Here is a 230,686-nt window from a genome sequence, read left to right as displayed (position 1 = left end):
CTCTAAATGCGATTTCTCATGATTTAAAAACTCCTCTTACAAAGGCTAAACTATTGATAGAGAATAAATATTCTGATAATTCATTAATTCTTAAATATTTTGATGATATAGAATACCTTTTCTCTCAGATATCTACTTATAACAAAAAGTGTAATAAAAAAGTTGAGTTTATTAAAACAGATATTGTAAATTTTGCAGAATGCTTATGTGAGGATTATGAAGTTTATGGTTGTGTAAATTTCTCTTCATCAATTGATGAAGGAATTGTGTATATTCAAATCAAAGAAATGAAAAGAGCTTTTTCAAATATAATCAATAATGCTATTAAATACGCTGGTTGTGTTGATATTGCTATCTCGCGTAAACAAGAGTTTATAGAGGTGACATTTACTGATACAGGACCAGGTGTTAAAGAAGCTGATCTCAATAAAATATGGCAACCTTTTTTTCGCTCGGATATAGCTAGAAATAGTGATATACCTGGTACAGGGCTAGGCTTATGTATCGTAAAAAAAATATTTGAAGCTAATAATGTCCAAGTATCTATCGAAAACAATAAACCACATGGTTTAAAAGTGACTACTAAATTTAAAGATCAAACTTATTAAATAATTTGATTACATATAAATTTTGGCTAATTCACACACTGAGTTTAGAATATTTTTATATCTAAGTTTATAAAGATTATTTTAGCTAGATTATAAAAGATATTTTGACAACTTGCTTTTGAATTTGTTGAAGTCCCCAATAAACTTTTCACTGTTAAATTGACTTTCTTCTGCTTAGTAAACTTAGCTGTTTAGCTCAAAAAATACAAAAGTAATAAAGTGCTTACAATTTTTTGCAATATTGAACACCTATTAACATTATTTTCAATACAATTATCGTTAACTTTAAAGTAATTATTTAATCTAAAATATAAAAATAGGAGTAAAAATGAAAAAAATAGTTTTATTAGGTTTAGCTCTTTCTAGTAGTCTATCTTTTGGCTCAGAGTATGTTAATTTATTGGCTAGGAATAATATTAACTCGCCTGAATTAGTCAACATTTCACAACAGTTAGATGATATTCACAACTTAGAATTAAATGAAGCAGACTTAACTCAGAAAATGGATAAGTTGCAATCTGATCTTAACAAATCCAAGAAAAATCTAAAACTAGCAGAGTCAAATGGTTCTTACCTTAACTTATACCACTGGTTTGTAAATAGAAAACAATCAGGATACCTAAGTAAGTATGATTATACATCATTTCCTGCAGACTCTTTATATAGAAAGATTAAACCAGAAGAAATAAGCATGTATGCTCGATTAACATCAGTAGTTTACAATATTTCAAATGAAGCCTCTCTTTCTCAAGATGATGAGTCTTATAATGATACACAAGAAAGTATTAATTTTTATGAAAATTTATTGAGAAAAGTAAAAGATAAATTATCTAAAAAAGAAATAAATAAAATTATTGAAGAAGCAGAGGAATATGACAACAATCCACTTTTAAACAAGAAAGTCAATAATGTAAAATCTCTTAAAAAGAATCTAAGAGAAATTATAAAAACTCTCAAAAATGAACAAAAGAAAGAAAAAAGTTTAGACAATCGATTTGTCAAAAACTTAAAAGAGAGTGTTATATTTGGTGAGTTAGAGACAAGCGAATTTGAAGTTGTTAATATTCTTTATCGTAACAATTCTGAACTATCAGGGGTTATCCTTTATAGTGCAAAAGAAAATAAGATGATTATTGTTTATGCAGGTAGCAAAAGTATATCTGATTGGATCGGTAACTTACAAGCTTGGGGCTCTACTGGTAATGCTGATCATAATGTTGGTGAAGGTGGTTTTAGTATACACAAAGGTATTCTATCAATGTTTACTGAAGAGTTAAAACCAGTTAAAAATTCAATAAAAGAATTTATAGATAAGTATTCAAATACCACTCCACCGGAGATAATTGTACTAGGACATAGTTTAGGAGGATCATTATCTACATTAATGACTTATCATATTAAATCGCATATATTACCAGCATATACTAAAAATAATCCTGTGATGAAAAATGCGAAAGTATATAACATTAGTTTTGGTGCTCCTAGATTTGTTGATAGCAAAGGCGCTAAAATTATTGAAGAAAAAGTTGGTAAAGGAAATATTATAAGATTTTGGAATGCTAGAGATCTAGTACCTTCTATCATGTTGGGCTCACTTAACTCAAAACATGTAGGTATAGATATACCTTTAAAAGATAGATTCTCACATGAATGGTATAAGCCAATACTAACCCACCACTCTATGCAACGTTATTGGAATCTCTCTAAAGAAAGTTTTGAGGAAGTCAGAGATGAAAATATCAAAAAAATACACCAACAAGACGATATCAGTATACTTGCTGATTACTTAGAGTATCTAACTGAATCTAAGGATACTACTAAAGATAAAATTAAACAATTGAGAGAAGAATTACGTCATTATAGTAAAGATACACTTAAACAAACCAAATTAGAATTAAGAGCAAAATTAAAGCAAATTATCAATAAGCTTGAAGAAAATAGTATGTCAGATAATGATATGGAGTATCGTAAAGAAATTGATGAGCTAAAATTCTTAATTTTAGAGATTGAAAAAATTCAACCCCTTAAAATTTCTATGGATACTGGTAAGCCTAAAGGTTTGCCCAAATCAATCTTAAAGCTTAAGGCACAATTAGAGAGTGATGATGATTTGTCAACTGATAACGAAGAATGGGAAGTTTTATCAACTGATGAAGAATAGAAGGTGCATAAAATAACCTCAACAAAAACTACTATAACATCTAAGCTATATTATCATCCAAGATCTCATTAATATAAGTCATATTATATGGGTTGAAATTTCAAAAAAGGAAATTTCCTAAAATGTTGTCTAAAAACTCCAAAGAAATAATTTACATTTATTTACATTTATTTACATTTATTTACGTGATATCATTAGACGTAAATATAATTTTTAGAATTAAATAATTATGAAAAGTATTTTAGTAGCCGATGACGAAAAAGAAATAAGAATCAACTTAAGAGACTTATTAGAAAAAGAAGGCTATAAAGTTTATATTGCAGATTCAGCAGAAGCTGCAGAACGTATTCTAAACTCAGAAAAAATTGACTTAATGTTATTAGATATTATGATGCCTAATGAAAGTGGCTTAGATTTTTGTAAAAGGATATGTTTACAGAAAGATATAAATATAATTATTGCTACAGCTTCAAATGATGAGATAGACCAAATTCTAGCATACGAATTTGGTGCTAAAGACTATATATCAAAACCTTTCAATAGAAAGCTTTTATTAGCAAAAATTAAAACTACAATTAATAGTGGTCTAATTCGCTCTAGATATTTATTTTTTGACGGAGTTATTTTTGATACTTTAGAGAAAACAATTCAAAATAAACAGGATATACTTTACCAACTTAGTAATATTGAATATAAAATATTGCTCTTATTGACTGAAAATGTTTTTAGTTTCGTTAACCGCAACAAACTTTTTCAAGCAGTTTATAATCGTCCTTATGATGGTTATAGCCGAAGTGTAGACGTTACAATTAGTAAAATTAGAAAAAAGATAAATGATAAAGATAAAGTTACTATACTTACAAGTTCACAAAATGGTTACTCCTTAAACAAAGAAGTAAAAAAGTTCGCCTCACAAAATGATCTAGCAGATTCCATAAAATCTTATAATCAATAGTTTGAATTGTAATTAATTTAGTAGTTTCTTTGCAGACGCATATTATTTGCATCACTTGGTGAATACATACTTGTACCCATTGTTGATGACATCAAGCTATGATATTGATAATTTCTACCATAGAAATCAAAGTAATTGTCTGTAAATTCTTCTGGAAAAGCTGCTTGAAGCGTATCCTGTTGCGCTTGTGAGTAAGGCATATACCCTTGTTGCTGCTGATTGCTACCCCAAAGCATTGTGCGTGGAATATTATCGATATCAATCACTGAAACTGGATCATCACTTAAATTAAGCTGTTTGGCACCTTGAGATTGCTGATTAGAGAATTCTGGAACACCATTTTGATATGTCTCATAAATAGCAGCATAAACATTGAAACTAATCATAACAGCTATAAATAATATTAATAATCTCATTTTAACTCTTTGATAAAATTACTATTGTTCTTTAATATTGCCAAAGCTTGTTCATAATCACAATCATTTAGTATCATTACTATCGCAATCTTGACAGATTTATTCGCTTTTAAGTAAAAATCCGCTGCTGTCTTATAATCTACTCCTGTAGCTTCACAGATAATATTTTTTGAGCGCTCAATCAGCTTTTGGTTAGTAGGTTTTACATCTACCATTAGATTTTGATAAACCTTACCCATAGCCACCATTGAAAGAGTCGATATCATATTTAGAATAAGCTTTTGAGTAGTTCCAGCTTTTAATCTTGTTGAACCTGTTAAAACTTCAGGTCCTGATACTGCCTCTATGTTGTATTTAGCGTATTGAGATATTTTTGCCTGCTTAGTACAGCTAATAGCAACTGTAGTTGCACCAAGAGAATTAGCGTACTCAAGAGCGCCAATCACATACGGTGTCCTGCCACTTGCAGCAATACCTATTACAATATCTTTAGCTGTAAGATTTATGCTCTGTAAATCTTCTTTGCCAAAATTAGCATCATCTTCAGCTCCTTCTTGGGCTTGGATAAAAGCCTTTTCTCCACCAGCTATCAAGCCTATAACTGTATTATAATCAACACTGAAAGTTGGTGGACACTCAACAGCATCTAATATACCTAATCTACCACTAGTTCCTGCCCCAACATATATAATTCTACCAGCATTTTTTAAGGCATGAGATGTTGCTGAAATCACCTCTGTTATATTATTACGCTGTTCTTTTAGAGCCTCAATCACACCATACTCTTCATCTATCATTAAACTGACTGCTTCAGCTATAGACATTGAATCAAGATTAAAGCTTCTAGGGTTTCTTTTTTCCGTATTAATATTTTCTAAGATATTCATAATTTGATTTCCTTGACTATTCCTAAAGGATAAAGATACTTACTATCTAAATATACAGGAGCAGCTGGCTCATCATCTTTACCTTTAGTTTTACTATTTTTTTTTGCTAACTCTTGTTTTTTTCTTTCAGCTATCGATTTTGATTTAGATTTACTTTGAGAAGAAGTTTTACCTTTATCATTAATTTCAGTTTTATCTTGTGGCTGATCTTGATCACCTAGCTCATCTCTAATTTCCTGTGCTTTAAAATCTAAGGCCTCTGATTGAATATATATCTTATTAATTGTATTTTTGACCGCATCAAAATCAGCTAAAATTTGTGGACTAGATGCTACTAAACTAACCTCTTGAAGTATGTCAAGTTCATAATTAAGCTGCATAACCTTATCAGGTGTAAATACAAATAAATAGCCAAACTTTGGTATAACTAACTGAATACCATTATCTTTTTTATTACCATCTTTTTTTGATTTTGGTAACCCGACAATGACCATATCACTATTTTGATTATCTATGTCAAACTCTTTTTCAAGTCCATTTGAGCCATATTCTAAACTTATAAAACTACCATAGCCTTTTTTATATTCATAGCGATGTAACTTATTCGGCTCAAATGTAAGAATATACATCGAATCATTGGTTTTAGATGCTATTACTGGTTTGCCAAAGCTCTCTCCATCAATATATGTATCTAAGCTCTTACCAACACGATGATCTCCGTTATAGTTAAAATCACTGATACCCATCAGTGTTTTACTTTGGTCATTAGGGTGAAATATAAGCACCATATTTGCCTCAAGATTACTTGCCATATCTGGCACTAGTAACCTAACTGTATCCTCATTTAACTCTGCCTTGAAATAAAGTTTTTCAGCTAACTTAAGAATATAGCTTTTATTAGTAGTAGAATACTCAGAGTAATAAACTTCCAAAGTCTCTCGATTACCTTTTTTTTGTTTAGCTTTTCGCACTAGCATTAGCTGAGGCGGAGCATCATTATTATCAAAATACCATACTACATCGATAATATTATCTTTTGTAAATTGCTCACCTGACGATGAACTACCATGCCCTCCTCCACTTATAACTGCTTGCCATTTACCAATTTGATTACCTAAAGCTTCATTATCAGCTGCTAAACCTTTAACTTCTTCATTAAGTAGGTCATCTAAAGGTATAGTTGTAGTAAATAATTTATCTGTATCATATAACAGTAAATATAATGTCCACTTACCCTTCTCAAGGTTCCAGCCTACCTTAACTTTATAGTCAGTTGCCATCTTATCTGGAATTGGCACACCTATTTTTGCATTTTTTGTAAATATATTTAACTGCCTATTTTGCTTTTGCACAAAGCCAATAAATCCTTTTGGTGCATCTTCAATACTGCCATCACCTTTTAAACGATAGATCCTCTCTTGATAATCAGTCATTGCATCAGGATTTATCATAGGTACATTAATTGGTGTAAAATCACCATCAAAATTTTGATAACTATTTGCAGCTAATGCGTTATAGATAATCCTTTCAGTAAGATCGACATGTGTACCTAGATTAAAAGCTTTATATATCACATCATAACTATCGTATTGTTGTGACTGAAAAAGTTCTGCATTTGTATTGATGGGAAAAAACGATGATATATTATCCTTATTAACTATAATTTGAAATTTACTATCACCTATTTCAAACTCAAATGATTTTGTAAAATTCATATCATCTCTAACTTTAGATATATAGGTTTCACCTAAGATTTTCTCATTATTATTTTTGATAATACTTTTAGTAGTCAGAAGGCCCATCTTAAATGTATATAAAAGACCCGTAAGCATCACCATAATCACAAATGAGAATATCAAAGCCATTAATAATGCAGAACCAGAAACTTTTGAAGTTAGTCTTTTATACATATAAACACCTAAACTTGACCCAATAAGAATATTTTACTAGTTGGTTGGCCTGACACTTTAAAAGAAATCTTAAGAGCTGCGATTGTGGCACTTTTTACTTTTATTAGTTGTTGCTGTGGTGATTGCCACTTTAGATTTGCACTGCCTTGATGAATATCAGAGTTTAAAACGTATTCAATCTTCAAATCACTGACATTATCTATTAACTCATATATTTCCGAGTCATCAGAGTTTTGTTTAACATACTCATATAAAGAATAGATTTCTTGGCCATCTTTATCTTTTTTACCACTATCTGCTACAAAGAAAACTTCTAGAATATACTTACCAACATAGTCACCAATCTTAAACTTATCTTCAACTCGTCTAGTGGTCGAGATAAAATCTAGTGTAACAGCACCAACTTTAACTAGCTCACACTCAAAAGCATTACATAAAACCAGATAATCATTAGCTTTAAGGTCTTTCTCCGCTAGGGTATCTTTTTGAAAATCATTTATTTTAAAAATATTATTTGATGAGTTAGTTTTTAAAGTTGAATCTAAGCTACTTCTTTGAATCATCAGAAAATCTGTATCTGGTTGTACACAATGAATACTTTCATTTATATTCATATTTCTAAGATCTTCCTTATGTAACATCCGCTCTTTGCAGGCTTCAACTGAAAGACTCAATCCCTGTGGCAAACCTTCTAGCTCTTGAATTGGAGCTTTTCCAATGGTTATTATCCCCATTTTCCCAAAGATATCTCCAAAGTTATCCTCTGAGTTATCCACAAGCTGTTGATAAATATCACCATACTTAGTTGTAAATCCAGCATGACCAATAGCATTATAGAAGATTTGCTTAATCAAAAGCTGATTAGTATTTATTTTATGCTTATCACTTAATTTGATATACTGCTTCTTCATATCAATATAAATACCAATAGCCATTGCCATAACTATAGCTGCTATAACCATTGAAACCATTAACTCTGGCAGTGTAAAGCCAGCAATTTTATTATTGCTCTTCGCCATCTTTATGCTTTACCTCACGCTCAATAATCTTAACACGATCTGCAACGCCGAGCTGGTCATCAATAGCAGCAATATTGACTACTTTGTATACTATATCAACATTATTAGCAGCAGCTTTTTTAGCTTTCTTATCTGCTTTTTCAGCCATTTTTCTGATATCAGCAACACTCAATGCTTTAGAACTATTCACAGCCTCTGGCTTTTCTTCTGGCTTAGCATCATTTTCTTTTTCTAATACAACTGTTTTGATAAATTCTATACCATCTTTTGTTTTAGTATCATCAAAAACCCCGGTTAGACGATAAACACTTACTCTCTCATCAAGAATAGTTGCTATTTCATCTTTTTTGTTCTCAAGAATTATATTGACTAAGACGCTATTTAGAAGAAGAAAACCTGAAGATAACACAAACAATAAAATCAAAGCAGCAAGCATTGACTCTACTATGCCAAAGCCTGCCTGTGATTTTATCTTTCGTAAGAGCATCGAAACATTTTAGATTTAGTATTATAAATTATGCTTCCTTGAACCTTCCAAAAGACATTAATTTATCATATCTTTTAGAGTTTCTTTGTTCTACTGTCATTTCAGAAAGTACTTTTAGCTCTGCAGCTATAGCCTTGCTGATATTAGTAGCAGTAGTTTCATAATCGCGATGAGCTCCACCTAGTGGCTCAGCAATTACTTCATCAACAATTTTTAATTCTTTAAGACGCCCTGATGTGATGTTCATCATTTGTGTAACTTCTGAAGCTTTCTCAGCTGTCTTGTGCAAAATTGAAGCACATCCTTCAGGTGAAATAGTTGCAAAATAACTATATTGCAGCATAAGTAATTTATCACCAACACCTATACCTAAAGCTCCACCGGAACAACCCTCACCAATCACAATACATACAACCGGAACTTTCAGAGCACTCATCTCTAATAGGTTTCTTGCAATAGCTTCACTTTGACCACGCTCTTCTGCTTTGATACCAGGGTACGCACCTGGAGTATCAATAAATGTCACAACTGGCATATTAAACTTCTCTGCTAGTTTCATAAGTCTCAGAGCTTTACGATACCCTTCTGGATGCATCATACCAAAGTTGTGTTTTATTTTACTCTTAGTATCACGACCCTTTTCCTGACCAATAACCATAACTGGTTTGTTGTTTAATTTTGCTAAACCACCGATAACAGCTAAGTCATCACCAAAAGTTCTATCACCATGTAATTCTTGAAAACCGGTGAAAATTAATGGTAATAAGTCTTTGAAATATGGTCTATCAGGGTGGCGTGATAGTTGCACTACTTGCCAATCTGTAAGCTTAGAGTAAGTAGACTCCATTAGATCAAGTCTTTTCTTGCTTAGCTTTTTAATCTCAGCTTCTGTCTTTTCATCTTCAAATATATGCGATAAAGATGTGATTTTATCTTCGATTTCTTTTATTTTTGACTCAAAGTCTAAATAATTCATTTATTTTCTCCTTTCAAATACAAATCAACCCGTAAAAATCGCTACATGATATTCTAAAGTATTTTAGCAAAATAAAAAAGTAACAACGACTGATTTTGAAAGTTTGTTATGCTAAACATTTATAATATAATCATTGATATCAAATAAGATTCTACAATTTAGCTACTATGCAAGATACTTCTAACCATACCCCGATGATACAACAATATTTAAAAATTAAATCACAATATCAAGATATATTATTATTTTATCGTATGGGTGATTTTTATGAGCTTTTTTTTGATGATGCTAAAAAAGCTGCTGAACTTTTAGATATCACTCTCACTGCTCGTGGTAAATCAAATGGCGAATCGATTCCAATGGCTGGAGTCCCCTATCACGCTGCTGAAGCTTATATTGCAAAAATTGTCAAAAAAGGTCTATCGATCGCTATCTGTGAACAAATTGGTGATCCAAATACTTCAAAAGGTCCAGTTGAGAGACAAGTCACACGCATTATAACTCCAGCGACTGTTTCTGAAGAAGCTTTTTTAGATAGTAATCAAGATAGTATCCTTGTGAGTATTTTTGTCAAAAATAACAAATATAATCTAGCATACACTAGCTATACTCAAGGCAAAATTTATCTAGTTAAAGCACTAACTAACCTAAATGAACTAAAAAATGCTGTTCTAAAACTATCACCTCAAGAAATTATCACTAACTCTCGTGAACTTGCTCAGCAAAATCCTTTTAAAAAAACGATTAAAGTTCTAGAAGAATGGTACTATAGCAATTTTGAGTCAAAAAAATATATTAACGACTCTTTTGATACAAATATTGCTAATAACATCCTCAATCTTTATAAAACTGATCAGCTAACAACTATTGGCTCAATACTTAGCTATCTTGCAAATATTCTCAAGGATACTCCAAGACATATTACTGATATTAGTTATAAACAAGAGCAAGATATCCTTAATATAGATATAAACAGCCGCACAAATCTTGAGCTTGATAATAACTCAAAAAGCAGCTTACTAGGCATAATTGGCAAATGTAAGACTAGTCTTGGTAGTCGTCTCCTAAAAAGGTATTTTAGCAATCCAACAAGAAACTTAAACATACTAGCTGCTCGCCATAGTATTATAAATAGCTTAAGTGAAAATCAGCACTTTTTGAAAATTCAAGATGTACTTAATTATATCAGTGATATCGAAAGAATAATCTCACGAGTTGCACTTGGAACCGTAAAGCCTAAAGATCTTGTCTCACTGCGCGATTCTCTTGAGCAATTACCAACACTCAAAAAACTCCTTAATGACAAAAATACTCGAGAGATTGAAAATATCAATAAGCATATTCACCAACTTGACGAGCTTGTCACGCTTTTAGATAAAGCAGTTGTTGAGAACCCTCCAGTAACTATTCGTGATGGTGGCGTCATTAAAGCTGGTTTTGATAAAGAGTTAGATGAACTAAAAAGCATAAAAGATAATTCTTATGATTTTCTAGTTAAATTTGAAGAGTTACAAAAACAAAAAACTGGTATAAATACACTTAAAGTTGGTTACAATCGTGTCCATGGCTATTATATCGAATTATCTAAACAATATGCTGATAAAGTCCCAACTGAATACGTTAGGCGCCAAACTTTAAAAGCTAGTGAGCGCTATATCACCGAAGAGCTAAAGAATTTTGAAGATAAAATTCTTTCGTCAAAAGAAAAGGCCCTAGCCCGTGAAAAATTAATCTATGATACACTGTTAAAGAAAGTTCTAGAATACTATAAGCAAATCCAAGAAACTGCAGTAAGTATTGCAAAAATAGATGTCTTAGCAAATTTTGCTGAAAGAGCTATTAAGCTTAAACTTAGCCAGCCTAAGTTTAATAACTTAGCAAAACTAGAACTTAAACAAGTTCGTCACCTAGCAATTGAACAGAATATTGATGAGCCTTTTATTCCTAACGATACATTGCTAAGCAAAGATGCTCACACATTACAAATAATCACAGGTCCAAATATGGGTGGTAAGTCTACATATATGCGCCAAGTTGCTCAACTAATATTCTTAGCTTACATAGGCTCATTTGTACCAGCAAGTTATGCAAATATCTGTGACATTGATACTATCTACACAAGAATTGGTGCATCTGATGATATTTCTAGTGGTAGGTCAACTTTTATGGTTGAAATGACTGAAACAGCGTATATCCTCAATAATGCTAGTGCTAAATCGCTAGTAATAATGGATGAAATAGGTCGTGGCACAAGCACTTTTGATGGGCTGGCTTTAGCTAAGGCATGTGCAGAGAAATTTGCCAAAATAGGTGCATTTACTTTGTTTGCAACACATTATTTTGAGCTCACAGAATTAGCCAAACAATATCCAAATGTATGCAATATCCACTTTGAAGCTAAAGAATATAAGGATAATATCTACTTTATGCACAAAGCTGTTGCGGGAGCAGCTAAAAAATCCTATGGCATCCAAGTAGCCAAACTTGCTGGTATATCTCAAGATGTCTTAGAATCAGCAAAACAGAATCTATATAATCTCGAAAAAAGACAGCAGCTAACAGAGTTAAATCAAATTCAAGGTCACCTTGAATTTGAGCCAACTAACCAAAAAAATCCTTTACAACAAAAACTTGATACGATTGATATCAACACAATAACACCTCTAGAAGCACTAAATATACTCTTTGAACTAAAAAAACACTAAATTTAATTATATAAACCTTTTTCAATTTGCTATAATTTTGAAAAATATAAAACTTTATAAAAGTCTTAGGAAAAATCATGCAAAATAATGAAATTCAACCATCTTTCTTAATTCAAAAAGTATATACAAAAGATATTTCTTTTGAGACTATTAACTCACCTGCTTGTTTTAAAGAACAATGGAACCCTAGTTCTGATTTTAACATTGATATAAATACCACAAAAATAAATGATGAAAATTTCGAACTAGACCTAACTATTACTGTAACTACAAAAAATAATGATACTAATGCTTATATAGCTGAAGTTACTCAGTCTGGTATATTTACAATTATAGGTATGGCAGCAGAACAAATTGATTCGGTACTTAATACATATTGTGCAAATACTCTTTTTCCTTATGCAAAAAGGATAATTGACTCTTCTATAATCAAAGGAGGTTTTTTACCTCTTAACCTTGCACCAATTAATTTTGATGCAATATACCTAAAAAAGAAATCTTCTTCAAAGCGTGAGCATTAATCTATTTGCAGTAGCAACAATCTAATCGTATTGCAAAACTCTAGAATTTATAATAAAATTGATAGACATACTTATAGTAAATAGTTAGCTCTTAATATATTAATGTTCTATCCCATAAATTATTTTATCACAACACTAATCAACGCTAATATATTTGATAATCTACAAAGCTATTGATAAGTTGTAATAGGGGTTAATCTACATGTCAACTGTATTAGAAAATAAGCCTAGGGTTTTAGTGGTTGATCCAATTGCTTCTGCAGATTATCTTATAACAGAGTTACATAAATTTTCTATAGAAACTTTTATATTATTTACTATAGACCTGACAAAAATATCATCTAATTTTTCTTTTAAATCTAAACTGGTAAATGAAAAAAATATTTTCATTGCTAAAAAAGGTATTATTGATATAGCAAAGTTTAAAAGATTAAATATTGATTATGTAATTTGTGGCTATGAAGATTCTGTAGCAATAGCAGATTATCTTATGAAGCAAATAGCTACAAATTACTCAAATGATCCGTGTACCTCACAATATAGGAATAACAAGTACCTTATGCACAAGGTGCTGAAGGCCAATCAGCTAAATTATATTAAACAAGAAATTATTAGTCCAAAAAATATTAAAAATAACCATTTTAGTTACCCTTGTTTTATTAAACCATTAAATGGCAGTGCAAGTGTTGGCGCTGCCATTTTAAACTCCGAAGCTGAATTAAATAATTACATAAAACAAGATTTTTATTCACCTATAGGTAGAGTCTATAAAGAGTTCATTATTTCCGAGTATATTCAAGGCATAGAATATGCTGTTGATACCTTTTCAAAAAATGGTGAACACTGCATATCATTTATACAAAGACATGTTACTAAAATATATCATGGTGTTCCAGTAACGTTATCTTTAGAGTTAGAGAAAGATACAACTATAATAGCTAAAATTGCTGAGTATGCTAAACTAGTTTTGACAAAGCTTGGACTTAGAAATGGTTTTGCTCACACAGAAATTTTTTTTACTGCAGAGCATAAGCCAGTTTTAATTGAACTAAACCCACGAATTTCTGGAGCTTCTGGAGCGCTAAATATTCTAGCCTCGTGTTCTGGTCTTGATACTCAGATTGAAATTTTTGCACAGAAAATTTTCAATAAAGAACTTGCTAAAAAAGAAAAATTTTTTTCAAAAGTTCTATGTCTATATAACTTCTCTAACAAGCCTTTACCAGATCTAAGTTTGTTAAAATTAAAATATCCTTCGATAAATATAGTCGACCAGAAAAAGCCAGTAGGGTATACTAGAGCAAATATGCTTAATTTGTATAAATCAGATGTAGTAGCTTTTATAACACTTAAACATAAAAACCTAGAACAGTTAGAAAAAGATTATAAAAATATATTAGCGCTGGATTTAAATAGTAATTATTTTTTAAATGAAACACTATAAAGTAGAGAGATGAATAGTAATAGTAAGATAAAAATTTTAGGATCTATAATGATTATTGTCGGTACCATGATTGGCGGCGGCATATTAGCTTTACCAATAATTACTGCTAAGCTTGGCTTTGTAATAGGTTCGATCCTCATATTCATAGTTTGGAGCATAATGACCTACACCGCGGTAGTTATATCAGATATTTCATGCTCGATGCCTTATGGCAGCAGCTTTAAAACCATAACAGAGAAGTACCTTGGTAAACCAGGAGGGGTTGTTGCAAGTATTGCTTTTTTGATATTAATGTATTTTATAAGTACCGCGTATATCTCTGCGGCTGCATCTTCATTATCGACATCATTTCCAAGACTTGATGAAAAACTATCATCGTTAATCTTTGTAATTATCTTTGGTAGTATCGTGGTCTTAGGAACTAGATTCGTTGACTATGCTAATAGGTTTTTTATAATCCTGAAGATCTTAGTTTTAGTAATATTGTGTGTAGTTTTTAACAAATATATTGAGGTTCCTAATCTTTTTGTAGCCCCTGTTGATCTTGGAATATCACTAATAATAGCTATACCTGTTTTTACAACATCTTTTACCTCACATATTATCGTACCGGCATTATCTGACTACCTTGGTAAAAACGCTAGAGATATGAAGCGCATTGTTATAATAGGTAGTATTATCCCATTAATCTTATATTTAGTATGGGTAGTAACTATTCTAGGTGTATTACCGTTACATGGTCCAATCAGCTTTATGGATTCGATTTTCAATCATATTCCAGTAGGTAAGGCTAATATCGGCGATATCCTAAAAACGCTAGGTAGTAAAGTAAGTACTCCAACAACAGATGCTGTATTACATATTTTTACTTATGTAGCGATTATGACATCATTCCTAAGCGTGAACTTATCTCTGTTTCATTTTAATTTAGATACTTATAAGTTATATAAGACTAAAAAAGCTATAGCTTATTCAATAGCAGCAGTACTAACCTTTGCTATACCACTAATAATAAACCAAATGGATCCAGACATCTTTATTTATGCGATGACTTGTGTTGGTTTATCAATTGCTGTTCTATTAATGATTATGCCAGCGCTTATGGCATTTAAAATAAATAGCCTTGGTGAGAATTTCAATTACAAGATATCAACCTATAAAAGTCTATGGCTAATTTCACTAGTTTCTGGTGTAATAGTTATATTATGTGTTGTTGCTTAAAACTTAAGTATGACTAATCTAGAGCATATCAATAACTTTCTTGATAATTTACTTTATCTCAAAAACTACTCTAAAGAAACTATCAATAATTACCAAAGAGATTTAATACAACTACATGAATCACTTAATGGTAAAAACATTACTAGCTTAGCTCATAGTGATATATTGATATGGGTAAAGAAGCTACATGCTCAAGGTAACTCTCCTAAGACACTTCAGCGTAAACTTAGTTCGGTGAGAAGTTTTTTTAATTTTCTAGTAAATAGTGAAATGGTATCACAAAATCCAGCTAGTGGTATCAAAGCACCTAAAAGTAGTAAAAGACTACCCAAAGCAGTAAATACAGATGAACTAGCATATCTACTAGATATAAATCCAAGCAATGATATTGAAGCCCGTGATATTGCTTGTTTTGATCTGTTATACAGCTGTGGCATTAGACTTAGTGAACTATCGTCAATTGAGCTTAAAGATATCAGTATCTCTCAGAAAAGTATCCGTGTTACAGGCAAAGGCAACAAACAGCGCATCGCATACTTTGGTCCTAAAACTCTCAATAATCTCGATAGATGGCTTAAAATCAGAGATATTTTTAAACCAAGCTGTGATTATCTATTTATTTCTCGTGATGGTAAACATTTGACAAATAGATCGATACAAAAGCGCCTTGAAATATTTGCTCAAAAATATGCTAGTCGTCATATCCACCCACATATGTTACGTCATTCTTTCGCTAGTCATGTACTTGATTCATCTAAAGATCTATTAGCTGTAAAAGATCTGTTAGGTCATGCTGATATTTCTAGTACACAGATATACACACATTTAAACTTCCAACAATTAGCAAGCGTTTTTGATAAGGCACATCCTCGAGCAAAGAAAAAGTAATGAAGATAAATATTTCTAACTTAGATGTAAAAAGTCACCTTAATAAGCTTACAGAAGACAATCTAGAATATACGCTTTGTCAACAGCATAAATATCTCTATCTCGAAAATGATAATCTAAAACTTCATTATGATAATAAAGAATTATTTATAGATTTTAATGTTAGTGAAATCTTAAATAGAATAAACCCTAAAGCTAAGAAATGTAGTGTTATACAAGCAGTTGAAGGTCGCTCTAAAGCTAAGCTTGCTATCCTTGATACTACAGCTGGGTTAGGCAGAGATACCTTTACATTAGCCGCTAGAGGCCATACTCTAATAACACTAGAAAAAGATCCTTATCTCTATCTACTCCTAAAAGATGCTTTACAAAGAGCTCAACAAATAGATTATCTCAGAGAGATTGTCATTAAAATAACCTTAATCAATATAGAAAGTAATCAGTATATACTTACAACTAATAGGTCTTTTGATTGTATCTATATCGATCCAATGTTTCCACCACGTAAAAAAAGTGCCAAAGTTAAACAAGGCATGCAAATACTCCATCAAGTTGCATTTAATGATGAGATATCTAACTCCAATTTATTAGATAACATTATACAAGGACAAATAACCAAAAAAGCTGTAGTCAAAAGACCTATAAATGCCGAGTTTCTTAGTAACAAAAAGCCAAGCTCTCAGCTTAAAGGCAAGACTAATAGATTTGATATTTATAGTCTATAAAAACGTTAAACACTTCTTTTAGCATTAGTATACGAAGCAACAATAACTATTCCTGCAATAAATAGCAATACTGCTGATAGCCAATAGTATGGAACAAAATCTCTAAAATACTGTGGTGCATTTTGAATAACCATAGCAGAGTTTGCATAATTAACAGCATAACTTATCAATTCTATAGCAAGAAACAATAAACCCAAAGCTAGCCTGAAGGCAAGAAATACACAACCTACTACAATTAACATATAACATAAGTACTCGAAGCCAAATAGCATCGTATAATCTATTATATATGGATTTACATATTTGTACATTAGCCCAACCCATACAGCTAAAATAATTAATGCAACAACTGATACTAATAATTTTTTTTGCTTTGTCGCTTTAATATAAGTTGGATTTCTTAACCATACCATGGCTGCCAAGATAGCAGTTAGTATCTGTGCAGATAGATAAATCAAAGAAGTTGATATTCCATACTTACCATAAATAAACACCTTTAGAATTAAACTAGCTAGTACAAATACCCATGCATAACTATTTTTTTTAAAAACTAAAAACGCAAATACTAACATACATGCATTAGCTATACAGTCATAAATAACGTAGTCTAAAGTAATCATAAGACCTCTTAAATTTTAAAAACCGCTTAATGCTTGTAATATAAACATATATAATTGCAAATATAAAGTTTTAAATATTGTTTTTATAAATTATCTAAACTATCTATATTTTACTAATAATTCATAGACATATTTGCAAATATAGCTTATGTGAAGATGATAATGTTTATAGTTGGCGTGCTACAAATGGTATAGTAGCATTCTCTCAGCCAGCGCCTATTTTGTTCAAAATTATCAAAAAATAGGCGTTTGTTTATCATAAAAACCAAATCCAACAAAAAACTCTATAGAATAACAACTTGCTTCTTCGAAATAGAATAAACTCTATTTAGATAACGACAATCCACAAGCAAAGATATCACAACCAACTGAAGTAGTTAAATTAAAAATTATCTCAACTACTAATAGCGAAAGCCGCTTTGTGTATAATAAGAAATTAGCAATAATACTAGAGCCTAATTTGGCAGCTGGAGATCATCTAATATTCTAAATGGTATACCCTTACCTTACATATTTGAAAATAGCATCTGCAAAGTTAATCGACACAATCCAGGTCAAATAACTATTGCCATTCAAGGTAGAATGAAAGATCATAAAAATATTAAGCGCTGATGATTCTAAATTTTATAGAAGACAAGTATTAGATAGATAAATTTAATCTAAGTACCCTTTTGATTAGAACTAATTTTATATATACTTGATATAATTAGCACTTTGAGAATTTAATAATGTCAAAATTTCATAAAAATGTCTTTAGCGTTATAGTTTGTATATTATGTTTTTTATCTCTTGCTAAAGCAGCTGATACAAAAGTCTATTCTTGGCGCGCTGAGAATGGTAATGTGGTATTTTCAGCGGAAAAACCTAGTGATGATGTCGATTATAAAATTATCGAAGTAGGTCAGCCTACAGTTATTGATACTAAAGCTTCGCAAAATCCTAGTGATGATAAACCTGTTAAAATAAATCAATCCGATGTGGCAAAATTAGCGACATCAGACTTAGCTGAGAAGAACAAAGAAGTCCTTGAGGAAGGTCAAAATGCTGATTTAAATGTCGAGATTACCTCACCTGCTAATGATGCTAACATTTTTACCAAAGAAGACAAAGTTGCCATTTCAACTAATCCTCAAATAGCTAGCAATGATAGCCCAACGTTTATAATAAATGGTTCGGCTATTCCAGCAACCTATGAGGATGGACAATGGAAAATTGCTCGACCTACCCCTGGCGAGAATAAACTTAGTATCTCTGGACGCACTGCTCAAGGTAATGAAATAAAATCAACTAATCAAGTAACTTTTTACATCAAAAATGGCTGGTTACAGCAAGCTAAAAATACTGGCAACTATCGTGGCAATTAATAAACACTATTTATCTAAATCTGCAACAATTCAATTTTTGATACGGTCTTTCTAATCTTGCCGAGTCAATTTTTATAACTCACCCATTCACATTCAATTAACTAATTTCTAACAATTACTAGTTAGTCTTCACTATCCCAATTAACTTCTATAAATTTCTCTGGACTTTTCTCTTTGAGATGATTTAAGTTAGGACAGCTTGTAGTATGTATAACCACCCCTTTTGAAACACTCATATACCCTTGAATTTGATCGGGGTAAACAGGATGACAACATTTAGCCATCTCATATTTCATACCATCAAAGCCTGAAACTAAGACTTTTGGAGTTTTTGCTTTTACCGTTATTGGTTTATTTTTTTTCTTGATTAGCTTTTCTTCTGCTGAATATGTATCAATAATATAGTTAACAACACTATTAGTCTTTAAGCTGCCACCCTCAATCGCTGCAAAAAGACTATCGCTAGTTTTCATATTAAACTTAGCAGCAACTTCAACAAAGTCAACCTCTTTAAGATCATAGCCTCTTAGCTCTTTTAGAAGTCGATCTTTTCCTAAAGCTATATTATCTTCTTTGTTCTGCTCATTAAACCATTTAGTGACTCTTGACCTATTACGCACTGAAGATAAATAACCTAGATTTTCAGAGGCCCAATCTTTACTTGGATTAGGTTCTTTACCTGTTAGAATCTCGACTTTATCACCGGTTTTTAGCTTAGTTGTTAACGGTACTATCTTACCATTTAGTTTAGCACCTTTAGTCCGGTGACCTACCATTGTATGTACAGAATAAGCAAAATCTAAAACTGTCGAACCTTCAGCCAAATCTATTAGCTCATTTGCCGGTGTAAATACATAAAGTCTCTTATTAAGCTCTTTAGTTATTTCACTATCATATTCATTAATCTCTTTCTCCCACTCAAGAAGAGATCTTAACCAAGCAACCCTAGCCTCATAAGAAGCATCGAACTTAACACCTTCTTTATAACGCCAATGTGCAGCAAAACCTAACTCAGATTCTTCGTGCATTGGTTGTGTTCTAATTTGAACCTCAATATTTTGCTCACCAACCCTGACAACTGTATGTATTGATTTGTAGCCATTTGGCTTAGGATGGGCAATATAATCACTAAATTCCTCTGGAATTGGTGAATATAAGTTATTAACTTCAGCAAGTACTTTATAACATTCATCAACATTATTTGTTATAACTCTAACAGCAGTAATATCATACAAATCATCAAGCTCTTGATAGCCTTTATTCTTAAACTTTTTGTAGATACTATAGATATGTTTAACTCTACCTTGAATACCTGCATGTAGATTGTATTTCTTAAGTGTTGATTTTAGCTCTTGAATTACTTGGTACAAGAAATCTTCACGCTGTTTTCGAGTAGCACCTAGACTTTTAGCTATTCGTTTGTATTCATCTTGTTGTAAAAAGAAAAATGCTCTATCTTCAAGCTCCCATTTGATAGCACCTAAACCAAGCCTATTTGCTAAGGGCGCATAGATATCTAATGTTTCTCTAGCAATAACCCGCTGGGTATTACTACTTAAAGATTTTAGATGGCGAATTGTACATAGCTTATCAACAATCTTTACCAGAACGATCCTGACATCTTCGATAATTGTCAGCAGCATTTTTCTAAACGTATCGATTTGCTCCAAGGATATGTTATCTGAACGATACATCCTAATAGCCGACATTTTACGTGTACCTTGTAAAATCTTAAGCACTGTTTGATTAGTTGCTTGCTCTATATCCTCATCGGATATATCCCCGAAATTATAAAGTTCATAAAGAATACCAGCAGAAACAGACTCTTCATCTGCTCTGATTTTGAAAAGAACATATGCCATCTCAATAGCATATAAAAAGGAACTAATACCAGTTGGATGGCGCACCGATTCGGCACTTTTACTTTTTAGAAGCTCTAAGGCTGCAACTATAATCTCAAACTTAACACTAGTATAAAAACTTTTAAGCTCAGATATCAACAGATCATCTTTTATCTGACCATCACTATCTAGAAGTTTAGAGTCAATAACTTGCATAATTACCCACTTTTTGTAAAAAAATACAAAGCCAGTCTATAAGCCGGGTTCTGTAATAGACAGTCATTTATCTAGGCTTACTGTCACCAGTAAGCTCAAGCGACCTACCCTGCCACGATGCGAGCAACATCATAGTGGCACTATTTGGTCTTGCTTTAGATGGGGTTTACAGTGCCATTGAGTGTTACCACCAATGCGGTGCGCTCTTACCGCACCTTTTCACCCTTACCTTATTAGAAAAATAAGGCGGTATATTTTCTGTTGCACTTTCCGTAGGCTCACGCCTCCCAGACGTTATCTGGCATCTTGCTCTGTAAAGCCCGGACTTTCCTCACTCATTACAAGCGCGACTGTCCGACTGACTTTGCATTTATTAGCTTTCTCTAATTTTAGCTAACTCAATATTATTATTAGATTTTACCGAATTATATTCTTCCTGCAAAGCACATATCTTTGCATTATATTGTTTTTTTAGTTTGATAACTTCAAACTCAAGATCCATTCTGTCATTATTTAGTTTTAAACGATAGTTATTGTACTCTTCTTGCAAGCGTATCCTGTCGTATCTAACTGCCTGAATCAATTTAAAAAGCTCAATCATATCACGAGGAAATTGCTTAAGTTTAGCTATACTAAATTCCTCAACACTAGGACTCTTGCTATACTCATCCCCTACCAAGTCATCATTAGCAAAAGACTTTTTATTAATATCAAAATTAGGTTTCTTCATAGAAAATAATCAAAAGATTTGAAAGTTAACGAAATTATATATGAGGTAATCTACCAAAGGCTACTAATAATTGCAATGCAATAATACCTAGACCACTAAATAATATCAAAGATAAATACAGCTTACTTAGGATATCATTTCTACCTTGCTTAGTTCTTATAGCCCAAACCATCATCGCAGGCTGTACTATCAGTAATACTGAGACAAATATACTAGCATAGCCTAAAGCAGCTATAAAACTACTGACAAAATAAATCGCAAAAATAAGTGGGGGGATTAAAGTAATCACCAGAGTTATTAATTTTTTTCTGTTATCCAAACCATAAAGGTCTTTATTAAAAGAAAATAATGCTAAAGCAACACCCAAAAAAGATGTAATAATCGCAAAATTCTCAAAAAGTCTTATAAAAACTAATGAACCATTCTGACCTAAACCTTGATACGCTTCTGCTAGAGTCTTGCCTGCATTACTCAACGCTATAAAACCATTATCCCCATATAGACTTACTGTCCCAAGTGTAGCTACAACCCATACTAAATAAACAAGTAATGGCGCTAATGCTCCGATAGCCACTGTTTTTTTGAAAACTACATCATTCTCAAAGTAATTTCTAATTGCTGGGATAACAATATGAAAACCAAATGATGTAACAAGTATTGGAATAGCAAACCAAACATACTCTACCCCTAGAGCTTTATTTTCTAGTATAGGTGCACGAATTTGGGGAGCAACAAAAGCAATAAATAAAACAAAAGCTAGTACTTTTAGACTTAAGAATAGTTCATTAACACTAAATACTACTTTGATACCTTTATATATAAAAAAACCAAAGATTAAACAAAATAGCAGCTTTGCTAAACTATCATTTTCTAGGTTTAACCAACCAAGTATATATGTTTGAAAAAGTTGCCCACCCATAAAAATATAAGCTGTAAGTAGCGAATATAAAAGCAGTAGATAGAATAATAAGTTTAATATTCTACCAGGCTTACCCAATATATTGTGCGCGATTGAGTCCATATCTGTACCTAAAGGCTGAGAAACATTTGCCTCAACGATTAATAAAGATGTTGCATACATAATTATCCAAACCAGAAATAAGGCTGCCACCGCATAATTAAACCCAACTGCTGCTACTGCAAAAGGAATCCCAAGCATACCTGCGCCAATAGCCGTTCCAGCTATAATAGCTATAGCACCAATTTGCTTAACTTTTGAGACCTGCTTCATTGATTAACCCTTGAGCATTTTTTCAAAAAACATTAAATTATACCAATTTTAATAATTCAATGTAAACAAACATCAATCAACAGACAATATGTAAACTTTTTTATATTTTCTAAACATAAATAAATACAGCTAGCTCCATCAATAATTTTTTAACAAGCCAAAGTTATCTAAACCCTTATTTTTTTATTATGCTAATACTAATGTTATTGGTTCAATAACAAAATCAAATAGTTCTAATACATAAGCACTACTAGCAATAATAGTTGTACATACAAATAATGTGGTTTTCTTATAAGTTTTAATTAATCTTAATATAGCATTTCTGCTTATTTGTATTGGTTGGTAATGTAAACTAAAATCAAAATTAGTAAATGAACTTTGATAGTTATGCCAATTTTTAATAATCTGGGCCATTAATTGCATATGATCGCCTGTAATAGGTATAAAACCAAAGTTTTTACTATATTTACCAAGATTATTATCTTTTACTTTATATCCTAGATTGTCCATAGCTCTAAAAAAACATATTTCTGTATGTTTTAATTTCCCTGAAGGAGCACTTTGCCCTAGTTTAAATTCAGTATCTTTAGCTGATAAAACTCTATTAATATGTTTTTGATCTAAATTAGCTACTATTTTTTTTATGACTTCATCTATAATTTTACCACCTTTTTTAGGATCAAACTGAGGATGATGTTCAAATACCCGACCGGTAGAAAAATGAGAATCTAATATAATAGCCTTGATATTTTTAAATCCTTGCTTTTCTAATTGATAAGCCATTTCTACAGCTATTACTCCACCTAAAGACCAACCAAACATGTATACTGTTTCATCTTTAGATAGATTTAGTTGATTTATATAAAGGCTTGATAATTGTGATAGATTATCAATTTTATCTTCATTATAAATATTATAGTTGTCTATACCAATACAGTTATAATCATTAGCAAGCCTGTCAATAAAATCTTGATACATTTCACAACCACCAAATGCAGGATGAATAAATATCATTTTAGGCTTATTCGATATATTATTAGAATAATATTTAATTAGTTGGAATTTATTGTTAGATACATTATTCAATAATGATTGTATTGTTTTATATCTAAATAAGTCAGCTACTGAGAATTCTGTAGCTAAAGCTTTAGACATTTGATATGTGGTTTGAATAGCTTTAATAGAGCTGCCACCAATATTAAAGAAATTATCAGTGATACCTACTTTATCTATATTTAGACATTGCTGCCATATCTTACATAAGAGCTTTTCACTCGCAGTTGAAGGTGGAGTGTACCCATCTTTATTAATTATTTCAATTTTAGGCAAAGCTCTTCTATCTAATTTACCATTAATAGTTAAAGGGAATGATTCTAATTTCATATAAAAGCTAGGGATCATATATTCAGGTAGCTTTTTAGCTAAATGATCTTTAATTACAGATTCATCTATTGATTTATCAGCTACATAGTAAGCCACTAGTGTTTCATCCTTAACTAAAACACAACTTTGTTTAATATTATCAATTGCTGATATTACATTTTCAATTTCTCCAAGTTCAATCCTAAAGCCTCTTAATTTAACTTGGAAATCATTTCTACCTATATATTCAATTTCTCCATTAGCTAACCATTTACAGATATCACCTGTTTTGTATAAACGGGTATAACCTTTAGCAATATCATCTGGTGTAGCAAAAGGATTATCTATAAATCTTTCTTTAGTTAATTGTGGTAAATTTAAATAGCCTCTAGCTAAACCAGCACCTCCTATATACAACTCTCCTGGTACACCTATCGGTAATGGGAGTAAATTATTATCTAAGATATAAAGCTTTGTATTGAATAGGGGTTTGCCGATATTATTAACTTTTGTATCATTAATTTGTTTACCAGCAGCATATATAGCTGTTTCTGTTGGACCATAATAATTATATAAGTTAACTTTATCTTTCCAAAATAAAGCTGTTTTATGATTACAAGGTTCTCCAGCTACAATTATACCTTTTAGTGATGGATAAACTTTATCCATTGGTAATATTGATAAAACAACTGGTGGTAAAAAAGTATAATGTATACTGTTATCAATTAAATAATTACTGAGTATATTACTATCTAACCTAGTTGATTCATTATAAATATGCAAAATGTTTCCATATAAAATGGTTGAAAATATTTCAGAAACTGAAACATCAAAAATATAAGATGCGTAAAACCCGATATTAATTTTACTTTCATTACTACCATATATATCAAATATATTTGAAACTGTATTTATAACAGAAATATGTTCAATCATAACCCCTTTAGGTTTGCCAGTAGTTCCAGAAGTGTAAATTACATAAGCTAGATTATTAGGTTGTACATTAGTATTTAAATTATCTTTAGCATAGTTTTGAAACTGTTGTGAATCTGTAGCAATAATCTCTACATCTTGAGCTACTTCTTTAAGCTTATTAATTAAATGTGTTTGAGATAGTAAAATAGTTGCATTAGTATCTTCTAAAATATATTTTGTTCTATCACTAGGAAAGTCAGGTGATATAGGCACATATGCAGCTGCTGCTTTGAGTACTGCTAATATTGATATAATCATCTCTAAGCTTCTATCTAAGTATAAAGCTATTAAGGTATCTTGTTGTAGTTGCTGATTAGTTATAGATCTATATTTATCTTTGATATATCTAGCAAGTTGGTTACTTCTTTGGTTTAATTCTTTATAAGTTAGTTGTTTATCTTCAAAGACTAAAGCTATATTATCTGGAGTTTTAGCTACTTGCTCTTCAAAAAGTTGATGGATGGTTTTATCTTGAGGAAAAGCTCGTTGTGTTTGATTCCATTTATAGATTATTTGGTTATGTTCTGCTTCATCAAGGATTTGATATTGATTAATATTCTTAGAATCATAACAACTAACAACTTGCTTTAATATATTTTTATAATGGTTAATAAATCTCTCAATTGTATTCTTTTCAAATAAGCTAGTAGCATAATTCATAATACCAACAATCTCATCACCTGAATCATCTATTAAACAAGTCAAATCAAATTTAGCTACTTTATAAATATCTGAAATATTTTGAAATTCGAAATATTTCTGCATATCTTGAGAATTTTTCACTTTAAAGTTCTGTACAGAAAACATTACTTGAAATATTGGATGTCTACTCGTATCTTTTTCAACATTCAAATGCGAAACAATTTCATCAAATGGAGTGTCTTGATAAAATTGCATTTCAATAAAGTTATTACGGATATCTTTAACTAAATTAGCAGCTGTCTTATTTGTTTCTATATTTTGTCTAAATATGATGTTATTAATAAAGAATCCTACGATATTTTGTAATTGTGGAAAGTCACGACTAGCATTAGGGGTGCCAATGATTAAATCATTTTTTTGAGTATATTTATTAAGAAATATAAAGAATCCTGCTAACAATATATTATAAAGAGTGTTATTTGTTCGTTTACTAAGTTTTTTTAAACTAAAAGATAATTCTTTATCAAGTTTAAAATATATATCCTCTCCTTTTAAATCTAGTTGCTGAGTTCTTTCTTTATCTAATGGTAAATCTAACGATTCAAAAGCTGATAATTTATTTTGCCAGTAAGCTAATTGTTTCTCTAGGATGTCACTAGATAAGTATTTATTTTTCCAAACAGCAAAATCCTTATACTCAATGTCTATAGGCTCTAAACAAAGTTTTTTATTATTAGCATAATGCTCATAATATTCTAATAAATCATTACTAATAATATCTAATGACCAAGCATCTACTGCTATATGATGAATGTTAAGTAATAATAAATATTCTTCTTGATAAGAATAAAATCTTATTCTCACAGGAATATCATTCATTAAATCAAAAGGGGTATTTACATCTTTAGCTAAACTTTGTTGTAATTCACTATTATCACTACAATTCCTATATATTATTTGCGGACCTTGATTAACAATAAATTGCTGTAAACTACCATCATCTTTTTGTTTGTATGCTGTTCTTAGCATACTATGCCTCTGAATAACTGCTCTTAGAGCTGAATCTAATGCCGGTATATTGATCCCTTGGGATAGTTTAATTAATATAGGTATATGATAAGCATTGGTTTTACCCTCAAATAGTTCAATAAACAATAATCTTTGCTGAGCAAAAGACAGATCAAAACTATCTCCTGAGGCTTTAGGAATAATTATATTATTATCATCAATATTTTTTATTCTAACATCTAATTGTTTAATTGTTGGATACTGAAAGATGTCCTTTAAATGAATATTTTTGTTAAAATGTTTTGAAAGTAAGAATGATATTTTAATTGAAGTAATAGAGCTGCCACCAATATTAAAAAAATTATCAGTGATACCTACTTTATCTATATTTAGACATTGCTGCCATATCTTACATAAGAGCTTTTCACTCGCAGTTGAAGGTGGGGTGTACCCATCTTTATTAATTATTTCAATTTTAGGTAAAGCTCTTCTATCTAATTTACCATTAATAGTTAAAGGGAATGATTCTAATTTCATATAAAAACTAGGGATCATATATTCAGGTAGTTTTTTAGCTAGATGATCTTTAATAGCTGTTTCATCTATTTCTATATCTGATACATAGTAAGCTACTAATACCTCATCCTTAACTAAAACACAGCTTTGTTTAATATTATCAATTGCTGATATTACATTTTCAATTTCTCCAAGCTCAATCCTAAAGCCTCTTAATTTAACTTGGAAATCATTTCTACCTATATATTCAATTTCTCCATTAGCTAACCATTTACAGATATCACCTGTTTTGTATAAACGTGTATAACCTTTGGCAATATCATCTGGTGTGGCAAAAGGATTATTGATAAATCTTTCTTTAGTTAATTGTGGTAAATTTAAATAGCCTCTAGCTAAACCAACACCACCTATATATAACTCTCCTGGTACACCTATCGGTGAAGGGAATAAATTATTATCTAGGACATATAGTTTTTCATTAAACAAAGGAGTTCCTATTACAGAAGATTTTGTACTGGAATCAACTTCTTTTATTGAACTCCATATAGTTGTCTCTGCTGGTCCATATACATTGTAAACATACTTAAACTCTTCTAAAAAAACTTTGACCTCATTATTTGCTGCTTTTTCACCCCCAAATAATAAAGTTTTATCATGAAATTTGCCTTTGTGTATTTGACATAAATTACTAATAACTTTTGGTGTTTGTTGTATTATATTACTTTGTACAATTTGCTCATCGGTAATTTTATCAGCTGAGGATAAAATTAGCTTATAACCATTTAACAGTGGTAGGGCATACTCAAGGCCAAATATATCAAAAACAATGTTTGTCAAACTTAATAGGTTTAATCCATTATTAGTTTTTATTTTTTCACTAAATAGTTTAATGAAAGAAACAAAGCTATAATGTTCAATCATTACACCTTTAGGTTTACCAGTAGTTCCAGAGGTGTAAATTACATAAGCTAGATTATTAGGTTGTACATTAGTGTTTAAATTATCTTTAGCGTAGTTTTGAAACTCATGTGAATCTGTAGCAATAATCTCTATATCTTGAGCTACCTCACTAAGCTTATCAATTAAATGTGCTTGAGATAGCAAAATAGTCGAATTAGTATCTTCTAAAATATATTTTGTTCTATCACTAGGAAAGTCAGGTGATATAGGCACATATGCAGCTGCTGCTTTAAGCACTGCTAATATTGATATAATCATCTCTAAGCTTCTATCTAAGTACAAAGCTATTAAGGTATCTGGTTGTAGTTCTTGATTCGTTATAGATTTATACTTATCTTTGATATATCTGGCAAGCTGGTTACTTTTTTGATTTAACTCTTTATAAGTTAGTTGCTTATCTTCAAAGACTACAGCTATATTATCTGGGGTTTTAGCTACTTGCTCTTCAAAAAGTTGATGGATGGTTTTACCTTGAGGAAAAGCCCTTTGTGTTTGATTTACTGCTTGGATATGGTCAATAATATTAGAATACATTTTTAATGCCCAGTAATATTAAATTACGAAATTGTATTACAAAAATAACTTTAAATAAAGTTTATAATAAGGCATTTATAATGAAATTATATTACATTGACTAATATTTTAAAATTAGAAACTATATTAATAGTTTATTTATTTCTACACTTTAATGCTAATATTAATACTGAAGAGCAAGTTATAAGAGCAAGTAGATAACCTATAGCTACAATCCAAGAAATGTTAAATTTTTGCTAAAACATCAAATATAGCTTCTGCTGCCTCAGATCTTTTTTTATCTTTTTCTCTGAGTTCATTATTTTTCTTTTCTAATTCATGCTGTAATTTTTTTTGTTTAGTAATATCAATAGAAACCCCTATAATTCCTATAACTTTACCATTTTCATCTTTCAGAGGGGATTTTTGTGATAGAAATGTTTGTTCTTTTCCCTCAAACAATACTTTTTCTTCAAAAATTAATGTTGTATCACCCTCAATCACTTTCAAATCATTTTTATATAAATCAGAGCTAGTATTTTTCATAACACTTAACTCAACATCCCTTTTACCAATGGCTTCATTCATATCACTTAACCCAAGATACTTAAGGTAGCAAAGATTCATACCTAGCATCTTACCATCAGTATCTTTCCAGTAGATATTAGCTTCAATATTATCAACTATTTGTTGAAATGAAGATTTTTGATTATCCAAAAGGCTTTTGATTTCTTTATTTTTCTTTTCTAGTTCAGCTTTTTTTCTTTCTAATTGAGCTTGTAATTTTTTTTGTTGAGAAATATCAATAGAAACCCCAATAATTCCTATAGTTTTACCATTTTCATCTTTCAGAGGTGATTTTTGTGATAGAAATGTTTGTTCTTTTTCCTTAAACAATACTTTTTCTTCGAAAATTGATGTTTTATCATTTTCAATCACTTTCAAATCATTTTTATGTATATCAAGGCCAGTATTTTTGATAACACTTAACTCAATACTACTTTTACCAATGGCTTCACTCATATCACTTAGCCCAAGAAACTTAAGACAGCTATGATTCATACCTAGCATCTTACCGTCAGTATCTTTCCAGTAGATATTTGCATCTATAGAATTAATTATTTGCTTTAGTTCATATTTTTCATTCCTAAGGGAACTATTTTCACTTCTAAGTTTTTGCATTTCGTGTTTTAATTGTTTATTTTCAAGTTCTAATTGTTCTGACATAATTACTCTCCCAAGTATTTTTCTATTAATTTATCTTATAATATAGCTGTAAAACAAAAAAAAAATGGCTTTATTTATAATTACCTCTTCGTGTCTTCTATAACTTTCTAATTGAAAATATTTAAAAGTATACATTTTAGATAGTTGCTTAAGCAAACATCATAAATAGGTTAGCCAGCACTTTTATTTGATTAAAGTAAATTTTTTGGAGCCTAATCTAATTATAAATTTAATCTTTATTAATCCTTAACCGCAGACAAAGCACTTATCATTTCAGAAGTTAGATTATTAAAATCTTTTGGTGAATTCGGTGTAAAGATTACATTTGACTTAGCTGATTTTGTCATATTCTCTAAAGTATCTAAATACTGATACATCATCACTAAAGATGAGATATATTCAGAAGAAACACCTGCTCCAGTGCCTTCTTTGACATCTTCTATAGATACACGCAAACCTCTTGCTATTGCTTTTCGTTGCTCTGCAATGCCTTCACCAAGTAATTTCATCGACTCTTTTTGCCCTTCAGCCTCTTTAATCTTAATAAGCTTTTCAGCTTCAGCTTTTGCTTTTGTTGCCTCAAGTTGCCTTTGTGCAGCATTAATCTCATTCATCGAGCGTTTTACATTTTCTTCTGGATTAATATCAACAACCAATGATTTAATTATCGTATAACCATAAGTGCTCATTTCTTCTGATAACTCTTTTTTGATATCTAATGCTATAGCATCTTTATTCTCAAAAGATTCATCCAAGCTCATGCGCGGCAATGATGACCTAATCACATCAAAGACATACGATTCCATCTGTGCTCTAGCATTTGTTAGTTTATAAAAAGCATCAACAGCTTTTGATTCCTCAACTAAGAATTGCACTGAAACTTTCATATGCACAAAGACATTATCTCTAGTTTTTGTCTCTGCCACAATATCAAGCTGCTGGACTCTTAAGCTTACTTTCCCAGCTATTCTCTCAATAAAAGGTATCCTAAAGTTAAGGCCAGCCCTTTGAATTCTTACATACTTACCAAATCTTTCGATTACATTTACCGATTGTGTTTCGACAAGACTTACCGAAAAAGCCAGTAACACAATAGCTAACACCAGCAAAAATACTAACCAAACTATAAACATTTTTATATCTCCTATTTTATATAAACTAAGACTGTGGAAAATCTACAATAATTTTATAATCACCTTTACTATCTTCATGCCAAACTAGTAAATCATTTCCTGTAGTTAGCTTACCATCTGAACTTTTCAAAATAAATTTCAAAATGACCAATTGGTGTTTGCTACCAAGGTTTTTACAGTATTGGTAGTTAAGTGTTAATTTACCTAGATCTCTCTTGCTGGAAGCATTAGCTGCAAAGCTATCTAAATAATGTTTTAACACTGCATTTTTAGTTGTATACGGCTTACCACCACTCATATATATAAAATCATTATCATAAAATGAAACTACTTTTTCAACATTCCCAGAATCCCATGCACTCTCCATCAGCTTAGCTTTAGTTTTTATCTTACTAAAAATTTTATCACTACAATCCCCCGTTGCATTTGCTGTCAATGCAATCAGCATAGAAGTAATTACTAGTAGTATTTTTTTCATCCAATTTACTCCTAACCTAAAACGATAATACCGTAACATCTTTGGTCAAAATTTGTGGATTATCTTCAAATGGTCGAAAACATTCAAAATGCAAAACTATTTTATGCGGCACTTTCCTGAATTTTTTGGTAAGCTTGAGCTTAAAGTTATCCATACCGCCCCATTTTGATTTATCTATATCTACACTCTTATGGCTAAAGCTGTCATCAACAACATAATCATAATCTGGTGGGATTAAAAACCATCTATAGCCATCAATAGAGTCTACTGGAAGCTCTATATTAAAAGTGTATTGTTTACTATTTAAAGCAATTGGTTTTGTATAAATTTTATCAATTTCTGCTTGAGTCATAGTTGCTAACCCTAAACAAGGAAAAAATAGCAAAAAACTAAATATTCGTCGCATATCTTCAATACAAACTTATCATCTAAATAAAATTATTATACAATTACAGCTGTTACAAATATAGATATTATTTTTTACAAAATGGCACTAGAAAAATTTGAACTTGAATTAGTATCTTTTAAAGATATCACTGACAAAGTTAGACACTTTGTTTTCAAAAGAACAGATGATAAACCTCTTGAGTTTATCGCAGGGCAATTTATTACTTTCTTACTTACAGATCAAGAAGGCAATATAAAGCGTAGAAGCTATAGCTTAGGTTCATTACCAGCTGAAAATATGTTTTTAGAGATAGGCATGACTTATGTCGAAGGCGGTATCGCAACAGAAACTTTTTTTAATATGAAAGTTGGTGATAGAGCAGCTGCAATGGGGCCTGCTGGTAGATTAATTCTAAAAGATGAAGAAATTAGAAAACTAATTTTAGTTGGTACTGGTACTGGTATTATCCCATACAAAGCAATGTTTCCAGAACTGTTAGAAAAAGCTGATAATACTGAGATATATATTCTTTTAGGTGTACAATATCGCAAAGACGCTCTCTATCAAGATGATTTTATCGAGTTTACTAAAAAGCATCATAATATTCACTTTAAACTATGCCTAAGTAAAGAAACTCAAGTTCTTAAAGATTATGAAATTTCAGGATATGTACAAAATCAATTTGAGAAAATAGGTTTAGATCCAGAAAAAGATGTTGTATATGTTTGTGGTAATCCAAACATGATTGATGAATCGTATGAAATGCTTACACAAGCTGGCTTTAATGCTAAGAACGTGCGTCGTGAGAAGTATATTTCTTCGAATTAAACTTGATACTATAGATAATTTAAGCTAAAATCGTTGAGCTATTCTACTAAAAAGGATGTGGTGCTTAGATGAGAGAGTCTAAGTGGCGATGTCAGATTATAAAAATAAGGAAATTATGAAATGAAACAAGAAATTCATCCAAAATATGCTGAAGTAACTGTAACTTGCAGCTGTGGTAACGCTTTCGTTACAAGATCAACAGTTGGTAAAAAAGAAATGAACATCGATATCTGTTCAGAATGTCATCCATTCTATACTGGTAAGCAAAGAATCGTTGATACTGCCGGACGTGTTGATAAGTTCAAGAAGAGATTTGGCGGCATGAAAAAAATATAAATTATTTTTTCTCGCATAAAACTAAACCAGCCTTATGCTGGTTTTTTTGTATCTTTTTTATTTCAAACTCAGAATTTATAGCCTACTAGGCATAAAAGTAGTACATTCTGTCATCAACTATGTTGCTAATTTATTTATAAAATCTTCAAATCTCTTTTTAGATCTCTAATTTTAGCATTAGCAATGACTATAATTTTTCTCATAACAGCTACAAGGGCTACCATCTTCTTTTTACCCTTTTCAACAAGGTCTCTATAAAATATTCCAAGTTTACCTTTACTTCTAGCAGCAGTTAATGCTGACATAAATAATATAGGTTTTAAATCAGCTCTACCGCCGTAAGTCTTTCTATAGCCAACTTTCTTGCCACTTTCATACGGATATGGAGCTACTCCTGCTAAAGAAGCCACTTGTTTACGGTTTAAGTTTCCTAACTCAGGCATCAAAGCAAGTAAAGATGTGGCTGTAGCATTTCCTAGACCAGTAACCTCTTTAACTAATAGATCTCTAGCTTTTGCTAAGTATTGGCAATCATCGACTAACTCATTTATAAGGCTTTCTATAATCATAATTTCTTGTTTATAGAACTCTATCATTCTTTGGTGAGAATCTTTTGTATATTTTTGGTCTGGTGCTTGATATCTATTTTTTTCAGCTGCTAACTGTTTTTTAATATCTTGTTTTCTAAGAATATATTTTATAAGCTTTTGCATTTTATCATCATTAGGTTGATAAAATTCTAGGTCACGGTGTCTTTCATACCCATACTTAGCTAGTCCAAAAGCATCAATATTATCTGATTTACCTAATTGACCTGTAGAGCGAATAAAATGTTTAACTATTCTAGTATTAGCTCTGTGAACAACTATATTTTTAGTTATTAAATATTCAAGTAAAGCTTTTTCATAGCCTCCGGTAGTTTCAACAACTACAAAAGATTTATCCTTGAGTATAGGATGATCTGATAAAAGTTCATCAAAGCCAGTTAAGTTATTAAGGTATTTAAAAGTCTTTTTCTTACCATGAATTGCTACTACAAAATCATTCTTTGATATATCAATATCGATGAAATTATGATACATTTTAAATATCTCCTTAGTATGTTTACAAATATTTGCGATTGTAAGCGGTCGTTAAAACCAAGCAACTATACAAACGTATTAAGGAGATAACCCAAGTACCTTGATGACAACGATTGTTTAAATCTATCCTGAACCGGTCGCTTGGGTTATAATCAAAACTATTAAAATAGTCTTGATTTAACTCCTTGGTAAACACATTATACTAAGAATTTAACTTACAATCCTGAACTCGTTTCAGGATCTCAATAAAATCAACAATTATAGTGAGATGCTGAAATAAATTCAGCATGACATTTTTATATGTAGTTAGTTGTATTACAAATGTATTAAGGAGTCAAGCTCATTAATTAGTTGTGGCATATAACGAATAATAAGGCAAATCTTCGACAAAAAACTATAAAATTTTGATAACTAGCAACAACCCTTTGTAGACTCATAATATCTATTAATATACTCTTCTAAGGATATTTTATCATTGGCTACTAATTCTTTTTCTGCAACAACAGATTGACTAGCTTGCTCTTTTAATTTAGATGCAACTTCTGATGTAAGCTTATAACTTCTAAATTGTTGCGATACCTGGCAAGATATATCTAGGACAAAATTTTTATAACCATGCTGCTTCACTAATTCAATAATTTTAGCTGAAGGTGTTTGCGAGATATCTAATACTTTACGCTTTTGTATTTCAACAGCATCTAAATACTCTTTAGACATTCTCTTAGCTACTGTCGTGATTTTATCAAATAATTTTAAAGCATAGTCTTTTAAGAGTATCTCACTATTATCATCAAGTTTGTTAAGCTTAAGTTGTGGATTACGCCCTTGTATTGCAACTGCAGTTAGATTTTGTTTTGCTTGTTTGATAATATCTTTATGGTATTTTTTGGCATCTTCTTCTAAACAGGTCATCAACATTGCCTCAACAAAAAGCGCTGTATCTTTACTTATACCAACTGGCTCAAATGGATCTACATCTAGCACCCTTACCTCGATATATTCAACACCACGATTATATAATGCACAAGCAGGTCTTTCACCTCTTTTGGCAATTTGCTTGGGTCTGATTGCACTGTAGTACTCATTTTCTATTTGTAAAATACTATCATTTAGCTGTATTCTTTGCTCCTGAGAATTATAAAGTCCTATGCGCTTATAATCAGCAAAGACTTCATCTGTTGCTTGTATTAGATCTCTTACATATGCCTTAACATTCTCATACGATATTGTTAAATCTTTTTGTGCTGGACTTGTATAACCTAGGTCACTCATTCTAAGACTAGTAGCATATTCTCCAACATAAAACTCCTCATCTAATAGTGATAAATAATCAGGTTTATTCTTAACAGAAGTCTTAGCACATATAGGGCTAGCACCGAAAAGATACGGTAAAAGCCACATAAATTCAAAATAGTTATTAAGCACCTCAAAATAAATATCAGATGTCGATACTTGCTTTTTACTAGCAATATTAGCAATTAAATCCTTATCAAAAGAAAAATTATAATGTACCCCAGAAATTATCTGCATTATTTTACCATAACGCGCAGATAGCCCTTTACGATAGACACGCTTCATTTGCCCCGAATTTGAGCTGCCAAAGTCAGCTTCGTGTATTCCATTTTTACTAGCAGATAATGGCATGCTAGTGTTAAGAATAATTTCATCACTAGACATATTCTCTAAAGTAAATGCTGAAAGTTGATATAACTCACCAATTGCTTTATCTATACTAGCATGTGGTTTGGTTATCAGCTCAAGCAAATTTTCAGAGAAATCAACGGTAATACTGCTATTAGTTAATTTATGGCCTAAACCCTGAGGATGATGAGAAGTTGCCAAGCTGCCACAATTAGTAACTCTTAAAGTTTCTCTCTCAATTCCACGCAGATTATTTATTTTTTTGAAATCGTACATCATTATCCTAAATAAGTTTTTCACTAATGATTATAAACTAGTTAACAAATTATTGGCCTAGTGTTTTTAGAGTTTTCCATCCTCCTAGTAGCAGCATAGTTACTAAGTAGACACACCCCCCTATAAACACTACCAAAGCTATACTCTTGAGTCTAACAAACATTGGTAATGTAATCCAATAACTATCACTTAGATTAAATAATTTTAATACCAAAACCATAGATATACTCGCAACTATAATTTTGATAATCGTCATAAAAGGCAAATAAGTAACTATAAATAATTTAAAGTTAAAATCACAAAGAATCCATAGTTGGATAAATAAATTTAGTAATGCCACAGCTGAGCTAGCTAACGCCAAATATATAAAAGCATATTTATCACTACTAAAAAAATGTACAATAGATATATCTAAGCATATTATCATTATCAAAGATACTAAACTTATATAGAAAACCACGGCTGTCTTATTTTGTGCATAAAGTGCCGAGACAATAGCTCTAACTACCACAAAACAAAATAGTGACGGTAAATATCCAAGCATTGCTAAATAAGTAAAATCGACATCATCTAAACTAAATTTACCGTAATAAAATAATGAAATAACTATGGGCTTTGCTAGTACAAACAAACCAACTATAGCCGGAATTGTTACTAATAGGGTAAACCTTATAATCGCTGCTAAATTCTTAAAAAATTTTTGTTTATCTCTTTTACAATCAATTAAATATGGAATCATAACAGTAGCGATTGCAGTGCCAAAGACTCCATACAAAAACTGATTGACTCTATCGGCATAATATAACCACGCTAGACTTCCTGATAACAGAAATGATGCAAAGAATGTTTCTACAAGTCCATTAATTTGCAATATTGCTGTTCCAAGAAAAGCCGAAGGTAGTTTGCTTAAAAAAATCTTCGCGCGACTATCTTTAAGTAAAAGGATATCACCACTAAGATTGATCTTGCCTACTAACCTTATCAGACTATATCCGCCAATGCTTACTTGGATAATACCCGCCAACAAAACAGCATAAGCAACGCTATATATAGGTATACTAGATTTCGGTGATATAACTATACCTGCAATCATTACTACATTGAGGATTATAGGTAGCAATGATGATACCAAATATCTACTATAGCTATTTAAAATCGCTGATATTACACCCATAATGCCGTTAAAAAGTAGATAAGGCATCATTACTATAAACATATTTTTTATCAGCGCTAGAGCATTCTCATCATCAATTAAACCATAGGCATATATTCCCACCCAAATATTACTAAATATTATGGCTAATAGTGTAACCACAAGCAAAAACAATGCTATAAAATATAATATTGTTACAATAAATTTTTTGTTTCTCTCATTAATGCTACCATTTAGATATGGATTTATAATCTGGGTTAAAGTTCCTGATGAGGTTACTTTACGCATAAACTCAGGAAATCTAAAAGCTACTAGAAATGCTTGTAATGCTATATTACTGCCAAAAAAGCTTGCTAACAATAAATCTCTAACAAAGCCAAGAAGTTTTGATAAAAATAAAAATATAGATACGATTAAACTATTAGAAAAGAATTTTTTCATTTTTTAGTAAAATAGATAAGCCCTATTTAAAATCTGTCACAACCTGCCAACGACTTCTCAAACTTTGTTGCTCTTTAATAGCCAACTCCTTTTCTTGCTGTGATAATTTAATTTTAGCTAATTTTTGTTGCGCTTGTTTAATACCACCATCAGAGATATCTGGCATACAGTACTCATTAAACTGGCTCCAGAATTTAAGTGCTGGGTTTTTATATAGCTCAACAGCTTCTGCTAGATAAGCATATTTAGCTATTTTATTATCTGTTAAGTCTGCCATTACGACAAATGCTGGAGCATATGGCTGCTTTATTGCTTGTCGCGCATACTTATAAGCAAGTTTATTATTACCTTTTGCGATATATGCTTTTGCTAGACCAGTTTCTACAGGGGATATATGATCTAACTCATATGCTTTTTGATACCATTCAATCGCAAAATCAGGACTCTTTGGTAAACCTGCTAAACCACTTAAATATGTATCACCAATTAAGGCTCTACCAATCGCTATACAGTATGGGTAGTTTTCTATAAAGCTTCTTTCATTACGCATTAGGAAAGCACTGCGTGCATCTAAACTACCATTTGCAATAGCTAACTTATACCACTTATAAGCTTTAGCAAAATTTGGACCTGGAACCTTGCCTGCTCTAACATAAAGGCTACCCAGCTGATTTTGCGCAATATCATAGCCTAGATTGGCTGATTTTTCGATATATTTTATACCTTTTTTCTGATCAACGTTAACATTATCTGAACCAAAGAAATATAATTCACCTATTAGATACACTAAATAAGAGTATGACATAGCACCTTCTGGATCTTTTGGAGCGCCATTTTTTTGATAAAAGTTTACTGCCCATAGCGCATATTCTAGAGCTATTTTATTACTTAAATCAAGTTGTACATATGCCTCTGCTAAAAGACCTGTAGCTCGTGCATCAGTTTTCAAATATGGTTTACAAGAATCCAAAACTTTTTCATAGTCTTGATTTACACCATCTTTATAACATTGCTCCATAGTCGCGTATGATGAACTAAAAAACAATATTGATAAAAAAGCAATTATAAATTTAGCTTTCATCTATTTCTCCTGCAATACAAAAACAACCAAGCGTCACATTTTTAAAAGTATAATACACTTTCACATAATATTTACATAGATTTTTAGTAAAAATCGACCTGCCTAATTTGAGCTAGATATTTTATATGTACCTTATTCGTATTTAGTGGCAAAAAACCTTTGCCTTTCTCAGGCCATTCGATAAAACAGATGTTATTTTGGTTAAAATAATCACGCGCACCAATCCATTCTAACTCTTCTGGATCAGCCAACCTATATAAGTCAAAATGATAAATGTCAAATTTCTCAAACTCATAACTCTCAACTATGGTATAAGTAGGGCTTTTAACATTACCACCATAGCCAAGTGCCTTGAGTATGCCTTTGACAAATGTAGTTTTACCCGCACCTAAATCACCATACAAATAAATAATTTGACCAGGCTGTAGCTGTTTAGCATACTCTTTAGCAAGTTCATACATTTGATTTTCATCATTTATTAGTATACTTTTCATAATATCTTATAAACTCTCCTGCTAATACAAAAGATCCAAACACTACAGTGACCGTATCTTTTTTTGATAGGTAAACACTGCTTAAATCTTTGTTATAATCTACACGAATTATCTGCTGTGATTTAAATTCTTGTTTTATCTTTTCAAGAGCAGCTGCTCTTGAATCTAAATATTTAAGGTCTACCACCTCCCATTTATAGACATGCTCTTTAGCTATATTAAGCACTTCGTGTATATCTTTGCTTGCTAAAATACCAAATATTGCCTCGTAGCGAATATTTTTGTGTGCAAACTTACTCTCTAAGAGCCCAAATAGATGTCTGACAGAAGCAGGATTATGTGCAACATCAACAACCACATAACTGTTATTTAGCGAATCATTCTTTATAAGTGCAAACCTTGCTTTTGCTCTTATATCCTCAAGATTTGGGATATATGCTAGCTGCATTCTATGAAAAAGATATTCTGCTATTCCCATAGCGGTATTATAACTATGAGCAAAACACTGTTTTGAGTTATACTCATAGCTATTTTGATAAATTATTGCACCTATTGTTTTTGCATATTCGTAGACACTCTGTGGCATTTGTGAACCTAGAAAAAGAGGAACGCCTGAACGTGATATTCCAGCCTTCTCAAAACCTATCTTATCAAGAGTATCACCTAATATCTCACAATGATCAAAGTCAATATTTGTAATAGCTGTTATATCAGCATCAATTATATTTGCTGCATCCAATCTACCACCAATACCTACTTCTAAAATCAAATAATCAAGCTTTAATCTCTGTGAGTAGATACAAAGGCATAAAAAAGCAATCTGATAATACGAGAGGCGATACTCTGGAGTTAATTCTTCTAATCTCTCTAGTATCTCCAAAAGAACACTATCACATATTGGTTGTTTATTTAATGATATTCTTTCATTAAACTTAAAAACATGTGGTGAAGTGTGACTCAAAACATTGTTATTATTTGTTACAAGAAGCTCTTCTAGCATAGCTACTGTCGTACCCTTACCATTAGTACCGGCAATAGTTATAACCCTAAACTTCTTAGCAAAATTAAATCTATTAAGAATTAGTGATAAATCTAAAAGATCGCAACAAAGAGCATCTGGCTTAGCCATTAATTTAGCTATTTTAGTTTCGACGCTCATTTTTTTGATTAAGAATTAAGCTTGTTGTTCAGAGTTATATTCTAAATTTTGAGAATAGTTTATTTTTGTAAGGTTAGGCATTAGCTTGTCTATTAGTTTAGCAACTTCGCCTCTTAAGTTTCTACGATCAACGATCATATCCACCATACCTTTTTCTACCAAAAACTCACTTCTCTGGAAACCTTCTGGTAGTTTTTCTCTTACAGTTTGTTCGATTACACGCGGACCAGCAAATCCAATCAAAGCTTTTGGTTCCGCAATATGGACATCACCAAGCATAGCGAGTGAAGCTGACACACCACCTGTTGTTGGGTCTGTCAAGACCACTAGGTACGGTAGTTTAGCTTCCGCTAGCTTTTGTAATGCCGCACTAGTCTTTGCCATCTGCATCAGCGAAAACAATGATTCCTGCATTCTAGCACCACCACTTGCTGTAAAACAGATAAATGGTACTTTCTTCTCAACAGCAAGCTTGACACCTCTGACAAACTTCTCACCTACTACTGAACCCATAGAGCCACCTAAAAACATAAAATTAAACGCTGCAGCAACTACAGGAAAACCTTTGACTGTCCCCTCCATTACTACTAAAGCATCTTGCTCTTCAGTTTTCTTCTGTGCTTGAGCTAACCTATCCTTATATGTTTTTGTATCTTTGAACTTAAGCATATCAACAGGAGAGATATTATCAAAATATTCTTTTGTACTCTCTCTATCAAAAAATAGGTTTAGTCTATGCCTAGCAGATATTCTATAATGATAATTACAACTTGGACATACCGACTTATTATTGTGTAACTCTTCTGAATACAAAGTCACACCACAGTTAGGACACTGACTCCAAACCCCAGATGGCATATCTTTTTTCTGCGCTTCTAAACCAAGACTTCTACCAATTACTCTAGTTAACCAACTCATTCTCAAACTCCTCCTAAATAATATTAGATCAGCTATATCTTTAGCCGAAAATCTCGATATCACTAAAGAAATATTTTATCTCTTGTGCTGCTGTATCTTCTGCATCTGAGCCATGAACAGCATTTGCATCGATACTATCAGCAAAATCAGCTCTAATAGTGCCTGCTTTAGCTTCTTTAGGGTTTGTTGCTCCCATTAATTCACGGTTTTTTGCAATAGCATTCTCACCTTCCAAAACTTGTATCATCACAGGGCCTGAGATCATAAACTCAACAAGTGCACTAAAAAAAGGTCTATCTTTATGTACAGCGTAAAAACCTTCTGCTTCTGTCTTTGATAAATGCTTCATTTTAGCTGCAATAATCTTTAAACCAACTTTCTCAAAGCGGTTATAGATTTCACCAATTACATTTTTCTCTACAGCATCTGGCTTAATTATAGATAAAGTTCTTTGTTTAGTCATTTTAAATTATTCTCCAATAGTTAATTAAGTCAAATTATAGCACTTTTATTCATGAAATATCAAAACTAGTGACTAATTATTAGAATTTTCGATGGCCGCTTGAATATAAGATTCAAACAATTTATGCCCGTATCTTGGTGTAGAAGTAAACTCTGGATGTGCTTGGCAAGCTATAAACCATTTATGTTGAGGAATTTCGATAAGCTCCATTAATTTATTATCTTCAGATCTTCCTGAAAAAATTAAACCTGCTTCTTCAAGGCACTCAACATATTTACTATTTACCTCATAGCGGTGACGATGTCTTTCAATCACTTCATCAGCTTGATATATTTCTCTAGCACGCGAGCCTTGCTTTAAAACACACTTATAGCCACCTAGACGCATTGTCCCACCTAGATCTGAATTATATGTTCTTTGATGGACTGTGCCATCTTCTGTTTGCCATTCTGTTATCAATCCAATTACCGGATTTGCTGTTGTTGGTTCTAGCTCACTAGAATGAGCATCTTTGATGCTTAAAATATTTCTAGCATATTCTATAACCGCTAACTGCATTCCTAGACATATTCCCAAGAAAGGAACTTGGTTTTCTCTAGCATATTTTATTGAGGTTATTTTACCTTCAACACCTCTACTACCAAAACCACCTGGCACTAAAATAGCATCAACATCTTTAAAGTATGATTCAACATTACTCTCAGTAACATCTTCAGAATCAACAAACTTTATTTTTACTTTAACACCTTTTTTATATCCAGCATTATACAGCGCTTCATTTAACGATTTATATGCCTCTGTTAAGGAGACATACTTACCAACCATTGCTATAGTGACTTCACCTTTGATATTTCTAATAGTATTTACAACATTTTGCCATTCAGATAGATCAGCCTCTTTTGTATTTAAGTTCAAAAGCTCAACCAACTTAGCATCAAAACCTTGCTGATTATACTTAAGTGGGACTTCATAAATAGTATCAACATCTTCTGCGGTAAATATACAATCTTGATCAACATTGGTAAAAAGTGCAATTTTACGCTTTTCACTATCATCAAACTTCTTCTCACATCGACAAACTAACACATCAGCCTGAATACCAATACCTCTTAACTCTTTAACAGAATGCTGCGTTGGTTTTGTCTTTAGCTCACCAGCAACTTTTATATAAGGTAAAAGAGTCAAATGCACAAATAGCGTTCTATTTCTGCCTAACTCTATTCTTAGTTGTCTAATCGCCTCTAAAAATGGTTGTGACTCGATATCGCCAACAGTACCACCAATCTCAACAATCGCGACATCAACATCATCCGCAATACCATTACAAATACGCCTTTTGATTTCGTCAGTGATATGTGGAATTACTTGAATAGTAGCACCAAGATAATCACCCTTACGCTCTCTTCTTAAAACACTTTGGTAAACCTTCCCTGTTGTGAAGTTATTTGCTTGAGTCATCTTATTGCGGATAAAACGCTCATAATGACCTAAATCAAGATCAGTCTCTGCACCATCTTCAGTTACAAAAACTTCACCATGTTGCAATGGACTCATAGTGCCTGGATCAACATTAATATATGGATCAAGCTTCATCATTGTTACATTAAGGCCACGACTTTCTAAGAGAGTAGCCAAAGATGCCGCGGTTACACCCTTACCAAGTGAAGATACCACTCCACCTGTGACAAAAATAATTTTAGTGTTTGGATTCATTTAGACACATGAAAATATAAAAAATCATGGAACATAATGATAACATTTTTTAAAAATAGTTACTATTTGAATATGCTAAATTTTAATATTAACTTAGAGTATATATATTTTAGAAAGGAATTAAAAAAAAACGTTTATTACTTAATATACTTATTCACAAGCTGTACAAAAGCCATTGGATCTTCTATCTTAGCACCTTCAACAAACATTGCCTGAAGAAGTAATAAGTTAGAAATATCTGCAAAGATCTCAGTATCAGCTTCATCTTTTAGCTTCTGCACTAAATTATGTTCAGCATTAAGCTCTAATATAGGCTTCATACCCATACCAGGCATAAATGCCTGTCCAGCTTCTTCCATCATCTTCTGCATGTGTAGACTCATGCCATAGTCATTAACAACCACGCAGCTTGGAGAATCTGTTAGGCGCTTAGATAGGCGAACATCCTCGACCTTGTCTTTAAGAACCTCTTTTACTTCTTTTAGCACCTTCTCAAAGTCTTTTGACTCTTTCTCAAATTTCTCTTTATTCTCTGGTGTTTCAAATTTATCAAGGTCAATATCACCCTTGATAATTGACTTCATATGCTTACCATCAAACTCAGTTAGAGTAGACATCATCCACTCATCGATTCTATCTGACATTAGGATTACTTCGATGCCCTTCTTCTTAAATGCTTCAAGTTGAGGGTTATTCGCAGCAGCCTTATAGCTATCTGAAGTGATATAGTAAATAGTATCTTGCCCTTCTTTCATGCGTGAAATATAGTCAGCTAAAGACACTGTTTGCTTAGAGTCACCACTTTCTGTAGTAGCAAATCTTAATAACCCAGCAATCTTCTCTTTATTTGAGTAGTCATCTGAAACACCTTCTTTAAGAACCTGACCAAAGTTATCCCAGAATTTTTGGTATTTTTCTTTATCTTTACTAGCTAGCTTCTTAAGTTCGCTTAGTATTTTAGTAGTTATCGCTTTTTTAATCTTATCGATAACTTTATTATGCTGTAGTATCTCGCGTGATACATTTAGTGGTAAGTCAGCAGAATCAATAACACCTTTGACAAATCTTAGGTATGGAGGTAATAGTTCCTTATTCTCCATAATAAATACTCTGCGTACATATAACGATAAACCATAATCCTTATCTCTATTCCAGAAATCAAAAGGTTTATTTTGTGGAATATATAGTAAGCTATTATACTCAAGGTTACCTTCAACTTTGTTATGTATCCACATTAAAGCGTCAGCAAAATCATGAGAAATATACTTATAAAACTCCTGATATTCTTCATCAGTTACTTCATCTTTTGATCTTAGCCAAATAGCTTTAGTATTGTTTACTGTTTCATACTCATCTTTGATAGTTTGTTTACCATCCTTATCATACTCAACCTTCTTCATTTGAATCGGTGTATTGAGACAATCTGAATATTTATTAACTAAGCCTTTAAGCACATGATATTCTAATAAATCTAAATGCTCTTTTTTAATATGAAGAATTATCTCTGTACCACGTTTTTCTTTAGTTATTGTCTCTACTGTAAAGCCATTTTGTGCATCAGAAACCCACTTCGTAGCTTGAGTTTTATCTTGGCCAGCTTTTCTAGTTCTTACAGTAACCTTGTCAGCAACTATAAATGATGAATAAAAACCTACACCAAACTGACCGATAAGCTCATTATCTTTGCTCTTATCACCAGTTAGACTTTCTAAGAATTTCTTAGTTCCTGATTTTGCAATTGTACCCAGGTTTTCGATAACCTCTTCTTCTGTCATACCAATACCATTATCACTAACAGTAATAGTTTTAGCAGATTTATCAAAATCTATTCTTATTGCATAATCAGTATCACCTTCGCTTAACTCAGCATTAGAAATACTCTCATATCTAAGTTTCTCAATAGCATCTGAGCTATTAGATACTAACTCTCTTAGAAAGATCTCACGATTTGAATATAGCGAATGAATTACAAGATGAAGTAATTTATCTACTTCAGTTTCAAAAGTATATTTTTTTTCTGACATTTATATAGCCCTCACTTATTATTAGAATTCTAAACAAATAACTATATGAGAGTGGTAATTACTTTTTTCAAGAGATTTTTACATTTATATTTACATAAAAATATATAAGCTCTAGAAAAATTTATTAGAACAAAAAGAATTAATTTTAAGGAATAGAGATTTAGATAAAAAAGAAAAGATTTATTCTTCGTCAGCAGCTTCTTCAACTTGCGGTCTGTCTACTAATTCGATGTAAGCCATAGGCGCTTTATCACCGAATCTATAGCCACACTTAAGAATTCTAGTATAACCACCTGCTCTTTCTGAGAAACGAGTACCAAACTCTTCAAAAAGCTTAGTCACAGCTGCTTTGTTTCTTAAGAAATCAAAAGCTTGTCTTCTTAAAGCAACTGATTGGGCTTTAAACTCGTTAGAGTTAGTATCTAATTCGCTTCTTAACTTATGCTCTCTCTTAGCTAAAGTTACTAAAGGTTCAACGATTGTTCTTAATTCTTTAGCTTTTGGTAAAGTAGTTTTGATAATCTCATGATTAATTAAAGAAGCTGACATGTTTTTAAACATAGCTTTCCTATGACTACTAGTTCTACCAAACTTTCTACCTTGCTTACGATGTCTCATAGTAATTACTCCCTTATAGTTAATATTATATGATTACTATATTATTTATTATTTTCCTTCAACTAGTTCCCTAAAATTGTCAATTTGGACGCCTAGAGATAAGTTATTATCTATTAAAATTTGTTTGATCTCATGGAGAGACTTCTTACCTAAGTTAGGTATCTTCATAAGCTGTGTTTCTGTATACTGTACTAAATCACCAAGATACTTGATATTCTCTGCACGTAGGCAGTTAGATGATCTCACAGTCAACTCTAAATCATCAATTGGCTTAAGAAGAATAGGACCAATATTAGAATTGGTTAATACATCCCCTATTTTACCATTACTAGGTACTCTAAGAGATACAAATACTGATATTTGCTCACAGAAATACTCTAAAGCTTTTGTAACAGCCGCTAGTGGTTCTATAGTACCATTTGTCTTTACAAATACTGCTAGAGTTTCACTATCACCATTATCAAAAACCTCAAAAGCAACTCTCTTAATAGGATTAAAATCAGCATCTACAGCTATGTCACCAACTCTCTCAAGCTCTGTTGGCATTGCAGATAATATTCCTACATTTCTACCTAAGCTTACAGTAGCAGTTAAGCTAAATGCTCTTGTGCTTGTCAAAGTAGCTATTGGCTGATCTTTATTTATTATTTCTACACCCTGAGTTGTCTTAAAGTCTCCAGCGGTAACAATACCTGACTTATTTACAGATAGTTCTAGATCAAGTCTATCTATACCTTTGTCAAGCTTTATCGCAACCTTTTTCAAATTAGAAACAATTTCAACAACGTCTTCTTTGACATCTTCTAAAGTAGAGTACTCATGTAATACATTAGCGATGTTTACTTTAATTATAGATGCACCTGATAGCGAAGATAATAAAACCCTTCTAATAGAGTTACCAAGGATATGAGCCATACCTTTTTCTACAGGAGAGAGTTGAACTTTATAGCTAAAAGCTTCTAACTCTTCTTTAAGTTGTATATTAGGTACAAATTCCTGCTTTGAATTATTATTACTCACTAAAAAATCTCCTTGAAATAAGGCTATAAACGAGTCACTAAAAAATAATAATTAAATTATTACTTAGAGTAAAGCTCGATGATTAATTGTTCATTTATGTCTGCTGATAACTCAGATCTATCTGGTGAAGATTTCATAGTACCTTCTAATGAATCAGTATTAACATCAATCCAAGAAAGTTCTTTCCTATGTTTAGCAAGCTCTACAGCATTTTGGATTCTTAGTTGTTTTTTAGCTTTTTCTCTAACTGCAACTACATCACCAGTTTTTACTTGAGCAGATGGAACATTACAAGTATGCCCATTCACCATGATACCTTTGTGAACTACTAGCTGTCTAGCTTCTGCACGTGTAGCAGCAAAGCCCATTCTGTAAACAACATTGTCTAGTCTTGACTCTAACAACTCTAACAATGTAGCACCAGTGTTACCTTTTCTTCTACTAGCTTCGATATAGTATTTTTTGAATTGCCCTTCTAAAACACCATACATACGACGTACTTTCTGCTTTTCTCTTAATTGTAAACCATAATCAGATAGACGTGCTCTTCTTGCTCCATGCTGACCAGGTGCAGTATTCATTCTGCATTTCTCGTCATTAGCTTTTACACCACTTTTTAAAAATAAGTCAGTACCTTCTCTTCTAGAAAGCTTACATTTTGGTCCTAGATATCTAGCCATTATTAATTTCCCTTTAAAATATTAAACACGACGTTTCTTAGGAGGACGACAACCATTATGAGGTAATGGAGTCACATCTGTTATGCTTGTTACTTTTAAGTTTTTAGCATTTAAAGCTCTAACAGCAGAATCTCTACCTGAACCTGGCCCTTTTACTAAAACATCTACGTTTTTTACACCGTATTCGAGAGCCATATCAGCAGCTCTCTCAGCAGCTACCTGAGCAGCGAAAGGTGTACTTTTTCTCGAACCTCTAAAGCCACTACCACCAGAAGTTGCCCAAGATAAAGCATTACCTTGTCTATCTGTAATAGTTACTATAGTGTTATTAAAAGATGAGTAAATATGAGCAACCGCATCAGTCACTACTCTTTTTACTTTTTTCTTTGATGATCTAACAGACTTAGCCATATAATCTACCCTTTAATCTTATAGTTATAATTGTATTATTATGCCTTAATTGGCTTTCTTGGACCCTTACGAGTACGTGCATTAGTCTTCGTTCTTTGTCCTCTTACAGGAAGGCTACGACGGTGTCTTCTACCTCTGAAGCATCCCAAGTCCATAAGTCTTTTTATGTCCATAGAGACTTCACGGCGTAAATCACCTTCTACCGTAAATTTAGCAACCTCTGTTCTTAAAGATTCAACTTGCTCTTCAGTCAAGTCTTTGATCTTAACAGTTGGTTCTACATTGCAAGATTGGCAAATTTGTTGCGCTCTTGTTTTACCTATTCCATAAATTGAAGTTAATCCTATTACTGTATGCTTATGAACAGGAATATTAACACCAGCTATACGAGCCATCTACTTCACTCCTAATAATTATTCTTAATTTAGTTGCTATCTCATGCAATTTGTAACTTGCTAGGATAACTTTTTAAAAACAAATAATCAAGCTTTATTTAACTATGCTTGACTGACTAACCTTGTCTTTGCTTATGTCTAGGATCTGTACATATCACACGAATCACTCTGTTACGCTTAATAACTTTACAGTTTCTACACATTTTTTTAACCGAAGCTCTAACTTTCATTATAATTTCTCCAAAAATATTTCTCTATTTTCTCTTACCACTAAGATTTGCTTTTTTTAGTAAAGAATCATATTGTGTTGACATCATATGTGATCTAACTTGAGCCATAAAGTCCATCATCACAACTACCACAATCAACAAAGACGTACCACCAAATGTGAATGATAATCCTTGGGCAAAGAATTTCACTACAAAAATTGGCAATAAACATATAGCTGTGATATAAAGTGAACCAACCAAAGTTAATCTAGTCATAACTGCATCTATATACTTAGCTGTTTGCTCACCAGGTCTCACACCAGATATGTAAGCACCTGATTTCTTTAAATTATCTGCTGTTTCTTTTGGATTAAATACTAATGAAGTATAAAAGAAACAGAAAAAGATAATTGTCGCAGCAAAAACCACTGTATAAACTATACTACCTGGCTGCAACATTTCCGCAACATTTGCTAACCAGCTTAGTGAGTTATAGTTAGATAACCAACCAAACAACACGCCAGGAACCATCAATATTGATGAAGCAAAAATCGCTGGAATTACACCTGCCATATTTAGTTTTAGAGGTAAATGACTAGTCTGAGCAGCAAACATTTTTCTACCTTGCTGTCTCTTAGCATAGTTTACTGTAATTTTTCTTTGAGCACTTTCCATAAATACTACAAATGCAATAACTAATAGTAGCAAAATTAAAAGCACCCATACAGACAAGTAAGATATTACATGCTGATTTGCTTGAGATAATGTGTTTGAAATTTCAAACGGCAGATTAGCAACGATACCTGAAAAGATTAGTAGTGAAATACCATTTCCCACACCTCTTTCAGTAATTTGCTCACCTAACCACATCAAAAACATACTACCTGTTGTAACAGAAACAATAGTCGTCAAATAAAATAACGTCATATTATTTGTAGTTACTAAACCATCTTGATGTAATACAAATGCAACAATACCAAATGATTGTACTATAGCCAAAGCAAGAGTTAAATATCTTGTATATTGAGTGATTTTCTTTTGACCAGATTCACCTTCTTTTTTTAGCTCTATAAATTTAGGATATACAGCCGAAAGCATCTGAAAAATGATAGATGCCGAAATATAAGGCATCACACCCAATGCAAAGATACTCATTTGAGTAAGAGCGCCACCAGAGAACATATTAAACATACTCATCAAACCTCCAGTCGATGAGTGCTGATTTGAGATAATCTCTACCAACTTAGTAGGATCAATATTTGGTATAGGGATATACACACCTAGTCTAAATACCAAGATAGCAACAACTACAAAAATCAGTCTAGATTTTAATTCACCTGTTGTACCAGAAGCACTATTATACTTTGACATATCTTTAATCTTACTCTACTTTACCACCAGCTTTTTCGATAGCTTCTTTAGCACCTTTTGTACAAGCTATACCTTTTAGGCTAATAGCTTTTTGGATCTCTCCACTAGCTATTACTTTTACTGTCTTGATATCTTTTCTAATAAGACCAAAATCTTTTAGAGTATCTAATGTAACTTCATCGGCAACAACATTATTTAATTCATGAAGTCTGATCTCAGCAACATATCTTTTAGATGCAGAAGTAAAACCAAATTTTGGCAGTCTTCTTTGTAAAGGCATTTGTCCGCCCTCAAAACCTACTTTATGATAGCCACCTGAGCGCGCTTTTTGACCTTTGTGACCTTTACCAGAAGTTTTACCTAAACCACTTCCGATTCCACGACCTAGTCTTTTTGGAGCGCTTTTTGAGCCAGCAGCAGGAGCAAGTGTATTTAATTTCATTTTATACTACCCCTCTATCTTAACCATATAATATATTTTGTTAGCCATACCACGATTCTCAGGAGTATCTAGCACTTCTACAGTGTGGTTGATTTTTCTTAGGCCCAAACCTCTAGCTGAAGCTATGTGGTTTTCTTTACGACCAATTAGGCTTTTTACTAAAGTAACTTTAAATGTTTTAGCTTGAGTCATTTCTAATTACCCCTGAATTTCTTCAACAGAAAGACCTCTTTTCTCAGCGATCTCTTCTGGTGATTTAATTTTTGTCAAACCTGCAATAGTTGCTCTGACAACATTAGCTGGATTAGTTGAGCCATATGTTTTTGCTAAAACGTTGTGTACACCAACTGCTTCAAAAACAGAACGCATAGCACCACCAGCAATAATACCAGTACCTGCAGAAGCTGGTTGCATGAATACTTTAGAAGCACCATGGTTAGACATCACAGGATACCACAATGTATCATTGTTTAAGTTTACTGATACCATGTTCTTTTTAGCGTTTTCCATAGCTTTTTGGATAGCAGCAGGCACTTCTCTTGACTTACCTCTACCTACACCAATCCTACCTTTACCATCACCTACAACAGTTAAAGCAGCAAAGCTCATAATTCTACCACCTTTTACTGTTTTTGAGTGTCTTTTAACACTAACTAACTTTTCAATCAGCTCTTCGTTTTTTTTCACTTCATTAGACATAATGAATAATCATCCATATTTTATTTATTAAAACTGAAGACCATGCTCTCTAGCAGCTTCTGCTAAAGCTTTAACACGTCCATGATACTTATATCCAGATCTATCAAAAGCAACCTGTGAAATACCTTTTTCTTTACATCTGTTAGCAATGATCTCACCCACAATTGCAGCAGACTCTACATTACCAGTATATTTACATTTTGCTTTAACATCTTTCTCTACAGTAGATGCAGCAGCTAATACAGTAGAACCATCACCAGAAATCACTTGCGCATAAACGTGTCTTGGTGTCCTATAAACACAAAGTCTAGTATGACCAAGCTCTTTTAGTTTAATTCTAGTACGCTTACTACGGTTTAAACGAGCAGTTTTTTTATCCATAATTATACTATCCCTTACCTAACTACTTCTTCTTAGCTTCTTTCTTCGCTACAGATTCATCTTCGTAACGAACACCTTTACCTTTGTAAGGCTCTGGCTTTCTATATTCTCTTATCTCTGAAGCTACCTTACCTAAAAGCTCTTTATCAGCACCTTTTAGAACGATTTCTGTAGGAGCTGGGGTTTCAGCTGTTATTCCTTGTGGTAGCTTGTATACTATAGGATGCGAGAAGCCTAAAGTAAGATTAAGTTCATTACCTTGTGCTTTAGCACGATAACCAACACCAATAATTTTAAGCTTTCTTTCAAACCCTTTGCTAACACCTTCAACCATGTTACTAAGTATTGCCCTTGCAGTACCAGACTGTGCAATTGCATTCTTAGTATTATTATTTGGTGTTATAGTTGCAATATTATCAGCAACATTAAAAGTCACATCAGTAGAAAAAGTTTTGTTTAAAGTTGCTTTAACACCTTTAACTTCAACCTTGTTACCAGCAGCAATATTGATCGTAACACCGCTTGGGATAGCAACAGGTTTTTTACCTATTCTTGACATATCAAATCTCCTTCCAAACTTAAGCTACGTAGCCAATTATTTCGCCACCAACACCAAGATCTCTAGCCTTTCTATCGCTTACTAAACCTTTAGATGTAGAAACGATAGCAACACCATAACCACCATACACTTTAGGTAACTCTGCGTGCGACTTATAAATTCTCAAACTTGGTCTAGAAACTCTTTTGATCATTTCAATAACAGGAACACCTGCATGATACTTAAGCTCTATTTCAATAGAAGGATGACCCACTGAAGTTGTACCTTTTGAACAACTTTTAATATAACCTTCGTTAACTAAAAAGTTCGCGATTTCCATTTTCATCTTTGAGAATGGTACAGAAACAAATTCTTTTTCAGCAGAAAGTCCGTTTCTGATTCTTGTAAACATATCCGCGATAGGATCTTGCATACTCATAACTTTAAATTCCTTATTACCAACTAGCTTTTTTCAAACCAGGAACATCACCTGCCATTGCATATTCTCTAAGCTTATTACGACATAAGCCGAATTTTCTGTATACAGCATGTGGTCTACCTGTAACCTTACATCTTCTTTGAACCCTAGAAGCTGATGAGTTTACCGGTAACTTTTGCAGTTTAATTTGAGCTTCCCATTTTTGTTCTTCAGTAGAATTTATATCAAGAATAATAGCCTTAAGCTCAGCTCTTTTTTGAGCATATTTAGCTACTAATTTTTCTCTCTTTAATTCTCTCTGAATCATTGATTTTTTTGCCATTTAAAACCCCAATTTAGATTAAGACTTAAAAGGAAAACCAAATGCTTTTAGCAAAGCTCTTCCTTGGTCATCATTTTTAGCTGTAGTAGTTATCGAAATATCTAAACCTCTGATAGAGTCAACTTTATCATAATCAATTTCAGGGAAAGAAATTTGCTCTCTCATACCTAAGCTATAATTACCTCTTCCATCAAAAGATTTAGCACTTAACCCCCTAAAATCTCTAATTCTAGGAATAGCAATTGTTATAAGTCTATCTAAAAATTCATACATGCGATCACCACGTAGTGTAACCTTAGCACCAATAGGCCATCCATCACGAATTTTAAAACCAGCAATTGATTTTTTAGACTTAGTAACAACTGGTTTTTGACCAGCAATAGCTGTCAAATCATTTAATGCAAAAGTCATAATTTTCTTATCTTTTGCAGCATCACCCACACCCATATTAAGAGTAATTTTCTTAATAGCGGGTACTTCCATTATATTATCTAGCTTAAGCTCAGTTTTTAACTTAGCAACAAGCTCTTTTTGATAATAATCTTTTAATCTTGCCATAAAACCTAGTCCTATAAGTCTACAAGCTCGCCATTAGACTTGAAGTAGCGAACCTTTTTCTCATCAACAAACTTATAACCCACTCTATCCGCTTTCTCAGTAGCTGGGTTAAAGATAGCAACGTTAGATGCATTGACTGGAAGTTCTTTTTCAACAACCCCACCTTCAACACCTCTATTTGGGTTAGGCTTAATATGTTTTTTTACAATATTTATGCCTTCAACCAAAACTAAAGAACCGCCTTTAGCGAATGACTTAACAACGCCTCTGCGTCCTTTATCTTTACCAGCGATAACTATTACATCATCACCTTTTTTTAATCTATTCATTATCTACACCTCAATAAATAACTATAATACTTCTGGTGCTAAAGATACGATCTTCATAAACTTCTCTGTACGAAGCTCCCTAGTAACAGGGCCAAAGATACGAGTCCCGATTGGTTGTCCGTTAGCATTTAGAAGCACGGCAGCATTGCCATCAAAACGAACTTTAGAACCATCTTTTCTACGTACACCTTTTGCTGTTCTCACAACGACAGCATTATATACAGATCCTTTTTTAGCCTTACCTCTTGGAGAAGCCTCTTTCACAGTTACTTTAATAACATCTCCTATAGATGCATATCTGCGATGAGAGCCACCCAAAACTTTTATACACTCTACTCTCTTAGCGCCACTATTATCAGCAACTTGGAGTTCTGTTTGCATTTGAATCATACAAATAACCCTTATTTATTATTATATAAGACTGCAGAGTAATTTCGCAGTCCGATAAATATACCAATAAACAAAAATAAAATCAAATTTATTATTTTTCTCTATGGATAATATCGACTAAACACCATTTTTTAGTTTTTGAATATGGTCTAGTTTCTTTGAACTTGATAACATCACCTTCTTTACATTCATTGTTCTCATCATGAACATAATACTTTGTAGTTTTCTTAACGAATTTGCCGTACAAAGGGTGCTTAACATATCTTTCAGCTCTGACAACTACAGTTTTATCCATAGCTACGCTAGAAACTTTACCCTCTAACAATCTAATTTTATCGCTCATCTTTCAAGGCACCTATTTATTCTTTTCTGATATTATTGTATTTATACGAGCAATATCTCTTTTCGCACTTTTAAATAAGTGATTCTTCTTTAATTGCCCTGAACCCTTCTGCATACGAAGAGAAAATAATTGTTGCAATAACTCAATTTTCGCTTCTTGCAGTTGGTCAATACTTTTACCTCTATAATCTTTTAAAGTATCTTTTCTTTTCATTACATCACCTGCTTTTCAACAAAAGTTGTTGATACTGGCATCTTCGCTGCTGCTCTTGCAAAAGCCTCACGAGCCAACTCTTCTTTAACACCAGTAATCTCATATAGTACACGACCCGGTTGAATTTGAGCTACCCAATATTCAACTGAGCCTTTACCTTTACCCATACGAACTTCAAGAGGCTTTTGTGTTATAGGTTTATCTGGGAAGATTCTAATCCAAACTTTACCACCACGCTTGATGTGGCGGTTAATAGCTCTTCTTCCTGCCTCGATTTGTCTAGCAGTGATTCTACCTCTAGATGTCGCTTGAAGACCAAACTCACCAAAGCTTACTTTATTACCTCTGTGAGCTAAGCCCCTATTACGCAACTTCTGCTGTTTACGAAACTTTGTACGCTTAGGCTGTAGCATTATCTAGCTCCTTTTTTATTATTTTTCTTCTCAGCGATTTGACCTGGAAGGATTTCGCCCTTGTAGATCCAGACTTTAACACCAATAACACCATAAGTTGTTAAAGCTTCCGCTGTAGCGTAATCCACATCTGCTCTAAATGTTTGTAGAGGAACTCTACCATCTCTAGCCCATTCAGAACGAGCAATTTCAGCACCACCTAAACGACCACTAACCATGATTTTGATACCTTTAGCACCTGATTTCATAGCAGCCTGCATTGCTTTTTTCATTGCTCTTCTAAACATCACTCTTTTCTCTAACTGTTGAGCGACGCTATCAGCAACCAATTTAGCATCGATTTCAGGCTTACGCACTTCTTCAATATTTATCTGAACCGGAATACCCATTAGCTTGTGAACTTCAGCACGTAACTTCTCGACATCCTCACCCTTCTTACCAATTACAATACCAGGTCTAGCTGTATAAATTGTAATCTTAGCATTTTGAGCAGGTCTCTCAATCTGAATCTTACTAACTGCTGCTGCTGCAAGTTTTTTATGTAAAAACTCTCTAACCTTAATATCTTCATTAAGCTTAGTAGCGTAGCTAGAAGAGTCAGCATACCACGTTGAACGCCAGTCTCTTATATAACCTAAGCGGATACCATTAGGATTTACTTTTTGACCCATTTTTACTACACCTCTTATTTTTTCTCAGCAACTTTCACAGTTATATGTGAAGTTCTTTTTAGAATACGATTACCACGACCCTTTGCTCTAGCTTCAAAACGCTTCATTGTAGGACCCTCATCAACGAAGATAGTTGACACAACTAAAGAGTCAACATCCATACCATCATTATGCTCGGCGTTAGCAACTGCAGAGTTCAAAACACCCTTGATTAAAACAGCAGCTTTTTTATTACTAAAAGTCAAAAGATTAATAGCTTGCTCTACTGGCAGACCTCTGATCTGATCAGCAACTAATCTACATTTCTGAGCTGAGATTCTTACAAATTTTAATTTAGCTTGTACTTCCATGTATCTAACCCCAACTATTTCTTCTTAGCTTTTTTATCAGCTGCATGACCACGGTAGTTACGAGTTACAGCAAACTCACCTAACTTATGACCAACCATTTCTTCAGTCATAAGAACAGGCACGTGCTGCTGACCATTGTGTACAGCTATAGTTAAACCTATCATATCTGGCACAATCATTGATCTTCTTGACCATGTTTTGATTGGCTTTTTAGAATTACTTTCTTGCGCTTCAAAAACCTTCTTTAAAAGATGATGATCTACAAAAGGTCCTTTTTTTAATGAACGAGGCACAACCTTCTCCCTAATTACTTACGTTTTTGAACAATCAACTTATTAGAACGCTTATTTCTACGCGTCTTATAACCTTTAGTTGGGATACCCCATGGCGTAACTGGATGTCTACCACCAGAAGTACGACCCTCACCACCACCATGTGGGTGATCTACCGGGTTCATCGCCACTCCTCTAACAGTAGGTCTTATACCTCTCCAACGCTTAGCACCAGCTTTACCTAAAGATCTTAAGTTATGCTCAGAATTAGATACCACACCTATAACTGCTCTACAGTCTAAAAGCACTCTTCTCATCTCACCCGATCTTAGACGAATAATTGCATACGCATTATCCTTACCAACCAACTGAGCAAAAGCACCAGCACTTCTAATTAACTGTGCACCTTTTTTAGGTTTCATTTCAATGTTGTGAACAACTGTACCTAGAGGTATATTTCTCAAAGGCATACAGTTACCAACAGCAACATCTACTTTTTCGCCAGAAACTACAGACATATCATTCTTTAAGCCTTTTGGTGCAATAATGTATCTTCTTTCACCATCAGCATAAAGAACTAAAGCAATATTTGCACTACGGTTAGGATCGTACTCGATTCTCTCAACCCTAGCTGTTATATCATCTTTATTTCTCTTAAAGTCCACTATACGGTAATGCTGCTTATGACCACCACCCTGATGGCGAACTGTAATTCTACCAGTATTATTTCTACCAGCTTTACCTTTCTTTACCTCTACTAAACCTTTAAATGGCTTACCTGTATGTAATTCTGTATTCTTTACGCTCACTACGTGGCGACGGCCAGGTGAAGTAGGTTTAGCTTTTTTTATTTCAATCATGATTATAAACCTTCTTTAAATTACTCTGCACCAACAAAATTGATATCATGTCCTTCAGCAAGCTTCACATAAGCTTTTTTCCAAGCTTTTGTTCTACCTTCAACACGACCAAATCTACGCGCCTTACCCTTAACATTAAGGATATTTACCGATTCAACCTTAACTTCAAACAGCTGCTCTACAGCATTCTTAACATCTTGCTTGTTTGCAAATCTAGCCACTTCGAACACTATAGTTGAATTTACATCTGAAAGACCATAAGTTTTATCAGAAACATGAGGTCTTATAACAGTTTTTAATAATTTTTCTTGAGAACTCATACTAACTTCTCCTCTATTTCTTTTATAGCTTTTTTAGTAAAAACAACGTTCTCAAAGCATACTAAAGAAACTGGATTAATTTCCACAGAATCACATACTGCCACACTCTTAAGATTTCTAGAAGATAGGTATAAATTCTCACTAAATTCTTCTACACCAACAACAAAAAGCACATCTTTAACTCCTAAAGAGTCAACCACTGATTTGAACTCTTTTGTTTTTGGAGTTTCTAATCTTAACTCTTCAACAATAGTCATTCTACCTGATCTTAATAGTTCAGATAAGATTGACTTAACCGCACCTGAATACATCTTACGATTAACTTTTTGCTTATAACTTTTAGGCTTAGCCGCAAACGTAACACCACCTTTTCTGAAGATAGGTGAACGGATAGTACCCGCTCTTGCCCTACCTGTACCTTTTTGTCTCCAAGGCTTAGCACCTCCACCAGAAACTTCTGATCTAGTTTTTTGAGCCTTTGTACCTTGACGAGCGCCTGCCATGTAGGCAACAACAACCTGGTGAATTAAGGCTTCATTATAGTCTGCTGCAAAAACACCTTCTGCAACACCTACAGACCCAGCCTCTTGACCAGCTAAAGATTTTATATTTAAGTCCACAACAACTCTCCGGTATAATTAATATTTATCTACTAACTTTTGACAGCTGGAGTAACGATAATATCTCCACCAACTGAACCAGGAATACCACCTTTTAAAAGCAATAAACCATTTTCCGCGTCCACTCTCACAACTTCAAGAGACTGAATAGTAACATTCTCGTTACCTAAGTGACCAGCCATCTTCTTGTTTTTAAAGACTCTACCAGGTGTTTGGTTTTGACCTGTAGAACCATGAACTCTGTGAGATAGTGAGTTACCATGAGTAGCATCTTGAGTTGCAAAGTTATGGCGCTTAACACCACCTTGAAAACCCTTACCCTTTGATACACCTCTTACATCTACTTTTTGTCCTGCTTCGAACATAGTAGCATCAAAAGATGAGCCAATTTGATATTCAGCTGCTGCATCAACAGTAAACTCCCATAAACCTCTACCCGGTTCAACACCAGCTTTTGCATAGTGACCAGCCACAGGCTTATTTACATTTGAACGCTTTTTGAAACCAGTAGTTACTTGAACAGCGCTATAACCATCCTTCTCAATAGTCTTAACTTGAGTGACCTTGTTAGGCTCAACTTGGACTACTGTTACAGGAATAGAAACACCATCTTCAGTAAAAATACGAGTCATACCACATTTGCGACCAATTAATCCTAAAGACATTATTATATCCTCTATTATTATTATATTAACTCTGCGATTACGATTGACCACAGAGACCTAATTTACTACTTTTTTTAAAAATTTTTATAAAAAAAGTAACATTATATTAGCTTAAACTGATCTGAACATCAACACCTGATGCTAAATCTAGCTTCATAAGAGCATCTACAGTCTTATCTGTAGGTTCAACAATATCGATTAATCTCTTGTGAGTTCTAATCTCATATTGATCTCTTGCTTTCTTATTTACATGCGGGGAAACAAGAATTGTAAATCTCTCCTTACGCACTGGTAAAGGTATAGGTCCTTTAACTTGAGCCCCTGTCTTCTTAGCAGTATCAACGATTTCTTGAGTAGAAATATCGATTAGCTTATGATCAAAGGCTTTTAATCTAATTCTGATACGTTGATTATTTATAGCCATTTTAATTAATCCTTCTAAAATTATGAGTTACGTGACTTGATGATTTCATCAGCAATATTATTTGGTACTTCAGCATACTTCTTAAACTCCATAGAGAACGAAGCTCTACCTTGGCTTATAGAACGCACGTTAGTAGCGTAACCAAACATTTCTGCTAGAGGAACTAGAGCATTGATAACTCTACCACTTGGATTCTCATCCATACCCTCAATAATTCCTCTTCTTCTGTTTAGGTCACCCATAACGTCACCCAAGTAATCTTCTGGAGTCACAACCTCAACTCTCATGATCGGCTCCAGGATACAAGCATTAGCCTTCTTAGCACCTTCTTTAAGCGCCATAGAACCAGCGATCTTAAACGCCATTTCAGATGAGTCAACATCATGATATGAGCCATCATATAAAGTCGCTTTAACGCCAATCATAGGGTAGCCCGCCAGAACACCATTATTCAACTGCTCTTCGATACCTTTAGCAACTGAACCGATATATTCTTTAGGAACGACACCACCAACAACCTCATCAACAAACTTGAAGACTTTAGCTTCACCATTCTCATCAACTTCATCTAAAGGCTCAAATCTAACAAAAACGTGACCATACTGCCCACGACCACCAGATTGACGCACAAATTTAGACTCTTGCTCGACTTTTGATCTAATTGTTTCTCTATATGCAACCTGTGGATTACCAACATTAGCTTCAACTTTAAACTCACGTCTCATACGATCAACAATGATATCCAAATGAAGCTCACCCATACCAGAAATAATTGTCTGACCACTCTCTTCGTCAGTTTTAACTCTAAACGATGGATCCTCTGCTGCAAGCTTACCTAAAGCTATAGACATTTTCTCTTGATCAGCTTTTGACTTAGGTTCAACAGCAACAGATATTACTGGCTCTGGAAAATCCATTCTTTCTAAAATCACAACATCTTCTTGAGCACAAAGAGTATCACCAGTTGTAACATCCTTTAAACCAATACATGCCGCAATATCGCCAGCACGAACTTCTTTGATCTCATCACGCTTGTTAGCATGCATTTGCACGATACGTCCAACACGCTCTTTCTTACCTTTGACCGGATTATAAACCGCATCACCAGACTTAAGCACACCTGAGTAAACACGAATAAATGTTAGGTTACCAACAAATGGATCGGTAGCAAGTTTAAATGCCAATGCCGCGAAAGGCGCATCATCAGATGATGGCCTAGAAGCTGGCTCGCCATCTTCAGTTTCACACTTAATAGCCGGAACCTGGTTTGGCGCTGGAAGATACCTAACCACACCATCAAGAACTGCTTGAACACCTTTGTTCTTAAACGCTGAACCGCAGAACGCAAGAACGATTTCATTATTAAGAACTCTAGTACGTAAACCTTGATGAATTTCATCTTCAGAAAGCTCACCTTCCTCAAGATACTTTTCCATAAGCTCTTCAGAAGACTCAGCTGCTGCTTCAATCATCTCCATACGCAATTCTTCAGCCCTACCCTGAAGCTCTGTAGGGATATCAACAAGCTCATAAGTAAGACCCATGTCTTCCTCATTCCACATGATTGCTTTCATTCTAATAAGGTCGATCACGCCTTTGAATTCTTCTTCAGCACCGATGTTTAACTGCACCGGGACAACATTTGCTTTTAACCTTGTTTTAATCTGAGCGCATACTCTTTCAAAATCCGCACCGGATCTATCCATTTTGTTAACAAATACAATTCTTGGTACACCATATTTATTAGCTTGACGCCAAACTGTCTCTGATTGCGGCTCAACACCTGATGAACCACAGAATACTACAACTGCACCATCTAGAACACGTAAAGAACGCTCAACTTCAATTGTGAAGTCAACGTGACCCGGAGTGTCAATAATGTTGATACGATGCTCATCAAACTGCTGATCCATACCAGACCAGAATGTTGTTGTAGCAGCAGAAGTAATTGTAATACCCCTTTCCTGCTCTTGCTCCATCCAGTCCATAGTAGCAGCACCATCATGCACCTCACCGATCTTATGCGATAAACCAGTATAAAAAAGAATACGCTCAGTAGTAGTTGTTTTACCTGCGTCAACATGGGCACAGATACCAATATTTCTATATTTTTCTAAAGCTGTCTTACGAGGCATTTTCTATTCTCCTATTACCATCTAAAGTGAGCAAATGCTTTGTTAGCTTCAGCCATCTTATGAGTATCTTCTCTTTTCTTGACAGCAGCGCCTCTACCCTCTACAGCTTCTAGAATTTCTGCAGCAACTCTGTCACCCATAGTGTTTTCTTTTCTTTTACGCGCAGCATCGATAATCCATCTCATACCCAAAGTCTGACGACGCTCAGGCCTAACCTCTACAGGAACCTGATATGTAGCACCACCAACACGACGAGACTTAACCTCTACCATTGGACTAACGCTTTCTAATGCTTTTTCAAAAACTTCCACTTCATTAACTGAAGCATCTTTCGCTTTGATCTTATCGAATGCACCATATACTATCTTCTCTGCTACTGATTTTTTACCACTTAGCATAATATGGTTAACAAATTTAGCAACAACCTGACTCTTATACTTAGGATCAGGTAGAATATCTCTTTTAGGAGCTCTATTTCTTCTAGACATTTTTACACCTTCTTCAAATGTTAAATTTTAAACACAAATTAAGACTTAGGACGCTTTGTACCATACTTGGAACGACCGTGCTTACGATTATTAACACCTGAAGTATCTAAAGCACCCCTAACAATGTGGTAACGCACACCTGGCAAATCTTTAACCCTACCACCCCTGATAAGCACAACACTATGCTCTTGCAGGTTGTGACCTTCACCACCGATATAGCTTGTCACTTCAAATCCACTCGTTAATCTTACACGAGCCACTTTTCTAAGTGCTGAGTTAGGCTTCTTAGGAGTTGTAGTATAAACCCTAGTACAAACACCCCTTCTTTGAGGGCATGCCTTTAACGCAGGAACCTTAGACTTAACAACCGATCTCTTGCGAGGGTTGTTCACCAACTGATTTATAGTTGCCATTAGTTATTATTCTCCGTTTTTTTATCAGTTTTTATATCAAATTAATCCAAATACCCGCTAAGAGCATTTGCCATGCAAAAATAGCATTAGACAGTAATAATAACAAAAAAGCAAAAAAAAGCAAAGAAAAAGTAATTAGTTATCAGAAGCACCAAAAACTGATTTAAAAGCCACATACAGATAGTTACACATAGAATAAATCGTCAATATAACAGCAACATATAGCATTAAGAAACCTAAAAATATAAACCAAGTATTAAAACTTGTATAATCTATAGAAGATCTAAAATCGATAGCTGGTTTAATTAAAAATATAAACAATGCTGCCATTTGTGCGGTGGTCTTTACCTTACCCCAGATACCAACTTTAACAACACTACGCTGCCCTAACTCGGCCATCCATTCGCGCAAAGCTGAGACAAGGATCTCTCTACAGATCATTGCAATAGCAGGAATAGTAGCCCACCAATATGGATACATCTCTATAAATAGACAAAGCGCAGTAGCAACAATAAGCTTATCAGCAACAGGATCTAAAAATGCACCCAGCTTACTAGTCTGTTGCCATTTACGCGCTAAGTAACCATCTAACCAATCAGTTGCAGCCCCTAGTAAAAATAAAGTTGCTGTAATACCATGATGATGCGGAAAATCAAAATAGTAGCATATTACTATAAAAGGGATTAATGCTAAACGGCCAAAAGTCAGAATATTGGGGATATTAAAAAACATAAATTAAACCCCTGTATGTCCAAAACCACCAGCAGCTCGCACTGTCTGCTGTGAAAACTCTTCAACAATCTCAAAATTTGCTTGTACTACAGGAACTATAACTAGTTGTGCAAATCTCATCAATGGCTCTATCTCAATAACCTCTTGCGAGCGATTAAAACAAGAAACCATAAGCTCACCCTGATAATCAGAATCTATAAGCCCTGTGCCATTACCTAATACCAAACCTTTTTTATGACCCAAACCAGATCTTGGTAAAATCATTGCTGCATAATTTGGGTTAGCAATATTAATAGCCACCCCAGTTGCAACAAGCTTACACTCCCCCGGCTTGAGAAAAACACTCTCAGAGATGCATGCTCTTAAGTCAATAGCTGCTGAACCTTCGGTTGCGTAGCTAGGTAGCTCTTTTATAACTTCTTTATCTAAAATTTTTAGCTCTATCTTCATATCCTCCCCCTAAAAAACAAAAACACCTGCTAAGTAACCAAGCATCACAAATATTGGTAAAGTCGGCATATATCCATCTAATCTGTCAAGCACACCACCATGCCCAGGTAAAATGTTACCACTATCTTTGACGCCAGCTATACGCTTCATCATACTCTCAAAAACATCACCAACAACAGATAACACTGCGATCAAAGCAGATACTATCACCATATAAATGTATTGACCAAAACTTAATTTCATATAGATAAGAAAAATCACTGCAATAACAACAGCACAAATTAAACCACCTAACAAACCTTCAATAGTTTTATTTGGGCTAAGACGCGGTAACATTTTACGTTTACCAATAGCTTTACCAGTAAAATATGCGCCACTGTCAGCAGCAGCAATCACCAAGATAAACATAAATATCCAAGCAACACCATTGGTATGCAAAATATATAATGATGCCGCAAAAGGAGATATAGTAAACAGTCCCATCACAAGCATTTCATTAGTTGTTATTGTATCGATTTTCTGACGCTCATAGCTAGCTAGCATATAAATTGCATACAACCAGAATATTGGGAAAAGATATTGTAGATATAAAAAAAATTGTGAAACAACAAAAACTACTATTGTGAATATAATAAGATTTTTGAATATTCCCTGCTGATCAACTTTTGCAAGTTTTAACCATTCATATGCTGATAGCAAAACAACTAGAAATATACCAACACCAAACAGATAGTCAGATGTGAAAATTAAAAAACTAAAAACCACAGCGACCAAAACTATACCAGTCACAATTCTTTCTTTCATATATTCCTCTTAATTAAATTTGCTCACCACTTTTGCCAAATCTTCTTTGACGAGAATAAAAGTACTCAACAGCCTTATTTAACTCTTGCTTGGAAAAATCTGGCCACATAGTATCTGTAAAATACATCTCCGCATAGGCTAACTGCCATAACATAAAATCACTTAGGCGCACCTCTCCACTTGTGCGAATAAGTAAATCAATAGGCACATCACCTCCAATCAAATATTTACTAAAACCCTGCTGATCAACTCCATCAAGACTAAGCCTACCAGCACTCACATCTCTAGCGATAGCTTTAGCAGCCTCAACAATATCCCAACGCCCGGCATAATCAACTGCCAGCCTAAGCTTTAAGCCGGTATTTGCTTTAGTTAATGATTCACTATACTCGATAATATTAATAAGCTTACCAGATAGCCGTGTTCGATCACCTACAACATTAAGGACAATGTTATTATCATGCAACTTAGGTGTTTTATCTTTTAAGGTTTTGTAAAAAAGATCCATAAGATCAGCGACCTCTTGAGCTGGCCTTAACCAGTTATCTCGACCAAAAGCAAAAAGAGTAAGCATTTCAATATTCTTCTCAACGCAGTACTCTATTGATGCATCAACACTAGATATTGAATTTCTATGACCAAATATTCTCGGCTTTAATTTACTCTTTGCCCATCGACCATTACCATCCATAATAATAGCAAGGTGCCTTAGAATATTTTCTTTAGCCGATGTCATAAATAGTATGAAATAAAATTAAATTAGCTAAATGATAAGAAAGAATAATCGAAAATACAAGTTTTATTGGGAAATCTAAGCAATTAGACAACCATTAGATCTTGTTCTTTTTTAGCAGCAAGAGCATCAGCTTGAGCAACCATTTTATCAGTAATCTTCTGAATATCATCCTCAGCTTTTTTAGCTTGATCCTCTGTGATTTCTTTTTCTTTTAGAAGTTCTTTGATATCACTATTAGCATCACGACGAATATTTCTGATAGATACTCTACCTGCCTCTGTTTCAGATTTAACAAGTTTAACTAACTCTTTTCTCCTTTCTTCATTTAAAGCAGGCATAGGAACTCTTAATGAATCACCTAAGTTAGTAGGGTTAAGCCCAAGATCAGATGTCAAGATCGCCTTTTCAATCTTGCTTGACAAACCTTTTTCCCAAGGTGTGATTCCCAAAGTTCTAGCATCAAGCACAGTTATATTAGCCACTTGAGTTATTGGCGTATCAATACCATAATAATCTATTGTAACATGCGCCAATAGATCCGGGTGTGCTCTACCAGTTCTAATTTTTGCTAAATCATCAGCTAAAACTTCTAATGATTTTTTCATTCTATTCTCAGCATCTTTTAGAATATCACTTATCATAAATAATTCCTTTTTCTTTAATTAGTCTAAAGTAACCCAGGTACCATACTTTGACTCAGTAACCGCATCAACTAAAGCATCAGTCTGATTTAAATCAAATACATATATCGGTATCCCAAAATCCCTACACTGCGTGAAAGCACCCAAATCCATAACATTTAGTTCTTTACATACAACTTCTGAGTAGGTAACTCTGTCAAAACGCTTTGCATCAGGGTACTTATTTGGATCCTTATCATAAATACCATCTACAGTTGTAGCTTTCAATAAGGCATCTGCACCAATCTCAACAGCTCTAAGACTAGCTGTAGTATCTGTAGTTACAAATGGATTACCAGTACCACCAGCGAAAATTAAAACCTTTCCAGCATCTAATAATTGATTAAACTCATGCGCGCTTGCAACTCTAAGCAAACCATCAACTCCTTTTGCCGAAAAAGCCTCTGCTGCAACGCCCTCACTGATAAGCATATCACGTAAAGCTAAAGCATTGATCATCGTAGCTATCATTCCCATCGAATCTGCGGTAGCTCTTTTTATTTTGTCACCAAAGTTTGCTCTACCACCTCTAAGGATATTACCACCACCAACAACTATAGCAATTTTGATACCCTGATGAAAAAGAATTTTAATTTGGTCAATGACAGGTTGAGCAGATTCAACATTTATACCAAAACCTTGATCCGCTGATAAAGACTCTCCACTTAACTTAAGAAGGATTCGCTTAAGTTTTGGAGTTTTTTGAGAACATTCTGACGAATCATTAGACATATATTAACCTTTAATTTGATTCATCACCTCAGCTGCGAAGTCTTCTTCTTTCTTCTCGATACCTTCACCAACATCTAGTCTGATAAAGTCAACTACTTTAGCACCTTTATCTTTAACTAGCTTTTCAACTTTGATGCTAGGATCTTTAACAAAATCTTGACCTAGAAGAGCAACTTCATCTAAGAATTTACGAATTCTACCAACGATCATTTTTTCAATAATCTCAGCGGGCTTACCACTCTCTTTAGCTTGAGCTGTAAAGATTTCTTTTTCTTTAGCAACCACATCAGCTGGTACTTGATCACCAGAAACAACCATAGGATTTACAGCAGCCACATGCATAGCAACATCTTTAGCAAGCTCTTCATCGCCACCTTCTAATGCAGCAACCACACCAATCTTACCACCGTGAATATAAGCACCTAAAGTGTCAGCCTCGACAGTCTTAACTCTACGCACTTGGATATTCTCACCGATCTTAGCTATTAAAGATTTTCTAGCTTCTTCAACAGTTTCACCATTTGAAGTCTTAGCAGCTAAAACTTCTTCGATAGTCTTAGCATTAGCAGTATGAGCAGCTTTTACAGCTTCTTGAGCAAATGCTTTGAAAGTCTCATCTCTAGCAACGAAATCAGTCTCCGAATTGATCTCAAGCAAAATAGCTCTACCATCAGCAGCATAAGCTTCAATAACACCCTCAGCAGCAACGCGTGAAGCTTTCTTATCAGCTTTTGCTTGACCAGAAATTCTCATTTCTTCAGCAGCTTTTTCAATATCACCAGCAGCAGCAACTAGAGCTTTCTTACACTCCATCATGCCTGCACCAGTTCTTTCTCTAAGTTCTTTTACTAATTTAGCAGAAATATTTGACATTGTTTTATCCTTGTTTGTTTCTTATGCTTCAGCAGCTTCATCAGCTTTTGCTTCAACTGCTCTGTCTAGACCTTGAGCTTCAATAACAGCATCAGCAAATTTTTTCATATAGAAAGATATTGACTTAACCGCATCATCATTACCTGGGATAATATAATCAATACCTTCTGGATTTGAGTTTGTATCTACGATTGATACAACTTTGATACCTAGTTTTTGAGCTTCTTGAATAGCAATATGCTCTTTGTTGCTATCAATAACAACAATAGCATCAGGTAAACCACCCATCTCTTTAATACCACCAAGAACTTTCTCTAATTTTTCGATAGTTCTGATATTTTGTAGCATCTCTTTTTTAGTTAAAGATTCTAGAGTACCATCTTCTCTCATTTTTTCTAGCTGAGCTAGTCTCTTGATAGATTGTCTAACTGTTTTGTAGTTAGTAAGCATACCACCTAACCATCTATGGCTTACAAATGGCATACCACATCTTTTAGCTTCAGCTTCAATGATATCTTGTGCTTGTCTTTTTGTACCAACAAACAGAATTTTTCCACCATTAGCAACAGTTTTACCAACAAAATTAACTGCATCTTGGAAAAGAGGAACTGTTTTTTCTAAATTGATGATATGTACACCATGGTTAATACCAAAGATGTATTCTTTCATTTGTGGATTCCAGAAAGCTTTTTTGTGTCCAAAGTGAACACCAGCAGATAACATTTCTTTCATTAAAGACATTTTTATTTTCCTTATTTGGGTTATATCTAGTATCTTAGCCATGCCAAATATCCTTAAGGACACCCTTTGACATAATCATTAATCAAGATACATGATTTATTAATTAAACACTCAACTTATACTCAAAACATATAGTACAAGCCGTAAAATTTTACCACAATTAATTTATAAATTACAAAAGGTATTTTATCTTTCTTTTAGGTGCTAAAATATTTCAAAACAATTTAAATATAAAATAGTAAAAAATGATTTCGCTAATAGTAGCTTATGACAAAAAATATGGCATCGGCAAAGAAAACACTCTGGCGTGGAAACTTTCTGATGATCTCAAAAATTTCAAAAAGATAACCGAGAATAACTATATAGTAATGGGAAGAAAGACTTTTGAGTCAATTGGACGACCTCTTCCGAATCGCAAAAACATCATATTGACAAGAGATAAACAGTATAAGCATGATAAGTGCCTTATCATTCATAGTACTCAAGATGTTCTAAATTTTGCTCAGTCTAAACCACATTACGAAATCTTTATAATTGGTGGAGCACAAATATATAAAGAATTTTTGCAGTATGCAGATAGATTGTATATTACAGAAGTTGCTGCTGAAATCGACGACCTTGATGCTTTTTTCCCACAATGGGATAAAGCAAAATTCAAACGTATAGGTCACAAAAAATTTAATAAAGATAATAAAAACGAGTTTGATTTTACTTTCAGCGTATTTGAAAAGATTAAATAAGAAAGCCATTCAGTTTTTACCTTTAGATGATTTCTATGAAATGGTTAATTATATAAGGGTTAAGGATATAAAAATCATTATCATAAAATCAACAAAAAATGCAACGAATGCAGTATCACAAATGACTGGCTTTCTACACATATAATCAATGATCAGGTGTATGGCATAGGTAATTAGTGCGTTTTGGTTATGCATTATGACTTCATAATCACTCATTTACTATATGAACAGCACTCAGAAGCTGTACTAAAATAAATTATTTTGGCTATAGAAAAAATATTAAGATCATAAAATTATACGCATATACTCAAATAACAAACTAAAACCAAAACTTAAAATTTCTATCTTAATTATATGATTATTTTTTGGCATCCCGTAGGGGATTCGAACCCCTGTTGCCGCCGTGAAAGGGCGGTGTCCTAGGCCTCTAGACGAACGGGACTTAAGACTCATATCACTGTCTCCAGCAATATGATGTGTATTATAATGACTTTTATGACTTAGTCAAGAGCTTTTGTAAATATTTTTTACTTTTTATCACTTACACAATTCTTTAAGCGCTTTAGTAAGTCTAGTGACTACTTTATCTTTACTAAGAAGTTTTAGAGTAATACCAATCTCTGGTGATTGACCAGAACCAGTAATAGCTACACGCAATGGCATGCCAACCTTACCCATACCAACTTGACACTGCTCGGCTGTTGTACTAACTACATTATGTAAAACATCAGGATCTTGCCATTGTAGAGCATCCAGAGAGTTAAAGTTCACCAAAAGTTTGCTAAAAATCTCAGCTGTAGCTGCTTTGATATGTTTTTTTACAGCATTTTCATCATAACTGATATCATCATTATAAAAATAACTAGACTTTTCTGCTAGCTCAACTAATGTATCAACTTTTTCTGCCATCACAGCTACAAGCTCTTTTAAATCTGGACCATTAGCAATATCTAAACCAGCTTTGGCAAAGTGATATTCAACTTCTGTTTGAATATCATCAAATTTAGACTCTTTGATATAGTGTTTGTTCAACCACTTAAGTTTTTCAAAATCAAAGCGTGATGGTGATGCACTAATATGCTCTAAATTAAAAGTTGCAATCATTTCTTCGATAGAAAAAATCTCTTGATCGCCATGTGACCAGCCAAGCCTTACCAGATAGTTAAGTATCGCCTGTGGCAAATAGCCATCTTCACGATACTGCATCACATTGACAGCACCATGACGCTTAGAGAGTTTTGCTCCATCTGGACCAAGTATCATTGGCACATGGGCAAATACTGGCACATTGGCATTTAGCGCTTTGTATATATTAATTTGTTTAGGGGTATTATTAACATGATCATCACCACGAATAATATGAGTAATAGCCATATCAATATCATCAACGACAACACAGAAATTATATGTCGGTGAGCCATCTGCTCTTTGGATAATCATATCATCAAGCTCATGATTTGAGATTGCGATTCGACCTTTAACCGCATCATCCCAACTGACCACTCCATCTTTAGGGTTTTTGAAGCGTACTACAAAACTCTCGCCCTCTTGTGGAATATAGTTTACATCACAACACTTACCATCATATCCAGTTTTGAGATTATTTGCCTGTTGATACTCCCTTAGCTCTTCTAGTCTTTCTTTTGAGCAGCTACAGTAGTATGCATTACCATCTGCAATAAGTTCTTGGACCACTTCTTTATATCTATCAAAGCGCTTTGTTTGATAGTAAATTTCGCCATCATTTTTTAGTCCCAACCAACTCATACCATCTAAAATAGCATCTACCGCTTCTTGAGTAGATCTCTCTAGATCAGTATCTTCTATCCTCAGAATAAATTTACCATTGTTGTTTTTGGCATATAACCAGCTGAATAAAGCTGTACGCACACCACCAACGTGCAAAAATCCTGTTGGGCTTGGAGCAAATCTTGTTATAACCATAATCTAAATACCTCAGAAATAAAATTGCTTAAAGATTAAACTAGAAAACAAATTGTTTCAAGGATTAAAACTAGTGATAAATAATAGGTTAACTTTAGATTAGCATCTTGATTAATTAGCAAAAAACTAATTTCTATAATCTGCTGCCCTTGGTCATTTTATAAGGATCAACCACCTTATCAAACTCCTCTGCTGACAAAAATTTTAGATCTTGGTTTGCTTGAGCTAGAGAAATATTTTTTTGCTCAGCATAATGAGCCATTTTTGCTGCCTTATCATAACCTATAACTGGGCTAAGAGCTGTTACTAACATTAATGAGTTTTTGAGGTAATAATCAATTTTTTGTTTGTTTGGTTGCATCCCAACTAATAAATACTTAGTAAAGTTTTGACAACTATCTGAGATTATTCTAATTGATTGTATAATATTAAAAATCATTAACGGTTTATAAACATTCATTTCCAAATAACCCGCACTACCAGCGATACCAACCGCAACATCATATCCTATCACTTGTGCAGCAACCATTGTTATAGCTTCACATTGAGTTGGATTAACTTTACCAGGCATAATTGATGAGCCAGGTTCATTCTCAGGAATTAATAACTCATGAAAGCCAGCTCTCGGTCCACAACTAAGTAAGCGAATATCATTAGCAATCTTAAACAATGAATTAGCTAAAGTTTTGAGCTGACTCATAACAGCAACCAAAGCATCATGTGAGCCTTGCACCTCAAATTTATTGGTAGCTGAAACAAAAGGCAAGCCTGTAATTTTAGCAATGTTACTAGCGGCAATCTCTGCAAAACCATCTGGAGCATTTAAACCTGTACCAACAGCTGTACCCCCAAGAGCAAGCTGATATAGATACTTTAAAGATTCTTTGATTCTTTGAATGTTATTTTCTAGTAATGCTGCATAACCAGAGAACTCTTGACCCAAAGTTAGTGGTACGGCATCTTGCATATGTGTCCTACCGATTTTGACAATATTGTCCCACTGCTTTGCTTTGTTAGCTAATTCTTGCTGCATATACTCAATAGCTGGTAAGAGTCTATTATTTATCTCAAGCGCAGTAGCAATATACATCGCGCTTGGAAAAGTATCATTTGATGATTGAGACATATTGACATCATCATTTGGGTGGATAGGATTTTTACTGCCCTTTTTGCCACCTAGAAGCTCAATAGCTCTATTTGAAATCACTTCATTAACATTCATATTTGCCTGAGTTCCACTGCCTGTCATCCATACATGCAATGGGAAATGCTCATCAAGCTTAGCAGTGATTATCTCATCGGCAACTTCAACGATAACTTCTTTTTTAGCTTGCGCTAAGATACCTAATTGATGATTTGTCATAGCTGCTGCTTTTTTGATAATTGCAAGAGCTCTAATAACTTCTATTGGCATTAAATCACTACCTATAGAAAAATGCTCTATAGAACGCTGTGTTTGTGCGCCCCAATAATTGTCATTCTCAACTTCTATTTGACCGGTACTATCTGTTTCTATTCTACGCAAAGCTCATCTCCTAAAAACTTAACTCAATAGCTTAATTATATAGATACTAAAGCTAATTAACTAAGATAACATTCAAAAGGTACAGAAATAAAATATCTTGTCACAGCAAAATCTATGGATTGTAGCAATGAATTGATTTAACCGCATTTCAAATAAAAACCATATTAAACTTTTTATAGCCAAATCATTATATTTTAGTTATAACGTTTTGTATTTGAGACAATGACCTATTCACTAGATTTTCGTAAGAAAGTATTATCGATAAAAGAGTCGGAAGGATTAATATACCAAGCTACAGCAGATAGATTTAAAATTGGTAAAAACTCAGTATATTTATGGAGTAAACAAATTAAACCTAAAGCTACCAAATCTAGACCTGAAATTAAATTAACCCAAACAGAGTTACTTGAAGATATAGGAGCTTACCGTGATGATTATCAATATGAAAGAGCAGAGCACTTTGGAGTAAGCCAAAGCTGTATATGCTATGCTTTACAAAGGTTAGAAATAACATATAAAAAAAAAAAGACTTATAGCCACCCTAAAGCAGATCCTATTAAACAAAAGAGCAGCATAACTTGTATCTAAAGGATACTGATTTTAGAAAAATTACGCCTAAATGTTGAGTTTGCGACAGAGCTTTATATAATATCTCTGTAACTTATAGAAAATAAATTGCAGCCAAGATGTTCAATGTAAAAACAAAAAATTTTAAAATATATGCTATTGAAGATTATAATAACTCTTATAAAGAATTTGAATTTACCAATAAAAATTTTGTTTATGAGATTTCTTCAAATACAGGACTAGGACTTTGGGATAAAAAGCGTGCATATCTTTTTGATAGTAAAGATATCAAAAAAATATTAAATTCATATCTACGTAGCTTTAAAAGCAACAAAGATGAAATTGATGACTTTATAGTTTATGACTATAATAAACTACAAGATACAGATTTTATAGATAAATTTGGATACCAAGTCAGTCATTTTGTTGAATTTAGATGTAATTTTGATAATCAATATTTTAATTTTTTAAATAAAGCAAGCCCTAAACCTGGCTATCCTATAGTATTTAAAGATGATTCCTATAATTTTGTGCGCCTTAAATTTAATGAAAATATGTCAAGTGTCGTTAAAGAATTAAATTCTATGGTGAAAGATACAATTAATAAGTCTGGAATAACCTTTATGCAGCATACTTTTTCAAACTATTGTAAGAATAATAAGATTTTCACCAAGCCATTATCTACTAAACCTAATACTTTCATACAAGAAATATTAAAATATAAAATAGTAGATGAAAAGATATTAATATTAACTGAATATGAATTGCAAGAATTATTTGTATATTCTAAATATTTAGATTGTCAGGATCCATATAAACAGTATTGTACTGATAAAAATATATCTAAAAATAAAAGCTTAAATAATTTAGAAGACAGCTGGTCCGGTTTTGAATATCAATCAAAGAAAGAGTTTTTACCAAAATTGGAATCTGCAAAAAGTATAAGAGACAAAATAAATTTAAGTGAAAATGTATATTGTCCTTTTACTTTTATAGTAGAAGGTAATAAGCCTTTTAGTCACGTTACTTTATGTAAAATCGATAATAAAATTTTTGTAAAGGAAATCACAATCTATGATAGCTTGTTAAGTCTTATAAACAATGACAGTTATAAACAAAACTTAAAGAGTGCATTAGATACTTTTGCTGAAAATTATAAGAATTCACTCAATTCTAAGATAGAACTATCAAAAAAAATAGAGAACCTCGGTCTTCAAGCACCTCTTCAGACTGATTGTGGTCGCTATGTAACTATTTGGTTATTAGCAATTGTAAATGGTATAGATTTTAAAAAACTTGATAATTATCCAACATTATTTGAACCATTAATTAACTTAGCTAAAACTCGTTTTTTTGAAGGAGAAAAGTATACTCAAAAATTAATTAGCCCAGATAATTTGACTAAAAAAATGGTCCATGCCTGTGAGATACTGGAATGAGGCTAAGCCTTACTTCGCTATTGAGTTTGATGAGAGAATGCAGAAGTTTATGTAAGTGAATTTATACAGTTAGATGGAAAGACTCTTAATTTAATTTGGTATGTAAAAGTTTAGAACTGATGTGATATAGCTATTGCGCCAGGGTGAAACTATGGTTTATGGTGTCGGTGCTTATGGTGAAAAATCAGCTCAAAGGGTACTAGAAATCTTTTATCAAGAAATCGATAAAAATATGGCATTTTGGAGGCGCCCTGATATTAATGGTATAGATAAATAGATATTGATAAAAAGAAATACTTAAGCAGCTAAATAAGATAATATCCCCGTACAGACAAGATGTTGAATAAAATATAAAACTAAGATTGAAACTATCATCGGAACAATTAATAACTTCTTATTCTGATCAAATAACGCAAAAATAACAGCAAAAATGATAGTAACAAAAGCTGATATTTTTATTGCTCCATATATAGATATCCAAACAAAACCATGTGACTGCAAAGCATTATAAATATATTCAGGTGACATCAAATATACTGCCGCATAGCCTATAAAAACACCAGCGACAAGCCAAAATATCACCATAAATAAAACCTTCAAGAAGTAATCAATTAATACATACGCTTTTTTCATACTAACATCCTATTTTTGCTAAAACTTATAACCTAGTTAGGCCACAATAAAATTGTTTTAAGATTAAACTAGAAAATTAATTGTTTCAATATAAAAAATAGTTAGGCAAATTCTTATAAAAGAATCTTTTTAGAGATATAAATGGATTGCGTTTGTTATTTTAGATAGAAATTAGAGCTGAGTTTTTTCTTAACACAAACTCTATCTTACTAAAGCCTCTCTCTTTTCTAAAGTCTTAGCATAAAGCTCTTGATATTTAGCAAGCTTTTCTTGCTCTGCAGCAACTACAGCTTCTGGAGCATTTGCGACAAATTGCTCATTAGATAGCTTCTTCTGTACTCTATCAACTTCGCCTTTTAGCTTGTCTAGTTCTTTATCAAGCCTTGCTTTCTCAGCTTCAATATCAACCAAACCTGCTAATGGGATATTTAGCTCAAGGCCTTCAACAATTTGTGATAAAGATGTTGGTGGATTATCATTAAACTCAATATCCTTGACTTTAGCTAAAGCTTTTATAAAACTCTCAGATTGATCTAAGTATTCTTTATCTTTAGCTGCGACATCTTTGACAATTAGAGAAATCTCTAAAGATGGCTTGATATCGACTTCACTACGCATATTACGCAAAGTAGTTACTACAGTTTGTAACCATGTGATAGCCTTTTCAGCACTTTCAGCTACTAAAACTTGAGAAACCACAGGATAACTTACATCTATAATTGTTTGTTGAGCATTATCAAGATGAGCTTTTAGCTGTTGATAAATACTTTCTGTAATAAATGGTATCAGTGGATGTGCTAAAGCGAGGATATTTTCTAAAACTTTAGTAAGTGTGTATTTAACTCCATTTTTTTGCTTGTCTGATAGTGACTCATCTTTTAAAGTAATTTTGGCAAACTCAACATACCAATCACAGTATTTATTCCAAACAAGGTCATAAATAGTATTTGCCACTAAATCAAAACGGTAGTTAGCAAGATGTTTATGCACATCAGCAACAGCCGTATTTAAAACGCTCCAAATCCATTTATCTGCAACACCTAGCTCATAATTATCACAAACTTTATAATTACCAAGGTTCATCATCACAAATCTTGAAGCGTTCCAAAGTTTATTACAGAAATTACGATAGCCCTCCACCCTAGCAGTATCAAAACTAATATCACGAGATGTAGAAGCTAATGCTGCATAAGTAAATCTCACCGCATCTGCACCATAAGCGCTTATACCTTCTGGAAATTCTTTTTTAGTTGCTTTTTCAACCTTGGCTTTCATCTGTGGCTGCATTAAACCAGCTGTTCTTTTTTGCAGTAACTCATCTAATGAAATACCATCTATCAAATCAACTGGATCTAGAACATTACCTTTTGATTTTGACATTTTTTGACCTTCACTATCACGAATAAGTCCAGTAATATAAATATCTCTAAATGGCACATCATTCATAAAATACATGCCAAACATCATCATTCTAGCAACCCAGAAGAAGATAATATCAAAACCAGTTACCAGCACGCTTGTTGGGTAGTATTTCTCAAGCTCGGGAGTCTTTTCAGGCCAACCTAAAGTACTAAACGGCCATAATGCCGATGAGAACCATGTATCAAAGACATCTTCATCTTGCTTGATAGTAATATCAGCAGCTAAATTATATTTAGCTCTAATATCTTCTTCTGACTCGCCGACATAGACATTACCTGCTTCATCATACCAAGCTGGGATTCTATGCCCCCACCATAGCTGACGTGATACACACCAATCTTGAATATCTCTCATCCAAGCAAAGTAGGTATTTTTCCAGTTATCTGGCACAAATCTTACATCACCCTTCTCAACCGCTTCTATAGCCGGCTTGGCAAGTATATCAGCTTTGACAAACCATTGCTTAGTTAGATATGGCTCTAAAACTTCGCCTGTTCTATCACCTGTTGGTACTTTTAGAGCATGTGGCTCAATCTTATCTAAAAGGCCTAAAGCTTCCATATCTGCAACTATTTGTTTACGTGCTTCAAATCTATCTAAGCCTTGGTATTTTGTTGGCACATTGGTGTTTAGACTAGCATCATCAGTTAAGATATTTAACATTGGTAGATTATGTCTTTTGCCCATTTCATAGTCATTAAAATCATGTGCTGGGGTAATCTTGACACAACCTGTTCCAAAATCTTTCTCGACATAACCATCAGCAATAATTGGAATCTGTCTATCTGTAAGCGGTAGATTTATCATTTTACCAACTAAGTGTGTGTATCTTTCATCTTCAGGATGAACTGCAACCGCCATATCCCCAAGCATTGTCTCAGGACGAGTCGTTGCAATTATAATCTTCTCATCACTATCAGCTACTGGATATACAAAATGCCATAATGAGCCTTGTTTATCTAGTTGAACAACTTCTAAGTCAGATACAGCTGTTTTTAGTTTAGGGTCCCAGTTTACTAATCGCTCACCACGATATGCTAAACCATCCTCATACAGTTTGATGAAACATTTTTTAACCGCATCAGAAAGGCCAACATCCATTGTAAATCTTTCACGCTGCCAGTCTGGCGAAGCACCTATTCTACGCATTTGTGATGTAATCGTTCCGCCTGAAAGCTCTTTCCACTCCCAAACCTTGCTGACAAAGTTCTTACGCCCTAAATCATGTTTTGAAATACATTGAGCATTAAGCTGTCTTTCAACAACCATCTGCGTAGCAATACCAGCGTGATCTGTACCAGGTTGCCATAATGTATCTTTACCAGTCATACGATTATAACGGATAAGGATATCCATAAGTGTCATCTGAAAACCGTGCCCCATGTGTAGAGTTCCAGTAACATTTGGTGGTGGTAACATTATTGTATAAGTTTCTTTTGAATCAGTATTACCACAAGCAAACTTACCTGCAGCTTCCCAGTTTTGATAATTTGCTTGCTCTATCTCTTTTGGATTGTAATTTTTATTCATTTCTTGAGTCATTTATAACGCCGTAAATATCTAAGTTTCTAGAAAAAAATTAATGCCAATAATTTTAGCAAGGTTAATAGTAAAAATACACGTTATAAATTTATTTAAACGTCAAAATTAAAATATGTATCTTTAAAAGGCTCATCTTTGAGTGTAAAGTGCCACCATTCTGTATCCAGAGGTTTAAAACCAGCATTAATCATCAGCGTCTGTAACAAAAGTCTGTTTGCTCTTGCTTGAGCTGAAACACCCTGATAGTCAGGATGAGATTTTGGACTAAAACAATCAAAACCTGTACCAAAATCTAAACTATTGTCAGGGTCACGCTGATTGTAGGAGAACTCACATGATATTTGCTTTGATCTATGCTTAGGAATTTTACTATCTAAAGGCACTATAGTTAAATCTACAGTACTCCCTCTACTATGCCCAGATTTTGCCGCAATATAACCTTCTTTAAAGAGATTTTCTTTTTTAACTTTTTGATAAAAAGTAGTTCTCATTTTCGTATCATTAATATCTTTTGCCCACTCTACAAATTCATCCACCGCTTTTTGAGGCCTATAGCAATCATAAACCTTTAAAGATAAACTCATTGGCAATAATTGATCTTGAACCTGTTTTAGAGCATTAGCTGCTTGTTTCGTTAAGTAGCATTTACCTTCTACATAGCCAGCTATTCTTTTACCCACAAAATTAAAATTAGTGGCATACCTTATATCTAACTGTATAGATGGAATAATATCTTTAACATTTACAAAATCTTTCGGAATGTTTTGAGCAAAGGCTTCCATAATAAAGGCAAGCATTAGAAATGCAACTATAGTAATTTTCTTCATCACCATCTCCCAAACATAGTTTTAATTTGTACCTTTTTAAGAATAAGTAGCTTGGAAATAATAGCATTGTGAATAAAATCAATAAACTATTTATACGGTAGACTCCTTTAAATACTCATCATTAAGAAACCACAAAAAGCAGCATTATTGGTAGCAAGATTAGCATTAACCCTATTTTTCATATCTAATATTTGTTTGCGGTAATTTTGATAAAAACTCCAGCTTGGCTGTGGTTTATAAACCAATCCTTCCAACTTAAAAAAACCTATAACTGATTTCGCTGTAGTGGGCTTTACAAATACCTCTCTGTCGGGATGGTAATAATTAGGAATTATAGTCAACAATGACCATTTAGCTAATTTAAACTGCTTAAGAACATCTAGCATTTTGTCAAATCCTTGCTGCTGTTTATTACTGTCGTGAAGAAATAGCTCTAAGCCTTCAACCAAATCTTTTTTTTGTTGTGTCGACATTGCCTTTACAGCATCCCTAAATTTCGGTTTTTCAAATAGTGATACCATGGAAGACTGATTTACTATTTTTACCATATTTTCACAAGCAGTTTCCACATCATCGGCAAAGTTTTTACCGAAGAACCCTTGTGTTTGCTTAATCATTTGTTCCATTTTGTGCTTTTTTGCTAATTTTTGCATTTCAGCACTATAAAAACCTTCTGGGTACATAGATAAAAAATTTTCTTCTACTTGCTTTAATTTTTTTATATCCATACTGTTTCCTGAATTTTATTTAATACTCATTTGGTACATTACCATAATTAACAGTTTTGATATCAAAACCTAATTTTTTATAGTAAACATACTTCTTACGTAAATTTTCAATAACTTTTTTATCCTGATATACAAACTCAACTAAGCTGCTTACAGACACTTTATTAGAATCGATAGGAATATCTATCAAATTAATTAACTCATCAAAACCTGATGTAATAAACATATTATCGGTTATTAAGATTGGAATACTTTTATATCGATTATATTCTCTAGTATTTATCGCGCAATGGTGCGGGATAAAAGAATCTTGTCCATCTTGCCATAATTTATCATCCAGATGTTTTGCAATACCTGTAGGCGCTAAAATTGCTATAGTCTTTTGCAAATTATATTCTTTGATAACTGCAGCAATTAAGTCATCTAACATTTGATTAATATCTTGTGTTTGTAAAACTCTAAACTCTACTTTCATAAAAATATCTTAAAATTTGATAATCAATATAAACTGAATAATCTAGTATAAAATGATTTTTTTGATCAAACAATTATAATCGCTTTAACTAACAGTTTAGCAGATAATAACAATACAATTTATAAATTATATTAGTAAAAATAGCTATTTATGCCACTAAATTAACAATAACAAAGTTGAAACAATATCTGTGAATCACAGATTCAATAATTGATTTACAATATAAAAACTGTTGATTTAATCGTTGTTTTAATACAAAAAGCTGGCTCTGAGCAGAGTTGAAACTTTTTTTTCTTAGATTGAAAAAGTCGTTGCTGAATTTATCGAAGTACTCAATGCCCTTTTGGTATTAAATCAACAATATTTTATACATTTAATTTTTGGTGAACGTAGCATTACAAGTAAATCTTTTATTATTAAAGTCTAGGTTTACAACCGCATCAACTGCAAATCCTCTAGGTCTAAGTAACAGTTGTTGATAATTATCGCCAAATAAACTCTTATAGGCATCTTGTTCATCTTGGTCTAAAATCGAAATACTGTCTTCTGAAAATCTTTTTATTCTCTTTAAAAAAAGCAGATGATTTTGGGTATCTAAATCTATTTTAAAAAAAGTTGTTGCAGATCTAGTATTCCGTGTATCTATTAATAATTGAGCCTTAACTCTTTCTACAGAATTACCCATATCATAATATGTAGCCATAATATCAGCTAGGATACCCTGATGGCAACCAAATATCGAGTGTTTATTTTTATTGAACTCGTCGCAACCTAAAAAATCTCTTATTTTATTAGTTAGCTTATCCTGCTGCTGCAGTGTTGACCTTTGTTTATCTTCTTGATCATAATTTGGACCTATGACCATTTTCTTATTACCTTTAATTATTTTTACCTGAGTCTGTCTATTAACATCCTTATAAAACTGAGCTATATCCCTATCTTCTAATTTAAAATTTCCCGATATTGTATCTGTTAGCATAATTTTTCTCTTTACTTCTGTGAGTACATAATAAGGATTTTCGTATAATGATTTAGTCCATGCAGATCTACCAACCTTGTATCTACTAGTGTCAACCTTTTGCAGTTTTTGAGCTAATTCTCTGATGAAATCTTCTGGGCTAATTCTCAGTTTAGATAGCATATCTTTAATAGCTAGACCTAAGTTATCAGGTACAACATAGGCTAGATTGTCTATATGTATTGTACGCCCTCCTCCTAAAAATTTATATTTAACATAAGTTGTCGCCTCAATACATAAATCTATTAAGAACTCCTTATTTGTAGCTTCGTAAGAAGTAGATAATTGCCTTAAATTAGAATTTATAGATATTCTACTTGATTGAGAAAGTGACCTACCTTGATTCAAAATCGAAATAGCATCTTTATTTGGGTTATTAGTCATTTGCAGTTCCTTTTAATATATCAGTTATGAAAATTTTACTGATTAGACTAACCCAAAGATGTTTACCTAATATGTATATTTTGTAAATATTTGTAACTTATACTGTAATCACCAATATTTGGCAACAGATTTAAACTCTACTTTCATCATCAATATATTTACTACAAAAGTTGAAATCAAAAAATATTAATTGTGATACTTAAATGCTGCTCTTAATTTACTAATAAATTCACCACCTAAGACAAAGAAACTAGCTACAAATATAACATCGCCACTAAATAAAATAAGCATCATAGTTAGTTGACCAACCTGTTGAACCTTATCAAATAACAGTATCATCTCAGTAATCAGAGTCGGATAAATCAAACTAGTAAAAAACATTCCTAAACCTATAACATGCCTTGTCTGACTAATAGGCTTTTGACTAGTAAATGCAGACTTAAAAACTTTTTTTATTGCTGATTTTATTGTATCCATTATTGCTCTACCTAAAAGCATCACAGACACTACAAACATCCCTTCAGCACTAATTAATAATATTGATGAAGCTGCTAGATAACTAGATGTAGATAATCCTAAAAAAGGCATAACAGCAAAAACCACTATATATGGCACAAATGATAAAATAAAAAACAATATCCCTAAATAATATTTCCAGTCTTTTTTCATAAAACTACCTATACTTAGTTAACGATGTCTGTATAGCTATTTTTAATGCTTGTTTAGCATCATTAGTACTCATACTAGGTATATCTGCTTTATCTACAACTTGTTGCGGTGCATATGGTACATGTATAAACCCAGCTATTTTATTAGGATATTTGTTGCTGAGCACTTCTAATAGGTGATACATCACATGGTTACAAACATATGTCCCAGCAGTATTAGATATATATGCTGAAATACCTTGTGCTTGGATTGCCTCTTGGATTTGATAAATTGGCAATTTAGAGAAATAAGCATTTTTACCAGTTGCTGATATTTTGATATTTTTAGGCTGATAGTTATCATTATCTGTGATCCTAGCATCATCAACATTTATCGCTACTCTCTCAATAGATATCGCAGCTCGACCACCTGCTTCCCCAACAGCAATAATGACATCAGGGTTATATTCTTTAATTAATCTGTCTAACTTATCAACAGAGCCCTTAAATGAAACTGGAAGTTGTTTTTTGATGATTTTAGCCCCATCGATATTATCAGGAAGTTGCTTAACTGCTTGCCAAGATGAATTTATCTTCTCGCCACCAAAAGCAACAAAACCTGTTATAAGTACAGTTTGTGAATTTGCTGAAATAGCAAAAGATAACAGCATAAATATACTTAGTAATATTTTCCTCATAATCAACTACTCATATAGCCCTTTGACTAAATTATCAGATTTTGTTTTATCACTTTTGGTTGTTCTTTTGATTAAATTTAGCAGCTCGTGGTAGCGATTAAAACCTTTTGCAGCATATATTGCAGCATTTAGCTCTTTTAATATGCTTTTTAACTGCGGAAATACTTCTGCAACATCAAGTAATGAAAATATTTGCTTATCAACTTGAGTATTTGCCCAGCCAATAATTGCTCTTTGTAGCTGAATATTATCTTTGTTATGACAAGCTTTTTTTATCTCTTTTAAGCCAGTAAGTTTTTGATGTAAATCAGCTTGCTTTTCATCAGCCTTTGTAGTGACTTTTTTTGTGAATCTACATTTTATAAGAAGTATAAGTGTTATAAGCCACAATATGAAAAGTCCTATTGCAACATCACGCCAAAAGGTATCTTTAACAATCTTTTGTATAATTTGTGAAGATAATGGCTGAGCATTAGCAACAAAACTAGAGCTTGGGATATTGCCTTTTTGAACATCAAAAGTTTTAGCATTTATACTAGCTATTTTTGAGTTATGATTGTCAACATCAAACCACTTAAGCTTGATTGCCGGAATAGTCGTTTTACCTTGTTTAACTGGCATGTAACCAATTTTATAGGTAGCAATACCAGTTAGTTGACTGGCTTGCTCTATATCTTGTAACTCCGGTTTCTCAGGATAGACATTAAAAGCATCAGAGGATTTGAACTCTAGCTTTGGAATATTATTACTTAAGGCACCTTTTGCTTTAATCTTGACAGTCCTAGTTAGAAGCTCGCCCTCTTTTATATTTTTGTCAGCAGACCAATTATCACTAATTTGCACATCAGCTGCTGGAAACCAATCATTGATACTTATATCATTTGGAATTGGCTTGACCTTGAAAAGTTTTGCCTCTGTCGAGAAGTATTTTACTCGAGTACCTAGCTGTCCAAAAGTATTTGGAATTGTTGCCTCTAAAACAATAGCCGGCACACGTATAGTTCCAGTAGTATTAGGAATTATCAAAAAGCTTTCTTCAACAACATCATACATCTTACCATTAATACGTTTTTGATAAGTTTTTCTATGATTGGTTTGTTTTATTTCAGAATTTTTTATATCAAATGGCTTAGGCTGCAAGCTTAAAATAGGTGTCGCATAATATAGCCTCAAAGTATATAAAACTGGCACATTAACATAAGTTTCATTAGTAGCTAATGAACCTATGGCAAACAAATCTTGATAATTACTCTCTTCCTCATTTGATAGCTCTTTATCAACTTCTATATTAATCGGTTTTGTGGTTTGGTTACCAACCTTAATTGCCGGTATTATTAGCTTACCAGTTTTATTTGGCATAAGAGTTACAACCATTTCAAATTGAGAGCTCTGCTGGCCATTTATAATAGTGGTTTTACTACTAGTGCTAGTATTATAAACAGTAAAATCTTTATCTAAAGCATCTAAGTCTGGTTGCATATCAAAGTTATCCAAATGCAACACTAGTTCAAATGTCTCACCTTTTTCAAGATGTGTTCTATCAACACTTGCTGAGACATTAGCATAACTTAGGTTCAAAATAGCTACTGATAATATAAATATACTTATTAGTTTAAATAACTTAGTTTTCACGCTTGTCTCCTATCATTCTCTGGTAGTCACGTGCAAATTTATTTTTAAGAAGTCCACCAGGATCATCATCTATCATTGATAAAAGCTTATTTGCTTCTTTATTATTAAGTTCTTTTTGGCGCTGATCGATTTTAGCTTGCTCACTCTGGTTTTGTTGATCTTGTTGATCTTGTTGATCTTGTTGATCTTGTTGATCTTGTTGATCTTGTTGGTCCTTATTATCCTTATTATCCTTATTATCCTTATTATCCTTATTATCCTTATTATCCTTATTATCCTTATTATCCTTATTATCCTTATTATCCTTATTATCCTTATTATCCTTATTATCCTTATTATCTTTATTATCTTTATTATCTTTATTATCTTTATTATCTTTATTATCTTTATTGTCTTTATTATCTTTATTATCTTTATTGTCTTTATTGTCTTTATTGTCTTTGTTGTCTTTGTTATTATTATTGTTATTTTGTGAATTCTGTTGCTGCTTTTGCTGTTTTTCTAACTCTTTAGCAATTTCTAAATTATTTTTTGCATCTTCAAAATCTGGCCTTTTTTTGATAGCTTGTTTATAAGCATCTATCGCTTTGGTGTAATCTCCCAGCTGAGTAAGTGAGTTTCCTTGATTGTATAGTCCTTTTACTGAGTTATCTTTTTTAAACTCCTCATAAGCTTTTTGATAATCCCCAGCTTTATAATAAGAAACTCCTTTCCAATTACTATTTTCAAAAGCTTGTGCAGCTTTTTTGACATCACCATTATTATAGTAATTCATTCCCTGCTGGTCTTTTGTCAACCATAAATCATCCCACTTACTTGCTAGGCAAATACTCGGCACTAGCAATAAAATAACCATTAATTTTCTTAGCGACATACTCTCTCCAAAATACCTCTTCTAAAAAGAAATACACTCAAAATAGTCACCAACCATATAAAATATATACCCTCATCTTGCCAGAAAATATTTGCTGACTGCTCTTTTGATTTTTTTGTGGTGCTTACTTGATGATCTGCTAATAAGCTTTCAATATCGCTATTATTAGCTGTTAGCGTCACTAATTTTCCAGCTCCTGCCGTTGCTAAGGCTTCAAGCTTATTTAAATCAATACCAAAGTATTGAATATTTCCTTGACCATCTTTTAAATAATTACCTTTTTCATCCTTAGCTATCCCTCCCATAGGAGTTCCTATTGCATAGACATCAGTTTTTATTCCTTGTTGTGCAAGCTGCTTTGCTTCACTTATTGCTTGTGGAGATGGTGATGAATCTGTTATTAAAATTATTTGTCCTTGCTGTGCTCCAGCTTGTTCAATTAGCTGCGCTGATTTTTTGAGAGCATTATAGATATTATGTCCTTGTACTGGGACTATATCTGTGTTAATCACAGCAACAAGGTTTTCAACAGTATTAGCGTCTGAAGTAAGTGGTGATACCACAAATGGTTCACTTGAAAAGACTATCATACCAACTTGTCCTTCTTTTATTCGACGCAAAATATCAAATATCTTATACTTAGCTCGCTCTAGCCTACTTGGTGAAACATCTGTAGTATCCATAGATTGCGAAACATCTAATGCTATAACTCTTGATGTATTTTTTTGATAAACTGGTACATCCTTGTATTTCCAAGTTGGTCCAGCCAAACTAAAGATAGCAACAATCCAAACAAACAAAAATATCAATGGTATAAGTGATTTTTTTGGCGCTGATTGCTGGCCAACTAGTATATGCTCTAGTAAATGGCTATCACAATACTTAGCCCAACCATTTGCTTGTGATGAATGCTTCAAAAGTAATATCACAAAGACCACAACAGGAACAATAGCTAAAAGCCACCAAGGTCTTAAAAAATGAAAAGCCATTTTAATATCCTCTCCTGCGTTTTAACCATATGGTTGCCATAATAAAACTCAAAAACAATGCTAGACCAAGACTCCATGGATATAAATATGTAACTGGTCTAACAACAGTTTTATCAGATTCTATTGGCTCAAGTTTATCTATCGACTCATATACTTTCTTAAGATCACTACTATTTTGTGCCCTAAAGTATTTACCTCCAGTCATTGCAGCAATTTTCTCTAAGACAGTTGTATCAAGATCCTCAGAAGTATTTATCAATCTTTGACCAAAAGTAGTCTCAACAATCATCTGACCACCACCTAAACCAATAGTATAGATTTTTATATGATACTGTTTGGCGATTTCTGCCGCCTGTAGTGGTTGTAGTGTACCAGAATTATTCTCACCATCAGTTAGCAAAATTAGTGCCTTAGAATCACCAGGATATTTTTTAAGCTTTTTAACCGCTAAGCCGATAGCATCACCAATAGCTGTCTGTGGTCCCGGTAAGGCAATACTAGCATCATCAAGCATTTTTTTGACTGTAGCAATATCAAAAGTTAATGGGGTTTGTAGATATGCTCTAGTTCCAAAAAGTATCAAACCAACCCTATCACCTTTTCGTGTATCGAGAAACTGATTAGCAACACGCATCACTAGATCAAATCTTGATTCCATTTGTCCATTAGATTTTTTCATATCTTGGATAGCCATACTTCCAGATAAATCTATCGCCATGATTAAATCTCTACCACTTTGAGGTAAACTAATCGGTTTACCTAGCCATTGGATACCTGACCCTGAGATAATCAAAAGTATCCAAATAACGCTTAGTAGATATTTAAGGTAATTTGCCCTGTTGAAATTATATTTACTAGCATTTCCAATTTGAGAGTGTAGCTGTTCAAAAAATGGTGTTTTCAAAGCTAACTGTTTATCTTGCTTTGCTCTTGGGAATAGCCAATAAGCCAAAAGCGGTAAAATAAGCAAAACTAAAAACCATGGATATTCTACATTTATCATAGAACTCTCCTTAACCACTGCTCTGCCACAGCCATAATTTCATTCAATGCCGCTCTATCTAGTTCAACTGGCTTATAGCTATTCTCAAGCATATTAGCTTTAGTATTTTTGAAATTTTGATGCTTAAGTTTTGCATCTAAAAACTCAAGCCATTGCTTACCATGCAAGGTTTTAACTGGTTCATTAGGAAACTTTTGCAAAGCCACTCTTTTTAGATATACCGAAATATCTTGTAGAACTTCTCTAGGATTTTGCTGATAAGTATTTTCGATAGTTTTTCTAAAATCATTTATTATTGAATCTTTATAGTGCTTGGTTTTTTTGCGCAAATGTAAAAATACCAAACTAACAATAATAGCCAAGAAAACTGATGCTAAAAATAACCACCACCCATAGGCTAACGGCCACCATTGAGAAACTTTCTCTGGCAAATAAATATCCTTTAATTGTGCTAAAAGATTATTAGTTTGCATAGCTAGCTATCCCATAATTTATTGTTTTAATTAAATCATCATTTGTTGCTACTTCAATAAAGCCAATTTTATTCTTACGCGAAAAATCTTTTATCGCAGTATATCTATTTTGGTATAAATCCTTATAAATACTACTTTGCTGCTTACTAGCACTATCTAGAGTAATTCTTCGCTTACCATCACTGAAATAAAAAGTATCCAAAGCTGGTAATTCTTTTTCTATGGGGTCATAACTAAAAATATTGATTACGGCATTTTTAGCACTTAAAAGCTTAAGATATTGTTTTGCCTCTTGATTAAAACTACTAAAATCGCTAATCACAATCACAACACTATTACTACGAATTTTTGCATACAGAAACTTTATTGCATCAGCAAGCTTTTTATCTGAATTTAGCTGATATTGCTTGGTATTACTAGCAACAAAATTAAACATCTTAATTAAAGCTGACTTATCTTGTTTAGCAACATAAAAGTTATAGCCTTTATCATCAAAAATAATACCACCAACTTTATCATGTGCGTCTAATGCCCCAAAGCCGAGCAAAGCTAAAATATTTGCCGCCTTAACACTCTTAAAGCATTCTTTAGTACCAAATTTCATTGTAGTATTTTGATCTAAAATAAAATAAAGGTTACGCTCACGCTCCTCATGATAAACTTTAGTGTATGGTTTACCAAGCCTTGCAGTCAAAGCCCAATGCATTAGGCGGATATCATCACCTGCTTGATAATGCCTAACCTCATCAAAATCCATACCTCGACCTTTTGCCTTAGAAATATTATTGCCAGCATTAGTGGTATTTACCCTTTGATTGGCAAATAGCTTTAGCGCTTTAGCTTGGTAGCGATAGCTTAAAAGCTCTTGGATATTAGGCTTGACACCTTTATAACTTTTCATCTAGGCTAACCTTCTACGGGATAGGCACTGCCTTTAGTAACTCGGTAATAACATCATCGCTAGTTACACCATCAACATCAGCTTCAAAAGTTAATAGTACCCTATGGCGTAGAACTTCATAAATTACCGCATGAACATCACTAGGAGAGACATAATCATTACCTGATAGCCATGCGTGTGCTCGTGCTGCTCTATCCAAAGCTATTGTACCCCTAGGACTAGAGCCAAATGCAATCCATTTTTTGAAATTTTGGTTGTATTTTGTCGGATCCCTAGTTGCTAATATTAGCTGAATAATATATTGCTCCAATGCCCCAGAAACTTGGACATTTAGCACTTCTTTTTGTGCTTTAAAGATAGTTTCTTGGTGAATATTAGGATGTTTTAGCTTATGTCCTAGTGCCTCACCGCGGCTTATAGCCAAGATTTTTGCCTCTGTTTTAGGATCTGGATATTCAATCTTAACAAACAGCATAAATCTATCTAGTTGCGCTTCAGGAAGTGGATAAGTTCCTTCTTGTTCAATAGGGTTTTGTGTTGCCATCACCATAAACAAATTAGATAGTGGGTAGGTTTTCTTGCCAACTGTTATTTGCTTCTCACCCATTGCTTCAAGAAGAGCAGATTGCACCTTAGCAGGAGCTCTATTAATCTCATCGGCAAGCAATAAATTGTGGAATAATGGCCCTGACTGAAATTCAAAGCTCTGTTGTTGTGGTATATAAATTTCTGTACCTGTCAAATCTGCAGGTAAAAGATCAGGGGTAAACTGCACCCTATGATATGAGCAATCTATACTCTCAGATAATGTCTTAATAGCTGTTGTCTTAGCTAAACCAGGTGCCCCCTCCACAAGTAGATGTCCTCCTGCTAATAATGCAATTAACAGACGCTTATTAAGGTTTTCTTGACCAACAACACGATTGTTTAAAAATTCTAATAATTCTTGAAAGTGATTATATACCGACACCGATTTCCTCCAAAATCTCAAAGCACCTTTGTAGAGTATAGGGGTTGTTATTAGTTTTTCAAGAGCTTAACTCTGTTATAGTTAATTTACAAAGGCTAAATACTATTATAAAATCTAAACATTACACTATAAATCAATTAAAACAATGAAAAAAATTAAACTTTTAGCTGCTTGTGTATTAGCTACATTTACCCTCGCTAGCTGCTCAAATAACGCTAGTCTTTCTAGTGATTTAAACTCTGCGGGTGATTCCATTGTCAGATTTGTAAATGGTACATTCTCTGCTGAAATTGATAACACTAGTTTGCAAAGCGTTTATAATGCTACGCTGCTAGCACTAAATAACAGCAATATCTATAACGTAAAGAATAATACCATTAATAGTCAATACGCTGAAATCACTGGCACCTATGCTACAGATAAAAATTTCTTTAATAAAGCTGGCGAAGACAATTTTGCTATTAGACTTGTTAAAGGTAATCAAGACACCGTTAACTTATTTATCAAGATAGGTAAGCTTGGTGATAAGCAAGCATCAGTTGATCTACTTGCAAACATCCAAACTAACTTAGGTATATAATTATCAATGTCTTTTAAAATCCCTAAAGTGTTATCTATTCAGTCACATGTGGCCTATGGCTATGCCGGCAATAAAGCAGCAGTTTTCACGATGCAAAAGCTTGGGATAGAAGTCTCACCAATATATACGGTACAGCTCTCAAACCATACCCAATATGATTTTTTTAAAGGGTCTTTCTTTAGTGCCGAAGATATCCAAAATGTTATCGATGGTATGATAGTAAATGGTTTTTTAGCGCAACAAGATGCAATCTTATCTGGATATATTGGTAATCTAGAGATTGCTAAGGTTATTGCAAATACAGTTGCAGAGCTTAAAAAAGTAAACAACCACAGTTTATATTGCTGCGACCCTGTCTTTGGGGACAAATATGATGAAAATGAAACTGGTCATATTTTTGCTTCTGCTGACCATCCTAATATTTTTTTAGAACACTTATTACCTTTAGCCGATATTATTACGCCTAATCTATTCGAGCTTAGTGTTTTAAGTAATTTTCAGATACGAGATTATGATGATATTGTAATAGCCTGTAAAAAGCTCATCAACAAAACAGGCAATCATAACCAAGTAATAATCATAACTAGTGTATCTTTTAGTAAGGATAAAACCGGTATAGGAATATATCAAAAAGGATACTTCTCATACCTTGAATCACCCAAATACAAGGTTCAATCTAAGGTTAGTGGTTCAGGTGACATTACAGCAGCAATGTTTTTAAGTTATCTGTTAAAAGGTAAAAACCTAAATGAAACTCTCAAAGCGGTGATACAGTGCTTAGATGGCATTTTTAGGGTAACTCATGATTTAAACACAGATGAGCTAGCCCTAATTCAAGCACAGGAGTATATTAGATAATGGATCGTTATAGTAAAATCACAAATGTGTATAAGTACAAAAGAGAAATTGTCCTGCTTAAAAGCCGTCCTTGTGCTTATGGCAAATGTACATTTTGTGACTATATTTTAGACAATTCTAAAAATATTGATGAGATTAATGCGATAAATTTTGAAGTTTTAGCAAACGTTACTGGTGAGTTTGGCACATTAGAAATAATCAATTCTGGTAATGTTTTTGAACTTCCACAAGCAACCAAACAGCGTATCAAAGAAATAATAAAACAAAAAAATATCAAGCTGCTTTTTGTTGAAGCACACTGGATATACAAAGACCATCTGCACAAAATTAAAGATATATTTGAGACTGCTATCTTTATAAAAACAGGCTTGGAGAGTTTTGATAATGATTTTAGAGAAAAACTCCTTAACAAAGGTTTCTATCATGATTCACCACAACAATTAAGTCAATTTTTTGACTCTGTGTGTTTATTAATAGGTGTCAAAGGACAAACCAAAGAGATTATCAAAAAAGATATCGAAATTGCTAAGAAATACTTCAAACACACTACTTTGAACCTATATGTAAATAACACTACTGCCATCAAAGCTGATGAGGAACTTAAAAGCTGGTTTTTAGAAGAATATAAACAGCTATTTCAAGATCCTCACTTTGAAATACTTGTCGATAATACTGACTTTGGTGTCGGTGCCTAAAATTCAAAGTTTGCTGTAAAAATATCTTTTAATCTGATATTCTTAATTGATATAATTAATCTTTGGAGAAAATGTTTGCAATACACTCTAAAACAAATATCTCAGCATTTAGATGCAAAAGTAATCAATGAGCCAAGTGGTGAAGTTAATATTTCAGGACTTAATTATGCTGAACAAGCAAAAGAAAATGACCTAACCCTTATTGATAAACAAGAACATATTAAACTCTGGCAAAACTCAAAAGCAGCTGCTGCTATTGTAAGTAAAAAAATCAGTAATGAATTAGCACAGGTAAATGATAAACCTCTTATTGTAGTCAATAATGCTGATTTAGCTATGGCTAAAATATTAGAACTTTTCTCTGTACCATACCCAGAACAAAACGGTATCCATGAAAAAGCTGTAATAGACCCAACTGCTAAAATTGGTAAAAATGTCTCTATTGGACCGGGTGCGTATATTGGTAAAAATGTCGAAATCGGAGATAATACTATTATCTATGCCAACGTATGTATCTACAACGATGCAAAAATTGGTACTAACTGTATTATTTGGCCAAGTGTAACAATCCGCGATAGGACTATTATAGGACATTTTTGTAGATTATACTCAAACTGCTCAATCGGCTCAGATGGTTTTGGCTATAGACCTTCTGAGGATGGTAGAACAATTATTAGAATTCCTCATATTGGTAACGTTGTTATCGGTAGCTTTGTTGATATTGGTTCAAATACTTGTATTGATAATGCTAAATACGGTTCAACTATAATTGGCGATTATACCAAAATTGATAATCTTGTTCAGATAGGCCACAATGTAACCATCGGTAAAGGTTGTATGATTTGTGGTCAAGCTGGTATTAGTGGTTCAGTAACAATCGGTGATGGCGTTATAATCGCTGGTAATGCCGGCATCAAAGATCATACAAATATTGGAAATGGCGCGCGTATTGGTGGTAAAGCCGGAGTTATGTGGGATGTTCCTGCTGGTGAAAGCCATATGGGCTACCCTGCTTACAAAGACAGTGAACTTGCTAAACAATGGATTGCGGTTAGAAAGCTCCCAGAAACAATGAAAAAACTCAAAGCTATTGCTAAAAGCCTAAACATAGAACTTTAATATACGCTTGCGTGTTTTGTCACCCCGTGGCTTGACCCATAGGATCTAATTGAATTATGTTTATGCTTTGAATAAACTATATTCTACTATCAAGTCTTAGAATGACAAATGTATCTCGGATTAGCTATATAAATATAGCTATTAAGCTTAATTCTAATTACTCAATGGTTTTTTGTTATCAACTAGCCCATAGTCAGGCAAATAACTGTAATAACAATTATCGAAATTTTAAATACAGTTTTGGCAAATACTCTGTCTGTATCTTTCCTATAAGATTGTATAGATTTATATAACCAAAATAATGCCACAAGCATACATACAATAAACGATATTAAATCTGCGCTACCAAGCAGTGTTGGCAAGCTACATGCGATTACAAACAAAACCAAGTAAAATAGCATATTTTTTTTAGTGTACGCTATACCTTTGACTAGTGGAAGCATCGGTAACTTAACTTTACTATAATCATCCATATATAGCATTGCTATAGCATAAGAATGTGGTATCTGCCAAAAAAATAGGATTAAAAATAAAGCTAAAGCATTGTAGTCCAATGTATTAATCACGGCTGTATAACCAGCTACTGGAGGAATAGCCCCAGAGATACCGCCTAATACTATAGCATGTATAGTTAAGCGTTTTGAAACTGTATAAACGCCAACATAAACTATAAAACCTATGATTATAATCCATAGTGTCAATAAGTTAACTAAGTAATATAAAACTAAACAGCTCAATATAAGCAATATAGAACCATATATCGTTGCCTGAATTATAGAGATATCTCCGGTAACCAAAGGGCGCTTTTGCGTGCGTGCCATACTACTATCAATATCCTTATCATAAATATTGTTAAAGACACAACCTGCTGCAATCATTAATGCAACACCTATTATTACATAGACAAACAAAGGCAGATATTCAAAACCTATTTCTCGATGTGTAGCTAACAAAAAACCACCGGTAAGAGTAATAAGGTTACCAAAAATAATACCTGGCTTAGCCAATTGAAGATATCTTTTGAAATACATAGCAAGAAAAATATTTTAAAAAAAGAAAATTACATCATCATGTTGTATAAGTCAAACATGATCCATATAGAACCAGCAACTACAATTAGAACTATAATAATTGCAAACACTGCGCTTACTAGGTTCCAGCGTGCTTTTGAATCTGTACTTAAATGCAAGAAAAACACTAATTGTACAAAAAGCTGTCCTACTGCTAGTACTGCCACAGCCACACACAGAGCAACTGGCGATAAAAGCTTAAAACCAACTAAAGCAAAAGCTATTGTAGTAATAACAACAGATAACACAAAACCTTGTATATAGCTTTTATGAGTACCGTATGCAGCACCTGTATCATGATCATATAAGTGTTCTTTAGCCATATTACACCGCCCCTAATAAGTAAACTATTGAGAATACAAATATCCATACGATATCTAAGAAGTGCCAAAATAATCCTAAATAAGTAAGTTTAGTCTTAGCCATAGGATTCATGCCATACTTCTTAAGCTGGAATATCATACTCACAATCCAGATAAGACCCATACTAACATGTAAACCATGAGTTCCTACCAATGTAAAAAATGATGATAAGAATGCACTTGAAGACCAAGTATGACCTTCGATAGCTAACTCATAAAACTCATGCACTTCCATTAATATGAACCCTAGACCTAAAAAGAAAGTAATCCATAAATACTTAATCACATGATTAATATTCTCAGAGTTACGGTTTAACATAGCTAAACCAAATGTAAAACTACTTATTAGTAGTAGCATTGTTTCAACAAATACATACGGTAAGCTAAATAGCTCCTGTGCACCAGGACCACCAAAAGTGTGCTTATGAAATACTGCAAATACTGCAAATAATGTCGCAAAAAGCACACAGTCACTCATAATATATATCCAAAAACCAAAAACATTCTTTGAACCATCAAAATGATGTTCGTGTTGATGATTATGTTCTGCAGTTACTGTACTCATACTTGTAACTCTCCTTGTTGATTATATCTACCCTCAACTTCTTTAACTTCATCAGCCTTGACATAGTAGTCAATATCATAATCAAATGATCTATACAATATAGTACCAATAATACCAACAACTCCTACAACAACAAGCCACCAAATATGCCAAACAGCAGCAAAACCAAACACAAAACTAAATGCTCCAATGATAACACCTACAGCTGTATTTTTTGGCATATGAATATCTTCATATTTTTTTGCAGTGGCTACAGGAATATTATCTATATTTAGACCTTTTTGTTTGTGATCCCAGTATGCATCACGCTCTTCAACTACTGGATCATGGGTGAAATTATAGAAAGGAACTGGTGAAGGGATACCCCACTCTAAAGTACGCCCATAACCCCAAGCATCAGCACCAACGCGATTTTGATCCCTTTGTTTGATACTTACAATGATTTGTAACACTTGGAAGAAAATACCTAAACCAATAATTAAAGCACCTACCCATGCAACTATAAGTAATGATTGATAGCCTGTAGATGCATCATAATGGTACAATCTTCTTGTCATACCCATAGTACCTAAGATATATAAAGGCATGAACGCCACAAAGAAGCCCACTAACCAGCACCAGAAAGCGCATTTACCTAAGCGTTCATTTAATTTGAAACCAAATATTTTCGGGAACCAGAAAGTAAGACCCGCAAACGCACCAAATACAACACCACCAATAATTACATTATGGAAGTGTGCGATTAAGAACACACTATTATGCATTTGGAAGTCAACACCCGGTACAGATAATAATACCCCTGTCATACCGCCAACTGAGAAAACTATCATAAAGCCTATTAACCACATCATAGGTGTTGCAAATGTAATACGCCCTTTATACATTGTAAACAACCAGTTGAAAATCTTAACACCTGTAGGAATTGCAATAATCATTGTCATAATTCCAAAGAAGGCATTAACATTTGCACTTGCTCCCATTGTAAAGAAGTGGTGTAACCATACAGTAAATGACAATATAGTAATAACTATACTTGCCCAAACCATTGTTGTATAACCAAATAGTGGTTTTTTAGAGAACGTTGCAGCAACTTCTGAAAAAACTCCAAACATAGGTAATACAAGAATATAAACCTCAGGATGCCCCCAAATCCAGATTAAGTTAACATACATCATTTGGTCGCCACCACCTGAAACAGTGAAGAAGTGAGTACCAAAGTATCTATCTAAAGTTAATAAACCTAAAGTCACAGTTAAAACTGGGAAAGCAGCAATCACAAGAACAACCGAACATAAAGACGCCCAAGTAAAGATAGGCATCTTCATAAGAGTCATACCCTTACAACGCATTTTGATAATAGTTACAAAGAAGTTAATACCAGTCATTAGCGAACCAATACCTGATATTTGCAGGCCCCATATGTAGTAGTCTGTACCGACTGTAGGGCTATAGGTCATTTCAGAGAATGGCGGATAAGCTAACCATCCAGCATGTGCAAAATCACCAACTAATAATGAGATGTTTATCAACATCGCGCCGACAACAAACAGCCAAAAACTCAAAGAATTCATATAAGGAAATGCAACATCTCTAGCGCCGATTTGTAGAGGAATTACCCAGTTCATTAGTGCAAATATCAGTGGCATCGCCACAAAGAAAATCATAATCACACCATGGGCAGTAAAAATTTGATCAAAATGTTCAGGGATTAGATACCCAGTACTATCGCCAGCTGCTAATGCTTGTTGCGTTCTCATCATCGCAGCATCAACAAAGCCACGAAACATCATAACCAACGCAACTATAGTATACATTGTACCTATTTTCTTATGATCGATAGTAGTAAACCACTCGCTCCATAAGTAACCCCATTTTCTAAAATATGTAATACCGCCTAATAGTGCCACACCTGCAACTACAATACCAATAAACATCGACAATATGATTAATTGTTGGCTTACCGGCTCATACAGGTATGGAAACACTAAATGTGGATTACTTAGTTTTCCAATTAATGCTTCTAGCATATTTGTCTCCTATTTAAAACTACTACTTATTATTCACACTACATACTGTGATGTGTATGCATACCCATACCAGACATATTATCCGCCATATCTCCTGGCTTATAATTTGGCATCATGTAGTACATAACAATATCGTTAAATAAGTTTTTATCAACATGAGAATAGTATGCTACTGGATTATTTATAGAATCTTTGACAAGATCGCTCCAGAAGTAATCCCATGTTAAAGACTGATGTTTACCATTTTTAACTTCTTTAACCCATTTATCAAAAACAGCCTGACTTGTAACTTTTGCATAGAATTGCATCTCAGCAAAACCTATACCAGTATAGTTTGCCGAGAAACCTCTATACTTACCTTCATGAGTTGCTATCAAGTGCAATTGTGTGGTCATACCAGTCATTGCATAAATCTGTCCTGCTAACTCTGGTATAAAGAATGAGTTCATCGGTGCTGCTGAAGTTATCTTAAAGTTGATCGGATGGTCTTTAGGAATCTCAATATAGTTAACTGTAGCAATGTCATATTCTGGATAAATAAACATCCACTTCCAATTTAGCGCCACCACATCTATCTCAACAGGCTTTTTGTCAGACTCTAAAGGCTTATACGGGCTTAACGAGTGTGTAGTTTTCCATGTAACAATTGCTAGTATCAGAATTATTATAAATGGCACACCCCAACAAATTATTTCTAATTTATTACTATGGCTCCAAGTCGGACGATACTCCGCATTAGCACCATCACGATACTTCCAAGCAAACCAAAGCGTCAAGATTATAACCGGCACAACTACAAAAAGCATAAGAACAATTGCAAAGATAAGCAATTGTTTTTCTTGTGCTGTAATAACACCCATCGGATTCCAAATGCCGCCCTTACAACCAGATAAAGACAAAACTCCGATTACACTAGACAATATTATCAAGTATTTTTTCCAGTTCATTGTGAATACATTCCCTTTTAATTTACAATTAAAATATAACGTTTATATCTAAACATACATTTCACTAAACTAGTACATTATATATAACATACCTAAAAAAAAAAATATCCTCGTAGGAATTTATGTTTAATTATAAAATTGTATTGATTATACTCATGGATACCTTGTTAAAAACAATCTAAATAATGTACAACAACGAACTTAAAACAACAATAAATATATCGCTAATATATAGTTTTAGAATGATTGGTCTATTTATAATCTTTCCTATTTTTAGTTTATATATCAATCATCTAGGGTATGCCACGCCATTTTTAATAGGCCTAGCACTTGGGGTATACGGACTAAGCCAAGCTATGCTACAAATTGTACTAAGTATCTTATCAGATAAATTTGGACGCAAACCAATTATATTTGTAGGATTAATACTTTTCATAATTGGTAGTATAGTTGCTGCCTGCTCAACTACTATATATGGCATAATTATTGGTCGCGCAATCCAAGGAGCTGGCGCTATAGGTAGTACCTTAACTGCTCTAGTGGCTGACTCAACTAAAGAAGAAAACCGCCTCAAAGCGATGTCTTTAATAGGTATGTCGATTGGTTTTTCTTTTTTAGTAGCAATGATGTTTAGCTCTATACTAAATAGCCTTATAGGGCTATCAGGAATTTTTTGGCTTACTGCAGTATTTGGTGCAATAAGTATTTTTATGCTTACAAAAATCCCTACACCAAAAGCACCAAGCTTCCACCATGAAGCAAAACCAGTTTTTAGGCTTATCAAAGATGTAATTTCTCACAAGGAACTACTTAAACTTAACTATGGCATATTCACTCTTCATGCCACCCTGACAGCACTGTTTATAGTAATTCCACCAATTCTGACAAATATTCTTAACATAGCTGCTGACTATCAGTGGTTAGTTTATTTGCCAGTTTTAATTATCTCATTTAGCATAATGTTCCCTTTTGTAATGATTGCCGAAGTACAACACAAAATGAAAAAGTTTTTTGTTATTGCTGTAGCACTACTAGGGATATGTCTAGCATTTTTAGTAGTTAGCTACAAACATACGTTCTTACTAGCAGCCATCCTGACATTTTTCTTTGCTGCGTTTACATTTCTAGAATCTTGTTTGCCTTCATGGGTATCAAAAATAGCTCCAATTGGTAGTAAAGGTACAGCCATGGGAGTATTCTCTAGCTGCCAATTTTTTGGTATTTTTATCGGTGGTATGATTGGTGGTATTGCTTATCATCACTTTGGTATTGCCGGTGTGCTTATATTCTGCACAGTGATATCAGCATCTTGGTTTATAATAAGCTTGATAATGGCCGAGCCAACTTATTTAAATTCAAAAGTTTATAAGTTAGATAAACTAATGCCTGAGTTAGAAGAAAAGCTAAATCAAATACTCAACAAGCAAAAAGGTATATATGAATCAACAATCTGTTTAGAGGAAAATGCTATTTATATCAAAGTCGATAAAAAAGAGTTTGATGAAAAAGATCTTCTTGAAAAAATTAATTTAAATAATGCTAGGAAAAATTAGGAGATTTATTCTACAACATAGTAGACTTTGCCTTTTCAACACACATCCATATTCTTGTCCATAAGAGTATTACTTTTAATATTATCAATTAATATTAAATAACATATATTATAAAAACTCTCAGGAGTTTCGCACTTTATGGGCGTGTTGAAAACTAGCCATATATAGAATAATATTTGTTAAAATATAGTTATATTAATTTTCATATGCTTATCTGATGAATCAACTAGAGATGATAAGTCTTAATGACTTAGTACCGAGAAATCATATATATCGTAAGTTTGTATCGATTTGGAATTTTAAAAATGTTGCTAAGAAATTAAAAAAGTTTGAAAAAGATAACCCTTATAAAGGTTATGGAATGCTACGTTTATTTAAATGTTTGCTATTACAATTTATGGAAGATCTTAGCGATAGAGAATTAGAGAAATATCTACAAGAAAATAACGCAGCAAAATGGTTTTGTGAATTTACATTATTAGAAAAAACTCCCGATCATAGTGTATTTTGTAAATTTAGAAAGAATATAGGTACTCGTTTTATATCGGAAATTTTTAATGATTTAAGAAAGCAATTAAAACAACAAGGATTTATCAATGAAGTCTTTAGTTTTGTTGATGCTAGTCACTTAATAGCTAAAGCTAATCTTTGGAAAGAAAGAGATAAAGCTATCAAAGAGAAATATGAAAAGTTAAATAATGAAATACTTCCTAAAGTAGCTATAGATAAGCAAGCACGTATAGGCTGTAAAGGTAAAGATAAATTTTGGTATGGTTATAAGAAACATACTAGTGTAGATATGCAGAGTGGACTGATTAATAAAGTAGCTGTGACACCTGCCAACGTTACAGATGCAAAGGGTATAAAATATGTTTGCCCTGATGGTGGTGCGATTTATGCTGATAAGGGATACTGTACAAAATATGCTAACAAAACTGCCAGGGATAACTGTTGTGACCTTAAAGCCATAAAGAAGAATAATATGCTTGGTAAAAATCATGATCAAGACAGTTGGTTTAGTGCTATACGTTCACCTTATGAAAGAGTGTTTGCTCATCAGGATAAACGTGTTAGATATAGAGGAGTTTCAAAAAATCACTTTGCTGAACTGATGAAATCTATTTGCTTCAATCTTAAGCGACTTGTAGTGCTTGACCCACTCAATTTGTGCTTGAACTAGGATAAGTGTATCCAAATATCAGAAATATTAATAAAACATAAAGAAAAACTTTAGAATAGTGGCCTAAGATGCACAGCGTTAAAGAATTAAGCTTTAAACACACAAATTGGGTAAGCTTTCAACAGCCCCTTTATGTAAAATTTAGTTTAGTTGCGATAGCATCAGTAATTCCATGCTTGATAACTTCCCATTTTTGCTGATATATTGTTACTTGATTTTTAAGCCTTTGTTTATGTAATACCAATCCAAATACATGATTAGGTAAACATCCATTTTCTAGAGCAGATAGATTTCACCAATTCAGCATTAGATGAAAAATGATTCCATGCAATAGTTAATTTTTCAAGAATGTCATTGTAACTGTCAAAGCAAATATTTGATAGATAGTTATTTTTCATCCATTCCCATACCTGCTCCATAGGGTTAAGTTCAGGAGAGTATGGAGGTAATGGTATCAAAGTAATATTTTTTGGTATATCTAATTGCTTTGAGGTGTGCCAGCCTGCATTATCTACAACCAAAGCTATATGTCGACCAGCAGCAATATGATTTGATAATTGATTTAAGTAGGTTTGCATAGCAATTGTATTTGCAGTTGGAAGTATCAATCCAAAACTATCTCTAGACTTTGCACATGCTGCACCATAGATATATGTAGAGATAAACTGTCCCTGCTTAACCTTGCGTGGCCTTGTTCCCGTTGGAGCCCATATTCTTGTTAAGCTACCTTGCTGACCAACTCTTGACTCATCTTGAACCCATATATCTACCGTAGATATATCAACATTCTCTGGGATTAATTTTCTGACATAACTTTCAAAGTTTTTTTATATAATTCTTGAACTTCTATGTCTGATCTTGGATGCTTAGATCTACAGCTTATCCAGCTAAGATTTAAGCTATGTAGGGTGTTGTATATAGTTTGCAAACAACATTCTATAGCAAAATGCTGTTTTACTAAACATAATAATTGTTTACCTGTAATACTACCTCCAACCTGATTACTATATAAGGTTTTCATGAAATTAGAAATCCAAACCTTAACTTCCTCCGTTATTTTAGGTGGTTTATATTTTGTGGTTTTCACATATAAGCCAGATATGCCATATTTTCTAAAGTTCTGTAGCCATGTTTGTATAGTTTTCCAGGGTGTTTTTAAAACTTTACCAGTATCTTGCAAACTCATTCCATCTTTTATATTTGACATTGCTAGCAGCCTTACCTTGTTTTTATGGTTTGACTCTTTTTTTGATAGGCCAGCATAATCGTACTTGTCAAAATCTAATGGTAACTTAATAGGTCTAGGCATGGGTATTATTAAATAGTTATCTTAATTACATTATAACATAAGTATGAGAATGTTTTTTGATTGGTATAACTCAACTGTACATTTATGTCGTGACAATAGATCTTCTCTTAGTATGTATTTAGCTTAAATATAGCACATATCTAAGCTAATAAGTGCGAAACTCCTGACTCTATTAATTTTGATACAAGAAATACTTTTGAGAAAATAAATATTCTAATTTGATTCTATAATTATACAAATCCTTAATATCTCAACCAAATATATTATAGTTGCTTATAATTAGGCATTTTAGGTTTATCCTTCTTAAGCAGAAAATATAATATTGGACAAGAATATAAAACTAAAATAGAACCAAAAACTATTCCCGTCACTAAAACTGTTGCAATTTGAAATCTACTATTAGCATAATTCCCATTATCAAAAAATAGAGAAATTAATCCTATTGACATAGCTAATGAAGTTATCATAATAGCTCTAATTCTAGACTTTGAACCACTTATAATAGAGTTTATAAGACTAAACCCAGATTTTTGGCAGCTATCTATTGCACTACATAATAAAACACAATGTTTTGTCATTAAACCCATTAGAGTAACCAAAGATAAAGTCGTATAAATATTGAAACTACCAGCTATTAAATATAATCCCCATAAACTAAAACTTATACAAACAGGCACGCTACCTAAAATTATAATAGGCATTAGGAAATTATTAAATCTAGCATACATTAATAAATAAAGACCAATTAGTGCCACTAATATGAACAAAGTAAAAAACTCTGATAATTCTATTAAAGTTTTTGTTTTTTCAGAATATGAAATACTTGAACTATCAGGTAAATTATCATTTATTTCTTCAATAAAGTTGATAGCTTGGTTTAGATTAACATTCGGTTTAGTAACTGCATGCGCATTTAAAGAAAACTGTTCGTTAAACCTAAAAATACTACTAGGAGCACTTGATTTAAAAACATCACAAACTTGTCTGAGTTGTACGTTACTTTCACCATCCTTTTGATTTTTTATACTAATTGATTCTATCTTAGCCAAATCTTTTGAGGCATTATCATCTAATCTAAATACTATATCATAAACATTATTTCCTTCTTCAAAAACCTCTATTTTACGTTGATTAAGAAATATATCCAAAAGATCAGCAAAATCTTTTTCTGTTATCCCATATTTAAATAATTTGTTTTTATTACAATTTACTCCAATATCTTGGACGCTCCCTGGTGAAATTGTATAAAAATCATCAAAAGTACTAATCATTTTCTCACTAATAATAGATGCAACTGTCTGTAGATTTTTTGGAGATTTGGGATTATTAATGTAAAAATCCAACTCATAAAACCCTAATACACTTCCAGCGTTTTTACTCTGAGCAATTTTAGTAGAAACATCTCCACCAACAGAAATTTTAGCTAACTTATTATTTATATTATCTAGAGTTTCTTCAGATCTTGATCGATCCCGCAAAGTTAACCAAATTGTTGAAAGAGGTGATTCCTCTATCATTAAAGAAGATTTAATATTATAATCTGTTTTTATAATATTAAATATTTTTTGCATATATGTATGAATGTATTTTAAACTTGTATTTGGTGAAAAAGTATTCTCTATAATAATCATATCTTTTTTTTCAAATGGCTCAACTTCAATTCTCAATTTTGTTTTTGCGAAATAGAATCCCAAAAATGTAATTACAAAAATCATGAGTATGAATAACAATGGCTTTCTTATAGTTTTTATCAAAGTTTTTACATATAATTTAGTTATACTCTTGAATAATGTATTAATAACTTTAATTAAAAAATTATGTTTTGATCTTTTTGCTAATTTTAAGAAAAGCACGGGGGTTAAAGTAAAAGCCACTAGAAATGATATAAGCATTGAAGATACAATTGTTAAAGCAAATTCTTGTAAAATTCTTCCTATTTCTCCCTCCATAAATATACACGGTATATATATGACAACCAATGTCAACATCAATATTAGCACCGAAATAAATAAATTTGAAATAGCTTTGCTTATACTCTCAAGTGCATTATTATTTTTATTGTAATAATGCTCTGCATTTTCTGTAACAACTATTGAATCATCAACAACTAAACCAATAGCTAATATCATCGCAAGCATAGTAACGTTATTAATTGTATAACCAAATAAATAAAGCGCTATAAAGCTCCCTGATAAAGACACTGGTATAGCAAGTATAGCTATTGACGAATAGCGCAAAGAACCAATCAAAAAATATACTATCACTGATACTAATATAATTGCTTCTATTAAAGTATGAGTAGTATCATTAAAAGCTTTCAATACATCCTTACTCTCATCAATAATTATTTCAAACTTTATATCACTATTTGTTTTTGAGTAATTTTTAATGAATTTATTTATATTTTTTGAGAAATCTACGGGATTAAAACCATTTTTAACAAAAAGCCCTAGTAATACGACCTTCTTTCCATTTCCATAGGCAAAACTAGACTCCTCTTTGTTTTTTAGCTCTATTTTAGCTATATTTTTTAGTTTAACTGCTACTCCATTACTATCAATTTCAATATTATCAAAATCTTCTACAAGATTGACAAACTTGTTAAAAGAAATATACTCAGTTTTATAATTATTAGACACTTTACCACCAGAAAAATTAGAGTTTGCTTGTGACAGATCAGCTACCAACTGATCAATAGATATGTCATATTTAAATATCCTATCGAGTAAAGCACTAATATAAAGTGTTTTTTCTTTATTTCCAAAAACAAGAGCTTTAGAGTAACCATCTACATATTTTAATTTTTGTTTTATATCAACAACCCGAGAATTTGATATTTCTTTTCCGCTATCAGAGTATAGAGATACATATATGACTGGTTTAGATAAAAAGCTATCAGTTGAAACTATAGGCTCTTTAGTACCATCAGGTAATATACTCTTATTCTTAGAAATTAAGTCTCTAACCGCATTAACTGAGCTTTGAATAGGTTTACTAGGTTTAATATTTAGTTCTATTTTACTTTCACCAATTTCACTAAACGAACTAATTGATTCAAGGCCATCTACAGTAGATAAAATTTCCTCCATTGGTTTTGTGATTTGTTTTTCAATAAGCTGGGCTTTTACTCCTGGATTATTAATTGTCACATATATACTTGACACTGGTAATTCAGGGATCAATTTAATTTTTAACTTCGAATAACAATATACACCGAGCAAACATATAATTAGATTAATTACAAGGAAAACACTTCCATGTTGTAACAACCTTGAAATTCTCATCACTTTTCTAAACTCACTTTAGCAGTTGGATATAACCTTCTACTACTAGCAATAATAACTTTATCATTTTTACCTAACGAGGATGATATTTGTAAGTAGTCATTGTAAGCCTTATTTACTTCTACAAAAACTTTTTCTGCAGTGCCATCATTATATTTGTACACAAAATATCGTTCATCATCCATAAATACAGCTTGCTTAGGCACTAACATCATTTTATTTTCATCTAAGAAAAATACTCTGATTTTGACAAATAAACCAGGAAGTAATTCTCTACCAGCATTAGATACTACACCTTCAATGTGTACTGAATGGCTACCATCTTTCGAGATTTCAGAAGATTCAAAGGCGTCTACATTAATCAATTTATCTATAGACTGAACATATGCCTCAATAATAGCTTCTTTACTATTTTTAAATTTTCTATAATCATCCTCTTCCATATCGAAAGATATTCTAATTTTGTCAATATTATCTATAGTAGCAATCTTATCTTTAGTAGTTATATATTCGCCTTCAGATACCAATTTAGATTCTACTATACCATTCGTAGGCGACAATATATAACTTTTTTCTTTTTCATCTAAAAGTTCATAATACTTTTGTTTATTATTCAAATAATCTAATCTAAATTTACTATATTCAAGGTGGCTAGCAGCACCTTTCTCTACCAACTTTCTCATTGCTTCAGCTTGTTTATATTTAGTTTCGTATATTTCTTTTTGTATTTGTATTTTAGAATCAACTAATTCCGTGTCAAAAGATAATAATAAATCTCCCTTCTTCACAAAAGTCCCAAGGGAAAAAGTAATATTTTGAACTACTCCTGATGATTTAGCTTTTATAGTAAACACCTCATAAGCACTAGTTTTTCCAAATAAATCTAATTCATGATATGAGTCTTGTTCTTTAAGGCTCTCAACTTCAACAACTATCGGTAATTTATTTTTAAAATTCCCTCTCTCTTTTATAGCTGTAACATGATCTGACTTTTTAATATAAAAAAATACAGATGCTAGAATAATTACACCAATAAAAGTAATACTAATTTTTTTTCCCATACTTAAACTTAAACATTTTTAAATTCGTTAATCAGATTTTTTACTGAAGTAACTGAAGAAGTCTTCTCGCCATATCGTATCTTTTGATTTTGATCACTTTGCCAATTTTTAGATTTATTCATATCGATTTTTTCTAATGAATTTTTTACTTGCATAGTTTTCCCTGTAGTAGTAAAATCAGGATCGCCAAATAAATCAGCTATACCAAAGCTTTTTGCTTCCTGATTTTCTGGTATATTTAATGTTTTCAAACTACTTTTATAATCAATTTTTTGTGATTTTTTATGTAATGCGTCTAAGGTTTTTAACTTACTGCTTATAGAGCTTGGTTTGCTATATTCTGTACCTATAAATTGTGTTTTTCCATAATCATCTTTAAATTTATTTAGTTGTTTCCGTGCTTTTTCGATAATTTGTTCTTTTTGTTTTATCTCAGCTTCTTTCTTAGCTAACAGCTTTGCTTCTCTTTCAACAATCCCTTTTTTAGAATTTACTTCTTGCTCTTTCTTAGTTAATTTCTTAAATTCACTTTCCACTACCCCTTTTTTAGAATTTACTTCTTGCTCTTTCTTAGTTAATTTCTTAGATTCACCTTCCACTACCCCTTTTTTAAAATTTACTTCTTGCTCTTTCTTAGTTAATTTCTTAAATTCACTTTCCACTACCCCTTTTTTAAAATTTACTTCTTGCTCTTTCTTAGTTAATTTCTTAGATTCACCTTCCACTACCCCTTTTTTAAAATTTACTTCTTGCTCCTTCTTAGTTAATTTCTTAAATTCACCTTCCACTACCCCTTTTTTAAAATTTACTTCTTGCTCTTTCTTAGTTAACTGTCTTACCCCTCTTTCAATAGCTTCTTTTCTCAACTTTATCTCAGTTTCACGCTTAGCTAATTGTCTTGACTCTTTTTCAATAGCCTCTTTTCTTAATTTTATATCAGTTTCCTGTTTAGCTAGCTTTTTATCTACTTTTTCTAAATTTCCTTTCTCGTTTGTAGGCTTCTTACTTGAATTTTCTTTTGGGTCATTTGGTATCTTCTCCAACTCAGCTAAATGAGCCTTTAATTCAGATGACTCATTATCCATTTTATCTAACTGATATTGCAATTCATAATATTGCTCACGTAATTCATTATATCCTTCTAATTGATTCTCTAGGTTAGATCTCTCTTCTTCAAGATCAGCTAATTTATCTTGTAATTCGTTGTGTAGCTCATTATATTCCTTTAATTGATCCTCCAAGTTTGATCTCTCTTCTTTAAGTTCAGTTAATTCATTTTGCAATTCACTGTGCAACTCATTATATTCTTCTAATTGATCCTGTAATTCAGCTACCTGTTTATTAGAAATTTCTAAACTTTGTTTTAACTTAGCCGATTCCTTAGCTGCCTCATCTAACTTAGTCTGCAACTCTTTCGAACTAGCATTAGATTTTTCCAACTCATCTTTAATTAGCTTAACTTCTAATTCTGAACTACTTAACTTATCTTTTAATTCTTTTGATTCATTACTAACCATATCTAACCGCTTCTGCAATTCTAATGACTTCTCATTCGATTTCTCTAAGGCTGCATTAGCTTGTTTAGCTTCTAACTCTGAACTAACTAACCTATCTCTCAACTCCTTAGATTGCTTATTAGCATTGACTAGTTCATCTTGTAGTTCTTGTGACTTATCTTTCGAAACTTTTAGCTCCCGCTCTAACTCAGTCGATTTAGTATCAGCATCTTTTAGCTTTTCTTTTAACTCCTTTGATTGATCATTAGCTGTAGCTAACTGCTCTTGTAATTCAATTGACTTATCTTTCAAAACTTGCAACTTATTCTCTAAATCTTTTGAAGTCTTATCTGATTCAATTAACTTTTCTTTCGCCTGCTTGGCTTCCTGTTGCGATTTATCCAGTTGATCTTTAAAATCTTTAGATTGTTGCTCTGAGTTAGCTAACTTATCTTCTAATCCTTTTGATTGACTATTAGCCGCTTCTAACTGACTCTTTAACTTAGCTGTCTCCTCTGTAGAAACTTTTAACTCTTGCTCCAATCTACCTTTATCTTGATTAACTTTTACTAAATCACTTTGAGCTAGCTCAGCTTCTTTTTCTTTAGATTTTAACTGCTCATTTAACTTAGCCGATTCCTTAGCTGCCTCATCTAACTTAGTCTGCAACTCTTTCGAACTAGCATTAGATTTTTCCAACTCATCTTTAATTAGCTTAACTTCTAATTCTGAACTACTTAACTTATCTTTTAATTCTTTTGATTCATTACTAACCATATCTAACCGCTTCTGCAATTCTAATGACTTCTCATTCGATTTCTCTAAGGCTGCATTAGCTTGTTTAGCTTCTAACTCTGAACTAACTAACCTATCTCTCAACTCCTTAGATTGCTTATTAGCATTGACTAGTTCATCTTGTAGTTCTTGTGACTTATCTTTCGAAACTTTTAGCTCCCGCTCTAACTCAGTCGATTTAGTATCAGCATCTTTTAGCTTTTCTTTTAACTCCTTTGATTGATCATTAGCTGTAGCTAACTGCTCTTGTAATTCAATTGACTTATCTTTCAAAACTTGCAACTTATTCTCTAAATCTTTTGAAGTCTTATCTGATTCAATTAACTTTTCTTTCGCCTGCTTGGCTTCCTGTTGCGATTTATCCAGTTGATCTTTAAAATCTTTAGATTGTTGCTCTGAGTTAGCTAACTTATCTTCTAATCCTTTTGATTGACTATTAGCCGCTTCTAACTGACTCTTTAACTTAGCTGTCTCCTCTGTAGAAACTTTTAACTCTTGCTCCAATCTACCTTTATCTTGATTAACTTTTACTAAATCACTTTGAGCTAGCTCAGCTTCTTTTTCTTTAGATTTTAACTGCTCATTTAACTTAGCCGATTCCTTAGCTGCCTCATCTAACTTAGTCTGCAACTCTTTCGAACTAGCATTAGATTTTTCCAACTCATCTTTAATTAGCTTAACTTCTAATTCTGAACTACTTAACTTATCTTTTAATTCTTTTGATTCATTACTAACCATATCTAACCGCTTCTGCAATTCTAATGACTTCTCATTCGATTTCTCTAAGGCTGCATTAGCTTGTTTAGCTTCTAACTCTGAACTAACTAACCTATCTCTCAACTCCTTAGATTGCTTATTAGCATTGACTAGTTCATCTTGTAGTTCTTGTGACTTATCTTTCGAAACTTTTAGCTCCCGCTCTAACTCAGTCGATTTAGTATCAGCATCTTTTAGCTTTTCTTTTAACTCCTTTGATTGATCATTAGCTGTAGCTAACTGCTCTTGTAATTCAATTGACTTATCTTTCAAAACTTGCAACTTATTCTCTAAATCTTTTGAAGTCTTATCTGATTCAATTAACTTTTCTTTCGCCTGCTTGGCTTCCTGTTGCGATTTATCCAGTTGATCTTTAAAATCTTTAGATTGTTGCTCTGAGTTAGCTAACTTATCTTCTAATCCTTTTGATTGACTATTAGCCGCTTCTAACTGACTCTTTAACTTAGCTGTCTCCTCTGTAGAAACTTTTAACTCTTGCTCCAATCTACCTTTATCTTGATTAACTTTTACTAAATCACTTTGAGCTAGCTCAGCTTCTTTTTCTTTAGATTTTAACTGCTCATTTAACTTAGCCGATTCCTTAGCTGCCTCATCTAACTTAGTCTGCAACTCTTTCGAACTAGCATTAGATTTTTCCAACTCATCTTTAATTAGCTTAACTTCTAATTCTGAACTACTTAACTTATCTTTTAATTCTTTTGATTCATTACTAACCATATCTAACCGCTTCTGCAATTCTAATGACTTCTCATTCGATTTCTCTAAGGCTGCATTAGCTTGTTTAGCTTCTAACTCTGAACTAACTAACCTATCTCTCAACTCCTTAGATTGCTTATTAGCATTGACTAGTTCATCTTGTAGTTCTTGTGACTTATCTTTCGAAACTTTTAGCTCCCGCTCTAACTCAGTCGATTTAGTATCAGCATCTTTTAGCTTTTCTTTTAACTCCTTTGATTGATCATTAGCTGTAGCTAACTGCTCTTGTAATTCAATTGACTTATCTTTCAAAACTTGCAACTTATTCTCTAAATCTTTTGAAGTCTTATCTGATTCAATTAACTTTTCTTTCGCCTGCTTGGCTTCCTGTTGCGATTTATCCAGTTGATCTTTAAAATCTTTAGATTGTTGCTCTGAGTTAGCTAACTTATCTTCTAATCCTTTTGATTGACTATTAGCCGCTTCTAACTGACTCTTTAACTTAGCTGTCTCCTCTGTAGAAACTTTTAACTCTTGCTCCAATCTACCTTTATCTTGATTAACTTTTACTAAATCACTTTGAGCTAGCTCAGCTTCTTTTTCTTTAGATTTTAACTGCTCATTTAACTTAGCCGATTCCTTAGCTGCCTCATCTAACTTAGTCTGCAACTCTTTCGAACTAGCATTAGATTTTTCCAACTCATCTTTAATTAGCTTAACTTCTAATTCTGAACTACTTAACTTATCTTTTAATTCTTTTGATTCATTACTAACCATATCTAACCGCTTCTGCAATTCTAATGACTTCTCATTCGATTTCTCTAAGGCTGCATTAGCTTGTTTAGCTTCTAACTCTGAACTAACTAACCTATCTCTCAACTCCTTAGATTGCTTATTAGCATTGACTAGTTCATCTTGTAGTTCTTGTGACTTATCTTTCGAAACTTTTAGCTCCCGCTCTAACTCAGTCGATTTAGTATCAGCATCTTTTAGCTTTTCTTTTAACTCCTTTGATTGATCATTAGCTGTAGCTAACTGCTCTTGTAATTCAATTGACTTATCTTTCAAAACTTGCAACTTATTCTCTAAATCTTTTGAAGTCTTATCTGATTCAATTAACTTTTCTTTCGCCTGCTTGGCTTCCTGTTGCGATTTATCCAGTTGATCTTTAAAATCTTTAGATTGTTGCTCTGAGTTAGCTAACTTATCTTCTAAAGATTCTACAAGACTTTTCAAAAAATCAATGATCTTTAAATCACCAGAACCTTCAGAACCTTCAGAACCTTCAGAACCTTCAGAACCTCCAGAACCTCCAGAACCTCCAGAACCTCCAGAACCTCCAGAACCTCCAGAACCTCCAGAACCTCCAGAACCTCCAGAACCTCCAGAACCTCCAGAACCTCCAGAACCTCCAGAACCTCCAGAACTATTATTCAATGTATTTGGATTATTAGAACTAGCTTTAGGTAAATTTTGAGTTTGAGAACTATTATCCATATCATTCTCATTAAAACTGACTATATCTTTTTCTACACTATTTTTGTCTTCAACAAAATTATTCTGAGCATCTCCAAATTTATTATATTTGGCTAAAATTTTTTCTAAATGATTTTTATTTGATTTTAATTTATTGATTGCTGCACCTTTATAAGTATTATCTTTAATCAGATCAGCTAAATTATATTCTTGAGCAAAAACTTTACTAAAGCCTAATAGAAATAGAAAAACAAATATAAGAAATTTTTTCATTCGATGTAAAGATTTGAGTTAAATTAAATTTATATTATTTTACCTCGGTCTATACTTGAATACAAGATGGCTACTTCATTAATATTTAATCTATACCATTCTAGTATACTAAAAGCCTTTATTTTCAATGCTTTCAGCGGAATTTATTTTTTGATTTAAATAATTAATGTGTTACAATTTGTGCTGCACAATTAAAGGTGAGAAAAAGTGACTACAACCCGAATCAGCTTATTTTTTCTTCCAGCTTTCTTTTTAGAAAAATTTAATAACGCTTAGTTAATCTAACTATAAGGAGAAAATAATATGTTACCAACGCTCATGTCTGTTGACTTAGCAAGATTGCAGTTTGGTTTAACAGCATCATTTCACTTCTTATTTGTTCCGCTAACTTTAGGACTAACGTGGATCTTATTCACAATGGAGCTAATGTACATAAGAACAGGTAAAGAAGTTTATAAAGACATGGTGAAGTTTTGGGGTAAATTACTCGGAATAAACTTCGCTTTAGGGATTATTACTGGTCTAACCATGGAATTTGAATTTGGTACTAACTGGTCATACTACTCTCAATCAGTAGGTGATATTTTTGGTACACCACTAGCTATTGAAGGCCTAGCAGCATTTATGCTTGAATCTACATTTGCTGGTTTATTTTTCTTTGGCTGGGATAAACTTACAAAAAAACAACATTTACTATCAACATTTTGTTTAGCAATTGGCTCAAGTTTCTCAGCTTTACTTATCTTAGTTGCAAATGGCTACATGCAGCATCCTGTAGGTTCTGAATTTGTAGCTGCAACTATGAGAATGCAAACAGTTAGTCTATTAGATCTATTCCTTAACCACACGGCTCAAACAAACTTTGGCCACGTGATGACTGCTGGTTATACTACCGCAGCAATCTTTGTAATCGGTATAAGTGCATTTTATTTGATTAGAGGTCGTGATATAGCATTTGCTAAGAGATCTATCGCTATCGGCTTAGGTTTTGGCTTAATCACGTGTTTAGTTGCGATTATTTTCGGTGATGCAAACGGTGTTGATGCTTTTAGAGTACAACCATTAAAAATGGCCGCTATCGAAGCAGAATGGGATACATCTAAAGCTCCAGCAGCATTTAACGCTATTGCGCTACCAAGTCAAAAAGAACAAAAAAATAATTTTGATGTTCCTATCCCAGCTGTATTAGGTCTGATCGCAACTCACTCAACTGATACAGAGATTCCAGGAATCAAAGCTATACTTTATGGTGAAAAAACAGCCAATGGTACAAGAGATCCAAATCTTGCATACTACAGAGATATCAAAACAGGTCAAACTGCTGATGTCTCACCTCAAGCTGCTGCTGCTGATCCAAGTAAGTATGAGAAAGTACCTTCTGCTTTAGTGATGATCAAAGAAGGTGGTCTTGCGTATGCTGATCTTCTAAAGTGGCGTGAGACAGGTCATAGCGGTGATACTCCTGATAGTAGCTACACTAACTATAACAACCCTACTTACCAGAGATATATAGGCTTTGGTAAAATGTTAGTCCAAGCTGCTCAAGAAAAATATGGCGTAGCTGACTCAATAACAATTACTAAAGCTGCAAACGATCCAGAATTAGTAAAAACTGTTGCTACTAATATGGTTCCAGATGTTGCTAGTATTTTCTGGAGCTTTAGAATAATGGTATTCATAGGCTTCTTTATGTTTACCTTAATAGTTGTTGGACTAATTCTACTTGCTAGAAATGCTCTTACTAGTAACGCATTTAGTAGATTTATCCTAAGAATAATGATTTGGTCAATACCATTACCTTATATTGCATGTATTGCTGGTTGGTATGTAACTGAGCATGGTCGTCAACCTTGGACTGTTTATGATCAACTACCTACAAGCATTAGTTCCTCAGCATTAACTGCTGCAGATGTCGGGACATCAATGGCAATGTTCTTCCTAATAGACACTGCGCTATTTGCTGTGATGGTATTCTTAATGTTCAAATATGCAAGACTTGGTCCTAGCTCTTTAGGTACTGGTAAATACCATTTTGAACAAAACAACAAAAGTAAATAAGGAGAGATAAATGTTATTAGATGTGTTACAAATTATCTCTTGGCTAGTTGTAGGGGTGCTTATATTTTTGGTAGCTGCTACAGTTGGTTTTGATTTTGGTGTAGGTATTCTTGCAAAATTTGTCGGCAAGAACGACTACGAGAAAAGAGCTATTATAAATACTGTAGGACCTACATGGGATGGTAGCCAAGTTTGGTTTATCACCGCTGGTGGTGCTATTTTTGCAATATGGCCGCAGGTATATGCAACTAGCTTCTCAGGATTATATATCGCGATTTTGGTTGTATTGTGGGGACTTTTCCTTAGACCTCCTGCTTTTGAGTACAGAAAGAAAATAGATAATCCTAAATGGCGTAGCTTCTGGGATTGGATGCTTGTACTTGGAAGTATAATCCCTATAGTCGTGATGGGTGTAGCTGTTGGTAATCTTTATTTAGGTTTTCCAATCTCTTATGATGATACTGCTAGACTAATCTACGGTACTGTAACAAATGGTCAATATCAGTCGATGTGGATCACATTGCTAAATTTACTCACGCCATTTGCACTATTATTTGGTGTATTTGCACTAAATATGGCATTAATGCATGGCTCTGCCTATGCTAAGCTTAGAACTAGTGGTGTTTTACGCGATAGATTTAGAAAGATTACTAATGTAACAGCAACTGTATATATAGTTTTATTTATAATTGCCGCAATTTGGATATCTTTTATACCGGGTTATCAATATACACCAGATGCTAGTTTAGCTCATCTGTCAGATACTTTAAACCATGCTTTTACAGCTGGCAAAGTAACTACTGATTATTCATGGTACTATAACTTCAACCATGCGCATGTATGGATGTGGTTTGCACCTATACTAGCTTTTGTTGGCGCTATATTTGTTATTAGGTTTAATAATCAAGATAAAGATGGTGCTGTATTCTTAGCTAGTATGGCATCTTTACTTGGTGCGATACTAACTGTTGGCTTTACTTTATTTCCATTTATTATGGTATCTAATATTGGTGATCATATGTATAGCTTAACTGTATATAATGCAAGTAGTAGCCAAACATCACTAATAGGCATATTATGTGCAGCAGTTATTATCCTTCCGATTATATTTAGCTATACATTCTTTGTTTATAAAAAAATGTGGGCTAACGGACGTAGAATATCGGTTGAAGAAATTAAAGCTAACTCACATGAAATGTACTAACTAAGGAGAAAATTATATGTATTATTTAGCGTGGATTATATCAGCTGGTCTAGCTGTTACAGTAGCTTGTTTCGTAGCTACCAGGTTAGAAAAAAAAGAAGATCAATCTCAATAAAAATCATTATCTAAGCTATTCTATTTTTTGCTCTTTGGTGTAAAATATTATCCAGCAAAAACTATAATCTTTAAGAAAACATGAAAAAATTCATATTCGCTTTTACAGCTACTATGGCAGTTATGATTTCAACTGCATATGCTGATATTACTGTAGGGACTACAGGTGACTATGCACCATTTTCGATCTACAATCCTAAAGATAACAAATATTCTGGTAAAGATATAAAACTCATAGAAGCTTTTGCAAAAAGCAAAAAAGAGCGAGTCAAATTTGTCAAAACTTCTTGGGCAACAGCTGAGAATGATCTAAAAAACAATAAGTTTGATGTTTTTGTCGGTGGTATGACAATAACCCCTGAGCGTCAAAAAGAATTTGTTTTCTCAACTCCACTAATATTATTTAACAAAGCTGCTATGACTGCTTGTAAAAAATTAAATAAATATAAAACTTTTAGCGATATTGATAATCCAAAAACACTAGTTATCGAGAATAGAGGCGGTACGAATCAAATATTTGCAATGCAAAAATTAAAGAATGCTAAAGTCTTGATAATAAGTGATAATGACCAAGCTATAAACTCTATCATAAATGGTATAGATAATATTCATCCAGATATTATGTTTACTGATACTCTAGAGATAGCTTATCAACACTCAAAGAACCATAAAATCTGCCAAATACCTGTAAAAGTTGATGATAATCAGTACTACAAAGCTTTTATGTTTAATAATACACCACAAGGCAAGAAAACTGCTCAAGAATTTAACAACTGGCTAAGTAGTAACCCAACTATCCTTAAAAAATATATAAACTCCTAAGTAAAGCTTTGTAATTAACATTTATTACACGCAGTATACGAGTTTAATCAAATAATTTTATCAAATTGTAATGGCTTGATGGGATTTAATATTACTCCAGCTTGATTTAATTCTGTAATGTACCAGAATTTAAACATCATCCTCTAATTGTGTAGATTCATTTTGAGGCTCAGATAACTTTATTATCATCTAACTCCTTAGGTTGCTTAGTTTCCTCTTGGAATTTAGCTAATTGAAGCCTATACTCTTCAATTTGTTTTTTCGCCTCAGTTAACTTAGCTTGTAAATCATCAATAACTTTTTCTGCTTGTTCTTTCTTTTCCTTAGATTTAGCTAATTGATGCTTATAACTCTCAATTTCATCGTTTGCCTTATTTAAATTATAACTTTTATCTTGAAAAAGTTTTAATAAACGTTCTTGCTCTTTCTTAGGTTGCTGTTGCAATTTGGCTAATTGATGCTTATACTCTTCAATTTGTTCTTTCGCCTTATCTAACTTTTGTTGTCTACCCCTAACAGCTTTTGCTAAACGTTCTTGCTCTTTCTTAGTTTCCAGTTGCAATTGTTGCAAATTATCTAATTGGCCTTTAAAATCTTTAGCTTGTTGTTCCGAGTTAGCTAGCTTATCTTCTAACTCCTTAGATCGCTTATTAGCATCATCTAATTGAGCCTTTAACTTCTCCAAATCAGCATTAGCAGTTTCTAAAGCATTCTTTAACTGTATAACTTCAGATTGATTTAATTCTTCATTAGCTTGAACTGATTCTAACAGAGAATTTGTTTCATCTATATCACTTATACTTAAACTAACAGCTATATTCTTCACTACTTCCTCTTTTAAATTGATAATTTCCTTTTCATATAATTCTAAGCCACCACGAACAGCCTGAATAGCACCTTGATTAACCACATACTTTTCTAAAAATCTATCATCAATAATTACTGAGGGACTAACTTCAACTAGCTGAAAGCCATCATCAATCTCATCACTATAAGCTTGGTTATAAATCTCTTGAATAAATTTATCAAAATCTTTTTCATTTAAAAGCACATGTACAGTTACTATTTTTTTTACACCCAAATTAATTTTATCTATAAAAGCGGCATTTTGATTATCATCACTAACTATAAATTCTGAAATAATAACTGAATTATCTTTAGAAGTATTAGTAGTAAGCATTTCTCTTAATATAGCATCATTCTCAGGACCAGACCAAAGGTTATCATATGCCAATACCACCATATCTCTATAACCACCTATTAAGCTACTTCCTTTGGAATCTCTAAGATTAAACTTACCTTTTAATACTTTGTTATTTGACTTGCCAACTCCAGTCTTAATACCGTCAGCAATTAGTGAGTGATATTTTACTGTGACATTATCATTTTCACTATTTGTTAGTTTTCTATCTATTTTCTGCTGCACTACAAAATATAAACTAGTATCATCTACCCTTGTATGCAGTGATAATGCAGGCCACAATAATTCGAAAGAGTCTGGTGAATATGTCGAAATTAAAGGGACATTTGCAGTAAATAACTTTTGGAGCTGTTGTTTTTCTGTCCAAAATAAATAAGAGCCTTTGTGTTTTGTTTGCATCCAAGAGCCTTGCTGAGGACAACTAATATTATCTGAAATAAATCTAGGTTTTTTTAACATATAAAAATTCCCTTCCTGAGTATTATTATGTAATTTAATATTAAATTTTAGCTCATCATTAGCGAAACAAGCTCCAAACCAAAATATAAGCATTACTATTGATTTTTTCATAACTGATTACCTCGGCTAGATACACACGTGATTAATTTTATACCTAACTCTTATTTAATTTAATTTTTTTCTAGCAAAATATATAATTAAATATTAATTATTTTTATAGCTGATTAAAATTAAAAGTAGAACTTTCACTTGTAACATCTATGCCAATTCAATAGGATCAATATCAAAATACATTTTTACTGAGCTTGGCATATTTATAGTAAATTTATTACTAAGCCACTTAATTGTAGAATTAATCTCTTTACGAGTTTTTGACGTTAATAATAAGCTATATCTATAGACATTATTGCACTTAAGATGTAGCGCTGGCAAAGGCTTAGACACTTGAATACTTGCACAATTAGATATGTTTGAATATATATCATTTAGCAACGCTAGAATTTGCGCTTGTTTTCTTGATTCTGCAATTATTTGAGCTTGATACGCATAAGGTGGATAACCAGCGTATTCCCTTTGCTGTAAAAGATAATCTAAAAACTCTAAATAATCACTATTTACTAATAACTGAAGTAGCTTATTTTCTGGTTGATAAGTTTGTAATACAATTGTTCCTGGTTTATCTGCCCTACCTGCTCTACCAGCAACCTGTACAATCATCTGTGCCGTTCTCTCAATAGCATTAAAATCACTACTGTATAAACCAGCATCGATATTTATTAAGCCAACTAAAGTGATATTCTCAAAGTGATGTCCTTTTGCAATCATTTGTGTACCAACAATAACATCAACTTGATTGAGATTTATCATCTGGTTAATAGCATGTAAATCAGCTATAGTTTTGATATTTGCGCGATCAAAACGCACAACTCTATTGTAAGGAAATTTTGCTTCAATTCGAGCTTGAATTTTTTCAGTTCCACAACCATAAGGAAATAATTCTTGTGCCCCACAACTAGGGCATACTGTAACTAAAGGCTTACGCGAACCACAAAAATGACACTCTAAATACTGATATGGCTGGGTATGTAGAGTATAAGGCTTATCACAGTTTTTGCACTCAACAACTTCACCACAGCTCTTGCATACTAACGCTTTAGCAAAACCTAGTTTATTGATAAAAACCAATGATTGCTGATGTAATTCGATATTCTCTTGCAAAAGGTTAAAAAGCTGATTACTAATACCATTATCAACAATAGTTGATTTTAAATCTAAAAGTTGAATTTGATTCTTATGGGAATTTAATGCTCTTTGTCTTAGTTTAAGTAGTTGATATTTACCAATAACACAATTGTAGTAACTCTGCAGTGATGGTGTTGCACTACCTAAAATTACCGGTATATCAAGTTGTCTAGCTCTAAATATTGCTACATCTCGAGCATTATAGCGAATAGTACTAGTTTGCTGTTTAAATGAACTATCATGCTCTTCATCAACTATAATTATTCTAAGTTTAGCGAAATCTGCTAAAACACCACTACGTGTAGCAATTACAATATCAGCTTTGCCTTGCTTTATCTTTAGCCAATTAGTTAACCTAGCTTTGTCACTTAATTTAGAATGCAGTGCCACAACATTTTTATCTACAAATCTGTTTTCAAATCTCTTGATTGTTTGTGGAGTAAGATTTATTTCCGGAACCAAAATCAACACCTGCTGCGATTTAGATAAAAACTCAGCTATTGCTTGTAAATAAATTTCAGTTTTGCCACTTCCAGTAATACCATACAGCAACGATACATTAAAATTTGTATTGGCTAATATTTGCTCTAGGGCATATTGTTGTTCTTGGTTAAGAGTTCTAGCTTTATCAGCGTTTAAAATGTTTACAGCTTGCTTTAGCTTATATTTTTTTTTAAGGATATTGTTATTAAATAACTTATTAATAACATAGCTTGAGGCTAGCTGCTTCAGATCTTCTAATTTAATTAACTCTTGTGCAGCAACAGCATCTAATAAATCTTGCTGCTTTGCTGTTAGCTTATGTTTTTGTAAATTTATTTGATCGATATATACATATGTATCTTGCTGAGGAGTAATTTCCTCGGCTTTAAAAAAATTATTTGGTAAGGCTAAACGTATTGCACTGTATATGTCACAGCAATAATATTGTGATAGCCATAATATCAATTTTTGTATTGCTGAACTAATCGGTTTATCAAGAGTTTTTAAAATAGTTTTGACTTTGTGAGGTTCATAATCAATCTTGACATCTTTTGCTATGATAAAGCCTATCAGCTGACGCTTGCCTACTTGAACCAAGACACGCTCAAATAGCTCTACCTTTTGACCATAAACACTATAATCAAGGATATAATTAGGCGGTACTGGTAAAGCTACCTTAACAATCATTTCTCAGCTTCCACTACCTTTGTATTCATATACCAATAATAAAAACCATAAACAGCGGTAATAAAAAATATAAAATTTTGTAAAACTTGACCATATAACTCTTGCTGATACATCACCACAACAAAATATAAATCAGAAATAATCCAAACTATCCAATTCTCCATAAATTTTTCTATGGTCATAATGATCGCTGTAAATGTAATCCCAGTGAGAACACCAGTAGCAACAATATCTGAAGCAGCGGTGATATAGTTAAAGCCAATACTAAATATACACAAAACAATCACATAGACCAAATAGCGAAAATAATCAGCAAGCCTCATCCACTTAACAGTTTTATGCTCACCATCAACACCTTGAGTATGCCATTTATACCAGCCATAACTGAAAAATATTACATATACTAACTGTAGCAATACTAGCGAGTATGTACCTTTCATAGCAAATAAGAATAATAGTAACACAGCGCCCACAATACCTAACGTCCACGACCAGACCTTTAATCTAGCCAAATAGATTGTATACAAGACATTTATAACCAATGCAGAATAATCAAGAGTCTCAAACAACATTATAAGCCTAATCCTTATTTATTTAAAAACATTCGTTTAATTTTATATCAAGTTGTTTGTAGAGCTGAGATTTTATACCATTAATTTTTCTAATAGAACTAGTTTTAAAGTTAATTGTAGGATTAAAAGCCAAGTAAACTTTATGTAGCCTTATATCAAAAACATCACAGTTTAAGTAACAAATATCTTGGGCTGTAATTCTAATAATATTAGCCGTTTCTAAAGCATATAGAATTTTCTTAATCTTATCATAATCTGCTACTGAGGTTTTTTGATATAAATCATTAATACTCATACCATTTTTTAGTTCTTTTTGCGCAAGGTGCAACTCTTTAAGCATATTAACACTTATACTAAGATCATCTCTTTTTACTTCTTTTTTAAAATCTAAAGTTACCTTCATATACTGCATTGCGCGAATCATCACCGCACCTAAAAGTGTGATCTGCCAAGTAACAAAAACCCAAAGAATAAATATTGGTATTAGCGATAACGAACCATAGATAACAGAATATGTAGGCACATAAAACATATATAAAGCAAAAATCTTCTTAGCAATAGAAAATACAATCGCTACTAAAAATGCTGCAAGTAATGCAATTTTTGAATTGATCTTTGTATTAGGTAATATCTTGTAGACAACAAAAAAACCTGCCGTTAAAAAAATAAGCGATAAGCTACTCAAAAGGTATTGCTCCATACCAATATCTTTGACAAACCATGCCATAGATATAAGATAAGTACTTGAAATAAATACAAATCCCATTAATAGTGGGCCCATTGTCATTAATGCCCAATATACTAATAAACTTTGAATCATTGGCCGCTGCTTATTTGCATAAAAGATTTTATTTAGAGTAATTTCTAATCTTTTTATCATCAAAAAAATCACCACAAGTAAAACTATAACAGATGTGATAGGTAAAGAAGTCATCTTATGAGAAATATTGGTAATATACTGCTGAACCGTTGTAGCTGTAGCTGGAAGCATATTTTCAAAAAGAAAATTCTGTAGATTCTCAGAAAGGGAACTAAAAGCATTAAAAGCATTCAAAATATTTATTATAATGAAAAAAACTGGTACGATAGCAAACAAACTTGTAAGAGTTATTGACGCGGCGACTGTTGGGCAATCTTTACGGAAATATTCTTTAAAGACCCAGATCCAATAGTTTTTTAATATTAGCAAATATTTTTTGTATAACCTGATATCGAACATAGAACAATAACAATGAAAAACATATTAATACTATACTACAGTCAAGGTGGAAGTACAAAGAAAATGGCCCACACTATAGCCTTTGGAGTTGAGGCTACAGGAGCAACCGCAACAATCCGCACTGTACCAAATATTTCTGCAAAAACTAAGCAGCTTGAGCCTTTAATTCCAGCTGATGGCGATCTATATGCAACAAAAGAAGATTTAGCTAACTGTGATGGTCTTATTGTCGGTAGTCCAGCATATTTTGGCAACATGGCTTCGCCACTTAAATACTTTTTAGAGATACATAGTGATCTATGGTTTAAAGGTAATCTAATCGGCAAACCAGTAGGTTTTTTCACGACAGCATCAGGAATGCATGCAGGTCATGAAAGTACTTTATTATCGATGATGATTCCTTTTATGCATCATGGTTGCTTAATAGTGGGTGTACCGTATAGCGAACAAGCTTTAGAACATACTCGTACAGGCGGTACCCCATATGGAGCGTCACATTTAAATACATTCTCAGCGAATAAAACCATGTCTGATGATGAGATAAAGATATGTAAAACTTTAGGCAAACGAGTTGCTGATATTGCTAATAAATTGTCTTGCTAGGAGAAAATAAATGAAGAATTTTTTTTGGATTTGTACTTTGTTATTATGTTTTTTGTTGACAAACTGCACTAGTTCAGCACCAAGCTATTCAGCTAATTCTATAGGTCAGGTATCACAAGTTGAACAAGGTAAAATCATAGATATCCAACAAGTTAATATCAAAGGCTCTGATAATATCGGTGCTCAATTAGGTGGCCTTGGTGGTGCCTTTGGTGGTGCTTTTGCCGGTGCTGGAGCTGGTATGCTTACAAGCATAGCTGGATCTATAGGTGGTGCAATAGTAGGTGGTATTGCTGGTGGAGTGACCGAAGATGCTATAACATCATCAAAAGGCTATCAATTTACAATAAAACTACATAGTGGAAGAATCATAGCAATACTCCAAGAAGATAAACATAATCTTAATATTGGCGATCAAGTAACTATATATATGTCAGGAAATAATACTCGAATAGTCCCAGCAAGAGACTAAACAAAATTAAAAATAAGTAAAATTTGCTTTTATAATAATTATGGTTTAGTATATAAATTTGCTACTCTCGAAAAAGCTAACTATTAACTTTTAATGCTTAGCTATTTTAAAAAGAGGAATTTAGTTAAATGTATAAGACAAAAATTACTAGTTTAGGATTGAGTATCTGGTTTATTTGCGCCTTCTTTTATGCCCTTGAGTACTTCGTAAGATCTTCAACAGGTGCATTACTAGATGGTTTTATGAAAGAACCTTATAACCTTAATATTGCTTCAACAGCATTATTTAGCTCATCTTTTTATTGGAGCTATATAGTTTCGCAAATTCCAGCTGGTATAATTGTCGATAAATTCGGTGTCAAAAAGGTAATGACATTTAGCAGTGTTATCTTCTCTATAGCTATGCTTATTGCAACTATAGCCTATTCTGAGCCTATGCTTCTAGTATATAGAATTCTAGCAGGATTTGGCGGTGGCTTCGCTATTTTATGTGCGATAAAGTCAATAGCTATTTGGTTACCAAATAGACTCTTTCCAGCATTTACAGGTCTTACCCAATTTGTCTTATATATTGGTGCGACACTTTCTGCTGCTCCATTAGTTTTTTTATCTAAATATCTTAGCATCTCACAAATTATGGCTTTAATTTTTATAGTCTCTTTTGTACTATTATTATCTAGTATTTTTGTTATCAAAACTCACCCTGATTATAAAAAAGAAAATAAATATAACAACAAACAAAACCAAACACTAAAAGATATTTTAGCAGTTCTAAAAAACAAACAAATTTGGTTTAATGGTCTATTCTGTTTTACGATATATGGTACTACTGTATTATTTGCAGATTTATGGGGTATAAGGTATCTGACTTTATATGGTTTTACCCAAAATCAAGCAGGGTTTTGTACTTCACTAATTTTTATCGGCGTATGTATCTTTAGTCCAATTTGGGGAGTGATAGCATCTGCAGTAGATAGTGAGAAAAAATTTCTTTTAATTTCGCCCATATTTGGTTTTTTCATTGTGACTTACTTATTATTCTTTAATGAAAATATTATTATTGCATATATCCTTTGTGTTTTATTTGGCGGTGTTCAGGCTGTACATGTACTTAACTATTCTGCGCTGAGAAATACAGTATCTGTGACACAAATAGCTACTGGATTAGCGATTGTAAATATGTTTTTACCATTAAGTGGTGGAGTATTACAACCAATTACAGGGGCTATGATCACCTATCTCAAAAAAACTCATGAAGCGCTCTATGCTTTCCAAACAACATTGATAATCATTCCTATTTTGATGGTTCTCTCTTTTATAATCGCTTTATTTATCAAAGATTCTAGCAGCTAAAATACATACTACTTTACTCTGGCTTTTTTTTATTCTATTATTTGTTATACAAAAATTTTAATAACATATAAATCATGAAAAAATATATACTAATAGCTTTATCAGCTATCATTATCGTAGCTTTAGTTGCTATCAACCTTTTAGTCGAAAATGTTAAGCCTCAAACAACAAAAGGTAGCCATGACATATCAGTTGTCGCTGCTGAAAATCAATATGGTAGTATCGCTAAGCTTATTGGTGGTAGTAATGTCAAAGTTACTAACATAATCAATAATGCTGATGGCGATCCGCATACTTTTGTCTCATCTGTTAAGAATGCTAAATTACTAGCTGAAGCAGATGTGATTATCTATAATGGTGCTGATTACGATTCATGGATTACGCCAATACTAAAAAGTAACAAAAATGCTGAAATCATTAAGGTACAAGACTTGATAGAATATCCGCAAACTTCAAAATTTGGCATTAATCCACATCTTTGGTATAACCCTGATACATTCCCTGCTTTAGCAGCAAAATTAAAAGATGTTTTTTCTAAACAAGTTCCAGTTGATAGTAGCCTATTTGAAAAGAATCTTGAAAACTTTAATCATAAATATCAAAAAATTTACGATCTAATTAAACAAATAAAGCAATCAAGCTCAGGCACTCCTGTAACAGCTACAGAACCGCTATTTAGCTATATGGCTAATGCCTTAGGATTAAATATGAAAGGTCTTGCATTCCAATGGGTGATAATGAATGACTCTGAGCCTAGTCCTAAAATGATGATTGATTATCAGAAACTCTTTAATGATAAACAAGTTAAAGTACTTTTCTATAATAAGCAAGTTACAGATAATATCACAAATAATGTCTTAGAACTTGCTAAAAAAAATAATATACCAGTAGTCGGCATTACCGAAACTATGCCTACAAATGATGATGCAATCAGCTGGATGATCGAAACATTGCAGGCAACTGCTTCAGCATTAGATAAAGTACAAAAATAAAATGATTAAATGCTCTAACCTTGTGATTGGCTATAATAAGCCGATTACATCTGCGCTAAACCTCGAGATTCCAGCGAATACATGGGTCGGTATCGTTGGTAAAAATGGTGTTGGTAAATCAACGTTTTTTAAGACACTGCTAGGTAAAATACCAAGTATCTCTGGTTCAGTAACTATTAACAATAACAAAATAGACGTTAATACTATTAGCTATATTCCGCAAGAACGAGAAATAAACTTTGAAGAAAAAACGTCAGGCTATACTCTTGTTAAATACAGCTATAAACCAAATTCATGGGGACTACCTTTATTCAATAAAAGCTTTAAAGAAAAGCTAGAATATCTTATCACACTAACGCAAACCCAAGACTACATTTATAAACCATTTAAAAACCTCTCTGGTGGACAAAAAAAACGCATATATTTAGTACAAGCTTTGATTAATGAGCCAAAAATTCTTCTTTTAGATGAACCTTTATCAGATCTTGATCCAGATGCAAAGCAAAGATTCTTAGCTTGCTTGAAAGAAATCTATAAAAAAGAAAATGTCACTTTATTAATAATATCACATGATATGAAAGAGATTAGCACTCAGCTAGATGCCTTTATCCATTTTAAAGATGGACAGTGCCATTATTGTAGTGAGCTACCTTGTTTACAGGAGGATATTTGTGTTTAACTATACTTTTATGCTCTATGCATTTATAGCTGGAACAATAATAGCAATTATATGTGGTATTATTAGCTTTTTTGTCATAATTAGAAGATTATCATTTGCCTCACATGCTTTAGGGCATATTAGCCTAACAGGAGCATCTGGTGCGGTACTACTTAACCTATCAGCAATGACTGGACAACTTGCGATAAATCTTGTCGCTGGATTACTTATGGGAGCTTTTGGTGATAAGATTAAGAAAAATGATATTGCTATCGGTATTGTCCTAACTTTTTTCCTAGGTTTAGGTACTTACTTTCTATTTTTATACCAAAGTGGTTATTCTGGTTCTGTAATGTCTATCCTTGTTGGAGACATACTCACAGTTAGTCTTGAGCAAATATATATTCTTTTAGGTTTAGCAATATTTACAATAACATTACTTATAATAATTGCTCGACCATTATTTATATCCTCAATAGATCCGGTATTTGCCGAGTCAAAAAAAGTATCAAACAAACTTTTATCTATATTACTTTTTATATGTATCGCAATAACTGTATCTATGGCTTGCCAAGTCGTCGGTATCTTATTAGTATTCTCACTTTTAATCGGACCTGCTGCTATTGCAACTCAATGGCTTGATGGCTTCTATAAGCCTATTGCTCTAAGCACTTTGATTTCAGTGTTGACAATATGGTCAGGCATAGTAGCTGCCTACTACATTGATGTGCCAATTAGCTTTTTTATTACAACTATTATCTGTATTTTATATCTAATAAGTATACTAAAAAACAAGTTTCAATAATTTTCACTAATCTATAACTATTTGACTATACCAAAGTTGGCTTTATATTTATAATTACGCTAATTCCAAACAGTTTAAGCTAATCTAAAGAACTAAAATGATAATTACAAAAGAAATTGAATATCGTGGTGATGGCGTCTTACTAAGAGGCTTTTGTGCATATCCAGATAGAGGCGCACATCTACCAGCTGTATTAATAGTACCAACATGGGCAGGTAGAGATGATTTTGCCTGTGATAAGGCAATAGCGATGGCTAGAAAAGGCTATCTTGGCTTTGCTATAGATATCTATGGTGATGCAAAAGTAGGTAAATCTAAACAAGAAAATGCTACTTTGATGAATAACCTCTTAGCCGAAAAATATGCATTAATGACAAGACTTAGAGCAGCATATAGCAATGTAAAAAGAATGCCGAAAGTTGATAGGGCAAATATCGCTGCAATAGGTTTCTGTTTTGGTGGCAAATGTGTTTTAGATATGGCTAGATCAAATTTTGAACTTAAAGCAGCAATTAGCTTTCATGGTTTACTAGAATCTAATATTGTCAAAGAACAAAATATCGATACTAAAATACTCGTTCTACATGGTTATAATGATCCAATGGTATCACCAGAGCAAGTCAATAAATTTCAGCAAGAAATGGATAAGCGCAAAGCAGATTGGCAGTTACATAGTTTTGGGAATACTTATCATGCTTTCACAAACCCTAACGCAAATGATCTTGAGTTTGGTACAGTATTTAATAAACTCTCAAACAAAAGAGCTTGGAAATTAGCCGAAGGTTTTCTTAGAGAAGCTTTTGTGAGTAGTTACTACTAAATAAGTTGTCTATCAAGATTTATTTTATAAGACCAATATATGGTAGCTCACGATATTTCTCATCAAAGTCTAAGCCATAGCCAACGATAAACTTATCTTCTATTTCAAAACAGACATAATCAAGCTTAACATCTCTTTCAAGTCTTGCTGGCTTAAACAATAAAGTAGCGAATTTTAGTGTTTTAGGATTATACTTGCCGATACCTTGCATCAGCCTATGATAAGTGTGTCCGGTATCTACTATATCTTCGATTATTATGATATTTTTACCTTTGATATACTCTTCTTTTAATGAAGTCTCTGTCAAAATCACAATGCCAGAACTAGTAGTTCCAGAACCATACGAGGAGGCTGTAATAAACTGCGTCCTTAAATCAATGCGTAGCTTTCTCACAAGATCAGCAAAGAACATAAAAGACCCTTTTAAAACGCACACAAGCGTAACTTCTTGGCCTGAATAATCTTGATTAATCTGTTCTGCTAATTTAGTAACAGCTTGTTCAAGTTGATGGCTTGTTATATAAACCTCAGTATTTTCTGCAGAATAAGTCATAAATTAACCCTTTTTGAAATAATCCTCAAAGAATAAAATTTGTTCTCTAGATGGTCCATATGCTAATGAAGATATTGGAATACCTATATGATTCTCTATAGTTTTCAGATATGTTTTAAGTGCAGCTGGTATATTATCTTTTGTTACAGTTTCATCAATAGAAAACGGCTTCATATCAACAAGAATTGGCTCAACCTTGTATAAATCTATACCAGGATAAGCACAATATATTTCTCTACCCTCATACTTATAACCAATACAAACTTTTAGTGTCTCCATATCAGATAAAACATCAACTTTTGTTAAGGCTATTGATGTTAAGTTTGAGCATTTTGCTGAGTATTTTAAAAGAGGTAAATCTAACCAACCACACCTACGGATTCTACCTGTTGTTACGCCTATTTCACCGCCCTTATGCTGAATAAATTTACCGACATCATCAAAAAGCTCCGTTGGGAAAGGTCCTTCACCAACTCTTGTCGTATAAGCTTTTGTAATCCCAATCACATGATCTAAACTATGCCCAGCAGTTGTTGCTCCAGAATATACACCCGCCACTGAAGTATTAGAAGATGTCACAAATGGATAAGTACCATAATCAACATCTAAAAGCACACCTTGTGCACCTTCATAAACAATATTTTTACCTGCTGCAATTGCTTGATCTATTATTGAAAAAGTATCTACTGCATACTGTTTAAGTTTTTGACCTAAAGCAAAAAGCTTATCAAACTCTTGTTCTAATGTTGGATATTCAACTTTATATAAATCTCTAAATAAAATTTCTTTCTCTGCAAGAGATATAGCTAATCTTGACCTTAATATATCTTTATCAAATAGATGCTTAAATTTGATACCTTTACGCGATACTTTGTCCTCGTATGCTGGACCAATACCTTTACCAGTTGTACCTATTTTTTCACTAGTATTACTTTCTCTAACTGCATCTAAAAGCTTATGATAAGAAGTAATAATTGTACAAGATTCAGAAACAAATAAATTCTCTGCTGAGATTGCTATGCCTGTTGCTTGTAAACGCGTAATCTCCTCATCTAAGGCAACAGGGTCTAAAACCACACCATGACCAATTACACATTTTGTATGCTGATGTAAAACCCCTGAAGGTATCAGATGAAGAAATGTCTTCTTACCATTTACAACCAACGTATGGCCAGCATTATTACCGCCTTGATAGCGTACAACCAAATCTGCTTTCTCAGCTAAAGTATCTGCTATTTTACCTTTACCTTCATCACCCCACTGAGCGCCTACGATTACGATATTTGACATATTAAATTGAATACTATGAGATTAAAATTTTGATAATAAATATACTAATATATTAGCAACTAATTTACTAGTAAAATATCGATTAACAAAAGTGTTTTAACTAAGAATTTATGGTTAAAATTGCTATAATGATAGATAAAATCTAACTTTAAATACATCAATAACAAGGAATAAGCATGTCAAAAATAAAAAGGGTACTAATATCTGTATCTGATAAAACAGGTATCATCGAGTTTGCTAAAGAGTTAAACAAATATAATATTGAAATACTTTCAACAGGTGGAACTTCAAAAACCCTTAAAAATGCTGGAATAAATGTAACAGATGTTTCAGAGCATACAAAATTTCCCGAAATAATGAATGGTCGTGTCAAAACTCTACACCCTCTAATTCATGGGGGTATTTTAGCTGATAGAGATAATCCCGAGCATATCGAGGCAATGCTAAAAAATCACATTGGACAAATAGATATGGTAGTCGTTAATCTATACCCTTTTGTAAATACGGTTAAATCTGGTGCTGACTTTGATACCTGTATTGAAAATATTGATATTGGTGGACCTTCTATGGTGCGCTCATGTGCAAAAAACCACAAACATACTACTATTGTTACCAACCCTAACCAATATGCCCTAGTTATCCAAGAAATGGCTAATAATGATGGTCAAACAACATTACAAACTCGTCGTGAGTTTGCCAAAGAAGCTTTTGCTCATACAGCTGAGTATGATAGTCATATCGCTAACTGGTTCAGTAAAGAATTAGCTGAAGAATACCCACAAAAGCTTTTCTCAGTAGGTACTCTTAAGCAAGTCCTAAGATATGGTGAAAACCCTCATCAAAAAGCTGCCGTATACTCTACAGACAGCGAAAGTATTAGCATTACTAACGCCAAACAGCTCCAAGGCAAAGAGTTATCGTATAACAACCTCAATGATGCTGATGGTGCTTTTGAAATGGTTTGTGAATATTCTAAACCTTCATGTGCAATTATCAAGCACGCTAACCCTTGTGGTATTGCTTCTGGTAAAAATGCTTATCAAGCTTGGACAAAAGCTCTAGCTTGCGACCCAATTTCAGCATTTGGTGGCATTGTTGCATTTAACTGTGAAGTTGATAAAGAATTTGCCGAGTCTCTTGGTAAGATGTTTTTAGAAGTAATAATCGCGCCATCTTATACCCAAGAAGCTTTAGATATTTTGGCAGCTAAGAAAAATTTACGCGTCCTAGCAACAGGCAAAGTTTTTGATAATAAATCATCACCTATGATAAGTAAAAATATCCACGGCGGCATTCTGTCACAGTCTTATGATAATGGTAGTGTTGAAATAAATGACTGCAAGGTTGTCACTGATAGAGCTCCTACTGATAAGGAATGGGCTGATTTAATCTTTGCATCGAAAGCTGTGAAATATGTCAAATCAAATGCAATTGTCTATGCTAGAGATACTCAAACAGTAGGAATTGGTGCTGGACAGATGAGCCGAGTTGATTCTGCGCGTATTGGTGCTGAAAAAGCACAAGCTCACCAAGGCGCTAAAGGCTCAGTAGTTGCTTCGGATGCTTTCTTTCCTTTTGCTGATGGTCTAGAAGAGTGTATCAAAGCTGGAGCAACAGCAGTAATCCAACCAGGTGGTTCAAAAAATGACCAAGAAGTTATCGATGCTGCGAATAAAGCTGGTATTGCTATGGTCTTTACTGGGATGAGACATTTTAGACATTAATTGTAGATAAACGTCTCTAAAAAGACTACAAATAAGTTCTATCTACCATTCACGATAAAATCAATAACCGAACTGCCCAAATAAATAACTATCAAAATTAATTACGTATTCAATATGACTTTTTTGTTTCTAAGACAAAGCTGAAGTCAAAAGTGGTGATATTACTAATATAATTCCAACGAAAATGACAAAATAGATACTTTTTGTACGATATCTCACAAGGCCAGGTAATTTAAAAACAATATATGCTGGCACTAAACAGCCTAATATACCAAATACAGGTCCAGATAAAGGCACTAATTTATATACTGGTGCATCAAAAACTATTGAAAGCCATGTTAGTAGAAAAATTATAACTATTACAAGTGTATTTAAGCTTAAAATATGCTTAGCATCATCTTTTAAACCTAGTCTTGTTGCAGTTTTTCTCAATAATCCTTTTAGGGATTCTTCCATACCTGCTAAAACACTCAAAAACGAAGTTAAAATAGCGCATAAACTAATTATAATTCCACATATATACAACATACCATTAGATAAGCCTTGTTTTTCTAAAAGTATAAATGCTGATTGATTATGTTGTGTAGCTTCTAACGCATCTGCTCTTGGGATAACTAATGAAAATGAAAGTACATAAAAGCCAATAATAACAACTAAGATAATAAATGCTAAAGTCATTGTCCTAACAGTCTTAGCTAAAACAAAGTCTTTGTCTTTTTTACAATAATGCAGCCTATAGCCTATTACCATAGGGCTTAATGATTGAATAAATAAGATCGATGTCAAAGAAAATGGTAACATTATAATACTTTTAGCGATAAACTCGCCACTATCAACAGGTAACTGTAAAACATTATTAAATGACCATAACGGAATTAAAAAAACCGATGCCAAAATAATTGCCACAATTAAAATAACTACTAAAAAAGTTGATACTCTGACAAAAAGCTTCTGACTTTTCATACCTATGAAAATTAGTGCTATCATCAAAACAGCACTGTACAAAGCATTATGCTCAAGATGTGGGTTAGCAGTAAGTTTAAACATATATAAATAAGCCGCTAGAGACTTTGCTACAACTTCAGCGTAGATTATAGTCCATGTTAGCATCATTAATAGATACAATGCCCCTAAAAAAGTTGCCCACTTACCACCTAATAGCTCAGCGACAGTTTCCTTATATGGCCTTGGTTGTTTAGCAGCAAATAAAGTCTGAATATATAGCTTCTGAAAAAGATAAATACCTGGATATGCTATAAGTATCGATACTACAAAGACAGCAAAACCAACCACACCAACACTTACTGGAACCAAAACTATTCCAGCACCAACAGCCATGCCAACACTGACAACTAGCCAACCAAAATCAAAGCTATCAAAATTACGTAAACTCTTCATCTAAAAATAATATACACAAATATGATTTATATTTTAGCTTCTTTAGAACTAATTAAAAATGGTTAAATGACAACAAACTCGATTTATAAATAAAGTGATTATTGATTAAAAAATCAACTGATCAACCACCCTAGTCTATATATGCTAGTAATTTATAAAATCCATCTTTGTTGATTCGATTGGTATTTTTGTTTAAATCAACTATCTTGTTTACTGTTTAACCCAAACTAGTTTATCAGTATCATAACCTAAAGCTTTTGCTCGGTTAATAAAGTCATCTTTGATATTTTGTGGCACTGTTTGTGTTCGAGCAAGTAGCCATAAATAATCTTTATCGGCACCGGCCACATAAGCATATTTATAATCATCATCAAGTTTAAATACTACATACGCCCCATAGAAAGGTCTAAAGAAAGATACTTTAAGGTAGCCAATATTTTTATTTTCAACAAATTTAGCAACTCCTGTAGCATAGCTTCTCTTACCAGTTGATGGTGTGATACCACTATTTACTACTTTTATAGTTCCATCCGGGTTTAAACTATAGTCAGCATAGACATTTATCATACCCTTTTCAAAACTATTATCAAACCTTGCTATCTCATACCATTTACCAAGATATTTATCCGCTTGAAAGTTTTTGACAGGGTTGATATTTGCTGGTTTGCTTACACAACCTGACAGCAATATTAGCGCTGTTGTTAGCAGTACTACAACTAACTTTTTCATAATTAAACCTCTTTTGATTTTTTATATGCTAAACAGTATAGTAAACTAACTATGATATATAACAACAGTTAAAAGTTTTTATTATTATGGAATTAAGTTATTTTGATCTACTGCAAAAAAATGATCTCACAGCCTACAAACTTTTTATCATAACAGGTGATGAACCTCTACAAAGACATAACGCTATTGAAAAAATAATTAATCAGTTTAAAGCTAAAAGTTATGAAATCAATTATCAGGATTTAAATGAACAAAATATAGATGTTTTGTATAACGAAGTTGATAGCCTTAGCTTATTTACAATAAATAAATTTATCCAATTTAATTTTGATAAGCCTCCACAAAAAAAACTCCAACAAGCATTAGTCGATAAGCTTATAAACGATGATGATAATGTTTACTTACTTGTTTTCAGTGGTATGAAAAAGCAAAACACTACAGTGAAGTGGTTTCAAAGCTTAGAGCATAAGGCTATTCATATTCGTATTTTTCAACCAAATTTAGATAATGCCATAAATATCATAAATTATGAAACACAACAAGTCGGCTTAAACCTTACAAAAGAAGCAACACAACTCTTAGCTCTAAAGACTGAAGGTAACTTGGTAGCAACAAAGCAAATCATAAAACTACTCGCACGCCAAAATAGCCAAGTCTTTGATGAAAATACAATTCGTCCTTTTCTACATGAGCATGCTAGTTTTGATGTATTTGATCTTTCTGAAGCAATCCTTTCTCAACACAAAAGCAAAGCACTAAAGATACTCAATAGCATCCTAAACGAAAATGACAAGCCGCCTCTTGTACTCTGGGCTTTAAAAAGAGAGTTAAGAATACTTTCTCAACTTAAGAATACTCAAGCAACTTATCATCAAAAGATCTTTAAAGATAATAATATCTGGTCAGCTAAACAGAAGTTTTATACTAGTTTAGCAAATAAGCTTAGTTCTAAAAAAATTTCAGCAGGGCTGGAAAAATGTCTTGATACTGATCTATGTATCAAAGGTGCGAGAAAAGGCAATATCCAGCTTAAACTTAATGAAATTGTTTTTGATATTTTCTAATAAATCCACTAAGAATTTTTCTAAATTTTAATTGCAACTGTGATAGCAGCATTTACTTTTTTTAGACAATTGATATCATTAAACAGAATTAACCAATGTTAAGGAATATAATAAAGTTATGAAAGTAATAACCGCAGAATACATATGGGTTGATGGTTCAGATCCTGTACCTCATCTTAGATCTAAAGCAAGAGTTTTACCTTTTAAAGAATTTGAGACTCCAGATGACTTCCCAGAATGGAGTTTTGATGGTTCTTCAACAAACCAAGCTACAGGTGATAACTCAGATTGTATTCTTAAACCTGTTAACTTTGTAATTGACCCGCTAAGAGACTATGGCTATTTAGTATTATGTGAGGTTTATAACCCAGATGGACAAACTCCACACAAGACAAATAATCGAGCAAAACTAAGAGCTCTTTTAGATAGTGCCGAAGATCATCAGATGTGGGCGGGCTTTGAGCAAGAATATACAATGTTCAAAGATGGTCGTCCATTAGGCTGGCCGACAACTGGTTTCCCAGGACCTCAAGGACCTTACTACTGTAGTGCTGGAGCAAACAAAGCTTTTGGCCGTGACTTAGTTGAAGCTCATATGCAGGCTTGTCTAGAATCAGGAATTTTATTCTATGGTATAAATGCTGAAGTTATGCCAGGACAATGGGAATTTCAAATTGGTTATAGAGGTGTAGATGGTGAAGATGCTGGTATACTAAATGTTGCAGATCATACTCAACTTGCTAGATGGTTATTAGAGAGGCTTGGTGAAGAATATGGTATTACCATTTCATTTGATAATAAGCCTATCAAAGGTGATTGGAATGGTGCTGGACTTCATACAAACTTCTCAACGAAGAAAACTAGAGATCCTAAAGAGGGTAGAAAAGCTATTGAATACATAGTTAAGAATCTAGAGAAAAACCATAGTATCGATATCAAAAATTATGGTTTTAATCTTCATGAGCGATTAACCGGACTTCATGAGACTTGTGATATCAATACTTTCAAAGTTGGAGATGCTGATAGAGGTTCTTCTATTAGAGTCCCAAGACCAGTTGCTTTAAAAGGCTATGGCTACTTTGAAGATAGAAGACCAGGGGCAAACTCAGATCCATATTTAGTAGCTATAGCTCTTGCGACAGCTACTATTAGCTAAGCAAATCTTATTTATATTAAATCTTCTTTTTTTTCGGTAAAATAATTCAATATTATTTTTAGTAAAAACTGTATATCTATATGAAAACAATAATGATTAAAACTACATCTAGTGGCGAAGACTATTATAAAAATATTTTTAATGCTATCTGTGATAAAGATGGTTTTATAACAAAAATAGATATTTTAGAGATTTTAAATGATTCTGGCATTACTATTGACGATCCACGTATCAAAAAACTAAAAACAGAACTAGATAGCTTAACAGTTATTGATAAGATTGATTTTAATACATTCCTAGAGATTGCATTTGAAAGTATAAATCTTATTGAAAAATCAGTTAATAAAGGTTTTATAATACCTAATTTTAAGGATTTTAAAAAAGAAATCGAAGCTATATATAACGAAACTAAAAAAAATGAATCTGGTAAGAATGCAGACTATATTCCTCAGTTAGCAAGAGTTGATCCTAATCTTTTTGCTGTGGCTTTTTGTAGTGTCGATGGTCAGATGATTACCTTAGGAGATTATCTACAACCTTACTGTGTACAGTCAACTGCAAAAACTATTACATACTGTATAGCCACTGAAGAAAATGGTGAAGATAAAGTTCACCAACATGTTGGCAGAGAACCAAGTGGTATTACCTTTAATGCTATAGCATTAAACAAGTACGACCTACCTCATAACCCAATGATAAATTCTGGTGCTATCATGATGTGCTCACTAATTAAACCAGAATGGAATCTTGCTGATAGATTTGAATACATTACTAATGTTTGGCAAGATTTAGCAGGTGGTGAACCTATTGGCTTTGACAATGCTGTATATCACTCAGAAAAAGAAACTGCCGATAGAAATTATGCTCTAGCTCATTTTATGAAAGAGGTAGGTGCTTTTCCAGAGGGCACAAACATCTACACTGCATTAGATTTCTATTTCCAAACTTGCTCTATTCAAGTCAATGCCAAAAAAATGGCAAAAATTATGGCATCTATTGCTAATGGCGGCATATGCCCCTTTACTAGCAAAAAAATATTTTCGCCAACAACAATTCGTAACTGCTTATCAATGATGTATTCTTGCGGTATGTATGATTTCTCTGGCGAATATGCCTTCTCTGTTGGATTACCAGCAAAGTCTGGAGTCTCTGGAGCTCTAGCTATAGCTATCCCAAATGTTGGTGGTTTTGCAATATTTTCTCCTCGCCTAGATTCTAATCATAATTCTGTTAGAGGTGTTGAATTTAGTAAAAGGCTAATAGAGAAGTTTAGTTTCCATAACTACGACCATATAACTCATTGTGACAAAATAAATCCTGTTGAGAATAGAATGGTTGTTGAGTCAAACTTAACTTTTGAACTAATTTGGGCAGCAAGTGCTGGCGATTTATCTGAAGTAAAAAGAGCCGTTGCCTTAGGTGTTGATATTAACAAAGGTGATTATGATAAAAGAACAGCGCTTCACCTAGCTGCTGCCGAAGGCCATGAAGATATTGTTAAATATCTTATCCGTAAAGGTGCTGAGGTTAATGCTACAGACAGATGGGGCAAAAAGCCAATAGAAGATGCTATAATGAATAATAACACTTCTATAATTGAACTGTTAGACAAATCCTAAAATTATGCTCAATTTAATATTCATATACTTAGCGTATATCTTAGCTATCACTTCTGTTTTATCATTATGGACAAGATTTAAGGCTTTTGGCTATATTACAGTTACATCTTCTCTAATTTTTGCATCATTAGGAGCAATAGTAAGTTTAACTGGGCTTTTAGTAATTACCATAATAATTATTTTTATTCATTTAAGCTTTTATTTTAAAAGTAAAAAAGGCTTTAGTTTATTTTTCTTTGGAATCACTGCAGTAATTCTATTTCTTAACTACATCCATTTTTTTCCTGGTTTTAATAATATATGTATAATTAAAAACGTTCAAATTTCAAAAGATGCTATTCCTTTTAGCTTATATTTAAATTATAGCTCTATTATACCAACATATTTTTTATTACTTTTTTCGTCAGAAATTAGGCTTTTGAAAAATTTGAGTAAACTATTTTCAGTTATAAAATCAGGGGTTTTTTATGGCTTAATAGCAGTTTGCATCCTAATTCCTATAAGCTACTTATTTGACTTCATAAAATTTGATTTTAAACTAACGCACTATACTTTAGTATTTATTTTTGTAAATCTCATATTTACATGTCTATCTGAGGAAATCTTCTGGAGAGGCTTTATTCAATCTAGGCTCCAAAAATATTTTAACCCAATTATAGCCGTAATATTCACATCAATTGCATTTGCATTTATTCATATCGCATTTGCAGGAACTCGCTTTGCATTACTAGCATTTATAGCTAGCCTTATATATGGTATCGCATATTCTAAGACAAAAAAGATTGAAGTAAATATTATTTGTCATTATCTCGTCAATATTGGTCAGTTTATATTCTTTACTTACCCGATATTAGCTAAAGCTTATCTCTTATAATCTTTAAGTTTTTTTACAAGAAAATATATTATTGCTTTTATCTTGGGGCTGCTCTAGATAACTAACTCACTTTACACAAATTATATTTGAAAGACTATTGATTTAATTGATCAAAGACGAATCAAAAATAAGTTTTGTGAATTTTTGTCATATCTAGCGCCATAACCTCTATATTTTGTAACCCATATCAGCAATTTTAGCTGATATAGCCAAATCACTATATTTTAGATATAATGTTTTGTATTTGAGACAATGACCTATTCACTATATTTTCGTAAGAAAGTGTTATCGATAAAAGAGTCGGAAGGTTTAACCTACCAAGCTACAGCAGATAGATTTAAAATTGGTAAAAACTCAGTATATTTATGGAGTAAACAAATTAAACCCAAGGCTACCAAATCTAGACCTGAAATTAAAGTAACCCAAACAGAGTTACTTGAAGATGTAAGAGCTTACTGTGATGATTATCAATATGAAAGAGCAGAACGCTTTGGAGTAAGCCAAAGCTGTATATGCTATGCTTTACAAAGGTTAGAAACTGGAGTTATGGACTTTTACGAAAAAGTTAAAGCGAAAAAGTTTTCTATGTGTTAATTTTATAATTACATCAACTATGTTATGTTCTAAAAATGAAACAACGTGAATTAGCAAATCTATATACTGAATATATATTATGTCAAAACTCCCAAGCAAGTGCGATAATGTGTTCAAGTATGTTAGATGAACTAGTAAAGCATGATAGTTTTTCTCGGATGTTAAAAGTTGGTAGTTATGAAAGTAAATATGTCTGGTTAAAAGGTAAAAGTATTTTAAACGCTTACAAAGATGAGCCAAAGATATTATCTATAGATAATACAATAGAACCTAAACCTGATAGTAGGGTCAATGAGGTAGTCAACTGGTTTTATGATCATTCTGTAGGTAGAGCAAAGGCATAAATCTTATTGGTGCTTTAACCCATGTTGCTGATGCTAATATTCCCGTAGGTTTTGAGGTACAAACTAAGGAAAATCTTGTAGTAGAAAAAGATAAAGCAGGTAGAGAACGCTTAAAGCGTAAAGCACGCTATACAATTAATGAACTGGCAAGAAAACTGATATTGAAAATTATTAAGAATTTCTCTAGTTTTGATTATATAGTAGCTGATAGATATTTTGCTTCTAAAGCTAATTTAAAATTCTTTAACAAACATAAACTCAAGTATGTAATAGGCATAGCGAATAATCGTTTGGTTGCTAAGAGTAAAGCTAATGCTCTTGTACTGTAGGTTAGATGAATTAGGGTTGCTAGAAAATAAAGCTATGAAAATTTATTTAAAAGATATAAAATATAGTCTTGTAGGTTACTCGCCAAGTCTTCAAAAACGGGGACAATTCAACAGGCGAGATCTATTTAATTACTAATGATCTAAACCTAGAGAGTAACCACATAGAAGATATCTAACAAAAAAGATGGAAGATAGAAGTTTATCATCGAAGTATAAAACAAAACGCTAGCCTTGCTAAATCACCTACATCTGTAATTACTACTCAGCTTAACCATATAGGTTTATCTATAGGTGCATTTATGGGGCTGTTGAAAGCTTACCCAATTTGTGTGTTTAAAGCTTAATTTTTTAATGCTGTGCATCTTAGGCCACTATTCTAAGAGCCTTTCCACTTAACTGTGTAAATTCACTTACATGAATCTCTGAATTCTATGCTCAAACTCGATAGCAAAATAAGGCATAGCCTCATTCCAATATCTAACAGGCATAGACCATTTTTTAGTCAAATAATCTATAGCCAAGTATAAAGATTTGAAAACAGAGTCATCTTTAGGAAATAGCTTTTTATTCTTAATGACTTTCCTAAACTGACTATTAAGCGATTCTATCGCATTAGTAGTGTAAATAAATTTACGAATTTTTTCAGGGTATTGCAAGAATACAGTTAAATTATCCCAATTATTTACCCATGACTTTGAAATTAAAGGGTATTTAGTATCATATTTGTTTGCAAAGTTATCAAGCTCAGATTCGGCTATTTCAATGGTATCAGCATCATATATTTTCTTTAATTCTCTAGCTACCTCTTTCTTGTCTTTATATGGCACATACTTAAGACTATTACGAATTTGATGAACGATACAAAGCTGATGCTTTGTATCAGGGTATATAGCTTGTATAGCATCAGACATGCCTTTTAAATTATCAGTACATGCTATAAATATATCCTGTAAGCCTCTATTCTTTAATTCAGTAAATACTCCTAGCCAATATTTAGCACCTTCATTTTGACTGATCCAAAGACCTAATACATCCTTATGACCAGTTAACGATATGCCAAGAGCTACATACACAGCTTTATTAATAATATGCTTGTCTTCTCTAACTTTAACGACTATACAGTCAAAAAACACTATTGGATAAACTGACTCTAAAGGTCTATTTTGCCACGCTTTAACATCATCAATAATAGCTTCTGTAACATCACTTATAAAGCTTGTACTTATCTTTGTATCATATAACTCAAATAACTGTTGTTGGATATCTGTAGTACTCATACCTTTAGCATACAAAGATATAATTTTTTGGTCTAATCCATTTATCTTTGTTACTCTTTTGGGAACTATTTGAGACTCAAAGTTACTATCTCTATCTCTAGGAATCGATATATCTATATTACCAGTATCCGTAGATAAACTTTTATTACTATAGCCATTTCTAGCATTTGAAGAGTTACTGCGTTGATGCTTTGAGTAGCCAAGATGACTATTCATTTCTGTATCTAGTGCTTTTTCTAATAATCGTTTTGTTAGTTGCTTTAGCAAACCATCTTTCTCAAACATTTGATTAACATCAACACCTGAATCTATTATTTGATCTGCAATAGCTGAGTAAATATCTTCTGACTTCTTATTCTTAGACATTGTTTCTATCCTTAATATTTTGCTTGATATAATCTAGCAGGTTAATTAAGAATTTACACATTTATTTGGAAAGTCCCTATTCTAAAGTTTTTCTTTATGTTTTATTAATATTTCTGATATTTGGATACACTTATCCTAGTTCAAGCACAAATTGAGTGGGTCAAGCACTACAAGTCGCTTAAGATTGAAGCAAATAGATTTCATCAGTTCAGCAAAGTGATTTTTTGAAACTCCTCTATATCTAACACGTTTATCCTGATGAGCAAACACTCTTTCATAAGGTGAACGTATAGCACTAAACCAACTGTCTTGATCATGGTTTTTACCAAGCATATTATTCTTCTTTATGGCTTTAAGGTCACAACAGTTATCCCTGGCAGTTTTGTTAGCATATTTTGTACAGTATCCCTTATCAGCATAAATCGCACCACCATCAGGGCAAACATATTTTATACCCTTTGCATCTGTAACGTTGGCAGGTGTCACAGCTACTTTATTAATCAGTCCACTCTGCATATCTACACTAGTATGTTTCTTATAACCATACCAAAATTTATCTTTACCTTTACAGCCTATACGTGCTTGCTTATCTATAGCTACTTTAGGAAGTATTTCATTATTTAACTTTTCATATTTCTCTTTGATAGCTTTATCTCTTTCTTTCCAAAGATTAGCTTTAGCTATTAAGTGACTAGCATCAACAAAACTAAAGACTTCATTGATAAATCCTTGTTGTTTTAATTGCTTTCTTAAATCATTAAAAATTTCCGATATAAAACGAGTACCTATATTCTTTCTAAATTTACAAAATACACTATGATCGGGAGTTTTTTCTAATAATGTAAATTCACAAAACCATTTTGCTGCGTTATTCTCTTGTAGATATTTCTCTAATTCTCTATCGCTAAGATCTTCCATAAATTGTAATAGCAAACATTTAAATAAACGTAGCATTCCATAACCTTTATAAGGGTTATCTTTTTCAAACTTCTTTAATTTCTTAGCAACATTTTTAAAATTCCAAATCGATACAAACTTACGATATATATGATTTCTCGGTACTAAGTCATTAAGACTTATCATCTCTAGTTGATTCATCTGATAAGCATATGAAAATTAATTTAACTATATTTTAACAAATATTATTCTATATATGGCTAGTTTTCAACACGCCCTTTATTGAACTTGAAAAACTAAAACTTGCTTCAAATAAAAATCACTACGCTTTGAAAAGGAAAATGTTAATTGCCGCCAATCAAGCGAGTCATAGGGAAATTATAAAAATGAAAAAGATACTCAAAATGACTGCTTAAATTTAAAAGTCCGTAACTTCACTTAGAAATAACATATAAAAAAAGATTTATAGCCACCCTAAAGCAGATCCTATTAAACAAAAGGGTTTCCAATCTTGATTAAATAATTATATTCAAGAAGGTAGAAATATTGTATATGGTGATGAAAGCGGTTTTGCATATGATATGCCCAGGACCCATGGATATTCTATTAAAGGAGAAGGATGTTACGGAGTTAAGGATTTTAGTAATAAAAAAAGAACTAATGTAATAGGCGCTTTGCATAAAAAAGAGTTAATCTGTTTAGGGTTATTTAACTGCAGTATTGATACTGCAATATATACAGATTGGGTAGAAAATGAATTGATAAAAAACTTACCTGTAAATTCTGCCTATATCATCGATAACGCTAGCTTCCATAATGAAAAGCTTCTTAGACCTTTATTATAAAAAAATCAACATATACTCTTGTTTTTACCCCCATACTCTCTTCAATATAATAAGATAGAGAAAAAGTGGGCTCAAGCTAAGCATTACAAAAGAAAATACAGGTGTGATGTTGATACTTTATTTAGGCAATTTATGTAACTAAAATATAGTGAGTTAGCTATACCAGATGAAAGAGCATTCCAAATATAAATTTTATAAGGTTATCTAACATCAGAAAAGTTTGGAATTATTGAGGTTCACTAGTATGACTGTATTTACCTACTATATAAGATGTAATGGATATCAATAGTGCGGATACAACAAAAACAATATGAATAGTCACCCCCCATAATAGTTCTCTATCAGTTGTATGTAAAATATCCAAAAAACCTTGCAATAAAGATATTGATGAAATAGTTATTATTGATCCAGCAATTTTTATTTTAACAGCGTCAGGTGATAATTTTTTTATCCACACAGGTTGCCCGTATTTTTCTTTGGAATTATTCATTTTAGAAACAAAATTTTCATATCCACTAATTATTACCATTACAACTAAATTTGCTACCAAAACAGCTTCACATAATGTTAAGGTCAAAGTAGTTAATTTTTCTATATTAAATTTATTCGAGTAAATTAAAACTACAAATAAGTGTTTCAATTCGATAAATATCATATAAATATAAGTTATGAGAATAAATGATAATAGAATATAAACAGGAGCTTGTAGCCATCGTATACTAAATATAATTTTTTCAAGTGTTATCTCTAATTTATTAGCCATTTTTTTCATTATTATGTTTTTACTAACCTACCCATTTTACTAATTTTAAGTGTTATTTTCAATTTTATTTGGTTTATAAAGCTAATTTACAGATGCTCTAGGAAATCCCGTTAGATTTATAGTAACTGCAGGCAATATTCATGATATTGTACCTTCTCCAGAACTTTTAAAAGGGATAACAAATGCTTATATTCTTGCTGATAAAGCATACTTTTCAGACGAAAATGTAAGGTTTCTCAAAGAAAATGGTAATACTGTTGTGATTCCTGCTAGAGAAAACTACACAAAAGATCATAATATTGACTGGCATATTTATAAAGAAAGGCATCTCATAGAGAATTTCTTCTCTAAAATTAAGCACTTTAGAAGAGCTTTCTCCAGATTTGACAAGACTTGCTCAGCTTTTTTAGGTTTTATTGCTTTAGCTAGTACTTTTATTTGGCTTAGATGATTTTTTGTTCATGGAACCTAAATTCCTTAATATTTCTCTTTGTATTCTTCTTTTAACTTACAAACAAGAGTATAGTTCTCTAAAAGACTATCATTTTGTTTTTGGATTAATTCACGAATATTACTAGGTATATCATTAACTTCTAAAGCTTCAGCATAAGCTTTTTTTGCATACCCTTCACCTCTTTCACACTCTACAAGTATTGCATGATCATTATATCCAGTAAGCATAGACTTTATATTGACCCACCCTCGGTGTAAATTTCCTAAGATGCTAGTGCTATCTTCAACCTCACCTCCATACTCTACAACATATTTTTGTAATTCTTTTACAGCCTCTTTACATCCTTCTGCTCTCTTTAACAATATAGTTTTAAGCTTTTGATCACTGACATTATTAGCTGAAGTACGAAACCCATTTTCTCCATCTCGGGATACTTCTATTAAGTTATTTAAAATGTTTATAATTTTTGAGTCCATAAAAACTCCTTTTACTAAATTTGTTTATTTTATAAGTTAATTATACCCTAATAATATTTAATAAGTTATAATATTGAATAAGCAAAACTATAAATTTATTTTTTTAAATATTAATAGGTTCCATGAACAAAAAAATTGAATAAAGCAGTTAAGTATATTTAAATAGTTTTGTGAAACAAAAAAACATACTTAACATATATGGAATATTACATATCAGAAACAAATTGGTCAACTATTTTAACTTTTCTAACAGCTCAAAAAGGATTGCATACAAAAGATGTAGTTAAGCTTAGAAGATTCATAGAAGCAGTGTTTTTTATCTTAAAAACAGGAGCTCAGTGGAAATATCTTCACAAGGATTATGGTAATAGTAGAGCCATCCATAAGCGTTATAAATACTGGGCTGCCAAAGGTGTTTGGAATAATCTAATGACTTATGTTTCAGACATTGATTCACAACAGTTCATGATAGATTCACTATCTGTTAAAGCACATGCTTGTGCTAGTGGTTATGAGATAAATGGTAATGAAATCAATGCTTTGGGTAGAAGTGTGGGTGGCTTAACAACAAAGATTCATACTCTTACAGATGCCCTAGGAAATCCCGTTAGATTTATAATAACTGCTGGTAATGTCCATGATATTGTACCCTCACAACAACTCTTAGAAGGAATAACAAATGCTTATATTCTTGCTGATAAGGCATATTTCTCTGAAGAAAATATAAAATTCCTTGAGGAAAATAAAAATAAACCAGTCATTCCTGCTAGAGAAAACTATACCAAAGGCCATAATGTTGATAGGCATATTTATAAGGAAAAGACATTTGATAGAGAACTTTTTCTCTAAAATTAAGCATTTTAGAAGGGTTTTCTCTAGGTTTGATAAGACTTGTTCTGCTTTTCTCGGCTTTATATAGCTACCCACGTATAAAAGTAGTATACTATTTTTATTTACTCTTATGGCATATTCGCATCACTTTATAAAAAAGGTATTAAAGCTAAAACCAGAAGGTGTTAGCTTTTTAAAATTATCAAATAGATTTAATATTAGCGTTAGAAGTATCCAAGAGTGGTTAAAAGGTAATTTACCTAAAGGTACAAGAAATAAGCCTAATACCAAACTTGATTTAGTTAAGTTAAAACAAGATGTATTGGACTATCCTGATGCATACCTAAAAGAAAGAGCAGAAAGGTTGGGAGTTAGCGAGCATTGTATTAGCTATAATCTTAAAAAGTTAGATGTTACATATAAAAAAAACTCTGATTCACCCCAAAGCAGACGAAGACAAGCGAAAATTATTTCAGAAAAAGATTGAACAATATAAAGCTAAAGGTTTGCCTATCTGTTACCTAGATGAATCTGGTCATGCATTAGATATGCCTAGAACTCATGGCTACTCTAGCCAAGGTCAAAGATGTTACGGGGTCTGCGATTGGGGAGCTAGAGGTCGAACAAATGTTATAGGAGCTTTGATAGATAAAGTATTATTTGCTCTAGAACTATTTAGATGTAATATTGATAGTGTTGTATTTTCAAAATGGATAAAATATTTCTTATTACCAAGTTTGAAAACAAAAACTGTAATAGTTATGGATAATGCTACTTTTCACAAGAATACTGATATGTTAAAGATGATTGCTGATGCTGAGCATATTATTGAGTTTTTGCCTCCATATTCACCAGACCTTAATCCAATAGAAGACATTGATCATACTAAAACAAAAGCTAATTCCCCTCAAACTAATGGTATATGTGAAAGATTCCAGAAAACTACGAAAAATGAATGTTATGAGACAATGTTTAGAAAAAAGGTTTATTCAACAATTGAAGAAATTCAGCAAGATGTTGATATATGGTTGGATTATTACAACAATGAAAGACCCATTCTGGTAAGCACTGTTATGGAAAAACACCTATGCAAACTTTTATTGACTCAAAACCTTTGGCAAAAGAGAAAAATTTAGGTAATATGTTTGAGAAATCTGACACTAGTTTGGAAATGAAATTAGATTCAAACTGATGTGTGACTGTCAGATTATGTTTGAGCTAATACAGCAAAAATGGGAAGTTATCAAGCATGGAATTACTGATGCTATCGCAGCTAAACTAAATTTTACATAAAGTGCGAAACTCCTGTAGCATTTAATTCACTCTGGTTTCATATGCGGGAATAAAATCACGTCTCTAATAGACTGTGAGTTTGTTAGATACATTACAAGTCTATCAATACCAATACCTTGACCAGCTGTTGGCGGCATACCATATTCTAAAGCACGGATATAATCTTTATCATACGGCATTGCCTCATCATCACCAGATGCAGCCGCTTCAACCTGTTTTCTGAAGCGCTCAGCTTGATCCTCAGCATCGTTAAGCTCAGAGAAGCCATTAGCAATCTCACGCGCTCCGACAAAGAATTCAAATCTATCTGTAAATTCTAGATTACCATCTTGCCTACGCGCTAGTGGTGAAACTACCGCTGGATAATCCGTGATAAATGTTGGCTGAATAAGTTTATGCTCAACAGTGTCTTCAAATATTTCATTTATCAGGTGTCCAAGTTCATGGAATGTTTCTACTTTTATTTTTAATTTCTCAGCAACCTTTTTAGCTGATTCAAAAGTTGCTAAATCTTCTTTGGTAATATCATCATTATATTTAACAATTGAATCAACCATTGAGATACGCTCGTACTTACCACCAAAGTTGATTTTATACTCTCCATACTCAAGTACTTCACTACCAATAACTTCTTGTACAAGCTTAGAAAGCATATCCTCTGTTAAATCCATAAGATCGTTATAATCAGCGTACGCCATATAGAACTCTAGCATTGTAAATTCTGGATTATGGCGCGAAGATACCCCCTCGTTTCTAAAATTACGATTTATCTCATAAACACGCTCAAAACCACCAACAACTAGTCTTTTTAGATAAAGCTCTGGAGCAATACGCAAGTATAAAGGCATATCCAAAGCATTATGATGTGTCTTAAATGGCTTAGCAGCAGCACCACCTTGTAAAACATGCATCATAGGCGTCTCTACTTCCATAAAATCTAATTTATCAAAGTAGTTACGGATAAAACTTACAACTTTTGAACGCACCTTAAAAACTTCACGCGCTTTTTCATTTGTAATTAAATCAACATATCTCTGGCGGTATCTCATTTCTTGATCTGCCAAACCATGGAATTTATCTGGTAGCGGACGAATCGCCTTTGTTAAAACCTCAAAATGGTTTGCTTCTACAGAAAGCTCGCCCGTATTTGTCTTAAACATATTTCCTGAAATACCGACAATATCACCTAAATCACATAGATTTTTGAAGGTTTCATATTGTCCCTCTGACAAGTCACTCTTTTTTAGATAAACTTGGATTCTGCCTGTGTAGTCTTGTAGTGTTATAAAAGATGCTTTACCCATGACACGGCGCAAAACTACTCTGCCTGTCAAATTATATTGTTGCTTGTTATTTAGCTCTTCTAATTCTTGCTTGGTTTTATCAGCATAGCGAGCTTGTAATTCTGCAGCAACAGCATTTCTTCGGAAACCATTCGGGTGACTTATACCGTTATTTTGCTGAGCTAAAGTTTTTAACTTTTCTTTTCTCAAGGCAATTTGTGAGCTTTCTTGTAACTCCGTTACATGCTTTTTCACAAGTGCTACAATTTGTTCTTTGACTTGCTCATTTATCTCGCTTACTTCACCTAAAAACTCACTAATTTGCTCTCTAATCTTACCTCTGATAGCATCTTTGACTGTTATATCATTAGCATCTAAATATTCTTTTATCGCTGTTTTTATCAAATCTTTTAATTTACTACTCATTTTTTTGAACCTTATTATCATAAAAATTTGCACTTTTACGGATAGCTTTTGCAATGATAATTTGAAGTATCTACAACTGTCTGAACTTATGCGAGTTTTGTAGATACCATTATCATGCAAATAAGCAGCAACAAGTGCTAGGCAGTTTTGCATACTCGACCCCTGAGCCAAGTCAAAGGGCTGCTACTGCAAAAAGTATGTTGCTAAAACTTACATAGTAAGTAGCGAACCATTCTTTGTAAAGTATGTATTATAACCCACTTTTCAAGCTAGCCTCAATAAACTTATCCAAATCACCATCTAATACTGCTTGAGTATTGGTGTTTTCCACTCCTGTCCTTAAATCTTTGATACGTGACTGATCAAGCACATACGAACGGATTTGACTACCCCAGCCGATATCAGCTTTTGAGTCTTCAAGAGCATTCTTTTCAGCATTACGCTTTTGTAGCTCCATCTCATATAGCTTTGACTTAAGCTGTTTCATCGCGTTATCTCTATTTTTATGCTGTGACCTATCACTTTGACTTTGCACTACAATATTTGTTGGAATATGCGTTATTCTCACAGCTGAATCAGTTTTGTTTACATGCTGACCACCTGCCCCAGAAGCGCGATAAGTATCGACTCGTAAATCAGCAGGATTTATTTCAATATCAATATCATCATCAACCTCAGGTGAGATAAACACCGATGCAAAAGATGTATGACGTTTACTGTTTGAGTCAAAAGGTGATTTGCGCACTAACCTATGAATACCAGTTTCGGTACGCAACCAACCATAAGCATATTCACCCTCTATTTTCAGTGTACAACCTTTTATACCTGCAACATCGCCATCTGAAACATTATCAACGCTTACCTTAAAGCCATGGCTATCTGCCCAACGCATATACATCCGCATCAGCATCTCTGCCCAATCTTGCGCTTCGGTTCCTCCTGAACCTGACTGAATATCCAAAAAGGCATTATTAGCATCCATCTTACCAGAAAACATTCTTCTAAACTCTAGCTTTTCAATTTCACTAGCCACATCCCGTGTATCTCGAGCAATTTCTTGCATTAGTGACTCATCCTGCTCTGCCATTTCTAAAAGTTCGCTAAGAGTTTCTAATGTCTCTGAAATATGCTCACAACTATTTACAACACTTTCTAGCTCAACCTTTTGTTTACCTAAACTTTGTGCATACTCTGGATTGTCCCAAATAGCGCCATCTTCTAGCTCCATTAAGACTTCTGTTAGCTTTTCTTTCTTAGCATCGTAGTCAAAGATAGTCCCGTAAAGATTTAATACGGGCCGTTAGATCTTTTAACACAAGCTTATAATTTATAGATTCCATTTTTTAGATTTTTATTATTATAAATTTGTCTATAGATTTTATATTTTTACGCTAAATTTTACAAATAAAGACTATTCAAAGTTATCTAAATACCCTCTTATTCTTTTAGCTTAAGTCTGTTATCATTTAATATAAGATTTTCTAATAGATTAATTTGTAAATGTCATATCAAGCATTAGCAAGAAAATATCGCCCACAGTCATTTTCAGAAGTTGCTGGACAGCAACATGCTCTTAACAGTTTAGTGCATGCTTTAGAAACTCAAAAAATCCACCATGCTTACTTATTTACAGGTACGCGTGGGGTTGGTAAGACAACACTTGGTAGACTCTTAGCAAAATGTCTAAACTGTAAAACTGGTGTTACTGCAGAGCCTTGCAACAAATGTGAAAACTGTGTAGCAATCAACAATAATAGTTTTATGGATTTGATTGAAATTGATGCTGCTTCACGTACAGGTGTCGAAGAGACCAAAGAAATCTTAGATAATATCCAATATATGCCATCACAAGGACGCTATAAAGTCTATCTAATCGATGAGGCACATATGCTTTCTAAGCAAAGTTTCAATGCTTTACTAAAGACCCTTGAAGAGCCGCCAGAATATGTCAAATTTATCCTAGCGACTACAGATTATCATAAGATTCCTGTTACGATACTATCTAGATGTATTCAACTTCATCTGAAGCATATCTCACAGGCTGACATCAAAGATCAACTAAAAACAGTCCTAGCTAAAGAGAATATAAACTCAGATGAGCCGTCACTTGAGTATATAGCTTATCATGCCAAAGGCAGCTTAAGAGATGCTTTAAGCTTACTTGATCAGGCTATTAGCTTTTGTAGTGGTGAACTTAAGCAAGCTCAGATTAAACAAATGCTCGGAATCATAGACAGTGAAGAAGTATATAGTATTATCAATGCGATTATTGATAATGATCCAAAAGCCATACTGCCAGCTGTCAAAAATTTAGCACTTACAGAAAGTAGTGCTGATGCTGTACTAGATAGAATCGCCGAAATTTGGTTTGCTTGCTGTATTTATAGCTTTACACAGTCTTTAGATGCTATTAATGATATTGATGTTGATATAATCAATAATATTTTGGCAAAAATATCAATTGAACAAGCACACTTCTTATATCAATTAACGATAATTGCTAAAAAAGATATTGCTTTAGCACCAAATTTTGAAACTGGTGTAACTATGGCTATTCTTAGACTTATAGCGTTTCAAAAAAAAAACCTAACTGATGTAACCCAGACCTCTAAAATAGTTGCTAACGCAACAACTGCTAGAAATGATATAAGCTTACTTAAAAATACATTTAAGCCAGAACAATCTCAACAAACTGTAAAACCTGCTGTAACACAAAATAATAATCCAACAACTAATGAGAATATTCAAGAACAAGCACTTGATAAAAAGTGGTTTAATCTCCTTAATAGGATAAAACTAAAAGGTTTTACAAAAACTTTAGCTTTTAATAGCCATCTTATTAGTGATAATGGTGAAACATTTGTAATCCATCTAAATGAAGATGCCAAAAAAATCCTTGAGCTTGATCCTCAAAGTATAGCTAAACTTCAAGCAAGTATTAGTGAGTATCTTAACAATGCTAGTTTTAGGTTAGATATCAAAAACCTACCTATAGATAGAGTCTCAACTGATCAAAAATCACCTGCTGAGATTAAGCGTGAAAATGCTATAAATAAAATCCATAATGATGAAAATACAAAGCTTATTAAACAAGCTCTAGCAATCGATATAAAAGAACAAAATATAATTTTAACAGATTAAGATTAAAACAAAACTAAATACATTCCCACGCATCTTTATCAGCAAAGATAGCATGTAGAAGCTTGTTATTAAGAGTATGTCCTGACTTGAAACAGTTGAAATGCCCTAAAATATAACCGCCAACATAGAAATCACCAATCGCATCTAGGAGTTTATGTCTTACAAACTCATCATCATAACGCAAACCACCTTCGTTAAGCACACCCTCATTAGCAATACCAACAGCATTATCTAACGATGCTCCTTTTGCAAGATTGTTTTGATGTAAGTAGGCAAGCTGTTCATAAAAGCCAAATGTTCTAGCCTTTGAAACCATCTTAATATACTCATCAAGATCATACTCAAAAACTATGTGATCCTTTGTTGCCGCAATTACAGGATGATCCCATTGAATCTTAAACTCATATTTTAATGTATCACTAGGTAAAACCTCTGCAAACTTATCTTCATGCTCAACTCTTACAGGTTTTAAGATTTTGATACCATTTCTAGCAGAATTTTGCTCAACAATACCAGCCTCTTTTAATAATTGTGTAAACTCATAAGAGCTGCCATCCATTACTGGTAACTCTGGAGCATTAACCTCAATCAATACATTATCAACTTCAAACATAGCAAGTGCAGACATCAAATGTTCAATTGTTGAAACTGATAAATTTTGATCACCATTTTTTGTTAAAAGAGTACACATCACAGCCTCTTTAATACTAGATGGATTAACTTTGATATCAACAACTGGACTTAAATCAGCACGACGGAATACTATACCAGTGTCAACATCAGCTGGCTTAACAGTCATAGAAACATCTATACCAGAATGTAAACCAACACCCGTTACAGAAAATTCTTTTGCTATAGTTTTTTGTTTCATTATTCTCTCTTAATTGTTATTTTTATTATCTTCTTCTTAAGAAACTAGGAATATCTGATTTATTTACATCATCAGAATCAGTTTTTGGCGCATTACTAGCACCAGTAATAATTTCAGTCTCTTTTCTTAAGAAAGGTGCTGAGGTTTTATTCGAAAAGCTTGAAGCACTTTGTTGCTGGCTAGATGTTTTCTCTACGCCAAAGCCTCTTTTCATTGCAACTTTCTCTATACCAGTAACAACTACTGTCACTTTCATAGAATCAGTCATATCTGAGTCGATAACTGTACCAGCTATCACGATAGCCTCATCAGAGATGAAAGATCTAATCACTTCACCAACTTCTTCAAATTCACCGATAGACATATCCATACCAGCTGTAATATTTACAATTACACCTTTAGCACCATCCAGATTGATATCTTCTAAAAGTGGACTTGAGATAGCAGCTTCTGCGGCTTCTCTAGCTCTGTTTTCGCCAGTAGCTTCACCCATACCCATCATCGCTAGACCCATATCAGTCATAACTGCTCTAACATCAGCAAAGTCAACGTTGATAAGACCAGGCTTAGTAATAAGCTCAGACACACCTTTTACAGCATTACCTAAAACATCATTTGCCGCATTAAATGCATCTATTAGTGATGCACCCTTACCAAGCACACTTAGAAGTTTTTCGTTTGGCACAGTAATTATAGAGTCAACATGCTTTGTTAATTCATCTATACCTTGCTCAGCTGCTTTCATTCTTCTTGGTCCTTCAAAAGGGAAAGGCTTAGTAACTACAGCTACCGTAAGTATACCCATTTCTTTTGCTACTTCAGCAACTACAGGTGCACCACCTGTACCTGTACCGCCACCCATACCAGCAGTGATGAAAACCATATCAGCACCTTCTAAAAGTTGCTCAATTTTTGCTCTATCCTCAGTTGCTGCTCTCTTACCAATCTCAGGATTAGCACCAGCACCTAAACCTTTTGTTAGGTTTGTACCGATTTGTAATATATTTTGAACTTTTGATTTTGATAATGCCTGACCATCTGTATTTAGGGCAAAAAACTCAACATCAGAAACCTCTTCACACATATGCTGTACGGCATTACCGCCACCGCCACCAACACCGACAACTTTAATTATGGCATTTGAAACCATTGAATCGTTAAAATCAAACATATTTTACTCCTTTACTTTAGGTTCACCTTTTAAACTATTTAAATTAAAAATTATTTGAAAACCAACTTTTTACAGATGAGATTATCTTTTTCTTAGACTTGCCTGTATTTTCATCTATTTCCATCACATCTTCATCAATCTTCTGCTCATTGCTTGCATCACTATTCTCAGCTGCATACTTTAGTAGCCCGACAACTGTTGCATAAGATGGATTATGAACAACCTCATTAGCGCCAGAGACCTCAATAGGACCCCCAACTCTTACCGGCAGCTTGAACATATCTTCAGCAAGTCTAGCAAGACCTTTAAGCTTAGCTCCACCACCAGTAAATACAATCCCAGATGATATGACCTCTAACAGACGATGTTGATCTAACTCCCGATATAATGACTCAAATATCTCTTCTACTCTTGCTTCAATAACTAAAGATAAGTCCTGCAATGATATTCTTTTTTTAGCATTGCCTAATGAATTTGGTATATCTATTTTTTCATCAGGATTTTTAAGATATTTACTTGCAGCATAACCATATTGTAACTTCAAACTCTCAGCTGCTTCGATAGGAAGCCTAAATACTTTAGAAATGTCTGAAGAGATACTTGCACCACCGGTCTTAATACTTGATGTATAACAAATACCGCCATCAGCAAATACTGAAAAGCTTGTTGAATCAGCACCAATATTTACAAGACAAACGCCCATTTCTCTTTCATTATCAGTAAGGGTCGCACTACTAGCAGCTAAATGCTCAACAACAAGATTACTGATTGTGTAGCCACAGTTTGAAACACATTTGCGCACATTTTGTAACAAGCGTGATGATGCTACTATTATATGAACATTAGATTCTAATCTCACTGCAAACATTCCAATTGGCTCAGTAACACCAGCTTGGCCATCAACAACATAATCTCTTTGTAAAACATGCAACATCTCTGTATCAGCAGACATCGGCACTGCTTTTGCAGTTTTAATCGCCATAGCTAAATCTTCGATACTAACTTCACCATTTTCAACTGCTGCTAGACCATATGAGTTAAAACCGCTGATACTAGGAGCACTAACTCCTAGAGTAACTTCCTTAACATCTACACCTGCTATACTTTTAGCATCATCAAGCGCAGCATTAAGCGTTTCCATAGCCATTTCAAGATTAATTACAGAACCCTGCTTGATCCCTTTTGACTGTTTCTGACTAACCCCTAATATCTTTATACTATTATTCTCAGCAAGTTGACCAATCGCGACTGTTATTTTGTGTGAGCCTAAATCTACAGCACAAAAATTATTATTCCCAAAACCCATTTAATTAGCCCCAATTCAAAGACAGATGACTTTACTTTATATATACTTACATTACATTATAAGCTTATTATCATAGAAAACCAATAGAATAAATGCTTTTCTCGCAATCGCATTAAAAAGTAGTTGAAATTATGAGATTATAGTATCTAGATTATATCAACGATAAACTACATCGTGTCAAAGCAAGCCACAGCAGGTATATTCAGCCACTTTGAAAAAATTACAGACCCTAGAATAAATCGTAAAAAGAAACACAAACTATTAGATCTCATTGGTCGATAGAAAATAAACTCCACTGGTCTTTAGATGTTAGCTTTGATGAAGATAAAAATAGAACTAGAGTAGAAAATAGTGCTACAAACTTCAGTGTTATAAGGCAAATAGCTCTTAATTTACTCAAAAAAGAAAAATCCTCTAAAGTAGATATTGAAACCAAAAGAATGAAAACCGGCTGGGACAGCTGACTAAAGTGCTTTTTTATCGTGTAAAGAGAAATTTGTGCACAGAACCTATTAATTCAACGGTCTTTACTATACTATGTAAGTTAAGTGATTTTTATTGTGAGAAGGAAGTATGACGTATCGGATTCTATCAGTTTGTGCTGGTCTAGGTTATGGTTTTGATCAAAAATCAATTGAAAACGCATCGAAACTAAAATTAGACATTGTTGCTTCAGACGCAGGTTCAATGGATCCAGGACCTTATTATTTAGGTAAAGGAGCACCATACTTTAAAAAAGCTGTTTTAAAAAGAGATTTCAGCTTAATGTTAGACGTAGCTTTAAAACAGAAGTGCCCATTACTATTAGGTAGTTGTGGATTAGCTGGTGATGATCCTCACTTAGAATTCATGCTTGAAATTGCTAAAGAAGTGTTTATAGAAAAAAATATACCTACTACCAAAGTAGCTGTCATCAGTGGACACGTTGATAATACTTTATTGTTTGGTGAAATCTCTAATCTTACTCCTTTGGGAAAGATGCCTCCATTAACTTTAGATTCACTTAAGAAAAGTGTAATAGTTGCTCAGATGGGCATAGCTCCTTTCATTACCGCTTTAGATGAAGGAGCACAAATAATTTTTTGTGGACGTGCTTGTGATATGGCAATATTTGCTGCGGATGCTATTCGACAAGGAATTGATCCCGGCTTAGCTTTTCATGCAGCACACATTTTAGAATGTGGTGCTATTGCTTGTGAACCTGGCTCAGCAAGTGATTCTTTAATAGCCGAATTTGATGAAAATTCAGTTGTTTTTATAGCTCCTAATAAAAATCGTCGCACGACTATTCAATCGATCGCTGCACATAGCCTTTATGAAGAAAGCCACCCTTCTTTACAATTTTACCCAGAAGGTGTTTTAACAGTTAAAGATTCTTATTATTTTCAAAAAAATTCTACTATAGCTGGAATAAAAAATAGTAAATTTGTTCATTTGCCGTTAACAATTAAATTAGAAGGTAGCGAATGGAAGGGAAAAAGGATAATTTCTTTATTACCTTGTATAAAAAAAGAATCAGATAAAATTCCAGGTTCTTACATAGTATATGGCAAGAACGGAGTTGAGCCATATGCATTATTGCCCGATCAAAAAGAGGTATCTATTTTAATTAAAGTAACCTCATCACAAAAAGAAATTTCAGCTACAGTTGCAGGAATATTAAAAGGGTATATGTTACATTTCGGTTATCCAGGTAGGCGTTCTACGTCTGGAAACATTGCTTTTCCTACTTCTCCTAGCGAAATAACATTTCAATCAATAGAAGGCTTAGCTCAATCTGTTGTTATAGCTGGTACACGAGACCCTATTTTCATAGAAAATTTTAAAGCTATAAAGTCAAGTGTTATAGATTTGGCTAAAAGCAATTTTAGTGAGTTATATAACCAATGCCAAATCGAAGTTTCTTTATCAGATCACCCTTTACTTTTCTTAGAAACGATAGCCGAAACCCAAGAAGAGGCGCTTTTATTACATAAATTAGAAATTAGCAAGCTTGATGCATTCATTGAAAAAGATGGAGAAAAAGTAGTTGATTGTATATTGGCAGAAGATCTATATGAGTGGAGTATTTTCCATATATTACACAACGAAAATTTAATCAAAGAAAAACTTTTTCCAATAAAAATTTACGAATGTTCAGGCAGCCAATGGAATTTTCTAAGAGAAATAAAAACAAAATATAAAAAAATTGGACTAGAAAATTATACTGGCTCTATTGACGAAAAAACGTTAAATGCTATAAAGCATATTGAACATATTGGGCCTCCTATCTATTACAAAAAGTTAACAGAAATGTCTACCATTATTAGAAGTAAAAATGCTGGAGTTAATATAGTTACTATAGATATATTTTTCAAAACAAAAAAAGACTATGAGATAGCTGTAAATTCTAATGTTTTTACAAAAGAAAATATAGCTGCTCATTTACAAATATCAGAAAATAATATTGTGGGATGCTATTATGCTGATTCTTGTGATGCTATTAAAATATCTAGATATCGTGAGGCAATATCTGGTGTACCTAGTGGAAGAGATGTTTTTGGTTCTCAACAACAAATGCAAATAGAAATGCTAGAAATTCCTATTTATGATACTGGTAAAACAAATTAGTTTAAACATCTTAAAACAAGCTAGAATAAAAATTATATAAAAGTATTATCTAACTCATTGACTATTTTACTATAAAGTTTTTTATTAAGCTCTTTTTTATTTATTTACTATTTTTATCAGCATCTGGTGCTAATTTAACAGCATTTCCTGTTCATATAGTTTCAGCAAAGTACCGTTGGATTAAATATATCATTTCATAAAAGGTCTATTAAAACCACTAGAAACCCAGCTTATGAAAAATCATCGTGCACAGAATATTTTTTACTTATATTTTACTGCAAAACCATCACTATAACGCATATCAAAATATTTAATTAATTTATAATCTTTAACTTTCGTATACGATTTAAAAAACAATTCTAGGCGCTTCTTTAACTTAACTGAACCAAGTACAACTTCAATATCATCTGAGAGTAAAATACTAAATTGGTTACCGGTATAAGAGATTTTGAGTATTTGCATATTATTTTGCTTGGCAATACTATTTAACTCCTTATAGGTTTGATATATATAGTCTTTACTACTATCATCTTTACTTTGGATATATGGTAAATCACCATTATAATTAAAAACCGCTGGCGTGATAACTTGCATATTATCAAGAAGAATCTGATTATCATTCCAGTAAGCTATAGGCTTATGATCATACAGGTATATTACTAAGGTCGATGGCCAGACTTTTTTTACTAGCGTATAATCAACACCATCGATTGAATAAATATATTTCTCAATACTATCAATATTAATATCAAACCATTGCTTATTATCAAGTGTAGTAATCTTGTTGATCAAATCTTGCTTAGATATGTAAATAAGCCCATCATTAGATACAACATCAATCTTTGAGACTGTTTTATCTGTTTTAGCAGCAATAAAAATAGCAGCGCCTAAAATTACTAACAGTATCAAGCTTAATATTAAAAACTTTTTGATAATTTTTGTCATTGTGCCTGTTCTATTATTCTCTTAACAAAACTATCAAAATCAATTCCTTCTGCAGCTGCTGACTTAGGCGATAGACTATTTTCTGTCATTCCTGGTGAAGAGTTTATCTCCATAATATAAAAGTTACCTCTATCATCATAGATAAAGTCTACTCTTGCATGTCCACTACAGCCAAGTAAGTCATATGCCTTTTTAGCTAGTTGGCGAACTTCTAGCTCTTTTTGCTCACCCAAGCCACTCGGTGAGTGATAGATTGATTTGCCACTATATTTTGACTCATAATCATAGAACTCATTTTGTGGCTCTATCCAAACAGATGAGTAAACTTCATCATTAACAATAGCCACAGTAATTTCCTTACCTGTCACCCATTGCTCAATCATTACCTCACCATATTTTGATGCTTCTTCATAGGCATCTTTGAGCTCTTGGATAGATTTCACTTTGAAAGTGGCAATACTTGAACCACCACTACTTGGCTTAACCGCAACAGGAAAACTAATCTCGTCTTCTGCAACTAACTTATCTGTGAGAAATTTTGCCATTGGTGTAGGCATACGATGATGCATCCATATTTCTTTAGAAATCATTTTATCCATAGTAATTACTGATGACTTCATCGATGAGCTTGTATGCTTGATCCCCAGCATCTCAAGTAATGCAGATACTCTACCATTTTCACCATCTTCACCATGCAGTGCAATAAAACATCTATCTGGATTTAATTCTAAAAGTTTTGCTACTAGCTCTTTGCCACTAGCGTCTAAACCTACAGCATCATAACCTTGGCTTAGTAAAGAGTCTAAAACTGCTTTACCAGATTTTAAAGAAACTTCTCTCTCTGGGGAATCACCACCATACAAAACAACAATTTTTTCCTTTTTCATAATCTAATTTCTTCTTTGTTTAAAAAAATCCTTTAGAAGTTTGCTACATTTATCAGCCATTACTCCAGCTGTTACTCCAAGGTTATGGTTAATATTCTTATTTTGATGTAGCTTTTCACGTGAAAAAGCTCCTACTCGACTATCATCACAAGCATAAACTAATTCCGATACTCTTGCCTGAATCAAACCACCTAAGCACATTATACATGGCTCTAAAGTAACATACAATTTTGTATTGACTAATCTGTAGTTGCTTAACTCTATCGCTGCTGAGCGTAAAACCAAGATCTCTGCATGCGCAGTTGGGTCATTTAAGCTTATAGTTTGATTAAAATTTTGTGCGATTATTTGTCCATTCTTAACAAGCACTGCTCCTATCGGAACTTCACCAGCTTGATGAGCTAGCAATGCCTGTTCATAAGCTTTTTGCATAAAAAAAATATCATAATTTGCATCATTAAACATAAGTTTTAATATTTTCTTCTTGAAGAATTGCTATCTCTTAGATAATATTACACATTACATAATTGTTTGCTAGTACTTTTTATATAACAAATACCAGTGGATACTTGCAAACTGTGTACAACCAACCACACTGGAAATGGAAATCAAAAAATGTCAGAAAATTTCAAAGAACTGTTTGAGCAATCACTTAAACAAACAGAGATGAGAATAGGTAAAATCATCGAAGCAACTGTAGTAAGTATAGACAAAGAATTCGCTATGATTGATGCTGGTCTTAAATCAGAATCATTCATCCCTGTATCTTCTTTAAAAAATAGCAACGGCGAACTAGAAGTAGCTGCTGGTGATAAAATTAACGTTGTTCTAGAAGCTCTAGACAACAGTTGCGGTGAAACTAGACTATCAAGGGATAAAGCTAAGAAAATCGAGCTTTGGGACAGAATCGAAAGAGCTTTCGAAAACAATGAAACAGTCCTTGGTAAAATTACTAATCATGTTCGTGGTGGTTACACTATGGATGTTGAAGGTTTAAGAGCATTCTTACCTGGTTCATTAGTTGACACAAGACCTATCAAAGATGTAGCTCACTTAGAAGATAAAGATATCGAATTAAAAGTTGTAAAAATCGACACTAAGAGAAACAATATTGTTGTTTCTAGAAAAGCAGTTATCGAAGAGAACAACTCTGGTGATAGAGATGCCATGTTAGAGAAAATCTCTGAAGGTAGCGTTCTTAAAGGTATCGTTAAAAACATCACAGACTTCGGTGCGTTTATCGATCTTGGTGGCGTTGACGGTCTATTACACATCACTGATATCTCTTGGAGCAGAATTAGCCACCCTACAGATGTACTATCTATAGGCCAAGAAATCGATGTTAAAATAATCAAATTTGATAAAGAGAAACAAAGAATTTCTTTAGGTATTAAGCAACTTGGCGAAGATCCATGGTTAAATATCGCTAATGAGCTTCCTATAGGTGCTAAGCTTATGGGTACAGTAACTAACATCACTGACTACGGTTGTTTTGTTAAGTTAAAAGAAGGTATCGAAGGTTTAGTTCATACATCTGAAATGGATTGGACTAACAAAAACATTAATCCTCATAAAGCTGTATCTATTGGTCAAGAAGTTGAAGTTATCGTACTTGAGCTAGATGCTGATAACCACAGAATCTCTCTAGGCATTAAGCAATGCAGACCTAATCCTTGGAGTGAGTTTGAGAAAAATTACAAGCCAGGTGATAAAGTTACTGGTAAGATTAGATCAATCACTGAATTTGGTGTATTTATCGGTCTAGAAGGCGGTATCGATGGTCTTGTACATATTTCAGACGTCGCATGGGATAACCCTGCTAAAGCTATCAAAGAGTTTAAGAAAGGTGATGAAGTAGAAGCTGTACTAGTTTCTGTAAACACTGATCTTGAAAGAATTGCTCTTAGCATGAAGCAGCTTTCTGAAGATCCATTCAAGAACTTTGTAAATATCCACCCTAAAGGTTCTTTAGTAACAGGTAAAGTGACTAAAATACAAGACAATGGTGCGGTAGTTATACTCGATGAAGATAACAACATTGATGGTTTCATCAGAATTTCTGAAATTTCTGCTGAGCATACAAAAGATGTTCGTGATGAGTTAAGCGAAGGTCAAAAAGTAGAAGCTAGAATTATCAATATTGATACTAAGAAGAGAAGTATTGCTCTTTCTATCAAAGCTGTTGGTGAAGATAATACTGCGGCTAGCAAGTCTAACTACAAAGTAGAACAAATGACTCCTACAACTCTTGGTGACCTTATCAAAGAGCAACTAAACAAGAAGTAAATTTAAACACTACTAAATAACTCTAAACCTATACGCTGTATTTCTAGCTTATAGGTTTTTTTATTTCTAAAATAGTAATAAAATATTCTTAGCTTAATTATAAACTTAATAGAATATGCTTACTAAAGACTTGGGTAAAATCATTAGTGAAATAGTAAACGATAGAGTTGTTAGTATTCCTACAGACACAGTATACGGTTTGAGTTGCAACATCTCTAAAGATGCGGTAGCAAAAGTCATAGACTTAAAAAAAAGAGACTCAAACAAAGGCTTTATCATAATCTCGCATAACTATAAGCATTTACTCAAGTATGCAGATACTACTAAGCTATCTGCTAAACAAATTGACAAAATATGTTCCAAACAGCCTCAACCTACTACTTGGATAGTTCCAGGTAAGAAGGGTATCCAGTGGTTAACAGGAGGCAAAACAACTATTGCGATACGCTTAGTAACAACTGATATAATAACTTACATCTGTCAAAATACTAATGGTGCTATTATTTCAACTAGTGCTAATATATCTGAAGAAGATTTCATTAATAACGCCAAGTCAATAAATAAAACATTTGATAACATTTATATACTAGAAGCTGAAGTTAAATCTTCACAACCATCTAGAATTATTGATATAATTAGCGGACAACGATACAGATAAGCATTAATATACGAAAAGTTTGATAAATAGCTTAAAATGTAATAGCATTATCAGTGTAAATTCTTTTGAATGAATGGATTAGAAAGGAATAAAATGGAAAAGATTAGTCATAAAGATATACAAGATAAATTATGGAGTAACGAAGACGAAAGTAATTTATCTAATGAGCAATATAACTCGCTGTTAATTGAACAGTATAAAATATACGTTGAATTAACAGATAGAACTAACTACAGAAGAATTGTTATTAACCTATTCTTTTTAGTTTTCAACCTTGTATTAGTTGGAGTCGTTGCTTTAGCTATTAGTAACAACATTAATGTCGAAAATCCTCCTTCTGGTATACTCGTTAGTATCCCATACTTTGCTGGGTTAGTGTTTTGTTATGCATGGTGGAAAATTATTAGATTCTTTCGACATCACATACAAATAAAAAATAGTATTGTGCCATCACTTGAAAGACGACTTCCTTCAAGAGTATGGTTAACAGAAGAGCACATTGCCGAAGAGAAAGGTTCATTCAAACCTATTAGAATATTAGAAATATATATGCCATTTATCTTCATGGGTATTTATACAGCATTATTCTTATTTGTCGAAATTGCTTGGCTACCACATACCTTAAGTTAATAAATTTTCCTAATATCAAGTCTTTTAATAATAACTTGCTTTAAAACTACTATTTAGTTAAACAACAAATTTATCACAAGCTATTAACTTAATGGTTAAGCTTGTTTAAACCAGTCAAATGACTTTGCTAAAGTTTGTAGATATTAGGTTTCATGCCCGTTTAAATGAACCTTAATCTCTAATATCTAAAGTTCATCTTGCAAAGGATACTGATTTAATAATTTTATACAAGAATCCAATAGCCCAAAGCCTTGAATTTGCAAGGTATACAAAGAGACATCTAGTCAAGCTCAATCAACTTTTAAACTAAATCTAAAGACTTTTGTATGCTAGCCAGAATTATAGGTATTAATTAAATTGTGATATATATCTAGTTAATAGTTCTTAACTGCTCCGAGATATATTCATCATTATTGTGCCACAGCTTATTCAGCCAACTTTGAAAATGATGTTTATCTTTATCGTTACCAAAATAATCACCTAATGGCACTTCAGCTATAGGAATTAATTCTACTTTTATTTTTATTTTTTTTGTTTTCCTAACCATAAAATCCCATAAATTTTGTTCTGGATTATCATAAATAATCGTGGTATTTAAAACGCCAACCATTCTATCTGATAAGCTTTTTAAAATCACAGCAATTCCACCAGCTTTAGGATTAAGGAGATTTTTATAGTTACTTTTTAGCGCTTTGTGTAATGTAAATCTAGTACCTTCAACAAAATTTACAATTGCAGTTGGTCTTGGTGATAGCTTTTTGCAGTATGCTAGAGTTTTTTGTAGATCTTCACCCTTTTTTTCTGGATGTTGATTTAGATACTCTTTTGAGTAACGTTTCATCGCTGGAAATTCTAATGCCCACGCAATCAGACCTAACACCGGAATAAAAAATACCTGGAATTTCATGAAGAATTTAGGAAATGCTATTTTTTTGTGAAATACCAACATTAATATAAAAGTATCTAGCCAACTCTTATGATTACATATAATTAGATAAGATCCTTGACTATCAAGTTTTGCACTCTGCTCAAACTCAAATTCTGTTGGAGAAAATAATTTAGTTATTAAAATAGCAAAACTTACCCATAAACTTGCAGATAATTCCACCACTGAAGTACACAAATGCCTTATTCTCTTTATCGGAATCACAAGCTTCACCAACGAAAAAATAAATATTGGTATAAAAGCGATTATTGCACTAGATGCAAAACAGACTATTGAAAATAGCGCATAGTAGCCATATTTCACTATATTTATCATTAAGATTGTTATAAATTGTTATTTACTACCTAAATAGTATCATTTATATAAGATTTTTTAAAAGATTATAGAAATATATATTAACTTTTTGAGCTCTAGCTTAATCAGGATTAAAGTTATGAATCTTAAAATTTATACTTTATACCTACTAGAGAACCTTTAATATTGCTTCAACTGTGAACTAATAGTAGTGTTATGGTGTTTATTAATAGTAATAGCTATCGCGCCATTTGCATAAGTATCAAAAACCTTTAATTTAGCATTTTTATAATTTTGATGTTTTAAGGGCTTATCAGAAATATACACAAGATAACCGTTAACTAGATTTAAAAATCTAGAATCTAATATTGATGGTGTGATTATTATCTCTGGATGAATAACTCTATTATATAAAGTGTAGATCTGTTGCTGAGCCTTATTATTTGAATTATCCGCTAATAAAAACTCTTTGCGTTGATATTTTAATGAAACAAAGCAGCTTTTACCATTTGATAGTAGCTTGATTAATGTGTGATTGTTTAACTTAAAATTATTAACATAGCTACATTTTTGTACAACTTCATCAGTAGTTATATTTGTAATAACTGTTTTAATCGTAGCAATTTGCCTGATAAGCTTAAGCTTTAAACTCTTATCGCCATCAACAATTATAAGATAATCTATTTGTCTAATACCTGCCAATTTTAAATAGCTTTCTAACACATTTACTAACAGATACTCATTATCTAGATTCTTTACTGATGTATACAAAAGATTTTTACCTTCATCTTGGACTAATACCATTTGGTTTTGAGTATCAAAAATATGTATTTGAAATCGTTGGTATTTTTCAGCGATATTTTGTGAAGATTGGAAAAATACTAGGCACATAGATAATCCAAGAATTCTAAAAGATTTACTAACAGGAAAGATTAATAGAATAACCCCTAAAATTATAATTATTAGACTAAAAAATGAAAAATAACTCCAATAGGTTATAAAGCCAGCATGACTAGTTAAAAAGCTTAAATAAACAACTAGAAGCTTCAAAAATAACATTGGTATCAACCATAGCTTAACACTGATAAAAGAAAGCAATAAACACAAAAGCAATAGCGGCACGATCACAAAACTAACTAAAGGAATTGCAACGATATTTGCTAAAATTGAAACAACAGAAAAACCGCCAAAATAATAAACTGATATAGGAACTAAAAAGATTGCTAAATAAGTTTGTGCAAGTAACATTTTTGCCAATTTTGACCTATACTGCTGCATCACTATGGCAATAATAACCAGTAAGGTCACAGCCGAGAAACTCAACCACAAGCTTATGCTGTAAATTGACTTAAAATCAAGCAGAAGTATTATGACAAAAGCAATCAATAGCGACTTAACTATTGAAATACGTTTAGCAAAAAGCCATAACAAAGCTACTACTAAGAGCATTATTAAAGCACGCTGTGTTGGTAAGCTAAAACCAGCTAATAAACTATAGATAAAAGCAATAGTAATAGAAGCTAGAACTCCAATATACTGTGCTGGCAACTTGCGACATAAGTGTGGCGATAATGACCATAATCCTCTAAAAATAATAAATGCAATAAATGCTAAAAGCCCTACATGTAGTCCAGAAATTACCATTAGATGTGATGTTCCTGAGCTAATCAAAAGATTTTGCTGTGACTGATTAAAATTCTTATCGCCGATAAGTAGCGCTATGGCATAATCTTTTAGTTTATAATCGTTTAGCTGCTTTTGTAGATGGTTATATAGATAATACCTTATGCGTTGAGGCAAATATAAGCTTGCGGTGCCTTTGTATGTAATAGCCGAGTTATCAGTAACTTTTCCAAGTGCAATAATATCATTATGTTCAAGGTACTCTGCATAATTAAAGGCTGCAAGATTATCATACTCATGTGGTTTATAGATTTTTGCTTCTAATTCTAGCTTATTAGCTGGTATTAGATAGTGACGATATGACTTAGCCGCCTTGAGTAATATATCGCCATACTTATAGCTATGGAAAATAAATTCATACTGATTATCTTGTAGTTTTGGAATACTGCTGACAACACCAGCAAGTAAAATATTTTGATTATATTTAAACTCCTCAAGCTTGTCATAAGAATAACAACAACAAACACTTATAAATAAAAGTATAATTAATAAACATCTTTGTCTAGCTAGCATTATAGACATCAAAATATTACTACTTAAGTACCATATTACCCTAATTGAGTCATTACTAATAACTTATTTTTCTAAACAAAAGCCATAAAAATAACGCTTTTAAAAACTCTTGCAATTTATAAAAAAAAGCAGATAATACCCTCGACTTAGTTCTAACAAAAGGTTATATGAAACCCTTAAAAATACTTATTGATAACAAAGATATATGGTCGCCATATTATCCTTATTCAAATCTAGAAACAACACACCAATATCTACAAAATATTAGTACCAAACCTAACTACATTATAAATCTATCTGAACAGATGAATTACCTAGAACAAGGATATTATGCTTGTCTTTTAGCACATTCAAATAAAGACACGATTATACCGACAGTTGAAACTTTAAATAGCATTAGCCATTTTGAGGAAACCTTACTATCTAATCTGATTAATAATAAAGATCATAAACTGCTACATACTCTAAAAACTGAATTTTTATGCCTGAAAATTTTCTTTGGTGTTACAAATATAAAAGGCTTCGAAAAGATAGCTAAAAAAATATTTGAAACATATCCTGCACCAATATTAGAATTAATATTAGAAAAACAAAATTCTCTATGGAAAATTAAAAAAATAGCTATTGGGCACATAAGCTCACTTAATGATACTGAACAAACAATTTTTGCAAATGCTCTGAATAAATTTAGTAGTAAAGTTTGGCGTAATAGAAAAAGCAAAAAGAATTATTACTATGATTTAGCAATATTACACGACCCTGATGAGATATTACCTCCTAGTGATAGTAAGGCTCTTAAGAATTTTCAAAAAGCTGCTCATAGTTTAGGCATCTATACAGATTTAATCACTAAAGATGACTATATGAGTTTGCTTGAATATGATGGACTTTTTATTAGGACAACGACTTCAATTAACCATTATAGCTATAGTTTTGCAAAAAAAGCCGAAGATAATAATCTTGTGGTTATTGATGATACAAAATCTATAACCTGTTGTACTAATAAGGTTTACCTACACAATTTGATGATTAAAAATAAAATTCCGACTCCAGAAAGTAAACTTATTTTCAAAGATGAAAGTTTTTCACCTCAAAAATTGATTGATGAACTTGACTTACCCATAGTCCTAAAAATCCCTGATGGCTCATTTTCAAAAGGTGTTAAAAAAGCTAAATCTGTAGAAGAGCTACAGCAAATTCTTAATGATATGTTTGAACAGTCTTCGATAATAATAGCACAAAAATATTATTATACTGACTTTGACTGGCGTATCGGCATATTAAACAACAAACCAATATATGCGTGTAAATACTACATGGCAAAAGGTCATTGGCAGATTACTAATCATAATAAGAAAACCACCCAGCATGGCAGTTCTGAAGCATTTGCGATTCATCAGGTCGATAAGGCAGTAATAAAAATCGCACTTAAGGCAGCTAAAACTATTGGCAATGGTTTGTATGGAATCGATATTAAAGTTGTTGATAATAAGCCAATTATTATTGAAATTAACGATAACCCATCTATAGACTCAGATATCGAAGATGCTTATATCGGTGAGCAACTCTATACTACTATAATGCTAGAATTTCTAAACAGAATGAACTATAAGAAGTTACCATATGCAAATATCTAAGGCTCAATCAACAGATCTTCAAGCGCTTATAGATCTAGAGAAATCGATTTTCTTATCTGATAGAATTTCAAGAAAACAATTTATTTATAATATTAAAAAACAGAAATACTTTTTTGTCGCTAAAATGCAAAATTTATCAGTGGGATATATCCTATGTTTCGAGTATAAAAAAACTATTAGGGTATACTCTCTTGCTGTAGGTGAAAATTATCAAGGACAAGGTATTGGTAAAAAGCTCTTGCAATATATCCTAGATAATAGCAGCAAAAATATCTCACTAGAAGTAAATGTAAATAATTTTAAGGCTATTTGTTTGTATCGCAAACTTGGTTTTAAGATTAGTAAACAAATTGATAACTTTTATGAAAATGGTGATGCTGCATATAAAATGACTCTTATAAGAAAAATATAGATTATTAGGCTTTTCTAACCATAATTTGTATAAAGAGCTACTATAAAGTAACCTATCACAAGGAGGCATCAATTGCTCATCACTCATACAGTTAATTCAATATGTAGCCTACTAGGCATAAAAATAGTACACTCTGGCATCCTGAACTCGTTTCAGGATCTCAATCAAATCAAAATTATAGCGAGATGCTGAAATAAATTCAGCATGACATTTTTATATGTAGTTAGCTGTAGTACGATCTTTAGCTCCCCAGTCACAAGTTCCATAACATCTTTCTCCTTTAATAACGTAGTCATATGTTCTAGGCATATCTAATGCATGACCAGATTCATCTAGGTAACAGATAGGCAAACCTTTAGCTTTATATTGTTCAATCTTTTTCTGAAATAATTTTCGCTTGTCTTCGTCTACTTTGAGGTGAACCAGAGTTTTTTTATATGTAACATCTAACTTTTTAAGATTATAGCTAATACAATGCTCGCTAACTCCCAACCTTTCTGCTCTTTCTTTTAGATATGCATCAGGATAGTCTAATACATCTTGTTTTAACTTAACTAAATCAAGTTTGGTATTAGGCTTATTTCTTGTATCTTTAGGTAAATTACCTTTTAACCACTCTTGGATACTTCTAACACTAATATTAAATCTATTTGATAATTTTAAAAAGCTAACACCTTCTGATTTTAGCTTTAATACCTTTTTTATAAAGTGATGTGAATATGCCATAAGAGTAAATAAAAATAGTATACTACTTTTATACGTGGTTAGCTATATAGTTGTATAAGCATCTTCCCAACTTTGACCAGTATTCTTACCTGCTGCTAATGAATTGCCAAAGATTACAGAGGCTTGTAAATGTGCAAATATAAACATACCTATTAAAATATAAGTTATCCTTTTCATTTCTTACATTTTTATAAGAAAATTTTATATAAATCGATTGTCTTATTGTAAACTATAAAACAGCTAAGTTACCAATTTTATCGGAACTAAATTATCTGGAATTTTGGGGAGGTTTATTTCTAATAATTTTTTTCTAGATGTTTCGCCTTTTATTATCCTTATAAGTTTCTTTTTAATCTTAAACTCTTTAGCAATAAACTCAATCAAAGTCTTGTTTGCTTTACCACCTATAGCTGGCGAGGCTATCTTAATCTTTAACAACCCATCAAAAACTCCACAAACTTCACTTTTAGCAGAGTTAGGCTGAATATACACAGCTAAAATAAAACTCATTAGATAAATATTAATAATGAAAAAGTTGCAAAATAACACTTTGGAGAAATATTTGGATACATAATAATGCAACCAATACTATAATCGGTGAGAAATCAAAACCTGAACTTGTAGGTTTGACTATTTCTCTTGCTTTTGCTAGTAGTGGCTCTGTAACTTGACATATAACCATAATAAGCGGATTATAAGCTCCTTGGACAAACCAGCTAGAAATAGCCCTTATTATTATCAAATATACATACATATTTATAATCGCAAAGATTATATCTATAACAGGCTTAATCAAAATAAAAGTTAACTCAAAACCAAAACCATGAAGCCAACCTAGAAGCAAATCTTCAATAGCAAATACAATATAAACCGCAACTATACACGACCAATCTAGATTTAAAAAACCAGGGATAAATTTTCTCAGCGGCAGAATAACGATATTTGTTGCACGCATAACCAACTGACAAACAGGATTATAAAAATCTGCTTTTACCCACTGAAGAAAAAATCTAAATAGTAATATAAATGCGTATAATCCAAAGATTATATTTACTAAAAAACTCACAACATTAATTAAGGCATTTAACATATTTCATTATTCCTTTTACTTTTTCTGTTTAAGAAAGTTTAATCCTGCAACTATAGTTTCTACTTGGGCTAAAATACATTCTTGTGAATTTGTTCTTGGACTATCAGGGTAAACTTCTGTAGTCGTAGTATATTCAGCTGTTGTAAAAGACATACACAGTTTTTCTTTATCAGAATCACAAGACATAATCCCATCTTTTATAGTGTCATCTCCAAGAATATTTGTATCTGGATCAGTAGGAGCTATATGAGTAACTTTAGCTACAGCTTCAATTATGTGCTTTTGAAACTCATAATGTGGTTTATTTTGATTTGCCACTAAATAAAAACCATCCGGTATTGTCCATTTACTAATACTAATACCCTCTCGTGCAGCCAAAGCTGGTCTAAACTCACTATCATCTGTATCTGTTGTTTCATGTAAGTCTATATGCATCAAAAACTCAACACCTAATGAAAAAACATATTTCATCGCCAAAACAGCTTCTTGACAGCCACTGTCTAAATAGAATGATCTATTTGGATCTACAGCATTAGGATTCCAACGGTTGATTGTTTCATAACCCCAAGGGCTCAAACAAGGCAAGACAACTATATTATAGTCTTTGGCAAACTCTTGTGCTCTAGTCTCAGCAAAGCTAATAGCGCCTTGAACACCACTTGTTTCATAGCCATGTACCCCCCCTGTTATTAAAACATAAGGTTTACTTGAGTCCCAATTTTTAGTCTTTATTGCATATAAAATATAACTTCCTACTGGATATTCTAATTTACCATAAGTTTCTATATCAAATCCTTTTTGAGGTAATGCTAATATTTTTTCCTCTGCTTGTTGTTGATAAGATCTTTTGATATTTTGTTCAGTAAGCCATTGTTGTTTTTGTTGCAATCCCCATTTTTCACCTGGTATGCCGATATGATACTGTGCAGTCATATTAATTCCTAAATATTTATTTTATCTACTATGTAAATAGTATAACGATTTATATACTAGCTCTGCAAAACTTTTATCTAGTATTTTTTAGTTAATCATATAGCAACACTATGACCCTTAAGATAATTATTATCAAAAAATAATAGTTAGTCACAGAATATAAGCAATATTATGGTAATGCAAAAATAAAATTTATATTTGCTGCTGCTAAGGAAAACCCGGCAATATAAAAATACCACCTAGATGATATAAAGAATAAACAGCACTATAGCTATGCTAAACAACACTTTAACATTATCATTCTTTTGACTAATAACTCTGAACTATTGTGGTTTTGGTTGTAGCATACCCCATATAGCTACTCCAGATATAGCAAATCATTTGTAATATAGCTAACTCTACATATAAAAATGTCATGCTGAATTTATTTCAGCATCTCATTATAAGTGTTGATTTTATTGAGATCCTGAAACGAGTTCGGGATGACAGAATGTACTACTTTTATGCCTAGTAGGCTATAGTGTATACATAACAGCCTACAGGCAGCAAACCTTGACTAAGGTTAACAATCTTCCCTAAAAAAGGTTATGCAGATGTCAAAATAGCAAATAACTACGCAACTCTTTTTTTGCTTTACCAAAAAATATACAAAAATTAAAAACAAAAGCGGTTGTAAGTAAGATAATGTATTTAGAAGCACAATCTTGCAATAAATTCTAATCGACTATAAAATATTAACTTATAGCAAAAAGCCAAGTACTTAAAGACTTTATGCGCTGTAAAAATATAAAAGATTAAATTCTTATGGCTGGGCTACCAGGATTCGAACCTGGGAATGACGGGATCAAAACCCGTTGCCTTACCGCTTGGCGATAGCCCAACAGAAACTAACCTCAAGTTAGTAGACATAGTTTAATGTTTTGACTAGCCATTTGTCAAGAGGTTTATTAATTTTTCTTGCAAGCTGATCAAGTTTATTTTTATCTGCTGAGAGTAAATAAAAACAACAACCTGTACCTGTCATTCTAAAATCACTATCTAATTCTTTTAGGTATTCACTAAACTCTGGATATTTTGCATAAAAGACATTCTCAAAATCATTATGCATAATACTTTTATCAAAGTCTAAATCTTTAGATATCAGTTCAGTAGACTTAATTAACTTCTCACTTGCAAAAAATTCTTTTGTACTGATGTGAATATCAGGTTTAATTAAGAGCACATACTGTGGACTAAAATCCTTATGGTGCAATACCTCACCGATACCTTCTGCCCAAGCAGATTTACCATAAAGAAATATTGGCACATCCGCACCAAGTTTTGTAGCCAAGGGAATCATTTCCTCATTTGACAATTCAGGTAAGTAATAATCGCGTAAAGCTATAAGTGTAGTTGCAGCATTTGAACTTCCACCTCCAAGCCCTGCTCCCATTGGAATATTTTTTTTAATCTCAATATTAGCACCTATGTCTTGTACACCATAGCTCTGTTGGAAACTTTTGATAGCTTTATATACTAAATTATCCTGTTTTGAGGCAATGTTGATATTACTTGAAATATTAATCTCTCGTGAATCATTAAAACTAAAAGTTAGCTGATCTTTTAGATCTAAAAAGGTAAACCAAGTTTGCAGATTATGGTAACCATCAGCACGTTTGTTTAATATATGCAAGAATAGATTTATCTTTGCATGACTATAGTATTTTTTAGCTTTTATATTTGCCATGATTTTATAACGATTTTTAGAATTAGATTATCTCTAGACATCCTAATCTTTGTTGGTAATGGATATTTAGAATCAACTAGTTCGTAATTACTATAAGAAATATTCCAACCATTTTGGGATAGTTTACTTAACAGATTGTTAGTGTTTAGTTTCGAAGTTTGTCTAATACCTGGTATCGCTATGGCTTTTATCCAATATTTTAATCCATCTACTGGAACATACCAGCCTAATTGCTCTAACATCAGAGATTTAGGATCCTTTGCTGTTAGCTTTTGATCTTTACTATTCTCTAGCGATACATTGTTAGCATCACCTTTTATCTCAACACTACCTATTCCTAATGGACCATAAAGTTTGATACTAAAATTATCATCATCTTGTACATATATATAATTAGCAGATTCAGCCTGATTGTCATAAATAATGCCAATAACACCCTTAGCTTGCCATTTTTTAAGCTTGAATAAGTTATTATAAGTAGTCTCTCGGTCAAAAACTGTCTTAGTAGTAATAGCTGTAACATTAGTTCGCGTTGTAGCACAAGATGATAGTGAGATAATTAATATTAAAGCAATAAATAAGCTAAATTTGTGCTTTATATCTATTTTTAACTTTGACATATTGTTCAGCGTTTTCTTTAATAATTTGTCTTTCATGCTCACTTATTGGTCTGATTTGTTTAACTGGTGAACCTAAATACATATAACCTGACTCAAGAACCTTCCCTGGTGGCACCAAACTACCAGCACCTAGAAAAACCCATGGCTCGACTACAGCTCCATCAAGTATTATTGAGCCCATGCCTATTAGACAATTATTTTTTATCTCACAGCCATGCAAGATAACACCATGTCCTACTGTCACATAGTCACCTATAGTTAGCGCAAATCCTAGACCAGAATCTTTAGGATACTCAGTGGTATGAAGTGTGCTACAATCTTGGATATTAGTGCCTTTACCAATAGTGATTGTTAAGAGATCTCCTCTTACACTGACCTGTGGCCATACGGATGAATCTTCTTTGAGAATAACATCTCCAATTACTGCAGCTGACTCATCAACATAGGCTGAGTCTGCTACCTTAGGATCTTTACCATTAAAGCTTCTTATACATCTAGACATAGCTGATCCTTACTTTTAGTATTATCATCTCTTAATGATATCAAACTATAACTCTCAATTTTAATCTTTTTATTCTTACTAAAAGGTTGTGCATAGCCATTATCATCGATGGTAAATAATGCAATAGCATTAGGATTATCACTAAAAAACTTCTCTAAAGTGTAGTTAGGGGTAATATTTGTACTTCTAATTTTAGCTCCTTGATTGAGCATTTCTAACAAAACATTAAAATCAACACCTTCATCAAATAATAAATTTGCTAAATTTGTTTCTATCGCACCGATACCTTTGTAACTCTCTTTTTGAGCAGTACGTAGTACATAAACATTATTTGAGCCAAATTCGTATTTATATTTCATAGCTGATACAGCATTTACATACTCACTTGTTGATAATCCGAGCATCGCGCCGATACCCACCAAATTAATACTCCAATCAGCATGAATTGAAACAGGACTGCCATAATAAGTATTTAAGCCCAGCTGACGACATTTTTGCACATTACCCCAAGACGAATCTGTAATCACCACTTCGATATCATTTTTGACGAAAATTTCTGCTAATTCACGTGCAAACCTATTACCACCAATTATTAAGAAACCTTTACCTTCTGGTTCAGTAACACCCAACGCTTTTGAAATATATGGTGTAACAATACTTTGAAAGACTACCGTAAAAACAATTATCATAAAGACAAAGAATACTAAAGTATTTGCTTCATTGTATAGTTCAGGATGTGATTTAATAATCTTAACTGCTACTAATGCAGCTACTGATGCTGCCACAATCCCACGAGGATAAATAATCCCCATAACGATTCTTTCTGCAAAAGTTGTTTTAGAACCTAAACAACATAAAAAAATAACTATCGGTCGTAAAATAAACTGTAAAAATAAGAAAACCTCAATTAGATCTAACCAATAATCTTTGAATAGACTAAAATCTATCTCTGCTCCTAGGACAATAAAAAGAACTGAGATAATTACAATACTTAGGTTCTCTTTAAAAGAGACAATATCAGACATTTTAATATCTTTCATATTTGCCATTACCAGGCCTGCTACTGTTACCATTAACAGCCCAGCACCATGCATAACCGCATCAGAAATAATAAAGCCCAGCACAATTACTGCTAGTACAAAGAAGCTTTTTAGATACTCTGGAATATAATGTTTTCTGAAGCTTAAGCCAATTAAAAAGCCAAAAATAAATCCTGATGTTATCCCTAAAATACATACAAACACCATATATGCGATAAAAGTGCTTGTTGCATTAGGTTGATTAGCAAAATTACCGCCAATAACAAACCATGCCAGCATAAAAACAACTACTAATGCGCCGATAGGGTCTACAAGTATAGCTTCCCATTTTAAGATATTTGCAATCTGCTTTTTAGGTCTAACAGTTCTCATCAACGGGGGCACAACAGTTGGGCCACTTACACAGGTAATACCACCTATCAGCATAGATAGCTCTAGATTCAAACCAACAATATAATAGCAAAATAATGCCGTAAGTACGACAGTAATTGCTAAACCCACGGTAATTAGAAGTACAACAACACTACTTACACTTTTTATCTTACTAAAATTTAGCGATAAACTGCCTTCAAAGAGAATTATCGCGACACAGATTGAGACAAACGGTGATAAAGCTTCACCAAATATAATGTTACCATCAACAAGTTTAAAACCACTTTGAAATATTACTTCAGATAAAGGTCCTAAGATAATTCCACTTAAAATCAAAAAAAGTATCGATGGAAGCTTTAATCTCCAAGATAAAAACTGCGACACGATAGCAAAAAACAATATCAAGCCAGATGCCAGTAAAATATAATTAGACGAATGTACAAATAGCTCCATACTATTATTCAAAATAAGTGCCCTGAATAAAAAAACATCATAATAAGAATTCTAAATATTATATGATATTGGCTTTTTTATCAACGTCATAACAACAAACATAAACTTATATACAGATAGAACTAGAGTTAAAGTATTAATGTGCCCAACGTCATATAAACTTTGTTGGGTGAAATTCATATAGATAGTTTTAATAATAATTGCTAAGAGCTATTAAAATTAAATTATTAAGCAAAACTACTACAATTATTTAAGCTTACATTTTCTTGATATATTCTGCGGCATTCTCATCTAATGATATAACTCCTGTATTTGCATCATAATAGATAAGTTCAGCATAACGCGCCCAATCAATAAATGTATCAAAGACTCGCTCAGCGACATCCATTGGATAATAATCATCCAACTCTGCTAAAAATCTACTTCTAGGAGCTGACTGGTTTTCTCTTTCGCTAAGAACCTTAACCACATGACGCGCTAATGGTATATATTTCAAGAATAGCCGCCCAAAGATAAATTTTCTCTCGTCAATATTTGAATCAATAAACTTACGCCCCATTGCCGTCATTTTGATATCGCCATCAGAAACTTCGGCAAATCTTAAGATTGATAAAATCTCAATAATCGGAAATAAATCATTAATATCAAGATGCAAATCATCAGCAAGCTGAGGTAAATCAACTGCCTCAACATTCTTAATTTCTGCCATCTCATCTAAAAGACCGTTCATCTCAGAAATATCAACATCCGGTAAACGATAGCCAATAGTCATCGCAGTTTTCTTATTCATGCGCTCTGTAAGCTCTTTAGTTTGTGCTGTAGTCATCATACGATAAACCTGATCGACAAGATCGGTAACTACAGGATCCTGTGAACTTCTTGGATGTGGAATATTTATCTTTAGCTCACCCCGGATAAATCCTGGATTACTACCAAATATAATTATTCTATCTGCAGTTAATACTGCTTCTTCGATACTATGTGTCACATACAAAATACCTTTCATAGCATCATTATTTTCCCATAGATCGAGTAAGTCTTCTCTTAAGTTCTCAGCCGTTAGAATATCAAGGGCAGAAAAAGGTTCATCCATCAGTAAAACGCCAGGCTCAAGCACAAGAGCTCTAGCAAAACCAACGCGTTGTTTCATACCCCCAGACAACTCTTTTGGATAAGCATTTTCAAAACCATCTAGACCAACCATATCAATAGCTTTTAAGGCTCTTTGTCTGCGCTCTTCTAAGCTTATCTTACGAGCCTCAAGCCCAAGCTCAACATTTTGTAAAACTGTTAACCACGGCATCAGCGCAAAACTTTGGAAAACCATAGAAATATCTGGCACAGGTGCAGAAACTTTTTTACCTCGATAAAGCACATCACCACTAGTTGGACTTAAAAGACCTGCGATTATTCTTAATAAAGTTGACTTACCCGAGCCCGACTTACCTAATAAGGCAACAATTTCACCTTCATAAAGAGTAAAATTTATATTATCTAATACTTTAAGAGAATGGCCACCTTTGATATTAAATTCTTTATTAACTTTTTCTACCGTAAATATTTTCTTAGTCATTATAAAATCTCCTATGCCTTACATATTCATACTAAAACGATTTTCTGCATAGTTATATAATCTGCGCCAAAACAGTCTATTTGAGGTTACAACTAGGATACACATCACTATCACACCTAAAAGTACATTTGATGTATGATCTCCAGGCATATTAGTATACTTTGTAATATAGTCACCTATTCCTGAAGCTTGAATCACAGAGTCCTTACCCCAGTTGATGTATTCACTAATAATACTTGCATTCCATGAGCCTCCTGCTGCTGTTATAGCACCGGTGACATAATATGGCATTACTGCAGGTACAAGGAACTTCTTAAGCTTGATAATACCTTTTAATTGCATATTTTCAGCAGCTAACTTTAGCTCTTCTGGTATAGCTGATGCTCCAGCAATAACATTAAATAGGATATACCACTGTGTGCCAAGCGCCATAAGTAGAATACACCATATATCAAAATTAAGATTAAACATTACTACTAGTGTTCCAAATACGCCATATAACACATTTACAGGGAAAGCTGCTGCCATTTGCGCATAAGGCTGAACTTTTTGAGCTATCTTAGGTCTTAAGCCAATCCATATTCCTATCGGAACCCATATTAGTGAAGTTATCAATATTAGTACTGCGACTCTGACTCCTGTAAATAGTCCATATACAAATACTTTAATTGTTTCTTCAATACCTATATCTTTATCTTTGGCATAAACTGTTTGATAAACAAAATACAGTAATGCTAATATCATCAAGACAATGATAATATTCCAAATTACTCTTTTAGTTACACTTTCGTGCTTTTCGGCTTTTCTATGAACCTTTTGATTGTAAGCTTTATCAAGGTTTTTCTTAAAAATCTTGATATTTACTATCTTGTTAGAACATTTAGCCAAAAATGCTGTAAAAATTTTAACAACATATGCTTTATGCAAAATGGTTAAAAACCATGATTTACTATGTGTCTCTGATGGATTATCACCAATAACAAACTTTTCAGACCAAGTAACTAATGGCCTAAATAAAAGTTGATCATATAAGATAATCGTAACCAACATAGTAACTATTGCAGCAACGACTGCTGTGAAGTTCTGTGCATTATTAGCAGCATCAATAAAAGAACCAATACCAGGTAAATTTATCGGAATTGACTGTGACGCACTAAAATTAACCATAATTGTCTCAGAAGCTACTATCATAAACCAGCTTCCTGACATTGACATCATCGTATTCCAAACCAAACCAGGCATCGCAAATGGCACCTCTAGTTTCCAAAATTTCTGCCAAGCTGAAAGTTGATACATATCAGCAGCTTCTCTTAGCTCCTTTGGTACTGTCTTTAGCGATTGATAGAAACTTAAAATCATATTCCAAGCTTGAGCTGTTATAATACCAAAAATCACCGCAGCTTGAGCTCCCCATAATGAGGTCGGAAATATAACTAAAAAGCCTGTTACAGTAATTGCAAAGAAACCCAGAACTGGTATTGACTGTAAAATATCAACAAGAGGTATAATTATACTTTCTGCTCTTTTATTCTTTGCTGCCCATGTTCCAAATATAAATGTTATAAGTAGTGAAATAGCCAAACCTATGAACATTCTAATTGTAGTTTCTGCTGTATAGTAAGGCAACAGCCAAAGACTTAAAGAAATATCTGAATATTTTAGGACACTTGCCTGATTTTTATAATCAATATTGCCACCAAGGTCCGAAGTTGACCAAACAAAGATAGTTATTATCAAAAGAATAATTGATAAAGCTAAAATATCCCACTTTGTGCGAGAAACTTTTGCTGACATATTAGTGCTATATAACCTTTTCATATGCCATAACTCTTTGGTTTTTTTAACAACGCTGTTAGTATAAGTTATTTATAATTATTTTTGTATTACTAATTTGATAATATTTTTGTTAAAATCTAGCTATTGGATAATTGCTAGATTTTAAATACAATGAAAAAAGAGCAAAAAGTGATTAAAGTTCGTCCAGGAGAACGTGTTTCTTGTCCAACGAAATATCACGAGAACTGGAATTTACACCCTAGAGTGTATATTGACTTACAAGATAAAAAAACTAATATTTGTCCATACTGTGGTACGATTTTTAAAGTTGAAAAAGAATCTTAATTATCTTTAGCGTGGATATTTTTGAAAAGTTTCATTCTTTAGCAATTAGCTATCTTTTAGTTTACATTCTCAAATTTTTTAATTACTATTTAAGTCCTAGCTATAAGCAATAATAAAATAATTATACAAACATAATATTAAACTTATAGAAATTTAAATTAATATTATTTATATATGAGTTATAAGAATTTCTAATATAGGGATTCGTAATTACTTAAAGAAAAGTTTATTGTAAATTATTTAAAACTAAATCTTGCAGATAATAAATAACTTGCTTACCTTCTTTTGTTTGCCCTCCTTCGCCTATACTTATACCTAGATAAACCTGGCCAGCTCTTTGTACCGCCTCAAAAGTAACAGGCTGATTATATTTATTTGAAAATGTCCACAGTGTAGCTTTTTGGTTACTGTAATCATCAGCTTTTATCTCAAACTCATTAGGTTTAACTTTTATAGCTTTTTTTATTGCATCATATAATTGCTTGACAGTTGTACCTTGCTGCATCTCAAGACTATATTGCTCACCATCAGACTCAAACTTATTATCTCTAACAAACATATTGCCTCCTAAAAAAGGCATACAACTTGTGATAAATAAAGAAACTAAAATTAGTACTAATATTTTTTTTCTCACTTATAAACTCCCATAACTACGTAAAAACCTAATATAACTGCTATTAATGATGCTAAGACACTAACCAGAATATATCCTATAGCTATAAAAAATTCTCCTCGTTGCAATAAGTTTAGGATATCCAAACTGAAACTAGAAAAAGTAGTAAAGCCTCCTAAAAAGCCTGTTACAAGAAGTGAACGTGTATATGCAGATATATCTTCATTAAATAAATTTGTTTTTATTAGAAAAGCGGCTAATATACCAATTAGCAGAGATCCTAATACATTACAAATTAGAACTCCCAAAGGGATTTGTTTAGATATACTAGCTGTTGCTTGGACCAATGCAAACCTCGCCATTGCGCCAAGACCACCGCCAACACCTACCAATAATAATAAAAGTCCCATCTAACTCTCCAATATTCTATAGGCACCCAAATTTATCATTTGTTGAGCTAATGATTTACCAAGCTCTAAAGGATTATTGCCTATCATACTACGTTTTAGTATTCTCTTGCCATCACTACTTGCAACCATCGCCGTTAGTTTTACCTGCTCCCGAACTAACTCAGCATAAGCTCCTATTGCTACATGACAACCACCTTTTAATTCTTGGTTAAATGCTCTTTCAGCAGTTGCAATATTAAAGCTATTAGCACAATTTAGTTGTTGTAATTTGCCTAAAAGCTCGCTATCTCTCTCTAAAGCTTCTATAACTACTATACCTTGACCGACAGCTGGAAGAGATATCTCTATCGGAATAAATTGTGTTATCCTCTCCTTAAGCTCTAATCGGATAAGTCCAGCACTGGCTAAAATAATTGCATCGTACTCACCGTTATCAAGCTTAGCCAATCTAGTTTGTACATTACCCCTTAGGTCTTTAATCGCAAGATCGTCCCTATAATTAAGTAGCTGTGCTTTACGACGCAGACTAGATGTCCCAACTATAGCTCCTTGAGGGAGATCATCTAAAGATTTATATTTATTTGAAACAAAGGCATCACGTGGATCTTCTCGAGGCATAAAACTTGCTAAACAAAATCCTTGTGGTAACTGATAAGGAACATCTTTTAAAGAATGCACTGCAATATTTGCTTTATCATTCTGCATAGCTATTTCTAGCTCTTTCATGAATAGTGCTTTACCACCGACTTTGTTTAATGGTTTATCTAAAATAATATCTCCTTGGGTTTTCATAGTGCTGATTTCACAAGCGATATTTAATTCTTTTTGTATGCGTTTTTTGACAAAATTTGTCTGCCATAACGCTAATTTGCTTTCTCTGCTAGCAATAATTATTTGTTTCATATTTTAAATGTCTTTGCTATAAAGTCTGAGATATCTTTTATTTCTTCCATACATACTGAATGCTGCATACCAACATAGTGCCTATATTGATTAATAAAACCATTTGCTGTTAACTTAGCTGAGAGATCTTGACCCAAGGCTTGTGGTAATACATGATCATCTGTACCGTGACAAACCAATATTGGTAAACCTTTATTTATTGATGTGATTTTATCTTTGAAATTATCCCATGCAGGCAAGTATGTCGATAAAGCTATAAAACCACCAAGTTTTCTTTGGGAAGTAATAGCTGTATAAGTTGCAATTACTCCGCCTTGTGAAAAGCCCGCTAATATAATATTCTCACTAGGGATACCTTGATTTACTTGCTTATCTATAAGCTTATTAAGTTTTTTTATCGATGTATTTATACCATCAACATCAACTATTCTATTTAAGCTATTTGCATCTAATGATTTAATATCGTACCACGCAGGCATTTGCATACCCATATTTATAGTCACTGCTAACACATCTGCATGAGGAAAAATAAAGCGTATATTTGCTAATGAAACATCAAAATAATTAACAATATCCACAAAATCATGACCATCAGCACCAAGACCATGCAACCAAATAACGCAAAATTTTGCTTGATCCACTGGTTCAATAAGTTCGTAATTCATAAAAGCTTTGTATCTTCTAACTTTAACTAGAATGATACATTAATTTAAAGCATTTATTAACAACTAAAAGATAAACATCTGCCAAAGCCTTACACACTAAGTGATACAAGCTGTGAAAAAAGCATATTAACAGCTTCTGTGGATAAGTTTGTTTATATCTATATGAGATTTTTGTGAAAAATCTTAGCTTAATAAAATAGCATAGTTTTAAAATTGGCAAAAACCCTTTATTTTCAATACTTACAGCAATGTGGTTTATTACATGAAAATATTAAAAACTATTTTCCACAACCTGTGGATAAAACTGTGTATTTATCTGTTAGAATGTGGTTAATTTTCTTCTATAACCTTAAAGAAGACTTCTTGTGTGACAAGGTTTACAGAGGTATTTTGTAACCTTAGCTTATCATTTAAATTATATTTTCCACTGACAGAAAGTTTCTTGGTCATCGCTAAATCAGCGATAGAAACCATTAACCTACCTTTCTCTAGTTTCTCAATAACTGTAGCTTCAAACTCTAGATTAGGATTTTGCATTAAATAAACCAACTTCCAATGTGAATTTGAGAAACGTTCTGTTTGCCTGTTAGATTTTATTGGGATATCAACTTGAGCAATTATATTATCAATCTCTTGAGCATCTATCATCTCTTTATGCTGTAGAAAATTGCATAGTTGATAATGCACAACTAAATCTAGATATCTTCTTAAAGGACTAGTTACTTGAACATAAGTATCTAATCCCATCCCAGCATGAATATCTGACTGAGTAGAATACTTACCTCTTTGTAGCTTTTTACGTATCGCGAACATATCGGCTATAGAATCAAGATTATCTAGATCATCTTGACTAAGCTCATGCTCAGGCTGTGTTGAAAAAGGTACGCTAATATTATTTTTAATACAAAACTGTGCTACTGCAACACCTGCCATTAGCATTGTATCTCTGACAAGCGTTCTTGAATTTAGACGCGGTAAATTTATCAGCTTAACATTTTTGTTTTCATCAATGGTTACCTTTATTTCTGGAAAGTCAAGCTCAACTGCACCTTTAGATAAACGCTTATCGGTGAAATATTTAGCATAGTCAACAATCTCGCCAAGCTCTAAAAGTTGGCTATTATTTTCGACAAATTCATAAGAGTACCTGGTAACTTTTATATGACTAAAACATATTTCAATATCTTGGATATCACCTTGCTGATCAACCCTAAAACCTACAGATAACGCCGGAGAAACATCTTGTAAACCCAAACCAAGTTTCTCAGTTGCTTGTGGAGGTAACATAGCTACTATCTTCTCTGGCACATACAAATTTGAGCCTCTTGCTCTTGCTTGTAAATCAACCTCATCACCAAAGCTAATACTAGAAGAAGGGTCAGCAATATGTACCCAAATTTTATTTCTATCTGGGTCCCAGCTAATCGCATCATCTGGATCATTACTACCTTCATCATCAATAGCATAAGCATGCAAATGAGTTAGATTTACACGCTGATTATCTGACTCAAAATTATATTTAAATTCTGCAGGATTATTTTCTAACTCGGCGCCATATCTATATAGATAAGGATTAAAAAACTCATCCCAATAGCCTATATCTAATAGCAACTTATACGCGCTATTCTCAGACTCTTCGATGTTTAAGTACTTAAAGAAACGACACTTAGTAGTTTTAAGTGTTGCCAAAGCTTCTATTTCCTGAAGGAATTTTTTATCCTCTTCATTGAAATTTTTGTTATTCAAGCGTTCGATAAAATCATTAAGCTCTTGCTCTTTATGCTGTTTTTCTTGCTTGTTCCTAAGTATTGTATCTTTTTGCTGTTGCGAATGAATCTTTATACTAAAATCATCATCAAAGCTAAAGTACACTCCTTCAGAAACTAAAAGCCAAACTGTATAAGCTTGATTAATGTCAACGGTTTCAAAGAGCAACTCACATAATTCGATGATAGAGGTTTTTTGTTGCTCCTGTAATAGCTCCCAAGTCACCTCAAGCTCGGCTATATTTAACTCTTTTAAACTCTCAAGTTCAAAATCCTTTTCTGAATCTACGAGTAATTGAACATTCTTTGCAGGTAGCTTGATATTTTTACCATCAAGAGTCTCAATCTCAATTTTTTTATCTAAGACATCAACAACTTTTGCTGGTTTAGATTTAAAGATTACTAGAGAATTTTTTTGCATTTTTATGTATTATTCTTATTCAATCAGTTTCAAAATATATCATAAAACTATAAAGAATATCTTTGTTTTTGCAACAATAGGAACTATAAAACATGAAAAAGTTAAAATATTATACAAAACATCTTAGTAGGGCTATTATTCCTAAAAAGATTTTTGAACTGAGACTTGCACACAAATTAGCAAATATCTCAAAATTTGACAAAGACTATATTGAATATAGAGTTAATTACTATAACAAATTATCTAAGCCTTTTTCGTTGCAGAATAGTTTTAGCTGGAAAACTTTTAAGAGAAATATGCCAGTGTTTGATATTGCTGATAATAGCTTAGCAAAAAAATCAATTAATTCAGCTTACTTTTTTGATTTTAAAGAATTTTTAGTATACTTCAGTAAACAAAATAGCTTTACTACTGCTTTTTATGACCTTACTAAAATACCCAAGCAACCAACTTTTGTAAAAAGTAGACCAATATCCGATGATAACCAAAACTCTATTGTGCTAAAACTTGACAAGGTCAGGCATTTTAGTTTTTTTGATGATAATCAAAAATTTGAAGATAAACTAAACATGGCAGTATTTAGAGGAGCTTGTCATCAACCTGCCAGACAATATTTTATAAAAAACTATTATAACTTGCCTAATACAAATTTTGGTGACACACGCAAAACTTCTGTACGAGAACCTTTCAATAAAGGCTTTTTGAGCATAGAAGAACAGCTTAAGTACAAATATATTATTAGTATAGAAGGCTATGATGTTGCTACTAACCTCAAATGGATTATGAACTCAAATTCACTATGTTTTATGACCAAACCAAAATATGAAACATGGTTTATGGAAGGTACACTTTTACCGGATCACCACTATGTGCTTTTAAAAGATGATTACTCAGACATTCAAGAGAAAATCGATTATTATAACAATCACCCTAAAGAAGCTCTAAAAATAATTAAAAACGCTAATGAATATGTTAATCAATTCAAAAATAGACAAAGAGAAGATTTGATTTCTTTGCTTGTTATGAAGAAGTATTTTGATTTAAACAAAACATCTTACTAAAATGCTCTAACTGACTTAGTGTAAAAATGAATAGCAGGGCTATTTTTTGCAAGTAGCTGCGATAACTCTTTCATACTCTTTAACATAGTTTTTTGCACAAACAGATATATCAAAGTTAGCTATAGCGTACTGTCTACATTTATAAGGATCAATCGTATCAATTTTGCTGATAGCATCTACCATTTGTTCTAAGTAGTTAACTACAAAGCCTGATTCAAAACTAACAACCTCTGAAACAGAACCTCTATTTAGCGCGATGACTGGAGTTCCACTCATCATCGCTTCAACCATTACAAGTCCAAATGGCTCTGACCACTGGATTGGAAATAACAAAGCTTTAGCTTGAGAGAACGCTTGCGCTTTTTTCTCTCCAGATGCATAACCCTTGATATTTATATCTTTTTTAAAGCTTAATAAAAATGATTTGGGATTTCTGATTAATTTCTTCCTATCACCACCATATATTTCTAACTTAACACCACTCTTACAGCAAATTTTTATTGCCTGATCAACCCCTTTTGCACGATAAGATACTTTAGAAAAAAACAAAAAATGATCTTGTTTTTGTGGACTAAAAATAAACTCTCGTGAGTCTACTCCATTATATACATAGTGTCTAAGATTATGAGCAACCGCATGATTTCTACTTATGCCGACGATATTTTGTGGGTAGGGATTATTAAAAACCTTTTTTTTATCATTGCCATGTATTGTGAGTAACCAATTAAAAGATTTTACTTGATCTATATAATTTAGATCATGAATATGTACAATATCTATATTTTGCGGTACTACTGTGGCTATATTAGTAAAATCTTCACATTCGATAATCTTGACATTAGTATTTTCATGATAGCTTCCTTTCGGTGCTATTAATAAAACTTGATGACCTAGCTCAGCCAGAGCTCCAGATAACCAATAGATAACTCTCTCTGTTCCTCCATAGTTATTCACAGGAATAACCGCAGGGCATACTTGTGCTATATTCATCATTTACTCTTAAACAATATAAAAACAACCTTAGATTTATTATACAGTTTAATAACTATAAAAGAATTATTAGAGCGATTTATATAATTGTAATTTTTAGATGCAAACGAAATTTATAATAAATAATTAGTAAATTGTGATTATTTATCTTCTTTCTTAACAGCTATGCCAAGCTCATTAAGCTGCTCTAAAGAAACTGTTGATGGTGCTTCTGTCATTAGGCAGCTTGCTGTCTGTGTCTTAGGGAAAGCTATTACATCACGGATATTTGTAGTACCAGTAAGTAGCATAATAAGCCTATCAACACCAAAAGCTATACCACCATGGATAGGGGTACCATATGATAAAGCATCAAGCATAAAGCCAAACTTCTCACGCGCTTCTTCATCACAAATACCCAACAAGTTAAACACTTTCGCCTGGATATCATGCTTATGAATACGAATAGAACCGCCACCTACTTCATAACCATTGATAACTATATCATAAGCTCTTGAACTTAGCTGTTCTGGATTAGTGCTCTCTAACTCTTCAACTGAGCTAACCTTAGGTGCTGTAAATGGATGATGCATTGCATATAAACGATTATCATCTTTCTCAAACATCGGAAAATCAACAACCCACAACGGCGCCCAATCTTTATCAAATAAATTAAGGTCTTCGCCAATTTTAGCTCTTAATGCACCCATTGAGTCATTTACGATCTTAGCCTTGCCAGCACCAAAGAATAATAAATCGCCCTCTTTAGCACCAGTTTTCTCAATCACTTTAAACAATGTCTTTTCAGAGATGTTTTTTACAATTGGTGATTGCAAGCCGTCTTTGCCTTGTGATAACGAATTAATCTTGATATATGCTAGGCCTCTAGCACCGTAGATACCAACAAAATTAGTATACTCATCGATCATCTTACGTGTAAGCTTGTCATTACCTGCTGGGATTCTCATCGCAATAACACGAGCTTGTGGATCATTTGCTGGCCCTGAGAATACTTTGAATTCTTCATTTTGCATCTCTTCTTTAATATTTACAAACTCAAGAGGGATTCTTAGGTCAGGTTTATCTGAACCATACTTATCGATAGCATCAGCAAAAGCCATTACTTGGAAAGGGGTGCTAAACTCAACACCGATAGTTTCTTTGAAAAGCCCAGCTATCATTTTCTCCATAGTAGACATAATAAAAGCCTCATCAATAAATGAAGCTTCAATATCTATCTGGGTGAATTCAGGTTGTCTATCTGCTCTTAAGTCTTCATCACGAAAACATTTAACAATTTGATAATATCTATCAAAACCTGAAACCATCAAAAGCTGCTTAAAAAGCTGTGGCGATTGCGGCAAAGCATAAAACCTACCATTAAAATTACGACTTGGCACAAGATAATCTCTCGCACCTTCTGGAGTAGCTTTTGTTAAAAATGGAGTTTCAATATCAAGAAAACCATTACTATCTAAAAAGTTACGTACATAACGAATTGCCTTTGAACGCGTAATCAATTTATGCTGCATTTCTGGACGACGCAGATCAATATAACGATACTTAAGCTTAACATCTTCCCCAGTTGCCTGATAATCATCTAACTGAAATGGGATAGTTTTAGATTTATTAATAACTTCTATACTATCGCCGACTATCTCAACCTTACCACTAGCAATACTTTTGTTTTCTTGGCCTTCTGGTCTTAAGTTAACAACACCTTCAGCTTTAATCACAAATTCAGATCTTAAACTGTCAGCAACTTTGAAATTATCATCATCGGGATTAAAAACTAATTGTACTAGCCCTGTTCTATCTCTAATATCCAAAAAAATAACGCCACCATGATCTCTACGACGATGAACCCAGCCGCATACAGTAACTTTTTGACCTTGTAATTTTTCATTAATATCTGAGCTATAATGTGTTCTCATATTCAAACTAACCCTTTAAAATTTTTATAATAATTTAAATAGCTAAAATTAATCATAGTATTATAGCAGAAATGATAAAGAAGACTAAGAACAAATATTAACAAGCAAACAAATTAAACTAAAGCGCGGAATGTAAGCTAATATATCAATAATACAAGCAAAAACTATTGAATATTTAGTCAAATAATGACAACAAAGCTACAAGATATAAAACAAATAAAATATAAAACGGTGCTGAAAGTAGTTTCAAGTCAGCTACCAAATAGGCAAATAGTACTGGTAAAACTCCCATAAACAATGCCATTGAAATATTTTGGGTAATAGCTAAGCCACTAAATCTCTGTAATTTATCAAACCTATTTAAAACCACAATCATATAATTTGCATTTACCAAACCATTGGCAATCGCAAATAACCCTATAAACACCAGTGCAACAGTAGATTTTGCTAACAATGATATAGCTAATGGTATAAGTATAATTATCGCTAAAATTATACCTAGAGCTTGTGTCTTTTTATTACCAATAATATCACCAAGATAGCCACCAGCCAATGCTGAGATTGCATAAGTTACTATTGTTACTAAGACATATACAGATGTCATAACCTTATCAAAACCAAGGCTTTTTTGGCAAAATGTTGGCAAAAACACTATAAACGTTGAGAGAAATATTGCTGTAGCTGCAACAGTCAAAACACAGCGTAAAAGTAGCTTAATATTAGTTTTTAGCAGCTCCAAGGCAACTAAACCACGCTGACCAATAAACTCAGTAACTAATGTTTCTTGAATTGAAGCACGCCAAAAATAGCTCACTAATACAGCAATACCGCCAAAAGCAAATGCCAGACGCCAGCTAAAGGCAAAAAATTGCTCTGTAGTAAGTACAAGACTTAAAAAATAATAAACTATTGATGCTAAAATCATGCCAAAAGTTGCACAAAAGATAACTAATGAGGTATAGAAACTTTTGCGTTTTGCCGGTTGTTCATAAACTAATAAAACTGCAGCAATTAACTCACCACCAAATGAGAAGCCTTGAATTAAGCGGCATGCTGCTAATATCAAAGGCGAAAATACGCCAATAACACTGCTACTTGGTAATACAGCTATCACTAAGGAAGATATCCCTATCAGGATAACTGTCCACTTAAACGGCACGGTACGACCATATTTATCACCAAGATTACCCCAAAATATAGCCCCTAATGGCCGAGCAAAATAACCGGCTCCAAAAATAGCAAAAATCAAGATAAGTGAACTATTAAAAGTATCTTTATGCAATAGCGACATTGATATCTGCAAGGCAAATAAACCAAAGATATGAAAATCAAAAGTCTCAAAAGTACTACCAATACTTGAAATAATTACTGACTTAATACGCAAGATGACTCCTTAAATACCTTTTACTTTAATTAACTAACCAAAAACCTGCATACTATACTTAGCCTCAAGAAACTCATAAATACCATCATCAGAACCTTCTCTACCAAGCCCTGACTCTTTGATACCACCAAAAGGCGCTTTCTCATTTGATATAGTTCCCGTATTTATACCAACCATACCATATGCTAAAGCATTTCTAACTCTTCTGATTTGATTGATGTCATTACTAAAGAAATAGCTTGCTAAACCATATTTTGTGTTATTTGCTCGTTGGATAACCTCATTTTCGGAGTCAAAGCCAAAAATAGCAATAATAGGACCAAAAGTTTCTTCACAACTTGCAACCATACTATCTTGCATATCTTCTAAAATAGTAGCTTCATAGAAATTTCCACCTAATTTTGGATTTATCCTACCGCCGCATACTAACTTAGCACCTTTTGCTAAAGCATCATCTACATGCTGTTGGACTTTCTCAACCGCTGCTTTATTAATCAAAGGACCTATTTTGACATCAGTATCCAAACCATTACCTTGCTTAAGATTTACAAGCGCAGTTTTTAATTTTGTAATAAACTCTTTATTTATAGAGTTATGCACAAATACTCGATTTGGTGCTATACATACTTGGCCGGCATTTCTAATCTTAGCTGTGATAAGACTCTCAACAGCTTTTTCTAGATTAGCATTGTCAAAGACTATAAATGGTGCATTGCCACCTAGTTCTAATGAAACCTTTTTGACAGTTTCAGCTGCTTGTTGCATTAGCAGCTTACCAACTCTTGTAGATCCAGTAAAAGTTATTTTTCTAACCAAACTACTCTTTTGTAGTTCTTTACCGATAACACTTGAATCACCACAAATTACCTGCAAAAGACTCTCTTCAGCTCCAGCAGCGATAAAAAGCTCTCTAGCTGCAAGAGCTGTAAGAGGAGTTAGCTCTGATGGCTTAAGTATAACACTACAGCCAGCAGCTAATGCTGGAGCTGCTTTTCGCGTAATCATCGCAAACGGGAAGTTCCAAGGAGTAATTGCCGCAACCACACCAACAGGATAGTAATCAACTCTACCTTCAGCATTATTAATATTAGGGTCAAAAACGCGTGAATCTATTCTTTTGGCTTTCTCTGCATACCATTGAATAAAATTTGCACCATATTGAACTTCAACTTTTGCTTCGGCTAGCGGCTTACCACTTTCTAGTGTAATAATCTCTGCTAAATCATCAATATTATCTATAACTAAATCATACCACATTGCTAAAAGTTTTGATTTTTCAATAGCGAGCTTATTTCTAAAGGCATTTTGAGCATGTTTTGAAACTAGGATACTATCTTCAACATATTGGGCTGATTTTTCTTCAAGACTACATATAACTTGATTAGTTGCAGGGTTAACTACCGTAAAACTTCTATTACCACTAAAAGAATATTTACTTATTACTTTGTTTAAAAGGTTATTAGACATAATCAAATACTCCTAAATTTATATTGCCTGAATAGCTGTAATTGCAATCGTATATGTTATATCATCAACTGTTGCTCCTCTTGAAAGATCATTTACAGGCTTATTAATACCTTGTAACACCGGACCAATACTTAAGACATTAGCGCTTCTTTGGACTGCTTTGTATACTGTATTACCGGTATTTAAATCTGGAAAGATTAATACTGTTGCTCTGCCTGCAACTGGACTATCTGGAGCTTTTTGCTTGGCGACACTTTCAATCATTGCTGCATCATATTGAAGTGGTCCATCAACCAATAACTCTGGAGCTTTTTGCTTGAGTAGCTCTGTAGCTGTACGCACTTTTTCAACTTGTACACCTGAGCCTGAGGAGCCTGTACTATAGCTAATCATTGCAACACGCGGCTCAATGCCAAATTTCTTTGCAGATTCAGCACTTTGGATTGCTATATCGACAAGCTGCTCCGCTGTAGGATCTTGATTTACAGCACAATCACCAAACACTATTACCTCATCAGGCATACACATAAAAAATACTGATGATACCAACGAAGAGTTTGGCTTAGTTTTGATTAGCTGTAATGCTGGTCTTAGCACATCTGCTGTAGTATGCTCAGCACCTGAAACTAGACCATCAACTTCGCCAAGATAAAGCATAAGCGTTGCCACTACTATAGGATTTTTAAGAGCATCTTGAGCCATACTTTCAGATAGTCTTTTATGCTTTCTAAGACTTATTAGAGTATTTAGGTACTTTGTCTTAGCTTGATCATCAATGTTAACAACTTGTATATTCTTAGGAAGACTAAAACCATTCATTTCTGCTACTTTATAGATTCTCTCTCTATCACCGATAAGCACACACTCAGCAATACCTTGCTCATAACAGTTCTTTGCAGCCTGTAATGTTCTTGGTTCATAACTCTCTGGTAAGATAATTCTTTTTTTAGCTTTTGTTGCCATTTTTAGTAAATGATACCTAAATGCCGGTGGCGACATCACCTGGTGCTCAAGCACATCTGCTGTGATTGCACTAATTATTTTATCTCTATCTAGCGAGTTACAGATAACCTCTTTGATTCTCTGAATACGCTCTTTATCATCAAGAGGTATACCCATCAGATCAATATTAGCAATTCGTAAAATAGTTTTGACACTTTTATTCTTAGTAGTAAGAATTGCTAAACCAGCTTTTTCGGCAGCTTCAACGCAAAGCTCTCTGACTTTATCATTAAGATACTCTTCAGCAGTTAGCAAAATTCCAGCGATTTTCATACCATTTTTTGCAGCTAAACATACTGTCACGAGAATATCAGACCTATCAGCAGATGTTATCACTAAAGAGTTTGGTGTTAAATCATTGATAAAGTTATCAACTCCTCTTGAACACATCATCACTCTATCAACACGCGCTTCTAAGCTTACTTTTGATATAAGATTTAATTTAAGAATATTTTTAATATCTAATACTCTTGGTGAGGTTTTTTCTTGTTGCCATTCAACAACACCGAGTAGATTTAGACCTTTTTGTGCAAAGACTGGTAATTGCCTAAGCATATCTATAGTTACTTGCTGCTGTTGCTCTAATGAAATAACCTCTTCTGTTAAACTAAAGCTTACTCTGCCATCATCATCGTAGGGAGCATTTAATTTTGTGATTACCGCACCAATGATATTGATTTGTTTTGGTAAACTACGCATTGCATAATCTAGCTCATCATTGATATCGATTAGTGGCTTGTTACCATGGTATGAAGTTATAATTACTTCTGAGCTTAAAGCTTTAATAATTTCTGTATTTAATTCATCAACAATAGCATTTATTGCGTATAGTTTGTGAGCATTGTTCCCCTGTCTAAATAAACCAGATATTATCACAAAGTCAAAATCTTGTGATTTTTGGTAAAACTTATCTAAAACAATTTCAACATAATCCTTAACACGATTATTAAGCAAATATTCCTGTATACTCTCAATGCTCATTTGCATATCATAAATAGGATGAAACGAGCCAACTTTTAGCCCTTTTTGCTGCAATGCATATACCATACTACTTGCTAATAAGCGTAAACCCGTATGTTTTGAAGTTGCTAAAATAAATATTGATTTTTTCATAACAAACTCTTATATTAAATTTTGTGTTTCTTGAGCAATCATAAGCTCTTCATTAGTCGCTATCACCATTATATTATGGCTATTTTTGCTATTTATAAATGTCTCAGAATTAGTATTTTTTTGCTGATCTAGCGCAAAACCAAGATTCGCTAGCTTAGCAATAATATTCTCACGAATATTAGCAGCATTTTCACCAATACCTCCTGTAAATATTAAAGCATTTAACTTGTCAAAATAAATCATATAACTAGCAACAAACTTTGCCACTCTATGGCAGAAGATCTCTATCGCTAATTGTGCTAAATTATTACCTTTAGCAGCAAGTTGTGAAACTTCACGCATATCACTATGACCACAAATACCTAGTAGACCACTTTGCTTGTTTAGCATATTTGTAATTTCTGTGACACTCCAGCCAAGGTTATCGGATATATATGCAAAAATACTAGGATCTATACAACCTGAGCGAGTTCCCATTACAAGACCATCTAGAGGTGTAAGTCCCATACTTGTATCAACACTTTTACCATCAACAACAGCCGTAATACTACAGCCATTACCTAAATGCGCTACTATAACATTGGCTTTTTGTTGAGCTAAGATTTTTGCTGCCTGCTGTGAGACATATTTATGCGAAGTACCATGTGCACCGTATTTACGAATATTATGCTTGTGTGTCAGCTCATGAGGTATAGCATACTCTGCAATATAGCTTGGCATTGTTTGATGAAATGCCGTATCAAACACAGCTACCTGAGTTAATTCTGGAAATATTTGCTGGCAAAATGTTATGCCCTCAATATGCGCTGGATTATGCAATGGTGCTAACGCAATACACGCTTTTATTTTTTCTAAAGAATCAGCGTTTATCACTACAGATTTTGAAAAATATTGCCCACCATGAACTATTCTATGCCCAATCGCAGCTATTTTTTCTAAATAACTATTTTCTGCCAAGAAATCTTTTAGTATTTCAAATACATCTTTGTATCGACCATTTTCAAGATGCTTTTCGACTTGGTGCTGAGCTTTAAAAATCACTTTACAGTTTTTAGTAGCAATGTTTTCTGCAAGACCTGTAACTAAAGATTCCAAAGTGTGTGGATTTATAAGCGCAAACTTAACTGAAGAACTCCCGCAGTTTAATACTAATATTTGGGACATACCGAGAATAAAAATTAAATGAGAAATAGCGATATTATATAATAATCCAAAACATAGTGACAGCTTGGTATAGTGTTTTTAGTGATACCTATTTTATCAAAAACTAGAATGGGATATCATCATCAAAGCTAGATGAGTTAATTTCTGCAAAATCAGGCATATTGTCTTGTTTTGGTAGCTGTTGCTGATTTTGGTTAAAGTTGTTATTTGATTGCTGTTCAAGGTTTGGTGTATTTTGGTAATTTGCGCCACCTTGAGAACTACCGCCACCAACAAACTGGAAATTACTCGCAACCACTTCCGTTGTATACTGCATATTGCCATTTTTATCTTGCCACTTATTCGTACGTAATCGACCTTCGACAAAAAGCTGTGTACCCTTATTTGCGTATCTTTGAATAGCCTCAGCAGATTTGCCAAATATAACAACCCTATGCCATTCGGTAGTTATATTTTCTCCCATACCATCGTTAGTTGCGATACTTAGAGTTGCTACAGTCGTACCATTTTGTGTAGTTCTAACTTCTGGGTCATTACCTAATCTACCTAGCAAAATAACCTTATTTACAGTTCCTTTAGCCATATTTAACTCCTATATTCTTTAAAGTTACTAATACTACAGCTTACAGTAAAAATGCTGATCTTATAAGTCTTTCAGATAATTTTTTGCTATTTTTTTATATTTGACAGCTTAAAAACTTATCCTCAAAATCTAGAAAATAATTAACAATACAATTTTTGATAACTCAGTTTTGACTAGTTTTGCTTAAGGCAAAATTTATCTCATCAAAGCTAAAACCATTATATATCAAGTAGTTGATAGCTTTTTGCCTAAGCTTAAAATCTGCTTGTAATTTATTGATATCTTTATATTTTTTGTCCAAGCATTGCTGACACAGCTCAAACCAATCTATTTCCTGGTCTTCAAGGCAACTTTCAACTAACTCTAATAGTAGGCCTTTTTGATAAACTGCTGTATTTATAATGCGTTTTTTACCTCTAAGATTGGCGACTTCACTGCTTATAAAAACACGCGCAAACCTTTCATCACATAGCCATTTATTTTGCTCAAATTCATCTAAAAGACTAATAATCTCAGTTATAGGGATATTGCCGCGTGAAATAAGTTTATCAAAAAGTTGTTTGCGTGAATAATCTTGCTTTGCAAGTAAATAAAGAAGATAATTTTTTTCTTTAGATAAGCTCATCTTGAGTAGCTGCTGGATTTACTTTAGCTTTAGCCTTAACTTTAGATTCTTGTTGAGAGTTCTGATCCGATCCTTTGTTAGCATATTTATTTGGTAGCAAAAGCTCTAAAATAGCTCCTTCGATCTCATCACGCTCAGCGGTATTCTCTTTTAAATACTCTTTTGACTTTTCTTTACCTTGACCAATCTTTTTGCCTTTATAACTATACCAAGCTCCTGATTTCTCAATAACTCCGTACTTAGCACCTAAATCAATAAGCTCCGCTTCTAGGGAAATGCCCTCACCATAAATAAGCTCAAACTCTGCTTGTTTGAAAGGTGGTGCTACTTTGTTTTTTACAATCTTAACTTTTATCTCATTACCACTGACATCAACACCATCTTTAATGCTGCCACCTTTTCTAACCTCAAGTCTTACAGAAGAGTAGAATTTAAGCGCATTACCACCAGTTGTAGTTTCAGGATTACCGAACATTACGCCAATTTTCATACGAATTTGGTTGATGAATATTAATAGTGTATTTGAGCGTTTGATATTAGCTGTCAATTTTCTTAGTGCTTGTGACATTAGTCTTGCTTGCAAGCCCATGTGAGAGTCACCCATATCACCTTCAATCTCAGCTTTTGGGGTAAGTGCTGCAACTGAGTCAATTACAACAATATCAACACCTCCAGAACGCACTAGCATATCAGCAATCTCTAAAGCTTGCTCACCAGTGTCTGGTTGCGAGACGATCAGATTATCAACATCTACACCCAAAAGCTTCGCATACTTTGGATCTAGCGCATGCTCAGCATCAACAAAGGCAGCTGTACCACCTTGCTTTTGGCACTGCGCGATAGCTAAAAGCGTCAGTGTTGTTTTACCTGATGATTCATGTCCATATATCTCAATAATACGTCCTTTTGGATATCCCCCTATCCCTAGTGCCACATCAAGAGCAATAATACCCGAAGGTATAACATCGATATCATGAGCTACTTCTTGATCGCCTAGCCTCATGATAGAACCCTTACCAAATTGCTTTTCAATTTGTGATAAGGCTGATTCTAGAGCTTTTTCTTTACTCATATTAAACTCCTTCCTAGTCTTAGTGTTGTTTGTTGTCTGCTGACTCTTTTAATGAATCTTGATACATCGCATCAAAATTTACTGCAGATAAACATAACTGCGGAAAGCCACCACTAATCACTAAATCTGAAAGTGCTTCACGTGCATAATGATAAAGAATATTTGGACAAAATGCTTGTTTAGCATGCTCAATTTGTGCTTCTTGCATATTAGCAACTGTAAAAATACCTGCCTGCTTAACTTCTGCTTCAAAAGCAATCATCCCATCATTTTCAACCTTAATTTCAAGAGTTAAAACTGTTTCATAAGTATTTTCTTCTGGAAGTTTATTAGCTTCGACTTTTAGATCTGTATGCAATTCTGGCTTCCAGTTTGTAGTCCATATCTTATCAGAATTAGGAATAGAAAAAGAAAGATCTTTTACATATACTTTTTGAATTTGAAATTGAGGTTGTGCTTGCTGATCCATGCTATGATCCTTAATATTTTTTTATAAATTTTACTTTGATAATGATTTAATTGGATAACTAGCTTGTAGCCATGCAGCTAAGCCACCCTTGAGTACAAAAACCTGCTCAAAGCCATCCTTACGCAACTGTTGCATAGCTTTTTCGGCATTATCTCCATATACAACTATTGGCTTAGCTTTGTATTTAGAGAGCTTATTATGCTTGAGTGCTATTTCATCAAACTGGATATTTTGTGCACCAATAATATGCGCCTTGCTAAAAGCCTCATGATCTCGTATATCTAGGTAAACACCTTTGCCTTTATTAACACTGATTACAGCATCCGCAACAGATAAAGTATATTGTGCTTTTTTAGTTTGAGTCAGCTCAAAAATTATATAAATAGCTAATAATAAGATAAAGGATAAACAAAACAATAAGTTTTGTGATACAAAATAGCCTAAGTTTTCCATAATCGTAGTTGTCTTTTAATTAATTTTTATATCTAAGCTAAGATTATACATAGCTTTAGATGTAAAAAAAAGCAGCTTTTGACTGTAATAACTTAAAAGGTTTTTAGAAAAAATATATTGAAAGTTATTTAATAAATAATTACTGCATCTTAGCTATAACATCTTTAGTAACATCTATACTATCAACATTATATAGGCTCATCTCAGCAGGTAAAACAGCATCTAACTGCTTTTCTTTAGCAACTTGCGCAGCTGCTTTAGTTAGAGCATCTTTGAACGCGTCAGCATCGTCAGAAGCCATTTTTTGGACTTGATTCATTAGATTTTGGTAATCTTTCATAGCTTTCTCAAGGTCTGCTTGAGCCTTTTGCTTATCTTGATTTTCTACTTTGTCAGCAGCTTGTGCACCTTTAGTATTACCTTTAGAATCGTCTGTTTGAACATCATCTTTTTCTTGTGTATAAGCATTTACTTTTTCTTGTAAATTAGTGATGTTTTGCTTAAGTTGATCCATTTGTGGTTTAAGTTTTTTCTCATCAGCTGTTACTTTTGCTTTACCAAGAGGTGAAGTCTCAAAGATATCCTGCACATTAGCAAAACCTACACCACCAGCCATAGCTGTAGTTGCAGATACCATTAAACCACCAGCAATCATTGCTCCTAGTATAGTTTTTTTCATAATTCTTCTTCCTTGTTTGTTTAGTTAATTATAACACATAATACCATATCGATTATAATCATGGTTATTGTGTGTTTCAACACTTAAAACATTTATTTTAGACTAAAGCTAGTTTGTGAGAGAGCCTTATAATAAACACTATTACCTAGTTTCTGTGACACTGCTGTTAAAAAGTCAAGTGGCTTAGTATAGTCGATAATAGCGATATTATTAAACTTCTCACGTTTAAGTTGATCAACCGAAGCAAAACCATCTATTAAGCCCATTTGCTGTGCTTGAATACCACTAAAAGGTTCTCCTGAGAAGGTTGTAGTCATTGATATATCTTTTAATCTATCTCCTCTAGATTTTTCAACTGCCGCTATAAATACCTGATGTGTTTCATCAAGAAGCTTTTTAAACTGCGCTGTCTGCTCTGGCTTTTGTGGTGAGAACGGGTCTAAAAAATCTTTGTTTTCTCCTGAGGTATATATTCTACGCTCAATACCTACCTTATCCATAAGCCCTGTAAAACCAAAGCCACTACCAACAACTCCTATTGAACCAACTATTGTCATCTTGTTAGCATAAATATCTTTGGCTCCAGTAGCGATATAATAACCACCACTAGCACAAACATCGGTACATACAGTATACAGAGGAATATTTGGGTATTTATGTTGTAAATATTGCATATGAGCGTAAATCTCATCAGACTGTACAGGCGATCCACCAGGACTATTTATCTCGACAATCACACCTTTTACTAATTTATTTGCATAAGCATCATCAAGGCTTTGGTTAATCCTCTCTGCATTAGCTTCAGCATCTTCTGCAATCACTCCATTAACTTTTACCAGAGCTATGTGTGGGGCTAATTCTTTAGACGAGCTAAATAAACCAGGAACTATCAACAATAAAACTATTAAAGCAATTATTGTTCGCGTGACAAAACGCCAACGTCTTTTACTTTTAATATCCTTAATATACGCTTGCGCTAATTTTTCTAGTGTCGCGTTGGAAATGTTATTTTCCATTTTATCTCCATATTTGTTAATATTCCATCATCAATTTTAAATCTTATTTAGTAAAAAATACACTATTAAACATAGGGATAATAAAATGGCAGTAACACTAGAGACTAAAGCAATAAACTTAGGCTTAAACAATATCCAAAAACATATCTTCTTGTGCTGTGATCAACAAAGACAAAAATGCTGTGCTGGTGATGTTTCTCTAAAAGCATGGGAATATCTGAAAAAGAGGCTCCAAGAACTAAATTTATCACAAAATGGGCATATTTATAGAACAAAAACATACTGTTTAAGAGTCTGTCAAAACGGACCCATAGCGGTAGTTCATCCTGATAATGTCTGGTACCACTCTTGTACTGCTGAAGTTTTAGAAGAAATTATCCAAAAACACTTAATCGGTGGCGAAATAGTAGAAAAATACGTTTTCAATAAAAAATTGTTTTGATAATGAAATAAACCTAACATGGCCCAACTAACTCAAACTAACCGTACTAATTTAAGTAATCAATTAATCAACTAAATTTTGTTAAAATTATGAGCCTCATACTGTTCTTATATTTTAAATCAACAGTTTTTGAAATTCACTTTCCAACTTTCAGATTTTTTGGTGTGGATATTTTCTGTTACTATATTTATACTCCAAGCACACTCAATTATGTGCTTTATTACTAAGACAATTTTTAGAGAAGTATGACTATGAATGATGCTTATAATGTAATGGACAACGATACACAAAAAAGAAACCCGAAGAAAGCTTGGCAATCTCCTGCCTTGTGTATCGTAGTAAACCCTAATCTTAACGCAAAAATTGAAACAGCCCCGTTTGAGAACGTATTAGTACAGGGAACATCTTAAATTAATTACGAAATTGTACTCAAACAAAATATTTAGAGACGAATTTGTAGTAACTGTTGAAGCGTTTTATTTGTTCAATGATTGTTGCTAAGATTAGTATCTCTAAATCGTATTAAACCTTACTAAAGACTATTGATTTAATACTTGTTCAAACCTAAAAAAACACAGTCATCTTCGTGCTTGACACGGAGATCTCTATACCTATTTAAGAGATTCCCACCTGGGTGAGAATGACAATAAATATTAATCCAACAGCCTTTTAGATGTGTTTATCCTGTATAAAAGCTTTGATAGATTTATTTTTAGCCTTTATATTGGTATACTTACATCACATAGATCTTCAGGGCAGGGCGAAATTCCCTACCGGCGGTAACTACTTTTAGCAGAAGCCCGCGAGCGCTTTCTTAACAACCTAGAAAGGACAAGCAGATTTGGTGAGAATCCAAAGCCGACAGTTATAGTCTGGATGAAAGAAGATTGAGGAAAATATCACTAAGCTATTATTTTGGACTATAAACACAGTTTTTATAGTCTATGTATTTTTTGTAGTAATACTTCTTCTCTCGAACTGCCCTAAATGTAAGCAAAATTAGACGGGCAAATGAAAAATTTTGATAAATATTATATGCAACAAGCACTCACCCTAGCTAATAGAGGTAGACTCACAGTATCGCCTAATCCGATGGTTGGTTGCATAGTAGTAAAAAATGGGGCTATAGTATCAGAAGGCTGGCATGCAATGGCTGGTAAGGCGCATGCAGAAATATATGCCATAGCAAAAGCTGGTATACAAGCTAGAAACTCTACTATGTATGTAACGCTTGAACCTTGTTGTCACAAAGGCAGAACAGGTCCTTGCACAGATGCTATTATCAATGCCGGTATAAAAAAAGTAATTATTGCCACTTTAGATCCAAACCCAAAAGTTGCTGGAAAGGGTGTCGATAAGCTTAGAAATGCCGGCATAGCCGTTGAGGTCGGTTTGCTAGAGAAACAAGCCCAAGAGTTAAATAAAATATTTTTTCACTATCAAAAAACTAAAAAACCTTTTGTTTATGCAAAATGGGCGATGTCTTTAGATGGTAAAATAGCTGTTAATGGTAATGATTCAAAAAAGATAAGCTCACACCAGGCATTTGTACACACTCACCAGTTACGCAATATTTGTGATGCAATTCTAATTGGTAAGCAAACATTAATTGATGATAATCCAAGGCTTGATGTAAGAATAAGTATCAACAAAATAAAAAACCCCACAAGATTTATACTATTTAATCATCTAACAGCGATAAATCATCAATGGCAAGTTTTAGATCAAAATCATGCAAAGACAATTTTCGTTTGCGCAAAGATCTCAGCGCAAGTAGCAGCTAAGCTTAATCAGCTTGGCATTGAATACTGGTTATTACCACAAAGCCGAGATCAGGTTTGTTTAGGTAGCCTGCTTGAGAAGCTGGGTAACATGGGTATAACTAGCCTTCTTGTTGAGGGAGGTAACAAAACTCTACATAGTTTTATTAATCAAAAGCTTGTTAATGAGTTTTACACATACTTAGCTCCAGTAATAATAGCTGGTTATAACTCCAAACAGCAGCTAAGATTCAATCAAGTCTCTCTAAGCAGTGATGTAATAATAAACTCTTGTTTTAAGGAAAATTCGAATGTTTAGTGGCATAGTTCAACAACTAGGAACGATTAAAAAAATAACAATAACAGATAATCTAAAAACTTTTTGCATAAAATTTGATAATAGTCTTCTATGTAACATCGGTGATAGTGTCGCAGTTAATGGCACTTGTCTTACGGTTACACAAATTAATAAGCAAAATTTAACAGCAAATTTCGATGCTGTACCAGAGACTCTTAAAAAAACTAACCTTGATGCTCTAAAAGAAAATCACCAAGTAAACATTGAACTTGCAATGCGCTATGGTGATCATGTTGGCGGACATATGGTACAAGGTCACGTTGATGAGACAGGACAGATCAAACATATTCAAGATGTTGGTGGTGCATGGTTTATTGAAATCTTTGCTTCTAAAGAATTTCTAAAATACTTAGTTACAAAAGGCTTTGTAACTATAGATGGTATGAGTATAACTGTAGTAAATATTTTTAAGGATTCATTCACAGTGACTCTAATACCACATACTATTGAGGTTACTATAGCAAAAAACTATACTAACGGTTCTATAGTAAATCTTGAGGCTGATGCAACAGGTAAATACATCTATAAATATATACAAGGATTTAAAGAAAATGTTTAAGCAAATAAAACACAACGTTGAGAACGCAATACAAGCCCTTAAGCAAGGTAAACCTGTAGTTGTACTTGATGATTATGATAGAGAAAATGAAGGCGATCTAATTCTACCAGGTGAAAAAACCACAGAAGCAAATATCGCTTTTATGCTTGAGCACACCAGTGGCATTATTTGTTTGGCAATGGACTCAAAAAAAGCTCAACAACTAAACTTAACACCAATGGTAGCTGCTGATAAAAACAATAGTACCTTCGCCACACCATTTACTGTAACAATAGAAGCCAAAGAAGGTGTAACTACCGGAGTATCTGCAAAAGACAGAGCTCACACGATCCAAGTAGCTTCAGATGCAAATGCTAAAGCTGATGATCTTGCTCGACCTGGACATATTTTTCCACTCATAGCTAATGATAAAGGCGTACTAGGACGTAACGGTCATACGGAGGCAACTGTTGATCTTATGAACCTCAGTGGTTTTAATAGTGTTGGGGTACTTTGCGAGCTTATGAATAAAGACGGCACTATGATGAAAGCTCCTCAGTTAGAAGCATTTGCTAAAAAGTATGATCTACCTCTTTTAACGATTGCTGAACTCTACCAATATCGTCTGGCTACAGAAATCTTAATTGAAAAAGCTGCTAGCTCTATTATCCCTTTTGACCATGTTGGTGAGCTTGAAATGACTGTCTATAGAGATAAATTCAATGGTGAAGAAGTAGTTGTACTTTCTAAAGCTTATGAGAGTAAAAAGCCGCTAGTAAGAATGCATTCTTCGTGTATAACTGGTGATTTATTTGGCTCTTTACGTTGTGATTGCCAAGCTCAACTAAGAAAAGCTATGCAAATGGTAAGCGAAGAAGGTGGCTATCTAATATACCTAGATCAAGAAGGTCGTGGCATTGGTTTAGCAAATAAACTTAAAGCGTATAATCTTCAAATGCATCAGAATATGGATACAATCGAAGCAAATGTTGCTTTAGGTTTGCCTATCGATGCACGCAAATATGATCTTGCTATCCAAGTTCTAAAATATAACAAAGTCGATAATTGTAGACTTATATCTAATAATCCAAAAAAAATCGCAGCTCTTGAAACAGTTGGAATACAAGCAGAAGCTGTAGCTTGTGAAGCTTTTGTCAACTCTCACAACAAAAGTTATTTAATGACTAAAAAAGATAAAATGAAACATACAATTAAAGGAATATAGGCATAAATTATGAGAAAACTAGCAATCGTTGTAAGTGAATTTAATTCTTTAATAACAGATAAAATGCTTGAAGGTGCTCTAGAAGAGGCGTACGTTCAAGGCTTAAAAGATAGTCAAATTTGTATCAAAAAAGTCCCTGGTGCAGTTGAACTTCCATATGCAGCAAAACTACTAGCAGAAACTAAAGAGTTTGATGCAATAGTACTACTAGGCTGTGTAATCCGTGGCGAGACAGACCACTATGATTATGTTTGTGATCAAGTAAGCTATGGCACACAAAAAGTTATGCATCAATATAATTTGCCAGTAATTTTTGGTATATTAACTACCCATAATAAAGAGCAAGCCTTAGAAAGAGTTGGTGGCAAAAAAGGCCATAAGGGTAAATACTCTGTCCAAGCTGCTCTAACTATGGCAAAGATAAAAAAAGATATATTAGAACAAGGAGTATAAATATGTCTTTAGAAATACTACAGTATCCTCACCCTATACTTAAAGAGGTTGCTAAAGAAGTAACAAAAGAGGAAATCACTGATGATTTTCGTGCAACCATAGCTGAGATGCGTGAACTAATGCTCGAAGCTGGTGGTGTCGGACTTGCAGCGATACAAGTTGGTATCAAAAAAAGATTCTTCATTATGTATGATAATTTAGAAGAGCAAAACCCTGAAATAATTACTATCATCAACCCTGAAATAATTGAGAAAAGTGGCAAAATAATTGATGAAGAAGGCTGTCTTTCATTCCCCGGTGTTTCTGCAAAAGTAAATAGGGCCACTACAATCAAGATAAAGGCACTTAATGAATTTGGTGCTGAAATTGAAGTTGAAAAAGATGGCTTTCTAGCGCGTTGTATCCAACATGAGATAGATCACCTTAATGGTATAACCTTTTTTGATCACCTTGGTTCACTAAAACGCAAGATGATAGAAAAAAAGTATAAAAAACTGCTGCAGGAAAATGCTAAGAGGTGATTTTTGATTGTTTTATATAATCAAGGCTTTACTTTTTAGCAGCATTACGCAAAAATTATGTCCTGTAATTATTGTCAAATCAGGGAATTTAGTATGCGCAATATATTCAAAAAAACCTCTTTAATATTACTAATGAGCATAATTATAGCATCATGTGGCATGCTATCAAATGACGAGTTTGTTTATTTAGGTCATGGCGAAAACTCACCTGATTATCAACTATATTATGATAAGACACAAAAACTTTTCGTGCTAATTGATAAGAGAAATGGTTGTTTCCAGAAGGATGATACCGGCACTTGCCTTGCATTCACATTAAAACAAGCGCGCGAATTTAGAGAATATGTTTTAGCTAAGATGATAGAAATAGACCTTCGACTCGCTAAAGGTAACTACGGGAGCTCCGCTATTGAAGAGCTACAAAAAGCTGGTATTACCACAGTTAATAAACCGATTAAAACTAAAAAAGTATATGCAACTCCTATTCGACAAATTGTCCTTGATAGAAAACAGCAATACCATCTTGTTAGAAAAGAGTATGAAATAGATTCAAATCTTGTAGCAATGGTTGTTACTGATAAAGATGGTAACAAGCGTATAAAAGTTGCATATACCGTTGGTTTTCCTGGTTTAGAGAAAGAGTATAGTACCGAGCTTAGACCTTTCATTGTTGATCCAGAGTACTTATATACACACATGACTATCGACACTGTCCATGAAGCCCAGTTTATGCAAAGAGATGTTATCAGTAACCAAACAAATGTCAAAAAGAAAGTTGACGACTATCTAAAAGATGTTGTTGACAACAGTAAAAAAGATACTGGCTATACTCATCAAGAGGTTGCAAGCAGTGTTGCAGCACTAGATAAAGATCTAATAACAAAAGCAGATGAACAACGCGAAGTCAAAAAAGCTACTCTAACAAGTGGTAGTAGCATAGGAATTCCTACAAAAGTTACTACAGCTACACAAGTTAATTACTACCGCTATTCCAAAAACAACTCTAGCAAGTGACAATAAATAAAAAAGTAAAATAATTTTTAAATAATTACACCTCCACCTAGGCAAACATCATCAGTGTAAAAGACTACTGACTGTCCTGGTGTGATTGCTCTTTGTGGCTGATCAAAAGTTACTTTAACTGAGTTATCATGATTTACTTCTACCTCACAATCTTGATCTTTTTGTCTATAACGAACTTTTGCCTTACATCTAAATTTATCTGCAGGAGCTACTCCTGCTACCCAACTTAGCTCTATAGCTTGTAGTGATTGCTTAAACAGCATTGGATGATCATGGCCTTGCACAGCAACCAAGACATTATTTTCAAGATCTTTTTTTGCAACAAACCATGGTACTTCTGGACGATCCTTTACTCCTCCTATACCTAGCCCTTGTCTTTGCCCGATTGTATAATACATCAGTCCATCATGCATGCCTACCTTGATGCCATTTTCGTCGTGAATTTCACCCTTTTGAGCAGGTAAATACTTAGACAAGAATTCTTTAAATTTACGCTCACCAATAAAACAAATTCCAGTACTATCTTTCTTATCAAAAGTTACAAGATTATTTTGTCTAGCTAGTTCACGAACATAAGATTTTTCTATATCACCAATTGGAAATATAGTTTGCTTAAGCTGCTCTTGACCTAGGGTATATAAAAAATATGTTTGATCTTTATTATCATCTAAGCCCTTAACTAACTGTACTGAACCATCATTAGCCAATCTTGTGCGAGCATAATGTCCCGTAGCGATATAATCACCACCTAATAAATGCACATAATTTAAAAATGCTTTAAACTTTATTTCCTTATTGCAAAGTATGTCAGGGTTAGGTGTTCTACCAGCTTTATACTCTGTTAGAAAATACTCAAAAACATTATCCCAATATTCAGCAGCAAAATTAATCTTTTTAAAAGGTATGCCGATAGAGTCACAGACAGCTTGAGCATCAGCAATATCTTGCTCTGCTGAGCAAAATTCATCGGTATCATCTTCTTCCCAGTTTTTCATAAAAACACCAGTGACATCATAACCTTGCTGTTTCAAGAGCAAAGCCGAAACTGATGAATCTACACCACCAGATATACCTACTATTACTTTTTTATTTTGCATAATAAATCTATAAGTTTTATTTTTTAAGTACGGATAAAAAGGCTTCTTGAGGAATTTCAACAGAACCAATATTTTTCATTCTCTTTTTACCCTCTTTTTGCTTCTCTAAAAGTTTTTTCTTACGTGAAACATCGCCACCATAACATTTTGCCAAGACATTCTTACGCAAAGCCTTAACAGTGCTTCTAGCGATAATAGTGCTGCCGATTGCTGCTTGAATTGCCACTTCAAACATTTGTCTAGGAATAAGCTCCTTTAGACGCTCAACCAGCTCTCTACCCTTATATTTTGCTTGATCTCTATGCACAATACTTGCTAAAGCATCAACCTTGTCACCATTTATAAGCACATCTAAGCGTACCATGTCTGCAGGCTCATAGCGAATTAATTCATAGTCTAGCGAGCCATAGCCTTTGGTTACTGACTTAAGCGTATCAAAGAAATCAGAGACTACTTCTATCATTGGTAGATCATAAGTTATCGAAACCTGGTTCCCAACATAATTCATATCAACCTGGGAACCTCTTTTCTCAACACAGATAGTAATTACACTACCAACATAATCTTTTGGCACGAGAATATTTGCTCTTACAATCGGCTCTTGTATCTCAGCTATTGCTCCTGGTTCTGGTAACTTAGATGGATTATCAACCTCTATAATTTCACCATCTTTTTTAATAGCTTTATAAACAACTGTTGGCGCTGAGGTAATTAAATCAAGGTTATACTCTCTTTCTAATCTCTCTTGGATAATCTCCATATGTAACATACCCAAGAAACCACATCTAAAGCCAAAACCTAAAGCTTGTGATACCTCTGGTTCAAAAAATAATGAGGCATCATTTAAACTTAGTTTTTCTAGAGCCTCTCTAAAATCAGGATAATCATCTGAGCTTATGGTAAACATCCCAGCATAAACTTGAGGTTGAACCTTTTTAAAGCCAGGTACGGGTTTATCAGTTGGATTATGTGCATGTGTTAGCGTATCACCGACTGGGGCGCCATGAATATCCTTAATTCCAGCAACAATAAAACCAACCTCTCCTGCTTTGAGATGATCTAAATCTTTCATTTTTGGCGTAAATACCCCAAGCCTATCAACTTGATAAGAAACTGCCGTTGACATAACTTTTATTTTCTCGCCTTTTTTGACGATTCCATTTCTAATTCTAACTAAAGATACAACTCCTAGATAGTTGTCAAACCATGAGTCGATAATCAACGCCTGTAACTTATCATCTACACTCCCTTGTGGTGCTGGGACTTTTGCAACTATTGTTTCTAGAACATCCTCTACACCTATACCTGTTTTTGCACTACATGTCGTCGCATCTGTAGCGTCGATACCGATTATTTCTTCAATTTCTTGCGCTACTCTATCTGGCTCTGCGGAAGGTAGGTCAATTTTATTTAATATTGGTATAACCTCTAGATTTTGCTCAATCGCTGTATAACAGTTTGCTACTGTCTGCGCTTCTACACCTTGAGCTGCATCTACTACAAGTAGGGCTCCTTCACAAGCAGCTAATGAGCGTGATACTTCATAAGAGAAATCAACATGCCCCGGCGTATCAATAAAATTAAGCTGATAGATTTGTCCATCTCTGGCTGTATAATCAAGAGTCACAGACTGGGCTTTAATCGTAATCCCACGCTCTCTTTCTATATCCATAGAATCAAGCACCTGCTCCTTCATTTCACGCTCACTTAGACCATTACAGACTTGTATAAATCTGTCTGAAAGAGTTGATTTTCCATGGTCAATATGTGCAATTATCGAAAAGTTTCTGATATTTTTCATATATTAAGCTCTTGTTACTACTAGAAAAGTATTTGTTTATTTGATAAATCTAGATACCTATTATGCTACAAAATAACTTTAAAATGTAGTGATTGTGATATTTAAATAACCAATTATTAGTCAATTATATTACAAATATTATTGACAAAAATGTACAATATATGCAAAATACTTTAGCTATTAATTTATATATTTGTGTTTCTCGCGTATCCCCTAGAGAAACTTAGGACTATAAAAAGTTAAAAAATTAAAACTGGAGAATTAAATTGGCTAACTCAAAACAAGCAAAAAAGAGAATTATTCAAGCTGAAAGAAATCGTCAACATAATGTTGCGCGTCGTTCAATGATGAGAACTTTCTTAAAGAAAACAGCTTACGCAATTGAAAAAGGTGATCTTGAAGCAGCGAAAGAAAACTTTGCTAAAATTGTTCCTATACTAGATAAGTACGCTGCAAAAGGACTAATCCACAAGAACAAAGCTGCTAGACATAAGTCTCGTTTAAGTGCTAAAATCAAAGCTCTTGCAACAGCTGCTTAATTAGTAATTTTGCCAAATTTTATCCTATTTTTAGGATGTTATCGTACTTACAATAGTTATTATAAATTCTAAAATACAGGATCTTTAGTTGGTGGTGCATAGTTACCAGAGATACCTACTAGTCTATCTTGATTATTAAAGGTTAATATTAGTTTTGACTCACTAAACTGAGTATCTTGCATACTTTTCTTATAAGTGTTTATGTAAATATATTGATTAGGATTAAAAGTATCTATAATATCTGGGGAGCCTAGAATATAAGTAACTTCACCTTTTGTCATATTTGGTTTAACTTCAAAAAGCTTCTTATCTTTTATTTGCTTGCCTTGTGGCACAGGAGCTGTATATGGTTCAATAACCCCACACGCAGATAAACTAAGTATAGCTATTAGTACACTTAGGTTTTTGGTTATTAATTTAAACATCATTTTACTAATCTTCTAAGCCTGCAAATAATTTTTGATCGATAATATCACACAAACAGTGAACTATGAGAAAATGATTTTCTTGAATATTTGCCATACTATCTGATGGTACTCTTAGCTCAATATCATCGGCATTGTACATACTCTGAAGCCTACCACCACTACCACCGGTTAGCGCTATTACTTTCATTTCCAGATCATGTGCTTCTTCAACAGCGCTAAGGATATTTTCAGAATCGCCACTAGTTGTGATAACTAGCAAAATATCATCCTCATTACCTAAAGCGGCTACTTGCTTTGCAAAAACTTGTGCAAAGCCATAGTGATTGCCAACAGCTGTGATAGTTGCAACATCTCCTGTCAAAGCTATTGCTGGAAGAGGAGGTCGCTCCATCTCAAAGTGATTTAATAGTTTAGAAGTAAAATGCTGAGCGATAACTCCGGAGCCGCCATTACCACAGACTAGAATCTTACCACCATTTTCTAGGCAAGAAACCATCGCCTTTGCAGCCTGTGCTATAGCTGGTGGTAATGCATTAGCAGTTTCTATTTTAGCCTGAATACTACTTTCAAAATAACTATTGATTTTGTCTAAAGAAGTCATTGTTTTCTCTAAGCTTATCTCTTAAGAAAATTTTACTATATTAGATTTTTGATAGCTAGATAATAGATGCAATTTTATCTTTGTAGTCGAATTCTAGCTATCAATACTAAGCATATTAGAGGTAAAACTATACACACTACAATAAAGCTCCAAATATACTCTAAGGGCAAATATCCCATGATAGAAACACTTACTACTCCAGTTAACATATTAACAAAATTCATTGCACTAGATGCATTAGCGCGACATTCAATAGCATTAGAAGCCAAATGCGAAGCTGTAGGGTATATAAAATTGCTTACAAAGTACAATAATGTCATCAACACAAAAAACCTAAGCGGGGTAACAGCTCCAGCAAGCTGTAATACAGCTAGTAATATAAGCAAACTCAACATTGTAACTAGTGCTATAATCAAAATGCTTTCACTACTATATTTATTTACTACCTTAGCAACTATCAAAGATCCTGTAACAATACCGATGATAGTCATAGTATTCCACAAACCATATTCAGCACTACTAAAGCCAAATAGCTGGCTTGTTATAAAAGGACTAGAAGTTGCGTAACAATAGCTAAAAACTGTCATCACACCTATTGTGAGAGCAAAAACTAGCAACTTTGTATTACTAAGCGCTTGCTTATAGCTATTAAGTATATTGCTAATATTCAACACATAGCTAACATCCTTAGTATTTCGATATAACAAACTACAGCCAAGCATGATTATTCCATGTACTAAAAGTACATAAAAGCAATAATTCCAGTGCGTATATGTAGTTATAACACCACCAATTAAAACAGCTAAGCTTATTGATAACGCAAATGATATTGTTGCAAACGATAATGCTGTTTTTGCTCCGTTTGGCTCCACAGAATTATTTAAAATAATAAAAGTACATACAAGTCCAGCAGATGACCCTAATGCTGTAATAAAGCGTCCAATCACTAGAACAGACATACTTAGCAAATTTCCTCCAAGCAAGCAAACTAGTATACCAATTAAATTAATCAGCAAACCTAACCTTAAAGTTACGACATCACCATAGCGTTTAGCAATTGGTCCATAGATTATTTGCCCAAGCACATAACCTAACAAAAATATACTTACCAACCATTCAACTGTTCCTGAAGAAAGACTAAGCTCACTAGCAATATGCGGTAAAGCTGGATTTATAATTACAGCTGATGCACTAGCTATGCTTATATATGCTAGTAAAAGTATGATTTTATAAGTTTTCATTGTTAATCCTTTTTTGAGAAAATTTAAGTATAAGCCATGGTAAATCAAAAAATATATTTTACAATATCACTATATATTGACATAAGTTTAGATTTATTTGACAATGAAAAAACATAAAAACATCTCTATAAATTTATTTGAAACATTTTATCAGCTAGTAATGTATGGTAGTTTTACTAATACTGCAAAAGCACTAGGGATTACAAAAGCTGCGGTGAGTCATACTGTTAAGCAATTAGAAAAAGAGCTAAAAGTCGACTTACTTAATAGAACAACTCGCTCATTGTCTCTAACTCATGAGGGTAGACTTTTGTTTAACTATTGCAAAACATTACAAAATGAAATTGACAATATTCGCGATTTAGCTGAGTCTTTCCATAAACAACCATCTGGAATTCTCAAAATAACTACCTCATCATTCTTTGCTAAAAATATTCTGCTAGATCTTATACAAAAGTATTCAAAAGAGTTCACAAAAGTCCGTATAGAAGTAAATATTGAAGAGAAAATGCCAGACTTTAGAACACAAGAGACTGATATAATTCTCGGTGTTAATTGGACACCGCCAGAGGATATAGTTGCACGCAAGATAGCTACGACAAGATATATTTTATGTGCCAGTCCAGCTTACCTAAAGCAAAATGGTAAACCTAAGAACCTAACAGATCTAGCCAATCACAATTATATCCCCCATAAATCTAGAGCTACTCCTCTAGTCAATATTAAAGAAAATAAGATAAAACTGCATATGCTCTCCTCTAAGCTAACAGCAAATAATATTGAATTTATAAAAGAGTGTGTATTAGGTGGTTTTGGAATCGCACAATTTCATGAGTATATAGTAAAAAAAGAAATACAAACTGGAACTCTTGTAGAGCTCTTAAGAGATGAATTTCTAGAGCAACAGGATATATTTATCTATTACCAGAAAAACAAATTTGTGCAACCTAAAGTCAAAGAATTTGTAAATTTAGTCATGAATAGTCAAATATTCACATCATTGAGATAATAGCTTTATATCTTTTATCTTATCAATTATCCTTATATTATTTTTTTAGACAAGATAGTAGCTATGAAGTCAAAAGCAACATTAAAATTAATAGTCCGTGAAAAAATAATTATAGAATCTTTTTTATTAACTCTATTAATAGGATTAATCGGTCTTTTAAGCTATATAATTTTACCCAAGATTTTTGTTTTTAGTTTAGTTGGAATTGCAGCATTATGTGCTGCCCCAATTCATGGAGTATATAGGAAAAGCTACATATATATTCTATTCACAGTTATCTCTATAAATATATGTATAATTATCGGAACAACTGTATCACAATTGCCAATGCTAGTACCATACTGTACATTTATCATCGGCGCTTTAACTTTTTATCTACCAACAAAGTTTAAACTAATGCCTGAGAAACTCACAAAATTTTGTTTTATCGGATATATCTCGAGTACTTTTGGACATAGTCATATAAGCTTAAGTGTCATAATAGCTTCTGCTACAATAATAATTATTCTACTAGTGCTTTATTATGCCTTAATAAATATTCTACTATACAGAGATCAACCATATCCTGAGCGAGAAAAAGTTCAAGATAAATATCATCATGTGATGCTTATTGCACTAGTTTCTCTTGCCATAGGATATTTCGTAACCAAAATCATGACTATGTATCTACCGAATACTAATCCTTGGTGGATTATGATGACTATAGTTCTAGTTCTTGGCTACTCTTACGAGAGAGTAAAAGCTACTGCAATTAAAAGAGGTATTGCCAACATTCTAGGTCCTATAGTAGTTGCTATACTCTTGACACTCTTAAAAAATCATTACCACCTACAAATTTTCCTACTACTAGTTCTTTTTTTCCTAGTAAATTGTTCTATATCATATTATTTAATATTGGCTTTTTTTGTATCATGTATGATTATCAGTTGGGAGATAATAACCTTATCTCCAACAGTACCTTACACAATCGCACTAGATAGAACTTTTGAAACATTGATAGCTGTATGTATAGTATTAGTAATCAATGAAATATATAAGAAGATATTTGCTAAGCTTATAAATAGAATGATAAATTAAGCACTCCTTGCTCCAAATAAACTACTACCAACCCTAACATCAGTGCTACCATACTGTATTGCTAATTTATAGTCTGCACTCATTCCCATTGATAGCCTAGATAATTTTAGCTCATGGGTTAAACTAGAGTTGACAGTATCAAAAAAACTCTTCATTTTTGCAAAACTCTTATCTGGAAAATTTGATTTTGCAGGGATACACATTAATCCAACTACCTTTAGGTTTCTAAAACTCTTAGCTTTAACTACAGTTTCGACAACTTCTTCTAACTGCGTCGATTTAAAACCAGATTTATTGATATCATCATCTATATTTACCTGTAAAAAAACATCTACTGTTTTAGCTAGCTGTCGCGCTGCATTATCAATTTTTTCAAGTTGTTCTTGCTTTTCTACACTTTGAATTGAATCAACATACTTGACTATATGCTTTATCTTACGCGATTGTAGCGAACCAATAAAATGCCATCTCAAATCTGGTAACTGCTGAGCCTTTTGCTCTAACTCTTGAAAATAATTCTCACCAAAATCTAACTGCCCAAGGCTCGCCAGATACTTTATTTTCTCGATAGACTGATATTTACTAACAGCCAAAAGCCCAGCTTTAGAGTCTATGTTTTGTATAATATTAGTATATGAGTTTTGGATAAATTCTTTATCAATCATTATTTTCTTCTCATTACAATAAGGTTTCTCTCTGCATCCAAAAAAGGAACTTTGATACTATACTTTTGTATAGCTAAAGGCAAAGTTGCTAAATTCTGCTCTTCTAGATCAGGGCCTTTCATTGCCAACATTTGATTAGCATCGGTCAGAAAGTGTTTACATAATTCATAGAATGTATCTACTGAACTAAATGCTCGCGAAATAATATTATCAAAACTACCTTCTAGATTCTCAACTCTTGAGTTTAATGGCTCAATATTAGCTAGTCCAAGAGTTTTTTTGACATTTTTAAGAAAGATAATTTTCTTACCGACACTATCAACCAGGGTAAAATGATGTCGTGGATATAGTATAGCTAAGACAACACCAGGTAAGCCTCCTCCTGTACCAACGTCAATTGTTGAGTTACCTTTGATATACTTAGCAACAGTTAAACTATCAAATAAATGCTTAACCAACATATCATCAATATTTTTAATAGCCGTCATATTATAGACTTTATTCCATTTCTCTAGTAGCTTGAGATAGTCTAGCCATTGGGTGATTTGAATATCATTTGCTTGAATATTTAGTTCAGCAAGAGCTTGCTTAATTTTATCTTTCTTAATGTCCATTTTATATGAAATAACAATTTTATATACGCTATAATAACTATATTATAAGCTTTAAAATATAAAGTTGAGATTTTAAACTCCAACTTTAACAAAAAATTAATATGATTTTATCAAGAAAATTTGGTGCAGCGTTGATTATATCTGGCACTTGTATTGGTGCTGGAATGTTAGCAATCCCCGCAACTGTAGCTAGCTGCGGTTTTTTTATCGGCTCTATACTGATTATTTGCATTTGGGCATTGATGACTTTCACAGCTTTAGTGTTAGCAGAAGTTAATTTAAAAATGAATGATGGTGCCAATTTTGTCGAAATGACAAGTCAGACTCTCGGACCTATTGGTGTTGTTATTGTTTGGATTTGCTATGTGCTACTGCTTTATTCACTTGTAGCTGCTTATACTGTTGGCGGTGGCTCACTGATCTCGACAACTCTTAGCAGCCTTGGGATTACTTTATCTGAAAAAACTACTAGTGTTATTTTTATCCTCACCCTTGGTGTTTTTATATATATCAATACTAGAATTGTTGATCATATTAATAAAATTATGTTTTCTGGCAAACTTTTGGCATTTCTATTATTAGTTGCTATACTTATACCTCATGTTTCGCTAGATTATCTTAGCTACCAAATCAAAAATCCATATTTTATTTGGGCTGCCTTTCCAATACTACTAACCTCATTTGGCTTTCACCATATAATCCCTACTCTTAGAACTTATTTAGGTTCGAATCGGAGATCTTTACGCCAAGCTATTATAATGGGTAGCTCTATACCATTAGTGGTGTATTTATTATGGATTTTTGTGACTCTTGGCTCATTGCCAGTTGCTACACCATCTGGTATTCTTGGCAAACATTCTGGTGAGATCACCTCGGTGATAATCGACCACTTTAGCACTAGTTCTAGTTATATTTCGACAATATCCTTTTTATTTGGTTTCTTTGCTTTAGCAACATCTTTTCTAGGTGTAGCTTTAGGGCTATTTGATTTTAACCGCAGCACTTATAAAATTTCTAAGAACATCCATAAACATAAAATACTTGCATTTATAATAACTTTCTTGCCGGCATATATTTATGCGATTACATACCCTGATGGTTTTAAGGCTGCTTTAGGATATGCCAGTATATTCGTTGCTACACTTCAAGTGGCGTTACCAGTTATAATGCTATGGGTTATTAACTATCGTAAGCATAAAGCTTTTATCAGTACCTCTATGATAACCTTAGTTATTGTAAGTATCGCTATTATTATAATTGCTTTACAAATCTTAAGCTCTTTTGAACTATTGCCAACTCTTAATTAGAGTTTGTGATTTTTAACTTTCATATTGTAGGTTAGTAAAATCACAATACCGACAAATATCGGTAATATTACTGAAGGGAATAACATTAATGTAAAATACTCTCCCGAAATCTGAACCCAAATGACACCAGCTGCATTACCTATCACAAACATTGTCATACATATGGCAAAAAAAGGTATTTTCCAAAGATTATCTGTATTACCACGTAACACCCTCCCTATCTCAATACCCAAATCAGTAGTAGTCCCAGTCATATGTGTTGTACGGGCAAAACCTCCAAAAAATAGCGTTGTAAAACTATTTTGCATTCCCATAGCAACCGCTAAAAATAAATCATCAATAACACGGTGATTATTAAAAATATCAATTAATAAAGTACCTGTAAGCATCACTGCACTTTGTAAAACTAATGTCTTAGTATGATCTTCTGATATCATATAGGTATCAGTTTTCATGATAACCCCATTTATAGCAGCACCGACAACGAAACCAAAAATAAGTATCGCTACTTTATACATAAACATCCAATCAGAACCGGCTATACTATGGCCCAAAATTCTTAAGTTTCCAGACATCACCGCGACACTGGCACCAAAAGAGTTATACAAAACAACACTATCAATCCAACCAGAGTTAAAAATTAATATAACTGTAATAAAATAAGTAAAAGCCAACTTCTTCGTAAACACTTTCTTATTCTCCTTCTTTAGCGTTTAGGAATTATTATATAGCCTTTTTAGAATAAAAATTATTTTTTAATTTTCTTTTCTTCAGCATGGCTCTTTATCAAGCATTTAAGACCTTGCGGCCTCTGACTAAGAGTTTTAGCTAAAGAGATTCTTTTTGTAAATACCTGTGCTAACTTCATATTTACCTCCTTTTTTAAACTTCGATATTAACCCTTTTTACTAATAATTTGTAGAAAAGGGAAAGATCAAATATACAAAGAAGTATTTTCTTTGTCAACTCTATATATACTAAGTTAAGTTAGCATTGTTGATTAGCTAGCTAAAGATTTGACTTTTTGAAGTTAAACAAAGTAGAGTATACTTTAAAAGTTAAAATAAATTACACGTGATAAACTTATAGTTGGTGAAATTATGCAAACTCTACAAGCACTAAAAACCCGCAAATGTGTTAGGCAATTCTTAGATAAACCGATCGCTCAAGAAAAGCTACAACAACTCTTTGATGCTGCAAGGTGGACACCTTCTAGTAAAAACACTCAACCATGGCAAATTGCCGTAGTTAGTGGACAAAAGAAAATAGACCTTATGAATAAAATTCTAGCAGCCTGCAATAATAATGAAAAGCCTAGAATGGAATATGACTACAATGGCAATATTCCACTAGAAGGCGAGCTTAAAGAGCGTGCTTTTAAGTGTGGACATGATTTATACAATGCTCTAGGTATAGCTAGAGAAGATAAACAACAACGTATCGAACAATGGAAAAAGAACTATGTTTCTTTTAATTCACCAACGGCAATGTTCATCTTTAAATATCCAAATACTGGAATTAGTGGCTATATGGATTGTGGGATGCTAATACAGTCGATTCTCTTAGCTGCTACTGATTTAGGATTAGCGACATGCCCACAAGCTTCTTTAGGTCATTATCCTGATATAGTCAAAAAAGAATTAACAGGGTTTGATGATTATACTCTTTTATGTGGTATAGCTATAGGTTATGAAGATACTAGTGCTGCTGTAAATAATTATCGCACTCAAAGAGAAGCTGTGGCTGGTATTGTTAGTTACTTTTAATCCTTTAGAAAGGAATACTGTGATGTTATGATAAGTAATAGGCTAAATATATAAAGCACATCCAATGAGCACTATCCATAAAGATATAATTGAAGCAACTCGCTATTTTCTCAAACTAGTAGAGTTAGGTTCATATAGCTCGGTGAAAAAATACTATAACGTTGAGTTAAATACCATAAAAAATAAGCTAGGAATACTTGAAAACTATCTTGATCTTAAACTTATTAGAAATGTACAAAATCGCATATCTCCTACTAATGATGGTATGAAATACTTTCACTCTTGTAACAAAATATTTAGCGATCTTGAAAATACCATCCATAATGTAAAGCAAAGTGGCTTTAGACAGCGCCAATCGATAAAAATACTCGGCACACATTTATTTACCAAAATAATAATCGATTTAGCTTTACCACAAATACAGCAGATAAATAATGGTGCCTTTAACTTTGCACTCGATAGTTACCAAGTTGATAATCTTAATGGTAGTCAGTTTCAATTTGATTCTTATAACGTTATACAAATATTTAATAAACACCTTGAGCATCTAGACTTAGATGATTGGATAGTTTGTTCATCTGTAGATGCAGTTAAACTACCAGCTTATGTGTATGGAAATAGAGAATTTGTAAAAGATTTACACAGTAATCCTGAAAAAGTTCTCGAAGCACCTCTTGTTTTTAACAGATATGATTTTTCTCTAGGAATTAACGAATTCAAACATGGAAATAACTATTATAAACTTAATCTTGATAAGATTATGTTTACTGTTGATAATGAAATACAAAAAGCTAACCTACTTAAGAATGAAAATACCATTGGCTTTATGCCAAAGTTTTACTATGACGCTTTACTAAAAGACTGTGACAGTGTCGTAAAAATAGAAGGATTTGAAATAGAATTTCCATTAGAGCCTAATTTAATACTTGTCTATAAACATTCTAAATATAAAGTTGAACTCCTAAAAATCGTTAGATCAGTTATCAAAAAGATACAACTTCAATATCAATAATACGCTTTATTTCTTAAACCTCACCCTTAAAATATAATATTCTGTAATAGCCACTGTCGCATGCACAAATATCACAGCTAGACCAATATATGCGAAAATCTCATGGATATCTTTAATTTTGACAACATCAGCTTTTGATAAAACTGGCGTGATTGATGGTAAACCAAATGGAATTGTATAAGTTCCTTTAGCACTTATTATACACCAACCCAATAACGGCATAGTTATTAACCATATATACAGAAAACCATGGACAAGTTTAGCAACTATTGCCCTAAATTTAGTATATAAAAGTCGCTGACCAATAATTGGAAACACAACAAACTTTCTTATAACTAAACGTAAAATAGTCAAAAATAGTACTAAAAACCCTATGTATAAATGCGATGTCTTCATAACATCATGGAATAATGTATTTTTACCAAAAATACTTCTAAACTCTATTGAGGTAAAGGCTAAAATTATAAGGATGACTGTAGCCCAATGGATAAACACCATAAGCTTATTTATTTTTGTTTGCATTTAGATTAGTAGTAATTTTAAAATAAGCTTAAATTATAATCTTTTTGTGTTTTAAGAGAAGTTTTTTATCACAAGATTTACTTAGAAGGAACCAAAGATATAGTAAAGTATAGTATATATTATGCTAGTAACAACTATACACGCTGGAATAGTTAAAATCCATGCGGTTGCCATTTTTTTGACAACTTTCCAATTCACTCCTGAATCAGCGTAACCAGCACCCATAATAGAGCCTGATGCAACTTGAGTTGTACTAACCGGTAAACCAATATGTGAAGCTCCTAATACTAAGATTCCCGAACTTAACTCTGCTGAAACCGCATTAACAGGCTCTAGTTTTGATAGCTTGGCACTTAATGTTTTAATTATCTTTTTACCACCAGATAAAGTCCCTAGTCCCATAGCAACACCACAGAGTATAATAACCCAATCTGGAACCTGTGTAGAATTGACAAGCCCAGCACTTAGTAGCGCTAAAGTTATTATTGACATTGTTTTTTGTGCATCATTAGAACCATGAGAGAAGGATAACAAGCTTGTAGATAAAACTTGCATCTCTCTTATATATTTATTTGTTGTTCTAACTCTAAAAAATCTCATGAAAATATTTAGCAACATGATACATATTATCAACGCCAAAAAGAATGCTATAATAGGCGAACTCACCATTGGAATCAAAACTTTATTAACTACGGTCATATAGTTAACATTATGATAGCTTGAGCTAATAATCACAGCACCAACTAAAGAGCCTATCAAAGCATGCGATGAACTTGAAGGGATACCAAAGCTCCAAGTAAAGAAGTTCCAACTTATCGCTCCAAGTAATGCAGAAATCAAGACGATATCCGTAACGACATTAGTATCTACTAGACCTTTTGATATGGTTGAGGCAACTGCTGTACCAAAGAAAGCTCCCAAAAAGTTAAAAAAGGCTGCTAAAGCTATTGCCTGATATGGAGTCAGCGATTTAGTTGCAATAGGTGTTGCTACCACATTTGCTGCATCATGAAAGCCATTTGTAAACTCAAAAAATAATGCTATTACAATAATGGCTATAAGCACTGATGTAATCATCTTATCTACCTTATTGATTAAACTTCTTTAACATATAATCTCATAATAGATTCAGCTACTGATGTGCATGTAGATATCGCACTTTCTATAGCTTTATATATATCTTTAACTTTCATAATAAAGATTACATCACCTTCCTCATAGTGAGAGAATTTCTTAAGTGCATGACCTAGCTCTTCTAATACATTTTCATCTAAAGCTGTAAGTCTTATGTAAAGGTTTTTAAGCTCTTTATGATTGCCATTAACAAAAGCTTTCATCATATCATCTAAAACTTTTGTCATTTTACGCAGTGTTTCGACACTATTAGCTAGATATATATTTACATTACCTCTTTCTTCTTCCATCAAAATCTGCATATATCTATGAATTTTAACAATTCTTTTATTTAACTTTAGAAGTAAGGTAGTGATATTATGTAGCTCTACTCTATCAACAGGTGTCACAAAATAGCGTGCTAATTCATGATCCATTTTATTAGCTATTTCAACTGTTACTGATCTTGTCAACCTTAGCTCTTCTGATAGTTCAGAAATAGTCAAATTATCCTCTTCTTTAACTAACTTATCGAGAATTCTTGCTGAATCTTCTACTGTCTCTGTTGCCTGTGTCATTAATTCAAAAAATATCTTATCTTGACTTGGAATCAAACTTTTAACCAGCTTACGTAGCATTTATATAATCTCCTAACTACTTAATTATATTTTTTTGAGTATGTTAACAGTTCAAAGTTTATAACAAAAAAATAAAGAATAACAACAAGAAATCATTTTAAAAAAAATATCTAAAAAAATATTGCTTTTATACACCAATCTAAAATATAATCTATCCCTTAATTCTAAATTTAGTGTTTTTTTATAAAAAGTCGTATATTTTAAAGTAAAAAAGCAACTATTTACTCACCTTACGCGAAATTTATTTGGTTTTTAATTTTTCTTACTTCCTTTAAAGCGATAGCGTTTGTTTTAACTATCAATTTATACTTCAAAGCAAAATAATTTAAAGATGTTTTTATTTTTAACATTTCTAGTTTACAAAAAGCTATTAAAGAGCAAAAGTATGGTTTCTCTGGGTTTTTATCAAAATAGCTTTGATCTTTTTTAACTATCTCATAGCCTATAGGAATTGATAGGTTTGATGAGACAAGCATACAAGAAACTATATTGATCCCTTTTACATGCGATGAACTTGCATGGGAATAATGCTAACATACTATATCATTCTCATCTGTACTTGGCTTTTCACTAATAGTGTCCTAGACACAAAACATCTTGTTCTGTATTATATTTCCTAACTAGAGGCTTCGCGTACTTCCATAGCTCTAAGCTTGTAAAATCTAAATCTCTCAAAAAACTTGTGATTTTATCATTGTGATATTTCATTATCTAATATATCTGATAGCTTCGTCACTGTTGCTTGATTAGTCTGACTTCTCAGATAATCCGTATATAAATCTAAAAGATTCTCTTTCTTTTCTTAAATTAACCAATACATGATTATATAGCTTAAGCTTTTTATCTTAAATTACAAATCTTGCGTAAGGTGAGTTAGAAATATATTTGCAGTACCAGTAGCTAGATAGATATAAAAACTCAGCCTCTATACAAAAACATAAGTTTAATGAAGCTATGAATATATGGCAACAAGCAGCTAAAGAGGTCTACTGTTTCTAAAAAAAAGTGAAACTACTTTTGAAAGGATCAATTACTTAACTTGACGGTATCTATTAGAGTATTCCTTAATTTAATTATAACCTAATATTTATGTTACGCAACAACGCCTATTTTTATCGTAAAAAATTCTTCATTATTTCTATAATGTCTTAATTCAAAAAATTACAAATTTTTACAAATAGGAAATATCTCAGTTATGTTTTTTGGACATTATCTTATATATAAATCATAAAAGACATTAAAAGCAATATTATGGATTTAATAATTTATTTTTCTGGAACTGGTGAAGATGAAATCACATCTACTAAAAATTCCAAAAAAGAGTGGAGCACTCCCAATAAAAATAATTGTTTAACTTGTAAGACAAAAGTTTCTATGAACCATAGGCATCATTGCCGTATATGTGGTTTAGGACATTTTTGTGATTGTTGCGCACCCAAAAGACAATATTTTGATAAATTAAGGATTTGTCAAAGTTGTGATAAAGAATATAATAATTATGAAGACGAATTAAATACTTCAATTTAGGTCCCTTCAAATATAGCCTACTAGGCATAAAAGTAGTACTAATTGAAATAGCTTAAAACCAAGATATTTCAGTAGATTCCGTGGTCAAGCCTGACGGAATGACGTACTACTTTTTAGTATAGTTAGCTATAATTAAGTGTTAGTGCTTGAGATTATAGTGTTTTCGTGCTCACATTATTTTAGATTATAAAATATTCCATGCTCACAATAATTCGGAACGAAAATATCCATACTTGAGATCATAAATTTCATGCTCAAATTAATTAACGTCCACGACCATTTCCCTGTATGAAAATTCGGCTCTTTCCAGATAATTGTGTAAATTCTTAATTAATCTGCTAGATTAGAACTAGCACAAAATTAAGGATAAAGCCTAAATGCGTAAGTTGAACTATTTAAAGTTTTAGTGAAAAACATTTAGTCAATAAGTTGCTTTACTCTAGTATTTTCTCTTACTGCCTCATCTAAACTTACTAGTTTAAACTTAATTTTAGCATTAGGTGCAAATTGCGATAGCTTGTTAATGTCTGCTGCGATAACATTTGCTATACGCGGATAGCCCCCGACAGTTTGACGATGTCGCATTAATACTATGGGCCCACTTGGTGCTAATTGTATAGTACCATCTGTTACAGGCTGGGAGATCATTTCTATTTTTTGTGTGGCTAAAGCAACCCCGTCTAGGGATAAGCCCATTTGACTAGAATTTGCTGAGATAGTCCAAGAGTTTTCAAAGAAGGAATTATTTTTGAGAATATTGTATTCTGGGCCTTTAAGCACTCTTATCAGATTATTACTATAAGTCTCACTTATATAACTTGTAAGTTGTGGTAACCTTGTCTTAGCTACTAAACTTTGTATTTGAGGCTCAGCTCTAACTGCAAAAACAAGCGTACGAAAACCTTTCTTTATACCTTTAAACTCTAGCTTCTGCCCTTTGCCAAGCACGAAAACTTGGTTGTAGCTGACTTTTTCATGGGCATCTATATAAGTTTCTTCATAGCTAGCACCACATAGGCAAACTAAAGCGTCTTGGTTAGCTGTAATTTCTGCTGGATAGATCATCTCGATAGCTTGAAAATTACTAGGCTTACCAACAAGATTATAAGCTGTAATAAAACTAAGCTGATCTTGAGCACCTTGGGGCGATATACCTTTATCTTGTGAGCCATATTGACGTAGTGAAACAGCAAAGACCAAGCCACCTTTAGTTGAGAAAATATCTTGCATAAACTTAACCTTTATTTTTATACAACTGTTGTGCTAACTCTAAGGCTATATTGCTATCTGAATGTATACATATAGTTTGAGATTCAAAATTAATCTTGACGCCAGCAATTTTAATAAATCCTTGTTTGAGCTGATTATACTGCTCTACAGCTAATTGCACACCATCAATCTCAGCATTTGCCTGACCTCGAGGTATTAGCATCGGATTATTATGATTATCAAGCATATAGCCTCTTTCTGCAAAACTCTCATTGATAGTTTTTATACCTTTTTCTTTAGCATATTCTGCGACCACGCCAAAAGGACTAACAACCAGCTCATCTACATCATTCTTAATACACCACTCTATGAAGGTTTTTGCTAGTTCTTGTTTAACATTTAACTGATTATATAAAGCTCCGTGTGGCTTTATAGCCTTAATCTTATTATCAAATAACGCAAATTGTTCATCAAAAGATTCACATAAAGTAACATGATCAATATCAATCGCTTTTCTACCAAAATTTTCTTTGTCTGGGTATGAGATATGGGCTGTAATCTTGACATTTTTCTCTCTGCAAAGGTTTACGTAATAATTAACGCTTGTCTTATCTCCTGCGTGCCCACCACAAGCTATATTTGCTATATCTATATAATCAACAAGCTTATCATCAAGCGGATGCGCAACGCCTCGCTCACCTAAATCACAATTTATTAAAAGCATCACTTCTCCCTAAAAATTATTTTATCACCAGCACTAAATTTAGCAAAATCTTTGAAATCAGATATTCCAATAATATTCCAGCCACTTGGAGACTGCTCTGGAAAGATTGTAGTTTGCGAGCCACCAATTGCAACTGAGCCTGCAGCAATTCTATTTCGTGGTGTCGCTAAACGCGGCAAGCTTAGGCTTTGATCTAACCCTAGTAAATATGGGAAATATGGCTTAAATCCTAGCATTGCAATATGGTATTCAACCTGAGTATGCCTTTTTATAATCTCGGCAACCTCTAAACCAAGTATTTCAGCTGCACTGTGCAAATCCGCTCCAGTATAACTGACATCGATATAATGTCTTTTTGCCTCGATACTAGCACTAAGATCTATATTTCTAATTTTAGCTAAAATAGCTCTTTCCAAACCATAAATATCCTGAAAATCAAAGTGAAAAGCTATCGAGTTATATGCTGGAACAATATCGTAAATAGCAAACTTACGACAAAAACTAGTATCTTTATTAAAATACTGGTAAATATTTAAAATTTTAAGGTTATCCTCTAAACACAACTTGTCACTAATATTATAGATAAAACAGCTTTCATTTAAAAAGTAATGATTCATAAATAATGCCTACGAAATAGTTAGTTTTTTTAAAGTTATTTGCTGTTTATTAGCGAATTTTTAAGGTTTTCTGGCTCAAACTTATATAATGTTATTAGGCCAACTATGGCACTGATAGCTATCATCCCAACCGCCATATAGTCAGATACAGCTTTAGCAAGGAAAAAGCATAGGAATGGCAATAGACCACCAAACACGCCAAAACCAATATTATAAGCTAAAGCAAAGCCTGTATAGCGAATTTCTTTGGGTAAGCACTCTGTAAATAACAGCATAATATTGCCATAAAATATACCAAATATCGCCCCCATCACTACGAAAAAAACTATCAATAAATCATTATTTGCTTTATATAAAGCATACATCGGCAATGATAGTACTACCATCAAAACTAAACCAAAAGCTGTAATAGTTTTTATTTTAAAGTACTTTGTCAGTCTTGCAGCAATATTGCATGTAATGATAAACATTATAATACTAATAGTTGTAAGTATTGCAACATTAACATCTAGTTGTTTTAGAATTTGCTTGATGATATTCGGCAAAATTGTAATCTGAAAATAAGCAACAACCGCACCAGGAAAACATAGCAAAATCATATAAACTAAACTTTTATAATTTTTGAATATAATTTTTGTTAAGCTAATATCAGATTTTTGTGGTTTTTTCTCATCACCGCTATGCTTAATAAAAAATGATAGCACCACCAGTATAATTGCTATACCAAAAAGTATTCGCCAACCACCATTTACCATAGCTTGGTTAGGTATAAAGTATCTAATAATTTGGAATGTCACAATTGCTAATAAAATCCCACCGAAGGCACTAGTAATAACATTTACACCAGCTTTGGCCTTAGCGTATAGCATAGATTCAGCTTCTACTAAGATAACAACCGAACCACTATATTGCCCACCTATTGCGATGCCTTGTAATATTCTAAACGCCACAAGTAATAACGGTGCTAAAATACCTATAGCTGCATATGATGGTAACAATGCCATACCAACAGTAGGCACCCCCATAAAAAATGCTGCTAATGCTAAGGCAGTAGAGCGACTTTTTTTATCACCAATATAACCAAATATTATACCTCCTAATGGGCGTGCTAGAAATCCAGCAGCGAAGGCACCAAAAGCTGCTAAAAACTTAACAAATGGATCACCAGGGAAAAATGCCGCACCGATATAGCCAGCACAAAATGAATACACGGTAAACTCATACCACTCAGCAGAGCTTGCTATAAGTACTAATAATTTTTTCATAACTAGATTAGTTTCAAAACATCGTAGATTTATTTAAATATATTTTTGATTAAAAATACAGTTTTTAGATTATTTTAGAGATATTTTTTAGAATTTATTTTTGACATTAGCGTTAATAAAAACAGCTATTTATTTAAGTCTTACAACTAAAACGTCGACATTTGCTTCATGCAAAATACTATTTGCTGTTGAACCTAAGAAGAATCTACCGATAGCACCTCTTCTGTGACTTCCAACAACAATTAAATCATTTTTATTTTCTGCTGCTTTTTCTAATAAGCTATTTGAGATACCACCAATCATTACTGATTTTTCACCAGTTATAGCATTTTTCTCAGCGAACTTCTCAAGTGCACTCTCAACTTTATCAGTCTCATAAGTCATTAGTGAAATACTGTCATTTGGTATTACAAAAGCAGTATCAATTTTTGCACCATATAGCTTGGCAACATCTTTTGCTTTATTGACAACAACACAAGAGTCGTTTTCAAGATCAGTCGGCACAAGCAATCTTTTGTAGCTGTGTGCTTTGCTATCTGCATTTTCATCATCATTAACTCTCACAGTCAGCACATCACACTTAGCTTTATGCAACACTGCATTAGCTACAGATCCTAAAAGTAGATTAATACCATGAGTAGCATGAGAACCCAAAACGATAACATCACAACCACTTTCTTCTGCATAAGCAACTATTTCTGCTGCTGGGTTACCAACTAATACTTCATGCTCAACTTCAATTCCTGAGATTTTAGCAACTAACTTATCTAAAGCTTCTTTTGCATCTTGTTCGATAGAGTACTGAAAATCAACGATTGATGGTGCAAATGGAGCGACACAGTCAATAACTGTGACAACTTTTAAAACTTGAGTGTTATTTTTTTTAGCAAAATCTACTGCCGAGTTAATCACGATATCAGCATTTTCGTAGACATTTACTGCTAATAAAACTTTTTTGTACGCCATTAGGATTCTCCCAATTTATTCTTCCTTCTAATTTCCATTATAACAAACAAAAATAAAAAAGCATTTAATTAAACATCAATTTTTATTTTTATAGATTGTCTTAAAATATTGCCAAATTTGTTTAGGGACTGGTTTTTCTAGTTCAAAGTTATAGCTAACAAGTTTTTTGCTAGTATTTAACTCTTTAGCCTCTAAGCATTTAGATACCAAACCTAGAAAAAAATAACTATCTTGCTTGTTTACTCTAGCAAAAACATAACTTTGATAGCTATTCTCAGCAAGTGCTTTTTCTAAAGGGTCATTAAGTGTCTTTGCTACTTTAGAATAATATGAAAAAGCCTGTTGCGAGATAAATTTATTATCATATACACCGAACTTTTTACCCTCATCAAATGTCATAAATAAAAGTACTTTACTGCCAAAAGCTCTATAGCCCGCAAGGTTGACACCACCATTGGTATAGTCTTGATTAAGCAAATGGGCGATTTCTTTTTTAGTATATTTTGCGTACATTGCCAACCCATGGGATTTATTTTGGCTATATTTTTTGGTATAAATCAGTTTATTATATCTTATTAGATCGATAATTTGATTATACAAAAATCTATTCTCAATTATTAAATCAGCAACTAGCAATCTAACCTCATGCGTATTTACTGATATCAACGGCTCATAATCTTGTCTACCTGCATTAACGGTAAATATCCGCAAAGATAAATGTAACAAGGCATTAGAAAAACTAGCCTTTTCAAAATCAGGCAATTTATCTCTTAATACAGATTCAAGTTGAGATATACTCATAGATTTGGACTCTAAAAGCTCTTCTAAAATTAATATTTCATAAAGCCTTTTTGCTGGAGTAAACTCTTTTGAGATAAATTTCAAAATATTGTATTGACGTATATCTAAATTAGTAACGTCTTCTTTAAACGCCTTTAAAACATCATAGTAAGTGTCTTTGGTAGATAAAATAACCGCAGGTGAAATAAAATTATACTGCTGAAAATCTACTAAACTTGGAATTCTACCAAGCTCTTTTTTAAGCTGAGCGTAGTCTCTTTTGATATTCTTTAGCTGTGAGAAGTTTGTCTTTTGAATATTTTTATAAATAATTTCTTTGGCAATATTACTAAAGGTTATGGTACTTTTACCAGCTAAGTAATTATTTGGTGATACAACAAACTTTTTAAGCTCATCTTTATCGTAACTATTATCACCACTTAAAGCTACAGTAACAAGAAAGTTATTAGTATAGTTTGCGATAAAATCAAGGATCACAACAAATTTCTTACCTTGATATTTACGCAAGCCTCTTCCTAGCTGCTGGATATAGACTATAACACTTTGGGTTGGTCTTAAAAGGATAATCTGATTAAGACACGGGATATCAACACCTTCATTAAAAATATCAACTGTTACAATAATCTCAAGCTGGCCACTCTCAAGTTGTGCTATAGTTGTTTGTCGGATCTGCTCAGAATCTTGACTTGATAATGCTTTAGCCTTTATCCCTTTATCACTAAGTTTGGTTGCAAGCTCTTTTGCTTCACTTACATTACTCACAAACATTAATGCCGCTCTAGCTTGACCACTATAACCATAAAAATTAACCTTTTCAACAATATGTTCAACACGTGCATCACTAACCAATTTAGTAAAGTTTTTGGCTAGAATCTCTTCGGATTCAAGATACAAATCTTCAACAGCAAAATAATGAAACGGACATAACAAATCTTGCTCTAGGGCTTGATGAAGTCTAATTTCATAGGCAATATTATAATCAAATAATTTAAATATATCAGCACCATCATTACGCTCTGGAGTAGCTGTCAATCCAAGCAGAAATTTTGGCTCAAAGTGTGCTAAAACCTTTTTGTAACTTTCAGCTTCAGCATGATGAACTTCATCGATAATTATATAGTCAAATTCTTGGTTTTTGAAAATGGCCAAAAATTTTGGGTTTTTAAGTGTCTGTATTGTGGCAAATAAATACTCTGCTGAAGTTTTATTACCACCTGTATACAAGCCTAAAGTTTTATCACTAATAACTTCAGCAAAAGTTTCTTTTGCTTTTGCAGCAATATTTGTACGATGTACGACAAACAAACATCTTTTTGGCTTAACCCTTGCAACATCAAAAGCACTTAGAAAAGTCTTACCTGTACCAGTAGCACTGATTATTAAAGCCTTGTTTTTGCCGTTATCTCTTAACCGCTGTAAACTTTCAAGCGCCTCATGTTGGATTTTATTTGGCTGTATTCTATGACTTATACGATCAATACTTGTACTAGCTAACTTACTAGCGCGCTGATATATCTGAATATACTCATCTAAGATATCGCTAGGATATTTTGCTTTAGCAAAAAGATAATCAAATTCAGCAAGAATTTGTTGTGTTGTTATATCAGCTAAAGTTGTCTTAAAAAGCAAATTCCATTCATTATTAATAGTAAGAGCTGATTGAGTTAGATTTGAACTACCAAGAATAATCTGCCAACTATCTTTACTACGAAAAAAGAAGCCCTTAGCATGAAAGTTTTCATCATTAAGGATTTTTAACTCAATATTATCAAACTCAAGGAGTTTCTCAAGTGCTTTTGGTTCAGTAAAATTTAAATAACAACCGGTGAGAATTTTACCTTTTATACCTTTAGCTCTCAGTTGACGTAATGTCTCTAAGATACATACAACACCACTAAAAGTGACGAACGCGACACTTATAATAAATTCATCACAATTCTCAAACTGATTAATAATTTCATCTAATATTTTGGATTTTCTTGAGTTTGTCAGGAATTGCTTAGAATCTTGAATCATCGCTTATATCTTAACAGGTATTGCAGAGTTAAGGTTAGTCTGACCCTTTTTACTTTTACCCCAACAGTAGATTTCATTCGTCTGTTTAGCTACACCACAAGTATAGGTTCTTGCCATACTTAGTCTACTAAATTGGATATCAGTTTTGACTTTCTGCGGAGTTGCAAAGCGTCCTTTTTCACCATTGCCAACCTCACCATTACTACCATCGCCCCAACAATATGCATATCCATTTTCATCTAACGCACAAGCATAGTGTGCTTTTGTATATACTTTCTTGAAATTAATATTATTATCAATATCAATTCTTAAAGGATTTTTTATTTTACTCTTACTAGTCTCACTACCTAGCTGACCTCTTTTATTACTACCCCAACAATACACATCATCTTTATTATCTAGAGCACAATTAAAATCGTCACCTTTAGTAACGTTTTTAACATCTTGTAATTTTTTATAGTGTGCTTTTACCTTTTTCACTACATCAGTATCGCTATATTGAGGTTGTTTAATCTTATAAT

224 protein-coding genes, 2 tRNA genes, 1 other RNA gene, 10 pseudogenes and 1 riboswitch (2 of these 238 only partly in view) are annotated in these 230,686 nt (G+C 32.9%); of the genes and pseudogenes, 73 read left to right on the top strand and 164 right to left on the bottom strand.

Going from position 1 to position 230,686, the window contains the following annotated elements; all coding sequences use genetic code 11:
- The 3 genes from CGC45_RS01425 to CGC45_RS01415 all read left to right on the top strand — a co-directional run.
- Positions 1-608, top strand: partial view of a sensor histidine kinase gene (locus CGC45_RS01425; RefSeq protein WP_071628629.1) — the 3' end only. Its footprint begins 682 nt before the window's first position; the window shows 608 of its 1,290 coding nt (coding positions 683-1,290); its start codon lies off the left edge, out of view; the stop codon is at positions 606-608.
- Between the two features lie 328 nt (positions 609-936).
- Positions 937-2,769 carry a lipase family protein gene (locus CGC45_RS01420; RefSeq protein WP_071628628.1) on the top strand — a complete coding sequence of 611 codons (1,833 nt, stop codon included), beginning with the start codon at positions 937-939 and terminating at the stop codon, positions 2,767-2,769.
- 229 nt (positions 2,770-2,998) lie between these two features.
- A complete protein-coding gene (locus tag CGC45_RS01415) occupies positions 2,999-3,724 on the top strand; it encodes a response regulator transcription factor (protein WP_071628627.1) in 726 nt (241 codons plus the stop codon).
- Between the two features lie 17 nt (positions 3,725-3,741).
- On the opposite strand, the gene CGC45_RS01410 is transcribed toward CGC45_RS01415, so the two are convergent.
- From CGC45_RS01410 to CGC45_RS01385, 6 genes are read right to left on the bottom strand one after another with little or no spacing between them, the layout of a single operon-like run.
- A complete protein-coding gene (locus CGC45_RS01410; protein WP_071628626.1) occupies positions 3,742-4,140 on the bottom strand; it encodes a hypothetical protein in 399 nt (132 codons plus the stop codon).
- A complete protein-coding gene (gene murQ / locus CGC45_RS01405; RefSeq protein WP_071628625.1) occupies positions 4,137-5,027 on the bottom strand; it encodes an N-acetylmuramic acid 6-phosphate etherase in 891 nt (296 codons plus the stop codon). The genes CGC45_RS01410 and murQ overlap by 4 nt, the downstream gene beginning before the upstream one ends.
- Positions 5,024-6,937, bottom strand: a complete 1,914-nt coding sequence (locus CGC45_RS01400; protein WP_071628624.1) for a hypothetical protein — start codon at positions 6,935-6,937, stop codon at positions 5,024-5,026. The genes murQ and CGC45_RS01400 overlap by 4 nt, the downstream gene beginning before the upstream one ends.
- Before the next feature lie 8 nt (positions 6,938-6,945).
- On the bottom strand, positions 6,946-7,956 hold the full coding sequence (locus CGC45_RS01395) for a PilW family protein (protein WP_071628623.1): 1,011 nt from the start codon (positions 7,954-7,956) through the stop codon (positions 6,946-6,948).
- Positions 7,940-8,443: a pilus assembly protein gene (locus CGC45_RS01390; RefSeq protein WP_071628622.1), complete on the bottom strand. Its 504-nt coding sequence runs from the start codon at positions 8,441-8,443 to the stop codon at positions 7,940-7,942. Before CGC45_RS01390 ends, CGC45_RS01395 begins: the two co-directional genes overlap by 17 nt.
- A 28-nt stretch (positions 8,444-8,471) precedes the next feature.
- A complete protein-coding gene (locus tag CGC45_RS01385; protein ID WP_071628621.1) occupies positions 8,472-9,419 on the bottom strand; it encodes an acetyl-CoA carboxylase carboxyltransferase subunit alpha in 948 nt (315 codons plus the stop codon).
- A 167-nt stretch (positions 9,420-9,586) separates the two neighbouring features.
- On the opposite strand from CGC45_RS01385, the gene mutS reads away from it, so the two are divergent.
- The 6 genes from mutS to CGC45_RS01355 all read left to right on the top strand — a co-directional run bounded on the left by mutS (position 9,587) and on the right by CGC45_RS01355 (position 16,923).
- Positions 9,587-12,124, top strand: a complete 2,538-nt coding sequence (mutS, locus tag CGC45_RS01380; protein WP_071628620.1) for a DNA mismatch repair protein MutS — start codon at positions 9,587-9,589, stop codon at positions 12,122-12,124.
- A gap of 77 nt (positions 12,125-12,201) precedes the next feature.
- Entirely contained in the window at positions 12,202-12,645 is a 444-nt protein-coding gene (gene secB, locus CGC45_RS01375; protein WP_071628619.1) for a protein-export chaperone SecB, read from the top strand.
- A gap of 202 nt (positions 12,646-12,847) precedes the next feature.
- Entirely contained in the window at positions 12,848-14,089 is a 1,242-nt protein-coding gene (locus tag CGC45_RS01370) for an ATP-grasp domain-containing protein (protein ID WP_071628618.1), read from the top strand.
- A gap of 9 nt (positions 14,090-14,098) precedes the next feature.
- Complete coding sequence (locus tag CGC45_RS01365) at positions 14,099-15,310, top strand: amino acid permease (protein ID WP_071628617.1); 1,212 nt, start codon at positions 14,099-14,101, stop codon at positions 15,308-15,310.
- A 9-nt stretch (positions 15,311-15,319) separates the two neighbouring features.
- Positions 15,320-16,198: a tyrosine-type recombinase/integrase gene (locus CGC45_RS01360; RefSeq protein WP_071628616.1), complete on the top strand. Its 879-nt coding sequence runs from the start codon at positions 15,320-15,322 to the stop codon at positions 16,196-16,198.
- Positions 16,198-16,923, top strand: coding sequence for a class I SAM-dependent methyltransferase (locus CGC45_RS01355; protein ID WP_084387429.1), 726 nt, complete (start codon positions 16,198-16,200; stop codon positions 16,921-16,923). Before CGC45_RS01360 ends, CGC45_RS01355 begins: the two co-directional genes overlap by 1 nt.
- Positions 16,924-16,928: 5 nt before the next feature.
- On the opposite strand, the gene CGC45_RS01350 is transcribed toward CGC45_RS01355, so the two are convergent.
- Positions 16,929-17,543 carry a hypothetical protein gene (locus CGC45_RS01350; RefSeq protein WP_114702010.1) on the bottom strand — a complete coding sequence of 205 codons (615 nt, stop codon included), beginning with the start codon at positions 17,541-17,543 and terminating at the stop codon, positions 16,929-16,931.
- 728 nt (positions 17,544-18,271) lie between these two features.
- On the opposite strand from CGC45_RS01350, the gene CGC45_RS01340 reads away from it, so the two are divergent.
- Positions 18,272-18,907 carry a DUF4124 domain-containing protein gene (locus CGC45_RS01340; RefSeq protein ID WP_071628614.1) on the top strand — a complete coding sequence of 212 codons (636 nt, stop codon included), beginning with the start codon at positions 18,272-18,274 and terminating at the stop codon, positions 18,905-18,907.
- Between the two features lie 122 nt (positions 18,908-19,029).
- Here CGC45_RS01340 and CGC45_RS01335 read toward each other — a convergent pair whose 3' ends face one another.
- From CGC45_RS01335 to CGC45_RS01295, 9 genes are all read right to left on the bottom strand, one after another.
- Complete coding sequence (locus CGC45_RS01335) at positions 19,030-20,964, bottom strand: RelA/SpoT family protein (RefSeq protein WP_071629942.1); 1,935 nt, start codon at positions 20,962-20,964, stop codon at positions 19,030-19,032.
- Positions 20,965-20,987: 23 nt separating this feature from the next.
- An RNA gene (gene rnpB, locus CGC45_RS01330) (RNase P RNA component class A) lies at positions 20,988-21,330 on the bottom strand.
- Positions 21,331-21,337: 7 nt separating this feature from the next.
- Entirely contained in the window at positions 21,338-21,694 is a 357-nt protein-coding gene (locus CGC45_RS01325; protein ID WP_071628613.1) for a hypothetical protein, read from the bottom strand.
- Positions 21,695-21,728: 34 nt separating this feature from the next.
- Positions 21,729-22,925, bottom strand: a complete 1,197-nt coding sequence (locus CGC45_RS01320) for an amino acid permease (RefSeq protein WP_071628612.1) — start codon at positions 22,923-22,925, stop codon at positions 21,729-21,731.
- Positions 22,926-23,111: 186 nt separating this feature from the next.
- Positions 23,112-28,922: a non-ribosomal peptide synthetase gene (locus CGC45_RS01315; RefSeq protein ID WP_071628611.1), complete on the bottom strand. Its 5,811-nt coding sequence runs from the start codon at positions 28,920-28,922 to the stop codon at positions 23,112-23,114.
- 225 nt (positions 28,923-29,147) lie between these two features.
- Positions 29,148-30,128, bottom strand: coding sequence for a PAS domain-containing protein (locus tag CGC45_RS01310; protein WP_071628610.1), 981 nt, complete (start codon positions 30,126-30,128; stop codon positions 29,148-29,150).
- Between the two features lie 239 nt (positions 30,129-30,367).
- Positions 30,368-31,261 carry an SPFH domain-containing protein gene (locus CGC45_RS01305; RefSeq protein WP_174683408.1) on the bottom strand — a complete coding sequence of 298 codons (894 nt, stop codon included), beginning with the start codon at positions 31,259-31,261 and terminating at the stop codon, positions 30,368-30,370.
- Between the two features lie 25 nt (positions 31,262-31,286).
- On the bottom strand, positions 31,287-31,739 hold the full coding sequence (locus CGC45_RS01300) for a Cif family virulence factor (protein ID WP_071628609.1): 453 nt from the start codon (positions 31,737-31,739) through the stop codon (positions 31,287-31,289).
- Between the two features lie 16 nt (positions 31,740-31,755).
- The gene (locus tag CGC45_RS01295; RefSeq protein ID WP_071628608.1) at positions 31,756-32,145 is read right to left on the bottom strand and encodes a hypothetical protein; all 390 of its coding nucleotides are present in this window, start codon (positions 32,143-32,145) and stop codon (positions 31,756-31,758) included.
- Between the two features lie 81 nt (positions 32,146-32,226).
- Here CGC45_RS01295 and CGC45_RS01290 point away from each other — a divergent pair, with 81 nt between their 5' ends.
- A complete protein-coding gene (locus CGC45_RS01290) occupies positions 32,227-32,955 on the top strand; it encodes a ferredoxin--NADP reductase (RefSeq protein ID WP_071628607.1) in 729 nt (242 codons plus the stop codon).
- Between the two features lie 120 nt (positions 32,956-33,075).
- Positions 33,076-33,291 (top strand): 50S ribosomal protein L31, encoded by a 216-nt coding sequence (gene rpmE, locus CGC45_RS01285; RefSeq protein WP_071628606.1) that lies wholly within the window; start codon positions 33,076-33,078, stop codon positions 33,289-33,291.
- A 134-nt stretch (positions 33,292-33,425) separates the two neighbouring features.
- On the opposite strand, the gene CGC45_RS01280 is transcribed toward rpmE, so the two are convergent.
- The 49 genes from CGC45_RS01280 to rpsB form a co-directional block, all read right to left on the bottom strand.
- A complete protein-coding gene (locus tag CGC45_RS01280; protein ID WP_071628605.1) occupies positions 33,426-34,373 on the bottom strand; it encodes an IS110 family RNA-guided transposase in 948 nt (315 codons plus the stop codon).
- A 411-nt stretch (positions 34,374-34,784) separates the two neighbouring features.
- Positions 34,785-36,290: a glutamate--cysteine ligase gene (gene gshA / locus CGC45_RS01275; protein WP_071628604.1), complete on the bottom strand. Its 1,506-nt coding sequence runs from the start codon at positions 36,288-36,290 to the stop codon at positions 34,785-34,787.
- Between the two features lie 49 nt (positions 36,291-36,339).
- On the bottom strand, positions 36,340-37,884 hold the full coding sequence (gene murJ / locus CGC45_RS01270) for a murein biosynthesis integral membrane protein MurJ (protein ID WP_071628603.1): 1,545 nt from the start codon (positions 37,882-37,884) through the stop codon (positions 36,340-36,342).
- A gap of 22 nt (positions 37,885-37,906) precedes the next feature.
- Positions 37,907-38,965, bottom strand: coding sequence for a tetratricopeptide repeat protein (locus CGC45_RS01265; protein WP_071628602.1), 1,059 nt, complete (start codon positions 38,963-38,965; stop codon positions 37,907-37,909).
- A gap of 83 nt (positions 38,966-39,048) precedes the next feature.
- Entirely contained in the window at positions 39,049-39,459 is a 411-nt protein-coding gene (tsaE, locus tag CGC45_RS01260; RefSeq protein WP_071628601.1) for a tRNA (adenosine(37)-N6)-threonylcarbamoyltransferase complex ATPase subunit type 1 TsaE, read from the bottom strand.
- Positions 39,437-40,618 (bottom strand): bifunctional folylpolyglutamate synthase/dihydrofolate synthase, encoded by a 1,182-nt coding sequence (locus CGC45_RS01255; protein WP_071628600.1) that lies wholly within the window; start codon positions 40,616-40,618, stop codon positions 39,437-39,439. The genes tsaE and CGC45_RS01255 overlap by 23 nt, the downstream gene beginning before the upstream one ends.
- Before the next feature lie 15 nt (positions 40,619-40,633).
- Complete coding sequence (gene accD, locus CGC45_RS01250) at positions 40,634-41,536, bottom strand: acetyl-CoA carboxylase, carboxyltransferase subunit beta (RefSeq protein WP_071628599.1); 903 nt, start codon at positions 41,534-41,536, stop codon at positions 40,634-40,636.
- Between the two features lie 40 nt (positions 41,537-41,576).
- On the bottom strand, positions 41,577-41,999 hold the full coding sequence (gene ndk / locus CGC45_RS01245) for a nucleoside-diphosphate kinase (protein WP_071628598.1): 423 nt from the start codon (positions 41,997-41,999) through the stop codon (positions 41,577-41,579).
- A 72-nt stretch (positions 42,000-42,071) separates the two neighbouring features.
- A complete protein-coding gene (gene pyrG / locus CGC45_RS01240) occupies positions 42,072-43,712 on the bottom strand; it encodes a CTP synthase (protein WP_071628597.1) in 1,641 nt (546 codons plus the stop codon).
- A gap of 137 nt (positions 43,713-43,849) precedes the next feature.
- Positions 43,850-45,736, bottom strand: a complete 1,887-nt coding sequence (htpG, locus tag CGC45_RS01235) for a molecular chaperone HtpG (RefSeq protein ID WP_071628596.1) — start codon at positions 45,734-45,736, stop codon at positions 43,850-43,852.
- Between the two features lie 180 nt (positions 45,737-45,916).
- A complete protein-coding gene (gene rplQ, locus CGC45_RS01230; RefSeq protein WP_071628595.1) occupies positions 45,917-46,354 on the bottom strand; it encodes a 50S ribosomal protein L17 in 438 nt (145 codons plus the stop codon).
- A gap of 48 nt (positions 46,355-46,402) precedes the next feature.
- The gene (locus CGC45_RS01225; protein WP_114702009.1) at positions 46,403-47,374 is read right to left on the bottom strand and encodes a DNA-directed RNA polymerase subunit alpha; all 972 of its coding nucleotides are present in this window, start codon (positions 47,372-47,374) and stop codon (positions 46,403-46,405) included.
- A gap of 59 nt (positions 47,375-47,433) precedes the next feature.
- Positions 47,434-48,054: a 30S ribosomal protein S4 gene (gene rpsD / locus CGC45_RS01220; RefSeq protein WP_071628593.1), complete on the bottom strand. Its 621-nt coding sequence runs from the start codon at positions 48,052-48,054 to the stop codon at positions 47,434-47,436.
- A gap of 21 nt (positions 48,055-48,075) precedes the next feature.
- Positions 48,076-48,465 carry a 30S ribosomal protein S11 gene (gene rpsK / locus CGC45_RS01215; protein ID WP_003021583.1) on the bottom strand — a complete coding sequence of 130 codons (390 nt, stop codon included), beginning with the start codon at positions 48,463-48,465 and terminating at the stop codon, positions 48,076-48,078.
- Positions 48,466-48,503: 38 nt separating this feature from the next.
- A complete protein-coding gene (rpsM, locus tag CGC45_RS01210) occupies positions 48,504-48,860 on the bottom strand; it encodes a 30S ribosomal protein S13 (RefSeq protein WP_071628592.1) in 357 nt (118 codons plus the stop codon).
- A gap of 116 nt (positions 48,861-48,976) precedes the next feature.
- Positions 48,977-49,090, bottom strand: coding sequence for a 50S ribosomal protein L36 (gene rpmJ / locus CGC45_RS01205; protein ID WP_071628591.1), 114 nt, complete (start codon positions 49,088-49,090; stop codon positions 48,977-48,979).
- Positions 49,091-49,114: 24 nt separating this feature from the next.
- Positions 49,115-50,440 (bottom strand): preprotein translocase subunit SecY, encoded by a 1,326-nt coding sequence (gene secY / locus CGC45_RS01200; protein ID WP_071628590.1) that lies wholly within the window; start codon positions 50,438-50,440, stop codon positions 49,115-49,117.
- 10 nt (positions 50,441-50,450) lie between these two features.
- Entirely contained in the window at positions 50,451-50,882 is a 432-nt protein-coding gene (gene rplO, locus CGC45_RS01195; protein ID WP_071628589.1) for a 50S ribosomal protein L15, read from the bottom strand.
- Positions 50,883-50,888: 6 nt separating this feature from the next.
- On the bottom strand, positions 50,889-51,074 hold the full coding sequence (rpmD, locus tag CGC45_RS01190) for a 50S ribosomal protein L30 (RefSeq protein WP_003014363.1): 186 nt from the start codon (positions 51,072-51,074) through the stop codon (positions 50,889-50,891).
- A gap of 6 nt (positions 51,075-51,080) precedes the next feature.
- A complete protein-coding gene (gene rpsE / locus CGC45_RS01185; RefSeq protein ID WP_071628588.1) occupies positions 51,081-51,581 on the bottom strand; it encodes a 30S ribosomal protein S5 in 501 nt (166 codons plus the stop codon).
- A gap of 27 nt (positions 51,582-51,608) precedes the next feature.
- Positions 51,609-51,962, bottom strand: coding sequence for a 50S ribosomal protein L18 (gene rplR, locus CGC45_RS01180; RefSeq protein ID WP_084387428.1), 354 nt, complete (start codon positions 51,960-51,962; stop codon positions 51,609-51,611).
- Positions 51,963-51,984: 22 nt separating this feature from the next.
- Complete coding sequence (gene rplF / locus CGC45_RS01175; RefSeq protein WP_071628586.1) at positions 51,985-52,521, bottom strand: 50S ribosomal protein L6; 537 nt, start codon at positions 52,519-52,521, stop codon at positions 51,985-51,987.
- 19 nt (positions 52,522-52,540) lie between these two features.
- Positions 52,541-52,939: a 30S ribosomal protein S8 gene (rpsH, locus tag CGC45_RS01170; RefSeq protein WP_071628585.1), complete on the bottom strand. Its 399-nt coding sequence runs from the start codon at positions 52,937-52,939 to the stop codon at positions 52,541-52,543.
- 16 nt (positions 52,940-52,955) lie between these two features.
- Positions 52,956-53,261, bottom strand: coding sequence for a 30S ribosomal protein S14 (gene rpsN, locus CGC45_RS01165; protein ID WP_035720277.1), 306 nt, complete (start codon positions 53,259-53,261; stop codon positions 52,956-52,958).
- 18 nt (positions 53,262-53,279) lie between these two features.
- Positions 53,280-53,819, bottom strand: a complete 540-nt coding sequence (gene rplE / locus CGC45_RS01160) for a 50S ribosomal protein L5 (RefSeq protein WP_071628584.1) — start codon at positions 53,817-53,819, stop codon at positions 53,280-53,282.
- Positions 53,820-53,830: 11 nt separating this feature from the next.
- Complete coding sequence (gene rplX / locus CGC45_RS01155; RefSeq protein WP_071628583.1) at positions 53,831-54,148, bottom strand: 50S ribosomal protein L24; 318 nt, start codon at positions 54,146-54,148, stop codon at positions 53,831-53,833.
- Positions 54,149-54,169: 21 nt separating this feature from the next.
- Positions 54,170-54,538: a 50S ribosomal protein L14 gene (rplN, locus tag CGC45_RS01150; RefSeq protein ID WP_003014346.1), complete on the bottom strand. Its 369-nt coding sequence runs from the start codon at positions 54,536-54,538 to the stop codon at positions 54,170-54,172.
- 91 nt (positions 54,539-54,629) lie between these two features.
- Positions 54,630-54,881 carry a 30S ribosomal protein S17 gene (gene rpsQ, locus CGC45_RS01145; RefSeq protein WP_003017803.1) on the bottom strand — a complete coding sequence of 84 codons (252 nt, stop codon included), beginning with the start codon at positions 54,879-54,881 and terminating at the stop codon, positions 54,630-54,632.
- 12 nt (positions 54,882-54,893) lie between these two features.
- Positions 54,894-55,094, bottom strand: coding sequence for a 50S ribosomal protein L29 (gene rpmC / locus CGC45_RS01140; RefSeq protein WP_071628582.1), 201 nt, complete (start codon positions 55,092-55,094; stop codon positions 54,894-54,896).
- Positions 55,094-55,507: a 50S ribosomal protein L16 gene (rplP, locus tag CGC45_RS01135; protein ID WP_071628581.1), complete on the bottom strand. Its 414-nt coding sequence runs from the start codon at positions 55,505-55,507 to the stop codon at positions 55,094-55,096. The genes rpmC and rplP overlap by 1 nt, the downstream gene beginning before the upstream one ends.
- Complete coding sequence (gene rpsC, locus CGC45_RS01130) at positions 55,507-56,178, bottom strand: 30S ribosomal protein S3 (protein ID WP_071628580.1); 672 nt, start codon at positions 56,176-56,178, stop codon at positions 55,507-55,509. Before rpsC ends, rplP begins: the two co-directional genes overlap by 1 nt.
- A gap of 14 nt (positions 56,179-56,192) precedes the next feature.
- Positions 56,193-56,528 carry a 50S ribosomal protein L22 gene (gene rplV, locus CGC45_RS01125; RefSeq protein ID WP_071628579.1) on the bottom strand — a complete coding sequence of 112 codons (336 nt, stop codon included), beginning with the start codon at positions 56,526-56,528 and terminating at the stop codon, positions 56,193-56,195.
- 14 nt (positions 56,529-56,542) lie between these two features.
- Positions 56,543-56,821, bottom strand: a complete 279-nt coding sequence (gene rpsS, locus CGC45_RS01120) for a 30S ribosomal protein S19 (protein WP_071628578.1) — start codon at positions 56,819-56,821, stop codon at positions 56,543-56,545.
- A 14-nt stretch (positions 56,822-56,835) separates the two neighbouring features.
- Positions 56,836-57,660 carry a 50S ribosomal protein L2 gene (gene rplB / locus CGC45_RS01115; protein WP_071628577.1) on the bottom strand — a complete coding sequence of 275 codons (825 nt, stop codon included), beginning with the start codon at positions 57,658-57,660 and terminating at the stop codon, positions 56,836-56,838.
- 20 nt (positions 57,661-57,680) lie between these two features.
- Positions 57,681-57,980 carry a 50S ribosomal protein L23 gene (gene rplW, locus CGC45_RS01110; RefSeq protein WP_071628576.1) on the bottom strand — a complete coding sequence of 100 codons (300 nt, stop codon included), beginning with the start codon at positions 57,978-57,980 and terminating at the stop codon, positions 57,681-57,683.
- Positions 57,977-58,600 (bottom strand): 50S ribosomal protein L4, encoded by a 624-nt coding sequence (rplD, locus tag CGC45_RS01105; protein WP_071628575.1) that lies wholly within the window; start codon positions 58,598-58,600, stop codon positions 57,977-57,979. The genes rplW and rplD overlap by 4 nt, the downstream gene beginning before the upstream one ends.
- Before the next feature lie 32 nt (positions 58,601-58,632).
- On the bottom strand, positions 58,633-59,265 hold the full coding sequence (gene rplC, locus CGC45_RS01100) for a 50S ribosomal protein L3 (protein WP_071628574.1): 633 nt from the start codon (positions 59,263-59,265) through the stop codon (positions 58,633-58,635).
- Positions 59,266-59,371: 106 nt separating this feature from the next.
- Positions 59,372-59,689: a 30S ribosomal protein S10 gene (rpsJ, locus tag CGC45_RS01095; RefSeq protein WP_114702008.1), complete on the bottom strand. Its 318-nt coding sequence runs from the start codon at positions 59,687-59,689 to the stop codon at positions 59,372-59,374.
- A gap of 20 nt (positions 59,690-59,709) precedes the next feature.
- Positions 59,710-61,824 (bottom strand): elongation factor G, encoded by a 2,115-nt coding sequence (gene fusA / locus CGC45_RS01090; RefSeq protein WP_071628573.1) that lies wholly within the window; start codon positions 61,822-61,824, stop codon positions 59,710-59,712.
- A gap of 14 nt (positions 61,825-61,838) precedes the next feature.
- Positions 61,839-62,312 carry a 30S ribosomal protein S7 gene (gene rpsG, locus CGC45_RS01085; RefSeq protein ID WP_071628572.1) on the bottom strand — a complete coding sequence of 158 codons (474 nt, stop codon included), beginning with the start codon at positions 62,310-62,312 and terminating at the stop codon, positions 61,839-61,841.
- A gap of 38 nt (positions 62,313-62,350) precedes the next feature.
- Positions 62,351-62,725: a 30S ribosomal protein S12 gene (gene rpsL, locus CGC45_RS01080; protein WP_003035357.1), complete on the bottom strand. Its 375-nt coding sequence runs from the start codon at positions 62,723-62,725 to the stop codon at positions 62,351-62,353.
- A 135-nt stretch (positions 62,726-62,860) separates the two neighbouring features.
- The gene (pgsA, locus tag CGC45_RS01075) at positions 62,861-63,457 is read right to left on the bottom strand and encodes a CDP-diacylglycerol--glycerol-3-phosphate 3-phosphatidyltransferase (protein ID WP_071628571.1); all 597 of its coding nucleotides are present in this window, start codon (positions 63,455-63,457) and stop codon (positions 62,861-62,863) included.
- A gap of 3 nt (positions 63,458-63,460) precedes the next feature.
- The gene (dut, locus tag CGC45_RS01070) at positions 63,461-63,907 is read right to left on the bottom strand and encodes a dUTP diphosphatase (protein WP_071628570.1); all 447 of its coding nucleotides are present in this window, start codon (positions 63,905-63,907) and stop codon (positions 63,461-63,463) included.
- Positions 63,908-63,916: 9 nt separating this feature from the next.
- Entirely contained in the window at positions 63,917-64,711 is a 795-nt protein-coding gene (locus CGC45_RS01065) for a phosphatidate cytidylyltransferase (protein WP_071628569.1), read from the bottom strand.
- A 13-nt stretch (positions 64,712-64,724) separates the two neighbouring features.
- Positions 64,725-65,447 (bottom strand): polyprenyl diphosphate synthase, encoded by a 723-nt coding sequence (gene uppS / locus CGC45_RS01060; protein WP_071628568.1) that lies wholly within the window; start codon positions 65,445-65,447, stop codon positions 64,725-64,727.
- An 83-nt stretch (positions 65,448-65,530) separates the two neighbouring features.
- Complete coding sequence (gene frr, locus CGC45_RS01055) at positions 65,531-66,088, bottom strand: ribosome recycling factor (RefSeq protein WP_071628567.1); 558 nt, start codon at positions 66,086-66,088, stop codon at positions 65,531-65,533.
- 21 nt (positions 66,089-66,109) lie between these two features.
- Positions 66,110-66,859 (bottom strand): UMP kinase, encoded by a 750-nt coding sequence (pyrH, locus tag CGC45_RS01050; protein WP_071628566.1) that lies wholly within the window; start codon positions 66,857-66,859, stop codon positions 66,110-66,112.
- Between the two features lie 3 nt (positions 66,860-66,862).
- On the bottom strand, positions 66,863-67,732 hold the full coding sequence (tsf, locus tag CGC45_RS01045; protein ID WP_071628565.1) for a translation elongation factor Ts: 870 nt from the start codon (positions 67,730-67,732) through the stop codon (positions 66,863-66,865).
- 21 nt (positions 67,733-67,753) lie between these two features.
- A complete protein-coding gene (gene rpsB / locus CGC45_RS01040) occupies positions 67,754-68,473 on the bottom strand; it encodes a 30S ribosomal protein S2 (protein WP_071629939.1) in 720 nt (239 codons plus the stop codon).
- A 245-nt stretch (positions 68,474-68,718) separates the two neighbouring features.
- On the opposite strand from rpsB, the gene CGC45_RS01035 reads away from it, so the two are divergent.
- Positions 68,719-69,213 carry a dihydrofolate reductase gene (locus tag CGC45_RS01035; RefSeq protein WP_071628564.1) on the top strand — a complete coding sequence of 165 codons (495 nt, stop codon included), beginning with the start codon at positions 68,719-68,721 and terminating at the stop codon, positions 69,211-69,213.
- Positions 69,203-69,375 (top strand): annotated as a pseudogene (locus CGC45_RS09430) (arginine deiminase-related protein); the annotation flags it as partial. The gene CGC45_RS01035 and the pseudogene CGC45_RS09430, both read left to right, overlap by 11 nt.
- Before the next feature lie 204 nt (positions 69,376-69,579).
- Here the strand turns inward: CGC45_RS09430 and CGC45_RS01025 are convergent.
- The 3 genes from CGC45_RS01025 to fumC all read right to left on the bottom strand — a co-directional run bounded on the left by CGC45_RS01025 (position 69,580) and on the right by fumC (position 72,682).
- A tRNA-Glu gene (locus CGC45_RS01025) sits at positions 69,580-69,655 on the bottom strand.
- A gap of 95 nt (positions 69,656-69,750) precedes the next feature.
- Entirely contained in the window at positions 69,751-71,157 is a 1,407-nt protein-coding gene (gene gltX, locus CGC45_RS01020) for a glutamate--tRNA ligase (RefSeq protein WP_071628563.1), read from the bottom strand.
- Between the two features lie 133 nt (positions 71,158-71,290).
- Positions 71,291-72,682, bottom strand: coding sequence for a class II fumarate hydratase (fumC, locus tag CGC45_RS01015; protein WP_071628562.1), 1,392 nt, complete (start codon positions 72,680-72,682; stop codon positions 71,291-71,293).
- 222 nt (positions 72,683-72,904) lie between these two features.
- Between fumC and CGC45_RS01010 the strand changes: the two genes are divergently transcribed.
- The 3 genes and pseudogenes from CGC45_RS01010 to CGC45_RS09180 all read left to right on the top strand — a co-directional run.
- A complete protein-coding gene (locus tag CGC45_RS01010; protein ID WP_071628561.1) occupies positions 72,905-73,270 on the top strand; it encodes an IS630 transposase-related protein in 366 nt (121 codons plus the stop codon).
- 98 nt (positions 73,271-73,368) lie between these two features.
- Positions 73,369-74,688 carry a hypothetical protein gene (locus CGC45_RS01005; protein WP_071628560.1) on the top strand — a complete coding sequence of 440 codons (1,320 nt, stop codon included), beginning with the start codon at positions 73,369-73,371 and terminating at the stop codon, positions 74,686-74,688.
- A 142-nt stretch (positions 74,689-74,830) separates the two neighbouring features.
- Positions 74,831-74,965: pseudogene (locus CGC45_RS09180) on the top strand (L-lactate dehydrogenase); the annotation flags it as partial.
- 20 nt (positions 74,966-74,985) lie between these two features.
- Here CGC45_RS09180 and CGC45_RS00995 read toward each other — a convergent pair.
- From CGC45_RS00995 to CGC45_RS00925, 15 genes are all read right to left on the bottom strand, one after another.
- On the bottom strand, positions 74,986-75,321 hold the full coding sequence (locus CGC45_RS00995) for a hypothetical protein (RefSeq protein WP_071628559.1): 336 nt from the start codon (positions 75,319-75,321) through the stop codon (positions 74,986-74,988).
- Positions 75,322-75,522: 201 nt separating this feature from the next.
- Positions 75,523-78,285 carry a valine--tRNA ligase gene (locus tag CGC45_RS00990; protein ID WP_071628558.1) on the bottom strand — a complete coding sequence of 921 codons (2,763 nt, stop codon included), beginning with the start codon at positions 78,283-78,285 and terminating at the stop codon, positions 75,523-75,525.
- Positions 78,286-78,377: 92 nt separating this feature from the next.
- Complete coding sequence (locus CGC45_RS00985) at positions 78,378-79,112, bottom strand: M15 family metallopeptidase (protein WP_198150410.1); 735 nt, start codon at positions 79,110-79,112, stop codon at positions 78,378-78,380.
- Between the two features lie 107 nt (positions 79,113-79,219).
- On the bottom strand, positions 79,220-79,840 hold the full coding sequence (locus CGC45_RS00980) for a hypothetical protein (RefSeq protein ID WP_071628556.1): 621 nt from the start codon (positions 79,838-79,840) through the stop codon (positions 79,220-79,222).
- Positions 79,841-79,859: 19 nt separating this feature from the next.
- Positions 79,860-80,315, bottom strand: a complete 456-nt coding sequence (locus tag CGC45_RS00975) for a DNA polymerase III subunit chi (RefSeq protein WP_071628555.1) — start codon at positions 80,313-80,315, stop codon at positions 79,860-79,862.
- A gap of 373 nt (positions 80,316-80,688) precedes the next feature.
- A complete protein-coding gene (locus CGC45_RS00970) occupies positions 80,689-81,717 on the bottom strand; it encodes a hypothetical protein (protein ID WP_071628554.1) in 1,029 nt (342 codons plus the stop codon).
- A gap of 186 nt (positions 81,718-81,903) precedes the next feature.
- Positions 81,904-82,386: a transporter suffix domain-containing protein gene (locus CGC45_RS00965; protein ID WP_071628553.1), complete on the bottom strand. Its 483-nt coding sequence runs from the start codon at positions 82,384-82,386 to the stop codon at positions 81,904-81,906.
- 4 nt (positions 82,387-82,390) lie between these two features.
- A complete protein-coding gene (gene pcp / locus CGC45_RS00960; RefSeq protein ID WP_071628552.1) occupies positions 82,391-83,062 on the bottom strand; it encodes a pyroglutamyl-peptidase I in 672 nt (223 codons plus the stop codon).
- A gap of 6 nt (positions 83,063-83,068) precedes the next feature.
- Entirely contained in the window at positions 83,069-84,694 is a 1,626-nt protein-coding gene (locus tag CGC45_RS00955) for a BatD family protein (protein WP_071628551.1), read from the bottom strand.
- The gene (locus CGC45_RS00950; protein WP_114702006.1) at positions 84,684-85,568 is read right to left on the bottom strand and encodes a tetratricopeptide repeat protein; all 885 of its coding nucleotides are present in this window, start codon (positions 85,566-85,568) and stop codon (positions 84,684-84,686) included. The genes CGC45_RS00955 and CGC45_RS00950 overlap by 11 nt, the downstream gene beginning before the upstream one ends.
- Positions 85,559-86,557, bottom strand: coding sequence for a vWA domain-containing protein (locus tag CGC45_RS00945; RefSeq protein WP_071628550.1), 999 nt, complete (start codon positions 86,555-86,557; stop codon positions 85,559-85,561). Before CGC45_RS00945 ends, CGC45_RS00950 begins: the two co-directional genes overlap by 10 nt.
- Position 86,558: 1 nt before the next feature.
- Complete coding sequence (locus CGC45_RS00940; RefSeq protein ID WP_071628549.1) at positions 86,559-87,560, bottom strand: vWA domain-containing protein; 1,002 nt, start codon at positions 87,558-87,560, stop codon at positions 86,559-86,561.
- Positions 87,557-88,033 carry a DUF4381 domain-containing protein gene (locus CGC45_RS00935; RefSeq protein ID WP_071628548.1) on the bottom strand — a complete coding sequence of 159 codons (477 nt, stop codon included), beginning with the start codon at positions 88,031-88,033 and terminating at the stop codon, positions 87,557-87,559. The genes CGC45_RS00940 and CGC45_RS00935 overlap by 4 nt, the downstream gene beginning before the upstream one ends.
- Entirely contained in the window at positions 88,023-88,934 is a 912-nt protein-coding gene (locus CGC45_RS00930; protein ID WP_071628547.1) for a DUF58 domain-containing protein, read from the bottom strand. The genes CGC45_RS00935 and CGC45_RS00930 overlap by 11 nt, the downstream gene beginning before the upstream one ends.
- A 13-nt stretch (positions 88,935-88,947) precedes the next feature.
- Positions 88,948-89,904 carry an AAA family ATPase gene (locus tag CGC45_RS00925; RefSeq protein WP_071628546.1) on the bottom strand — a complete coding sequence of 319 codons (957 nt, stop codon included), beginning with the start codon at positions 89,902-89,904 and terminating at the stop codon, positions 88,948-88,950.
- Positions 89,905-90,049: 145 nt separating this feature from the next.
- Between CGC45_RS00925 and CGC45_RS00920 the strand changes: the two genes are divergently transcribed.
- The 4 genes from CGC45_RS00920 to lpxD all read left to right on the top strand — a co-directional run bounded on the left by CGC45_RS00920 (position 90,050) and on the right by lpxD (position 93,156).
- A complete protein-coding gene (locus CGC45_RS00920; RefSeq protein WP_071628545.1) occupies positions 90,050-90,484 on the top strand; it encodes a DUF3568 family protein in 435 nt (144 codons plus the stop codon).
- Between the two features lie 6 nt (positions 90,485-90,490).
- Positions 90,491-91,342 (top strand): pyridoxal kinase, encoded by an 852-nt coding sequence (pdxY, locus tag CGC45_RS00915; RefSeq protein ID WP_071628544.1) that lies wholly within the window; start codon positions 90,491-90,493, stop codon positions 91,340-91,342.
- On the top strand, positions 91,342-92,037 hold the full coding sequence (locus tag CGC45_RS00910; RefSeq protein ID WP_071628543.1) for a radical SAM protein: 696 nt from the start codon (positions 91,342-91,344) through the stop codon (positions 92,035-92,037). The genes pdxY and CGC45_RS00910 overlap by 1 nt, the downstream gene beginning before the upstream one ends.
- 75 nt (positions 92,038-92,112) lie before the next feature.
- On the top strand, positions 92,113-93,156 hold the full coding sequence (lpxD, locus tag CGC45_RS00905; RefSeq protein WP_071628542.1) for a UDP-3-O-(3-hydroxymyristoyl)glucosamine N-acyltransferase: 1,044 nt from the start codon (positions 92,113-92,115) through the stop codon (positions 93,154-93,156).
- A gap of 182 nt (positions 93,157-93,338) precedes the next feature.
- Here the strand turns inward: lpxD and cyoE are convergent, their stop codons facing one another.
- The 5 genes from cyoE to cyoA are packed head-to-tail and all read right to left on the bottom strand — an operon-like array spanning position 93,339 to position 98,127.
- Positions 93,339-94,187, bottom strand: a complete 849-nt coding sequence (gene cyoE, locus CGC45_RS00900) for a heme o synthase (RefSeq protein WP_071628541.1) — start codon at positions 94,185-94,187, stop codon at positions 93,339-93,341.
- Between the two features lie 29 nt (positions 94,188-94,216).
- The gene (gene cyoD, locus CGC45_RS00895) at positions 94,217-94,549 is read right to left on the bottom strand and encodes a cytochrome o ubiquinol oxidase subunit IV (RefSeq protein WP_071628540.1); all 333 of its coding nucleotides are present in this window, start codon (positions 94,547-94,549) and stop codon (positions 94,217-94,219) included.
- A gap of 1 nt (position 94,550) precedes the next feature.
- On the bottom strand, positions 94,551-95,153 hold the full coding sequence (gene cyoC / locus CGC45_RS00890; RefSeq protein ID WP_071628539.1) for a cytochrome o ubiquinol oxidase subunit III: 603 nt from the start codon (positions 95,151-95,153) through the stop codon (positions 94,551-94,553).
- Positions 95,150-97,180 carry a cytochrome o ubiquinol oxidase subunit I gene (gene cyoB, locus CGC45_RS00885; RefSeq protein ID WP_071628538.1) on the bottom strand — a complete coding sequence of 677 codons (2,031 nt, stop codon included), beginning with the start codon at positions 97,178-97,180 and terminating at the stop codon, positions 95,150-95,152. The genes cyoC and cyoB overlap by 4 nt, the downstream gene beginning before the upstream one ends.
- A 38-nt stretch (positions 97,181-97,218) precedes the next feature.
- Complete coding sequence (cyoA, locus tag CGC45_RS00880; protein ID WP_071628537.1) at positions 97,219-98,127, bottom strand: ubiquinol oxidase subunit II; 909 nt, start codon at positions 98,125-98,127, stop codon at positions 97,219-97,221.
- A 185-nt stretch (positions 98,128-98,312) separates the two neighbouring features.
- Between cyoA and CGC45_RS00875 the strand changes: the two genes are divergently transcribed.
- Together CGC45_RS00875 and CGC45_RS00870 are read left to right on the top strand one after the other, a co-directional pair.
- Positions 98,313-99,680, top strand: a complete 1,368-nt coding sequence (locus tag CGC45_RS00875) for an MFS transporter (RefSeq protein WP_071628536.1) — start codon at positions 98,313-98,315, stop codon at positions 99,678-99,680.
- Positions 99,681-99,897: 217 nt separating this feature from the next.
- A complete protein-coding gene (locus CGC45_RS00870; protein WP_071628504.1) occupies positions 99,898-100,860 on the top strand; it encodes a transposase in 963 nt (320 codons plus the stop codon).
- Between the two features lie 257 nt (positions 100,861-101,117).
- Here the strand turns inward: CGC45_RS00870 and CGC45_RS00865 are convergent, their stop codons facing one another.
- The 5 genes from CGC45_RS00865 to CGC45_RS00845 form a co-directional block, all read right to left on the bottom strand.
- On the bottom strand, positions 101,118-101,624 hold the full coding sequence (locus tag CGC45_RS00865; RefSeq protein WP_232310110.1) for an IS630 family transposase: 507 nt from the start codon (positions 101,622-101,624) through the stop codon (positions 101,118-101,120).
- A gap of 32 nt (positions 101,625-101,656) precedes the next feature.
- Positions 101,657-102,169 (bottom strand): helix-turn-helix domain-containing protein, encoded by a 513-nt coding sequence (locus tag CGC45_RS00860; protein ID WP_071628534.1) that lies wholly within the window; start codon positions 102,167-102,169, stop codon positions 101,657-101,659.
- Positions 102,170-102,432: 263 nt separating this feature from the next.
- Complete coding sequence (locus CGC45_RS00855) at positions 102,433-105,453, bottom strand: efflux RND transporter permease subunit (RefSeq protein WP_071628533.1); 3,021 nt, start codon at positions 105,451-105,453, stop codon at positions 102,433-102,435.
- Positions 105,453-106,514 (bottom strand): efflux RND transporter periplasmic adaptor subunit, encoded by a 1,062-nt coding sequence (locus CGC45_RS00850; protein WP_071628532.1) that lies wholly within the window; start codon positions 106,512-106,514, stop codon positions 105,453-105,455. The genes CGC45_RS00855 and CGC45_RS00850 overlap by 1 nt, the downstream gene beginning before the upstream one ends.
- Before the next feature lie 8 nt (positions 106,515-106,522).
- Positions 106,523-112,027, bottom strand: a complete 5,505-nt coding sequence (locus tag CGC45_RS00845) for a hypothetical protein (protein WP_162790231.1) — start codon at positions 112,025-112,027, stop codon at positions 106,523-106,525.
- 303 nt (positions 112,028-112,330) lie between these two features.
- Here CGC45_RS00845 and CGC45_RS00835 point away from each other — a divergent pair, with 303 nt between their 5' ends.
- From CGC45_RS00835 to CGC45_RS00820, 4 genes are all read left to right on the top strand, one after another.
- Positions 112,331-114,085, top strand: a complete 1,755-nt coding sequence (locus CGC45_RS00835) for a cytochrome ubiquinol oxidase subunit I (RefSeq protein WP_071628530.1) — start codon at positions 112,331-112,333, stop codon at positions 114,083-114,085.
- 10 nt (positions 114,086-114,095) lie between these two features.
- Positions 114,096-115,289 carry a cytochrome d ubiquinol oxidase subunit II gene (gene cydB, locus CGC45_RS00830; RefSeq protein ID WP_071628529.1) on the top strand — a complete coding sequence of 398 codons (1,194 nt, stop codon included), beginning with the start codon at positions 114,096-114,098 and terminating at the stop codon, positions 115,287-115,289.
- Between the two features lie 16 nt (positions 115,290-115,305).
- Positions 115,306-115,404: a CydX/CbdX family cytochrome bd oxidase small subunit gene (locus CGC45_RS00825; protein ID WP_032729741.1), complete on the top strand. Its 99-nt coding sequence runs from the start codon at positions 115,306-115,308 to the stop codon at positions 115,402-115,404.
- A gap of 80 nt (positions 115,405-115,484) precedes the next feature.
- Positions 115,485-116,225 carry a transporter substrate-binding domain-containing protein gene (locus tag CGC45_RS00820; RefSeq protein WP_071628528.1) on the top strand — a complete coding sequence of 247 codons (741 nt, stop codon included), beginning with the start codon at positions 115,485-115,487 and terminating at the stop codon, positions 116,223-116,225.
- An 847-nt stretch (positions 116,226-117,072) separates the two neighbouring features.
- Here CGC45_RS00820 and CGC45_RS09425 read toward each other — a convergent pair.
- From CGC45_RS09425 to CGC45_RS00800, 4 genes and pseudogenes are all read right to left on the bottom strand, one after another.
- Positions 117,073-117,996 (bottom strand): annotated as a pseudogene (locus CGC45_RS09425) (hypothetical protein); the annotation flags it as partial.
- A 147-nt stretch (positions 117,997-118,143) separates the two neighbouring features.
- Positions 118,144-120,297 carry a replication restart helicase PriA gene (gene priA, locus CGC45_RS00810; protein ID WP_114702003.1) on the bottom strand — a complete coding sequence of 718 codons (2,154 nt, stop codon included), beginning with the start codon at positions 120,295-120,297 and terminating at the stop codon, positions 118,144-118,146.
- Positions 120,294-120,869: a nicotinamide riboside transporter PnuC gene (pnuC, locus tag CGC45_RS00805; protein ID WP_071628525.1), complete on the bottom strand. Its 576-nt coding sequence runs from the start codon at positions 120,867-120,869 to the stop codon at positions 120,294-120,296. The genes priA and pnuC overlap by 4 nt, the downstream gene beginning before the upstream one ends.
- Positions 120,870-120,891: 22 nt before the next feature.
- A complete protein-coding gene (locus tag CGC45_RS00800) occupies positions 120,892-122,088 on the bottom strand; it encodes a YihY family inner membrane protein (RefSeq protein WP_071628524.1) in 1,197 nt (398 codons plus the stop codon).
- Between the two features lie 6 nt (positions 122,089-122,094).
- Between CGC45_RS00800 and wrbA the strand changes: the two genes are divergently transcribed.
- The 7 genes from wrbA (at position 122,095) to CGC45_RS00765 (ending at position 127,790) form a co-directional block, all read left to right on the top strand.
- On the top strand, positions 122,095-122,691 hold the full coding sequence (gene wrbA, locus CGC45_RS00795; RefSeq protein ID WP_114702002.1) for an NAD(P)H:quinone oxidoreductase: 597 nt from the start codon (positions 122,095-122,097) through the stop codon (positions 122,689-122,691).
- Between the two features lie 10 nt (positions 122,692-122,701).
- The gene (locus tag CGC45_RS00790) at positions 122,702-123,163 is read left to right on the top strand and encodes an outer membrane lipoprotein (RefSeq protein WP_071628522.1); all 462 of its coding nucleotides are present in this window, start codon (positions 122,702-122,704) and stop codon (positions 123,161-123,163) included.
- Positions 123,164-123,291: 128 nt separating this feature from the next.
- Entirely contained in the window at positions 123,292-124,515 is a 1,224-nt protein-coding gene (locus CGC45_RS00785; RefSeq protein WP_071628521.1) for an MFS transporter, read from the top strand.
- Between the two features lie 74 nt (positions 124,516-124,589).
- A complete protein-coding gene (locus CGC45_RS00780; protein ID WP_071628520.1) occupies positions 124,590-125,507 on the top strand; it encodes a metal ABC transporter solute-binding protein, Zn/Mn family in 918 nt (305 codons plus the stop codon).
- Between the two features lies 1 nt (position 125,508).
- Positions 125,509-126,186 carry a metal ABC transporter ATP-binding protein gene (locus CGC45_RS00775; protein ID WP_071628519.1) on the top strand — a complete coding sequence of 226 codons (678 nt, stop codon included), beginning with the start codon at positions 125,509-125,511 and terminating at the stop codon, positions 126,184-126,186.
- On the top strand, positions 126,128-126,970 hold the full coding sequence (locus CGC45_RS00770) for a metal ABC transporter permease (protein WP_114702001.1): 843 nt from the start codon (positions 126,128-126,130) through the stop codon (positions 126,968-126,970). Before CGC45_RS00775 ends, CGC45_RS00770 begins: the two co-directional genes overlap by 59 nt.
- A 97-nt stretch (positions 126,971-127,067) precedes the next feature.
- Positions 127,068-127,790 carry a dienelactone hydrolase family protein gene (locus CGC45_RS00765; protein WP_071628517.1) on the top strand — a complete coding sequence of 241 codons (723 nt, stop codon included), beginning with the start codon at positions 127,068-127,070 and terminating at the stop codon, positions 127,788-127,790.
- Between the two features lie 19 nt (positions 127,791-127,809).
- Here the strand turns inward: CGC45_RS00765 and hpt are convergent, their stop codons facing one another.
- Positions 127,810-128,343, bottom strand: a complete 534-nt coding sequence (gene hpt / locus CGC45_RS00760) for a hypoxanthine phosphoribosyltransferase (protein WP_071628516.1) — start codon at positions 128,341-128,343, stop codon at positions 127,810-127,812.
- Between the two features lie 3 nt (positions 128,344-128,346).
- The gene (locus CGC45_RS00755; RefSeq protein ID WP_071628515.1) at positions 128,347-129,633 is read right to left on the bottom strand and encodes an adenylosuccinate synthase; all 1,287 of its coding nucleotides are present in this window, start codon (positions 129,631-129,633) and stop codon (positions 128,347-128,349) included.
- A gap of 176 nt (positions 129,634-129,809) precedes the next feature.
- Here CGC45_RS00755 and purH point away from each other — a divergent pair, with 176 nt between their 5' ends.
- A complete protein-coding gene (purH, locus tag CGC45_RS00750; RefSeq protein ID WP_071628514.1) occupies positions 129,810-131,357 on the top strand; it encodes a bifunctional phosphoribosylaminoimidazolecarboxamide formyltransferase/IMP cyclohydrolase in 1,548 nt (515 codons plus the stop codon).
- Between the two features lie 129 nt (positions 131,358-131,486).
- On the opposite strand, the gene CGC45_RS00745 is transcribed toward purH, so the two are convergent.
- Together CGC45_RS00745 and CGC45_RS00740 are read right to left on the bottom strand one after the other, a co-directional pair.
- Complete coding sequence (locus CGC45_RS00745; RefSeq protein ID WP_071628513.1) at positions 131,487-132,755, bottom strand: aromatic amino acid transport family protein; 1,269 nt, start codon at positions 132,753-132,755, stop codon at positions 131,487-131,489.
- 210 nt (positions 132,756-132,965) lie between these two features.
- Complete coding sequence (locus tag CGC45_RS00740) at positions 132,966-133,484, bottom strand: lipocalin family protein (protein WP_071628512.1); 519 nt, start codon at positions 133,482-133,484, stop codon at positions 132,966-132,968.
- A gap of 86 nt (positions 133,485-133,570) precedes the next feature.
- Here CGC45_RS00740 and holA point away from each other — a divergent pair, with 86 nt between their 5' ends.
- The 6 genes and pseudogenes from holA to CGC45_RS09575 all read left to right on the top strand — a co-directional run.
- Positions 133,571-134,548, top strand: a complete 978-nt coding sequence (gene holA / locus CGC45_RS00735) for a DNA polymerase III subunit delta (protein ID WP_071628511.1) — start codon at positions 133,571-133,573, stop codon at positions 134,546-134,548.
- A gap of 118 nt (positions 134,549-134,666) precedes the next feature.
- The gene (locus CGC45_RS00730; protein ID WP_071628510.1) at positions 134,667-135,704 is read left to right on the top strand and encodes a glutamine synthetase beta-grasp domain-containing protein; all 1,038 of its coding nucleotides are present in this window, start codon (positions 134,667-134,669) and stop codon (positions 135,702-135,704) included.
- 80 nt (positions 135,705-135,784) lie between these two features.
- Positions 135,785-137,323 carry a glutaminase A gene (gene glsA, locus CGC45_RS00725; RefSeq protein ID WP_071628509.1) on the top strand — a complete coding sequence of 513 codons (1,539 nt, stop codon included), beginning with the start codon at positions 135,785-135,787 and terminating at the stop codon, positions 137,321-137,323.
- 4 nt (positions 137,324-137,327) lie between these two features.
- Complete coding sequence (locus tag CGC45_RS00720; protein ID WP_071628508.1) at positions 137,328-138,197, top strand: CPBP family intramembrane glutamic endopeptidase; 870 nt, start codon at positions 137,328-137,330, stop codon at positions 138,195-138,197.
- Positions 138,198-138,449: 252 nt separating this feature from the next.
- Complete coding sequence (locus CGC45_RS00715; RefSeq protein ID WP_071628507.1) at positions 138,450-138,791, top strand: IS630 transposase-related protein; 342 nt, start codon at positions 138,450-138,452, stop codon at positions 138,789-138,791.
- A 35-nt stretch (positions 138,792-138,826) separates the two neighbouring features.
- Positions 138,827-139,778: pseudogene (locus CGC45_RS09575) on the top strand (transposase); the annotation flags it as partial.
- Positions 139,779-139,874: 96 nt separating this feature from the next.
- On the opposite strand, the gene CGC45_RS00705 reads toward CGC45_RS09575, so the two are convergent.
- Complete coding sequence (locus CGC45_RS00705) at positions 139,875-141,107, bottom strand: IS256 family transposase (RefSeq protein WP_071628505.1); 1,233 nt, start codon at positions 141,105-141,107, stop codon at positions 139,875-139,877.
- A gap of 135 nt (positions 141,108-141,242) precedes the next feature.
- Entirely contained in the window at positions 141,243-142,205 is a 963-nt protein-coding gene (locus CGC45_RS00700) for a transposase (RefSeq protein WP_071628504.1), read from the bottom strand.
- Positions 142,206-142,282: 77 nt separating this feature from the next.
- Between CGC45_RS00700 and CGC45_RS09570 the strand changes: the two are divergent.
- A pseudogene (locus CGC45_RS09570) lies at positions 142,283-142,420 on the top strand (IS701 family transposase); the annotation flags it as partial.
- Positions 142,421-142,585: 165 nt separating this feature from the next.
- Positions 142,586-142,849: a transposase gene (locus tag CGC45_RS00695; protein ID WP_084387427.1), complete on the top strand. Its 264-nt coding sequence runs from the start codon at positions 142,586-142,588 to the stop codon at positions 142,847-142,849.
- A gap of 226 nt (positions 142,850-143,075) precedes the next feature.
- Here the strand turns inward: CGC45_RS00695 and CGC45_RS00690 are convergent, their stop codons facing one another.
- Positions 143,076-143,621: a YqhA family protein gene (locus CGC45_RS00690; RefSeq protein ID WP_071628503.1), complete on the bottom strand. Its 546-nt coding sequence runs from the start codon at positions 143,619-143,621 to the stop codon at positions 143,076-143,078.
- A 109-nt stretch (positions 143,622-143,730) separates the two neighbouring features.
- Here CGC45_RS00690 and CGC45_RS00685 point away from each other — a divergent pair, with 109 nt between their 5' ends.
- Positions 143,731-144,063 (top strand): transposase, encoded by a 333-nt coding sequence (locus CGC45_RS00685; protein ID WP_084387426.1) that lies wholly within the window; start codon positions 143,731-143,733, stop codon positions 144,061-144,063.
- A gap of 26 nt (positions 144,064-144,089) precedes the next feature.
- Here the strand turns inward: CGC45_RS00685 and CGC45_RS00680 are convergent, their stop codons facing one another.
- Positions 144,090-144,542: a PA2169 family four-helix-bundle protein gene (locus tag CGC45_RS00680; protein WP_071628501.1), complete on the bottom strand. Its 453-nt coding sequence runs from the start codon at positions 144,540-144,542 to the stop codon at positions 144,090-144,092.
- A 198-nt stretch (positions 144,543-144,740) separates the two neighbouring features.
- Between CGC45_RS00680 and CGC45_RS00675 the strand changes: the two are divergent.
- From CGC45_RS00675 to CGC45_RS09130, 4 genes and pseudogenes are all read left to right on the top strand, one after another.
- Positions 144,741-145,461: pseudogene (locus CGC45_RS00675) on the top strand (IS5 family transposase).
- 42 nt (positions 145,462-145,503) lie between these two features.
- Positions 145,504-145,860, top strand: coding sequence for an IS630 transposase-related protein (locus CGC45_RS00670; protein WP_071628500.1), 357 nt, complete (start codon positions 145,504-145,506; stop codon positions 145,858-145,860).
- A pseudogene (locus tag CGC45_RS09250) lies at positions 145,784-146,191 on the top strand (transposase); the annotation flags it as partial. The gene CGC45_RS00670 and the pseudogene CGC45_RS09250, both read left to right, overlap by 77 nt.
- Positions 146,192-146,239: 48 nt before the next feature.
- Positions 146,240-146,565: pseudogene (locus CGC45_RS09130) on the top strand (integrase core domain-containing protein); the annotation flags it as partial.
- Positions 146,566-146,692: 127 nt separating this feature from the next.
- Here CGC45_RS09130 and lysS read toward each other — a convergent pair.
- Both lysS and prfB read right to left on the bottom strand, forming a co-directional pair.
- Positions 146,693-148,375 carry a lysine--tRNA ligase gene (lysS, locus tag CGC45_RS00660; protein ID WP_071629937.1) on the bottom strand — a complete coding sequence of 561 codons (1,683 nt, stop codon included), beginning with the start codon at positions 148,373-148,375 and terminating at the stop codon, positions 146,693-146,695.
- Between the two features lie 250 nt (positions 148,376-148,625).
- Positions 148,626-149,715, bottom strand: a protein-coding gene (gene prfB, locus CGC45_RS00655; RefSeq protein WP_114701999.1) for a peptide chain release factor 2 whose coding sequence is annotated in 2 segments (ribosomal slippage) — positions 148,626-149,642 and positions 149,644-149,715 — 1,089 coding nt in all. Because the reading frame shifts where the segments join, the coding sequence is not laid out codon by codon here.
- 160 nt (positions 149,716-149,875) lie between these two features.
- On the opposite strand from prfB, the gene dnaX reads away from it, so the two are divergent.
- Positions 149,876-151,516, top strand: a complete 1,641-nt coding sequence (gene dnaX, locus CGC45_RS00650) for a DNA polymerase III subunit gamma/tau (RefSeq protein WP_071628498.1) — start codon at positions 149,876-149,878, stop codon at positions 151,514-151,516.
- Positions 151,517-151,529: 13 nt separating this feature from the next.
- Here the strand turns inward: dnaX and lpxC are convergent, their stop codons facing one another.
- Genes lpxC through ftsA form a run of 3 tightly spaced genes read right to left on the bottom strand, consistent with a single transcriptional unit; the run spans position 151,530 to position 154,864 of the window.
- A complete protein-coding gene (gene lpxC, locus CGC45_RS00645) occupies positions 151,530-152,390 on the bottom strand; it encodes a UDP-3-O-acyl-N-acetylglucosamine deacetylase (protein ID WP_114701998.1) in 861 nt (286 codons plus the stop codon).
- A gap of 22 nt (positions 152,391-152,412) precedes the next feature.
- A complete protein-coding gene (ftsZ, locus tag CGC45_RS00640) occupies positions 152,413-153,558 on the bottom strand; it encodes a cell division protein FtsZ (RefSeq protein WP_071628496.1) in 1,146 nt (381 codons plus the stop codon).
- A gap of 43 nt (positions 153,559-153,601) precedes the next feature.
- Positions 153,602-154,864, bottom strand: coding sequence for a cell division protein FtsA (gene ftsA, locus CGC45_RS00635; protein WP_071628495.1), 1,263 nt, complete (start codon positions 154,862-154,864; stop codon positions 153,602-153,604).
- Between the two features lie 260 nt (positions 154,865-155,124).
- Between ftsA and CGC45_RS09490 the strand changes: the two genes are divergently transcribed.
- The gene (locus tag CGC45_RS09490) at positions 155,125-155,328 is read left to right on the top strand and encodes a transposase family protein (RefSeq protein ID WP_114702137.1); all 204 of its coding nucleotides are present in this window, start codon (positions 155,125-155,127) and stop codon (positions 155,326-155,328) included.
- A gap of 109 nt (positions 155,329-155,437) precedes the next feature.
- Complete coding sequence (locus CGC45_RS00625) at positions 155,438-157,474, top strand: DUF4387 family protein (RefSeq protein WP_071628494.1); 2,037 nt, start codon at positions 155,438-155,440, stop codon at positions 157,472-157,474.
- 261 nt (positions 157,475-157,735) lie between these two features.
- Here the strand turns inward: CGC45_RS00625 and CGC45_RS00620 are convergent, their stop codons facing one another.
- The 3 genes from CGC45_RS00620 to tadA are packed head-to-tail and all read right to left on the bottom strand — an operon-like array spanning position 157,736 to position 159,771.
- Positions 157,736-158,419, bottom strand: a complete 684-nt coding sequence (locus CGC45_RS00620) for a cell division protein FtsQ/DivIB (RefSeq protein WP_071628493.1) — start codon at positions 158,417-158,419, stop codon at positions 157,736-157,738.
- Positions 158,416-159,306 carry a D-alanine--D-alanine ligase gene (locus CGC45_RS00615; RefSeq protein WP_071628492.1) on the bottom strand — a complete coding sequence of 297 codons (891 nt, stop codon included), beginning with the start codon at positions 159,304-159,306 and terminating at the stop codon, positions 158,416-158,418. Before CGC45_RS00615 ends, CGC45_RS00620 begins: the two co-directional genes overlap by 4 nt.
- Before the next feature lie 3 nt (positions 159,307-159,309).
- Positions 159,310-159,771 (bottom strand): tRNA adenosine(34) deaminase TadA, encoded by a 462-nt coding sequence (gene tadA / locus CGC45_RS00610; RefSeq protein ID WP_071628491.1) that lies wholly within the window; start codon positions 159,769-159,771, stop codon positions 159,310-159,312.
- A gap of 150 nt (positions 159,772-159,921) precedes the next feature.
- Here tadA and rpsA point away from each other — a divergent pair, with 150 nt between their 5' ends.
- From rpsA to CGC45_RS00595, 3 genes are all read left to right on the top strand, one after another.
- Positions 159,922-161,592: a 30S ribosomal protein S1 gene (gene rpsA / locus CGC45_RS00605; protein WP_232310100.1), complete on the top strand. Its 1,671-nt coding sequence runs from the start codon at positions 159,922-159,924 to the stop codon at positions 161,590-161,592.
- Between the two features lie 115 nt (positions 161,593-161,707).
- Positions 161,708-162,250 (top strand): L-threonylcarbamoyladenylate synthase, encoded by a 543-nt coding sequence (locus CGC45_RS00600; RefSeq protein WP_071628489.1) that lies wholly within the window; start codon positions 161,708-161,710, stop codon positions 162,248-162,250.
- Positions 162,251-162,343: 93 nt separating this feature from the next.
- Entirely contained in the window at positions 162,344-162,880 is a 537-nt protein-coding gene (locus CGC45_RS00595; RefSeq protein ID WP_114702136.1) for an intracellular proliferation membrane protein RipA, read from the top strand.
- Positions 162,881-163,250: 370 nt separating this feature from the next.
- On the opposite strand, the gene yihG is transcribed toward CGC45_RS00595, so the two are convergent.
- Together yihG and CGC45_RS00585 are read right to left on the bottom strand one after the other, a co-directional pair.
- A complete protein-coding gene (gene yihG / locus CGC45_RS00590) occupies positions 163,251-164,141 on the bottom strand; it encodes a 1-acylglycerol-3-phosphate O-acyltransferase, YihG family (protein WP_071628488.1) in 891 nt (296 codons plus the stop codon).
- Between the two features lie 159 nt (positions 164,142-164,300).
- Entirely contained in the window at positions 164,301-166,316 is a 2,016-nt protein-coding gene (locus CGC45_RS00585) for a ComEC/Rec2 family competence protein (protein ID WP_071629935.1), read from the bottom strand.
- A gap of 167 nt (positions 166,317-166,483) precedes the next feature.
- Here CGC45_RS00585 and CGC45_RS00580 point away from each other — a divergent pair, with 167 nt between their 5' ends.
- A complete protein-coding gene (locus CGC45_RS00580) occupies positions 166,484-167,953 on the top strand; it encodes a RimK family ATP-grasp domain-containing protein (protein WP_071628487.1) in 1,470 nt (489 codons plus the stop codon).
- Complete coding sequence (locus CGC45_RS00575) at positions 167,940-168,365, top strand: GNAT family N-acetyltransferase (RefSeq protein ID WP_071628486.1); 426 nt, start codon at positions 167,940-167,942, stop codon at positions 168,363-168,365. Before CGC45_RS00580 ends, CGC45_RS00575 begins: the two co-directional genes overlap by 14 nt.
- Positions 168,366-168,578: 213 nt before the next feature.
- Here CGC45_RS00575 and CGC45_RS09175 read toward each other — a convergent pair whose 3' ends face one another.
- The 12 genes from CGC45_RS09175 to CGC45_RS00520 form a co-directional block, all read right to left on the bottom strand.
- Positions 168,579-169,091 (bottom strand): IS630 transposase-related protein, encoded by a 513-nt coding sequence (locus CGC45_RS09175; protein WP_084387423.1) that lies wholly within the window; start codon positions 169,089-169,091, stop codon positions 168,579-168,581.
- Positions 169,092-169,133: 42 nt separating this feature from the next.
- Positions 169,134-169,268, bottom strand: coding sequence for a hypothetical protein (locus CGC45_RS09245; RefSeq protein WP_257211281.1), 135 nt, complete (start codon positions 169,266-169,268; stop codon positions 169,134-169,136).
- A 63-nt stretch (positions 169,269-169,331) separates the two neighbouring features.
- On the bottom strand, positions 169,332-169,601 hold the full coding sequence (locus tag CGC45_RS00565) for a DUF167 domain-containing protein (protein WP_071628485.1): 270 nt from the start codon (positions 169,599-169,601) through the stop codon (positions 169,332-169,334).
- Positions 169,602-169,611: 10 nt separating this feature from the next.
- Positions 169,612-170,181: a YggT family protein gene (locus tag CGC45_RS00560; RefSeq protein ID WP_071628484.1), complete on the bottom strand. Its 570-nt coding sequence runs from the start codon at positions 170,179-170,181 to the stop codon at positions 169,612-169,614.
- 15 nt (positions 170,182-170,196) lie between these two features.
- The gene (locus CGC45_RS00555; protein WP_071628483.1) at positions 170,197-171,114 is read right to left on the bottom strand and encodes a M14 family metallopeptidase; all 918 of its coding nucleotides are present in this window, start codon (positions 171,112-171,114) and stop codon (positions 170,197-170,199) included.
- Positions 171,115-171,919: 805 nt separating this feature from the next.
- Positions 171,920-171,994 (bottom strand) — tRNA-Gln (locus CGC45_RS00550).
- An 18-nt stretch (positions 171,995-172,012) separates the two neighbouring features.
- Positions 172,013-172,840, bottom strand: coding sequence for a 4-(cytidine 5'-diphospho)-2-C-methyl-D-erythritol kinase (gene ispE, locus CGC45_RS00545; protein ID WP_071628482.1), 828 nt, complete (start codon positions 172,838-172,840; stop codon positions 172,013-172,015).
- Positions 172,828-173,460, bottom strand: coding sequence for a lipoprotein insertase outer membrane protein LolB (gene lolB / locus CGC45_RS00540; RefSeq protein ID WP_114701997.1), 633 nt, complete (start codon positions 173,458-173,460; stop codon positions 172,828-172,830). Before lolB ends, ispE begins: the two co-directional genes overlap by 13 nt.
- Positions 173,423-173,962, bottom strand: a complete 540-nt coding sequence (locus tag CGC45_RS00535; RefSeq protein WP_071628480.1) for a gamma carbonic anhydrase family protein — start codon at positions 173,960-173,962, stop codon at positions 173,423-173,425. Before CGC45_RS00535 ends, lolB begins: the two co-directional genes overlap by 38 nt.
- On the bottom strand, positions 173,947-175,839 hold the full coding sequence (locus CGC45_RS00530) for a cation:proton antiporter (RefSeq protein ID WP_071628479.1): 1,893 nt from the start codon (positions 175,837-175,839) through the stop codon (positions 173,947-173,949). Before CGC45_RS00530 ends, CGC45_RS00535 begins: the two co-directional genes overlap by 16 nt.
- A 244-nt stretch (positions 175,840-176,083) precedes the next feature.
- Positions 176,084-177,400, bottom strand: coding sequence for an ABC transporter ATP-binding protein (locus CGC45_RS00525; RefSeq protein ID WP_071628478.1), 1,317 nt, complete (start codon positions 177,398-177,400; stop codon positions 176,084-176,086).
- Positions 177,401-177,418: 18 nt separating this feature from the next.
- On the bottom strand, positions 177,419-179,218 hold the full coding sequence (locus tag CGC45_RS00520) for an ABC transporter permease (protein WP_071628477.1): 1,800 nt from the start codon (positions 179,216-179,218) through the stop codon (positions 177,419-177,421).
- Between the two features lie 129 nt (positions 179,219-179,347).
- Here CGC45_RS00520 and CGC45_RS00515 point away from each other — a divergent pair, with 129 nt between their 5' ends.
- Positions 179,348-179,521 carry a zinc-finger domain-containing protein gene (locus tag CGC45_RS00515; protein WP_071628476.1) on the top strand — a complete coding sequence of 58 codons (174 nt, stop codon included), beginning with the start codon at positions 179,348-179,350 and terminating at the stop codon, positions 179,519-179,521.
- A gap of 226 nt (positions 179,522-179,747) precedes the next feature.
- On the opposite strand, the gene CGC45_RS00510 is transcribed toward CGC45_RS00515, so the two are convergent.
- The 5 genes from CGC45_RS00510 to CGC45_RS00490 all read right to left on the bottom strand — a co-directional run bounded on the left by CGC45_RS00510 (position 179,748) and on the right by CGC45_RS00490 (position 184,299).
- Complete coding sequence (locus tag CGC45_RS00510; RefSeq protein ID WP_071628475.1) at positions 179,748-180,155, bottom strand: hypothetical protein; 408 nt, start codon at positions 180,153-180,155, stop codon at positions 179,748-179,750.
- A complete protein-coding gene (crcB, locus tag CGC45_RS00505) occupies positions 180,152-180,544 on the bottom strand; it encodes a fluoride efflux transporter CrcB (protein WP_071628474.1) in 393 nt (130 codons plus the stop codon). Before crcB ends, CGC45_RS00510 begins: the two co-directional genes overlap by 4 nt.
- Positions 180,545-181,447 (bottom strand): hydroxymethylbilane synthase, encoded by a 903-nt coding sequence (gene hemC, locus CGC45_RS00500; protein WP_071628473.1) that lies wholly within the window; start codon positions 181,445-181,447, stop codon positions 180,545-180,547.
- Positions 181,444-182,112, bottom strand: coding sequence for a dienelactone hydrolase family protein (locus tag CGC45_RS00495; protein ID WP_071628472.1), 669 nt, complete (start codon positions 182,110-182,112; stop codon positions 181,444-181,446). The genes hemC and CGC45_RS00495 overlap by 4 nt, the downstream gene beginning before the upstream one ends.
- 330 nt (positions 182,113-182,442) lie before the next feature.
- Positions 182,443-184,299, bottom strand: a complete 1,857-nt coding sequence (locus CGC45_RS00490; protein ID WP_071628471.1) for a ribonuclease catalytic domain-containing protein — start codon at positions 184,297-184,299, stop codon at positions 182,443-182,445.
- A 92-nt stretch (positions 184,300-184,391) separates the two neighbouring features.
- Here CGC45_RS00490 and CGC45_RS00485 point away from each other — a divergent pair, with 92 nt between their 5' ends.
- Entirely contained in the window at positions 184,392-185,360 is a 969-nt protein-coding gene (locus tag CGC45_RS00485) for a glycosyl transferase family 90 (RefSeq protein WP_071628470.1), read from the top strand.
- Between the two features lie 39 nt (positions 185,361-185,399).
- Here CGC45_RS00485 and CGC45_RS00480 read toward each other — a convergent pair whose 3' ends face one another.
- The 13 genes from CGC45_RS00480 to CGC45_RS00420 all read right to left on the bottom strand — a co-directional run bounded on the left by CGC45_RS00480 (position 185,400) and on the right by CGC45_RS00420 (position 199,290).
- The gene (locus CGC45_RS00480; protein ID WP_071628469.1) at positions 185,400-186,350 is read right to left on the bottom strand and encodes a glycosyltransferase family 4 protein; all 951 of its coding nucleotides are present in this window, start codon (positions 186,348-186,350) and stop codon (positions 185,400-185,402) included.
- Positions 186,351-186,490: 140 nt separating this feature from the next.
- Complete coding sequence (aspS, locus tag CGC45_RS00475) at positions 186,491-188,263, bottom strand: aspartate--tRNA ligase (protein WP_071628468.1); 1,773 nt, start codon at positions 188,261-188,263, stop codon at positions 186,491-186,493.
- A gap of 175 nt (positions 188,264-188,438) precedes the next feature.
- Positions 188,439-189,647 carry an MFS transporter gene (locus tag CGC45_RS00470; protein WP_071628467.1) on the bottom strand — a complete coding sequence of 403 codons (1,209 nt, stop codon included), beginning with the start codon at positions 189,645-189,647 and terminating at the stop codon, positions 188,439-188,441.
- Between the two features lie 33 nt (positions 189,648-189,680).
- Complete coding sequence (locus tag CGC45_RS00465) at positions 189,681-191,114, bottom strand: NAD-dependent succinate-semialdehyde dehydrogenase (protein ID WP_071628466.1); 1,434 nt, start codon at positions 191,112-191,114, stop codon at positions 189,681-189,683.
- A gap of 18 nt (positions 191,115-191,132) precedes the next feature.
- Entirely contained in the window at positions 191,133-193,229 is a 2,097-nt protein-coding gene (pta, locus tag CGC45_RS00460; RefSeq protein WP_071628465.1) for a phosphate acetyltransferase, read from the bottom strand.
- A 9-nt stretch (positions 193,230-193,238) separates the two neighbouring features.
- Complete coding sequence (locus CGC45_RS00455) at positions 193,239-194,393, bottom strand: acetate/propionate family kinase (RefSeq protein WP_071628464.1); 1,155 nt, start codon at positions 194,391-194,393, stop codon at positions 193,239-193,241.
- A gap of 103 nt (positions 194,394-194,496) precedes the next feature.
- Positions 194,497-194,976, bottom strand: a complete 480-nt coding sequence (locus CGC45_RS00450) for a single-stranded DNA-binding protein (protein WP_071628463.1) — start codon at positions 194,974-194,976, stop codon at positions 194,497-194,499.
- A 163-nt stretch (positions 194,977-195,139) separates the two neighbouring features.
- A complete protein-coding gene (locus tag CGC45_RS00445; protein WP_071628462.1) occupies positions 195,140-195,601 on the bottom strand; it encodes a regulatory protein RecX in 462 nt (153 codons plus the stop codon).
- The gene (recA, locus tag CGC45_RS00440; protein ID WP_071628461.1) at positions 195,588-196,673 is read right to left on the bottom strand and encodes a recombinase RecA; all 1,086 of its coding nucleotides are present in this window, start codon (positions 196,671-196,673) and stop codon (positions 195,588-195,590) included. Before recA ends, CGC45_RS00445 begins: the two co-directional genes overlap by 14 nt.
- A gap of 19 nt (positions 196,674-196,692) precedes the next feature.
- Complete coding sequence (secB, locus tag CGC45_RS00435) at positions 196,693-197,142, bottom strand: protein-export chaperone SecB (protein ID WP_071628460.1); 450 nt, start codon at positions 197,140-197,142, stop codon at positions 196,693-196,695.
- A gap of 30 nt (positions 197,143-197,172) precedes the next feature.
- Positions 197,173-197,595 (bottom strand): rhodanese-like domain-containing protein, encoded by a 423-nt coding sequence (locus tag CGC45_RS00430; protein ID WP_071628459.1) that lies wholly within the window; start codon positions 197,593-197,595, stop codon positions 197,173-197,175.
- Between the two features lie 139 nt (positions 197,596-197,734).
- Positions 197,735-198,274 (bottom strand): OmpH/Skp family outer membrane protein, encoded by a 540-nt coding sequence (locus CGC45_RS00425; RefSeq protein WP_071628458.1) that lies wholly within the window; start codon positions 198,272-198,274, stop codon positions 197,735-197,737.
- A gap of 92 nt (positions 198,275-198,366) precedes the next feature.
- Positions 198,367-199,290 (bottom strand): S49 family peptidase, encoded by a 924-nt coding sequence (locus CGC45_RS00420; RefSeq protein WP_071628457.1) that lies wholly within the window; start codon positions 199,288-199,290, stop codon positions 198,367-198,369.
- 85 nt (positions 199,291-199,375) lie between these two features.
- Between CGC45_RS00420 and CGC45_RS00415 the strand changes: the two genes are divergently transcribed.
- From CGC45_RS00415 to CGC45_RS00385, 8 genes and pseudogenes are all read left to right on the top strand, one after another.
- Positions 199,376-199,732 carry a (2Fe-2S) ferredoxin domain-containing protein gene (locus CGC45_RS00415; RefSeq protein WP_071628456.1) on the top strand — a complete coding sequence of 119 codons (357 nt, stop codon included), beginning with the start codon at positions 199,376-199,378 and terminating at the stop codon, positions 199,730-199,732.
- Between the two features lie 272 nt (positions 199,733-200,004).
- The gene (locus CGC45_RS08970; RefSeq protein ID WP_157092979.1) at positions 200,005-200,142 is read left to right on the top strand and encodes a hypothetical protein; all 138 of its coding nucleotides are present in this window, start codon (positions 200,005-200,007) and stop codon (positions 200,140-200,142) included.
- 332 nt (positions 200,143-200,474) lie between these two features.
- Positions 200,475-200,624, top strand: a riboswitch (FMN riboswitch).
- A 119-nt stretch (positions 200,625-200,743) separates the two neighbouring features.
- On the top strand, positions 200,744-201,811 hold the full coding sequence (gene ribD / locus CGC45_RS00410; protein ID WP_071628455.1) for a bifunctional diaminohydroxyphosphoribosylaminopyrimidine deaminase/5-amino-6-(5-phosphoribosylamino)uracil reductase RibD: 1,068 nt from the start codon (positions 200,744-200,746) through the stop codon (positions 201,809-201,811).
- Positions 201,804-202,409 carry a riboflavin synthase gene (locus CGC45_RS00405; RefSeq protein ID WP_071628454.1) on the top strand — a complete coding sequence of 202 codons (606 nt, stop codon included), beginning with the start codon at positions 201,804-201,806 and terminating at the stop codon, positions 202,407-202,409. Before ribD ends, CGC45_RS00405 begins: the two co-directional genes overlap by 8 nt.
- Positions 202,402-203,613 carry a 3,4-dihydroxy-2-butanone-4-phosphate synthase gene (ribB, locus tag CGC45_RS00400; RefSeq protein ID WP_071628453.1) on the top strand — a complete coding sequence of 404 codons (1,212 nt, stop codon included), beginning with the start codon at positions 202,402-202,404 and terminating at the stop codon, positions 203,611-203,613. The genes CGC45_RS00405 and ribB overlap by 8 nt, the downstream gene beginning before the upstream one ends.
- Positions 203,614-203,622: 9 nt before the next feature.
- A complete protein-coding gene (ribH, locus tag CGC45_RS00395) occupies positions 203,623-204,066 on the top strand; it encodes a 6,7-dimethyl-8-ribityllumazine synthase (protein WP_071628452.1) in 444 nt (147 codons plus the stop codon).
- A 2-nt stretch (positions 204,067-204,068) separates the two neighbouring features.
- Positions 204,069-204,587: a peptide deformylase gene (gene def, locus CGC45_RS00390; protein ID WP_071628451.1), complete on the top strand. Its 519-nt coding sequence runs from the start codon at positions 204,069-204,071 to the stop codon at positions 204,585-204,587.
- A gap of 93 nt (positions 204,588-204,680) precedes the next feature.
- Positions 204,681-205,611, top strand: a pseudogene (locus tag CGC45_RS00385) (FTN_0109 family protein).
- 16 nt (positions 205,612-205,627) lie between these two features.
- Here CGC45_RS00385 and mnmA read toward each other — a convergent pair.
- The gene (gene mnmA, locus CGC45_RS00380; RefSeq protein ID WP_071628450.1) at positions 205,628-206,707 is read right to left on the bottom strand and encodes a tRNA 2-thiouridine(34) synthase MnmA; all 1,080 of its coding nucleotides are present in this window, start codon (positions 206,705-206,707) and stop codon (positions 205,628-205,630) included.
- Between the two features lie 16 nt (positions 206,708-206,723).
- Complete coding sequence (gene lepA, locus CGC45_RS00375) at positions 206,724-208,508, bottom strand: translation elongation factor 4 (protein ID WP_071628449.1); 1,785 nt, start codon at positions 208,506-208,508, stop codon at positions 206,724-206,726.
- A gap of 266 nt (positions 208,509-208,774) precedes the next feature.
- Between lepA and rpsT the strand changes: the two genes are divergently transcribed.
- Complete coding sequence (gene rpsT / locus CGC45_RS00370; protein ID WP_071628448.1) at positions 208,775-209,047, top strand: 30S ribosomal protein S20; 273 nt, start codon at positions 208,775-208,777, stop codon at positions 209,045-209,047.
- Positions 209,048-209,115: 68 nt separating this feature from the next.
- On the opposite strand, the gene CGC45_RS00365 is transcribed toward rpsT, so the two are convergent.
- The 3 genes from CGC45_RS00365 to CGC45_RS00355 all read right to left on the bottom strand — a co-directional run bounded on the left by CGC45_RS00365 (position 209,116) and on the right by CGC45_RS00355 (position 211,317).
- Entirely contained in the window at positions 209,116-209,472 is a 357-nt protein-coding gene (locus CGC45_RS00365) for an outer membrane protein assembly factor BamE (protein ID WP_084387460.1), read from the bottom strand.
- A 7-nt stretch (positions 209,473-209,479) separates the two neighbouring features.
- Positions 209,480-210,076, bottom strand: a complete 597-nt coding sequence (locus CGC45_RS00360; protein ID WP_071628446.1) for a D-sedoheptulose-7-phosphate isomerase — start codon at positions 210,074-210,076, stop codon at positions 209,480-209,482.
- A gap of 74 nt (positions 210,077-210,150) precedes the next feature.
- Positions 210,151-211,317: an MFS transporter gene (locus CGC45_RS00355; protein WP_071628445.1), complete on the bottom strand. Its 1,167-nt coding sequence runs from the start codon at positions 211,315-211,317 to the stop codon at positions 210,151-210,153.
- 103 nt (positions 211,318-211,420) lie between these two features.
- On the opposite strand from CGC45_RS00355, the gene CGC45_RS00350 reads away from it, so the two are divergent.
- A complete protein-coding gene (locus tag CGC45_RS00350; protein WP_174683407.1) occupies positions 211,421-212,326 on the top strand; it encodes a LysR family transcriptional regulator in 906 nt (301 codons plus the stop codon).
- Positions 212,327-212,389: 63 nt separating this feature from the next.
- The gene (locus CGC45_RS00345; protein WP_071628443.1) at positions 212,390-213,403 is read left to right on the top strand and encodes an FUSC family protein; all 1,014 of its coding nucleotides are present in this window, start codon (positions 212,390-212,392) and stop codon (positions 213,401-213,403) included.
- Here CGC45_RS00345 and CGC45_RS00340 read toward each other — a convergent pair.
- Together CGC45_RS00340 and rsmG are read right to left on the bottom strand one after the other, a co-directional pair.
- On the bottom strand, positions 213,400-214,068 hold the full coding sequence (locus tag CGC45_RS00340) for a YggS family pyridoxal phosphate-dependent enzyme (RefSeq protein WP_071628442.1): 669 nt from the start codon (positions 214,066-214,068) through the stop codon (positions 213,400-213,402). The two genes, CGC45_RS00345 and CGC45_RS00340, sit on opposite strands and share 4 nt — an antisense overlap.
- Positions 214,068-214,682, bottom strand: coding sequence for a 16S rRNA (guanine(527)-N(7))-methyltransferase RsmG (gene rsmG, locus CGC45_RS00335; RefSeq protein ID WP_071628441.1), 615 nt, complete (start codon positions 214,680-214,682; stop codon positions 214,068-214,070). Before rsmG ends, CGC45_RS00340 begins: the two co-directional genes overlap by 1 nt.
- 101 nt (positions 214,683-214,783) lie before the next feature.
- Between rsmG and CGC45_RS00330 the strand changes: the two genes are divergently transcribed.
- On the top strand, positions 214,784-215,989 hold the full coding sequence (locus CGC45_RS00330; protein WP_071628440.1) for an amino acid permease: 1,206 nt from the start codon (positions 214,784-214,786) through the stop codon (positions 215,987-215,989).
- Here CGC45_RS00330 and CGC45_RS00325 read toward each other — a convergent pair.
- The gene (locus CGC45_RS00325) at positions 215,986-216,678 is read right to left on the bottom strand and encodes a YoaK family protein (RefSeq protein ID WP_071628439.1); all 693 of its coding nucleotides are present in this window, start codon (positions 216,676-216,678) and stop codon (positions 215,986-215,988) included. The two genes, CGC45_RS00330 and CGC45_RS00325, sit on opposite strands and share 4 nt — an antisense overlap.
- 411 nt (positions 216,679-217,089) lie before the next feature.
- Here CGC45_RS00325 and CGC45_RS00320 point away from each other — a divergent pair, with 411 nt between their 5' ends.
- Both CGC45_RS00320 and CGC45_RS00315 read left to right on the top strand, forming a co-directional pair.
- Positions 217,090-217,755 carry a nitroreductase gene (locus CGC45_RS00320; RefSeq protein WP_071628438.1) on the top strand — a complete coding sequence of 222 codons (666 nt, stop codon included), beginning with the start codon at positions 217,090-217,092 and terminating at the stop codon, positions 217,753-217,755.
- Between the two features lie 64 nt (positions 217,756-217,819).
- Positions 217,820-218,767, top strand: coding sequence for a LysR family transcriptional regulator (locus CGC45_RS00315; RefSeq protein ID WP_071628437.1), 948 nt, complete (start codon positions 217,820-217,822; stop codon positions 218,765-218,767).
- Positions 218,768-218,773: 6 nt separating this feature from the next.
- On the opposite strand, the gene CGC45_RS00310 is transcribed toward CGC45_RS00315, so the two are convergent.
- The 4 genes and pseudogenes from CGC45_RS00310 to CGC45_RS09565 all read right to left on the bottom strand — a co-directional run.
- The gene (locus CGC45_RS00310) at positions 218,774-219,289 is read right to left on the bottom strand and encodes a cytochrome b (protein ID WP_071628436.1); all 516 of its coding nucleotides are present in this window, start codon (positions 219,287-219,289) and stop codon (positions 218,774-218,776) included.
- Between the two features lie 81 nt (positions 219,290-219,370).
- Positions 219,371-220,366, bottom strand: coding sequence for an inorganic phosphate transporter (locus CGC45_RS00305; RefSeq protein WP_071628435.1), 996 nt, complete (start codon positions 220,364-220,366; stop codon positions 219,371-219,373).
- A 17-nt stretch (positions 220,367-220,383) separates the two neighbouring features.
- A complete protein-coding gene (locus CGC45_RS00300) occupies positions 220,384-221,040 on the bottom strand; it encodes a PhoU family transcriptional regulator (protein WP_071628434.1) in 657 nt (218 codons plus the stop codon).
- Between the two features lie 389 nt (positions 221,041-221,429).
- Positions 221,430-221,803: pseudogene (locus CGC45_RS09565) on the bottom strand (IS701 family transposase); the annotation flags it as partial.
- Positions 221,804-222,291: 488 nt separating this feature from the next.
- Between CGC45_RS09565 and CGC45_RS00290 the strand changes: the two are divergent.
- Positions 222,292-222,567 carry a PHD finger domain-containing protein gene (locus tag CGC45_RS00290; RefSeq protein ID WP_071628432.1) on the top strand — a complete coding sequence of 92 codons (276 nt, stop codon included), beginning with the start codon at positions 222,292-222,294 and terminating at the stop codon, positions 222,565-222,567.
- Positions 222,568-222,984: 417 nt separating this feature from the next.
- On the opposite strand, the gene CGC45_RS00285 is transcribed toward CGC45_RS00290, so the two are convergent.
- From CGC45_RS00285 to CGC45_RS00255, 7 genes are all read right to left on the bottom strand, one after another.
- Positions 222,985-223,797: a 5-oxoprolinase subunit C family protein gene (locus tag CGC45_RS00285; protein WP_071628431.1), complete on the bottom strand. Its 813-nt coding sequence runs from the start codon at positions 223,795-223,797 to the stop codon at positions 222,985-222,987.
- A 4-nt stretch (positions 223,798-223,801) separates the two neighbouring features.
- A complete protein-coding gene (locus tag CGC45_RS00280; RefSeq protein WP_071628430.1) occupies positions 223,802-224,500 on the bottom strand; it encodes a 5-oxoprolinase subunit PxpA in 699 nt (232 codons plus the stop codon).
- Complete coding sequence (locus CGC45_RS00275) at positions 224,500-225,117, bottom strand: 5-oxoprolinase subunit B family protein (protein WP_071628429.1); 618 nt, start codon at positions 225,115-225,117, stop codon at positions 224,500-224,502. The genes CGC45_RS00280 and CGC45_RS00275 overlap by 1 nt, the downstream gene beginning before the upstream one ends.
- 35 nt (positions 225,118-225,152) lie before the next feature.
- Positions 225,153-226,382, bottom strand: a complete 1,230-nt coding sequence (locus CGC45_RS00270; protein ID WP_071628428.1) for an MFS transporter — start codon at positions 226,380-226,382, stop codon at positions 225,153-225,155.
- A 129-nt stretch (positions 226,383-226,511) separates the two neighbouring features.
- Positions 226,512-227,348, bottom strand: a complete 837-nt coding sequence (locus CGC45_RS00265) for a universal stress protein (RefSeq protein WP_071628427.1) — start codon at positions 227,346-227,348, stop codon at positions 226,512-226,514.
- Positions 227,349-227,423: 75 nt separating this feature from the next.
- Positions 227,424-230,165, bottom strand: coding sequence for a DUF3427 domain-containing protein (locus CGC45_RS00260; protein ID WP_071628426.1), 2,742 nt, complete (start codon positions 230,163-230,165; stop codon positions 227,424-227,426).
- 3 nt (positions 230,166-230,168) lie between these two features.
- Positions 230,169-230,686 carry the 3' portion of an RCC1 domain-containing protein gene (locus CGC45_RS00255; RefSeq protein WP_071628425.1) on the bottom strand. The gene runs 241 nt beyond the window's last position, so only the last 518 of its 759 coding nucleotides appear in the window; its start codon lies off the right edge, out of view; it ends in the stop codon at positions 230,169-230,171.

Source organism: Francisella opportunistica, assembly GCF_003347135.1.
GTDB classification, from domain to species: Bacteria; Pseudomonadota; Gammaproteobacteria; order Francisellales; family Francisellaceae; genus Francisella; species Francisella opportunistica.
Note: the sequence above shows the minus strand (reverse complement) of the source record. Positions and strands in the feature narration are given on the sequence as shown.

What these genes read in the sequence shown, in the direction of transcription:
- CGC45_RS01420 (WP_071628628.1), top strand. Translation starts at nt 937, where the DNA reads ATGAAAAAAATAGTTTTATTAGGTTTAGCTCTTTCTAGTAGTCTATCT.
- CGC45_RS01415 (WP_071628627.1), top strand. Translation starts at nt 2,999, where the DNA reads ATGAAAAGTATTTTAGTAGCCGATGACGAAAAAGAAATAAGAATCAAC.
- CGC45_RS01410 (WP_071628626.1), bottom strand. Translation starts at nt 4,140, where the DNA reads ATGAGATTATTAATATTATTTATAGCTGTTATGATTAGTTTCAATGTT.
- murQ (WP_071628625.1), bottom strand. Translation starts at nt 5,027, where the DNA reads ATGAATATCTTAGAAAATATTAATACGGAAAAAAGAAACCCTAGAAGC.
- CGC45_RS01400 (WP_071628624.1), bottom strand. Translation starts at nt 6,937, where the DNA reads ATGTATAAAAGACTAACTTCAAAAGTTTCTGGTTCTGCATTATTAATG.
- CGC45_RS01395 (WP_071628623.1), bottom strand. Translation starts at nt 7,956, where the DNA reads ATGGCGAAGAGCAATAATAAAATTGCTGGCTTTACACTGCCAGAGTTA.
- CGC45_RS01390 (WP_071628622.1), bottom strand. Translation starts at nt 8,443, where the DNA reads ATGCTCTTACGAAAGATAAAATCACAGGCAGGCTTTGGCATAGTAGAG.
- CGC45_RS01385 (WP_071628621.1), bottom strand. Translation starts at nt 9,419, where the DNA reads ATGAATTATTTAGACTTTGAGTCAAAAATAAAAGAAATCGAAGATAAA.
- mutS (WP_071628620.1), top strand. Translation starts at nt 9,587, where the DNA reads ATGCAAGATACTTCTAACCATACCCCGATGATACAACAATATTTAAAA.
- secB (WP_071628619.1), top strand. Translation starts at nt 12,202, where the DNA reads ATGCAAAATAATGAAATTCAACCATCTTTCTTAATTCAAAAAGTATAT.
- CGC45_RS01370 (WP_071628618.1), top strand. Translation starts at nt 12,848, where the DNA reads ATGTCAACTGTATTAGAAAATAAGCCTAGGGTTTTAGTGGTTGATCCA.
- CGC45_RS01365 (WP_071628617.1), top strand. Translation starts at nt 14,099, where the DNA reads ATGAATAGTAATAGTAAGATAAAAATTTTAGGATCTATAATGATTATT.
- CGC45_RS01360 (WP_071628616.1), top strand. Translation starts at nt 15,320, where the DNA reads ATGACTAATCTAGAGCATATCAATAACTTTCTTGATAATTTACTTTAT.
- CGC45_RS01355 (WP_084387429.1), top strand. Translation starts at nt 16,198, where the DNA reads ATGAAGATAAATATTTCTAACTTAGATGTAAAAAGTCACCTTAATAAG.
- CGC45_RS01350 (WP_114702010.1), bottom strand. Translation starts at nt 17,543, where the DNA reads ATGATTACTTTAGACTACGTTATTTATGACTGTATAGCTAATGCATGT.
- CGC45_RS01340 (WP_071628614.1), top strand. Translation starts at nt 18,272, where the DNA reads ATGTCAAAATTTCATAAAAATGTCTTTAGCGTTATAGTTTGTATATTA.
- CGC45_RS01335 (WP_071629942.1), bottom strand. Translation starts at nt 20,964, where the DNA reads ATGCAAGTTATTGACTCTAAACTTCTAGATAGTGATGGTCAGATAAAA.
- CGC45_RS01325 (WP_071628613.1), bottom strand. Translation starts at nt 21,694, where the DNA reads ATGAAGAAACCTAATTTTGATATTAATAAAAAGTCTTTTGCTAATGAT.
- CGC45_RS01320 (WP_071628612.1), bottom strand. Translation starts at nt 22,925, where the DNA reads ATGAAGCAGGTCTCAAAAGTTAAGCAAATTGGTGCTATAGCTATTATA.
- CGC45_RS01315 (WP_071628611.1), bottom strand. Translation starts at nt 28,922, where the DNA reads ATGTATTCTAATATTATTGACCATATCCAAGCAGTAAATCAAACACAA.
- CGC45_RS01310 (WP_071628610.1), bottom strand. Translation starts at nt 30,128, where the DNA reads ATGTCAGAACAATTAGAACTTGAAAATAAACAATTAAAACACGAAATG.
- CGC45_RS01305 (WP_174683408.1), bottom strand. Translation starts at nt 31,261, where the DNA reads ATGTTTATAGTTTGGTTAGTATTTTTGCTGGTGTTAGCTATTGTGTTA.
- CGC45_RS01300 (WP_071628609.1), bottom strand. Translation starts at nt 31,739, where the DNA reads ATGAAAAAAATACTACTAGTAATTACTTCTATGCTGATTGCATTGACA.
- CGC45_RS01295 (WP_071628608.1), bottom strand. Translation starts at nt 32,145, where the DNA reads ATGCGACGAATATTTAGTTTTTTGCTATTTTTTCCTTGTTTAGGGTTA.
- CGC45_RS01290 (WP_071628607.1), top strand. Translation starts at nt 32,227, where the DNA reads ATGGCACTAGAAAAATTTGAACTTGAATTAGTATCTTTTAAAGATATC.
- rpmE (WP_071628606.1), top strand. Translation starts at nt 33,076, where the DNA reads ATGAAACAAGAAATTCATCCAAAATATGCTGAAGTAACTGTAACTTGC.
- CGC45_RS01280 (WP_071628605.1), bottom strand. Translation starts at nt 34,373, where the DNA reads ATGTATCATAATTTCATCGATATTGATATATCAAAGAATGATTTTGTA.
- gshA (WP_071628604.1), bottom strand. Translation starts at nt 36,290, where the DNA reads ATGTACGATTTCAAAAAAATAAATAATCTGCGTGGAATTGAGAGAGAA.
- murJ (WP_071628603.1), bottom strand. Translation starts at nt 37,884, where the DNA reads ATGAAAAAATTCTTTTCTAATAGTTTAATCGTATCTATATTTTTATTT.
- CGC45_RS01265 (WP_071628602.1), bottom strand. Translation starts at nt 38,965, where the DNA reads ATGAAAGCTAAATTTATAATTGCTTTTTTATCAATATTGTTTTTTAGT.
- tsaE (WP_071628601.1), bottom strand. Translation starts at nt 39,459, where the DNA reads ATGAAAAGTATACTAATAAATGATGAAAATCAAATGTATGAACTTGCT.
- CGC45_RS01255 (WP_071628600.1), bottom strand. Translation starts at nt 40,618, where the DNA reads ATGAGCGTCGAAACTAAAATAGCTAAATTAATGGCTAAGCCAGATGCT.
- accD (WP_071628599.1), bottom strand. Translation starts at nt 41,536, where the DNA reads ATGAGTTGGTTAACTAGAGTAATTGGTAGAAGTCTTGGTTTAGAAGCG.
- ndk (WP_071628598.1), bottom strand. Translation starts at nt 41,999, where the DNA reads ATGACTAAACAAAGAACTTTATCTATAATTAAGCCAGATGCTGTAGAG.
- pyrG (WP_071628597.1), bottom strand. Translation starts at nt 43,712, where the DNA reads ATGAATCCAAACACTAAAATTATTTTTGTCACAGGTGGAGTGGTATCT.
- htpG (WP_071628596.1), bottom strand. Translation starts at nt 45,736, where the DNA reads ATGTCAGAAAAAAAATATACTTTTGAAACTGAAGTAGATAAATTACTT.
- rplQ (WP_071628595.1), bottom strand. Translation starts at nt 46,354, where the DNA reads ATGAGACATCGTAAGCAAGGTAGAAAGTTTGGTAGAACTAGTAGTCAT.
- rpsD (WP_071628593.1), bottom strand. Translation starts at nt 48,054, where the DNA reads ATGGCTAGATATCTAGGACCAAAATGTAAGCTTTCTAGAAGAGAAGGT.
- rpsK (WP_003021583.1), bottom strand. Translation starts at nt 48,465, where the DNA reads ATGGCTAAGTCTGTTAGATCATCAAAGAAAAAAGTAAAAAGAGTAGTG.
- rpsM (WP_071628592.1), bottom strand. Translation starts at nt 48,860, where the DNA reads ATGGCTCGTATAGCTGGTGTTAATATTCCTGTTCATAAGCATACAGTA.
- rpmJ (WP_071628591.1), bottom strand. Translation starts at nt 49,090, where the DNA reads ATGAAAGTTAGAGCTTCGGTTAAAAAAATGTGTAGAAACTGTAAAGTT.
- secY (WP_071628590.1), bottom strand. Translation starts at nt 50,440, where the DNA reads ATGTCAAAGTATAATAGTGCTTCTGGTACAACAGGTGAATTAAAATCT.
- rplO (WP_071628589.1), bottom strand. Translation starts at nt 50,882, where the DNA reads ATGAAATTAAATACACTTGCTCCTGCTGCTGGCTCAAAAAGCGCTCCA.
- rpmD (WP_003014363.1), bottom strand. Translation starts at nt 51,074, where the DNA reads ATGACTCAAGCTAAAACATTTAAAGTTACTTTAGTAAAAAGCCTAATT.
- rpsE (WP_071628588.1), bottom strand. Translation starts at nt 51,581, where the DNA reads ATGTCTAATGAAGTGAAAAAAAACGAAGAGCTGATTGAAAAGTTAGTT.
- rplR (WP_084387428.1), bottom strand. Translation starts at nt 51,962, where the DNA reads ATGGATAAAAAAACTGCTCGTTTAAACCGTAGTAAGCGTACTAGAATT.
- rplF (WP_071628586.1), bottom strand. Translation starts at nt 52,521, where the DNA reads ATGTCAAGAATAGGTAAAAAACCTGTTGCTATCCCAAGCGGTGTTACG.
- rpsH (WP_071628585.1), bottom strand. Translation starts at nt 52,939, where the DNA reads ATGAGTATGCAAGATCCTATCGCGGATATGTTTACAAGAATCAGAAAC.
- rpsN (WP_035720277.1), bottom strand. Translation starts at nt 53,261, where the DNA reads ATGGCAAAAAAATCAATGATTCAGAGAGAATTAAAGAGAGAAAAATTA.
- rplE (WP_071628584.1), bottom strand. Translation starts at nt 53,819, where the DNA reads ATGGCAAGATTAAAAGATTATTATCAAAAAGAGCTTGTTGCTAAGTTA.
- rplX (WP_071628583.1), bottom strand. Translation starts at nt 54,148, where the DNA reads ATGAATAGATTAAAAAAAGGTGATGATGTAATAGTTATCGCTGGTAAA.
- rplN (WP_003014346.1), bottom strand. Translation starts at nt 54,538, where the DNA reads ATGATTCAAATGCAAACAGAACTCCAAGTTGCTGATAATAGTGGCGCT.
- rpsQ (WP_003017803.1), bottom strand. Translation starts at nt 54,881, where the DNA reads ATGAGCGATAAAATTAGATTGTTAGAGGGTAAAGTTTCTAGCGTAGCT.
- rpmC (WP_071628582.1), bottom strand. Translation starts at nt 55,094, where the DNA reads ATGAAAAGAAAAGATACTTTAAAAGATTATAGAGGTAAAAGTATTGAC.
- rplP (WP_071628581.1), bottom strand. Translation starts at nt 55,507, where the DNA reads ATGCTACAGCCTAAGCGTACAAAGTTTCGTAAACAGCAGAAGTTGCGT.
- rpsC (WP_071628580.1), bottom strand. Translation starts at nt 56,178, where the DNA reads ATGGGTCAAAAAGTAAATCCTAATGGTATCCGCTTAGGTTATATAAGA.
- rplV (WP_071628579.1), bottom strand. Translation starts at nt 56,528, where the DNA reads ATGGAAGTACAAGCTAAATTAAAATTTGTAAGAATCTCAGCTCAGAAA.
- rplB (WP_071628577.1), bottom strand. Translation starts at nt 57,660, where the DNA reads ATGATTGAAATAAAAAAAGCTAAACCTACTTCACCTGGCCGTCGCCAC.
- rplW (WP_071628576.1), bottom strand. Translation starts at nt 57,980, where the DNA reads ATGAGTTCTCAAGAAAAATTATTAAAAACTGTTATAAGACCTCATGTT.
- rplC (WP_071628574.1), bottom strand. Translation starts at nt 59,265, where the DNA reads ATGTCTTTAGGATTAATTGGTCGCAAATGTGGTATGACTCGTATTTTT.
- rpsJ (WP_114702008.1), bottom strand. Translation starts at nt 59,689, where the DNA reads ATGGCTATAAATAATCAACGTATCAGAATTAGATTAAAAGCCTTTGAT.
- fusA (WP_071628573.1), bottom strand. Translation starts at nt 61,824, where the DNA reads ATGCCTCGTAAGACAGCTTTAGAAAAATATAGAAATATTGGTATCTGT.
- rpsG (WP_071628572.1), bottom strand. Translation starts at nt 62,312, where the DNA reads ATGTCTAGAAGAAATAGAGCTCCTAAAAGAGATATTCTACCTGATCCT.
- rpsL (WP_003035357.1), bottom strand. Translation starts at nt 62,725, where the DNA reads ATGGCAACTATAAATCAGTTGGTGAACAACCCTCGCAAGAGATCGGTT.
- pgsA (WP_071628571.1), bottom strand. Translation starts at nt 63,457, where the DNA reads ATGTTTTTTAATATCCCCAATATTCTGACTTTTGGCCGTTTAGCATTA.
- dut (WP_071628570.1), bottom strand. Translation starts at nt 63,907, where the DNA reads ATGAAGATAGAGCTAAAAATTTTAGATAAAGAAGTTATAAAAGAGCTA.
- CGC45_RS01065 (WP_071628569.1), bottom strand. Translation starts at nt 64,711, where the DNA reads ATGAAAGAAAGAATTGTGACTGGTATAGTTTTGGTCGCTGTGGTTTTT.
- uppS (WP_071628568.1), bottom strand. Translation starts at nt 65,447, where the DNA reads ATGACATCGGCTAAAGAAAATATTCTAAGGCACCTTGCTATTATTATG.
- frr (WP_071628567.1), bottom strand. Translation starts at nt 66,088, where the DNA reads ATGATAAGTGATATTCTAAAAGATGCTGAGAATAGAATGAAAAAATCA.
- pyrH (WP_071628566.1), bottom strand. Translation starts at nt 66,859, where the DNA reads ATGTCTAATGATTCGTCAGAATGTTCTCAAAAAACTCCAAAACTTAAG.
- tsf (WP_071628565.1), bottom strand. Translation starts at nt 67,732, where the DNA reads ATGTCAAATATTTCTGCTAAATTAGTAAAAGAACTTAGAGAAAGAACT.
- rpsB (WP_071629939.1), bottom strand. Translation starts at nt 68,473, where the DNA reads ATGTCTTTAATGAAAGAAATGTTATCTGCTGGTGTTCACTTTGGACAC.
- CGC45_RS01035 (WP_071628564.1), top strand. Translation starts at nt 68,719, where the DNA reads ATGATTTCGCTAATAGTAGCTTATGACAAAAAATATGGCATCGGCAAA.
- gltX (WP_071628563.1), bottom strand. Translation starts at nt 71,157, where the DNA reads ATGGTTATAACAAGATTTGCTCCAAGCCCAACAGGATTTTTGCACGTT.
- CGC45_RS01010 (WP_071628561.1), top strand. Translation starts at nt 72,905, where the DNA reads ATGACCTATTCACTAGATTTTCGTAAGAAAGTATTATCGATAAAAGAG.
- CGC45_RS01005 (WP_071628560.1), top strand. Translation starts at nt 73,369, where the DNA reads ATGTTCAATGTAAAAACAAAAAATTTTAAAATATATGCTATTGAAGAT.
- CGC45_RS00995 (WP_071628559.1), bottom strand. Translation starts at nt 75,321, where the DNA reads ATGAAAAAAGCGTATGTATTAATTGATTACTTCTTGAAGGTTTTATTT.
- CGC45_RS00990 (WP_071628558.1), bottom strand. Translation starts at nt 78,285, where the DNA reads ATGACTCAAGAAATGAATAAAAATTACAATCCAAAAGAGATAGAGCAA.
- CGC45_RS00985 (WP_198150410.1), bottom strand. Translation starts at nt 79,112, where the DNA reads ATGAAGAAAATTACTATAGTTGCATTTCTAATGCTTGCCTTTATTATG.
- CGC45_RS00980 (WP_071628556.1), bottom strand. Translation starts at nt 79,840, where the DNA reads ATGGATATAAAAAAATTAAAGCAAGTAGAAGAAAATTTTTTATCTATG.
- CGC45_RS00975 (WP_071628555.1), bottom strand. Translation starts at nt 80,315, where the DNA reads ATGAAAGTAGAGTTTAGAGTTTTACAAACACAAGATATTAATCAAATG.
- CGC45_RS00970 (WP_071628554.1), bottom strand. Translation starts at nt 81,717, where the DNA reads ATGACTAATAACCCAAATAAAGATGCTATTTCGATTTTGAATCAAGGT.
- CGC45_RS00965 (WP_071628553.1), bottom strand. Translation starts at nt 82,386, where the DNA reads ATGAAAAAAGACTGGAAATATTATTTAGGGATATTGTTTTTTATTTTA.
- pcp (WP_071628552.1), bottom strand. Translation starts at nt 83,062, where the DNA reads ATGAGGAAAATATTACTAAGTATATTTATGCTGTTATCTTTTGCTATT.
- CGC45_RS00950 (WP_114702006.1), bottom strand. Translation starts at nt 85,568, where the DNA reads ATGTCGCTAAGAAAATTAATGGTTATTTTATTGCTAGTGCCGAGTATT.
- CGC45_RS00945 (WP_071628550.1), bottom strand. Translation starts at nt 86,557, where the DNA reads ATGGCTTTTCATTTTTTAAGACCTTGGTGGCTTTTAGCTATTGTTCCT.
- CGC45_RS00940 (WP_071628549.1), bottom strand. Translation starts at nt 87,560, where the DNA reads ATGATAAATGTAGAATATCCATGGTTTTTAGTTTTGCTTATTTTACCG.
- CGC45_RS00935 (WP_071628548.1), bottom strand. Translation starts at nt 88,033, where the DNA reads ATGCAAACTAATAATCTTTTAGCACAATTAAAGGATATTTATTTGCCA.
- CGC45_RS00930 (WP_071628547.1), bottom strand. Translation starts at nt 88,934, where the DNA reads ATGAAAAGTTATAAAGGTGTCAAGCCTAATATCCAAGAGCTTTTAAGC.
- CGC45_RS00920 (WP_071628545.1), top strand. Translation starts at nt 90,050, where the DNA reads ATGAAAAAAATTAAACTTTTAGCTGCTTGTGTATTAGCTACATTTACC.
- pdxY (WP_071628544.1), top strand. Translation starts at nt 90,491, where the DNA reads ATGTCTTTTAAAATCCCTAAAGTGTTATCTATTCAGTCACATGTGGCC.
- CGC45_RS00910 (WP_071628543.1), top strand. Translation starts at nt 91,342, where the DNA reads ATGGATCGTTATAGTAAAATCACAAATGTGTATAAGTACAAAAGAGAA.
- cyoE (WP_071628541.1), bottom strand. Translation starts at nt 94,187, where the DNA reads ATGTATTTCAAAAGATATCTTCAATTGGCTAAGCCAGGTATTATTTTT.
- cyoD (WP_071628540.1), bottom strand. Translation starts at nt 94,549, where the DNA reads ATGGCTAAAGAACACTTATATGATCATGATACAGGTGCTGCATACGGT.
- cyoC (WP_071628539.1), bottom strand. Translation starts at nt 95,153, where the DNA reads ATGAGTACAGTAACTGCAGAACATAATCATCAACACGAACATCATTTT.
- cyoB (WP_071628538.1), bottom strand. Translation starts at nt 97,180, where the DNA reads ATGCTAGAAGCATTAATTGGAAAACTAAGTAATCCACATTTAGTGTTT.
- cyoA (WP_071628537.1), bottom strand. Translation starts at nt 98,127, where the DNA reads ATGAACTGGAAAAAATACTTGATAATATTGTCTAGTGTAATCGGAGTT.
- CGC45_RS00875 (WP_071628536.1), top strand. Translation starts at nt 98,313, where the DNA reads ATGTACAACAACGAACTTAAAACAACAATAAATATATCGCTAATATAT.
- CGC45_RS00870 (WP_071628504.1), top strand. Translation starts at nt 99,898, where the DNA reads ATGAATCAACTAGAGATGATAAGTCTTAATGACTTAGTACCGAGAAAT.
- CGC45_RS00860 (WP_071628534.1), bottom strand. Translation starts at nt 102,169, where the DNA reads ATGCCTAGACCTATTAAGTTACCATTAGATTTTGACAAGTACGATTAT.
- CGC45_RS00855 (WP_071628533.1), bottom strand. Translation starts at nt 105,453, where the DNA reads ATGAGAATTTCAAGGTTGTTACAACATGGAAGTGTTTTCCTTGTAATT.
- CGC45_RS00850 (WP_071628532.1), bottom strand. Translation starts at nt 106,514, where the DNA reads ATGGGAAAAAAAATTAGTATTACTTTTATTGGTGTAATTATTCTAGCA.
- CGC45_RS00845 (WP_162790231.1), bottom strand. Translation starts at nt 112,027, where the DNA reads ATGAAAAAATTTCTTATATTTGTTTTTCTATTTCTATTAGGCTTTAGT.
- CGC45_RS00835 (WP_071628530.1), top strand. Translation starts at nt 112,331, where the DNA reads ATGTTACCAACGCTCATGTCTGTTGACTTAGCAAGATTGCAGTTTGGT.
- cydB (WP_071628529.1), top strand. Translation starts at nt 114,096, where the DNA reads ATGTTATTAGATGTGTTACAAATTATCTCTTGGCTAGTTGTAGGGGTG.
- CGC45_RS00825 (WP_032729741.1), top strand. Translation starts at nt 115,306, where the DNA reads ATGTATTATTTAGCGTGGATTATATCAGCTGGTCTAGCTGTTACAGTA.
- CGC45_RS00820 (WP_071628528.1), top strand. Translation starts at nt 115,485, where the DNA reads ATGAAAAAATTCATATTCGCTTTTACAGCTACTATGGCAGTTATGATT.
- priA (WP_114702003.1), bottom strand. Translation starts at nt 120,297, where the DNA reads ATGATTGTTAAGGTAGCTTTACCAGTACCGCCTAATTATATCCTTGAT.
- pnuC (WP_071628525.1), bottom strand. Translation starts at nt 120,869, where the DNA reads ATGTTGTTTGAGACTCTTGATTATTCTGCATTGGTTATAAATGTCTTG.
- CGC45_RS00800 (WP_071628524.1), bottom strand. Translation starts at nt 122,088, where the DNA reads ATGTTCGATATCAGGTTATACAAAAAATATTTGCTAATATTAAAAAAC.
- CGC45_RS00790 (WP_071628522.1), top strand. Translation starts at nt 122,702, where the DNA reads ATGAAGAATTTTTTTTGGATTTGTACTTTGTTATTATGTTTTTTGTTG.
- CGC45_RS00785 (WP_071628521.1), top strand. Translation starts at nt 123,292, where the DNA reads ATGTATAAGACAAAAATTACTAGTTTAGGATTGAGTATCTGGTTTATT.
- CGC45_RS00780 (WP_071628520.1), top strand. Translation starts at nt 124,590, where the DNA reads ATGAAAAAATATATACTAATAGCTTTATCAGCTATCATTATCGTAGCT.
- CGC45_RS00775 (WP_071628519.1), top strand. Translation starts at nt 125,509, where the DNA reads ATGATTAAATGCTCTAACCTTGTGATTGGCTATAATAAGCCGATTACA.
- CGC45_RS00770 (WP_114702001.1), top strand. Translation starts at nt 126,128, where the DNA reads ATGGACAGTGCCATTATTGTAGTGAGCTACCTTGTTTACAGGAGGATA.
- CGC45_RS00765 (WP_071628517.1), top strand. Translation starts at nt 127,068, where the DNA reads ATGATAATTACAAAAGAAATTGAATATCGTGGTGATGGCGTCTTACTA.
- hpt (WP_071628516.1), bottom strand. Translation starts at nt 128,343, where the DNA reads ATGACTTATTCTGCAGAAAATACTGAGGTTTATATAACAAGCCATCAA.
- CGC45_RS00755 (WP_071628515.1), bottom strand. Translation starts at nt 129,633, where the DNA reads ATGTCAAATATCGTAATCGTAGGCGCTCAGTGGGGTGATGAAGGTAAA.
- purH (WP_071628514.1), top strand. Translation starts at nt 129,810, where the DNA reads ATGTCAAAAATAAAAAGGGTACTAATATCTGTATCTGATAAAACAGGT.
- CGC45_RS00745 (WP_071628513.1), bottom strand. Translation starts at nt 132,755, where the DNA reads ATGAAGAGTTTACGTAATTTTGATAGCTTTGATTTTGGTTGGCTAGTT.
- CGC45_RS00740 (WP_071628512.1), bottom strand. Translation starts at nt 133,484, where the DNA reads ATGAAAAAGTTAGTTGTAGTACTGCTAACAACAGCGCTAATATTGCTG.
- holA (WP_071628511.1), top strand. Translation starts at nt 133,571, where the DNA reads ATGGAATTAAGTTATTTTGATCTACTGCAAAAAAATGATCTCACAGCC.
- CGC45_RS00730 (WP_071628510.1), top strand. Translation starts at nt 134,667, where the DNA reads ATGAAAGTAATAACCGCAGAATACATATGGGTTGATGGTTCAGATCCT.
- glsA (WP_071628509.1), top strand. Translation starts at nt 135,785, where the DNA reads ATGAAAACAATAATGATTAAAACTACATCTAGTGGCGAAGACTATTAT.
- CGC45_RS00720 (WP_071628508.1), top strand. Translation starts at nt 137,328, where the DNA reads ATGCTCAATTTAATATTCATATACTTAGCGTATATCTTAGCTATCACT.
- CGC45_RS00715 (WP_071628507.1), top strand. Translation starts at nt 138,450, where the DNA reads ATGACCTATTCACTATATTTTCGTAAGAAAGTGTTATCGATAAAAGAG.
- CGC45_RS00705 (WP_071628505.1), bottom strand. Translation starts at nt 141,107, where the DNA reads ATGTCTAAGAATAAGAAGTCAGAAGATATTTACTCAGCTATTGCAGAT.
- CGC45_RS00700 (WP_071628504.1), bottom strand. Translation starts at nt 142,205, where the DNA reads ATGAATCAACTAGAGATGATAAGTCTTAATGACTTAGTACCGAGAAAT.
- CGC45_RS00695 (WP_084387427.1), top strand. Translation starts at nt 142,586, where the DNA reads ATGCCCAGGACCCATGGATATTCTATTAAAGGAGAAGGATGTTACGGA.
- CGC45_RS00690 (WP_071628503.1), bottom strand. Translation starts at nt 143,621, where the DNA reads ATGAAAAAAATGGCTAATAAATTAGAGATAACACTTGAAAAAATTATA.
- CGC45_RS00680 (WP_071628501.1), bottom strand. Translation starts at nt 144,542, where the DNA reads ATGGACTCAAAAATTATAAACATTTTAAATAACTTAATAGAAGTATCC.
- CGC45_RS00670 (WP_071628500.1), top strand. Translation starts at nt 145,504, where the DNA reads ATGGCATATTCGCATCACTTTATAAAAAAGGTATTAAAGCTAAAACCA.
- lysS (WP_071629937.1), bottom strand. Translation starts at nt 148,375, where the DNA reads ATGAGTAGTAAATTAAAAGATTTGATAAAAACAGCGATAAAAGAATAT.
- dnaX (WP_071628498.1), top strand. Translation starts at nt 149,876, where the DNA reads ATGTCATATCAAGCATTAGCAAGAAAATATCGCCCACAGTCATTTTCA.
- ftsZ (WP_071628496.1), bottom strand. Translation starts at nt 153,558, where the DNA reads ATGTTTGATTTTAACGATTCAATGGTTTCAAATGCCATAATTAAAGTT.
- ftsA (WP_071628495.1), bottom strand. Translation starts at nt 154,864, where the DNA reads ATGGGTTTTGGGAATAATAATTTTTGTGCTGTAGATTTAGGCTCACAC.
- CGC45_RS00625 (WP_071628494.1), top strand. Translation starts at nt 155,438, where the DNA reads ATGACGTATCGGATTCTATCAGTTTGTGCTGGTCTAGGTTATGGTTTT.
- CGC45_RS00620 (WP_071628493.1), bottom strand. Translation starts at nt 158,419, where the DNA reads ATGACAAAAATTATCAAAAAGTTTTTAATATTAAGCTTGATACTGTTA.
- CGC45_RS00615 (WP_071628492.1), bottom strand. Translation starts at nt 159,306, where the DNA reads ATGAAAAAGGAAAAAATTGTTGTTTTGTATGGTGGTGATTCCCCAGAG.
- tadA (WP_071628491.1), bottom strand. Translation starts at nt 159,771, where the DNA reads ATGTTTAATGATGCAAATTATGATATTTTTTTTATGCAAAAAGCTTAT.
- rpsA (WP_232310100.1), top strand. Translation starts at nt 159,922, where the DNA reads ATGTCAGAAAATTTCAAAGAACTGTTTGAGCAATCACTTAAACAAACA.
- CGC45_RS00600 (WP_071628489.1), top strand. Translation starts at nt 161,708, where the DNA reads ATGCTTACTAAAGACTTGGGTAAAATCATTAGTGAAATAGTAAACGAT.
- CGC45_RS00595 (WP_114702136.1), top strand. Translation starts at nt 162,344, where the DNA reads ATGGAAAAGATTAGTCATAAAGATATACAAGATAAATTATGGAGTAAC.
- yihG (WP_071628488.1), bottom strand. Translation starts at nt 164,141, where the DNA reads ATGATAAATATAGTGAAATATGGCTACTATGCGCTATTTTCAATAGTC.
- CGC45_RS00585 (WP_071629935.1), bottom strand. Translation starts at nt 166,316, where the DNA reads ATGCTAGCTAGACAAAGATGTTTATTAATTATACTTTTATTTATAAGT.
- CGC45_RS00580 (WP_071628487.1), top strand. Translation starts at nt 166,484, where the DNA reads ATGAAACCCTTAAAAATACTTATTGATAACAAAGATATATGGTCGCCA.
- CGC45_RS00575 (WP_071628486.1), top strand. Translation starts at nt 167,940, where the DNA reads ATGCAAATATCTAAGGCTCAATCAACAGATCTTCAAGCGCTTATAGAT.
- CGC45_RS09175 (WP_084387423.1), bottom strand. Translation starts at nt 169,091, where the DNA reads ATGGCATATTCACATCACTTTATAAAAAAGGTATTAAAGCTAAAATCA.
- CGC45_RS09245 (WP_257211281.1), bottom strand. Translation starts at nt 169,268, where the DNA reads ATGAAAAGGATAACTTATATTTTAATAGGTATGTTTATATTTGCACAT.
- CGC45_RS00565 (WP_071628485.1), bottom strand. Translation starts at nt 169,601, where the DNA reads ATGAGTTTTATTTTAGCTGTGTATATTCAGCCTAACTCTGCTAAAAGT.
- CGC45_RS00560 (WP_071628484.1), bottom strand. Translation starts at nt 170,181, where the DNA reads ATGTTAAATGCCTTAATTAATGTTGTGAGTTTTTTAGTAAATATAATC.
- CGC45_RS00555 (WP_071628483.1), bottom strand. Translation starts at nt 171,114, where the DNA reads ATGACTGCACAGTATCATATCGGCATACCAGGTGAAAAATGGGGATTG.
- ispE (WP_071628482.1), bottom strand. Translation starts at nt 172,840, where the DNA reads ATGGCAAATATAAAAGCTAAAAAATACTATAGTCATGCAAAGATAAAT.
- lolB (WP_114701997.1), bottom strand. Translation starts at nt 173,460, where the DNA reads ATGTCAAAGTTAAAAATAGATATAAAGCACAAATTTAGCTTATTTATT.
- CGC45_RS00535 (WP_071628480.1), bottom strand. Translation starts at nt 173,962, where the DNA reads ATGTCTAGATGTATAAGAAGCTTTAATGGTAAAGATCCTAAGGTAGCA.
- CGC45_RS00525 (WP_071628478.1), bottom strand. Translation starts at nt 177,400, where the DNA reads ATGACTAAGAAAATATTTACGGTAGAAAAAGTTAATAAAGAATTTAAT.
- CGC45_RS00520 (WP_071628477.1), bottom strand. Translation starts at nt 179,218, where the DNA reads ATGAAAAGGTTATATAGCACTAATATGTCAGCAAAAGTTTCTCGCACA.
- CGC45_RS00515 (WP_071628476.1), top strand. Translation starts at nt 179,348, where the DNA reads ATGAAAAAAGAGCAAAAAGTGATTAAAGTTCGTCCAGGAGAACGTGTT.
- crcB (WP_071628474.1), bottom strand. Translation starts at nt 180,544, where the DNA reads ATGGGACTTTTATTATTATTGGTAGGTGTTGGCGGTGGTCTTGGCGCA.
- hemC (WP_071628473.1), bottom strand. Translation starts at nt 181,447, where the DNA reads ATGAAACAAATAATTATTGCTAGCAGAGAAAGCAAATTAGCGTTATGG.
- CGC45_RS00495 (WP_071628472.1), bottom strand. Translation starts at nt 182,112, where the DNA reads ATGAATTACGAACTTATTGAACCAGTGGATCAAGCAAAATTTTGCGTT.
- CGC45_RS00490 (WP_071628471.1), bottom strand. Translation starts at nt 184,299, where the DNA reads ATGCAAAAAAATTCTCTAGTAATCTTTAAATCTAAACCAGCAAAAGTT.
- CGC45_RS00485 (WP_071628470.1), top strand. Translation starts at nt 184,392, where the DNA reads ATGAAAAAGTTAAAATATTATACAAAACATCTTAGTAGGGCTATTATT.
- CGC45_RS00480 (WP_071628469.1), bottom strand. Translation starts at nt 186,350, where the DNA reads ATGAATATAGCACAAGTATGCCCTGCGGTTATTCCTGTGAATAACTAT.
- aspS (WP_071628468.1), bottom strand. Translation starts at nt 188,263, where the DNA reads ATGAGAACACATTATAGCTCAGATATTAATGAAAAATTACAAGGTCAA.
- CGC45_RS00465 (WP_071628466.1), bottom strand. Translation starts at nt 191,114, where the DNA reads ATGTCTAATAACCTTTTAAACAAAGTAATAAGTAAATATTCTTTTAGT.
- pta (WP_071628465.1), bottom strand. Translation starts at nt 193,229, where the DNA reads ATGAAAAAATCAATATTTATTTTAGCAACTTCAAAACATACGGGTTTA.
- CGC45_RS00455 (WP_071628464.1), bottom strand. Translation starts at nt 194,393, where the DNA reads ATGTCCCAAATATTAGTATTAAACTGCGGGAGTTCTTCAGTTAAGTTT.
- CGC45_RS00450 (WP_071628463.1), bottom strand. Translation starts at nt 194,976, where the DNA reads ATGGCTAAAGGAACTGTAAATAAGGTTATTTTGCTAGGTAGATTAGGT.
- CGC45_RS00445 (WP_071628462.1), bottom strand. Translation starts at nt 195,601, where the DNA reads ATGAGCTTATCTAAAGAAAAAAATTATCTTCTTTATTTACTTGCAAAG.
- recA (WP_071628461.1), bottom strand. Translation starts at nt 196,673, where the DNA reads ATGAGTAAAGAAAAAGCTCTAGAATCAGCCTTATCACAAATTGAAAAG.
- secB (WP_071628460.1), bottom strand. Translation starts at nt 197,142, where the DNA reads ATGGATCAGCAAGCACAACCTCAATTTCAAATTCAAAAAGTATATGTA.
- CGC45_RS00430 (WP_071628459.1), bottom strand. Translation starts at nt 197,595, where the DNA reads ATGGAAAACTTAGGCTATTTTGTATCACAAAACTTATTGTTTTGTTTA.
- CGC45_RS00425 (WP_071628458.1), bottom strand. Translation starts at nt 198,274, where the DNA reads ATGAAAAAAACTATACTAGGAGCAATGATTGCTGGTGGTTTAATGGTA.
- CGC45_RS00420 (WP_071628457.1), bottom strand. Translation starts at nt 199,290, where the DNA reads ATGGAAAATAACATTTCCAACGCGACACTAGAAAAATTAGCGCAAGCG.
- CGC45_RS00415 (WP_071628456.1), top strand. Translation starts at nt 199,376, where the DNA reads ATGGCAGTAACACTAGAGACTAAAGCAATAAACTTAGGCTTAAACAAT.
- CGC45_RS08970 (WP_157092979.1), top strand. Translation starts at nt 200,005, where the DNA reads ATGGACAACGATACACAAAAAAGAAACCCGAAGAAAGCTTGGCAATCT.
- ribD (WP_071628455.1), top strand. Translation starts at nt 200,744, where the DNA reads ATGAAAAATTTTGATAAATATTATATGCAACAAGCACTCACCCTAGCT.
- CGC45_RS00405 (WP_071628454.1), top strand. Translation starts at nt 201,804, where the DNA reads ATGTTTAGTGGCATAGTTCAACAACTAGGAACGATTAAAAAAATAACA.
- ribB (WP_071628453.1), top strand. Translation starts at nt 202,402, where the DNA reads ATGTTTAAGCAAATAAAACACAACGTTGAGAACGCAATACAAGCCCTT.
- ribH (WP_071628452.1), top strand. Translation starts at nt 203,623, where the DNA reads ATGAGAAAACTAGCAATCGTTGTAAGTGAATTTAATTCTTTAATAACA.
- def (WP_071628451.1), top strand. Translation starts at nt 204,069, where the DNA reads ATGTCTTTAGAAATACTACAGTATCCTCACCCTATACTTAAAGAGGTT.
- mnmA (WP_071628450.1), bottom strand. Translation starts at nt 206,707, where the DNA reads ATGCAAAATAAAAAAGTAATAGTAGGTATATCTGGTGGTGTAGATTCA.
- lepA (WP_071628449.1), bottom strand. Translation starts at nt 208,508, where the DNA reads ATGAAAAATATCAGAAACTTTTCGATAATTGCACATATTGACCATGGA.
- CGC45_RS00365 (WP_084387460.1), bottom strand. Translation starts at nt 209,472, where the DNA reads ATGTTTAAATTAATAACCAAAAACCTAAGTGTACTAATAGCTATACTT.
- CGC45_RS00360 (WP_071628446.1), bottom strand. Translation starts at nt 210,076, where the DNA reads ATGACTTCTTTAGACAAAATCAATAGTTATTTTGAAAGTAGTATTCAG.
- CGC45_RS00355 (WP_071628445.1), bottom strand. Translation starts at nt 211,317, where the DNA reads ATGAAAACTTATAAAATCATACTTTTACTAGCATATATAAGCATAGCT.
- CGC45_RS00350 (WP_174683407.1), top strand. Translation starts at nt 211,421, where the DNA reads ATGAAAAAACATAAAAACATCTCTATAAATTTATTTGAAACATTTTAT.
- CGC45_RS00345 (WP_071628443.1), top strand. Translation starts at nt 212,390, where the DNA reads ATGAAGTCAAAAGCAACATTAAAATTAATAGTCCGTGAAAAAATAATT.
- CGC45_RS00340 (WP_071628442.1), bottom strand. Translation starts at nt 214,068, where the DNA reads ATGATTGATAAAGAATTTATCCAAAACTCATATACTAATATTATACAA.
- rsmG (WP_071628441.1), bottom strand. Translation starts at nt 214,682, where the DNA reads ATGGACATTAAGAAAGATAAAATTAAGCAAGCTCTTGCTGAACTAAAT.
- CGC45_RS00330 (WP_071628440.1), top strand. Translation starts at nt 214,784, where the DNA reads ATGATTTTATCAAGAAAATTTGGTGCAGCGTTGATTATATCTGGCACT.
- CGC45_RS00320 (WP_071628438.1), top strand. Translation starts at nt 217,090, where the DNA reads ATGCAAACTCTACAAGCACTAAAAACCCGCAAATGTGTTAGGCAATTC.
- CGC45_RS00315 (WP_071628437.1), top strand. Translation starts at nt 217,820, where the DNA reads ATGAGCACTATCCATAAAGATATAATTGAAGCAACTCGCTATTTTCTC.
- CGC45_RS00310 (WP_071628436.1), bottom strand. Translation starts at nt 219,289, where the DNA reads ATGCAAACAAAAATAAATAAGCTTATGGTGTTTATCCATTGGGCTACA.
- CGC45_RS00305 (WP_071628435.1), bottom strand. Translation starts at nt 220,366, where the DNA reads ATGATTACATCAGTGCTTATAGCCATTATTGTAATAGCATTATTTTTT.
- CGC45_RS00300 (WP_071628434.1), bottom strand. Translation starts at nt 221,040, where the DNA reads ATGCTACGTAAGCTGGTTAAAAGTTTGATTCCAAGTCAAGATAAGATA.
- CGC45_RS00290 (WP_071628432.1), top strand. Translation starts at nt 222,292, where the DNA reads ATGGATTTAATAATTTATTTTTCTGGAACTGGTGAAGATGAAATCACA.
- CGC45_RS00285 (WP_071628431.1), bottom strand. Translation starts at nt 223,797, where the DNA reads ATGCAAGATATTTTCTCAACTAAAGGTGGCTTGGTCTTTGCTGTTTCA.
- CGC45_RS00280 (WP_071628430.1), bottom strand. Translation starts at nt 224,500, where the DNA reads ATGCTTTTAATAAATTGTGATTTAGGTGAGCGAGGCGTTGCGCATCCG.
- CGC45_RS00275 (WP_071628429.1), bottom strand. Translation starts at nt 225,117, where the DNA reads ATGAATCATTACTTTTTAAATGAAAGCTGTTTTATCTATAATATTAGT.
- CGC45_RS00270 (WP_071628428.1), bottom strand. Translation starts at nt 226,382, where the DNA reads ATGAAAAAATTATTAGTACTTATAGCAAGCTCTGCTGAGTGGTATGAG.
- CGC45_RS00265 (WP_071628427.1), bottom strand. Translation starts at nt 227,348, where the DNA reads ATGGCGTACAAAAAAGTTTTATTAGCAGTAAATGTCTACGAAAATGCT.
- CGC45_RS00260 (WP_071628426.1), bottom strand. Translation starts at nt 230,165, where the DNA reads ATGATTCAAGATTCTAAGCAATTCCTGACAAACTCAAGAAAATCCAAA.